The organism is Hippea jasoniae, assembly GCF_000744435.1.
GTDB classification, from domain to species: domain Bacteria; phylum Campylobacterota_A; class Desulfurellia; order Desulfurellales; family Hippeaceae; genus Hippea; species Hippea jasoniae.
Genome location: NZ_JQLX01000010.1, coordinates 1 through 230,686, shown reverse-complemented (window position 1 = coordinate 230,686; position 230,686 = coordinate 1). Strand labels below are relative to the sequence as shown.

Here is a 230,686-nt window from a genome sequence, read left to right as displayed (position 1 = left end):
ATAACATCTATTTTTTCATCACCTAACTCTCTTACAATCGCTGCAATTCTCACACCTTTTGAACCAACACATGTACCTATGGGGTCTATTCTTGAATCCTTTGAATAGACAGCCACTTTTGTTCTTCTTGATGGCTCCCTTGCAACGGCTTTTATTTCAACGCTACCCTCTCTAACCTCAGGCACCTCTTTTGCAAACAACTCCTTTACAAAACCTGGATGCGTTCTTGATAGAATCAACTTTACATTTTTTGGCTCTTCAATAACATCCAACACATACGCTCTGATATTCTCACCCACCACATATTTATCATTAATTCCCTGCTCCCTTCTTGGCAGAATACCAACTGCGTTTTTAAAATCAACTATCACATTGTTGTTTGCACCTATACTCCAAACCTCACCGACTATTATTTTTCCTATGTAATCCTTATACTCCTCATAGGCTTTATGCTTCTCGATGTCTCTCAAAAGCTTTGAAATAACATTCTTTATTGTGGTAACGGCTATTCTTCCTAAGCTTTTTGCATCAACAAGCTCCTCTACATAATCTCCTACCTTTACTCCCCTTTTTATCTTCTTTGCATCGGCCAAAGAAATCTGACTATCCAGCATCGGCCTTTCAACAACCTTTTTCTTTACATAAACATCAAAAACATTGCTTTCAATATCGGTTTCAATCCTGACCTCAGCCTCATCCCCATATTTCTTTGTGATTGCAATCTTTAAAGCATCTGCAAGATAGTCAACAACCTTTTGTAAATCTATATCGTATTCTTCGGAAATATTTTTAGCTATATCTAAAATCTCACTCACATCCTACCTCCTTATATCTCGTTTATGCGTGCTTTTTTAATGTTATCAAATTCAATCTTTATATTATCCATCACAATCCCATCCTCTTCAACACCACTTAAAACACCCTTAAAAACCGTCTTTCCTTCGACCGGAAAATGGGTATGAATAAGGCACTTTTTCCCTACGGCTGATTTAAAATGTTCCTTTGTTTTTAATTTTCTATTTATACCGGGGCTTGATACCTCAAGCGTATAACTACCCTCAAACGGATCCTTTACATCTAAAAGTGCAGAAACATTCCTGCTTGCTGCCTCACAATCATCGATAGTAACGCCACCTGGCTTATCGATGTAGATAATAATGCGTTTGGCAGTATATTCAATATCGTAAACACTAAATCCCAGCGATTCCACAATCACACAAATATCCTTTTTCAACTCCTCGTTCACCATCTCTCTCACCTTTATCAAAGAAGGGTTTTTTCTTTTCTTACTTTTCCTTCAGTTTAACAGAAAGAAGGGTATTGTAAAGTAGCATTGCAATGGTCATCGGACCCACACCGCCAGGAACAGGCGTAATATATGAGGCTTTTTGAGAAACTTCCTCAAAATCTACATCTCCGACAACCTTTCCAGCTACTTTACTGATTCCTACATCAACAACAATCGCTCCCTCTTTAACCATATTAGATTTAATCAATCCTGGTTTACCCACAGCAGAAATAACTATATCCGCCCTGCGTGTTTTCTCTTCTAAATTCTGTGTATAAATATGGCACAACTGAACCGTAGCACCAGCGTTTGCCAGCATCAAAGTCATAGGCTTTCCTGTGATATTCCCGGAACCCACCATAACCACATCTTTACCTTTAACATCTATATTGTAATGCTCAAACATCTTCATTATACCAAAAGGCGTGCAGGAGCTAAACAGTGGATTACCTCTTGCAAGCCTACCCATATTGTAAGGATGAAATCCATCCACATCCTTTTTATAATCAATCGCTTCTATAATCTTTTCCTCATCTATATGTTCAGGCAGCGGCAACTGCACCAATATGCCGTGCACCATTGGGTTTTCATTAAGCATTTTAATTACTTCAATTAATTCCTTTTCTGAAACCTCTTTTGGCATCCTGTGGTTGATTGAGTAGATACCCACCTCTTCGCAGGCTTTGGTTTTCATATTTACATAAACCTGACTGGCTGGATTATCCCCAACAAGAATAAAAGCAAGGCCAGGTATTATACCTTTACTCTTTAGCTTTAAAACCTCTTCTTTTATCTGTTGCCTGATTTTTGAGGCAAGTTCTTTTCCATTTAATAAAACCATTTAACTCACCTTCTCGATTCTTGTAATAATAGAACCGTTTTTGAATATGGTTACATCCCCTGTTGATTCCGATACAACAATACTTATTGCATTTGTAACAGCAGTAATAGAGGCAGCAGCTATATGGCGAGCACCAAGACCTTTGGGTAGATCATCCACAGCAGTGGAAACAGAAATATAAGCCCCTGCAGTCTCTATAACGCCGTTGCAATCAATCACTATAGCACCATCCAAAAGACTGTATTCCTTCAGTGTATCATCTAAGTTAACCTTTAAAATATTTCTCTCATCAGGACTATAACCTTTAAAGGGATTAAAAATCATCTGTTTTATGTTTTCAAGCACCTTTTCTTTATCACCCAAAATAAATATAGCACCTACACTTTTGCCCTCTCTACCCTGATTGGCAAGTTCTAAAGCAATCCTTAAAACCTTCTCAAAAACCTCCGGCTTTACCGTTTTTTCAAGGTTTATATCACCCTTAAAGCTCAATAGTTCCTTTTCTTTTGATATATCCAGAAACATAACCGTATCGATACCACCACTTGAACCGGTTAAGGCCACGATATCGTGATCTTTTGATAGAATCCCCGATGATGTACCGATCATTAATGCAACCTTGATCTTATTTATTCTATCAAAACTGATATCAGGTACTTTTATAAGACTGCCAAGCGTCTCTATTGTTTCAATATCATCCTCATTTTCCTCATACTCCGATTCTTTCATAACAATCACTTTGCCAACATCGCCCTCTTTCTCAAAAAACTCAAGTATCTCTTTGTCTTGAGATATGTCGCTGTAGTATGCCACAACAACGCTTTTTGGCGAATTTTTGGCTATTTCAAACGCTTTTTTGAGCAGGTCTTCCCGTATTTGAGCTGTTATCATCGCTCTTTTCTATCTCCTTTTTCAACGAAACATCAAAAACAAAATCGGGGCAGTGGAGGGCTGCCGAATCACTCATGCTGAAGCGTTTTGCGCATGTAGCCCTCCATGCGCATACACTGCAACTTACTCTCTTATCTTCCATCTACATTCTCGCCAATGCTTTATTTATCGCATCAAGATAAGCTTTTGCCGATGCTTCAATAACATCGGTTGATGTTCCCCTGCCGATAATCGTCGTATCCAAATCGGGGAAGTACACCTTTACCGTCACCTCGCCAATTGCATCCTTGCCTTCTGTAAGTGCCTGGATATCGTAGCTAATGAGCTTTCCTTTAACATAGGTAATCCTTTCAAGTGCTCTGAATGTAGCATCAACAGGACCATCACCCAGCGCAGCATCCTCAAATTCTTCGTTGTTTTTAACAAGCTTGATGGTAGCCGTTGGCTTTGCTGAACTTCCTGCAACAACCTGCAGAGAAACAAGCTTATAAACCTGAGGTGTAAGTTTATACTTATCCTCAATCAATGCCCTCAAATCTTCATCATATATCTCTTTTTTCTTATCTGCAAGTTTTTTGAATTCAACAAATATCTCATCTATCTGCTCTTTTGTAAGATTATAACCCAGCTCCTTGAGTCTTTCTTCAAGTCCATGTCTGCCTGAATGTTTTCCTAAAACGAGTTTGCTTGTGTCGATGCCGACATCCTCTGGTTTCATAATCTCATAAGTGCTTTTCTCTTTTATAACTCCATCCTGATGGATACCGGCCTCATGGGCAAAGGCATTTTTACCCACAATAGCCTTATTCCTCTGAACCTTGAGCCCTGTTAGTTTACTTACAAGTCTGCTTGCTGGATAGATCTCCTTTGTATTGATATCTGTATAGCAACCTTTATAGAAATCAGACCTTACCTTTATAGCCATAACTATCTCTTCTAAGGCTGCATTGCCTGCCCTTTCCCCTATACCGTTTATCGTGCATTCAACCTGATTTGCGCCAGCCAAAACAGCAGATAGTGAATTTGCCACAGCCATTCCAAGGTCGTTATGACAGTGAACACTCACAACAGCCTTGTCTATATTGGGCACTTTGTTCATAATGTATTTAATAAGCTCGTAATACTCCTGCGGTGTAGTATAACCAACTGTGTCGGGAATATTAATCGTTTTTGCACCAGCCTTAATAGCCTCTTCAAAAATCTCACACAGATAATCCCAATCGCTTCTTGTTGCATCCTCTGCAGAAAACTCCACATCATCGCAAAAATTCCTTGCATATCTAACAGCATCTACTGCAGCTTCTTTTACAGCCTCATAGCTCATACCCAGCTTCTTTTCAACATGCACAGGACTTGTGGCAATGAAGGTATGGATTCTTTTTCTTTTTGCCTCAGCCAAAGCCTCTGCTGCAGCCTCAATATCCTTTTTCACAGCCCTTGCAAGTGATGCAATAATAGGTTTTTCTAACGCTTTAGATACCTCTTTAATAGCCTCAAGATCTCCCGGGCTTGCCGCAGCAAAACCTGCTTCAATCACATCCACACCCAACTTTTCAAGCTGTTTGGCAATTGCTACCTTCTCAGAGGTATTCATGCTTGCACCTGGTGATTGCTCACCATCCCTTAAGGTCGTATCAAAGATTATTATCTTCCTGTCGCTCATAACCCACCCCCCTAAATCTTAACAATTTTACAATATATTCAACAGGACCTGATATTGCATAGGTAAATACTACAAGCGGTATAAAAATATAAGGTTTAAATACCATCAAAGAAAGCACAAGCACTATCAAAGCAAATACCCTGATCGATATCTTTTTGCTCACACTTGTTTTCTTCATGCTTCTGTATTTAATAGGGCTTATCATCAAAAACGCCAAAAGATACATCGAAATCAAAAACAACAAGTCCAGTTTATGCAAATCAAGTTTAAACTTTAAAAAAACAAGAACAAATGCAGCAACAACACTTGCCCCACCAGGAATCGGTAAACCGATAAAACTCTCACGATGAACAGTTTGAACATTAAACCTTGCAAGCCTCAATGCACCACTGATCAAAAACAAAAAAGAAGCAATAATACCCAATCTTCCAAAATCCTTAAGGACAAATAGATACATCAAAAACGCTGGTGCCACACCAAAACTCACAAGGTCGCTTAATGAGTCATACTCAACACCAAACTGACTTTCTGTATGTGTTAAACGCGCCACCTTGCCATCTAAATTATCAAACAAAACAGCAAAGAGTATTACCCAGGCTGATGCTAAAAATCTACCACTATTGGCAAGCAGTATGGCATAAAAGCCCGCAGCAAGATTTACTGTAGTAAAAAGATTTGGCAGAATATAAACAGCTCTACTTCTTTTCATTTCAAAACACCTATAAGGCTTTCTTTAGCCTTCACTTTTTCATTTAAAACAACAGTCCATTCAATATCTGCATCAACATAAATGTCAACCCTTGAACCAAATCTAATCAAACCTATAATATCGCCCTTTTTAACATAATCACCGGGCTTTGGATATGTTGCAATTCTTCTTGCAACAAGACCCGCAATCTGCACAACCACAACCTTTTTCTTAGAAAGTGTTTCTATTAAAATTGCACTTTGCTCATTATCCAGTGAGGCTTTTTCTACATTTGCAGGCAAAAATTTGCCTTTATTATAAACCGAATCAACAACAAAACCATCCACTGGAGCCCTGTTGATATGAACATCAAACAAAGACATAAATACGCTGATGCGATCTACCTCTTTTTTTAAAAAGAAACGCTCAAAAGCCTTTCCTGCAAAAACGACCCTGCCGTCAGCAGCACTTACCAGACCGTTTTTTAAAGCAGGCATGTTGCGTTTTGGGTTTCTAAAGAAAAAACAGCTATAGGCAGCAGCTGTGGCAAAAGCAATGGATGTATATTTACATTTCAAAGCCCCACAAACAGCTGCTGATAAACCAAAACCTGCTATAAAAGGATAACCCTCTTTTGCTATTAAATCCTTCTCGTTAGTTTTTAGACTCATCTATAGCCTTATTCTCCTCAATCCATGGCATCATTTTTCTCAATTTTGCACCGACTTTCTCAATTGGATGATTCTTATCTTTTTCAATCAGCTTATTAAATACGGTTCTACCGCTTTTATTTTCAAGCACCCACTCGCGTGCAAAGCTTCCATCCTGAATCTCTTTTAAAATAGCCTTCATTCTCTGCTTTACACTTTCGTCTATAACCCTTGGACCCCTTGTCACATCACCGTATTTTGCTGTGTTTGAGATTGAATACCTCATGCCCCAGATGCCGCTTTCATACATCAAATCAACAATCAGTTTTAATTCATGGAATGTTTCAAAATAAGCCATCTCTTCTGGATAACCAGCCTCAACAAGTGTTTCAAAACCTGCTTTTACAAGAGAAGTTACACCGCCACACAATACGGTCTGCTCACCAAATAGATCGGTTTCTGTTTCATCCTTAAATGTTGTCTCAATAACACCTGCCCTTGCACCACCAATTGCGGCTGCATAACTCAAAGCAAGCTCTTTTGTGTTGCCAGAGTAATCCTGAGCTACAGCAATCAACATCGGCACACCCCTGCCTTTTTCATACTCCCTTCTTACAAGATGACCAGGACCTTTTGGTGCAATCATCATAACATTAACATCTGCGGGGGGAACGATTTGACCAAAATGTATATTAAAACCATGTCCAAATGCTATCGTATCACCCTCTTTTAGATTTGGCTCAATCGATTCTTTATATATCTCAGGCTGCAATTCATCTGGTGCAAGTATCATAATCACATCGCCCCATTTAGCAGCTTCAGCAGTTTCCATAACCTTCAAACCTGCTGCTTCAGCCTTTTGCCACGATTTTGACCCCTTTCTTAAACCCACTACAACATCACAGCCTGAGTCTTTCAAATTGTTTGAATGAGCATAACCCTGAGATCCATAACCGATAACAGCAACCTTTTTTGATTTAATTAAAGATAGATCCGCATCCTTTTCATAGTATATATTCAGCGCCATTTAAAACCTCCTACCTCTTCTTTTCTCTTATCATAGCCACTTTTCCCGTTCTTGCAAGCTCTTTTATACCAAAAGGCTCAAGTAGCTTCAAGATAGCATTTATTTTTTCTGTATCACCTGTTACCTCAACCGTATAGGAATCGTGAGAAACATCGACAATTTTACCTCTAAATATATCAACAATCCTCAAAACCTCGGCACGCGTATTCATATCGGTATGCATTTTAATCAAAGCCATTTCACGCTCAACAAACGGCTCATCACCAAATTCCACTACCTTAATTACATCGATTAGCTTATTGAGCTGCTTACCAATCTGCTCAAGCACCTGCTCATTGCCCTCTGTCACTATTGTCATCCTTGAAAGCCCCTCTTCGTTAATGGGAGCAACACTCAAGGCATCTATGTTATAGCCCCGTGCGGCAAACAGGTTTGCCACCCTGCTTAAAACACCTGCCTGGTTCTCTACAATAATAGAAAAAATCCTCTTCATAACCCCCACCCCTCTTTAAGTTAACAGCATATTGCTAATTGGCGCACCCGCAGGCACCATTGGATAAACATTCTCTTCCCTTGCAATGATGGCATCCAACAGGTATGCCCCTTTATGATTTTTCATCTCAACCAAAGCATCCTCAACCTCTTCTTTCTTTCTTATCCTTCTTGCCTTAATACCGTAGCTTTCTGCCAGCTTAACAAAGTCAGGCTGAACCTCTATATTTGTGAAAGCATACCTTCTACCGTAGAACAGCTGTTGCCACTGCCTGACCATACCCAGATAGCCGTTATTTAAAATTATCACCTTAACCGGAATATCATATGCAACAATAGTGGCAAGCTCCTGTTCATTCATCTGAAAGCTTCCATCACCCGCAATCACATAAACGGGTCTATCCTTAAAACCAAACTGTGCTCCAATACCAGCTGGAAAGCCATAACCCATTGTTCCTAAACCACCCGATGTAAGCAGCTGCCTTGGTTTTCTGAATGTATAAAACTGAGCCACCCACATCTGATGCTGACCAACCTCTGTAGATATTACAGGATCATCATCTTTTGTAAGTTCCGCAAGCTTTTCTATAACATATTGAGGCAGAATTTCATCGGTTTCGGTGTTATAGGCCAACTTATGCTCGTTTTTCCATTTCTCGATCTGCTCAAGCCACGGTTTTCTAATTTCGTCAAAATCGATCGAGGAATAATCCTCAAGCACATGCAAAAGCTCCTGTAAAACAAGCCTTGCATCACCAACAAGCGGATAATCCACTTTAATATTTTTACTGATACTTGTTGGATCTATATCGATGTGCACTATCTTGGCATAAGGCGCAAACTCAGAAACCTTACCTGTAACCCTGTCATCAAATCTTGCACCAACAGAAATCAACAAATCGCAATATTGAATAGCCATATTTGCTCTGTAAGTGCCATGCATGCCTGCCATACCAAGGCTTAGCTCGTCATCCTCAGGATATGCACCAATACCCATAAGCGTTGTAAATACTGGAATTTTGAGTTTCTTGGCAAGCTTGAATAACTCCTGATGAGCCTGCGAGGTAATAACGCCTCCACCCACATACAGTAGAGGTTTTTTTGCGGACACTATGGCTTTTGCAACCTTTCTTATCTGCTTGGGATTGCCGTGATATGTGGGATTATAACCCCTGATATGAATGCTCTCTGGGTATTTAAAAGATGCTTTGGAAACCTGCACATCTTTGGGAAAGTCTATCAACACCGGACCCGGCCTACCTGTTGTTGCTATATAGAACGCCTTTTTAATTATCTCTGCTAAATCTTCAACATCTTTAACAAGAAAGTTATACTTGGTGCATGAGCGTGTCATACCAACAATATCGGCTTCCTGAAAAGCATCATTGCCTATAAGATGCGTTGGCACCTGACCGGTAAAAACAATCACAGGTATTGAATCCATGTAAGCTGTCGCAAGCCCTGTTACGGTGTTTGTTGCGCCAGGTCCGCTTGTAACAAGGGCAACGCCTGGTTTGCCAGTAGCGCGTGCATAACCATCTGCCATATGAACAGCAGCCTGTTCATGCCTTGTCAAAATAAATTTAATATCGTTTTGTTTATAAAGCTCATCATGTAGATCGATAATAGCTCCCCCCGGAATACCAAAAAGATATTCCACCCCTTCTTTTTTTAAACTTTCTATAAATATCTGGGATCCTGTAAGCTTCATTGCCCCTCCTTCTTGAGTGGTTTATGAGTTGGATTAAATCATCCCCCCTGCAAGTTTGAGTGATTATTATAGTAAATATAATGAATTTATCAAGAAAAAACTTAAGCTATTTATACTCTTTTTTAATTCTCAACAGCTTAGAATTTATTGCTACAATCACAGTGCTTAAAGACATTAAACCGGCTCCAATAGCTGGAGATATTAATATACCATAATTATATAAAACTCCAGCTGCAAGGGGTATTGCCACAACATTGTAACCCACAGCCCACAATAAATTTTGAATGATTTTATTGTATGTTGCCCTACCTAACAAAATCAATGATACAACATCTTTTGGAGAGCTATTGGTTAAAATAATGTCAGCCGTTTCAATTGCAACATCAGTACCTGATCCAATGGCTATACCAATGTCGGCTTGAGCAAGCGCAGGTGCATCATTAATACCATCACCTGTCATGGCAACAAAATTATTATTCTCTTGTAATTGCTTTATTTTAACAAGTTTTTCGTGAGGCAAAACCTCTGCAAAATACCCATCTATATTTAGCACCTTACTAACATATTCAGCTATATTTTTATTATCCCCTGTAATCATCCAGCATTTAATACCTAAATTATGTAAATCCTTAATCGCCTCTTTTGACTCCTCTCTTATTTCATCTGATAACACAATTAGTCCGATAGGTTTATTATCTTTAAGGACATACACAAAAGAACCCTGATAAGTATTATCAAAAGTTATTTTTATATTGTTTCTTTTAAGATATTGTTCACTAACAAGTGCAATTTTAGATCCATTAATTATGCCTTCAACACCTTCTCCCTTTAAAACATTGAATTTTTCTACATCCAACAACGGGCTCTTTATTTTTTTGAACTTTTCTATTATTCCTCTTGCAATAGGATGTTCAGAACCTTGTTCTAACGATGCTGCATATTGGATTATATTTTCTTGAGTATATTTTTTATCAAAAATTACAACCGATGATACTATAAAATTTCCTTTAGTCAGTGTTCCCGTTTTATCAAATGCCATAATATCTATATTTTTAGAGTTCTCAAAAGCAGTTCTGTTCCTAATTAGTAAACCATTTTTAGCTGCTATTGAGGTTGATACTGCGCTAACTAAAGGTATTGCTAACCCCAATGCGTGTGGACAAGTAATAATCATAACTGTTGCCATTCTCTCTATAGCAAATTCTAAACTCGGTCCAAAAAAATACCAATACAAAAATGTAATAGTTCCAGCTGATATAGCAATTATTGTAAGCCATTTTGCAGCGATATCAGCTATTCTCTGCGTCTTTGATTTTGAAGATTGCGCTTGTTTGACAAGCTCAATAACTTTATGTATATACGACTCTTTACCAGCCTGTTCAACAATAATCTCAATTGTTCCATCACCATTTGTTGAACCACCTATTACTCTATCATTTATTGACTTTTTTATTGGTTTCGATTCGCCAGTAATCATAGATTCATCAATGTAGGTCTCGCCTTTAATGATCGTACCGTCTGCAGGAATCTTTTCCCCAGCTTTAACTAAAACAACATTTCCCTTCTTCAATTTTTCTATATCGATATCAACAAATTTATCATCTATTTTCAAATGAGCTGTTTTAGGCAAAAGTTTTGCAAGCATCTCTAAAGCTTTTGAGGCACTTATAACCGATTTCATTTCTATATAATGGCCAATTAGCATAATATCTATCAGAGTTGCCAATTCCCAGAAAAAGTATTTACCCTTTAAAGCAACAACCACTGCTGTGCTGTAAATGTAGGCCACGCTGATTGCTAATGCAACAAGAAGCATCATTCCTGGTTGTCTATCTTTTAACTCACTATAAGCACCTTTAAAAAAAGGCCATCCTCCATAAAAATACACAAAAGTAGATAAAATCCACAGTATATATTTATTGAAAGGAAGACTTACACTTATACCGACTAACTGCTGAACTAAAGGGGAAAGTGAAAGAATAGGAAAAGTCACAATCAATGATACTATAAACCTCTTTTTGAAGTCATCAGCCATCCTCCTATGATGCTCTAAATGGTCATGTTTATTTACATTATGGCTATCATGTTGATCGTGATTACTATTATGTTTATGATTCATAGATAACATTCCATCCATTCTACACTTTCCCCCTTTTTATCAATTTGACTATTTTACAGCATCTATTGCTTTTTTAAGTTTATTTTCGATATCTGATGCAACATCATGTAATGCATTATTCTCTATTCCTCCCATAAGAACAGTGGGACGAACAGCCGCAACATATACTTCACCTTTAAATTCATATACTATTACATTGCATGGCAACAATAAACCGATATCCTGTTCTGCCTGCATTGCTCTGTGTGCATTAGGAGGATTACATGCTTCAAGTATTACATAATTTTCAATATCAACTTTCAATTTCTCATAAAGTGTATATTTCATATCAATAGTTGATAAGATACCAAAGCCATTCTCTGACAATGCTTTTTTTGTTTTTTGAATTGCATCTACAAATGATAGATTCACCTTTTTCTTATATCCGTAATCCATTTTTCCCTCCTACATTTTAATGATATATTTAATAATTTTATCCATCTCTTCTATCTTTTCATCTATTTCGGATTCATCCTTATACCTCACAGCATCCTTTATGCAGGTTTTTAGATGCTTACTCAGTATCATTGCATTTGACTTTTTTAGAATAGAAATCACTGCCATTAGTTGAGTAGAAATATCAATACAATACCTATTTTCCTCAATCATAGCAGTAACAGCCTTTAAATGCCCTAAAGCAGTTTTTAACAGTTGATAAGCCTCTTTATGTTTTATATCCGCTTTTTCCATAGAACTCACTTACTTACCATCCTCTCTAAAAATCTACTTATCATTTTAAGACAACAAATTTACCATACATACCTTTTGCAGCATGACCAGGAATCTGGCAAATATAGTAATACACGCCAGGGGTGGTTGCCGTAAATGTTGTGCTATCAACATAATATCCCGAATTCGATTTCTTTGGTATGGGCATAATTACAGCCCCTCCAAATGCAACACTGTTCATCATCATGGGCATATTGTTGTAAGGTGGTTGGGTTTTTGTAATCATTATTGCATGAGGCATATCATCATCCTTATTAACAAGTTTAATGGTTATAACAGAGCCTTCTTTAACAACAATAGTAGGATTAACCAAACCATAAACACCGAAGGCATACATATTATCCTCATCAGGAGAAGCTATTATAGGTATAGTAATCTTTGAATCCAAAAATTTTACCGTATTTGTCTTTTTATTAATCCTTACACCAGCAACAGGGATTTTATAGAAACTCTTTAATTCGTTAATTGAAATAGTACTCAAATTTCTCATTTTATTCATCATTTGGGAGCCACCCATCATATTACCCTTCATGTTTCCTTTACCGCCCATCATTTGGGAGCCACCCATCATATTTGTTGCAGAAACAGTAGTATTAAAAGAAAAAGAACCACCCAGCATCAAAACTAAACTAACCACAAAAAAATAACTTCTCATCCCAAACTCCTTTCTATAATTTCTCTAAATCTTTTTTCATTTTTTCAAAAGTTTCTTTGTCTATTTCACCCTTTGCATACCTTTTTTTTAAAATCACAATAGGATCTTCATCTCCTATTGACATCGGGTTATATTCATCCCTACTGTAATCTCTATCCCTATGAGGCGAATTGTTAAACCCAAACTTCACTAAAAAAAGGATTGCAATAACAAAAACGACTAAAATTAAAATACCCATATACCATCCTCCTATTCCCCTAAATCCTAAACCATACATTCCATGAAACACACAAAACCTCCTTAAAATAAATTTATCCCTCCCATATGGGGGGGGGATTAGAAATCACTTATAATATAAAACCTTTTACTAATTTTGTCAAGTAGAAAATCACAAATTATCTTTTATCTTTGTAAACAACCCTGTTGTTTCTAAGGTCTTGACAAGCCTATAGAGCGTTTCATTGACAGGCACATCAACACCTACATCTTTTGCAAGTTTTACAAGATAACCGTTTAGATAATCTATTTCTGTTTTTCTACCTCTCCTTAAATCCTGACCCACACTTGCCTTCCAGCTTCTTGGCTTAAATGACATCATAAACTCAAAAGCCTCTCTGGCTAAAAGATCTATGTCAAAATCAAGATCGAGTTTTTTTCCAACTTCACACATCTCATTAAGAACCCGCTTTGTTATCCATAATGAGTTTTTATTTTCCAAATCCAGCACATCTGTTAATGCATTAATCGTTGCTCCTCCGCAGTAAAACATAAATTTCTTCCATTTATCACGCATGATATTATCTGAAACAAGTACATCAATCCCTACATATCCAAACATCGTTGCTATGTGGTTAAATGTCACCCCCCTTTTTAGACTACCCAAAACGATACCGTGATTAAGAAACTCCTCAATAACATTATCAGATACAAAACGAGAGCCGATATTGCTAACCATAGGAAAAATCTGAGATTCTTTAAAAAGCTTTCTGGCTAAATCCTCTGTATAGATACCGTTTTGAAGTGTTATAAGATTACAAAACGGCCATCTGTTTTTAATATCCTGAAGATTTTTCTGGCTATCGTAGCTTTTTGAAGCTAAAATAACTATATCAACGCCAAAATCCACATCTTCAGGATTTGATGAAATCTCAATTTCAAACCTTTTTTCTTCACCATTCTTTAAAATCACAACTCCTTTTTGTTTTACTGCATCTGCTATCCTTTTGCGTGAAATACAAAATACATTGTTTTGGGTAGATAGCAAACCCGCAAAATATAAACCTAAAGCCCCTGCACCATAAACAACTATATTCATCTTCCAACCTCCACTTTTTTAACAAAACACTACCAAATTTTCTAAAAAATAGCTATAATTTTTAAAAACCCATGGAGGTGTAAAAATGAAGGAGATTGAGGTATCAAAAAACGGTCAGATAGGCTTTATTACACTAAACGATCCTGAGCATTTAAATGTTTTTACAACGCCGCTTGCCCGTCAGCTAAACGATGCACTTGTTGAGCTTGATAACGACAAAGATATACGGGTGGTTGTGATTAATGCGGCAGGTAAAGGGTTTTCTGCTGGTATAGATGTCAACGAATTAAAAGACAAAACACCGCTTGAATTACTCAAAACCACCCAATTAATGGAGCAGATGAACTTAACAATGACAAACATGAAAAAACCAACTATTGCATCGGTAAAAGGGTTTGCCGTGGCAAATGGCTTTGGGCTTGTTGCACTATGTGATCTTGCCGTTGCAGCCAAAGGAACAAAATTTGGTTTAACAGCCATAAATGTGGGTTTATCCTGCATTGGACCTGCTGTTGCTGTATCAAGGATTATAGGTAGAAAAAGAACACTTGAGCTACTGCTTACAGGCAGAATAATTATGGCAGAAGAAGCCTACCAGTGGGGTTTAATAAACAGGGTCGTGGATGATGATAAATTAGAAGAAGAAACAATGAAATTGGCAGAAGAACTTGCTCAAAAAAGCCCTCTTGCACTTCAGATAACAAGAAACGCATTCTACAAAATGGCAGATCTACCACATGAAAAGGCAATTGAGCTTGCAAATTACGCATTCACCCAAATTTGTGCACTTGAGGATGCAAAAGAGGGAGTTGAGGCTTTCCTGCAGAAACGCCAACCAAACTGGAAACTAAAATAAAACTTGAAGCTTTGAGTGGTTTTATTATAATGTTGCTTGGTGCGGGGCGTAGCGCAGCTTGGTAGCGCACCAGTTTCGGGTACTGGGGGTCGTGGGTTCAAGTCCCTCCGCCCCGACCATCTATTTTTCTACATTATCTCCATAAACGGTGTGAAGGCTATTACTTCTGTGTCGTTTTCCTTAACAAGCACCATATGTTCAAGTCTAATGCCAAGTTTTCCTGGAATATAAATCCCCGGCTCTATCGTAAAAACCATATTGGGCTGAATAACCATATCATTTTTCTCATTCAAGAAAGGAAACTCATGAACCTCCAACCCTATCCCATGACCCAGTGAGTGGATAAAATATTTATCCAGACCAAACTTAGCAAGCTCGCTTTTTGCCCTTTTGTAAACCTCACTTGCCTTTGTTCTTGAGGGTGCTATCATCTCAGTTGAGTAAAGCTGAGCATAAAATACAGCGTTAAACAACTCCCTCTTCTCATCAGTCTTTTTGCCCATCAAAAAGGTGTATGTTGTATCTGAATGGTATCCATCGACCTTTGCACCAAAGTCTATAACAACAAAATCCCCTTCTTCTATTTTTCTATCCGTTGGCTGATGGTGCGGATATGCTGCATTAGGTCCTGTTGCAACAATCGTATCAAACGCCTCTTTTTCTGCACCATGCTTTTTCAATTGACAGGCAAGCTCATCAGCTATCTCTTTTTCTGTTAAACCCGGCTTTAGATAAGGATAAACCTTTAAAAATGCGTTTCGCGCAACAACTGCAGCCTTTCTGATAGCGTTAATCTCATCCCTGTCTTTAATCATCCTCAACATTAGCGTTTGATTTGTAAAATCCACAATCTCAAACTCATCAAACGCCTTAATCTGTGCGTATGTTGACCTTAAAAAATCAAACCCAACCCTTAATACACCGTTACTTTTTAAAAACTTAGCTATATCATCAAGGTCGCTTCCAAGTTCAACCCTATCGCCAAGCAGCTGTCTTGCCTCTTCATAGACAAGCCTATTTGTAAACAATTTTACTTGATCCTTTAAAACAATGAGTACGCCACCACTTTTAAAATTACTGAAGTATCTAATATCTGCCTCATTAAACAGCACAACCCCGTCTATGTTAAATTCATCCATCTTCTCTATTAGTTTATTAAGCCTCTCCTGATTCATACCTGATCCTCCCTGACAGTTATATTTCTTTTCTCTTTTGCCTTATACAACGCCTTATCGGCTCTTTTTATCAAAGACTCAATGCTATCGTTTTCTCTAAATTGAGCCACACCAAAGCTTGAGGTTATACTGAATGTTTCATCTTTATATTTGAATTTTAGCCTCTGGATTGCTTCCCTTAGCTTCTCTGCAACATCGTAAGCCTTTTCTAATGTTGTGTTGGGTAGAATAATCAAAAACTCCTCGCCTCCGTATCTAATGGGTATATCCCCTGCTCTAATTAACGATTTTACAGTCTTACAAAAACCCTTCAAAACAATATCACCTGCTAAATGTCCGTAGGTGTTGTTAATCTTGCTGAAATGGTCAAGGTCTGCCATAATGACAGAAAGCGGCTGGTTATACCTTGTGGATTTACTGATCTCCATTGGTAAGAAGTGTAAAAGTCCTCTTCTGTTGTAAATACCGGTAAGCGGATCGACAATGAGATTCTCCTGAGCCTGTTTAAGCTTCTCTTTAAGCTCCTCTATCGTTTTTTTAGCCTCATCCATCTTTTTTGAGTATTCCTCGATTTCATTTTTCATGGTTATGGTTGTATCTTTGATCTTTATTGCAATACCAATAAGTCTTCTGCTTAACTCATCAACATCCACATCTTTGCTGCTTATAGCGTTGTTTATCTCATCTATATGCCCCTGAAATGTATTGACATAATTGTTTGATGATGTGCTAAAAGTAGTTATTGTGTAAATCAAAGCCTTCAGTGCCTTATCAAGCTTGGTCTGCAGCGATGCAATATATTCTTCTTCAAGTTTTTCCTTCTCCTCCACAAGCTCTTTTAGCTGTTTTCTAATCTCTGTCTCATCAAGCCTATATGGACTGCTTGAGAGTTTTGCGTTTAGCTGCTTTACCTTTTCTAAATAATCCTTTGCTTTTTTATCATCGCTTTCAACATCAAGCAGCATAAATAAAATTTCAATAATATCTCGATAAACGATATCTTTTGAATCCTTGGTGGCTGTGCCAAGCCTAAAAAGAATCTCCTTTGCCTGCTTAAGCGATTCAATATCAATCCTGTTTTTTAAAATCTCCTTGACCTCGTCCAATTTATCCCTGTAGCGCTTATCAGCCTCTGCTGATTTTGCAAGAGCAATAAGAATACTGACATCATTAAGCAAAAGCCTGTTAAACTGCCTTTTTTGTTCAAGAATAAACTCATCGTATTTAATAACAAACTCGGCAATCTCATCCCTTAAAGCCTCAAGCGGTTTTATATCCTCCTGAAATTTTATCTTTTTAACCTTCTCTTTGAGTTTATCTATCTCGATATCGATAGGCTTATGCGATGTTTTCAGAGCTATGAGAAGATGAACTATAATCTTTGAAAGGTTGTCTATATAAACTGAACAGTTTACCCTTCCCTTTGAAATAGTCTTTCTTATCATGCCATCCCCCCAACTACATCAATCCTTACGATATTACTACACTTATCAGCTTTTTTTCAATCAAAACAAAAGATTTTTGGCTATTTACACAGAAATTTTTTTCTTGTATCATTGCCAAAGCAGGTAAAAACTGAGGTGCTGCTTGATAAAAACCGAGCGTTTCACAGAAACGCTTAAAACAAACTTTTTAATATTAGCTGTAAGGCTTTTTTCGGTTTCTGGTGCCGTTGTCTGGGTAACGTATCCTCAACTCTACTTCGCACACATCAATAAAATTCAAATAATCTTTATATACAACCTCATCATATACATCTACACGCTGCTTTTTATAATAAGATTCTTTTTACCTAACCAATCAAGGAGGTGCGAGTTATTTTGTTTTTCAACATTTGTTTTTGATCAAATAGTAATATCCTACTTCACATACAACACAGGTGGATTTTCAAGTCCATTCTACTCTGGATATTTTGTTGTTACAACAATATCAGCATTTGTGCTTGGTGTAAGATGGGCACTTTTAACGGCACTTGCAGGTGGAATTTTTTACATATTTTTTAACTATAGCTATGGGATCGGTTTATACAATATTGCTGAAATTATATACAGAATCATACCTTTCTTTGTTATTGCTCTACCTACAGGAATATTAAGCGATCTATTAGAGAAACATATTAAAGAAATCGACTCATTAAACGAAAAACTCAAACAACAAAATATAAAATTGCAGGAATCGTTAGAAAAAATAGAATCTATGCAAAAACAATTAATAAAAAGAGAAAAGGAAAACGCCCTGTTAGAAATAACAGAAGGGCTGGCGCACAGACTGAGAAATCCCATCATGAGTATTGGTGGAATGGCAAATATATTGGATAAAAAATTAAAAAAACAAACACCCCACAAAGAACTTGAAAAGTATGTGGAATACATAAAAACAGAAAGCAAAAATATCAGTCAGATTTTAAACAACATACTGCAGATGAGCGATAGAGAGGTGCAATTAAAATTCATATCTTTGCCCAAGATTATAGAAAAAGTATTAAATGAGTTTGACAATCAAATAAAAACTTATAACATAAAGGTTGTAAAAAAATTTGAAGAAAGGCTTCAGCCCATCAGGAGTGATGAGAAAAAACTCAAGGTTGCTCTAAGAAACATCATCGACAACTGCATTAAAGCAATGAAGAATGGTGGTAACTTAACCATTGAGGTAAAAAAATCTACAGAAATCAAAAATATGGTGGAAATAAACATCATTGATACTGCTGGTGGTATTCCAAAGGAGATTCTAAAAAATATATTCAAACCGTTTGAGTCTGGTGGAGAAGTAAAAAAAGGCATTGGCCTGCCCATAGCAAAACATTCTATTGAGACAGTGGGTGGAGAGTTATACATAGACAGCAAAATAGGTCAGGGCACGACATTTAAAATACTACTGCCGATGTGAGGTTTAAAAAATGAAAAAAATTGTCTTAAGTGGAATGAGGCCAACAGGTATCCTGCATCTTGGAAACCTTTATGGCGCTTTGAGCAACTGGATAGAGCTTCAGAACAAAGACTATGAAAGATTCTACTTTGTTGCAGACTGGCATGCTCTAACAACGGGCTTTTCAAACTCAACCGATATTCCTCAAAATACGATCAATATGGTTGTAGATTGGCTGGCATTTGGGCTTGATGCAGAAAAAAATACACTATTTGTCCAATCGCTTGTAAAAGAACATGCAGAGTTGTTTTTGCTTCTATCGATGATTACACCTGTTAGCTGGCTTGAAAGAGTGCCTTCATATAAAGATCAGATCGCCCAGCTTGGCAAAAGCAAAACATCCAATTACGGATTTTTGGGCTATCCTGTATTGATGGCTGCAGATATCATAATATACAAAGCCCACTATGTGCCTGTGGGGCTTGATCAGGTTGCCCATCTTGAATTTACACGAGAATTGGTGCGCCATTTTAACCATACGGTAGAAAAAGAGGTCTTCATCGAGCCGCAACCATTGCTTACAGAGGTGCCAAAGATTCTTGGACTTGATGGAAGAAAAATGAGTAAGTCTTATGATAACGCCATCTACCTATCAGACACAGAGGAAGAAACAGCCAAAAAAATCAAGGTTATGTTTACAGATCCAAGAAGAAAAAGAAAAAGTGATCCCGGTGTGGCAAAAGATTGCGGAGTATTTATGCTTCATAAAATATTTACAGACAAGCAAAAACAAAACGAGATAGAAAAAGCCTGCAGTCAAGCAACAATAGGATGTGTTGAATGTAAAAAAATGCTCATAGAAAATCTAAACAATGCCTTAAAACCAATCAGGGAAAAAAGAAACGAACTGTTGCAAAAAAAGGATTATGTAAAAGAAATATTAATTGAAGGCTCAAAAAAAGCCTCCCTAAAAGCAAAAGAAACGATGGAAGAGGTGAGAGATGCCATTTTTTCAAAAGGAAGACTTGGATAAAATTAAAAGAGACTTTTTAGATCCCCTAACAGGCTTAAACAACAAATCCAGCCTTTTTTATATCACGCAACACATATTAAGACAGTTTGAAAGATACGAAGAAAACTGGAGTATGATAATATTTAGCGCCAAAAAAGATGAAAACATCCGCATAGACTGCAGTGATATCTCTCAAAACGAGATAGATAAAGCAATTGCAGAAAAGCTAAAAGAGATAACCCGCAGAAGCGATATTCTGTTTAGATGCTCTGATGGCATATTCTGCATCCTAACAAGGGTATTTGAGGGTGACGATATTGTAATGTTTTGCAACAAGATAAAAAATCACCTCCTTCAACTCAAAAAGGATGGATGCAGTTTAGAAATAAAGCCAAAATTCGGTATCACCTTCTCAAAAATGCCAGACACAACAGAAAGCTTTGCAGAACGCTCATTTGATGCTCTAAACAAAGCAATTAAAGAAAATCAAGATATAGTAGTAGAAACTTAGCCACTTAAGAACTCTCTGTCAATAAAGTTTGTATCGTAGTTATTGTTTATAAAATCCGATGTTGTAAGCAGTTTTTTGAAGAAATCGATGTTGGTTTTAATACCCTCTATAATAAACTCATTGAGGCATCTAAGCATCCTTTTTCGAGCCTCTTCTCTATCGCTACCCCTAACAATAAGCTTTGCTATCATCGAATCGTAGTATGGTGAAACATTTGAATTACAACCTATAGCTGTATCCACCCTTACACCGGGTCCTCCTGGCAGATAAAGGTTGGTAATTCTACCCGGTGATGGATAAAACTTAACAGGATCTTCTGCGTTAATCCTGCACTCTATCACATGAAATTTGGGTGAAAGCCCGACCTGAAGCAAATCAAGCTCCCTGCCTGCTGCAACCTTTATCTGCTCCTTTATTAAATCAACGCCATATACCATCTCACTAACAGGATGCTCAACCTGAATACGTGTGTTAATCTCTATAAAATAGAATTCTTCTCCGTCAAAAAGAAACTCAAGCGTGCCTGCGTTTTTATATCCAAGAATCTTTGCTGCCTCCACGGCTGTTTCATGAAGCCTTTTTCTTGTTGCTTCCTTTAAAACAGGGGATGGGGACTCCTCAAGAAGTTTTTGATGTCTGCGCTGCAGTGTGCAATCCCTCTCACCAATATGCACAACATTGCCGTATTCATCAGCTAAAATCTGAACCTCGATATGTCTTGGATGTTCTATAAACTTTTCAAGATATATATCATCCTTACCAAAAGAGGCCTTTGCCTCAAGCTTTGCAGACCTGAAAGCATCAATAAGCTCCTCTTTTGAGCGAACAACACGCATACCTCTACCACCACCGCCCCATGCAGCCTTAAGCAAAACAGGATATCCAATATCGTTTGCTATTTTAATCAGGGCATCCTCATCCTCTATCGAGCCTTTGCTGCCTGGCACCGTTGGTATACCATTTTCATCTAAAATAGCCTTCACGGTAGATTTATCTGCAAGTCTTTCCATTGTTTCTGCATCTGGGCCTATAAACTTAACGCCTAAATCCTTACACACCCTTACAAACGATGGATTTTCTGATAAAAATCCATATCCCGGATGCACTGCATCACATCTGGAGTTTGCTATTGCCTGTGCTATGTTAAACAGATGAAGATAGCTCTTTGTAGCCTCAGCCGGCCCAATGCATATAGCCTCATCGGCAAGTTTAACATGCAATGAATCCTTATCCTCTGTTGAATAGACAGCCACGGTTTCTATGCCAAGCTCTCTTGCTGCTCTAATAATTCTTACGGCAATCTCACCTCTGTTTGCAATAAGAATCTTCTTAAACATCAATCCAACCTCTTAACAAGGAATAGCGGCTGGTCGTATTCAACTTTTTGACCATTTTCTACTAAAATCTTTTCTATTCTGCATGGAAACTCAGCCTCAAGCTCATTCATAATCTTCATTGCCTCTAAAATACACAGCACATCGCCTTTTTTAACCTCATCGCCTACCTCAACATAAGGCGGCGATGTGGGCGATGGTGCCCTGTAAAATGTTGCAACCATAGGTGATTTTATCTCAACAAGGCCGCTTGTATCCTCAACCGCTACCTTTTTCTCCTCCTCTGCTTTTTGAGTTTGAGAGGGCTTGGCTGCCTCAACAACAACAGGTTGAGGTTGAGCAACGATGTTTTCTGCAACAAACGCCTCTTTCTTCTTCAAAACTATCTGAATCTCATCATCCTTATATTCAAACTCAACAAACTGGCTTTTTTCAACAAACCTCATCAAATCCTTTAAAGACTTTAAATCCATAAATCTCCTCCTTCTTCATAATCCTGAAAAATATAGCAAAAAATGTTTATTGTTTCAAACTATTTAGAATTCTAAATAAAGCTTATTTTCAAACTTAAACTTCTTTATCGTTGTTTTCAAACGGTATAGTAAATCTTCAAATGTTTTTCCATCATTAGGATAAAAGGCCCATGCAATATAAAACAAACCTGTAGAATAAAATTTTTTATCAATACATGCTCCTGTTTCTGATAAAATCTCCTTTGATAATATATCAAAAAATTTCCTATAATCTTGATTACAATTAAGGCTCATCCCTATAAAGGAATCAGAGCCAGAACGCATAACTCTAATAAATTTTCCACTCTTTATCATACCTTCAGCAAGCTTCTCTAAAATTTGGTTACCTTTTTGAATACTGCATTTGTAGTTGATATATCCTAAATTTTTAATATCAACATAATAAAGGCAAAACGGCTGTGATCTTCTAATAAATTTATCCACAAACCTAACAAAGCTGTGGATTCTATCAGCTCCGGTGAAGAAGTCGCGCTCAAAGATCTTTTTTCTCTCTTTTTCAACCTCAAATAGCTCTATATATTCATCTTCTGTTTTTTCAATAATATACCCATCAATTAAAACATCCTTAATTTTGTTAAGCAATTCTCTATCGATAGACACATGTTTTAAAATATCCAGCGCCTCAAAAACCGAGTATCTTTCCTTCTTTCTATACGCCCTTGTTGAAGTTAAGGCATCAAATATATCGGCAATAGAAAGAATTCTTGTAAAAAAATCGATCTCTTTGCATTTAAGACCGTCTGGATAACCACTACCATCGCATCTTTCGTGATGATGCTTTACACTTAAAGCAATCTCTTTAAACTGGTCTATATCCTTTATTATCTCCCAGCTAAAAACGGGATGGTATTTGATTATCTCAAATTCATGATGGGATAGTTTACCCGGTTTTAACAACACCGAATCCGGTACACCTATTTTACCTAAATCATGCAACAATCCTGCCACATAGAGAAGGTTCTGCTCCCTTTCTGTTAGATTCAGATAGTCAGCTATCCGTTTTGAATATAAGGCAACTCGCTGAGAATGCCCTTTTGTATAACTATCCCTGATTGCAGCAACCTTCATCAGAGAAAAGATAAATTTTTCCTCATTTGTTGAAACAACCCTGTTTAGATACCCCAGTCGTTTAAAGGAATAAATCGCAAGAACAAGCTGCAAACCTATCCTTTTCAAAATCATCTTATGAAAACCTATATCCTTTATCGGTTCGACAAATCCGTAAGCAAACGAAGCAACAACTTCGCCGTTGTATTCAATGGGCACAAAAATTCCATTTACAACTCCAAGCTTTTTTGCCTCCAAAGACGGCTTAAGATTAAATCTATCAATGGCTTCTTTGTAAGTAACTGTTTGTTTGATACCCATTTTATACATCTTATAAACTATCCAATCCTGCACCTTCTGTGTGGGCTCTTTAAAAAAGTATGTAAAGTTTCTATCTTTTGAGAAAACACAGTAGATATTATCGTAAGGCATGATAAAACCGGTAATATAAGAATCCACTTTATAAAGGATTTTTTTTAATATGCTTTCAAGCCATTTATCAAAGGGTATATTTAAAGCATCCTTCAGGGAAGAGGAAATTTCTATAGACAAACCGCCAATAGTATCATTGAATTCCAACTTCATATCTTTTTCTTTATAAGAGACAACGGATGCTATTGCACTGCTTACAATAAAGGCATTATCACAGTCATCTTGACTAAAAAAACCTGTTTTAAGTTTCGAAATCTGAAGAACACCATAAAATTTATCGCGGCTTAAAAGTGGCGTTGATAACAGAGATTTTATATTGTTGCACAACTTTGCATCTAAGCGATTCTTGTAGGCATCATAATCTGAAATGTTTAATTGACGCTTACTGTTTAAAACCTCCTCAAAAGCCCCTTTCAAATATATTGTATCGGCTTGTGTTTCTTTATATCTATCTTTAAATAGATGTTTAAACTCTATTACACCAGAGCCTTCATTGAACAGTTCAACATCAATAAGTCCCAGATTAACACCATCTGCATCAAAAGACTCCTTAATCAATTCCAATAACTCTCTATCATTTTCATTTACTTGCCATTTATTTAATATAAAGGACAGCAAAGCCTTTAAGTCAGACCTCAAAAACTCCCCCTATTGCAAAAAAGCTATCATAAATGTAAAATTATATCAAGAAAAGATTAATGGCTTAAAAGTTTTAAAAATGCATCCCTATCGATGGGTTTGCTAAATAAATATCCCTGAACATAATCGCAGCCAAGCTCTTTTAGTATGTCAAGCTGCTGATTTGTCTCAACACCCTCTGCTGTTGTTTTTAGACCAAACTCCTTTGCTATATTAATTATAAGCTTAACAAGGCTCAAATCCTTTTTACTTTTCACCATTCCCCTTATAAAGCTTAAATCTATCTTCAAAATATCTATGGGTAGCTCCTTTATGTAAGTTAGAGAGGAAAAACCTGTGCCAAAATCATCCACAGCAATCCTTATACCTTTTTGTTTCAAACTACTTAGAACCTTTTTTGTATGCTCCGTATTCCCGAAAAACACCCTCTCAACAATTTCAACAGTCAACCATTCTCCATCCAGCCCATACTCTTGAAGGCTATTTTCCAAAAATTTTGCAAGCTCATCCCTTTTGAAACTTGCAGCAGACAGATTAACAGATAGAGGAACCCTGTTTGTCATCAAAGAGATTGTCTCTAAAGCCTGTTTGACTATATACTCCTCAACTTCAACCATAAAGTTTGAGTTTTCAAGCACCTCGATAAATTCTATCGGAGGCACCACCTTTCCATTACGAATCCACCTTATCAACGATTCTGCACCTGCAATTTTACCATCTTTTACCGAATAATAAGGCTGATAGAACAGAACAAACTCTTTATTTTTGAAAGCGTTATAGAGTCTATTTTTTAGCTGAATATTCTGAATAATCTTTTGATGGGTAAGTGGTTTGTAAAATTCTATCTCGTTTTCTTTTGATCGTTTTGCAGCAACAAGCGCAGACTCAGCCCTTGCAAGGAGCTTTTCTGCCTCTGTTGCATCTGAGGGATAAAAACTCACGCCCATATAAAATGAAGGTGTAATGGTTATATCATCAACCATAATCGCTCTGGTGAGTTCTTTTAATAAACCATTCAGCCTTATAATCGCATCCTCTTCAAATGTGAAATTTTCAAGGTATATACTGAATTTATCACCTGCAAAACGCCCTGCTATGTCGTTATTTTTTAACTGCTTCACAATCCTTTGGGCAATCTCTCTTATAACAACATCCCCCACCCTATAGCCATACAGCTGATTTATGTAAGAGCAATCGTTAATATCAACAATGGCACAAACACCCAGACTATCCTCGCTAACCTTTAGTAATTCATTAACACTTCTTATAAATTCATCCTTGTTGGGAAGCCCTGTTAAAGAATCATAGCGGGAAAGGAAAGCAAGTTTTCTTTTTAATTCAATTTCCTCCGTAATATTTCTGCCCACTGAAATATAGTATCTCTTGCCATCCTCCTCATACGGTATGATCGTTGTATAACCCTCAACAAGCCTGCCATCTTTTGTTCTGTATGTTATTACATCACTGAAGATTTTACCCTCTTTGAGATGCTTTAGAAGCCTTCTATTAAATGCAAAATCGTGTACTCCAGATGAAAATACCGTATGCTTTTTACCCAGCATCTCCTCTTTTGAGTAGCCATGCATCCTTATAGCTTCATCGTTCATATAGATGATTCTAAAGTCTTCATCCAAAATCACGACATAGGATTGACCTGCATTTAAGGCAACATTGATAATCCTGCTAAAACGCCGTGAATAAGCCAGTACAATGGCAGCATCAATATCCCTTTTTGCCTGCAGAAGCAGCTGATAAACAGGTTTTGTAATTCTAAAACCCCTATCAAAGATAGATATCAAAGCCCAACGAGGATTTCCTACGCCATCTTTTATAGGAATTGCAAAACAATTATCAAGGGAATATTTTTTTAAGAAACTACCAAACCGCTCTTTTTCCTTTTTTGAGGGCATCTTTATGTTGTCTGACAAAATGGCTCTTTTAAACGGCGCGTCAAAATCCAGTGGTTTCAACATCTCAAATACTTTTTCAACAAATCCTTCGTATATATCGTTTTTATAAAATGTTTTTAAAACTTTAAAATCGTCATTTGAGCTATCATACTCAACAACAAAACTCACAGCTGCGGATAATTGATTAACAAACAGCTCAGGTAAGCTGTGGATAATCTTATCTTCGTTATCGTTTTTTATCAGCATCTCGTTGAGTTTATAAATTGTTCTATAAAGTCTGACAAACTGGCGAATCTTTAGGTGTTGTAGATAGGGTATAGTGCTATCCCTTAAAATACCCACAAACTTTTTCTTGTTTTTAACCATATCGACCGCTGTTATAGTAACACTTAAAACTTTTTTTACTTTATAATTATCCTTTATTTTATATGTAAAACTCACACTGCCTTTTAACTGCAACTCTCTATATACAGGATGCTTTTTGCAATCTCTATTCCCCTCTCCAACCAAAAAAAGAGGAGATTTGCCTATCAGCTGCTTCAATGAATTATCAGTAAGCTTTTCCACTGCGGCATTGGCAAACTCGATCTTGCAATCGTCATTTACTACCACCACACCCTCATTGATCTTATCTAAAACATCACCTACAAGTTTCAAGTATCTGTAGTTATCAATCCTTTTTAAGGCAAACTCAACATCAAACTTTAGCTCTTTTAAAAGATCTAAATACTCATCGACAAATGCATCTGTATGCTCTGAAAAAACAAGCAACACATACTCAACTCTGCCGTTTTTAACTACAGGCACAGCACAGTTAGATAAAAAGTTGTATTTCAATAAATCATCCCTCCAGAATGCCATTGCAGGGTTTGTTTTTGTGTTGGGGTTTATGGCAATGATATTGCTTTGAAAGGCTCTTGCAGCCGTTCCTGAGCCCTCAGGCGATTTACCATCCACCGTTGCAATAACTCGCTCAAAAAACTCCCTGCCCTCTCCTGATACATGAACAATGTTTACCCTTTTATTCTCATCTATACGGGCAACAACAGCGGCTTTAAACCCAATACCAACTAAAGAATCGCAGATATTTTTAAACAGCTCCTTTTCGTTTTCGCTTTGTATAATAATTTGATTAATCTCTTTTAATGCCACATAGATCCGCTTGAGGTGCTCCTGCTGTGTTATATCAAAACCAAACATTACACCGTATTTTTTATTTTCAATCTCAATAACATTTGTATAGATGCTAAATCGCTTTTCGTTCCCGTAAGCTGTTTTAAACCGCATACTGATAAATGGAGAATACAAAACAGAGCTATCCAATTTTTCAAAACTCTTTTTGCACAGCTCTTTAAAAGGATCAGCTATAAGATCGCAGATTTTACTGCCTTTTATACTATCAAAACTATAACCGGTTGAAGATAGAAAGGTTTTATTTACAGCGACAATAGCACCGTTTATGTTAAAAATCACTACACTGATGTTTTTTAAGGTATCGAATAACTCTTTGACATCATTAAACTTGATACTCATACACTCACCTCTTCGATGTAAAAGTATATGAATAAACATACATTGATGTCAAGCCAAGGATGCCAAAAAAACGGTTATCGTTGAATAAATCAAATGAAAACGATAGAATTTTTACATGGGAAAAACAGGGGTTGCAAATCTTCCACTTCACGGCGGAAAAGCACCGCGATGGCTATTTGAAAGAATGGTAAAGCTATCAGGCCAGATTGCCTATATCATTATAGAAGAATACTCAACAGATGAGCTTTTAAAAAGACTTTCAGATCCTTTCTGGTTTCAGGCGTTGGGATGCGTGGTGGGATTTGACTGGCATTCAAGTGGTCTTACAACAACCCTGTGTGGTGCCTTAAAAATTGCGCTAAACAATATGAGTTCAGAAACTGGCCTTTTTGTGGCAGGTGGCAAAGCCAAAACGGCACTAAAAACACCTTTAGAAATAGACTCAATTGCAAACAGATACGCATTAAACGGCAATTTTTTTAAATATGTTAGTAAAACCACAGCCAAGGTTGATAATGTGGCAATTCAGGATGGCTACGATTTATACCACCACAACATATTTTTCACAAAAGAGGGCAACTGGTGTGTTATTCAGCAGGGTCTAAACAACTCAAACAGCTATGCAAGAAGATACCACTGGCTAAAAAGCATAACCTATTCATTTGTTGATGAGCCACACAGCGCAATATTTAGCACAATCAAGCATGCAAGAATCTTAAATCTTACAGACAAAAAAAGCAAACCTGCTCGACATTCAATTGTAGATTTTACAAATCAACCTCTTTATGCTATAGAAAAAGAACTATCAACAATAAAAAGCTTATCAATGCCAAAAAGGCACTACATTTTGCCTGAGGATATTAATTTTAAAAGACTGCTAAAAGGGCTTGAAAAAATCAGTGAGTTTAAACCATCCGATTTTGAGTTTTTGCTTGGCATCAAAGGCGTGGGCAAAAAAACAATCAGAGCTTTAAGCCTTATAAGTGAGATTATCTATGGCAAACCGCCCAGCTTTAAAGACCCAGCACTTTTTAGCTATGCACACGGTGGTAAAGACGGCCATCCTTTTCCTGTAGAAAAACGCATTTATAATGAAAGCATTGAGGTTTTAAAAAATGCAATTGAAAAGGCAAAAATCGGCTACTACGATAAGCTAAGAGCACTCAAAAAACTGCATACTCTTTTCAACTAATCATCACAGCTATCAGACTCTAAAAATTTAATAAACTTTTCCCACCTGTTTTTGGAGATATTGCCCCTTTTTATAACAATTTCATCATCCTTCTTGACAACATTGCCACTCTTAACAAAAGCAATTAGTCCCAGACCGTCCTTTTTTACATGTTTTTTGTTTTTATCTTTATACATCTGTTTATCTGCCAAAGCCACAAGCTCCTCTAAGTTTTCCATATATTCATAAGCCGTTGCATATCCAACAGACACACTGCAGCCAAAATCTTTAAGCTCTCTGCACTTTGCATTGATTCTTTGGCAAAATTTTTCAACAGCCTCTTTGGGTGTATGGCATAATAAAACAGCAAATTCATCACCACCAACCCTTGCCACTATATCGTCCTTCCTTGCGGAATTCTTCAATGCCAACGCTACATTTTGCAAAAATCTATCACCCTCTTTGTGACCAAAATTATCGTTGATAAATTTTAGATTATCTGCATCAGCAACAACAACACTTATAGGATAGTTGCGCTTCACATTAAGCCTTCTAAGTTCCTCCTCAAAAAAGTGGCGGTTATACAAACCTGTTAGGCTATCGTGAAATGTTAAATATCTAAGTTTCTCTTCAGCGTCTCTTTTTGATGTTATATCCTCTCCAGCTGATACCGTTGCCACTATATTGCCATCATCATCCCTTATAGCCGTATTATGCCAGGCAATCAGTTTTTTACCCTGCGGTGTTATAATGTGATTTTCATAATAGCTGTTAAGTTCTACCCTGCCGTTTATTATATCTTTAAAAACCTCTTTAACCTGATTTTTCTCATCTTCAGGCAAAAAATGATCAAACCAGTTTTTACCTATGATTTCATCACGCCTTACACCCACCGTTTCTTCGGTTTTTTTATTTACATAAGCAACCCTCATTTCCTTATCAATCACTACAAAAAGCACATTTGCAAGATTTAAGTATGTTTCGAATTCCTCCCTTTCCCTTTCAAGCTTCTCTTTAAGTTCATACTGCACACTCACATCTATGCCTATGGCAATGGAACCCTTAGGTTTACCGTTTTCATCCTTTATGTTTTTTGAATACCACCGAATAATCTTTTGTAAACCATCTTTTGTTGTTATGGTTGTATCAAAATCTTTAACAACTTCATCTTTGTTAATAATCTTCAAAGCCAAAGAAAAAATCTCATCACGATACCTTTTTGAAGGATACAGCAACTCCCAGATTTTTGTGCTATTTAAAACCTCATGTGTTTTATATCCACTGATTTTTTCTGCGCCCTTGTTCCACAAAACTACCTTTCCATACTTATCAAGGGCATTAACCCATACAATATCCGTAAACACAATTTCAGATAATATATAAGCTATATTTAGAGTTTCTCCAGCTACACATATACATAGATTTTCATATTCATAGCAGTTTAAAAATAAGTTACACTCGTCTAACCCGATATGTTCAATATGTTTGCATTGACTATTTTTAATTAGATCGTAAAACCTTTCTTCTATAAATTTATTTTTACAAACCGCATTATTTTTTAAAACGTGAAAAGATTTGGTTATTTTGTTCCATATAAAGATAGCCCCACTTTCATTTCTCATATTACAAATCATTATCTACATTTCTATAAAATTTGCAACTTATCAATAATTTTTATTTTCAGTAAATAGAAATTACACCCAATTCTTCAAGTCTATCATTTACTCTACATTGAATTTCATCAATTGTTTCTTTATCAACATGGCTATATCTACCTTGAGCTTTAAAATACTCTTCAATACCTATAAGTTTCTTGGGTTTATAGGTTATTCTTATTTTTTTACCAGCCTCTTTTTCCATTAATACAAAAAAACCACTCTCTACGGCGAGCCTTAAAACCTTTATAGAATCTTTAGAGTCAATGCGCCACCCGGGCGGACATGTGCTCAACAGATGTATAAACCTAAAACCTTTAAGGTCTCTGGCTTTTTCAAATTTTCTATAGAAATCCTCAGGATAGGCTATCGTTGCAGTAGCAACATAAGCAGGGTTATGAGCTGCAATAATGCTAAACATATCCTTTTTATCATAAATAATTGGATTTCCTGCGGGTGTTGTGGTAGTCCAGGCACCTGGTGGTGTTGCAGAACTTCTCTGAATACCTGTATTCATATAAGCCTCATTGTCGTAGCAAACATAAATAATATCCTCTTTTCTTTCTGCCGCACCGCTTATCGCCTGAAGTCCAATATCAAATGTTCCACCATCTCCGCCCCAACACATAACATTTATATTATCGTCGCCCTTTTCAACAAGGGCATTTTTTATACCACTTGCAACCGCTCCTGCTGTGGCAAACGGCACATGAATAAGAGGAACCTGTAAAGCCGTTGAAGGTAAACCTCCAGCAATGATAGACCAGCAACTTGCTGGTATAACAACAATGGTATTTTCACCTAAAGCCTTTAAGGCATGCCTCATCGATAACCCAGCCACACAGCCGGGGCAGGCGAAATCCCCTCTATTTAAATACTCAACATTAGAAATCTTGGTAAACTCAAACATTTCTATCTCCACAATATTGTTTTTTTATTAAATGTATCAAGCTTTGACACGATACTCACAATGTCATCAACAAAAACCTCTTTACCTCCAAGAGAAATAATAAAATCATAAATATCGGGCTTTTGTCTGCTATAATACAAGGCGCTTTTTATCTCCTGTGTTATAGTGCCGCTGCTTCCAAAACTTACTGACCTGTTAAATACCACAACCTTTTTTGCATTCTCAATAGCTCTGATGACATCCTCTTTTGGAAAAGGTCTAAAATACCTGATTTTTAGAAGACCTGCTTTTATGCCTTTATTTCTGAGGGCTTCAACAGCCACTCTTGTGGTGCCGACCAATGCCCCTGCGGTAACAAAAATTATTTCTGCATCATCACACATCACTTTTTCTACAAAATCATATCCCCTTCCAAATACCTCTTTAAATCGATTATGAGCTTCCTCAATCACATCAAATGATTTTTCCATGGATAATTCTATATCTTTCCTTAACTCATAAAACATATTCCCTTTTGCAGCATTGCCAAAACTCATAGGGTTGTTTACATCAAGAAAAAAAGCTGGTTTATACTCAGGCAAAAATCTATCTGCCTCCTCCTGGGTGGGAATATCCAAAACCTCAAGGGTATGTGATAATATAAAACCATCTATCATAACCATAAAAGGCAAAAGAACCCTTTCTGCTACATAGAAAGCCTGTAAAATGCTATCCAATGCTTCCTGAGCTGTTTCGCAATATACCTGTAACCATCCCAGATCTCTTTGCGACATACTGTCTGTTTGATCTGTCCAGATATTCCAGGGGGATCCTATAGCCCTATTTGCATTTACAAGAACCACGGGCAATCTTGCACCAACAATCCAGTGCAAAACCTCATGCATTAAAGCAAGGCCATGAGAGCTTGTGGCTGTAAATGTTCTAACTCCTGTAGATGATGCACCCATGGCAGCCGCAGCAGCAGAAAGCTCCGATTCTACTCTTATAAATTTTGCCTTTAATTCACCTTTTTCTATCATTTCAGATAGAGTTTCAATGATGTGAGTTTGTGGCGTAATTGGATAGGCTGGTATTACCTTTGGCTTTGCAAGTTTTACACCCAAAGCAATAGCTTCGCTTCCAAGCAACATATCTTTTGACATTATTTATCCTCCACTAACTCAATAACACCTCTGGGACATTCAACAGAACACACGCCACATCCCTTACAGTAATCATAATCAAATTCAACTTTATCCTGCACATCTATACAAACATCCGGACAATAAAACCAACAAGTTTTACATTGATTACATACACCACAGCTAAAACAACGCTTGGCTTCTTTCAAAAGTTCATCCATGGATAATTTCAGGTTAATTTCATCAAAATTTTTATTCCTTACCTGAGGTGGAACTTTCTTTGGTTTTATCGGTTCTACTTCTGGAAAATAAAATAGATTTATGCTATCAAACCCGACTATATCAAAACTATCAAAATCCTTTGTTGATCTTAAGAAATTATCATTAATATAAGGTTCTTTGTGCGGCATTCCACCCAAATATTTCATAATCTTATAAGCTTCACGCTTACCTGAAGCGATAGCTTCTATTACGCTTTTTGCTCCGTGGGCATAATCACCACCAGCAAAAACACCATCATCCTGCCCAAAATTGAACTTTTTCTTTTGCCCCGTTGCAAAGATAAGCATATCAACAGTTCTTTTTTCTATCTTATCACCAGGGATAACATCTGAACCCTCAATCTTTTTAACATTCCTGAGGGTAAGATTGATTTTATCTTCCTTTTTTAGATGGTCCACAACCATCTTTTCTGTAATCTTTATGCCTTCTTCTAAAGCTTCATTTTTTTCCTCTTCAAATGCTGGAGCCTCTTTAAGTGTCCTTCTGTAGATAATCTCCACATCCCCACCCATTCTCATGGCAACTCTTGCCACATCAAATGCGGCATTTCCACCACCAATAATGGCTATTTTTTTATCTTTCAAAGAATCAAATTTAAAACTATCCATGTTGAAAACCCTTAAAAACTCATAACCAGACCAGACCCTGCTGTTATCAATGGTAATATTATCAGGAATATTGATATCCATAAGGCCTGTTGAAATAAATATTGCATCAAAAGAGCGTTTTAATTCTTTAATGTTATCCGGTGTTATTAAAGATCCAGTCTCAATAGTAATATTGCCCATTGAAATGATATTCCCTATCTCTTTTTCAACTATTTGTCTTGGCAATCGATATTCAGGGATTCCCGTAACAAGTAATCCACCAGGTTTATTTTCCTTCTCAAAGATTTTTATTTCAAAACCATTTTTTGCCAGAAAATAAGCACAACTTAAGCCAGCTGGACCACTTCCAATAATTGCAACGCGTTTATTTCTTTTTACTTTTGGTTTATTATAAGGTATATTAAGAGCGTAATCACCAACAAACTTCTCAATTTCCCTGATTTCTACAGAACCATCGTAATTTAACCTATTACACTTTTGCTGGCAGAAATGAGGACATACCCTACCGCATGTAGCCGGAAATGGATTTTCATTTCTCAAAATTTCAACAGCTCCTCTGATATCACCCTTTAAAAGATGGTTTATATATAATGGAATATTGGTATTTGCTGGACAACCTATACTGCATGGGGAAATTTTTTCTCTAATGATGGGTTTCATAAACCTCCAGGAGCTGGTTAAATTAACTTCGGTTGTTGTAATAGATATGGGAAATCGCTTTATATCCTCTTTTGAAACCACATCCTGATATTCAAGACTTTCCATAAATTGCCTCCGTCAGGCTAAATTATAGGCTTCTTTCAAAGCCTCAATATTTTCTTTGGGCTTTAGAGGAACAAATCTCTCAACAGCTTTAGCTAAAGAATCAATAGAAACAGAGTTGGACAATCTTGCAAATATCCCCAGAATAGGCACATTGATTATGGGCATTATTCTGCTTCCAAGCCCATATTTAACAGCAATACTATTTACATCTCTAACTAAAACATTGAATTTTCCTTCAAAAACAAATTCTTTTGCCTTTTTTGTGTCGTTAATAATAATAAATCCATTTTCCTTTAAACCCTCTGTTACATCAATTACTTCAGCAAGTTTTCCTGTCATTACAATAACATAATCTGGATTTTTTACAGGACTTCTTAAATTTATAAATTTGTCATCCACCCTTACAAAAGCAGCAACAGGAGCTCCTCGCCTTTCTGCACCAAAGGTTGGAAAAGCCTGAGCATATTTACCATCAAGAAAATGGGCATAGGCAAGTATTTTCGATGCAATAACGGCCCCCTGACCACCTCTACCGTGAAACCTTATCTCAATCATTTCTGTATCCTTCTAATCAGTCTGAAATAAAACGGCCACAGTTTTGGCAGGTTTTGAATTTAAAGCCCTGAATCCATGAGAAATCTCTGACTCAAAATACAATGAATCCCCCTCATGTAGTTGAATAGGCTCGGAAATATCCGTTATAAATTCTATGCTTCCTTCAAGTACAAGATGAAATTCCTCCCCTTTGTGTGAAAACATAATAACATCTTTTCTTTCCCTGGGTTCAAAGGTTACAATGAATGGCTCCATATGTTTGTGTGCCTTTTTGTGGGCAAGCATTTCATAAATATACCCTACATTAATATTACCTTTTATACCCCTTCTTTTTGAGGTAATGCGCTCATCCTTCCTTACAACTGCAATTTTACTATCAACCTCGTCTTTCATAAAGAAATAGGCAATTTCAACTTTTAACGCATTTGCGATTTTCATCAATGTGGAAATGGGGGGAGACACCTGCTCATTTTCTATCTGAGAAATCAAAGCCTTCGATAAACCAGTCTTTTCGCTTAATTCCTGAATAGTCAATCCCTTTGATTGCCTCAATTTTCTAATTTTGCTTCCCAGTGCAAGATCTTTTAACTCTCTCTTAAGATTTTCAGGCATACCACACCTCTTTACCATTACTTATTTTTGATAAAATAAAACAGAAATTTGATTTTGTCAAACAAATTTTATTGCAATAAATATCCAATCATGCGTAAATCAATCGAACTTTTTTAGAAAATTTCACTATATTTCTTTTATTTTACACTGAGATAAAGAAGCTGGTGCCGGGGGCGGGAATCGAACCCGCACGGAGCATAGCTCCAAGGGATTTTAAGTCCCTTGCGTCTACCAATTCCGCCACCCCGGCCTTGTGGAGGCGGCACCCGGACTCGAACCGGGGATCAGGGTTTTGCAGACCCGTGCCTTAGCCAGCTTGGCTATGCCGCCAGAGGATTGAATTCTGCATAAATAAAAATGGAGCGGGAAACGGGACTCGAACCCGCGACCCCGACCTTGGCAAGGTCGTGCTCTACCAACTGAGCTATTCCCGCTCTCGACGAGTAAATAATAATAAATTTTTACCGCTTGTCAACAAAAAAATGCCCGCACATCGTAGTGCGGGCAGAAACTCTTTTACCCTTTCTTAAAGATAATCTCATTGCCTTCAATGTCGGCTATAATTTTATCGCCTTTTACAAACCTACCCTCAAGGATTGCTTTTGCTAAAGCATTCTCAAGCCTATTCTGGATGTACCTTCTCAAAGGCCTTGCGCCAAATACCGGATCAAATCCTTCATCGGCAATCCTTTCAATCAAAGCCTCGCTAAACTCTATTGCATATCCAGCTTCCTCAACTTTGGCCTGGGTCTTTTTAAGCAATAATCTCACAATCTTCTTAATCTCATTCCTGCCAAGCGGATTGAACACGATAATCTCATCAACCCTGTTTAAAAATTCCGGTTTAAAATGCCTCTTTAGCAACTCATCGATGGCCTGTTTGGCTTTCTCAAACTCAATTTTATAGGCATCAGTTCCAGGCTCACCCTTAATTCTTGTTAGATACTCACTACCAAGGTTGGATGTCATGATTATCACTGTATTTCTAAAATCAACCGTAACACCCTTTGAGTCTGTGAGCCTTCCATCATCAAGCACCTGAAGCAGGATGTTAAACACATCTGGATGAGCCTTCTCTATCTCATCAAGCAATACCACCGAGTATGGTTTTCTTCTTACAGCTTCGGTTAGCTGTCCGCCTTCTTCATAACCTACATATCCAGGCGGTGCACCGATAAGCCTCGAAACAGAGAACTTCTCCATATATTCACTCATATCGATTCTTATCATTGCTCGCTCATCGTCAAAGAGATACTCAGCCAATGCCTTTGAAAGCTCCGTTTTACCCACACCCGTTGGGCCTAAAAACATAAACGACGCAATCGGTCTGTTTTTATCGGAAAGCCCTGCACGGGAGCGCAAGATCGCATCACTTACGGCTTTTACTGCATGATCCTGACCTACAACCCGCTCTTTTAGTTTATCCTCCATTTTAAGCAGCTTTTCCTTTTCGCTTTCAAGCATCTTGGATACGGGAATACCTGTCCATTTTGAAACAATAGCTGCTACTTCCTCTTCAGTAACCTCCTCTTTGAGGAGTCTGTTTTCAATAGAGTTGAGCTGTTTATTTTTCTCCTCAAGCTCCTTTGTTAGCCTTGGCAGTTCACCGTATTTAAGCTCGCTTGCCTTTTCAAAATCACCATTTCGTTCGGCAATCTCGATCTGGGTTTTGACTTTATCTATTTTCTCCTTAATCTGCCTTATCGATTCAATCAAACCCTTCTCATACTGCCAGCGTGCCTTAATTTCATTAAGCTGCTCTTTTAGCTGGGCAAGCTCCTTTTCAAGCTCCTCAAGCCTTTTTTTAGAATCCTCATCGCTCTCTTTCTTCAACGCCTGACGCTCTATCTCAAGCTGGGCAATCTTTCTGTTTAGGTTATCTATCGGCTCAATATCACTTTCAAGCTGCGTTTTTAAGCTTGCCGCTGCCTCATCTATCAGGTCAATAGCCTTATCGGGCAAAAACCTATCGGTGATATACCTATGGCTTAATACAGCTGCTGCAACAATGGCTGAATCCTTTATCTTCACACCGTGGTGAAGCTCATATTTCTCCTTCAAACCCCTTAAAATCGATATGGTATCTTCAACTGATGGCTCTTTTACATAAACGGGCTGAAATCTTCTCTGCAGGGCTGCATCTTTTTCTATGTATTTTCTATACTCTTTAAGCGTTGTTGCACCGATACATCTCAATTCACCCCTTGCAAGCATGGGTTTCAGCATATTGGATGCATCCATCGAACCCTCTGCAGCACCTGCGCCCACAACGGTATGCAGCTCATCGATAAACAGAATGATTCTACCCTCAGACCTTTTAACCTCGTTTAATACGGCTTTCAGCCTTTCCTCAAATTCTCCCCTGAATTTTGCACCAGCAACAAGGGCTCCTAAATCAAGCTCTATAAGTATTTTATCCTTTAAACTCTGGGGCACATCGCCTTTTGCAATCCTCTGGGCAAGACCCTCAACAATAGCTGTCTTACCTACACCGGGTTCACCTATTAAAACAGGATTATTTTTGGTTCTTCTTGAAAGTATCTGAATCGTTCGCCTGATTTCATCATCCCTGCCAATAACAGGGTCTAATTTGCCGCTTCTTGCAAGCTCGGTTATATCCCTACCGTATTTCTTTAGCGCTTCATACTTCTCTTCAGGGTTTTGATCCGTAACCCTGACACCACCTCTGATATCAACAAGGGCTTTCATTAATTGATCTTTTTTAATATTGAAATGCTGAAAAACTCCTGCTGCATCGCATTTCTCACTTAACGCCAAAAGAAAATGCTCAACAGAAATATACTCATCCTCCATTAATCGCATCTCTTCTTCTGCACGCTTAAATACATCATCAAGTTCCTGCGTTATGTAAAACTGCGTGGCTGTTGAGGATGTCATCTCAACCTTTGGTATCTTTTCAATCTCATTATCGACAAACGATGTAAATGCAGCTATATCAACACCCAATTTTTTTAATACAGATATAGCCACACTATCGGGATCTGAAATAATAGCCCTTAATAGATGCAGGGAACCTATCTGCTGATTTTTATGGGCATCTGCTATAGATTTTGCATTCTGCAAAGCCTCCTGCGATTTAACCGTTAGTTTGTTAATATCCATTTTCTCCTCCTTCAATTATTTTTTTGATGGCAAAACCAGCAGGGAGTCAACCCCCCCTGCAGGCATTGTCATCATATTATTTTTCCTCAGACTCAATCGGAATCTCTTTGGGCTTGGATTCTGGTTTCTTTGGCAGAGATATTGTCAAAACACCATCCTTATATTTAGCCTTGATGCCTTCAACATTTACATTGTCAGGCAACAAGAAGCTTCTTGAGAAGCTTCCGTAGGCTCTTTCCATTCTGTAGTAGTTCTTGCCCTCTTCTTTCTTTTCAAATTTCCTCTCGCCGTAGATGGTCAATGTGTTGTTCTCAAGGTTGATCTTGATATCCTCCTGCTTCATCCCGGGTGCTTCAACCTCGATGTTGATTGCATCCTTTGTCTCGTAGATGTCAACAGCCGGCATCCACTCACCGCTTTCTTTAGCAGTCGCCCTTGTTGGCAATAAATCCTCAAACACCCTGTTTAATCTCTCCTGTAATGTTGTTAACTCTCTGAAAGGTTCAAGTGCGTTCAACATGGCTCTCACCTCCTTTTAGTTTTCTTTTTTTTCGCTTCTAAATATAACCCTGATAGTGATATTGTCAAGTCTCTGATAAAAATTTTTTAAATTTTTTATTTTTGGCGTAAAAAAAGGATTTTTAAACTCAAATAACCTTGACAATATTATTATAAAGGTTATATTTAATGGTGTAAAAACATCACAGAAAAAGGAGATGGAGCAATGAGAGATCCATACGAGGTATTGGGAGTATCAAAGGATGCAACCGATGAAGAGATAAAAAAAGCCTACAGAAGGCTTGCACGAAAATACCACCCCGACCTAAACCCAAACAACAAAGAGGCTGAAAAGAAATTCAAAGAGATAAATGAAGCATACTCTATTCTATCCGACCCACAGAAGAGAAAACAATACGATCAGTTTGGGTTTGGGGGATTTGAAGGTGGTGGATACGATTATTCAAACTTCAAGGATTTCAACTTCGATTTTGGCAATTTTAGAACGGTCTTTACAGATTCAGCAGATGGTTTTGACATAGGTGATCTGTTTGAGAATCTATTTGGAAGCAAAAGGGGTTTTAGATCCACCTATGAACAACCAAAGGGTGCAGATATCTACTACAATCTAAAACTACCGTTTAAGGATGCTATTTCAGGCACAACAATCACACTCAACATCAACGGAGAAAATGTTAAGGTCAAAATCCCTGCAGGCATAAAGGATGGCACGAAACTAAGGGTTAAAGGCAAAGGTCAACAAGGTCCTGGCGGCAGAGGCGATCTGCATCTGATTGTCAATGTCGAAAAAGACCCGAATTTTGAGATTGTAGATGGTAAGCTTTTCACAACATTTGATATACCCTTAACAACAGCACTGTTTGGAGGCTCTGCAACAGTAAAAACACCATCTGGCGATGTAAAAATCAAGATTCCAAAAGGAACGCAATGCAATCAGGTCTTCAAAATCAAAAATAAGGGTATAGCAGGCGATCCGCTTTATGCAAAAGCGAGGGTTGTAATCCCTAAAAATGTAAAAGAGGATGAATATATAAAAAAGGCGTTAGAGGGTTAAGCGATGAAAAAGAAAGGATTTTATACGATAGGAATGGTTGCCGAGATCCTAAATATCCATCCCCATACACTCAGGGAATATGAAAGGGAGGGGCTGATTCATCCAAAAAGGACAGCTGGTAATATAAGAATCTACACAGATGAGGATATTGAGGATATAAAGTTCATCAGAGAGATGACACAGGAGCTTGGCGTAAATTTAGCCGGTGTTGACATTATTATGCGAATGAAGCGGCAGATCGAGCAGTTGCACAATATCATAGCAAACCTTGAGGATGCATTGCGAAAAAAGATAGAAGAGGAAAACAAACGCAAACAGAGCCTTGTAAAAAAGCAACCATCACATATCGTTGAGATTAAAATTGAAAGAGAGGATTAACTGCCAAGCTCCTCAGAGCGCTTTGTTGCAGCAGTTACTGCCTCAATAAAAGCCCCTCTAACCCCTCTCTTTTCAAGTTCGGCAAGTCCATAAATTGTGGTGCCACCGGGGGATGCAACCATATCTTTTAGCTCTGCGGGGTGCTTGGCTGTTTTCAGCACAAGCTCTGCAGCGCCTTTTACCGTCTGGGCGGCAAGCTTTAGAGCATCTTCCCTTCTTAAACCCACTCTAACGCCACCATCAGCTAAGGCTTCTATAACCTCCATAACATAGGCAGGGCCAGATCCAGAAAGCCCCGTCACAGCATCCATGTATCGCTCATTATTAATAACAACAACTTCACCTACAACACCTAAAATAGCCATGGCCATTTCTTCGTCTTCTTTTGTTGTTCTTGGTCCGCAATAGATAGCGCTTGCAGCCTGTTTAACAATAGCCGCTATATTGGGCATAACACGAATAAACCTGCCCTTCTTTAAAATAGAGCGCATTACTTCTACCTTTATTCCAGCGGCGATGGAGATTATCAGTTTGGAGTTATCAACAAAGGGATATATCTCCTGCAAACATTCAAAAATATCCACAGGCTGAACGGCAAGGATTATTATATCAGCCTCCTTTGCAAGCTCTGGATTTGTTAAAAACCTCACACCGAAACGCTTTTCAACGGTTTCTTTATCCTGATAGGCATCAGAAACAATTATATTCTTCTTTTCTATTCCCACATTCAAAAGCCCCTGCAGAAGGGCACTACCCATTTTGCCAACACCTATAATTCCTATAATTTTATCCTTTAGCATTCTATCCTCCTCTTTTTTTGGAAAAGTTATAAATTTTAAAGAAAAATTGCAAGCTTATTTACAAGGCTTATTTACAAGACTGATACAGCTCTTCCTGCTGCTGTATAGATAAATCTTTAAGCTCAACGCCTTTGAGTTTTGCCTTTTGCTCCATACATCTGAAGCGTTGTTCAAATCTGTTATTGGCAAATCTCAACGCCTCGGATGGGTCTATACCGCTTAGCCTTGAAAAATTTATCAATGCAAAAAACATATCACCTATTTCATGTCGCAATTCATCCTTTGAATTAGAATCAATCGCCTCTTTTAGCTCTTCAAACTCCTCTTCAACCTTTTCAAAACATTCGCTGCTGTCTTTAAAATCAAATCCCACTTTAGCGGCTTTCTTTTGAATCTTAAGGGCTTTTTCGATAGGCGGAAGGGCTTTTGGTATAGTATCAAGAATTGATTGATCTTCTGTTTTTTTCTCCTTTTGCTTTATCTCATCCCAGTTTTTCAGCACCTCATCCACACCATTTACTTTAACATTGCCAAATACATGGGGGTGGCGGCGAATTAGTTTTTCGTTTATACCTTTTATAACATCCTCAAGGCTAAAAAGGTTATCCTGCTGGGCAATAATGCTGTGAAATACAACATGCAAAAGCATATCACCTAACTCTTCTTTGATGTTTTCAATATCCTTTCTATCCAGAGCATCTATAAACTCATACACCTCTTCTACTACATTCTGTTTCAATGAATACAATGTCTGCTTTCTATCCCACGGGCAGCCGTTTTCAGACCTCAATGTTTTAACGATATCGACAAGTCTGTCAAACTCCTTCATCTCTCACCTCAACAATAGCTCCACTATACCAATCAAAAATCCCAGCACTCCGCCAAAAAAGTTTATATATTTAAACTGCTGTTTGCTTATGTCTAAAATAATATCCTCAACCTGACCAACATCAAGTTCGGATAACCTCTTTTTGGCATTTGCAACTATATCAAAATCAAAGATCCTCTCACTCTGACTCCTAACAAGCAAAAGCAGGTTGTTTACTATATAGCGGTTAAGTTTATTAGAAAATCCCGGTTTTGCAAATTCTATAACATCATAAACAGAGATTTTAGACCCAAAAAGCCTTATCAGTGCAACAGTTTTAATGGCTATTTTTTTCTTATCAAGCCTATTTAAAATTTCTTTTTTAATTTTTCCCTCAACATCAAGTTTTTTTAAAAGCTCTTGAACAACTTCAGCTACTTTTACCTTGAGATTTTCAAAACCTGAGCCGTATCTATTAAAAAAGCCCTCAATTGTTAAACCCAATAGCTCCTCATCCACTGCTCTTTTTATGCTATCAGAAACCATCGTTTTAAAACTCTTATCATCAACAAACTCTTTGAGTTTCTCCACAATTTGATCTAAAAGCTTATCATTGTCTTCAATTAAAGGTGCAACCATAGCCACAAACGAAGCAGTGAGAATATTTGAGTCATCTATATAGCTCTCTAAAAACTCTTTTATTTTATCCCTTATAAGCTCCTTTGTTTGTGGTTTGTCTAAATACTCCTTGATCTGTCCTGTAGCTTTATAAGAAAATAGCTCAAGAGAGCTATTAATTGTATCAAGTTGCTTTTGACTCAAAAAATCCCTTACTTTCTTTGATTTATCGATCAATTCAAAGCTGTTGTAAACAAGATAACCAGCCTCAATATGAAAATCACCAACAAAGTCAAGCACAACATCATCTAAATGATTATTCAACCAATCCAAAATCAGATTGTAAATCTTTCTATAAGGCATACCAAATTCATTGAGTTTTTTATTTAAAAATGTTTTTACAAGCTCATCTGTGTAGTTATAGAGAAACTCTCTGTTTTTTCTTGAGTAGATGTATTTTATTAGCTCCTGCTTGTTTATAACCTTTTTGCCAACAACCTCAGAGATATTGTCAATAAGCTCATCCCTTTTTTTGGGAATCAAACCCGGCGTAAACGGCACCCTAAAAGGACCAAGATAATAAGCCTTTTTGGGATAAAACAGCATCTTTATAGCTACATAGTTTGTAAAGTAGCCTATAAATGCACCGATTAGCGGCAGTGCAACAATATCTATACTCATTTAAAAAAGTTTTTAAATTTATTAAGAATCGATTCTTTGTATGTTAAATCCTCACCCGACTCCTTTGCAAACTCCTCAAGTAGCTCCTTTTGCCTCTTTGAGAGGTTTTTGGGAATTACCACACGCACCTTTACAATCTGATCTCCTCTCAAACCGTTCAATTCAACACCTTTTTTCTTTAGTTTAAACTCATCGCCTGTCTGTGTGCCAGGCGGAATCATAAGCTCGCTTTCCCTCCAGATTGTAGGCACCTTAATTGTGGCACCCAAAGCCGCCTGCGTTATCGAGATCGGTATTTCAACAAAAATATCCCTGCCTTTGCGCTTAAAAAATTCATGCTCTCTTACATGGATGTAGATGTATAAATCACCTGCTGGACCTCCGTATAAACCTGGCTCTCCTTTGCCATGCACTCTTATTATGTTGCCATCCTCAATCCCCTGCTGAATATTTACTATAAACTTCTCCTCATCATATACATAGCCTGTTCCACCGCAGGTTGTGCAGCGCTTTGTTATAATCCTGCCCGTGCCGCCGCATTTTGGACATGTTTTTGTAACACTAAAGAAACCCTGAGAGTACGAAATCTCGCCCCTGCCCCTGCAGTATGGGCATACCTGATAACCACCCTTTGCAGATCCTGTGCCTTTACAATCGGGGCATACCTTTTTATGCTTAATCTTTACCTCTTTTTTTGCACCAAAAACGGCTTCTTTAAAATCTATTGTTAGATTTATACCAATATCATCGCCCTTTTGAGGTCTCTTTCTTCTTGATGAGTAATCACCAAAAATATCACCAAACATCGAAGAGAGATCTTCAAAAACATCGTTGAAAACAGTGGAAAAATCAAACCCTCCACCAAATGAGTCAGCCTCATCGACCCTTCCAAACTGGTCGTATTGTGCCCTCTTTTTTGGATCAGAAAGCACAGAATATGCTTCATTGATCAGTTTAAACTTCTCCTCTGCCTGCGAATTATCGGGGTTTCTGTCGGGATGATACTTTATGGCAAGCTCTCTAAATCTCTTTTTTATCTCTTCTGCTGTTGCGTTTCTTTTAACACCCAGTATCTCGTAGTAATCTTTCATCTTCTCTCCCACCATAGCGCATAAATAATAAAAAGGGGATTGAATTTCTTCAACCCCCTTTATGGACTTTAGCTGTTTATGTTTTTACTATTTTGAGTTGTCTTCTTCAACCTCAGCCTCAACAACATCCTCTTCCTTGTTCTGCGAAGCATTATCCCCCTGAGTTTGAGACTGAGTGCCGCCAGCATCAGCCTGCGCTTTCTTATAAGCCTCTTCGGCAAGCTTATGGGATTTTCTTGCAAGTTCATCCATCGCTTTTTCTATTTCTTCTTTTGAGCTACCTTCCATTGCTTTTTTGAGATTATCAATAGCCTCTTGTATTGTCTTCTTTTCATCCTCACTGATTTTATCGCCAAAATCTTTGAGGCTTTTTTCAGTCGCATATATCAGGGAATCTGCCTTATTCTTTGTTTCAATAAGCTCTCTTCTTCTTTTATCCTCCTCAGCGTGAGCCTCGGCCTCTTTGACCATCTTCTCAATTTCCTCTTCAGTCAATCCACTTGAGGCTGTAATCCTTATAGCCTGCTGCTTACCCGTTGCCTTATCTTTTGCTGTAACATTGAGGATACCGTTTGCATCTATATCAAAGGTAACCTCTATTTGAGGTACACCCCTTGGGGCAGGTGGAATACCCACAAGCTCAAATTTACCCAGCGTCTTATTGTCTTTGGCAAGTTCACGCTCACCCTGCAATACATGGATTGTAACGGCTGTCTGGTTATCTTCTGCTGTAGTAAATATCTGACTCTTCCTTGTAGGAATTGTTGTATTCCTTGGAATAATCTTTGTCATAACGCCGCCTAAGGTTTCAATACCCAAAGAAAGCGGTGTTACATCAAGCAACAATACATCCTTTACATCACCCTTTAATACGCCACCCTGAATCGCTGCACCTAAAGCTACAGCTTCATCGGGGTTGATATCCTTTCTTGGCTCTTTGCCAAAGAACTCAGCCACGACCTCTCTAATTTTGGGCATCCTTGTCATACCACCAACAAGGATTACATGGTCTATATCCTTGGGCTCTAAGCCTGCATCCTTCATTGCAAGCCTGCAGGGCTCAAGCGTTCTTTCAATTAGAGGCATTACAAGCTGCTCAAATTTAGATCTTGTGATCTTCATCACAAGGTGCTTTGGACCACTTGCATCGGCTGTGATAAACGGCAGGTTGATCTCCGTTTCAAGTGCACTTGAAAGCTCTATCTTTGCCTTCTCGCAAGCCTCTTTCAATCTCTGTAGCGCCATCGGGTCTTTTCTTAAATCGATGCCGTTTTCTTTCTGAAACTCATCTGCTACATAGTCTATCAGGGCTTTATCAAAGTCATCACCACCTAAATAGGTATCACCGTTTGTTGATTTAACCTCAAATACGCCATCACCTATCTCAAGTATGGAGATATCAAATGTACCGCCACCCAGGTCATAGACAGCGATTTTGCCTTCCTTTTCTCTATCAAGTCCAAAAGCCAAAGATGATGCTGTTGGCTCATTGATGATTCTTAAAACATTAAGACCTGCAATTCTACCTGCATCCTTGGTTGCCTTTCTCTGGGAGTCATCAAAATAAGCAGGCACTGTGATTACAACATCACTGATCTTTTCGCCGAGGAAAGCCTCAGCATCGGCTTTTAATTTCATCAAGATCTTTGCTGAAATCTCCTGTGGTGTATACTCCTTGCCATCTATCTTGATGCGGCAGTCACCGTTTGGACCTTCTACAACCTCATAGGGTAGCCTGCTTATTGCCTCCTGTGCCTCTTTTGAAGAAAACCTTCTACCTATAAGCCTTTTTACAGAAAAAATAGTCCTCTTTGGATTGGTAATAGCCTGTCTTTTTGCAGCCTGACCTACAAGTATCTCACCCTTATCGGTAAATGCCACAACGCTTGGCGTTGTATTGGCACCTTCTGCATTGGGTATAACCCTTGGTTTGCCACCCTCAATAATTGCCATGCAGGAGTTTGTAGTTCCTAAATCGATTCCCAATACCTTTCCCATCGTTTATTCCTCCTTTTCATTGTTTGTTGAATTTTCTTTATCAGGGCCCGCAGAGACGATAACCTTTGCGGGCCTGATCAGTTTATCTTTCTGTTTATAACCTTTCTGCAATGTCTGAATAACAGTATCCTTTGGTAGCTCATCACTTGGTTGCATCATCAAAGCATCATGAATGTTGGGGTCGAAGGCTTCCTTTTGTGGATTAATCTCTTCAACCCCGTGCTTTTTGAGCATATCTCTAAATGACTTTATAGACAACTCAATGCCCTCTATGATGGCATCCTTGTTGAGATTTGCCATCTCAATGGCTTTCTCAAGGTTGTCCAAGATCACAAGAAAATCCCTGATGATTTCCCTTTTTGTAGCCTCTTTTGCCTCATCAATCTCTTTGACAATGCGTTTTCTGTAATTATCAAACTCAGCATACAATCTTAAATAATCATCCTTCAATCTGTCATACTCCTTTTTACAATCTTCTTCAGCAGGATTTTGCTTGTTATCTTTATTTTCTGTGTTATCTGCTTGCTCATTTATCTTTTCATCTATCTTTTCCTGCTGAATATCCTCTTTAAGCTGGTCATTCTCATGCTGCTTCTTCTCCATCTTTTTGCCTCCTAAGCGTTGATAATCTCATCTATTTTTCTTTTTGCCGATTCTATGATGTTCAGCATTTCCTCATAATCCATATTGATCGGGCCAACAACGCCCACAACACCAACATTTACCCCCCTGTATTTGTAGGAGGAGGAAACAAAACCAAGCTCTTTTAACTCATCAAGCGGTAGCTCATCACCAACAAGGATCAATCGTTCACTGTTCATCGCATTTTTTATCAACTCAAGCAGTTTCTTTTTATCCTCAAGCGTGGCGATGAGTTTTTTTAGCTTTTCTAAATCCTTCTCAAACTCTGGATAGTTAAAAACATTCTTTATGCCGTCAACAAGCACCCGCGGTGATTGGGCCTCTGTAAGTAATTTATTCAGCAGAGCATCGCAGTCACCTTTTTGTTTTGCCATAAAATCTTCAATAGAGTCTTTAACCTCCTCAAGCGTATAGCCTCTATACTCATTTGTTATATATTCAGAAAAATCCTTCAATTCCGCATCGGCTAAATCCTTTTTCATAGATACAACACGCGTATCCATCAGGTTTGTATCTGAAACAAGGACACATAAAACCTTGCCTTCTCCTATCTTTATAAACTGAAGATTCTTAATCCTGGTTTTGGTAAAATCGGGAAGTGTTATCATGCTCACAAGCTCGCTCATATCAGCCACTGTATCAAGAATCCTGTTCATCTTCTCATCAAGCGTCAAAAAGGCGTTGTTCAACGGCAATCTTTCAAATTCCTCTTTGAGTTTGGGGTTAAAGTTTGAAAGAATCATGTTTAAATAAAATTTTATGCCTTTTGGTGTTGGAATCTTGCCGCCTGAGGCATGCGCATGTGTAAGGTATCCAAGCTCCTCCAAATCCAGCATAACATTGCGCATTGTTGCAGGCGAAAAATCCAGATTGTAGCGTTTTGTTAGTATCCTTGAGCCTGCCGGCTGTTTATTCTTTATGTAATTATCCACTATGACACTCAATACTAAAATCTTTCTCTCGTTGAGCTTCTCCACCATTAGCACTCACCTCACTTGTCTGCTAACAAGATAGTCAATTTTGATATTTTGTCAAGGTCTAAAACCCATCAACTTGACAAAAATATGTAATTAAAATACAGTTAATAAAAACCGCACGGGAGGTAAAATGGAAAAAGCTGCTTTAATAAGTGTTTACGATAAAAAGGGTGTAGTTGAACTGGCCGATTTTTTAACAAAAAAGGGATATAAAATCATCTCCACAGGCTCAACAGCCAGACTCCTTAAACAGAACAATATCGATGTTATTGAGGTTGAAAACTACACAGGCTTTGAAGAGATGTTAGATGGCAGGGTAAAGACACTCCACCCAAAGATTCATGGAGGTATCCTGTTTGTAAGAGATAACCAGAAACATAAGGAAACTGTAGAAAAGTTAGGCATCTACTCAATAGATGTTGTTGTTGTTAATCTATATCCGTTTGAAGAGGTTGCAAAAAAGACCTCAGATGAACATGAATTAATAGAAAACATAGATATAGGCGGCCCAACACTGTTAAGGGCTGCAGCAAAAAACTACCAAGATGTGCTTGTTGTCTGCGATCCAGACGATTATGAATTTGTAATAAACAACTTTAACTCGATCGATATCAACACAAGAAGAGAGTTTGCTATAAAGGTATTTGCAAAAACATCCTATTACGATGGCTTAATTGCAAAGAAACTCTCAGGCAATTCAATAAAAAAGCAGATGGGCTTAGCTTTCAGCGTTGTCTCAAAACTCAGATACGGCGAAAACTCGCACCAGGAAGCGTTTTTTGCAAAAGATCCACTGCAGGCTGGCCTGCCAGAATTAATACAATTAAACGGCAAAGAGCTTTCATATAATAATCTTTTAGATATCGATGTTGCATACAGGATAATGCTGGAGTTTGAGCCTACTACATGTGTTATTATCAAGCACAATACACCATGCGGTGTGGCAACATCACACAGTTTAACCCAGGCCTACCTAAACGCTTTAAATTGCGATCCAGTAAGCGCATTTGGAGGCATAATAGGCGTTAATGAAACTGTAGATGAAGAACTGGCAAAGCTGATTGTTGAGCGATTCTACGAGGTTATTGTGGCATTTGATTATACGCAGGAAGCAGTTGATATCTTAAAAACAAAGAAAAACTTAAGGGTAATAAAGGTTGGCAAACATTTAGAGAAATTTTACGAGATAAGAAGCGTTGTTGGCGGATACCTTATTCAGCAAAACGATGATAAAATAATTGAAAAATATGAAGTTGTTTCAAAGAAACAACCAACCCAACAACAAATAGAGGATTTAATCTTTGCCTTTCATGTAGCAAAGTTTGCCAAATCCAACGCTGTGGTCTATGCAAAGGATAAAAAAACACTTGCAATCGGTGCAGGTCAGACATCAAGAGTGGATTCTGCTAAATTTGCAATAGAGCGAGCCAAACAGCTGAACATAGACCTGAAAGGTTGCGTAATGGCCTCAGATGGATTCTTTCCATTTAGAGACAGTGTCGATGAGGCAGTAAAGGTGGGTGTTGAAGCAATTATTGAGCCGGGGGGATCCATAAGGGATAAAGAGGTCATTGAAGCTGCTGATGAACACGGCATTGCCTTATTATTCAGCGGCATAAGACATTTTAGACATTAAAAGGAGAAACACAATGGATGCTGTTATTTTAGCTGCAGGCAAATCAACGCGAATGAAATCAAAAACAAGCAAGATATTCCATGAGGTTTGTGGAAGACCACTGATCTTTTATGTCGTTGAAGCTTTAAAAAACTTCAAGATTCACATTATCGCAAATCCACTAAACCACGAGCACCTAAAAAATCTATTCAACTTTGCCAAAATCCATATCCAGAATCAGCAAAAAGGCACACTGGATGCTGTGAAATGTGCTATCGATGACATCAGCAGTCCCTATTTTGCCGTTGTTAATGCAGATACGCCGCTTATAGATGGCAGTGATATCGAGGCAGCATTTGAAATAGCAAAAACAGAAAACTCAGAATGCGTACTAATAACGGCTGTTTTAGATGATCCTTATGGATACGGCAGAATAGTGCAAACAAAAGAGGGTTTAAAAATTGTTGAGGAAAAAGAGGCAACCGAGGAGATAAAAAAAATCAAGGAGATCAACAGTGGCATCTATATCTTTAAAACTGAAAGTTTTAAAAAAGTAATGAATCTTGTAAAACCATCACAAACCACAGGCGAGTTATATCTACCAGATGTTGTAGGGCTTTTAAAAAATATAAAAACATTAAAGGTTAATGCCAGAAAGATTTTAGGCGTAAATACCAAAAAACAGCTTGCCGAGGTCAGGCGTATAATTCAACAGCGTATACTTGATAGATTCGACGATGTATCGTTTGTTGACCCAGACAGCACCTACATCAACTACGATGTCAAAATTGGATCAGATACCATTATCTTTCCCGGCGTTAATATAAGAGGAAACACAAAAATAGGCCGGGATTGCATCATTGAAAACGGCAGTGTTATAGAAAATTCCATTATAGGTGATAATGTACACATAAAACCCTACAGCGTCATTGAGGAAAGCTGTATTGCAAACAACTGTCAGATTGGACCATTTGCCCACTTAAGACCACTCAGCAGACTAAGCGAAAATGTAAGAATCGGCAATTTTGTTGAAACAAAAAAGGTTGAAATCGGCAAAGGTTCCAAAGCAAGCCATTTAACCTATCTTGGTGATGCAAAATTGGGTGAGGATGTAAATGTCGGATGCGGAACAATAACATGCAACTACGATGGCTATCAGAAGAATGAAACAATCATAGGCGACAGGGTATTTATAGGTTCGGATGTTCAGCTTGTTGCTCCTGTTAAAGTGGGTGATGATGCTTTAATTGCAGCAGGCACAACCGTTACAAAGGATGTTGAGCCATTTGCCCTTGCCATCTCAAGAGTCCCTCAGACAAACAAAAAGGATTGGGTTAAAAAATATAGAAAGGCAATGGAGGAGAAGTTAGGTAAAAAGCGGTAATGCCCTTTTTAGAAAAAGGGGTAATTGAGGAGGGAAAGCTCCTCTTTTATGCCTCTTTGGTTGGTGTTATAACAGGTTTTGGTGCCGTCTTGTTTTTGGTTGCAACACATTTTTGCAGTGTCTATCTGCTTCACAACATTGCAGGCTATCCCCTCCATGAGCCAAAAGGCGAACCGCATCTGTTTCATGCAATACATAAATCGTTCTCTCCATTTTTGCTTGTGACAATAACAACCATAGGTGGATTGATATCGGGCATTCTGGTTTATACCTTTGCACCAGAGGCAGAAGGTCATGGCACAGATGCAGCCATTGAGGCATACCATAGAAAAGACGGACTTATTAAACCGATAGTTCCCATAATAAAGATGATAGCCTCAGCAATTACTTTAGGTAGTGGTGGCAGCGGAGGAAGAGAAGGCCCCATTGCTCAGATTGGAGCAGGTTTTGGCTCATTTTTAGCAACAAAATTACACCTAAGTTCAAAACAAAGAAGAATATTGCTTGCAAGTGGTATGGGATCTGGCGTTGGTGCAATATTCCATGCTCCTATGGCGGGTGCTATATTTGCAAGTGAAGTTTTGTATAAAGACCCAGAAATTGAGGGTGAGGTTTTCATCTATACAATTGTAGCATCGATTGTTGCTTATGCCATTTTTAGCGCATTCTTTGGATTAAAGCCGTTGTTTTTTACACCTGTTTTTCAGTTTTCAAATCCAGTTGAGCTTATCTCATACACCGTTTTATCAATCGCCTGTGGTCTGTTTGCTATCTTTTATGTTAAGGTATTCTATGGACTCAGAGATATATTCAAAAAAATTAAAATTGTACCGCATATTAAACCAGCAATCGGCGGCTTTATCGTGGGATTAATCGGTGTTTTTTTACCTGATGCAATCTCCACAGGTTACGGCATCCTGCAGAAAGCCATTGACGGTGAAATAACAATAACATTGCTTCTGCTTGTGGCTTTTTTTAAAGTTTTAACAACCTCATTCACGATTTCAAGCGGCGGTAGTGCGGGTGTTTTTGGGCCCTCTATGGTTATAGGAGGCAGCCTTGGTGGCGCAGTGGGTCTCATTATGCATAACATTTCACCTTTACTTGCAGTACAACCTGCATCTTTTGTTCTTGTGGGTATGGTTGGATTTTTTTCTGCTGCAGCCAACACACCTTTTTCTACAATTGTTATGGTCACGGAGATGACGGGAAATTACCATTTGATAGTTCCCGCTATCTGGACAGCCATTCTAAGCTATATCATAGCCCAGAAGTGGACCATTTATGAAAAACAGGAAAAAAATAGAAGAACCTCAAAGGCACACTCTGAGGAATTCACAAGGGATCTACTTGAAGAGATAAAGGTATCCGATATTATGAAAAAAACATTCAAAACTATTCCTCAAACGGCAAAACTTGACACCGTCTTTGAACTATTACACGAAACAGACGATGACGACCTGATAATGGTGGATATATCGGGTAAATTAAAAGGTATAATAACACTGAGAGTGTTAAAAACCATCCTAAGCGAGGATTATATTCCAGAATTACTCATAGCTGAAGATGTGGCAAACACAAAACTGATAACAACAACAAAGGATGAAAATCTCTTGCATTTAATACATAAAATAGGTTTTAAAGATATAAATACAATTCCTGTGGTGGAAAAAAATGACCCATCAAACATAATAGGTGTGGTAAAAAGAAGCGATATAATCAAAACATATAACGAAACCAGACAGAAAGCCCAAAAGAATGTTTGAAAAATTTTAGTCGTGGTGTTATAAAAGGTGTCGTATGTGTGGAATTGTTGGTTACAGTGGCTCAAAAAAAGCTCTTCCTATTCTGCTTGAAGGTCTAAAATCGCTTGAATACAGGGGTTATGATTCAGCCGGTATATCTCTAAAAACCGATAAGATCTACACGGTTAAAACAAAGGGCAAAATCGTCGATCTAATAACGCTAATCACAGAAAGCAGACTGGATACAAAGGCCAGTATCGGAATCGGCCACACCCGATGGGCAACCCATGGGCATCCTACATCCACAAATGCCCATCCCCATACAACCAAAAATGTTGCAATCGTTCACAACGGCATCATAGAAAACTACAGAGACCTTGAAGCATACCTAAAAGAAAAGGGTTTTAGTAGAGCAACAGACACAGACAGTGAAATTGTGGCACTTTTGATTGAGTATTTTTTAGAAAAATACGATTTTTTTGAGGCTTTCAGCAAAACCATAGCAAAGCTTGAAGGTAGTTTTGCAATAGCAGCTATATCAACCAAAGCAGACTACATAGCTGTAGCAAAACATGAAAGCCCACTGGTAATAGGCATTGGCAACAACGAAACATTCATAGCCAGCGATGTTGCAGCTTTAATAGAATACACAAATAACTTTATATTTTTAGAAGATGGCGACATTGCCAGGATAGAAAAAGGTAATATAGAGATTTTTGACAAAGATAAAAACCTCGCAAGGCGAAAGATAACAACCATAAACTGGTCAAAACAGAAAGCCCAAAAAGGTGGATTCAAGCATTTCATGCTTAAGGAGATAAATGAAGAGGATGAAGCTGTAAGAAACACGATTCAATCAAGAATAATGCCTGATGGCAGACTGATATTGGAAGAACTTGATGGTATGGAAGAAATCCTTAAAAATACCGACAGAATCACAATTGTTGCATGCGGAACCAGTTATTATGCGGGTCTTACAGCAAAACCTGTTTTGGAAAAATTTACAGGCGTCAAGGTTGATGTGGAGATAGGCAGCGAATTTAGATACTACAACTATATCTATTCAAAAAACAATCTGTTTGTGGCCATCTCTCAGTCTGGGGAAACGGCAGATACAAAAGAGCCTCTCAAAATGGCAAAAAATAACGGTATTCCTACAATCTCAATTGTTAATGTAAAAGAATCAGCTATAGCTCGAATTGCAGATAGATGCATCTATACACTTGCAGGACCAGAAATCAGCGTTGCATCAACAAAAGCCTTTGTTAGTCAGCTTGCCGTTTTATATATGCTTGCATTATACATGGGTCATCTAAAAGGCAAGGATAACTCAAAAGAAGCCCGATATCTCTTAAAAATGCCCCATCTAATCAAAGAAACATTCAACATGGCTGATAAAACGGCAAACTCAATTGCAAAAGCCTACTGCAAATACAAAAACTACCTATACCTTGGCAGGGGTATATGCTATCCACTTGCACTTGAGGGTGCACTAAAACTAAAAGAAATCTCATACATCCATGCAGAGGGTTACCCTGCAGGTGAAATGAAGCATGGACCGATTGCATTAATCGATGAACAAACCCCATCTGTTGTTGTAGCACACCCCCATGAGCCTTACTATTCCAAAACACTGTCAAACTGCGAGGAGATTAAATCACGCGGCGGCAAGATTATACTTGTTTCATCAAAACCCCATCCAATAGCCGATGAGACAATACAGATACCTGATGTAAACTACGATTTTGCAGGCTTTGTGTATGTTATTCCTCTTCAGCTGTTTGCATACTATTCTGCCCTTTATCTTGGTCATGACATAGACCAGCCAAGAAATCTTGCAAAAAGTGTTACGGTTGAATAGATGAAGGTTTCTTTAATCAGCGAATTGATGTTTATTATAAAAAATCTAAAACACTCAAACACAAGCAAGATGCTGATTTATGCATCAATAGTTGGCATATTAGCAGGTCTTGGTGCAATTGTATTCTATGTTTTGCTTGATTTAACCTCAACAATTCTACTAAACCATATAGCTGGATTTCCTTTAACACATCCGACAAACGAAGAACCACTTCTGCCACTTATACATAAACCGTTTAGCAGGGCTTTATTTCTTATAATTATCACCGTTGGTGGTTTTATCAGCGGATTATTGATACATCTTCTGGCTTTAGAAACAAAGGGTGGCGGCACAGGTGAGGTGGTTAAAGCCTACCATGCCAATAAACCGATAAGAAAAAGGGTGCCGTTTGTAAAACTCATTGTTTCTGTTATCTCACTGGGTGTAGGCGGAGCAGGCGGTAGAGAGGGCCCTGCAGCACAAATCGGTGCTGGTTTTGGCTATCAGATAGGAAAGCTCTTTCACTTAACGGATAAAGAAAAACGCATTTTGATGTTAGCAGGTCTTGCAGGCGGTGTTGGTGCAATCTTTAGAAGCCCTATGGGTGCGGCAATCTACGCTGTTGAGGTGCTTTATAAGGATATAGATTTTGAATATGAGGCACTTCTGCCTGCGGCTATCTCTTCCATCATAGCCTATTCAATATTCTCTGCCAAGTTTGGCTGGGTTCACATGTTTTCCACACCCCCAATGGCGTTTCACAATCCCCTTGAATTTTTATCCTATACAATTCTTGCAATAGTCTGTGCAATAAGTGCAATAATATTCATCAATATTTTCAATACCACATCTGAAACATTTGAGAAAATACCATCCCCGCTTTACATAAAAACGGCTTTGGGTGGCTTTATCGTTGGCCTTTTTGCAATGATTCTACCTGATGCTGCAGGCATGGGATACGGCATTATGCAAAGCGCTTTTCTTAACAAAACAAGCTTTTACATCCTGATTATGATAGGTCTTGTAAGAATGATCACCACCTCAATAACACTGGGGAGCGGGAACTCGGTAGGTTTATTTGCACCAACGCTTGTTATAGGTACAGCAATCGGCGGCGGCATTGGTGGAATTCTACAGTCTGTTCTACCGCGCTTTGTTGATAATCCTGCAAGCTTTGCCATTGTTGGTATGGCAGGCTTTTTTGCAGCAACAAATAAAACACCTCTATCTATTATAATAGTGGTTGCAGAAATTACAGGCAATTATGAGCTTATTGTTCCATCAATGTGGGTTGTTGCTATAAGCTTTTTGCTAACAACACGCTATAGCATTGAGCGGCACCAGGTGAAAAACAGATCACACAGCCCGATACACAAATACGAATACATAAGAGATGTGCTTGAAGGCATAAAGGTAAAAGATCTTATGAAAAAAGAGTTTTTAAGTGTTACCAATTCAACAAACCTTTCAAAAATATATGAAATTCTGTCAGATTCAAAGCAAACCGACATCCCTGTTTTAGATAAAGACAATTCACTGCAGGGTATCGTTACACTGCATGTGTTGAAATCGATTCTTGGAGAAAGTGAGCTATCCAATTTTCTTGTCGCAGAGGATGTAGCAAATAAGGATGTTGTTACAACAACAGCTGAGGAAAACTTAAACACACTTTTGCATAAGATCGGCTTCAAAGAGATCAACACCGTGCCTGTCGTTGATAAAAACGGCAAAGTAGTGGGTATTATTACAAGAAAGGATATCATTAAAGCCTACAATGACGCAACAGAGCAACTCCATAATAGAAGCGCTGAATGAGCAGCAAAAAGCGGCTGTTTTAGAGAACGGCTGCAACCTTCTGATTATAGCAGGTGCTGGAAGCGGCAAAACAAAAACACTAACCCACAAGATCGCATATATACTGGATAGCGGACTTGCAAAACCATTTCAGATCATGGCATTGACCTTTACAAACAAAGCGGCAAATGAGATGAAAGAGCGTATTGTTAAACTTGTGGGCAGTGATGCTAATCAAATGTGGATCGGCACATTTCACTCTATAGCTTTAAGGCTTTTGAGAAACGAAGGTTACAGATATGTAATTTACGATACAAAAGACCAGGAAAACCTACTAAAAGAGGTTTTAAAGCAACTAAATATAGACCCGAAGAAATTCACACCAAAAAAGATACTCTCTGCCATTTCATCCTACAAACTCAATCTAATCAAACCAGACCAGCTTCCTGTTGATTCCATCTATGAAAAAACACTTAAAAAGATCTACAAAACATATGAGGAAAAGCTTGAAAGTTCCGAAGCTGTAGATTTTGATAACATAATCATAAAAACTATAGAGCTGCTTGAAGAAAATCCGCAGGTAAGGGAAAAGTACGCTCAGCGTTTTAAATACATCTTTATTGATGAGTATCAGGACACAAACTACCCGCAATACCTGTTCGTTAAGCTATTGCATAACAAAAACAACATTGTTTGCGCTGTTGGCGATGAGGATCAATCTATCTACAGCTTCAGGGGTGCTCAAATCGAAAATATCTTAAGATTCGATAAAGAATATGAGAACTGCAAAATTATCAAGCTTGAGAAAAACTATAGATCTGCCATAGAGATACTCAACATAGCAAACAAGCTGATTGCAAAAAATACCAAAAGAAATAAAAAAAACCTATACTCAGAAAAAAACGGCGGTAATATTTCGATTATCAATCTACCCACAGACACAGATGAGGCTTACTTTGTGGCAGAAAAAATTCTTAAGTTGAGCAAACAGGGTGAAAATCTAAATGAAATAGCTGTTCTTTATCGCACAAACAGACAATCAAGGGCGATTGAGGAGGCTTTAATAAAATATGCAATACCCTACCAAATTATAGGCTCTCACAGATTTTTAGAAAGAAAAGAGATTAAAGACATTTTAGCGTATCTGAGGCTTCTGATTAACAAAAAAGACGATATATCATTTTTGCGTGCAATAGGTTCACACCCCAGAGGAATCGGAGCAAAATTTATAGAAAAAATCAAACAGGAAGCCAAAAACAGAGAATTATCACTATTTGAAACATCAAAGTTGTTGATAGAAGAAAATAAACTCTCAAATAGACAGAAAAATGCATTGAATGATTTTTTATCAATATTTGAGACGATCGATACAACACAAAGGGTTGATAAAATCATAGATGAGATTGCGCAAAAAAGCGGATATAAAAACTATCTTGAACAAAACTCAGATTTTGATAGAATGGGTAATGTGGAAGAATTAAAAAACGCTGGCAATTTAGAGAATCTGGATGATTTTTTAGAAAGCCTGTCTTTATTGGATTATTCCAACGATCTGGAAAAAGGCAGTGAGCATGTCAAACTTATGACAATCCATGCTGCAAAAGGCCTTGAATTCAACACGGTTTTTATAGTGGGTGTTGAGGAGGGATTATTCCCCAATGGAAATCTAAAAATAGACGAAAACGACATAGAGGAAGAGCGCAGACTGTTCTATGTTGCCATTACGCGGGCAAAAACAAACCTCTTTATCAGCCATGCATCCGCAAGAAAAATCAACAACGCATATCAGGGATGTATGCCATCGAGATTCTTAAAAGAGATAGATGTTAAACAAAAAACAAAAGATATAAAACGCGGTGATAGGGTTTTGCATAAACTTTTTGGTGAAGGTGTTGTTTTATCAAAGGATAACGATATGCTTTCTATAAACTTCAACGGTTCGATAAAAAAGGTTTTAGTCAGGGACTTTAATTTAACTGTAATTTAGTTTGGAGGTAGAAATGGCTACATTAGAGGAAAGGTATAACCAATTCAACTCAAACCTTGCACTGGTCAATATAAGAACAAAAAAATTTATTGCAGAGTTTGACGATGAAAAGCTGGATGTTTCTCCAGAAACTCAAAAGGTCTATATCGACAAAAATTCATACTATCAGGTGCTTGCCGATAACTTTGTAAGGGTGTTTCAGGAATATACGCTCAAAATTGCCAACAAAGAGAACGAAAACGATGTATTCGTTAACATCAACATCACCTACCTGCTTGATTTTCAGGTTGGCGGACCGATCGATGATGAGATATTTGAGATATTCTCACAGTCCACCGTTTTGGTTGATAGCTGGCCGTATTTCAGAGAGGCCGTTCAGAATGCCCTATTGAGAATGGGATTGGCGCCGGTTATTATTCCACCAATTCAGTTTACACCCCCACAGCCACAGCAGTAATGTACACGCTGGCAATAGATGGCAGCTCAAATCTGATCGACTTTAGCATATTTAATAAGGAAAATGAGCTCCTCTATTGCCACTGTTTTTTACCAAAAGAGCCGTTTTCAAAGATTTTGATCGACTTAGTTGATAATGCATTAAATGAAATCAACATCAAGCTTGAAGATATAACGCAACTCTTTGCAGTAGCCGGTCCTGGCAGGTATACATCGATCAGGGTGGTAATATCCACGCTAAAGGGACTGTTTTTTAAAAAACCTCCTCAAACCTATAGGGTAAACGAGCTTGATCTTACAGCTGCCCTGATTGACAAAGATAGATTCAGGGTGGCAGGAGAGCTTTTTTCATCTTACGGATACTTTTGCGATTATGAAAAAAAAGATGGCAGACTAATAAGAATTTCATCTATCACAAAGGCAAAACAGGATGAGATTATAGATACCAAGCTTGAACTATTTTACACAACAGACAAAACACTGCTTCCTAAAACACCGTTTGTTTTTAAAATCAAAGATTTAGCAGAAGAAGTGGAACTATTAGATCTAAACCCATTTTATTAAGGAGCAGATATGGCTGAAGTAAAACCGTTTAGAGGCATAATCTATGAAAAAACACACTTTAACAACACCGTCATGGCACCTCCATATGATGTAATTGATGAAGATTACAAAGAAATTTTAAAGCAAAGAAATCCATACAACATCGTAAATTTAACACTACCGGAATCCTATACAAAAGCAAAACAGCTGCTTGATGAATGGCTAAAAAATGGCATATTAAAAATGGACAATAGCTGCAGATTCTATGCATACAGCTGCAACTATAGATTTGACAACAAAGAAAGGCAGCTCAAAGGCATACTAATTGCATTAAAGGTTGAGCCGTTTGGCAAAAATATAAAACCCCACGAAAAAACACTCAAAGGCCCAAAAATCGACCGTTTTAACCTGATAACAACAACACATGCAAGCTTCTGCCCCATCATGGGCTTGTATTCTCATGATAAAACAATTAACGAAATTATATCAGAAACAGTTAGCTCATCAGTAATGTTTGAGGCTAAATTTGAGGATACCACACACAGCCTTTATGCCATCGATAGCAATCACATAAAAACCATAGAAGAATCATTAAAAGACAAAACAATCATCATAGCCGATGGTCATCACAGATATGAAACAGCATTGATGATTAAGGAGCATTTTAACAAGCAGGGCTTAAAAAACGGCGGATTTGATTATATACTGACGCTTCTTGTGGATGCCCACAGTGGCGGTCTTTGCCTATTTTCCATACACAGATTGATAAAACAGCTAAAAGACAAAGAGGCATTTATTGAGAGCTTAAAACAATATTTCACAGTCAAACAGGGCAGGTTCGATGATGCAGATTTTATCGGATACTCAAAAGATGGATTTATATCTCTGTTTTTAGAAAAAAGACCAACTGCATTGCCCGATGGATTGGATGCAAAGATCTTTGAGGATATCATCTACAAGAAAATATTAAAACTCACAGATGAGGATATAAAAAATCAACACATTGCAGGATACGCCCATACAGAAAAAGAACTAATAGAGGCTGTGGATAAAGGCAGTGCCGTATTTGGATTTTTACTAAAACCGATAAATTATGAAACACTAACCCAAATAGTCAATCAGGGTTTAATTGTGCCACAGAAATCAACCTACTTTTATCCCAAAATACCTTCAGGCCTTGTGGGTTATCATTTTGATAGCATTAAGGGGTGTGAGAATGTTTGAGCTAACGATAAAGGATGAATTTGCGGCAGCCCATAGACTGCAAAACTACAACGGTGCATGCGAAAACCTGCACGGCCATAACTTTATCGTTGAATTAAGCGTTATATGTGAAAAATTAAATGAAACATACATAGCAATAGATTTCAAAGAGCTTAAAGCGATTTTAAAAGAGATTCTCAACAATCTGGATCACAGATACCTTAACGACATAGGGTTTTTTAAAAACACAAACCCGACATCTGAAATGATAGCTATGTATATCTTTAAAGAAACAGAAAAAAGATTATCCAGCTCAGGTTGCAGACCATCAAAGGTTAGCGTGTGGGAATCTCAAAGGGCAAAGGCAACCTACTTTGAAATGTAGTAAAAACCGTTGATCTTATAAACAAAGTTTGCATAGATATTGAGAACATCGATATTGAAACGCTCTGGCAGTGGCGGATAGGGTGCAGCATCTTTAACAGCATCAATCGCCGCTTTATCTAACAGAGGATAACCGCTTGAACGAATAAGCTTAACACGCAGAAGATTGCCATTCTTACCAATACTGAATAAAACAAGCAAAGAGCCCTGCTGGCCTGTTTGAGCTGAAAAAGATGGATAAACCCACACATTTTCAATCTTATTTTTTATATGCTCCATATAGGATGCATATTTAATCGATTGCGTGCCAATGCTTATAGTAGCCTCTCTTGTGTGTTTGTAGCGGTAATTTTTTGAATTGCCGGATAAAAAACCGCCAAAATTCTCTTTAAACAGGGGACCTTTGAGTTTAACAAGTCCTCCACTCTTTTTCTTTGAAGCAGACTCCAACCTGTGTTTTCTTTTTCTGGCACCTTTCTTTGATAATTTAGTTGTTTTTTGCTTTTTTAAAACATTTTTCGGTGTAGGTATGTTTGCTTTGGTTATCGCAGGTTTTTTTACAACTTTAGGCTTTGCAGAAACGGTTGCTTTCGGCACACCAAAGGGCAACTCTTCTTTCTTTGAGTAAACCTTTGCAAAACCCTTCTTTGAAATATTGGATGCAACCTTATGATGTTCCTTAACTTTTATCTTTGGCTTCTCCTTTTGAGGTAGAGTAACAATATCTACGAAGGTTTCCTTCGGCGGTGAAGGGGTTTTTAACTTAGGTGGTTTAACAAGTTCAAAAACAACAAACAGCACAAGAAGATGGAGAACAAGAGAAAAGATAAGTGCCGATATCGCCCTTTTTAACTTCATGGCAACAATATATAAAAATTTTATATTTTTACAAAGCTATTAGTCAAAGAACTGAATAAGATGGGTTATAAACCTGTTGTAGCTAACATCTACATCGTACTTTTCACCAAGCCTTACAATCACACCGTTTAATGAGTCAATCTCTGTTTTATTGCCAGCTAAAATATCCTGTAGCATCGATGATCTATGGCCTGCCGTTGCAGGAATCAACTTTGAGTAAAACTCTTTTTTGTAGCTTTCTGCTGTATCAAAGAATGTTTTAAATCCTGCTGCATCCATTACATCAAAAATCTCATCGATAATTCTATCCATAATCATGCGTGTTGATGGTTTTTCAGCAAGCCTGCCATATTCAACATTTAAAACCGCACCAAGCGGATTTAAAGCGCAGTTATAAAGCATCTTTGCCCATAGGTATTTATCCACATCCAAAGAAACCCTAACAGGAAAGCCACCCTCTTTTAATGCATCGCATAAATCCTTTACCTGAAAAGATATCTCTTTTTTGAAGATATTGCCAACAACCATATCATCGGCATGCACGGTTATCTCTATCTCGTTTAACGCTTTTCTGTAAAAACCGGTGATAATACGGGCTGCAAACACCCTTTCTTCTTCAAAACAACCTAAAAATTTCTCAGCATTTCCCCATCCATTTTGCACAACCACAAGTTTAGAGTTGCTTAATCGGTTTTTTATTCTGCAAAGATTATCTGCTATCTGCTCATTGGCTGTTGTCTTGGTACAGATCAAGACGTAATCCGGTTTTGAGATTGAGTCATAATCGATTATATCAACATCTCTAAACTCCATTTTCCCAAATATACCGCTGATTTTAAAACCGTTTTTCTTCAAAATCTCTGCTGTTCTTTTGGTTGCAACAAAACTCACATTATAACCAGCCTTTAATAAAAATCCACCAAGCGATAAGCCAACACCACCAGCCCCAACAACAACAACCCTTAGATCAGCCATAAACCCTCACAATCAGCTCATCAAGTGATCTTTTTGGAACAAAATGTGTGCCCTTCTCATCTCTGAAATACCTGATATCACCATTCTTAACATCGCATATAACAACATTTTCTGCTGGCTTTCCAATAGCCTCAACGCAGACAATCTCAAAATTATCATTTAGGCTGAGAATCTTAGATAGCTTTTCTCTGTCAATTGCAGCTATACTGCATCCGCCCAGCCCCTTTTCTGCAAGCTGAAGCATTATTGTTTGAATAGCAATTCCAGCATCGAAAATGTAGTAGTTATCGTTTGAAATATTCAAATCCCTCAAAATCACAACATAAGCTGTGGGTCTTTGACCCTTTTTGGGACCATCCCACTCTTTAAGATATGCAGCCCACTTAAGCGTCTCAAAAATCCTTTCATTGAGTGCATCATCAGTGGAAATGATATACTTCAGAGGCTGAGCATTCTTTGGTGAAGATATGTACCTTAGGTTTTTTACAATTTCCAAAAGCTCATTTTTATCAATCTTAAAGCTCTCATCGAATCTACGATATGAACGTGCCTTTTTTATAAGTTCTTCAATCATAACTCAATCTCCATAAGTGGAATATAGAAATTTGCACCCAGGCAATCCCTATCGCCTATACCGCCTGCTGCCACATCACGCAAAAACGATACCTTGATCGTATTTATATCATCGCAGTAAAAAAACCTTACATCCCTTTTGTAAAGTTTTTTAAAAAAATCCTCTGTCAACTTAGCTTTCCACTTCTTATAAAGCTCACTGTTTTTAAAAATTATGTCTATCGTTATATGCCAGACACCGGCGTTTTTGCTTCTTAAAACAACCACGCTATCCTTAAGCTTCAAAACCCTATCTCCTCAATCCAGAACTTATCCGATATGTCTTCATCCACGATATGGTAAACATTAAAAGTATAAACGCCGCCCATATCGATCTCTGCAGGTGAGTAGGGAAACGCCACATTGGCACCGGTGGCAATCCTGCCTTTGTAATCGTAGTGTTGAAGCATCGCCTTTGCAACAGAACAGATTCTATGTGCAAGAGACTGCCTATCAGCAACAACATCAACAACAAGACCTACCTCATGTGTTTTATCGATAAACTCCAGATCACCCAAAACACCATCTTTTCCGTATCTTATAAAGCTCAATTCAAACGGCTCATCAAATGTCTGTTTTACCTTACTCTCAACATCTGCTAAAATATCATCCAGCAAGGCTATCATGTCGGGATTTCTGATGCCCATAATTGCTATGGTTCTAAAGCCTTTTAATCCTGCACCCTCAATTTTGTAGGTGGGTTTTTCCTTTTTTACCCATCTTGCACCACTGATTTTTACACTTCTATCATCCAGCTGCTCATATTTTGCATTCTCAAGGTGTAATACACCCTCAGGCTCTTCAATAACAAACGGATCGCTGTTCTCATACAAAGCATGCGCCATTGCAGAATTTACAGTGCATCTACGGGTTTTGTTTGGTGGCTTTAATATAAAGTAATCCTCATAAAGAGATCCCATCAAACCATCCGATGGGCTTGCAGGTTTTGCGCACAACGCCCCGCATTCAATAATCTTTGCCATATGCCAAATGCTTGCCTCATCATATCCCTTAAGCAGTGGATATGCCGCATAGATCGAGGCATCCGTAATACGCCCTGCAACTATCAGATCAAAATCGCCTTCCAAAGCTTCCTTTAGTCTGCATGTTCCCATCTGAGCAACAATATGTTCAGATGATTTAATATCCTCTTCTGTTAGCTGCGGGTTTCCTTCATAGCTTTTTATCCTGCCCTCCTTTAAAAGCTCCAGAGCAAAATCCTTATCAAGCTCAGAATGTATAACGGCTACTTTGATTTTTAGGTCATTATCCCTGGCTATATCTTTAACCACATCTAAAAACTGCTTAAGGTGAATATCGGCTCCAGCATAACCAGCCGAACCCACAACAAACGGAATCTTTTTTTCAACAGCTATTTTAAGGGGATATTCAAGGTCGTTGCGTGTAGCCTCATAATTTGCCTTCATGTTGCCACTGCCAAGAAAATATGGACCCGAATCGATAGAGCCAGCATCCACACCTATAAAATCCACACCTTCCTTTATAGCCTCGTCAAATGATTGCCTGTTATAACCGTATCCAAGCTGGCCCATCAGTGCATAAAGCTTTAACATTAAAGCCCCTTATGCTTTTGAACGATCCTGTTGTTTTCATCAACTATTACAATATTGGGCTGATAGTTTTCAAGGTCTTTTTCATCATAAAGTCCAAACGCCGCAATAATGATTTTATCTCCCACAGCAACCTTCCTTGCAGCAGCACCGTTTAAACAGATTACACCGCTGCCTCTTTTGCCCTTTAGTGTGTATGTTTCAAACCTCTCGCCGTTGTCGATATTCCATATCTGCACAAGCTCATACTCCTTCATCCCTGCAGCTTTCAGAAGCTCCTCATCTATTGTAATACTGCCAACATAGTTTAAATCAGCCTCGGTTACAACAGCCCTGTGAATCTTACCTATCAACATCTTTCTCAACATTTAAACATCCTCCTAAAACCACATATTATCTATCAAGCGGGTATTGCCGATAAAAACGGCCAAAGATACAAGTGTGTTGTTTTTTTCAATCTTTTGAAGTTCTTCAAGATCGCTAAGCCTGTTTATCGATATATAATCGATTTTTGCAAGTTCATACTGTTTAATAGCTTTTTCCATCTCTTCAATAATCTTTTTGCTTTCCTCAACCCCTGTCTCTATCAACTCCTTTGCTCTAAGCAGCGCCTTATAAAGACAAACAGCCTGCTTTCTTTCTTCTTCATTTAAATATTTATTGCGGGAGCTTAAGGCAAGGCCATCTTCCTCTCTTACAATAGGCATACCCACAACATCGATATCAAGATTCAGATCCTCAACCATACGTTTAATAACAAGCAGCTGTTGGGCATCCTTTTTGCCAAAATAGGCTTTATCAGGCTTAACAATATTAAACAGCTTAAGCACAACTGTTGTTACTCCTCTAAAATGGGTGGGTCTGCTTCTGCCCTCAAGCGGTTTTGTGAGTTTTTCAACCTCCACAAAGCTTTGAAAACCCTGCGGATACATATTTTCAACCGTTGGATAAAACAGATAGTCAACCTGCTCGTTTTCAAGCAGCTGCTCATCCCTTTTAAAATCTCTTGGGTATCTATCTAAATCCTCATTGGGAGCAAACTGCAGCGGATTAACGAATATGCTTACAACAACAGTATCGTTATGTTTTCTTGCCTCTCTAACAAGCGATAGATGCCCCTCATGAAGATAACCCATGGTGGGCACAAAACCTATCGATTTTCCTTCCCTTTTTAGTTTATTTGCAATCTCCTGCATCCTTTGTGGCGTATCAACAACAACCATAATGCCTCCTTATAGATAGGCCCCTTATAGATAGGAATGCTCATCGGTTGGAAATTTGGCAGCCCTGACCTCTTCTGCATACTGTTTTACAGCTTCCACGGCATCCTTTTTCAGGTGAGCATATCGTTTAACAAACTTGGGTTTAAAATCATCAAACAATCCAAGCATATCGTGAAACACAAGCACCTGACCATCTGTCAAAACACCTGCACCGATACCGATGGTGGGCACTTTAACAGATTGTGTGATCTCGGCTGCCAAATGCTTTGGCACTGACTCAAGAACAATAGAAAATACACCTGCATCCTGCAAAAATTTTGCATCCTCCTTGATTTTTTTAGCCTCTGCCTCATCCCTGCCTCTTGCTTTATAGGATCCAAAGATATTTATCGACTGCGGCGTCAAACCCAGATGCCCCATAACAGGAATACCTGCTGCAACAATATTGTTTATCGTGGGCACAAACTCCCTGCCACCCTCAAGCTTTACAGCATCACAGCCTGTTTCTTTTAAAATTCTGCCAGCGTTTCTAACAGCTTCTACATAATCTGCCTGATAGCTCATAAACGGCATATCAACAACAATCAAAGCGTTTTTTACACCCGCTTTAACCATCTTTGCATGATAGATCATCTCATCAACCGTTACAGGAATCGTGGAGTTCTTGCCCTGCATAACCATTGCAAGCGAATCACCAACAAGTATGATATCAACACCAGCCTCATCGGCAATTCGCGCTGAGGTGTAATCGTAAGCGGTGATCATAACGATTTTTTCCCTGCCCTTTTTTGCCATTATCTCAGGAACACTAACACCCATCTCAAACCTCCCAAATAAAAAAAAGCCTGAACGCCCATTTTTAGCGTCCAGGCTTGATTTTTAGCTGTATGGTGGTTTAAAGCCCCAAAGGGTCTTTTACCTATAAAACTCAAAAATCCACCTTCCTGCGGGTCTTTGTGGCAACCATCAAAGCCCGCTAAATGTTTAGCACATCCAGAGCGTCAAGCTCTCTTAGAGGCTCAACAACAAAATCGCGCTGTTTAGCCCACCTGTGCGGCAGATAAAGCTCCTTTGTTTTAGAAATTATATTTTTGTAGGCAATAATGTCAATATCAACGGTTCTGGGTCCCCACTTAAATTTCTTAATTCTATGCAGTTTTCTTTCTATATCTTTACAAACCTTAAGCAATTCTTTGGGTTTTAGATTACAACTTACCTTTAACACCTGGTTTAGAAATTTTTTTTGATTTTTATAGCCCCACGGTTGCGATTCCATCACATTTGAGGCAGCCACAATCCTCACATATCGTGATAGATACATTACCGCCCAGCCAAGATGTTTTTTTCTGTTTCCCACATTTGAGCCAAGACCTATATAAACATACTTATTAAAATGCGACCGATTTGATCCTTTCAACGGCTTCCTCTATGCGTGGGTTTGTTATACTTATCCTGAAATACCCTTCGCCTGCATCGCCAAATCCATTGCCCGGTGTTACTACAATGCCTTTTTCTTCAAGCAGCTTCTTAGTAAACTCCTTTGAGGAAAACCCTTCTGGCACATCCACCCAGAAATAAAAAGTAGCCTTTGGCGTCTCAAACGCAAATCCCGCTTTCTTTAAAGCCTCAGCCATCTGATCCCGCCTTTTTTGAAACACCTTCATAATTTCACCGTTTAGTTTTTCAGCATTATCCAAAGCATAGATGCCAGCTTCCTGAATAGCCTGAAAGATACCTGAATCGATGTTTGTTTTTACCTTACCCAGTGCGGCAATTACATCTTTATTGCCAACAGCAAACCCTATTCGCCAGCCTGTCATATTGAATGTTTTTGATAGCGAATGAAACTCAATACCAACATCCTTTGCACCTTCAACTTCAAGAAAGCTTATCGGTTTATAACCATCGTAGCAGATCTCAGAGTATGCATTATCGCTTGCCACAACAAAATTAAACTCCTTTGCAAGCTCAACAACCTTTTTGTAAAAATTATAATCCGCTACTGCGGCTGTTGGGTTGTTTGGATAGCCAAGATACATAAGCTTTGTTTTTGCAAATATATCTCTATCGATGCTATCAAGGTCTATCAAAAATCCATTCTCCTTCTTCAAAGGCATTTTATAAACTTCTCCACCTGCAAACATAACAGCCGTTGGATAAACAGGATACCCCGGATCAGGCACAAGTGCATAATCACCGCTGTTTATATAGGCAAGCGGCAGATGTGCTATACCCTCCTTTGAACCAATTAAACTTATCACTTCGGTTTTTGGATCAAGCTCTACATTGAAGCGTCTTTTATACCATCTTGCAACGGCTTCTCTAAATTCAATCATGCCCACATAGCTTGGATACCTGTGATTTTGAGGCTTCTTTATAGCTTCAATTGCCTTATCCACAATTTCCTTAGGTGTTTCAAAATCGGGATCGCCAACACCCAAATCGATAACATCAACGCCTGCATCAATAACCTTCTGCTTTAATTCATCGATCTCAGCAAAAAGATACGGTGGCAGATTTTTGATCCTTTCTGCAAGCTCAACCATTTTTTACCTCCAGAACTTGATTATAATTAAAACCCTTTCGCAGGATTTCTATATTTCTACCCTCAAGCTTTACAACAGTTGATGCAACACCTATCGGTTTTCCAGCACAGATACAGTCAACCCTATTTGAAAACCGTTGTATCAAATCGGACAGGTTTAGTAAACTTTCTTTACCTGAAATATTTACACTGGTCGATGTTATGGGAAAATGACTGCAAATCTTTTTTAAAAACTCTGTATTGGCGACTCTGAAGGCACTAAAACCATTTTGAGACGCATAAAAAGGCATCTGTATGCGGGTTTTTAGAACGGCACTAACAGATAGACTCAGCAACTTCTCAAGTAGGCATCTATCAACATCTACTGCAACATCAAAAATAAAATCACTATTTGCAATAACAATAAATGGCTTTAATGCATCCCTTTTTTTTAGAAGAAGAATCTTTTTGTTTGCTAAAACATCAAAAAGATTGGCAGAAAAACCATACAGCGTGAAGGCATCGCATATTATAACACCATGATTATTTAATATCGCCAGAGCTTTTTTATAATCCTTTGTTATCACAACTAAATCCAGAAAAGATGGGGTGAGTAGTGGGACTTGAACCCACGACCCCCAGGGCCACAACCTGGTGCTCTGCCAGCTGAGCTATACTCACCACAATGAAAATAAAAAAAGAAATGGTGAGCCGCGTAGGGATCGAACCTACGACCGACGGATTAAGAGTCCGTTGCTCTACCAGCTGAGCTAGCGGCCCACCTGCAGGAAAAATATACCCACAGAAGCCATCAAAGTCAAGTGTGTTTTTCAACATCAACTTGACTATAGGGCGAGTCATAATTACAATAAAACGACGAAATTTAAGATGGAGATGAAGTATGAAGGAAGAGAAACCCGAGGTTATACCTGTTCAATATGTGCCTGTTAACTACTATGAAGAAGATGAAATTGATCTAAAGGAATTATTCCTGACTATATGGAAACACAGGTGGTTTGTTGTTATTTTTACCTTTGTGGTTACACTTGCAGCTGCAATCTATGCTTTTACAAGGACACCAATATATGAAGTTAAAGCAAATCTATTTCCAGGCTTCATTGAAAACTTTAAAAATCCTCTAATAAACTCATCTAAATTAGTTGTATTTATAAATTCAACTTTTGATATGTCAGAAACAAAACAGAAATTACCATCAATAAAAGCTAAGCTTAATAAAATAAACAAAAAAATTATCTCAATCACAATTCAAGATACATCAAATCAAAAGGACTTACAAGAGCTCTCAAATATTATGGATAGCATACACAAACTTGAAAAACCGATCATAGAAGATTATAAAAAAAGCATATTGCAGCAAATTAACATTCTTCAGGAGCAGAAGAAAATACTCATTAATGACGAAATAAATTATAAGGATATCATAAAACACACACAAAACCCTCATATTCTAAATACTTATCTTCAAGCTATAAGCGATATTGAAAACAAAATACTATCATTAAATCTAAAAATTGAAAATTTAAAACTCAGACTATCTAAAATTTTTATTCAGCAAGCAAAAATAATTGGAAAAATAGAAAAGCATGACTACCCAGTAAAACCAAAGAAAAAACTTATTATAGTTGTTGCATTTGTCACTGGATTAATTCTGGCCATATTCCTTGTATTTTTTATTGAATTCATAAAGGGTTTTAAAGAGGATAAAAGCAAATCATAAAGAGATAAAAGCTTTAGCTGCTTGACAAACACTCTCAAATTTTGTAGAAGCATAGGGCTAAATTTTTAAAGAAGGGGTGCTGAGGATGTTTGCAGTAATAGAAACTGGCGGAAAGCAATACATCGTAAAAGAGGGTGATGTTTTAAGGGTTGAAAAGCTACCCGTTGAAGACAAAAGCGAGATTACATTTGACAAAGTTTTGATGGTGGGCGATAAGGTTGGCAATCCTTATGTTGAAAATGCAAAGGTTTCAGCAAAGGTTATTAGAACCGCCAAAGCTAAAAAAATCATCGTCTTTAAATTTAAAAGGAGAAAGGGATACACAAGAAAAAAGGGGCACAGGCAGTATTTTACAGAAGTCAAAATCACAAAGATAGAAGCATAAGGGGGAGATAGATGGCTCATAAAAAAGGCCTTGGAAGCACCAAAAACGGCAGGGATAGTATAGGCAAAAGGCTTGGTGTTAAAAGATCAGACGGGCAGAGAGTTAAAGCTGGAGAGATTTTAGTGCGCCAGAGGGGCACAAAGTGGCATCCCGGAAAAAATACCGGCAAAGGCAAGGATGACACCCTGTTTGCATTGATAAATGGCGTTGTTAAGTTTGAGGAGAAATTAGGCAAGAAGTTTGTCAGCGTATATCCGTAAATGTTTATAGATTATGCAAAAATCCATGTTAAAGCAGGAGATGGCGGCAGAGGCATCGTAAGCTTTCATAGAGAAAAATATGTCCCCAAAGGTGGGCCTGATGGCGGCGATGGGGGCAAAGGTGGAGATGTGATTTTAAAGGCCTCAAAGGATGAAAACACTTTGAGGTCTTTTCGTTTTAAAAGGCATTTCAAAGCAGAAAACGGCAAACCCGGCGGATCAAACAATAAAACAGGCAGAAGCGGTCAAAACCTTATAATAACAGTCCCTGTTGGAACGATAGTTAAAGATGAAGATGGTAATATCATGGCAGACCTGAAGGAAGACAATCAGGAGGTTGTTGTTGCAGAAGGCGGAAAAGGTGGAAAAGGCAATGCGGCTTTTGCAACACCAACAAACAGAGCACCAAGAAAGGCAACAGAGGGCAAAAAAGGACAGGAAAAAACACTAATCCTTGAGCTAAAACTTTTAGCCGATGTAGGCCTTGTGGGCCTGCCCAATGCGGGCAAATCATCCCTCATCAGGGCAATCTCAGAGGCAAAACCACTAATCGCAGACTATCCCTTTACAACCATCGAACCCCACCTTGGATATGTTTACTTTAACAACAAAGACTTCGTTGTTGCTGATATACCGGGTATCATTGAGGGGGCAAGCAAGGGAAAGGGATTGGGTTTGAGATTTTTCAAACACATAGAAAGAACAAAAATTCTGCTGTTTGTTATAGATATAACACAAAACCCAAAAGAAACCTATGAAACTCTGATAAATGAATTAAAACAATTCAATCCTCAACTTATAGAAAGAAAAAAAGCAATAGCCTTAAATAAAATAGATTTAGTTGAAGAATTGAACGAAAAATTATACAAAGGATTGTTTAAAGAAGAGGTATTTTTTATATCTGCTTTGAAAAAAATAGGCTTAAAACAGCTACTTTCATGGATAAGCGAGAATTTGTAGAGGCTTTAAAAAAAGCAAAACGGCTGGTTATAAAAATAGGAAGCGGCGTTATAGCTCAGGACAATAAGATAAATTTCAATCTGCTTGAAAAAATCATCTCAGATATAGCGTTATTGAAACAATCAGGCAAACAGGTAATTCTTGTATCCAGCGGCGCTGTTGCAAGTGGAATGTCAAAACTAAAGATCAAAAATCGACCAGAAAATATCGTTCATCTGCAGGCTTTAGCCTCAATAGGCCAACCAGTTCTTCTAAACAGCTATGCCCAACTTTTTGAGAGGTTTAATATTACCGTTTCGCAGATCTTAATCACCGTTGATGATATAGACAGCAGAAGGCGATTTATTAATGCAAAAAATACACTATTGAGCCTTTTAAAATGGGATATCCTGCCGATTATCAACGAGAACGATACGGTAGTTATAAAGGAGTTGCGTTTTGGCGACAACGACAATCTATCATACCACATCTTAAACCTCTCCGAGGCTGATGCATTGATTATTTTAAGCGATGTTGATGGTGTTTATTCAAAAAATCCAGCAAAAAAAGGCGCTCGCCTTATCGAAGAATTTACTTCATCTGCAGAAATAGAGATTGAAGGAAAAAGCAGGCTTGGCTCAGGAGGCATAAAAACCAAAATAGAAGCCTGCAAAAATGCTGCAGAATTGGGAAAATTAGCCTGCATTGTAAACGGCAAAAAAGAGCATATATTGAGAGATATTTTTAACAACACGGATGTGCGTTTTACATTCTTTAGCCCCAAAACACAGCCAATATCATCAAAAAAATCGTGGCTTTTAAACTGTAACCCTTCAGGTGTGGTAGTAATTGATGATGGTGCAAAAGAGATGCTTTTAAAAAACAAAAGTCTCCTGCCTGGAGGTATTGTTAAGGTTTATGGGGGATTTGGCAGGGGTGATATTATAAACATTGAGGATTTAAACGGAAACCTTATTGCAAGAGGCATAACAAATTACGATTCAAACGAGATTGAGCTGATAAAAGGCAAAAAATCCTCCCAGATTGTTTCAATTTTAGGTTATAAATATTCAGACGATGTTGTTCACATAGATAATATGGCGGTTGTGAGGTATAGCGATGATTGAAAGTTATGTTGATGATATTCTAAAAAAAGCGCATGATGCGTTTTTTGAACTTTCAAAACAAAGAGAGGATACCGTAAATGCAGCTTTGGAAAGCCTTGCAGAGCTGATAGACAAAAACAGGGAAAAAATCAAAAAAATCAACGCCATAGATGTAGAAAACGCTAAAAAAAACAATCTAAAATCTGCGCTTATTGATAGATTAATTCTAAACGACAAAAGAATCGGCGGCATAATAGAGTCTATAGAGGTTGTCAAAAAACTAAAATGTCCTGTAGGTGAAGTGATAGAGGGATGGCGGCTTGAAAATGGGTTGAGTATAGAAAAGGTTAGAGTTCCCATAGGCACAATAGGCATTATCTATGAATCAAGACCCAATGTCACCATAGATGCTGCAATATTGACATTAAAATCCCTTAATTCTGCAGTTTTAAAAGGTGGCTCAGAGGCCATAAACTCAAACAGACTCTTAAGTGAGCTTCTGAAAGAGGCACTTGAAAAAAACAATTTAAACCCTGACACAATAGGCTTTTTAGATACAACAGATAGAACCGCCGTAAATATCATGCTAAAAAGCGATAAATATATCGATGCGATCGTTCCAAGAGGTGGCGAAGGCCTTGTAAAATTTGTTAGCCAAAACGCCACAATGCCCGTTATCAAACACGATAAAGGCTTATGTCATACTTATATCGACAAAGACGCCAACATTAAAAAGGCGCTCGATATCGCTTTTAATGCAAAGGTTCAACGCCCCGGCGTATGCAATGCTATGGAAACTCTGCTTGTTCATAGGGCTATAGCAGAAAAATTTCTAAAAGCGTTTAAGCCTTTAATGGATAAAGCAGAGGTTGAACTGAGGGGATGTAAAAAAACACTTGAATTCATAGATGTTAAGGAAGCTAAAGAAGAAGACTGGCAAACTGAATATTTAGATTTGATATTATCAATCAAAGTTGTGGAGAGCGCAGATGAAGCCATTGAACATATTAATAAATACGGCTCAAAACACTCCGAGGCTATAGTTACAGAAAACTATTCTACTGCTGAAAGGTTTTTAAATGAGGTGGATGCCTCATGCGTATATGTTAACGCTTCAACTCGCTTCACAGACGGCGGTGTTTTTGGGTTTGGTGCAGAAATCGGCATAAGCACAAACAAATTGCATGCAAGAGGCCCTGTTGGTTTAAAAGAACTCACCACCTATAAGTATAAAATTAGAGGGGATGGTCAGATAAGGCAGTGAGGATTGGCTTTTTAGGAGGCACATTCAATCCTGTTCACATAGGACACATCAGAGGCGCAATAAGTGTTTATGAAACATTTATGCTTGATAAGGCTATTTTTATACCAACAGGCATTCCACCCCACAAAAAAAACGATGTGGCCAATGCAACATACAGATTGCAGATGCTAAAATTAGCCATCGAAAGGATAGATTTTCTTGAGGTCTCATCGATAGAAATTGACGCCAATAAGGTTAACTACACGGTGGATACAATTGAGCAGCTAAAAGAGCTATACAAAAACGATGAGCTCTTCTTTATCGTGGGCACCGATGCGTTTTACTATCTATCGAGCTGGAAAAACTATAAAAAACTGCTTGAGCTCATCACTTTTATTGTCGTAAAAAGGCCTGAGTATGATACAAGCATTATTATTAAAAAATACAGAGATATTATAACCTTTGTTGAAGTTGATCAAAAAAACAACTATCCAGCAAAAAAAGGCGTGGTTTATATTTACACACCGCCTGCTTTTGATGTATCATCAAGTATGATCAGGGAAAAAATCAAAAAGGGGGAATGCATAACCTACCTTGTGCCAGAAAAAGTGGAAAATTTTATAATGGAGAAGGGGTTGTATAGATGAGAGACAGAATAGTGGAGATTTTAGAGGATAAAAAGGCTACAGATATCGTTTCAATAGACATGCGCATGCGTTCGTCGCTTTTTGACTTTTTTATTATAGCAACGATAGAATCGGATAAACAGGTTTATGCGATATACGATGAAATCAAAAAAAGCGGCATAGACATACATCATCTTGAGGAATCCAAAGACGGCTCATGGACTGTTATAGACTGCTTTGATGTAATTGTTCATCTATTCAGCCCTTCAAAGAGAAAGGAATACGACATCGAATCTTTATGGGATAAAACCATTCAGCAGCGACTATCCAGCGGTTAACCGAATACGATTTTTTCTATTATTTCAAACGCTTCTTTAGCCTTTTTCTTCAAAAAAAGATCCGGCTTGCATACGGCGGTGCTTGAAGGATCAGGGTTAATTGTCACAACAAAAGCACCTCTTGATTGAAACCGTGTTGCAATATAATCATTTGTAGGTACAGCAGAACTTGAACCCACTAAAAATATAAGCTCTGGCACTCCCACCTCATTCAAAAAGTTATGGTAGTTTGCTATCTGATAATCATTTTCAACATAGTACCAGTCGCCAAACATCAAAATATTGGGTCGCAAAAGCTCACCGCATACAGGGCATTTTGGCAGATTCGTTGCAATCATTGTTTCATAATCCAAATCGCACAGTGGCACATCCCTATTTTCAACTACACCAAACGAGCAGGCAGAACCTCTCATGCACTGCAGCCGCCACATCGATCCGTGAACCTCATAAACAAGCGATTCATCAAGACCTGAAATAATATGATAACCATCGGTATTTGTTGTGTGAACAAATGATTTTTCAAACACCTCATCGATGAGTCGATTGATTACATGATAACCCTTATGCGGCTTATTTTGATGTGCGTTTCTTCTTCTCCATTCATAAAACGCCCATGCATACTGCGGCCTTACCTCAAAACTATAGGGGTTTGCAAGCTCAATTGCCTCAAGACCAAGCCGCTTAAAAACGGGAAAGTTGCGCCAGTAGCCTTCTTTATCTCTGAAGGTTGGAATGCCGCTGTCTGCACTCATTCCAGCACTTGTTAAAAACAAACAGCTCCTTGACTGTTTAAGCTTCTCTTCAAGTAGTTTAAAATCATCCACTATCATCTGCCACCTCCAAAAAACAGGCAGTATGGATCCTCTGCAAGGTAATCGTTAAAATACGCATCAGCCCTTGCCCTGCAACCCCCGCAAACATTGATATACCTGCAATGGGCGCACAGCTTATTATATGAGTTAAAATCCCTCAAATCCTTAAAGATCTTCGAGTTATGCCATATATTTAAAAATCCTTCAGTGAGGGCATTGCCAGCACTTCTTAGAAAATAGCTGCAAGGCTTAATGCTCCCATCATAACCGATAAACGCTATCAGCTGCCCTGCCACACATCCCTTTGCTCCTCCTGTTGAAAATTTAAGCGTCCTTCTTTTAAATTCCACAGATTGTTTTTTGGATTCAATGTCTATAACAGCGTAATATTCAGGCGCACATGTGGGACGCACAAGCATATCCTTCTCTTTACTTTCCATATCAAAATGCCATTTTAAAATGTTGTAGTAATCTTTTTTATCGATAAGCTCCTCTTTGAGTTCTTCGGCTCTGCCTGTTGGCACAATCATAAACATATACCAGGCTCTGGCACCAAGCCTTTTTGTAAGCCTGTATGTATTCTCAATATCGCTTTGATTGCGCTTTGTAAAAGAAGAGTTGATGATAAAATCTATTTCCATCTGCCTGAATATTCTTGCTGCATTAACCGTTGCATCAAACGCTCCTCTAACCTGCCTAAAATGATCGTGAATTGAAGCATTTGAGCCATCCAAACTCAACGAGACAATATCGATATACTGCTTGATTTTTTTTGCCACATTCTCATCAACAAGGGTGCCGTTTGTGGCTAGCCCTACCCTCATGCCTTTTGAGTGTATATAGTCAGCTATATCAAAAACATCGTCTCTTAAAAGCGGCTCACCGCCCGTTAAAACAACAACGGGTTTAAATTCAGTTGAGATCTCATCGATAATTGAGCGGATATCATCAAAGGATAATTTATCTTTAAGGTTTGCAGAGGCATTTGTTCTGCAGTGTATGCAGTTTAGATTGCATCGTGGCGTTATCTCAAACGCAAGCCATTTCAGCTCAAACTCCATCTACAGCCCCACCTTTTCTACATCTTCCTTTTTCCCCACCACCAATAATGTATCGTTCTCACTTATTACCTCATTGGGTGATGGATTGATGTCAAACCTACTGTTTCGCTGAATCCCGATAATATTTAAACCAAAACGCTTTCTAACATCAAGCTCAATAATACTTTTGCCCACAAAAATCGAGGGTGCCTTCATCTTTGCAAATACATATTTGCCCGTTGAGTCTATTGCCTCAATAATATCAACACCCGCTAAATGATTTGCAAGGTCTATACCTTTCTCCTTTTCTGGAAATATAACTCTCGTTGCCCCCACCTTAGCAAGCACCCTGCCATGGAGTGGATTTGTTGCCTTTGCATAAATCTCTTTAATACCAAACGAATGCAGAATCGCAACGGTTAAGATACTTACCTCAATGTCGTTGCCTACAGATACAACAGCCACATCAACATTGCTAATGCCAACCTGCTTTAGAGCCTTTTCATCGGTGCAGTCAAGCTGATACACAACAGGTGCAACTTCAGAAACCTCTTTAACCTTCTCCTCATCCTTATCTATACAGATAACATCCTTTTTTAGCTCAATCAAACGCTGGGCAACACTGAAACCAAACCTCCCAAGACCTATCACACAATACAACTTACTCATACAAATATTCTCCCTTCAGGCAGGCTGTATCGCTTTTGAGTAGAGCTTCTAAAAAGTGCAACAGAAAAGCTAAATAAACCGATTCTACCTGCAAACATCAAAAAGATTATAATAAGCTTGCCTGCATCGTTGAAACTATTAGAAAGGCTTAAATTCGTTTTGCTAATCGATAAGCCCACCGTTGAAAGTGCTGAAACAGTCTCAAACAAACACGATAGGAAATTTGCATTCTCTATATCGCTTAAAACAAACGCCGCTAAAGAGACAACAAAAAACGATAAAATTATAATTACAAAAGATTTATACACAATCTCATCAGGGATTCTGCGCTTGAATATATGCACCTCTTTTGATCCTCTGATGTATGAAACTATGGCCACAACTACACTTGCTGCAGTGGTTGTTTTTATACCACCGCCTGTGCCACCCACACTTGCGCCGATAAACATCAAAACTATCATCAAAAACAGTGTGGAGTTGTGCATGCTTATGAGGTTAACGGTGTTAAAGCCTGCCGTTCTTGTAGTGACGCTTTGAAATAAACACACAAGCATATCTTTAAAAAAACCACCGCCAGATAAAATATTATTCCTTTCAAGCAGATATATCAAGAAAGCCCCACCAAAAATCAAAATAGCCGTTGTAAGTAGCGTGAGTTTTGTATGGAGTGAGATGTATTTAAGCACTTTCTTTTTAAACAGAATCAGCTCATCAACAACTATAAACCCTATCCCGCCAGCAATAATCAAAGCCATAACTGTAAAATTCAAAACAACATTGTATTTATAACCCACAAAGGAGTCAGAAAACAGTGAAAAACCAGCGTTATTGAATGCACTGATTGAATGAAAAACGGCAAAGTAAAATGCTTTTAAAAAATCAAATTGAGGATAAAAAACAAAAAATAAAACAACAGCACCTAAAATCTCACTGAATAGTGCAAACATCATAACCCTTCTAAAAAAAGCCGTTAAGGAGTCGATTTCGGTATAGTTGAAGGCCTCTTTTAATATGATTTGATCCCTGTATGAAAGCTTTTTTTTGAAGGCAAGTATAACAAATGATGTAATGCTCATATATCCAAAACCGCCCACCTGAATAAGAAGCAGTATAATAAGCTGCCCAATCAGCGTAAAATGAGACATACTAACAACAATCAAACCTGTAACACATACAGCTGATGTGGCTGTAAATAAGGCATCAACAAAATTCACGCCGCCGTAGCTGCTAAAGGGCATCATAAGCAATAAACATCCCACCATTATAACGGTAAAAAAACCTATAACGATTGTTCTTAAAGGATTTTTACTAACCATTGATAATCGTTTTTATGTTGTAGATTTTCTTGTTCTGACTTTCATAGTAGATTCGGGTCAAAATTTCGCTGATTATACCAATGCCTATTAAATTAATACCTGTTAAAATCAACAAAATACCAAGCAAAAGTAGTGGCCTGCCACCTATGGAAACGCCAAAGAATATCTTTTCAACCGCCAGATAACCATCAATCAAAAAACCAGCCAAAGCCATAAAAAAACCCCAGATACCAAAAAAGTGTATCGGACGCGTCATAAACTTCTGCATAAAATAAACAAGCAGCAAATCCACAATCACCCTGAATGTGCGCGAGAGGTTGTACTTGCTCTTTCCATACTTTCTTGGATGATGATTTACCTCTATCTCTGCAATAGATGCACCGTAGATGTTGGCAAGCGCCGGAATAAACCTGTGCATCTCGCCATACATATGAAGGTTTTTTGCCACATCGGCTCTATAGGCTTTTAAGCTACAGCCATAATCGTGCAGCTCAACATGGGTTATCTTGCTTATAAGCTTATTGGCAACCTTTGATAAAAACACGCGTTTTGGCTCATCCTGCCTTTTCTTTCTCCAGCCGCTTACAACATCATAACCCTCGTTGAGTTTTGCTATCAATTTGGGAATATCCTCAGGGTCGTTTTGTAAATCGCCATCCATACTGACAATTATATCGCCTTTTGCAAAATCAAACCCTGCAGCCATAGCCGCAGTCTGGCCAAAATTACGCCTGAAAGAGATAACCTTAAAATCTTTATCCTTCTTTGCAATCTCTTTTAATACATCAAAAGTGCCATCATTGCTGCCATCATCAACAAAAATTATTTCATGCTCATAACCATTTTTTACCATCACATCCTTTATCTTCTCATACAGCAGTTTAACATTATCCTTTTCGTTGTAAACGGGCACAACAACGCTAATCATATCTGCTCCCTGAATTTTTTTATAACAGAAGCATAATCATTTTGATTAAAAATCGCACTGCCTGCAACAAACACATCAGCACCTGCCCTGCTTAACCTGCCTATATTATCAACATTTACACCACCATCAACCTCAATTAAAAAATCAAGGCCATGTTTTTCTCTAAAGCTATTAAGCCATTCAACCTTTTTTAAGGAATACTCAATAAAACTCTGACCGCCAAAACCCGGATTTACACTCATCACAAGAACCATATCAACAAGCTCCAAAACAAACTCAAGTTGGGATGGCGATGTTGAAGGATTAATAGACACGCAATTTTTTACACCCTTTTGCTTAATCTGTCTCAACACTCTATCAAGATGCACAACAGCCTCATAATGCACGCATAAAAAATCAGCACCAGCATATATATACTCATCAACCCATTTCTCGGCATCTTCTATCATCAGATGCACATCAAGGGGTAGTCTGGTAGCCCGCCTAATCTGTTTTACAATAAAAGGCCCAAATGTCAGATTGGGAACAAAGTGACCGTCCATAATATCCAGATGTAGCATATCGGCTTTTGCTTCTTCCAAAGCCTTTAGCTCATCCTCAAGTCTTAAAAAATTTGCACTCAAAAGGGATGGGGCAATGTATTTTTTAGTCAATTTTTCTCACCTCTATCTTTTCTATCTTTTTACCATCAACCTTTAGAACCTTTATTTTATACAACCCCTCAAAAATAAACTCATCGCCTTCTGAAGGAATTCTGTCTGCTATATCATAGACAAGACCTGCAACAGTTTCATACTCCTGCATATAATCCTTCTTTTCCATACCCAACTTTTCACAAAAATCATCTAAATCCATACCTGCATCAACTATATACACATTGTCTCCTGCCTTTATAAACTCATCCTCTTCCTTCTCATCATACTCATCCCTGATCTCACCCACTATCTCTTCCAGAATATCCTCCATCGTAACAAGACCTGCCACACCGCCATACTCATCTATAACAATTGCAACGTGCACCCGCTTTGCCTGAAACTCCTTAAACAGATCATAGATATGTTTTGTCTCTGGCACAAACATAGCCTCTCTTAAGATGTCCCTTAAATTTATATCGCTTATATCTTTTTTCTTAAGCATCTTTATCAAATCTTTTATATACACAATACCCACGATGTTATCCAATTTTCCCTCATAAGCCGGTATTCGGGAATACTCATGTTCCTCGATTATATCAAGCAGCTCTCTTATCGAGTTGTTGATTTCGATGCAAACCATCTCTGTGCGCGGCACCATAATCTCTTTAACCGAGATATCGGTTATCTCGATAATGTTATACATCATCTCCTTTGTTGTGTTTTCTAAAATACCTTCCTTTTCACTCACGCCAATCATAAATTCAAGTTCATCTTCTGTAATTAATGGTTTCTCTTTGTCGATTTCACCACCTGCTAACTTTATGACACCTTTGGCAAATATGTTGATAATGTAAGTAAAGGGATAAAAGAGATAGTAAAAGAAAGCAAGAATCCTGATAGCAAAACGGGCAAATTTTTCTGCATTGTGTTTGGCAAAGGTCTTTGGTGTTATCTCACCAAAAAACAGAATCAAAACAGTCATAAGCGCCGTAGTTAAAGCAATCTGGGTAGAACCGGAAAGTTTCATGGCAAGGTCGCCTGCTATAACGCTTGCAAGAATATTTACAGCGTTGTTACCTATTAAAATCGTATTAAGCATCTTATTGGGGTGATTCATCCACAAAGAAAAATACTTTGCATCCTTGCCACCCTCGTTGATAATCTGAGCAACTTTTAGAGGATTTAGTGCCGTTAGAGCGGTTTCAGAGGAAGAAAAAAACGCACTTACGATCAACGACACTCCTATCAAAATCATCTCAGCATTTGCACTCATTTTTCAAACCCTGAAATGCTCATATCCATTGTTTTTGATGTTTTCCTTTAATCCTTCAACAACCACGCCCTCTCCTTCCTCTACTCTGCCAATATAGTAAAATCCTTCTTTGACAAGTATACCCTTAAATCTGCAATCAGCAGTAAACAGAAGCTGGTAATCCTCACCCCCAAAAAGCATCTCCTGTTTTGTTAAAATATCTGTTGCACAAAAAGGTATCAAATCAAAATCAACAACAATCTTAACATTACTTGCCTTAGCAATCCTTTTTAAATCGATCAACAATCCATCGCTAACATCTATCATAGCAGAAGCTATACCTTTTAACAATGAAGCCTCGTTTATCTTTGGTTCTGGATCAAGATGGGCTTTTTTTAACTCATCATATCCCTCTAATCCCTTTTTTATAACCTCAAGACCCGCCATTGAACAGCCTATTGGTCCACTTACAAAAACACAATCGCCTGCTTTTGCACCCTTCCTTAAAACAGATTCTCCTTTTGGGTTTTTTCCCACCACTGTAACACTGATAAAGATCTTTTCTGCAGCTGTTGTATCACCACCAAGCAGAAGTACACCATATCGGTTTGCAATAGATAAAAAACCTTCAATAAACGCCTCAAACCATGTATAATCAAGCTTGGCAGGCAAACTCAACCCCAGAAAGGCATACAGAGGCTCACCCGCCATTGCAGCAATGTCTGATAGATTAACGCTTAAGGATTTTCTGCCCAACAGATATGGATCTGCAGCTTTAAAAAAATGAATATCTTCAACCAAGTTATCCATACTTATCAAAAATTCATCTCTACCTGCGGCAATTACTGCACAATCATCACCTATGCCTATCACATCATTTGTTTTAACCTTTGATGCTATAAAATCTATCAATTTAAGCTCTCCAACATCGCTCAGCTTCAAATCAGATCGTTCTCCTTTTTTGTAAAATATTTAACCTTTTTAGGCAAACACGGCTGATTTGTATGAGTGTAGTGCGGGTTTTTATACAGTCTTCTTCCTTTGACTTTAAGATACTCTGGCACTTCCATTATGTTGCCATTTTTTATATCACTGATAGCTTTGTTTATTGCTGCATATGTGGAGTTGGATTTTTTTGCCAAAGCAAGGTAAATACAACAGTAGGATAGAATAATTTTTGCCTCAGGCATGCCGATCTCAGATACAGCCTCAAGGGCAGCTTGAGCTATCAAAAGCGCATTTTTATCTGCCAATCCCACATCCTCAGCAGCAAAGATCACCATCCTTCTTGCAATAAACTCTATATCCTCTCCTGCCTCAATCATCCGTGCAAGCCAGTAAACTGCCGCATCTGGGTCAGATGCCCTCATGCTTTTAATAAACGCCGATACAATATCGTATCGTTGAGATTCATTCTCATACCCCACATCAATATTAAAAAATCTATCTATATCATCGCTGCTTAAGTTGAACCTCTCAGCAATATCGATCATCTTTTGAAACCTTCGAGCATCTCCGCTGCCAAGCAGGGCAAGCTTTTTTAAAACGGCATCTTCAAGGCGGTAACCTTTTTGTATGGCAAGTTTGATTAAATCATCTTCACTCAACCGTTTAAATTCATAAACAAAAAGCCTGGAGCGCAACGCTTTTGAGAGTTTATAATAAGGGTTGTAAGTCGAGGTGCCCACCAAAACGACACAACCCTTTTCAAGAGGCAACAAAAGCAGATCCTGCTGTCGTTTATCCAGCCTGTGAATTTCATCTATTACTATCAGGATAGGTTTTTGAGGTGTTCCCTTAGACAGCGTTTTTCTCAAAAGATCAGTGGGACAGTTTGTGGCATCCAAAAACTCAAAATTTAGATTATGTTTTTTAGCCAGCAGTTTCGCATATGTTGTTTTGCCAACACCGGGTGGTCCAAACAGGATCATCGAAGGCGGAATATTGTCATCGTAGTAAAACATCCTAAGCGGGCAGTTATCACAAAACAGCTGCCTGTTTCCAACAAGCTGTTCTAAACTGTTAACATCACCATCATCCATAACCGTATTCACCATAACACATTTGCACCTAATTACACTTTTTACCTGTTTTTTTCAATCACAACAAACCATCATGCTTTTATCATTTATTAAAACCGCCAAACCTTATTTTATCTTTAAAATACACAAACGATGCAAACTTCAAAAACGCATTAACATCAAGCATGCCAAGATAGCTTAGTGAGCTGGTATCATCCACAACAGGTATATAATCAACATCGATATGTGAGATAAACTCAAATACATCAAGGGCATTTGAAGATAAACTCAAAAAACTTGGATTTATCGTCATCAATTCCTTTACTTCAATATCGCTGCTATTCAACTCACCAATAAGCCTTATATCGCGAAAGGAAAGCACGCCCACCAATTTATCCTTTTCAACAACAGCAAAATAGCTGGATTTCTCATTCATCAATTCAAAAATAACATCTCTTATCTTTTGCTCTGGTGTTAGAGTCTTAACAGTTGTATCTATGAAATTTGAAACTTTTACCTTTTTGAGTTTTTCCTTGTATGCATCATCCATCAAATCAAAACCTTTCTGCATGATGGGTCTAATAAAATGGATTTTTCCTTCAAAAATATGCGATAGATACATACTTATCACACTGCCAAGCATCAAAGGCAGGATCATATGGTAGTTTTGTGCAAGCTCAACAACTATTAATGTTGACCTAAAAGGCGCAGAGGAGATAGAAGCTGTGACAGCAGCAGTGCCCACCAAGGCAACAGCATAAGGATCGATAAATGAAAAAAAATGGTTAAAAACAGCTCCAACGGCATAACCAAAAAACGCACCACCAAATATCGAAGGGGCAAATACACCGCCAAACATACCGCTTGCAAAAGTAATAGCCAAAGCAATAAGTTTCACAAGCCCCAAAGTTAAAGCCTCTCTTGGCAGATAGCCGCCTTCAAAAAGCATAGATATCTGTTTATAACCCAGCGAGGCTACATCTGGATAAAGCCACAAAATTAAACCCACGACAAAACCGCCAACTATTGCCTTAATATAGCTACTGCTAAATCTCAATTTTTCAAATATCTCCTCTACAGACGAAAACACAACATCAAACAGATAAACGGCAAAGGCAAAAAGAACAGCAAAAAAAGGCACAAAAAACATCAACCTTAAATCGTAGGTAAGCTTGGGCACAAAAAATGCAGGATAGTTACCAAAAAAGTATCTTGAAATCATATCACCAACAACGCTGGATACACTCAGCGGTATAATCACATTAAAATTCAATCTGCCCAGAATTATCTCAAGACCAAAAACCACAGCAGCAATCGGAGCGTTGAATGTTGCAGCAAGTGCACTTGATACGCCACATGATACAAGCAAAGGCGTATTAACACTTTCTGTCTTTAAGTTTTTAAGCGTAAAATAACTCAACGAGCCACCCAATTTTGCAATAGGGCCTTCACGCCCCACAGGCACACCAAAACCGATATTTACAGCGGTTAAAATCACGCTTAAGATACCCTTTTTATAATCCAATCTGCCCTTCTTTAATGCGATAGAGCGTGCCACAGCATCGATTGTGGGATTTGTGGCTTTATTTAAAACCTTTTCTATTATAATTGATGAGACAAGAAAAACAGCAGGGATTGAAACAAGATAAAGGTAGCTATTGCTTTCAAAAAAATTCACACTACCGGCTAAAAAAGAGGAGCCTTTTATCAGCTCCCTCATCAAGATCGCACTTATGCCGCCCACAACACCCATCAAAGTGGGCAGAAAAAACAGCCTTACAATACTACCCATCTGAGTTTACATATCGATAGGCAATAGAGCCTGCAAACTGACCAAAGAAATACGCCCCAATCATAACGGGAAATGTGTATAGCTGAAAACCCAGACCGCTTATAAGCCTCAAGGCTATCACAAAAGGAATGGGCAGATGGATGTATAAAAACCATTTTTTTGAAAATCGCTCAACCCTCGCCCTTAAAAATCCAAACGGTAGATTGAGAATCACAACACACGCAGCCACAGCCCACAAACTCATTGTTTATTCTCCTTAAACTTCAATTTTTTAATGTGAATCCTCATTCTTTTATTTCTATCAAACAGTATAAAATCAACAGGCAAATAGTAGTCTTTTAAGTGCATACAGCGCAAAATAAAGATATTCTTATGTTTTGTTTTGCACAAAGTATAAAAATTATCAACCAGCGATACAAGTATTTTTTTATAGCCGTTTAGGTTCATCCCGCCAAATGTTAGATTCTCATAACGCCTGCCTGTTGAATAATCAATTAAGTACACATCGCCTTTTTTTACATAAACACCATAGGCAGAAAAACCCAAAGAATTAACAACATCAAGCCGCATATCTTGATCTGCTATTGAAAAGAAACCCTCAAATGTTTTGCCTGAATAGTTGGCATTAAATACGCCAACAAGCTGCCTATGCTTACCAATTAGCGGTTTAAATGTTGTGCAACTATCAAGAAACGCTACTATCAAAAAAATCAACAATACTGCTTTCAATCTCACTGCTTTTTATCCTTTTAATATTCATATAACTTAAACTTTCCACAAATACCCTGCCGTATGATTTACTAAAAATCCTTCTATCAAGCACAACCATCACACCTCTGTCGTCCTTTGATCTGATCAGCCTCCCAAGACCCTGCTTAAGTCTCAAAACAGCCTTGGGCAGCGAATACTCATAAAACGCATTAACGCCCTCTTTTTTCAGCTTTTCATACCTGAATCTCTGAATGGGTGATGTAGGCACCTCAAACGGCAATTTTGTTATAACAACAACGCTCAAGGCATCACCTTTAACATCGATACCCTCCCAGAAGCTGTTTGTAGCAAACAAAAAACATCCACCTTTTTTAAATCTATTTAAAAGCTCAAAATTATCAAGTTCTCCCTGCCTTAAAATATCAAACCCTTTAGATTGAATAAAATCAGCAACACTTTCAAAAACATTATTGAGCATTCTGTATGATGTAAACAGCACTAAAACCCCTCTTTTGTTAGTCTCTAAAGCTTTAGCAATATCCTTTAAAGCTTCTGCTACATCGATATCAAACTCTTCATCTTTAGGCTCATGGAGGTCATCGACAACCAAAAGCACCGAATTGTCTTGATAGTTAAAATTTGAATGAGCAATATAGCAGTCTGCATTATCAAGTCCAACAACATTTTTAAAAAAATCAAAACTATCGGCCACTGAAAGCGTAGCAGAGATAAAAACAACACTGTTTAGTTTATCAAGCAAAAAATCATTCAGTGGTTTTTTTACATCAACTGGCGTAATATTAAACTTTACACCACCACTTTTTTCAATCCACAAAACCGCATCCCTATTATCAAATACCAAAAACGATTCAATAATATCCCTGATATTTGACAAAAGCAAAAAAACACCTTTTATATCGACAATTTCTGAACTATCCCTGTCTTTGATAAAATTATTCAGGCTATTTATAACCTTTCCGATGCAGTTTGACAGTTCTTTTGCAAAATCAGTTAGCCCTTCAACCTCTAAAGCTATGGCCTCCCTTTTTTTAAACCCTTTTAGAAAAGTTTCTACTATACTTTCTATAAGGTTTTTTTGCTCAACAATAAGGTTTTTAAGCTCCTCTATGCCATCAAAATTTGCAAGCAGGCCACTTTCAGTTTTCAAGCCCTTTTTATAAAGCATATCAAGCAATCTTAAAATCTCAGATGTGGTTGTTGAGTTTGTATAGTAATTTGTTGCGTTTTTTTCTATATTATGAGCTTCATCAAAAACAAGGCAGCTGTATTCTGGCAAAATCTCAGCATGCTCAAGCACAGAATCGGATAAAACAAGATGATGGTTGGAGACTATAATATCGGCTCTTTCAAGCCTGTCTTTTACTTTATAAAAAAAACAATCCTTTTTGTAGTGTGGGCATTTTGAATGAGCACAGCTTAATGTAGAGCTTTCGACAAGCCGCCACAAAGACTCATCGATATTGTATTGCGAAAAGAATTCACTTTTAAGACCTGTAGTCGTTGTTTTATAAAAATCCTTTATATAAGAAAAACTATCGCCATCAAATAATAGCATATCACCTTTTGAGAAAATAGATTCAACCTTTCTTTTACACAGATAATTGTTTCTGCCAAAGGCAATTTCAGCTTTGAATTCAACAAACCGCTTCAAAAAAGGAATCTCTTTGTTAAACAGCTGAAGTTGAAGGTTCTTGGTATTGGTGGATATTACAACCTTTTCTGAATGCCTTTTTGCATGCAAAACAGCTGGTACAAGATATGCAATACTTTTACCCGTGCCGGTGGGAGCCTCAATAATGCCATGACGAGCCTCTTTAAATAACTTCTCAATAAACCTTGCTATTTTTAGTTGCTCTTCTCTTGTTTCAAAACCATCACTTGAAAAAACCTTTTTAAAAATCTCATCTGTATCTAAAGCATTGTCAGGTTTTGCAATTATCTCTAAGTTTTCTCCATCGCTAAAAAACAGCCAGCCTATTACATCCTGATAATCAAAGGCAAATTCTATGGCCTCAAACCTATCCCCACCAAAAAATAGCAAATCCCCCTCTACCTGCTGGGTTTTATCCAAGACAATTATCCTATCATCTATCACTTTCACCTCAAACAGGCAAGGGGGGTGTTCTGCTAAGAGCTTCTCAAAAGAATCCTCATCGATTTTCATCTATCTATCAAACTCAACAGGGTAGTTGCCATCAAAACAGGCAAAACAGTATCCTGTATCGCCAACAACCTTTTTTAGACCCTCAAGCGAAAGGTATGCTACAGAATCGGCTGTGGAATATTTTCTTATCTCTTCTATCGTATGGGATGATGCTATAAGCTCTTTTTTTGTAGGTGTATCTATACCATAAAAACAGGGTGATATAACTGGAGGTGATGCAATTCTCAGATGCACCTCTTTAGCGCCTGCATTTTTAAGCATCTTTACAATCCTGCGGGATGTTGTACCCCTCACAATAGAATCATCTACAACAACAACCCTCTTTCCATCAAGCACATCCCTTGCGGGATTCAGTTTCAATCTAACTCCAAAATTTCTTATAGATTGGGACGGCTCAATGAATGTTCTGCCTACATAGTGATTCCTGATCAATCCAAAATCAAACTCTATGCCACTTTCCTTTGCAAAGCCAAGTGCTGCAGGCACTCCAGAATCCGGTGTAGGAATAACGATATCAGCCTCAACAGTAGATTCTTTTGCAAGCATCTGCCCCATTTTTTTTCGTATTGAATAAACATAGCTACCCCACAGATTTGAGTCGGGTCTTGAAAAGTATATGTACTCAAACACGCAGCGGGCAAGTGTTTGTTTTTTAAATGGCATAAACGAATGCACACCATCAGTATTTGCCACAATTATTTCACCAGGTTTTACATCCCTGATAAACTCTGCACCGATCAAATCAAAGGCACAGCTTTCGCTTGCAAAGACAATAGCATCATCCAACTTTCCCATCGACAGAGGCCTAAAACCCCACGGATCCCTTACTGCATAAAGCTCGTTTTCTCTCATTACAATCAAACTAAATGCACCTTTCAGGTTAGAAAGCGCCTCAACCAATCGTTCGATAAAACTCGTCTTCTTGCTGCGCGCAAGCAGATGGATAATCACCTCTGTATCGGAATTTGAATTAAATATAGCCCCTTCATTTACAAGTTGCCGCTTTATCGAGATGGCATTAACTATGTTGCCGTTGTGTGCAATGGCAATCTGACCCATATCAAAATGTGCATGAAGGGGCTGGATATTGGCAATCGATTCATCGCCAAATGTAGAATACCTGTTATGACCAACAGCAATCTTACCCTTAAGCGATTCTATTATACCCTTTTTATTGAATATCTCATTAACAAGCCCCGCACCTTTATGGATATAAAATTCGCTCCCATTGGTTGAAACAATACCTGCGGCCTCCTGACCTCGATGTTGAAGTGCATGCAGGGCTAAATATACATAGTTTGCAGCCTCATCCTTGTTAAATACACCAACTATGCCGCACATCTATTTCAAACCCAAAACATCCTGCATGGAATATAAACCGGGTAGTTTATCCACAACCCATTTTGCAGCCCTCAGCGCTCCTCTTGCAAATGTATCCCTCGATGATGCTTTGTGTGTAATTTCAATTCTTTCGCCAAGGCCTGCAAACATCACCGTGTGATCGCCCACGACATCGCCACCTCTCAAACTCATAATGCCGATCTCTTTTTGCTTTCTTGCACCCATCAAACCCTTTCTACCATACACAGCCACATCATCTAAGTTTTCACCTATTGCATCGGCAATGATCTCTGCAAGTTTTAAAGCTGTTCCGCTTGGTGCATCAACCTTATGCCTGTGGTGCATCTCAACTATCTCTATGTCATAATCATCCTTCAAAATCGATGCAACCTCACCAACAAGCTTAAACAGAATATTCACACCCAGACTCATATTTGGTGCAAGCACTATTGGCACAATAACAGATAGTTTTTCGATTTCGTTAATCTGCTCAGGCTTAAAACCTGTTGTGCCGATCACAATCGGTTTTTTATTATCCGCTGCTATCCTTACATGATTCAGTGTTGCAGCAGGTGTAGAAAAATCTATTACAACCTCTCCATCGTTTATCACTTTTTTCAAATCATCCACAATCGTTACACCATTTGGCTGCATTGAGCAGATGATACCCACATCCTGACCGATATGTGCAGAACCTTTTGCCTCAACAGCCCCAACAAGATTCAGCTCTTTATCCTCAGAAAGCAGACTTGCAATTCTTCTACCCATCTTTCCTGCAGCACCACACAGAATCGCTCTAATCATCTCTCCCCCCTTACAATAAATTCATCTCTTTTAAAACAGCCCTTAGTTTTTCTTTATTTGAGTCAGACATCTTACAAAGTGGCAACCTGAACTCCTCTTCAATTAAACCCAACATGGCAAGTGCCGTTTTCACTGGAATCGGGTTTGTTTCATAAAACATAGCCTGATGCAACCTAAACAGCTTATGGTGTAAAGTCTTTGCCTCTTCTAAATCACCTTCAACAAAAGCATCGTATTGTCTGGCAACAAGGTCTGGTGCAACATTGGCAGAAACAGATATAACACCGCTTCCACCAATCGACATCATAGGCAGTGTCAAAAAATCATCGCCACTGATAACACTGAAACCCTCTTTTGCATTCTCGATAATCTCAGAAACCTGATTAAGCGAACCGCTGGCTTCTTTTATACCAACGATATTATCGATCTCTGAGAGCCTTACAACGGTTTGTGGCAGAATATTCACGCTGGTTCTACCTGGCACATTGTATAAGACAAGCGGAACCGTAATATTCTCGGCTATCGTCTTGTAATGTTGAAAAAGGCCTTCCTGAGTGGGCTTGTTGTAGTATGGAGCAACAGAAAGAATTGCATCAGCACCTGCAGAAATAGCAATCTTTGCAAGCTCTATAACCTTTTTTGTGTTGTTCGTGCCAGCCCCTGCAAGCACAGGCACTTTTGTTTTGCATTCCTCCACAGCAACACCAACCACCCTTTCATATTCGTCTAAATCCATAGTAGCGGCCTCCCCCGTTGTGCCGCAGGGTACAATGCAGTCGATGCCGCTTTCAATCTGCCTTCTTATGAGTTTTCTGAAGGTTTCCTCATCAAACCTACCATCTTTAAACGGCGTAACAACAGCCGTCATTGCGCCTTTCAACTCAAACATACACACCCCCTTAATAATTCCATGCTTCATCAATCATAGTGCCTATGTATGTCAGTAATGCATCACCCTCAAGATAAACCTTATCGATATTGTTGTTTTCTATCCTTGCATAAATCCTCAAAACATTACCACTTTTTGTCAATACATCCACAGGAGACTCACAGATACCTTTCAAAATAGCAATCAAAGCTGCAGCAGTTGCCCCCGTGCCACATGCCAGGGTTTCATTTTCCACACCCCTTTCGTATGTCCTTAACTTTATAGCATTTTTGGATAGAATCTGGGCAAAATTTGCGTTTGTACCATCAGGCTTGAAATAGTCGTGATATCGTGTCTTTTGACCAATCCCTTTAACATCTATTTCATCTACATCTTCAACAAAATAAACAACATGGGGCACGCCTGTGTTGATAAAACTTGCCTTCAAATCTATTCCATCAAGCTCAATCAACTCTTTATAATCCTTGGGTTTTGTAAGCTGAACCTTAACGGTTTTTAGACCTGTAATCTGAGCCTCAATTACCCCTGCCAATGTCAAAAACTTCATATTCAGTGGTGCTATACCGTTGAGATATGCAAACCTTGCAGCACATCGTGAACCGTTGCCACACATCTCAACCTCGCTGCCGTCGCTGTTGAAGAATCTCCATTTAAAATCGTAAGTATCGTCTTTTTCGATAAGAATCAAACCATCCGCACCTATCGAAACACCCCGTGCACACACCTTTTTAACAAACTCAGTAACAGGTATCTCTATCGTATTTTCAACAATCTGCTCCCTGTTGTTTATGATAATAAAATCATTCCCACTGCCGTTCATCTTAAAAAATGGAATCTTTTTCATAACACCTCTCCTGCGATCAAGTCCTCAAGACTCTCCCTTTTTCTTATAATTTTAAAGCTATTACCATCAACCATAACCTCAGCTGCTCTTGGGCGGGAGTTGTAGTTGCTTGCCATCGTAAACCCGTATGCACCCGCACTAAACACAGCTATCAGTCCTGAATTGGGCACATCCTCAATCTCATAATCCCTTGCAAAAAAATCACCCGTCTCACATATAGGACCCACTATATCACAAACAATCCTCTCACTGCCTGTTAACTTAACAGGTGCAATCCTGTGATAGGCGCTGTATAAAGAAGGCCTCAAAAGATCGTTCATGCCTGCATCCACAATCAAAAATCGCTTATTGAGGTTCTTTTTGTGATATACAACCCTGCTAACCAATATACCTCCATTTCCAACCAGAAATCTTCCAGGCTCAAACACTATCTCCACATCGAAGTTTTCAAAGGCTTTCTCTACATCTGAAACATATTTATTAACATCAGGCTCCTTATCTGTTTTTTCATCATATACAATGCCAACGCCACCACCAACATCAACAATCTTTATCTTGATACCCCTATCGTTTAATGCCTCGATCAGCTTTGCAATCCTCACAGATGCATCATAAATCGGTGTTGTATCAAGCAACTGACTGCCTATATGAAACTGAACGCCAACAATCTCTATTCCATCAAGCTTATTGGCCTTTTCGTATAGTTCTAAAGCTTCATCATAGGGAACACCAAATTTGTTTTTCTTCAAACCCGTTGATATGTAGGGATGGGTTTTGGGGTCAACATCAGGATTAATCCTGAAGGCGATAGGGGCTTTTTTATTTAAGCTTTTAGCAACCTCATCTATAGCATACAGTTCATCCTCAGACTCAACATTGATCATCTTTATATTATTTTCAAGGGCATAGGCGATTTCATCCTTTGTTTTTGCAACGCCGCTAAATACGATATTTTCAGGCTTTATACCCGCCTTAAGCGCCCTGAAAAGCTCACCCTTTGAAACAATATCGGCACCAGCATTTAGCTGTGCAAACACATTAACCACAGATAAATTACTATTTGCCTTAACCGCAAAACAGATCGTATGATTTCTTGTTGCAGCATCATCAAACCTTTTAAACTGCGAAACAAAATGGGCTTTTGAGTAAATATAAACAGGCGTTCCTACCTCTTCAACAATTCTTTCAACCGCAACATCCTCTGCCCACAACTCACCGTTTCTGTATTCAAACACACCATCCTCCCTTTAGATTTAGACTATTTTATTTAAATAACTGATAAAATGCAATGTCTCAAACACCATACCCTTTATTTTTGCACCACCAGAGATCTGCATCATGCACCCCGGACAGGCCGTTATAAGCACCTGCAAGCCTGCATCCTTTATATTTTTTAATTTTTCATCAAGCAGGCTTTTGGAGACAAAAGGATGCATCATCGAATAACTACCTGCAAAACCACAGCACCTATCGCTATCATTTAGCTGAACAAAATTGGGCTCAACAGTTCTTATAAACATCTCAAACTCATCGGAGTAACCCAGTCCTCTCTTTAGATGACAGGGATGGTGGTAGCCCACAAAACCACCCAACCGTTTTGTTTTTATACCATTATTCTTTATAACATCTAAAAAATACCTGCCAGCGCATTCAACCTTTGAAGATAGTTCAATTGCATTTTTATAGCCAAATTCAACATAATCCCTTTTAACCATATGTGCACAGTGGGGATCAACAAACAGAATCTTTTCAAAGCCAAAAGATAAAAGGTATTCCACATTGATTTTACATGCTTCAAAAGCCGATTTTTTCTCACCGTTATACCATGCAGGTGCACCGCAGCAGCTTTTTTGCTCAATAACCTCAATCTTTTCATTTAGTTTATCTGCAAGCTTCAAGAGATCTTCTCCAATCTCAGGATAGATAAAATTAACAGAACAGCCGGCGAATAGTCCTATTTTTGCCTGTTTTGTTTTAACAGAAATATCAAACGATTTTTTGGGCGGTGGCAGTGCCCTGAAGTTCAATCCAAGTGCTTTATCAATCTTTTCTATACCGGTTTTTAGCTCTTCTTTAAACAGAAACGATGAAAAAAGACTTGAAAGTCTTAAAATCTCATAATGGTTTTCAAGATGCTTTATAATCAAACCCTTAATAAACGGCTGTTTTTTTGTGGTCTGAGCTTTTATGGACAAAATTAAACTTTGAATAGGTATATGAACAGAGCAGATCTCATCACAAGCCATACAACCGATACACAGATTGGCCACTTCATGAAGATTCGGCGTATCTTTGGCCAAATAAGACAATAGCACCCCAACAGGTCCTGCATAGCTTGCCCCTTTAAACATAAGACCGCTAACGGTTGTATAAACAGGGCATGCATTCTGACATGCACCACAGTGTATGCAGTATAAAATATCCTTAAAGGTTTCATCTTTAGCAAGCTCAAGCCTGCCGTTATCTAAAAGAATGATATAGAACTCCCCATAGGTGGACTTCAAAACATCAAGGTAGCTTGTGGCAATCTGGGCGGTAGCTGCTTTTGGTAGAAGGTCAACAACCTCAAAGGCTTCTTTATCGTTTTTTACGATTTTATCCACACCTACAACGGCTATGACGAGCTTTTGCTTCAAAACATTTTGAATATTGCCCTCATTGCTTAAAATAAACAGACTGCCGCTTTCTGCTGAGGCTGCATTTGCACCTATAATGCCACATTGAGCCTCTTTAAATGCCTGTTTTATTTTACTTTTGCAGAAATCCACCATCAGCTTAGGGTCTGCTTCTAAATTTTCATTAAACACCCTGTTTAGCAAATCCCTGATTCTCTCTTTTGATAGATGGATGGCGGGAGCCGTCATATGGGTCGGCGGCTCGTTGTTTATCTGAACAAGCCACTCGCCTAAATCTGTTTCTACAACTTCAAAGCCATTTTCAGTGAGAAATTCATTTAGTTTTAGCTCCTCTGTTGTGAGTGATTTGGATTTGACTATATTTTTTACGCCTTTGTTCTTTAAAATATCGATAATATGTTTGTTTGCCTGCACCTTATCTTTAGCATACAAAACTGTTGCGCCGTTTTCTGTGGCCTGTTTTATAAAGTTTGCGATATTTTGCTCTAAATTTTCGATATTTATCTTTTTTATCTGTGAAACCCTAAGCCGCATATCATCTATATCAAACAGCTTTTCTATCTTTTTTCTTTTTGAGAAGTAATTTTCCTTTAGTCTTTTAAGTGCGTTTTGTAAAAATTGATCATTTGTGAGTCTTTTTTCTTCTTCTAAAGATATCACCTTTTATACCCCTTTTTTTCATCTCTTTTGATACACGATACCTGACAAACAAAACGGCTGCCACGATAAAAAATGTAAAAAAACCGGCAACAAGCGTATCCACAGTCGACACATGGGGATGATAACTTTTCCTTACAACCTCAACAGCCAAGGCTATACCGCTCATGGAAATTCGACCTCTGAGGGAATATGCAGTGGCTCTATTGAGAATTTTATGCTTTTTTTAGAAGCCACAAAGGAATAGGTTTTTGCCACTATACCATTTTTTAAGTCAACCAGTTCAAGATTAACATCCCAGCAGTGGTTGTAGTATTTATAACTACCAACAACAGCATAATCAAAACTCTCTGGCGGATTTTTAATTTCAATGGAATTATTAAACTCCACCCATTTAGGATGAGAGACATATTCGGCATAGACTTCGCAGAGTTGATTGAGTTTTCGGGCTATCAGATATCCTGCATATTCACCGTTTTCATCGATGAAGCCTGAGTTTTCATTATACAGATCAACACTTATTAGCCTGCTGTTCTTAACTACTGGACAGATGGTTTTTGCAAACTTTCCAATTTCTTTATCAAATGATGTAAGGTTTCTTAACTGCCAGGAGGCATCTATATTATCGCCTACCTCAAACGGTTTTAAATTTACACAGGAATAAAGCGCTATAGCAACAAGAAAAATCAAAAAAATTTTCATGTTTTTAAATTACACAAAGCCTCAAAGTAAAGTCAAGTGCAATGTTGACAAAAAGGGCTTGTTAGTATATAAAAACCCTGCATGCGAGCGTGGCGGAACTGGTAGACGCGCCAGACTTAGGATCTGGTGCCGCAAGGCGTGGGAGTTCGAGTCTCCCCGCTCGCACCATCATCCATTCTTCTTCAAAAACTCAATAAAACCTGCCTCATCAAGCGGTTTTGCATAGAGGAATCCCTGGCAGTATGTGCAGCCCATTTTCTTTAAAATCTCTTCCTGCTGTTTTTCTTCTACACCTTCTGCTATTGTTTTAATACCCAAATCCTTAGCTATAGTAATAATGCCTTTTGAAATTGCCTGAACCTGAGAATCACTAACAATTCTTCTAACAAACGATATATCAAGTTTTAAAAAATCAACGGGTAATCGAGGGAGATATGAAAGCGAAGAAAAGCCCGTCCCAAAATCGTCTATGGAAAATTTAAACCCTTTGGTTTTGAGTTTTTCAATGATAGATTTTGCATATTCAATATTACTTAAGAATGTTCTTTCTACAATCTCAATATTGATCAAAGAAGGCTCTATGCTATAAACCTCACAAATATTCTCTAAAAATTCTGCAATCCTGCTACTGTTAAAGCTCCTTGGCGAAAGGTTAATAGAAATTGGCACTAACTTAATATTTTTATTCTTAAGCTTCTTCAGCGTATTCAGTACATACTCTACCACATATTTTTCAACATCTTCGATAAGCTCACTTTCTTCAAGCACACCTATAAACTCAGCTGGCGGTATAACCTTTCCATCTTTAATCCACCTGATGAGCGCCTCAGCCCCTGCAACTTTACCATCCCTTGAGAAATAAGGTTGATAATACATCACAAATTCTTTGTTTTTCAATGCATCTTTTAGACTCATCTCTATCTTGAGTCGCTTTAAAAAGCTTCTTTCTAAATCCTCTGAATAAAATGAAACACTCTTTATACCTTTTGAGCCATATTTTAGGGCAACCATAGCGTTTTTTAAAAGCTCATCAGTTGTCTTACCATCTTTGGGAAACAGACTAACGCCTACTGCAAAATTAATATTGATAAGCTCATGCCCTACCCTGTAGGGTTTAGCCAAGTTGTTCATAATCTTAATAGCTACAGACTCAGCAGATTTCTCATCAGTCAAATCCTTAGCTAAAACGGCAAATTTATCAGCCTCTATACGGGCTACTATATCATAACCCCTTACAGTTGATTTTAGCCTTGAAGCTATCTCTTTTAAAACACTATTACCGATAGAATATCCATAGAGTTGATTAATCTTTGAAAACGATATTGTGTTTAGAACAAATAAAGCACCAAAGAAACCCTCATAAGTTGCCCTATTTAAAAACCGCTTTGACAGTGTTTCAAACGATTCCCTGTTATACAGCTCGGTTATTGAATCCAGCGTTTGAAGTTTTTCTATTTTTTCTCTTAACTTTCTTTCCTCAGACAGATCTTTTCCAACACTTATGTAATATTTTATCCTGCCGTTTTCTGCGTAGGGAACAATCGTGGTGTGCGTATAAATTAACGAGCCATCCTTGCGTTTATACTTCATTACAGATGAAAATGTTTTTCCGCTTTTTAGCGTTTCATAAAACAGCTCAACAAATCTCTTTGAATAATCGTGTGATGAAAATATAGAATGATGCCTGCCTATGAGTTCATCCTTTGAATAGCCACTCAACCTGCTAACAGCCTCATTTACATAAACGATATTAAAATTCTCATCCATTATAACAACAAAGCTGAACCCCTTATTTATGGCAAAATTTACAATTCTATTCCACTTTTCATCCTCTATTTTATTTAGTGCAAACTCAATATCACCCATGGCTTCTTCAAGTAATCTCATCACATTTTTATTTAGAAGCTTTTCATTCTTTGTATATCCTACAAGTGTGCCAATAATTTTATCTTTCTTTGAAATAGAAAAGGCAAAGCAACTTTTTAAGTTGTATTTATCAACAGCCCTATCAAAAGGTTTAAAATTGACAACTTCCATCTGTTCAGCACTATAAACTCCTTTTTTAAGAAGTGCTTTAACAGCAGGTATTTCTCTATTATAATTGTTAATTCCAACACCTTTTGCTTTTAATTTTGATAGATGATCTTCTATAAACTCAATAAACTCTTTCTCGCTTTCATTCTTTGCATAAGAATATGCAACATCAAGGTAATTATCTTCAACAAGTCCAACAAAAGCCGCATCAAATTTTGCATGTTTCACCACTATTTTAGGCAATTCTTTTAAAATTTCTGTCTCGCTTTTTGAATGAACGATTAATTGATTGATTTCAGAAAGTGTAGAATAGATATTGGAAAGGAATTTAATCTGCTCAAGCTGCCGTATTTCCTTCGTTATATCCCTTGATAAATCAACAAACACATAGTTTCCATCGCTATCTTTGATGGGAATTATCAGACTGCTTAAATAGAATATCTCACCGTTTTTTGTTTTATTGACAAATTTTGCATTGAATTTTCTACCTGCAAGTATCGTTTTCCACAATTTTTGATAAAACTCTTTTGAGTGGTAGCCTGATTTAAAAACAGCAGGCGTTTTACCTTTAAGTTCATCCAGTCTGTATCCCGATATTTTCTGCACGGCAGTATTGGCATGAATTATTTTTCCGTCTTTATCGGTTAACACAAACCATTCATGCGACTTCTTCAAAGCCTTATCGAGAATTCTAATGATTGAATCCCTGTTTATTTTCATTAATGCAAAATTTATATTGGCTCTTATTCTTCTTAAAATATCGCTTGTTATAGATGGCTTTTTAAAAATAGAATAGATTATCAGTAGATAGCTTTCTAAATCTCCAAAGGGGATGGAGTAAAAGTATCCATTTTGAAGCCCACCGCCAAGCATCGCATTTTCAGCGGTTGTTTCAACTGTTACTGTTTTGATTTTGTTTATGGTTTTAAACCGCTTAGCATTTTTATTTATGTAATCAAGACCGTAGCGTTCAACGGCTTCATTGTTGGTAAATGACGACACAAGCTCAAAATTCCTTTCTTTAAAAACAAACGCACCATCAAAATCCCCATCCTCAACAACCACCCTGCACAGTCCATTAATTAGATCATTTTTAGATGTGGAACGGATAATCAGCTCATTGATGCCTTTAAGTGATTCATACAGGCTTTCAGTGATTTTCCTTTGTGTTCTATCGATAACCACGCCAAAGGCATAAAAGTTGGATTTATATTTCAATGTTTGAGCAGAAATCTCAACAAATTTAATGTTCCCCTTCTTTGTAATAACCTTTATATCCCTATGAACAGCACTAAACAATTCACCTTTTAGCCTTCTTCGAACAATCTCTTTCATCTTTTGAGCTGTATTTGAATCCACATGAACTGAGTATGGATCGGATCTTAAGAGCTCATCGGTTGAGCTAAATTCTAAAATCTTTACCAAACTTTTATTGATATATACGAAGCCATCTTTTCCCAATATATAAACACCAACAGAAAGATTATCTAAAGATAGGCTAAAAATATCAACTTCCATACATCCCCTTTGTCAAACTACAATAAATAGTAGCAAAGGTCAATAGGGATAAAGTCTTCTTGATGGTATAACCCCTCTTATGCCACCAACAGGATTTTCAATATCACCTTTATATCTGGGAATTAAATGAACATGAAGGTGATTTATCGTCTGTCCTGCGTATTTACCCACATTAACACCTATGTTGTATCCGTCAGGTGAGAATTCCCGCTCTAAATACACCCTGGCTTTTTGCAGTAGATCAAAGATGGCTAAAATTTCATCCTGTGTGGCATCAAATAGGCTTTCAACATGCCTGAAAGGGATAATAAGCATATGACCTTCGTTAACTGGGTAAAGATCATAGATTGCATAACACAAATCATTCTTCAGAATTATCTTCAGCTTCTGGGTCTGGCAGAAAATACATCCCATCTTCCTGCCTTTCTTCTATCTCTAAAGCCCTGCCCATTATCAGGGCCTCTGCTATTTTTTTATGCGCCCTATCTATAAGACGGGAGAAAGTGGGGCGTGATATATGCATCAGCTCACTTGCCTGCTGCTGATACATACCCTCTAAATCAGCAAGTCTAATAGCCTCAAGCTCATCAGGCGAAAGAATCACCCTTTCAAGTGTATTTGCAGGAATACCGCAGGGTTTAAAACACACCCTGCCAAATCTAAACCTTACCCTACCCCTCTTTCTCCTTCTTGGCAACGCTAAATCCTCCTTTTAATACTTTTTAACAACCTCATAGGCATCGTGTGTGGCTTTGTAGATATCACCCACAGCTGAAGCATCACCGATTAATTCAACATGCTCAAATTTATCTTTAATCTGCTCAAACAAATCGTTGTATGGCTTTGTGCCTATGCTTGTTATAACAAGGTCAAATCTACCCAAATTCTCCTGCTTGCCATCCTTTAAAATCACAGCACCATCACTATCAAAGCGTTGCAATTTTGCAGCCGTTATGATTTTTGCTTTTGGATTATTCTTTAGCCTTGCAAGTGTGAAATCCTCAGGCAACTCCTTGAGTATATCAACACCCACAACCTCTTCAAAATTATATCTTATAAGCAGATCCTCCATTGCCTCTCTTCCTATCAAGCCAACACCCAATACAAGGGCTCTTTTGCCTTTGATTTCAACCTTTCTTTCAAAGTAGCTAAATGCATCGGTAGCGTTTTCATTCTCAATGCCTTCTATTCTTGGCAAAACAGAAACAGCTCCGGTTGCCACCACAACAACATCAGGATTGTAAAAGGCTATTGTATCGTAATCTGCCTTTTGCATCTTCACTAAAACACCACTTGCATTGAGTTCTTTTATCATTGAATCAAGTGGCCTTTGCATCGATTCTTTAAACGGCGGTTTGACTGCAAGATTAAACTGACCACCTAACTGCTTTTTCTCAAACAGCACAACATCATGACCTCTCTGGGCCGCATAGGTTGCACAAGCCATACCGGCTGGTCCGCCGCCCACAACAACAAATTTTAGCTTTTTATCTGACTTTCCAAATCTGTCAACATCCACAAAGGGATTGATAATACAGCCAAGACCCACACCGGCCTTTACCTTTAGTAGGCATCCCTGCAGGCATCCTCCACAGTAGTAGATTTCATCTTCCCTGTTTTCTTTGAGTTTTTTAACAAACGCCTGATCGCAGGCAAGTGATTTACCAAGACCTATACAATCTGCCCAGCCCTCATCAAACGCCTTAAGAATCTTTTCCTTATTTGCCATTCTGCCGTCCACAATAATAGGCAGACTGGTTAGAGATTTAATCGCTTTGAATGTCTCTATCTGCTTTTCAGTCGGTGTAAATGTTGCAGAATAATACCACGGCGGCGTATCACAAGCACTTCCCAATCCAACATGAATAGCTGCCGCACCAAATTTTTCAGCAAGCTCGATAATCGGCTTGTTATCCTGAGGTGTTATACCATCCTCAACAAATTCACTACCTGCAATTCTTACAATAACTGGCAGGCCGGAGGCGTTTTCAAATACAGCCTCAAAAACCTGTCTTGCAAACAGTGTCTTATCCTTGCCGTATTCATCATCGCGTTTGTTTGTTCTATCCTTTAAAAACTGAGCTATAATATAGCCCATTCCAGCCTGTAATTCTATCGCATCAAATCCTGCCTGTTTTGCCCTTCTGGCTGCTTTTCCAAACGCTTCAATAACCTCTTCAATCTGGCTTTTTGTCATCTCTACAGGCGTCTGCTTTGTGGCAGGACAGTAAACAGCAGACGGTGCAATGGGGGCACTTCCTGAGGCTTTAGGGTTTGCAGCCCTACCTGCATGCGTTATATTCAAACAGGCTAAAGATCCGTTTTCATGGATAACATCTGTGATCTTCTTTAGCTCATCCACGCAGTAATCCTCATCGATACAAAGCTGTTTGGGATGCTCTCTACCGCTTTTTAAAACAGCTGTTGGCTCTGTAATAATCAAAGCCACTTCACCTTCTGCAACATGCCTGTAGAATGTTAGATGCCTTTGATTTACCTCTCCTTTTGGATTACCGTATGCTGTTTTAACCGGGGCAAAGATAAATCTGTTTTTTAGCCTAAGCCCTCCTAAATTTACGCTATCAAACATTCCAGCCATCTCTATACCTCCAAAAAACTTTCTTTACTTATATATACTTCTACCAACTAATGATAGGTTAAAAATGAAAAAATGTCAACGATACAAAGCAGCAGTAATTTAACTTGAAAAAAATAAATGTTTTTAGATAATTGGTCTGAGTGTTAGAGGTGGTGTATGAAACTCTTTTTATCAGGTAATGAGGCAATCGCATTTGGACTTTTGGAGGCTGGCGTAAGGTTTATCAGTGGGTATCCAGGTACTCCATCAAGCGAAGTGTTGCCCGCTGCGGTGAAATTGGCCAAACAATTCAAAATAGATGGCTACTTTAACTGGGCAGTAAACGAAAAAGTCGCCTTTGAGGAGACAACTGCAGCCTCTATTGCAAATATACCCGTAGCCTTTGTTGCAAAACAGGTTGGTTTAAATGTTGCAATGGATCCATACATGAACACTGCTTTAGTTGGCAGTGATGGTGGCCTTGTGGTTGTTGTGGCAGATGATCCAGGGCCTCACTCATCACAGACAGAGCAGGATTCCCGCTTTATGGCTTATTTTGCAAAAATCCCCGTGCTTGAACCTTCAACACCAAAAGAGGCCTATCTTTTTGCAAAAAAAGCCTTAAATTTAAGCAGGCAGTATAAAATCCCCGTTATGATAAGAACAACAACAAGGGTTTCACACTCCAAAGAGGATATAGAGGTAGGAAGGCTCTCAAACTATACAATTAAAGCCCAATTCAACAAAAACACAGACAGATATGCGGCAACACCTCATTTTAGATACCTGCTACACAAGCAACTAAACGAGAAAATTGAAAAGATAAAAAACAACGAGTTTGAGATAAAAACATACTTCAGTGGTAAAAAATTGATCATCACCTCCGGTATAAGCTTTGCCTATCTCTACGATATAATCACAGAATACAAACTGACAGATAAACTAACAATAGCAAAAATCGATATGCCTTATCCTCTCAATGAAGAAACACTACACAGACTTACAGACAAATTCGAAGAGGTCATAATAATTGAAGAGGGCTATCCAGTTATAGAACTTCAATTTAGAAAAGAGTGCAAAGGCAGAGAGGATGGAACAGTCCCCAAAGAGGGTGAGCTTACCATTGATGTGATAAAATCGATACTTCAAAAGTTATCGATAATGCCAGAAGAAAAATCAAGCAAGCTAATTAAACCTCCATTTAAAAGACCCTCTTTATGCCCTGGATGCGGCCATAGAACGGCATTTTATGCCATAAAGCAGGTTTTTAAAGACGATGCTATATACACTGGCGATATAGGCTGCTACACCTTAGGGCTAAACCTAAAAGCTGTGGATACCGTCCATTGTATGGGTGCAAGTGTTTCATTTGGGTTTGGATTTCAAAAAGCCTTTGGGCTTTCGAATATCAAAAAACCTGTTGTTGCAACGATAGGCGATTCAACCTTTTTTCATAGCGGCATCACACCGCTTATCGATGCCGTGCATAACAACTCCCCTTTTATTGTCGTAATTTTGGATAACTCAACAGTCGCAATGACGGGCAACCAGCCCACACCAACAAATACCTACAACGAAGATGGCTCAAAAGCAACACCTGTTTTAATAGAAAATATTGTAAAAGCTATAGGGGTTGATTTTTTAAAGATCTGCGATGCATACGACTTTGACTGCATGGAAAAAGCCCTTTTAGAGGCAAAAGATTACATAGAAAATTACTCATCCCCTGCTGTTTTGATATTCAGACATCCCTGTATCTATACCACAGAAGGTTTAAAAAACAATCCACGATTTAAAAGGGTATTTGTTGATGAACAATTGTGTAAAGGCTGCAAAATCTGTATAGAAAATTTTGAATGTCCATCGCTAATATTTAACGGCAGCGTGGTTGAGATAGATACAACAACCTGTATAAACTGTGGACAATGCGTAGTAAGCTGCCCATTTGATGCTATAAAGGTGGAAAAATGAAGTTAGTCATTATAGGCGTTGGCGGCATGGGTGCAATATCTTTATCAAAAACAATAGCGCAAATGGCAATAAACAAAAATCTATCGGTCAAATCCAGCGAGATTCACGGTATAGCAAAGAAGGGCGGACTTGTAGAGGTTCAGATGAAAATAGATGAAGGACTAAGCGGCGTGGTTTTACAGAAAGAGGCTGATATTGTTATCCTGCTTGAGGATTTATATTTCCAATACGCAAAAGCGTTTCTTAATAAAAATGGCATTTTAATTACTCTCACTAAAGAGGAAAAAGAATCGATAAAAAAGGAATTTGGCGATATAAAATTTGCAAATAGTTTTATACTGGGCAGGTTTATCAAAAAACAATCGATTTTTGATAAACTTGACGCAGTAGAGGTTTTAAAAAACATCAAATTCAGTGAAAAAAACTTAAAAGCATTTGAAAGGGGTATAGGATGATTTTCAATAAAGATGTTGAGACTATGCCGCAGGAAGAGCTAAAAAAGCTACAACTTAAAAGATTAAGAGAAACTATAAAAAGAATCAAAAACTCAAGCTCTGTTTTCAAAGAAAAATATAAGGACATTGAACCGCAAGATTTAAAAAGCCTTGACGACTTGAAGCATATTCCCCTGCTTGAAAAAGATGAGATCCGAAAAGCCTATCCCTTTAAACACATAAGCGTGGATGATGATACGAAGTGGATGAGGATGCATATGAGCTCAGGCACAACGGGCACACCAATAATCAATGTAATGACCAAAAACGATATAGAACAATGGTCTGAAATAATGGCACGATGTTATTATGCAGCTGGCGTCAGCCATAAAGATAGAATACAGATCACGCCATCTTTTGGTTTATTTAACGGCGGATTTGGTTTTCACTACGGCGCTGAAAAGATAGGGGCTTTTATAATACCTGCTGGTGCTGGCAGAAGTAGATTACAACTCAAATTTATAGAGGATTTAGGTACAACGGTTTTAACGGCGATCGCATCGTATCCATTGAGATTGATAGAAGTTGCAAATGAAACAGGTTTTGATTTTAAAAAGACAAATCTCAGGGTTGCCATTTTAGGAGCAGAAACCTGGTCTGACGAAATAAGAAAGAGAATCGAAGAGGAGATGAATGTTGATACATACGATATCATCGGCATGACAGAAACCGGTGGCGTTGGAATGGGTATAGATTGCCCCGCAAAAAACGGCATCCATATCTGGGAAGATCACTACATCGTCGAAATCATCGATCCTGAAACAAAAGAGGTGCTTGAGGATGGCAAAGAAGGAGAAATGGTCATCACAACACTAACAAGAGAGGGTATGCCCCTTCTAAGGTACAGAACAAGGGATATAACAAAGATCATTTCAAGGGATAAATGCGACTGCGGTAGAACCCACTTGCGTGTGGATAGACTCAAAGGCAGAACAGACGATATGCTCAAGGTTAAAGGCGTAAACTTCTACCCATCCCAGATTGAGGCAATCCTTATGAAATATAAACAGCTTTCGCCGTTTTACCATATTGTTTTGGAAAAAGTTAAAGGCAAGGGTTCGATGACGATTATTGCAGAAAGAAAGAACGGCTTTACATCAGAGCAGCTTGACAAACTATCAAACGAGCTATACGACTTTTTAGGCTTCCACTGCCATATCCAGATTGTGCCTGAGGGAACATTAGAAAGACCTCAGGGCAAAGCCGTAAGGGTTGTTGACAAAAGACAGAAATAAAAATTAAACTTTATCTACTTTTAGCCGAATAGATAAGGTGAGGAAAAACTCAAAGGAGGCTGAATGAACGCTGGCGGCATTGTTTTAACACTGCTTGCCGTTGTAGGTGCCTTCGTTTATGAAGGTGGCAACCCAGCGGTTCTAATCCAGATTGGTGAATATATCGTTTTGCTTGGTGCATTCTTCGGTATGCTTCTATCTACTGCCTCACCATCAGCACTAAAGGGCGCATTTGGTGTTATCCTTGGCATTGCAAAACCAGACCCTTACAACAAGAAGAACTATTTAGAATTATTGAAGATAATTTATGATCTTTCAACAAAAGTAAGAAAGGACGGTATTTTATCATTAGAGGCTGTGGTAGATGACCCAGAATCCTCACCAATCCTTCAGGATGCATCATTTTTCCTAAAAAACAAAGAGGCTCGCAATCTACTTATAGATGCCTTAAGAAATGTCGTAACAGGCATCGAGGTAGAAAAACTGGATGAAATGTTAGATACAAATATTGAAGTTATAGAAAAAGAGATTGCCGCACCACCAAAGATGGTTGCACTTTTAGCTGAGTCGATGCCTGGCATGGGTATCGTTGCAGCTGTTATGGGCGTTATCCTGACAATGGGTGCATTGGGTGGCTCAATTCTTGTTATAGGTGAGCATATCGCAGCAGCTCTTACAGGAACATTCTTAGGTCTATTGTTGTGTTATGGAATCTTTGGTCCAATGGCAAGATATGCAGAGTTCAAAAATGAAGATATGATTGCATACCTCAAAGCTCTAAAAACCGGAATCATCTATATAGCAAAAGGCGATGCCCCGATTATTGCAATGGAGGCTGTAAGGGAAAGTATTCCACCGCTTGCAAGGCCTGAATTTGAAGAGGCCGAAAACTTTGTAAAGGGCAAGTAAATGGCAGAAGGCGCAAATGGTGAGGGTGGAATAGTCAAAAAATGCAAACAGAAAAAATGTGAAGAGGGTGGTGGTAGTGCATGGGAGGTAGCCTACGGCGACTTTATGACCTCCATGATGGCTTTCTTTTTAGTTATGTGGCTGATTGCTGCTACTAATGTTAAACAGCGCAAAATCCTTTCCACCTATTTTACTCAACCCGGTGCAACATCACTCACAGAAGGCTCATCAATGCTTCCATCCAAAGGCGTATTTAACATAGGCTCAAAAAGCCTCACAATATCACAAAGAATTCCTGAGATGCCTCTACCTTCAGCAAAAAGCCCAAAGACATTAAAAGGCAGAGGCTTAATTCCAAAAATCTTAAGAAAAAGTGGTGGAGGCATAGGACATCAAAAACAAACACTTAATTTATATAGCGTAATGAAAAAGATCCAGCAGGCAATCGCAAGCAGAAAAGAGCTTTTGCAATACAGAAACCAGATAAAGATGGAGATGACTGAAGAGGGTTTAAGAATCATTATCTTCGACAAAAACAAAAGACCTATGTTTTATCCAGGCTCTGACCAGCTTGAACCGTGGGCAAAAGAAGTATTAGATATTGTAGCTAAACAGTTATCAGAAATCTCAAACAAAATAGTTATAGAAGGACACACAGATGCCCATCCCTATGTCGTGGGTAATCTTTCAAATTGGGAGCTTTCAACAATGAGGGCAAACGCTGCAAGACGAGAGATTCAGGCAAACGGCGTTTCTTCAGATAGATTTGATAGCATCATAGGATACGGTGATACAAGACCCGTACCTGGCACTAATCCAGACGACCCCATCAACAGACGCATCGTAATCTTGGTCAAAAAGATATAATTCAACATTACAGTTTCTGTATATTTCAGTATATTATATTTAACAATTAATTCCTAATTAAAAATATAGTTATTATTACTCATATAATTCTTGACAATATCAATCACAATTTAGTATAAATTATTGAACATTTAATCAAAACCATACAAAGGGGGTTCATTATGGGCAAACAGAGGGGGTTTATCGAATCCAAACTCAAAGAAAACAGGGTTTTTTATCCGTCTATCGATTTTGCTCAAAAAGCCAACATCGACACAGACGAATTGGAGAGACTGAAAAAATGGGCAGAAATGGATTGGGAAGGGTTCTGGAGATACTTTGCCGTAAAAAAGATTCACTGGTTTAAGCGTTTCGAGGAGGTCTTAGATGATTCAAATCCTCCCTTCTTTCGTTTCTTTCCCGGTGGAAAACTCAACGCTTCATACAACTGTTTAGACAGGCACATAAAAAGTTGGAGAAAAAACAAGGCAGCAATCATCTGGGAAAGTGAAAACGGCGAAACCCGCATCATGACATACCAGGAACTTTACATAGAAGTTAATAAATTCGCCAATGTCCTAAAAACACTTGGTATAAAAAAGGGCGATAGGGTTATTATCTACATGCCTATGATACCTGAAGCTGCAGTAGCCATGCTTGCATCAGCACGAATTGGTGCTATTCACAGCGTTGTTTTTGGCGGATTTTCATCTGAAGCTTTAAGGGATAGAATAAATGATGCAAAACCCAAAGTAATAATAACAGCAGATGGAGGCTTTAGAAACGGCAAAGCCATTCCATTAAAAAGCAAAGTAGACGAAGCAATGGAAGAACTGGACTACAAAGTTGACTATGTTGTAGTCGTTAGACATATTGACAGAGACATACATATGAAACCGTTAAGGGATTTCTGGTATCAGGATTTAATGAGCGATCCCGATTATGCTCAGATTTACTGCCATCCAGAGGCGGTTGAGTCAAATAATCCTTTATTTATTCTTTATACAAGTGGTTCAACCGGAAAACCCAAAGGCATTGTCCATTCAACGGCTGGATATCTTCTCTGGACAATGCTAACAATGAAATGGGTATTTGATATAAAGGATGAGGATACCTTCTGGTGTACGGCAGATATAGGATGGATAACAGGACACTCCTACGGCGTTTATGGGCCTTTAGCTATGGGTGCAACAACAGTTATGTATGAGGGTGTGCCAACCTATCCCACGCCTGCAAAATGGTGGGAACTTGTTGAAAAACATTCAATCAATATTCTTTATACTGCTCCTACCGCTATAAGGGCTTTAATGCGATTGGGTAACGAATGGGTCTTAAAACATAACCTAACATCCTTAAGACTTCTTGGCAGCGTTGGTGAACCGATAAATCCCGAAGCCTGGATGTGGTATTACACAACAATAGGAAACGAAAGAGCACCAATTGTTGATACCTGGTGGCAAACAGAAACAGGCGGTCATATGATAACCACGCTTCCGGGAGCCCAGGCTGCCAAACCAGGCTCAGCAGGAACACCTCTTCCTGGCATATTCGCAGATGTTGTTGACACAGAAGGTAAAAAAATAAACGATCCTGACAAAGGTGGTCTGCTTGTTATAACAAAGCCGTGGCCATCGATGTTACTAACGATCTGGGGGGATGATAAAAAATATATCGATGTTTACTGGAAAAAATTTGAAGATAAGGGCTATTACTTTGCAGGTGATGGTGCAAGAAAAGACTCAGATGGCTACTTCTGGATAATGGGAAGAGTCGATGATGTATTGAATGTATCAGGTCATAGAATAGGTACAATGGAGGTGGAAAGTGCCCTTGTATCACACCGATATGTAGCAGAAGCAGCAGTTGTAGGAAGACCCGATGAAATTACAGGTGAAGCAATTGTTGCATTTGTTGTACTAAAAGAGGGTGTAGATAAATCCAGACATGATGAAATGGTTAGAGAACTAAGAGAGCATGTTCAGAAACAGATAGGACCGATAGCAAAGCCTCAAGAAATTATATTTACCGACGCTCTACCCAAAACACGCTCTGGTAAAATTATGAGAAGACTATTAAGGGATATAGCAGCAGGTAGACAGATCAATCAAGACACATCCACGCTTGAAGATGCAACAGTGCTTGACAAACTCACCGAATTGAAGCAGAAGTTAGAAGAAGAGATGAATAAAAACAACTCCAGCAACAAATAAAGAGGGCCATGTCGCCCTCTTTGGTCTAAAAATTTGACATCCTTTAATTATATAGCTATTATAAATAAGTATGGGTAATTTTAAATTTTTGTTGATAGACAATGAAATTTGATAAAGAGCTTTTTCTAAAAATAAGGGAAACCGCTATAAACGAGCAGATCAAGGTTTTATATGTTGAAGATAAAGAGGATGTTTTACTATCAACAAAGGAGCTTTTAAGCAACTTTTTTGAGCATTTAGATACAGCAACAGATGGATTTGAGGGTCTTGAAAAATTTAAACAAAACCCATACGACATTATCATAACCGACATCAATCTGCCCAAAATGGACGGGCTTGAGATGGCAAAAAAGATTAAGGAGATAGATAAAAAAATCCCCATAATCGTTATAACGGCTTTTACAAAGATGGAGTATCTACTTGAAAGCATTAAAATAGGCGTTTATGGATACATCTTAAAACCCATTGATATGGATCAGCTTTTAGAAACCTTAAACAGGGTTGTTGAAAAGGTTTACCTAAGAAAAGAAAGAGATAGAGCAGTTGCGCTGCTTGAGCAGTATAAAAAGATTATTGATGAGGGATTTACCGTTACAAAAACAGATCCCACAGGTGTTATAACATACGCAAACGATAAGTTCTGCAAAATCAGTGGGTATTCTCGCGAAGAGCTTATAGGAAAACCCCACAACATTGTCAGACACCCCGATATGCCAAAAAAAGCTTTCAAAGATTTATGGAATACAATAAAGGCTGGTAAAATATGGCGAGGGGTTGTTAAAAACAAAACAAAAGATGGCAAAAGCTTCTATGTCAAAGCTACTGTTGCTCCGATCTTCGATGAAAATGGTAAAATAAAGGAATATATCGCTGTAAGAGAAAATATTACAGATATTGTTAACCCAAGAAAGCTTATTCAGGATAAGATAATAGAATTCTCAAACCCCCTGCTTGTTCTTGGGGCGATTGAGGATTTTGATGACTTAGAAAACCTATACGGTGAATCAATAATAGAGGAACTTCAGGAAGTATTTGTTAAAAAGGCAAAATCGTTATTTCCTCCTCAATGTCAAATGAACTTATCTTTTAATATGGGAGATGGAAGGTTTGCCTTTATAAAAGACCAGACTGAGAAAAAAGAGATCAACGAAATTCTGTATGCACTCAAGCAGTTTCAGGAGAATATAAGAAACACCAAATTCAGCGTTGGTGAATATGAGTTTGAACTTGAAACAGTTTTAAGTCTTGCAACCCAAAAAGATCACATGTTTAAGAATGCAGAATTAGGCCTAAAAAAAGCCTTAAAAGAAAAATTAGATATCGTAAAGGGCGATGGGCTTTATCAAACCGCTATAGAAAATGCTAAAAAGAATATAGCAACACTTAAAATGATAAAGGATGCAATAAAAAACGACCGCATCGTTTCCTACTTCCAGCCAATTTACAACAACAAAACCGATATAATAGAAAAGTATGAATCACTGGTGAGACTGATAGATAAAGATGGCAAGGTTTTATCGCCATTTTTCTTCTTAAATGTAGCCAAGATTGGCAAATACTACAAACAGATAACAAGAATTGTGATAAAGAACGCCATCGAAACACTCAAAATCATGCCAAACAAAGAGATTTCGATAAATCTATCGGCTGTGGATATAGAGGATGAATCGATTAGAAACGAAATTTTTGCAATATTAGAAAACAATCCTGACATATCAAAAAAATTGGTTGTTGAGCTGCTTGAGGATGAAGGTATAAATCAGCTCAATGTAGTAAAAAATTTCATAAAAAAATTAAAAGGCTTTGGTGTTAAAATAGCTATTGATGATTTTGGCAGCGGTTATTCAAACTTTTCACGATTGATAGAATATGAGCCAGATTATATTAAAATCGATGCATCGTTGATAAAAGATATAACAACCAACAAAAACAACCTTCATATCGTTGAAGCAATCAGGGATTTTGCTAAAAAACAGGGGTATAAAACCGTTGCAGAGTATGTTTCAAATGAAGAGATATTTAGAATTGTAAAAGAGCTTGGCATAGACTACTCTCAGGGTTATTATATTTCAGAACCACTACCAGAACCCATATGAAAAAATTTTTACTGTTTTTATTTTTCATATTATCAATAGCAATAAATGCAGAAGCAGAAAAACTCACTACGGTAATTTTGCAGCTAAACTGGAAATATCAATTTGAATTTGCTGGCTACATTGCAGCCAAAGAGAAAGGCATATACAAAAAATATGGGCTCAATGTTATAATCAAACAATACAAAAGTGGCAATCCTATAGACGATGTTTTGAATGGTAAGGCAGATTTTGGTGTAAGTGGCTCAACACTGTTTACTGCAATGGTAAACAGAAAACCCGTCGTAATGCTTGCAAACTATTTCAAGCGCTCTCCGCTTGTTCTTGCAACAAAACCATCTATAGTATCACCTGTGGATTTAAACAATAAAGTGTTACTCACAGGTGGCAGCGATATAAGGCTAACAAGCGTGGGTTTAATGATAAAAAAATTTCATATACACTTTAAAAAGATTCTAAAAATTAAAGGTGTATATACACTCGATTCCTTCATAGAAGGTAAGGCGGATGCTGTTCCAATTTATATAACCAACCAGACATACAAACTAAACAAACGGCATATCCGTTATAACATCTTAGACCCTGCAGATTATGGTATCTATTCATACTCTGCCAATCTATTTACATCATACAAATTCTTTAAAAAACATCCAGATATAGCAAAAAAGATGGCATTAGCTACATCAGAAGGCTGGATATACGCCCTAAATCACAAATATGAAATAGCTTCACTGATCTACAAGAAATACTCAAAACAAAAAAGCATAGATGCATTGATGTTTGAGGCAAATAAGATTGAAGGCGTGATGATGCGCACCATGTCTACAGTTGGCTCTATTAACAAAAAGGTTGTTAGCTATATTACATCGAATTTTGCAAAAATATTAAACAAACAACCCCCCAACATAGAAAACTACATCGCAAATTTCTCAAACCTTTTGATTCTCAACGCTAAAGAGAAAAAGTTTATCAAAAAACACAAAACCATAACAATGTGTATAAATCCTGACTGGACACCTATAGAATATAAAGAAAACGGCAAGCCTGATGGCATCTCATCACTTGTGATTAAAAAAATATCCAAGCTTACCGGTTTAAAGTTTAAACTGATAAAAACAAACAGCTGGCCTGAATCTATTGAATATCTAAGAAAAGGCAAGTGTATGATGCTTCCTGCTGCATCAAAAACTCAAGCAAGAAGCAAGTTTGCAGTTTTCACGCATCCATATTTAAATTTCCCTATTTTTATAATCACACGACGCACAAACACCATCGCATCATCACTTGAAGATTTGGAAGGCAAGATAGTTGCAAGAAAAAAAGGTTCTGCATTAATCCAGTTAATTAAAAAGAGCTACCCTGATATAAAGTTATTACAAACAGATAATTATTACGACATGTTTAAATCTGTTGAGAATGGAAAAGCTTATGCAACATTAGCCACACTGCCGGTTGCAAAATACTATATCGAAAAATACAACCTCAAACACCTATCGATTATTAGCAGAACAAATATAGTCTATCATTTATCCATCGCAGTTAACAAAAACTATCCTATTTTAAGGGATATTCTTGATAAAGCGCTATATTTGATAACCCCATACGATATCAATAAATTCTTCTTAGAGCAGATGAAAGAGATTGACGAGGATCTCTATCAGCAAAAAATCATAAAAATTATAGTAGGTTCTGTTTTAGCTCTAACCGTAATGCTGATTGTAGTTTCAATTATCATAAAGAAAAATAGAGAGTTGAGAAGAATCAAAAAACAGCTTGAAGAATCCATAAACAATTTTCAGACCATTATGAATAATTCTATTCAATTTATAATACTCATAAAGGATAATAAAATTATCGACATAAACGACCTTGCATGCGAAAAAACCGGGTTTAAAAAAGAAGAACTATTAGGCAGGTCTATTTTTGAATATGTTGATAACAAAACAGCAAAACTTTTGGAGGAAAATCTAAAAAATTATCAAAATAAACCTATAGAGATAAGAATAAGAACAAAAGAAAACAACTGGATAGACCTACTTGCAAAGATTCAACCTGTTAAGATATCCTCAGAAAGCGTGCTTTTAGGTGTAGGGGTTGATATCACAGAATTAAAAAAACTCCAGGATAAACTTCAACAGCTCAATAAATCACTTCAGGTGCGGATAGAGGAAGAAATACAAAAAAGTCTAAAGAAAGACAGAATGATTATGCAACAATCAAAACTGGCAGCAACAGGAGAGATGTTGGGTATGATAGCCCATCAATGGAAACAGCCCCTTAACTCCATTTCAACAACAATAAACGACCTGTTGCTAAAACTTGAGCTGGGTATGGCGGATGAAAACTACATAAAATCAAAATTATCCAATATTGTTAACTATATAAACCTGCTAAACACAACGATAAATGACTTTATGAACTTTTATTCACCCGATAAAGACAAAGTAGAGGTAAAGATTGAAGATATAATCGATGAAACCCTAAGAATCGTCAACGATACACTGGCATCTGCAAATATTGAGGTTATAAAATATGTCAAATGCAACGAAACATTGAGAATTTATGCAAACGAATTAAAACATGTGTTGTTGAATTTAATAAACAACGCAAAAGATGCGCTCATAGAAAGAAAGATTGCTCAACCTCGTATCATAATCAAAACACAATGTAGTGATAATTCAATGCATTTAGAAATTGAAGATAATGCTGGCGGCATAGATGAAAAGCTTTTAGATAAGGTCTTTGAAGCATACTTTACAACAAAACACAAAAAACACGGCACAGGACTTGGACTTTACATGACAAAAATAATAATAGAGGAACACCTAAACGGCGAGATAGAACTTTCAAACACGCAATACGGATTAAGGGTTACTATCAAGCTTCCTTTAAGCTAAACCAAGATAAGCCCTTCTTAGTTCTTCGTTATTTAGCAAAACATCACTTTTTCCTTTTCTAATAATTCTTCCAAGCTCCATCACATAAAGATAGTCTGCAACCTCGGCTGCCTTATGTGCATTCTGCTCAGCTAAAAATATCGTTATTCCGCTATTTTTTAGCTCTTTTATAACATCAAAAACCTCATCAACCAGCTTGGGCATAAGACCCAGAGAAACCTCATCTATAAGCAAGATATCCGGCTTAGACATCAAAGCTCGTGCGATTGAAAGCATCTGTCTTTCACCACCACTTAGGGTGCCAGCAAGCTGAAAACGTCTTTCCTTAAGGCGAGGAAAAAGCTTATACACATAATCAAATTTTAGCGGACTATTTAGTCTATATCCCCCTATTTTTAAATTTTCCTCAACCGTTAATCTGCCAAATACACGTGCGCCTTCTGGCACAACGGCAATTCCTAAAGAAGCTCTTTTGAATGTGGGCAGTTTTGTTATATCGTTATTTTTAAAGAAAATAGCTCCTTCTTGATTTGCTACAATGCCCATAATGGCCTTAATAAGCGTTGTTTTACCAGCACCGTTTGCACCGATTATCGCAGTGCAGCTGTTCTTTTTAACCTCAACACCAACACCTCTTAAGGCTTTGATAGAGCCGTAGCTTACATGCAAATTTTCTATCTTAAGCATGGCTTTTCCTTCCAAGATATGCTTCTATCACAACGGGGTTTGATGCAACCTCTTCTGGGGAGCCCTGAGCAATCTTTTTGCCGTAATTGACAACAACAACCTCGCTACACAAATCCATAACAACAGGCATATTATGCTCAATCAACAAAACAGTGATACCTTCTTTATTAATTTCTCTGAGTAATAATTTCAAACTATCAATCTCAGAAAAACTCAAGCCAGAAAAAGACTCATCCAACAGCAATAGTGAAGGATTAACGGCTAAAGCCCTCGCTATCTCAAGCCTTCTTTGATAACCAAGCGGTAGTTTTGATGCAATTTTATCTTTAAATTCAATCAGACCTGTAAGCTCTAAAATCCTTTCTACATTTTCGATATACTTTTTCTTCTTAAACCTCTCAAACACTTTTGCAGAGTAATAAAACCTCACGCCGTATGCCACAAAAACATTCTCCTCAACGCTCATCGAACCAAAAGGCCTTACAAGTTGAAATGTGCGCCCTATGCCCATTCTTGCAAGCCTGTATGCAGAAAAAGAACCTACATCAACACCTCTAAAAAACACCCTGCCTGAAGTGGGCTTTAAATGGCCACTTATAACATTAAACAGCGTGGTTTTACCTGCACCGTTTGGCCCAATAATGCCAAATATCTTTTCTTTATCAACCGAAAAGCTGACACCGTCTATTGCTCTTAAACCGCCAAAATCAACAACAATATTATCAACTGTTAGGATTTTCTCAAAAGCTTCCATACAACTCCCTCTTTAGCAAAAAACCCTTTTGGCTGAAACCGCATCATGACAACAAGCATCAAACCATACAGAAGCATTCTATAGCTATGGATTGGTCTAAAAATCTCTGGTAGCAAAACAAGCAGCACCGCACCAAAGATAGGACCAATAATAGTGCCTTCTCCACCAATTACAACCATTGCAAGAATGGTAATAGAAACGGCAAATGAAAAATCACCCGCACTGATAAAACCCATAAAGCTGCTGTATAATACACCTGCAATACCTGCAAACGCTGAGCCTATAGCAAAGGCTATCAATTTAAAAATAAACGGCGAAACACCACAACTTGAAGCTGCCTTTTCATCGTCTTTTATGGAAAAAATAGCAAGCCCACACCATGAGCGCTTAATTGCATAACTTACAGCTATTACAACAACCACAAACAGGTAAGTGATAATCATAAATGTAAAGTTTGAGACGGGATTTGCGCCTATCTGAATAAAAGGTATATTTCCAATACCCATTGCACCGCCAAAATAATTAAAGGTATTAAAAACGCCGTAGGCAATAAAATTTATGCCTATTGTTGTGATGGCAAGAAAATCCTCAGACACCCTCAAGCTGGGCAGACCAAGAAATATACCCACAACAGTTGTAATCAATACGGCTAAAAATGCAGCCTCAATAAAGCCAATACCGTATTTTGTGGTGAGAATGGCAAAGCTGTATGCACCTATCGCCCAGAATGCTGCATGCCCCAAAGACACCTGCCCTGCATAGCCCACAATAATATTCAAACTCAACGCAAGAATCATATAAATCCCTATTGTTATCAAAAGAGTAACGATATAGCCACTCACCTGCCCACCCTCTTTGAAAATATATCCATGATACCCTGAGGCTTTACCATCAATACTATGACCATAAAGATAAAAGCGATAGAATCCCTTGGTAGTGGTAAATTAAACACACCCACACTGAATGCCTCAACAATACCGATAAGCAGTGCCGCCACAAATGCACCCCAGATATTGCTCATGCCACCAACAACGATTATGGCAAGCGATTTATATGCAGGTACATCGCCCATGGAGGGATAAACACTGTTAAAATACAACCCCACAAGTAAACCTGCAAGACCTGCAAATGCCGAGCCAAAGGCAAATGCATACATCAAAACCTTTTTTGAATTAATCGAAAAGCTCTCAGCTAACTCCATATCCTCAGAAACAGCCTTTAAAATCAATCCAAACTTTGTTTTGTTTGTAACAAACCAGATAACAGCAATCGATGCAATACTAAGCAGCAAAACAAACAGTTGCACCTTGCTTATTGTAATACTACCAAAGCTTAAAACACCGCTTAAGGTGTCAGCTGGAAACGATTTGATATACGGCCCAAAGATAAGCCTTATGCCCTCTTCAATTGAGATAAATACGCCTATGCTTGCAATTAGAGAAATCAAAGGAGAAAAGCCTATTAGCGGTAGATAGATAAAAACCTCGATCAAAACACCCACAACAACAGCAGAAACAACAGAAAAAACAGCTGCAACAATCAGACTATGCGTTAGATAAAACCCATAAAGACCGCTATATGCACCAACCACATAAACACCCGCATGCGCCACATGGATAATCCTCAAAATGCCATACACAAGCGCAAGACCCATAGCAATGAGGGCATAAACACCCCCTATGGTCAAACCGTTAATCAGCTGCTGCAGAAGCATGCTTAGTTAGCCTTCCTTTCTTGAATGTTTTAAAAACAGGATTAACCCCGTAATGATAGGGAATAAACAGATAACTTGATTCGTTAAGCACTATAAAATCGGCCTGTTTTGATACATCTATGCTACCAACTCTATCTGCCCTGCCTATAGCATAAGCAGCATTTATTGTAGCAGCGGCTATAGCCTCCTGAGGCATCATATCCATACCTAAAACGGCAAGTGTTATAATTGCAGGCATCGATTCAGTATAAGAGCTGCCGGGGTTGCAATCTGTTGCAATAGCAACAGGAATCGAAGCCTCGATAATCCTGCGGGCATCAGCAAATGGTTCTTTCAGGCTAAAGGCAGTACCTGGCAAAAGCGTTGCAATGGCGCCTGCCTGCTTCATCGCCTCGATGCCTTTATCTGTAATCTTCAAAAGATGATCGCAGCTTACCATCGGTAGTCTAAAGGCAAGCTCACTACAACCGATCGCCTCTATCTCATCTGCATGGATCTTAGCTTTCAAACCTAACTCAATGGCAGCTCTTAGAATCCTATAACTCTGCTCAACATCAAAAACACCCTTCTCGCAGAAAACATCCACAAACTCCGCCAGATTATTCTGTGCAACATAAGGTAGCATCTTGTTTATAACTTCATCCACATAACCATCGGTATTGCCCTTAAACTCCTCAGGAATCGCATGAGCTCCAATAAATGTTGACACAATCTCTGCTGTCGTTGTTTCGTTTACTCTCTTTATAGCCTCAAGCTGCTTGATTTCGGCCTCAAAATTCAACCCATATCCGCTTTTTGCCTCAAATGTGGTAGTGCCCCACTCAAAAAACAGCTCAACCCTTTTTTGCAATCCTTTAATCAGATCATCTATACTTGACTCTCTGACTTTTTTAAGCGTTGATAGGATACCACCGCCAGCCTCTAAAATCTCAAGGTAACTTTTACCCTCAAGACGCATCAAAAATTCGTTTTCTCTTGTTCCAGCAAAAACAGCATGTGTGTGAGGGTCAACAAAGCCTGGCAATACCGCCCTGCCCTCTACATCAATCACCTCTTTTGCTTTGTATTTTTCTTTCAAAACATCGCTTCTGTCCACATCAACGATAATACCGTTTTCTACAGCAATTCCACCGTTTTCAATAAAGCCTAAATCTTTGAGCTCCTCTTTTTTTCTTGGATGTCCATAATCCCTCAAGGTATAAAGATTTGCGCCTACAACAAGCAAATCTATCATTACTCTGACTCCTTGAGTTTACTGTTTACAATCCCATCAATTAAATCATCATCTGCTATCTGCGGCATTGTAATATAACCATCTGAAACTGAGTTGTATTCTTTTACAACATCCATTGCGTTTTTATTTCTTGCCCAATTTCTTCTTCCAACGCCTACCATAACATCCCATTCAAGCGCTTTTTTGATAATTTCATCCTTTCTTTTTGAACCATCCAGCACAAGGCCAAATCCACCGTTTATGGCTTTTCCTATACCCACACCGCCACCGTTTGATAGCACAACCATACTCATCCCTCGTGCAGCATTGCCTGCAAAACAATGCACCGCCATATCAGCCATAATGTTGCTACCATCCTTGATATTTGCCGTCTCTCTAAACGGTGAGTCTGTGCCACCTGTATCGTGATGATCCCTGCCAAGCATCACAGGACCTATCTCACCGTTTCTTACCATCTCGTTAAACTTAAGCGCTATCTTCACCCTTTCTGCAGCATCAGCATAGAGAATCCTTGCCTGCGTACCCACAACTAAATTGTTCTTCTCTGCATTAACAATCCAGTGATGGTTATCCCTATCCTGCATTCTGCGGTTGGGATCTATAATTTCGGCTGCTGCTTTGTCTGTCTTTATAAGGTCTTTATGCCTGCCTGATAAACACACCCATCTAAAAGGACCATACCCGTAATCAAAATATAACGGTCCCATAATATCCTCAACATAGGATGGGAAAATAAATCCTTCAGATGTATCAACGCCGTTTTTTGCAACCTCTTTGACACCTGCATCAAAGACAGCCTTTAAGAAGCTATTGCCGTAATCCCAGAAATAACCACCCCTTTGGTGCAATATCTTTATCAGCTCAAAATGTTTTCTTAAAGATCTATTTACATACTCAACAAACTTAGCATGGTCTTCTTTTATCATCTTTCGCGCCTCATCAAGCGTTAACCCTTGAGGTATATATCCACCCTCATAAGGCACATGGCATGATGTTTGATCGCTTAAAAGCTCAGGTTTTATATCTTTATCAACCATATATTCAAGCAGATCCACAACATTGCCGTGATATGCTATAGAAATCGGTTTGCCGTTGTTTATATGTTGCCTGGCTATATCAAATGCCTCATCCAGTGAATCTGTGATCTTGCTGACCCATCCCTGCTTATAGCGGGTTTCAATTCGTGAGTAGTCAACCTCAGCAATAATTCCCACACCACCTGCTATTTCGATCGCTTTTGCCTGTGCTCCACTCATACCACCAAGCCCGCTACTTACAAATAAATGACCTCTCAAATCTTCATTCCAGGGAACATTTAAGAATAAGCGGGCTGCATTTAAAATAGTGATGTAAGTGCCATGAACAATGCCCTGCGGTCCTATATACATCCAGCCGCCTGCTGTCATCTGGCCGTAATTTGCCACACCAAGCTGGGCGGCAATATGCCAATCTGAAGGATTATCAAACATACCAACCATCATCGAGTTTGTGATAATCACCCGCGGTGAGTCTTTATGTGATGGAAACAATCCCAGCGGATGACCCGACATAATCACAAGTGTTTGCTCATCGTTCATAATCTCTAAATACTTCTTAACCAGCCTATACTGCATCCAGTTTTGAAACACCTGACCTGTCTCGCCATAGGTAACAAGCTCATAAGGATACAACGCTATCTCAAAATCTAAATTGTTATCTATCATTACCTGAAAGGCTTTGCCTTCAAGAGTATTGCCTTCGTATTGATCGATTGGTTTACCCCAGATTCTGCCGTATGGTCTAAAACGATAACCGTAAATTCTGCCACGGGTTATTAACTCATCTAAAAATTCAACAGCAAGTTTTTCATGATACTCTTTTGGTATATATCTTAGTGCATTCTTTAGAGCCAATTTTGTTTGATATTTGTTAAGGTTAAAATACCTTGCAGGCGCCCTTCTTATACCCTCCACAAATTCTGGATAATCAGGTATCTCATCAATCATAATTTCTATTCTTTTGTCCATCTTCTACCTCCCAAAAAATAAGGGGGGCAGGCCCCCTTTCCATTTAAGGCGTTATGATGGCTGGATTATCTATAACGCCAAAGTAGCTAAATTTACCATTTACAACCTTTTGAATCTGAACAGGTTTTATAACCTCACCCTGTTTTGTAAATCCCTTGATAATGCCTGTTACGCCGTTAAAGTCTTTAATTTTCTCCAAAGCCTTCTGAATCTTTTCTGGCTCTGTGCTTTTTGCCATTTCGATAGCCTTAGCAAGAATATATACAGCATCAAAGCTTGATGCACCAACCATGTCCGGTTCCATATTAAACTGTTTTCTATAGGTGTTTATAAACCACCTAACAATAGGCCTTTTGCTATCCCTGTTTAAATCTGTTGTTATAATAACGCCATTTGCTGCATCACCTGCGATCTTTAAAAACATCGGTGAGTCAAAACCTTCCTGACCGACAAGCCGAGCCTTTATGCCAAGCTGCTTTGCCTGTTTAACCGTTAATGCACCTTCGGAGTAATACCCTGTGCAGTAGATCAAATCGGGATGCAGAGATTTAATCTTTGTCAAATACGGTGTCATATCCTTTGCGCCCAGAGAAAAGCTCAAATTCGCAACAATCTCGGCACCCTCTTTCTTTGCCTCTTTAATAAAGCCACTGCTTAAGGCTTCACCAAAGTCGTTGTTCATTGTAAGAACAGCAATTCTTTTAGCCTTCAAAATCTTTGTTGCAAGATAACCACCAGCAGCACCTTCAACCCTTGCTAAAAATCCAACTCTGAAAACATACCTGCCCGCTTTTGTAATATCGGGATGGGTAGCGTATGCAACAACAAGCGGAATGCGATAACGCTGATAGATTGGAGCTGAAGCCCTTGTCGGTGTGGAGTAAGAGCCGCTAACAACACCTACAACCCTATCCTCCTGAATGAGTTTTCTTGCAATGGCAACTGCCTGCTGTGAGCTTACCGCATCATCGTAAACAACCAATTTAATCTTTTTGCCTAAAATACCGCCGCTGTTGTTGATTTTTTCAACAGCCAACATAGCTCCATGTTTTGCACTTGCACCATCAGCAGCAGCAAAACCTGTCAAAGGGGCAAAAAAACCGATTTTTATAACCCCACCGGCATATGCATAGCTGCTTAAAAACACAACCATAAACAAAACAGCCAGAAACCGCTTCATACATCACCTCCCCTAAAATTTCTTTCGTGAAACAAAAAAATCCACAAGCCTGAAAATAATATGCGCTGCAAGCTTGGATGTTAAAACACTCCTCTCAAGCGGCGGTGCAACCTCAGCAATATCAAAACTTTTCACATTTCCATACTCAAGCACCGTGTAAAAAAGCTCCAAAAACCTTTTATTATCAAGACCAAACGGCAACTGGGCACTCACACCCTCAGCAAGACAACCCTCAAACACATCCATACAGATAGTTAGATGGCTATTTTTAACACCTTTTAAGATTTTCTTTATCTTTTCAACGGCTCCTGCTGTATTGAAAATAATTTCATCAAGCTCAATCCAGTTTGCGGATATCTTTTTTGCCACATCGTAAAGATACGGTGTATTTGCAGCCTTTTGAATACCAATTGCAAAGTAGTCAAAAGGTTTATTCACCTGCCTGCTTAGCTCATAAACGGCAGAAAATGAATTGCCGCTACTTCTTCCATCATCTATGGGTCTTAAATCAAAATGTGCATCAAAATTAACAACAAAAGGAAAACTGTTTTTATACTGAAACCAGCCGTTTATTGAGCCGTACGCTATTTCATGCCCTCCACCAATACCTATAACAAACAAACCCTTTTCAAGCGCCTTTTTAACATAGCCACTGTATAGCTCTTGAGCATTCTCTAAACTATCCTCACAGATCACATTACCAGCATCGTATATCTTCACACGTCCAAAATGCCAAGGTAGGCTTGCAAGCTGCTGTCTTATAACATCCGGACCATAAAAAGCACCTGTGCGTCCTTTATTTTTTTTAACACCTTTATCGCTCTTAAACCCTAAAATACAGAAACCCTTTGATAAATCCTCTTCCTCATCAAGGTTTATCAACTCAACTACCTGATGCCAGCGCAGATGTGGTAGTGTTTCACCATCAATTCTGCCAGTGTAAGGTTCTTCTAAAGGCTCATATCTGTCCATCTATCACCTCACAGTTGAAATGTTTGACTTAACTGGTTTGGGTAATAACCCTCTATACTTTTTACAATTCTACTGCTTTCAATAAGTTTTCGTAACTTTTCAACATCATAGCTAAAAATCCTATCCTCTCTGGCAAACTCAACCACATCTGAAATTATTGCAATCACCTTTTCTATAGGCTCTGTGGAAACAAGCGGCCTTCTAAAACCAAAACCCTGAAAGGCAAGCAGAAACTCTATTGCCACTATATCCGTCAGATTATCAAGGATTCTGTTGAACTTAACTGCAGCAATGGATGCCATGCTTACATGGTCTTCCTGCCCTAAAGATGTTGGAATAGTATCCGCCGTTGCAGGAAAAGCCATCGTTTTATTTTCGCTTGCAAGTGCAGCTGTCACATACTCACTAATCATAAAACCGGAATTTATGCCCACCTCCTCAAGCAACATCTTCGGTAGCTCATCATCACCGGCAAGCAAAAGATTGCACCTTCTGTCAATGATATTGCCAAGTTCAACGGCAGCCAAAGATGCATAATCGATAGCCATCCCTACAGGCTCACCGTGAAAATTCCCGCCGCTTAATACGGTTTCTTCATCAAAAACTACAGGGTTATCCGTTACAGAGTTTATCTCTATTAATAATTTTTCTTTTAGATGCAAAAAAGCATCCCAGCAGGCACCATGAACCTGAGGCACACACCTTAAAGAATAGGGGTCCTGAACCTTGTTGCAGTTTATATGTGATCGCACAATCTCGCTATCTTCAAGCAGCGAATAGATCTTTTTTGCAACATAGAGATTGCCCTTAAACGGCCTGAGTTTATGTAGTCTTTCATCAAACGGCCTTATCGAACCCTTTAGAGCCTCTATTGTTATGGCAGCTGTAATATCTGCATGCTCAAGCAGGTTTTTAAACCTATACAATCCCCATACAGCCCAGGATGAAATAAACTGCGTGCCGTTAATCAGGGCAAGCCCCTCTTTTGGATGGAGTATTAAAGGCTTCAAACCTGCCTGTTTTAACGCCTTATCGGCTTCCATCTTTTTTCCATTAAACTCAACAAAACCAAGCCCAATCAGCGGCAAAAACAGATGGGCAAGTGGCACCAGATCGCCGCTTGCACCAACAGAACCCTTCATCGGCACTATCGGTATACAATCGTTATTTATATGCCAGATAATTCTTTCTATCGTCTCAAGGCTTACACCAGAATACCCCATACTCAACGAGTGGACCTTTAAAATCAGCATCAGTTTGGCAATCCTTTTATCCACCAAGCTGCCCACACCAAAACTGTGGCTTTTTAGAAGGTTGTATTGAAGCTTTTGTCTTTTAGATGGCTCAATAACCGTTCTGCACAAAACACCAAAGCCCGTATTTACACCATAAACCGCTTTATCGGATGCAGCTATATTTTTAACGACATTAAAACTCTTTAAAATCTTCTTTCTTGCCTGCTTAGATAGCTCTCCTTTCAGGCTGCCATCTATTAAGGCTATTGCATCAGCTATTGAAAGCCTATCCTGGCCAAAATAAAACACTCTATCTTTCATAGATCGCAAGCCTCTTTAAACTATCTTTAAACTCCTTTATCTCTTTTTCCTGATACAATAAACCCTTTAAAAATTCCTTCAGCTTTGGCTTATCAAAATCAAATATAAATCGCCTGGGTGTTTTAAAGGTGAGAAGTTTTTCTGTTAGAGATTTTGCCACATCGTTTGAAACATCATCTCTATCTACTACATAAGCATCATCCTCTTTAACAACAATAACAGCCAGAAGCTCGTTTCTGCTTAAGGCTATAAGCATTTCAAGATTATCTTGAGTCTCATAAAAATCCTTTAAAAAAGGAGGTATGTAGAAATTATACGCCCATTGAAATAGGAGTTTTTTAACAGCGCTGTAGTATTTTTGCTCGTAGGGCTTTAGAGTGTAGTCCTTCCTTTGTGCTGCCTCAATCACCCTTTCTGCAAGTGGTTTCTTCTCAAAAACCCTCTCAAGTTCACCAATTGCATCAAGCAGATAACAATCCTTCTGACTGTCAAGCAGCATATTTTTCATCTCTGCCTTTATAAGCTTCCACACAGGTTTTAGCTCAGTTAGCAGGTTATGCCCTTTGGTTGAAAACTCAACAATCCTCATTCTTTTATCGGATAGAGAATCGGAAATATTTATCAAACCCTTTTCAACAAGCTGGGATAGAAGCTGGCTTACGGCTGAGTTTGTTATACCAAGTAGTTTTGAAAGCTCACCAACACTCAAGCGTTGATACCTATCGAGCAGATAAAAAATTCCAAACCACGAAGGCTCAAAATCTATACCCAATTGATGATAGATATTGGATACATCTGAAAGGAACTTTTCGCTCAACCTTTTAAATCGAGTCCCCAATATGAGTTCGCCAGCTAAATCAAATACATTCATTTCCTTTAGCACTTAATTAAGTTCTTACATAAATATTTACTCAAAAATTATCTATCTGTCAAGATTTTTATTAAAGAAAGCGCTTTCTGTACTCTTTTAAATAGTTGTGGGCAAACCGTGTGGGCGGGGGAATCCTATAACCATCAAGAAGCTTTAAAACAAGCTTTAGGGAGGATTCAACAGAAATGTTATTACCCGGTGAGATAAATATCTCTTTTGCGTTTTTCCTGCTTCTTAAGGCGTATCCTGCAAGTTCTCCATCAACATAAACACCGCTATAGCTACCTTTAAAATTATCCGGTTTTTTATATTCGCCAATTAAATAGGATTTTGCACAACCTATTGCAATACTGTTTGTTTTAATGCCAAAATGGGTCGCAATACCCATTCTACGCGGATGGATTATGCCCATTCCATCAAGAATAAACGCATCAATGCCTTGGGCCTTTTTTGCAACTGCTAAAGCAAGAGGCAGCTCTCTAAATGCTAAAAAGGTAGGAATATAGGGAAAATTTACCGTTGTGTTTTCATAGAACACATCTATAACCTTTTCTTTTTCAACATCCCACACAACAAGGCAGGCAATACCTATTGTCGGCGTTTTAAAAGGGTTAGTGTAGGTCAAATCTATACCTGCTACATATCTAATCTTTTCAATATCGCAAATATCGGCAAGATTAAGGTAAGCTTTCAGGCGATTCTGTATATTTTTTAGCTTTTCAATATCTATCATCGCTTGATGATAAGATAAACAGGCTGGCCAAACAACAGATGCGCATTCTTTGAAATAATTTTAACCCTGATGGGCACAAGTTTGTTCCTGTTGCAGGTAGCAAAAAGATCTATACCACCTATTTTTGTAATTTTACCCTGATAGATCTTTTTATGCACTACATCATCGATTTTGACTGTCTGGTCTAAGTGGATATACTTCAGTTTATCTGGTTCAATAAACGCCTTTACATAAAGGGTATCTGGAATCAAAACATAAACAAGCACCTGATTTTCCGATACCGTATCGCCTACATTAACCATCCTTTTAACAACAATCCCGTCAACAGGGCTTGCAACACGGGTGTAGGAAAGCATTAATTGGGCAAGTTTAAAATCTTTTGCAGCAACATCAACATCCCTTTTTAGACTCATATACCTAAAAGAGTTTGTAGCGTTGTCAAGCTGCTTTAAATACGCCTTAAGAGAATTCAGTACGCTTTTTTTCTTATCCAGCTCAGCCCTATACAGCGTATCATCAACCAAGGCAATAAGCTGCCCCTTTTTTATGCTATCGCCTTCCTTTACATACATCTTTGTTATCATGCCGTTTACATATGCAGGTGATATGCCTATAACCCTGCCGGATACTGCTGCTTTGTAGATAACTATTTGAGAGATGTTGCGATAAACACCGTTATAAAGAAGAGGAATAGATACGATAACAATTATAGAGACAAAAACCCACAAAAAACCTATTCTTTTATTCATAAATCAAAAAAAAGGGGGGAGAAAACCCCCCTCGTTTATTTTTGAATCGAGACAAAAATCTGTGTATTACCTCTCACAACATTCAAAAAGATAACATTTTTATCTTTAGCTTCCTTGATTATCCTTTTGATGTCATCAATATTGTTGACTTTCTTGTAATTCATTTTAACAATTACATCTCCAACCTGCAAGCCCACAGCCCTTGCAAATGAATCGGGAGCTATCTTTACTATCACAACACCCTTTTTAACCTTTATATCGTACTTTTCTTTCAACTGGGGTGTTATATTTGACACAGAAAAACCATAGGGTGTTTTGTAGATGCCACTTTCTACAGATGCAAGCTCTTTGAAATTCTGAGGCCTTTTTCCTAAAATAACCTCTTTTGTAATCAGTTTTCCATTTCTTATGATGCCAAGCTTAACCCTGCTGCCGGGCTTTAAGGTGAAAATCATATAAGGAAGATCGCTGGATGATGAAATCTTTTTACCGTTAACACTTACAATAATATCACCCGGCTTAAGGCCAGCCTTATAGGCTGCAGTACCCTTGAACACCTGAGAAACTATAGCGCCGCCTTCAACATTCTTTAGACCCATCGCTTTGGCTGCCTCAGGCGTCAAATCCTGAACCATAACGCCTAAATAACCCCTCTGAACCTTCTTGCCCTTCATCAAATAGGGCAGTTCGCTTTTTATGAGGTTTACGGGTATTGCAAAACCTATACCCTGGCTGTTTGCTATAATGGCTGTATTCATTCCTATAACTTCACCTTTAAGGTTGAGCAGGGGTCCGCCTGAATTACCCGGATTGATAGCTGCATCTGTTTGTAGAAAGTAGTCAAATTTACCCTCGCCTATTACTCTACCTTTGGCAGAAATGATACCTGCAGTCACTGTTCCATTTAAACCAAACGGGTTACCCACAGCCACGACCCAATCACCTACCTCGATTTTAGAAGAATCACCAAGCGGCAGCGTGGGCAGCGGGTGGGATGGTTTAATTTTAATCAAAGCAATATCGGCTTTTGGGTCTGTTCCAACAACCTTTGCCGTATAAACCTCTTGTGTTTTAAGCAATGTAACTTTAATCGTTGTTGCCCTTCTTATTACATGGTAGTTGGTTAATATGTAGCCATCCTTTGAAATAATAAAACCTGAACCCAGAGCATGCAGTTTCCTTTTTACTGGAACATTATTGAAAAACTGGTTAAAAAACTGCTGAAATGGATCGTTTGGCATACCAAACTCAAAACCAAAAGGCGTTGATGGCACCTCAACAATCTGGGTGGTACTTATGTTAACCACTGCAGGTAGAGCCTTTTTTGCTACATCACGAATATCCGGCAAACATGCTGCTGATACAGTATAGGTTAACAATAAAACCCATGCAAAAATTAGAGTTGAGAGTTTTTTAATCCTCATAACCCACCTCCTTAACAAAAATAATCAATGAGAGTATAAACCTATTGATTCATTTTTCAATACCTAAATCTTCAAGCAACATAACACCTGAAAGTATAATATTCCACAGTAAAAACAACCACAGCAACAATGATGGCACAATGGCTATCATACCGTATATTTTACTGTAGGAAAAAATTGAAAAATACTCTGTCAAAGCCAATTTAAGCACAAAAATGGCAACTGTTATTATAAATGCTACAAAAAAAAGTTTCTTCAGGGGTGTGGATTTTGGTTTTATCGGCAAAAACAAAAAACTCAAAAACAGAAACCATACAATAAACGGCAAAATTTTTAAATAGATCAGACTGCCAAGATGGGGCAAAAAAAGGGGTATTATAATTTTTAACGCTATAGCCACACTCACCGCAACACCACCTAAAATCACATTAACAACAAAGAATAGCAACGATTTAAAAGGATTGGTTTTCTCTTTTATATTTAAAATAGCCTTTGAAGCCTTAAAAAAACCCAAAACAAGACCAAGCATGGAAACAGAAAATATGGCTGCATTGAGTAGCTCCATCTCTGAGATCTTTGAAAGAAAGATATTGAGATACTGCAAAATCTCATTTGAATAAGCGGGTATTATTTTAACAACCGTGTGTTTTATGTATGGAATCTTTCTGTTGACAAAGGGCATGTGTGAAAGAAGAAAAAGAACAAAATAGAAAAAAGGCACAATATTTAAAACAGTTAGGTATGTCAGGAGTGCACTCCACAAAAAAACATTTCTTTGAGAGTAGAGTTTAGCTATCCTTTTTATAAACAGCATCAAAGAGCTTTTCTATTCTTTTGATCGATTCATCCTTTCCTAAAATAAGCAAACTCTCATAGATCCCGGGTCCTATTGTTTTTCCTGTAAGTGCAATCCTTACAGGCTGGGCAAGTTTAACCATCTTCGTATCGTATTTATTTAAAATTTTTTCAAAAATAGCCTTTAGTTCATCCTCATCTTTAAATTCAGCTTTTTTTAGTTCACCAAGCAACTCTTTTAAGGGCTCTTCCATCTTAACTTTCAAATAATTCTTCAAACCCTTTTTATCATACTCATCAGGCTCAACACAGAAAAACCGTATCTCATCTGCAAGCTCAACTAATGTTTGCGCTTTTGTTTGTCTGGTTTCAATTGCCCTGACAATGTAATCTTTATCAAAATCAAGGCATCTTTTATCCAAAAACGGCTTTAAATACTCATAAAGCTCATCGGGTTTGCTCATTTTTATATGCTCTGCATTGACCCACAACAATTTATCCGGATTAAATACAGCCGCAGATTTATTGAGCCTATCAAGACTAAACAGCTCAACCATTTCATCAAATGTAAAAATCTCTTTATCCTTGTAAGAAAAGCCAAGTCTCAACAGGTAATTTACAAGCGCAACAGGCAAAATACCTATATCTCTATACTCAAGCACGCTTTTTGCGCCGTGCCTTTTTGAAAGCCTTGTTCTATCCTCACCCAATATCATCGGCACATGGGCATATTCAGGTGGTGTCTTTTCAAACAACCTGTACAAAACTATCTGCTTTGCCGTGTTGGTTAAATGGTCATCGCCCCTTATTACATGCGTTATACCGCATTCGATATCATCAACAACATTGGTAAAGTTGTACATAAATGAACCATCAGAGCGCCTGATTATAAAATCATCAAACTGTTTATAATCAAAATGTAGTTTCCCATGTAGATGGTCAAAAAACTCTATATCCTCATCCGGCAGTTTAATCCTCACTACATAGGGTTTATCTGAAGGGTATTCTTTTAGATTTCTGCAGTGGCCGTCGTAGTGGGGGTTTTCACCCCTTTTTAGCTGCTCCTGTTTCAGTGTTTCAAGCCTTTCTTTTGAGCAGTAGCATCTGTATGCAACACCCTTTTTAAATAGCTCATCTAAATATTGCTCGTATATATCGTTTCGTTTGCTTTGATAGCAGATCTCATCATATTTTAGACCACACCAGTTAAGCGCCTCTAAAATCGCCTGCGTGTATTCATCTTTGGAGCGCTCTTTATCTGTATCCTCAATCCTTAACACAAATTCACCATCGTTTGCTTTAGCAAACAGGTAGTTAAAAATCGCCGTTCTTAAGCCTCCAATATGAAGATAACCTGTTGGGCTTGGTGCAAAACGTGTCCTGACCATTATTTTTTCTCCTTCTTTGATGGATAGATTATCACCTCAACCCTCTTTGAGTTATTATCCGATTGAGAAACCGCATAATCCTTATCAAGATAGTAAACAATCAAATCTGATGATATACTGTTTTTGTTGGAATACACATGCGCATTACCTTCCAAGACGACCTTATCTTCTGCTGCAAAATAGGTAGCCCTGTTAGCGACTGCCTTTTTATCCTGTTTTGTAATAACCACATGACCGATGCATACAATTTTTGAAATATCGCCGTTTTTTAAATTTTTATAAACCTTCATTTTATCGGCCTTCAGCGTTGTATCACCCCTTACAACAACCACATTGCCGCTGAAGATATAAAGCCCTTTTTTATCAAAAGCCTCAAGTTTATTTGCCGTTATATGAACGGGTAAGCGATTTGTTTTTGCATACTGCTTGACATTAAAGGCTTGGCTATTTAATCCCGAGGCAATTAGAAAAATCAGCTCAAAAATTAAAATCTTTGAGTTTTTTATAAATCTTCTCAAGAGCCCTCCTTCTGTGAGAGATTGAATTTTTCTCATCACTGCTCATCTGGGCAAATGTTTTATTATAACCCTCAGGCATAAAAACAGGGTCATAGCCAAAACCGTTTTTGCCGTATGGCTGCGTTGTTATACTACCGTAAACATATCCTTCTTCCTGCAAAATCTCCCCATCTGGCAGGATTATCACCATACAACAAACAAAGCGAGCCGCCCTATCCTCAACACCCTTAAGCTCTTCTAAAAGCTTTTTAACATTATCCTCATCCCTGCCAGTCAAAGCATATCTGGCAGAATAGATGCCTGGTTTATTATCTAAAGCAAACACCTCAAGACCTGAATCATCAGCAAGAGTTGCAAATTCACTAAATTGCTTGAGAGCCCTTGCCTTAATCAGGGCATTCTCACAAAAACTCCTACCGTTTTCCTCTGCCTCAAACTGCTCAACTATATCCGATGCCTTTAAAATCTCAAAACCCTGCAGGATCTGTTTAATCTCTTCTATTTTGTGCTGATTATTACTTGCAACAACTATTCTTTTAACCAAAGACGGTCTCCCAATCCTTCTTAAACCTCTCAAGCCCTATATCTGTTAAAGGATGGTCAAACAGTTTTTCAAGCACAGCTGGCGGAATTGTTGCAATATCTGCACCCATCCTTGCTGCATCTACCACATGCAGAGGATGTCTGATGCTTGCCACAATAATCTGACAGTCAAAATCGTATTTGTCGAATATTTCTCTGATCTGCAAAACCATATCAAGACCGCTACTTGAAATATCATCAAGCCTGCCCACAAACGGACTGACATAACGCGCACCAGCTTTTGCGGCAAGCAGAGCCTGTGCTGGTGAAAACACAAGTGTCATATTGACCTTTATGCCTTTGAGGGCAAGCTGATGTGTGGCTTTTATACCCTCTTTTGTCATCGGTATTTTTATAACGATATTCTCATGAATCTGGCTGAGTTCTAAAGCCTCTTTAACCATTCCGTCTGCATCCTCTGATACAACCTCAGCTGAAATCGGCCCATCAACAATCAGGCTGATCTCCTCAATGGTTTTTTTAATGTCCTTACCCTCTTTTGCAATTAAAGACGGATTTGTTGTTACACCATCGATAATCCCCATCTCAGCAAAATATCTAATCTTTTCTATATTTGCCGTATCGATAAAAAACTTCACAGCCAATCACCCCTTTTTGTAGTTTTTTTTACACTCAACAGAGCAAAAATATACTATCTCACCGTTAAATTTAATTTTCTTAACAGCAGCATGTTTGGGCAGATAAACACCGCATGTTGCACATTGCACAAGCTCCTCTGGATGCTTGCTTGAGTTTGGCGCGTGTTTTTTTGGAAAAATTGCATCAAGAATATTATCCACACGCTTCTTAAACGAATAAAGCGTAACAAACAAAAAAAGCAAAAATAAAAAGAATAACAGCTTTAGCATCAGCTCAACAATCCATTAATAATAAACTCGGCTGCCTCATCCTCGGTTAATCCTTTAGCCATCAAGGTTTCAAGCTGATCCTGCTTGATTCTACCCACACTTGCCTCATGTGTAAGCTCAGCCTTATCATGCTTTACTTTAAGCAGTGGTAGCGTGGACACCTCAACCTCATTACCCCTGACAATCTCGTTGCACTCTATATGACCTCTGGCATAGGCTGCCTCACCGTATGCCTCATTCACCACATGCGCCTTTGTTCTATCCGTTGCAAAAACAGTGGATTTGGCAATACCCGATGAATTTTCTCCTTTTAGTCTCAAAATCTCTTTTATGTCTATAATATCATCCTCTCTGCCGTAAATCTTGCTTTCTAAATTTGCCTTTGCGTTTTTCAAAAGTTCTATATCCATCACGACATTAATTCTGCCCACTCGGGTTTTTGTCTCATAAAACTTGCTGGCAAAAAATGAGTTTTCGTCGATCTTCATTCTTGTTATTGTTTCAACAAAAACGCCGCCTCCTTCATCGTGAAAATGCTCATCCTCATAAACAACAAATGAGTTTTTGCCTATATACATATCGCTTTCCATGTAGTGGTGCAGCTTTTCAACCTTTGTCAATATACAATGCGACTTGAATTTTACCTTAACATTATCACCGATAATGTAGTTAAACCTCAAAATCTGCTCACCTTTCTTTTTCAAAAACCCCGTGCAGAGATGAACAGGCACAGGGATTATAGTGTTATCCTCTATCTCTACATCTATCATCACAAGCCCATCAGAACGCTCCTTTGATGTAATGTGCATACTCTTAACAGAATTCAAACCCACAACCTTATTACCGCTTACGATAATCGTTGCAACGGCAGGGTTTCTTAGACTATTATCTTTGGTGTTTTTTTCATATATTTCAACTAACTGCTCAAATTCCTTTTCGTATCCTTTAACAATATCCATCAATCTTCCTCCAGATAGTTTATATGACCGCAGCTATCACAGGTTTTTTCATAATACTCAACTATTTTTTCACTTTTACCTTCCAAAAACACCTTGCCTGCACAGATCAGGTAAGAATATCCGCAGTTGAGCGCTATCTCTTTTCTGTGAGTGATCACAATAACAGCTGAACCACGTTCCTTCATATAATTAATCACATTAACAATCATATCCAGGCTCATGATATCTATGCCGCTGTCTGGCTCATCCATTATCAAATAATCAGGCTTTAGAAGTATGCAGCTTGCAAGCTCGACCTTTTTTCTTTCGCCCCCTGATAGCTTTTTATCCACATAGCGTTTCATATACTTGGCTGGCTCAAGATTAACAAGCTTCAACGCCTCTTCAATTTCATCTTTTGAAATCTTTTTGTTTAACTTTAAGTAATTTTCAACCGTTATACCCTCAAAACGGGCTGGCTCCTGCCACAGAAGCGTTATACCTTTTTTAGCCCTTTGCGTTGGTCCAAATTGCGTTATATCTTCACCATCAAGCAAGATCCTTCCCTCTTGCGGTTTATAATCGCTCAAACCCATAATGATGTAGCCTATTGTTGATTTGCCCACGCCGTTGTTGCCTACAATACAATAAACCCTGCCCTTCTCAAACTCCATATTGATACCCTTGATGATTTCTGTGGAGTTTTTTGAGTATCTTATATTCTCTAACTTAAGCATTCTGCCCCCTTTCCAAAAAAGCTTATTAAATAATAACGCTCTACAGTTCAAGGTCAAGTTTTTTGAGCTTTTCTATCTCATCGCGATACTTGATAGCGCTTTCAAAATCCATCTTTTTAACTGCATCCTGCATCAATTTCTTTAGTTTTTTAATCCTCCTTGGTATCTCGTCCTTTTCAATAGCAATATCAACATCAACAACCTCATCAAGATAATCAAGATTACACATCTTAAGCATCCTGTTATCTTTGCTTTTTTTGATGCTTTTTGGCGTAATATTGTGCTTTTTATTGTATTCAAGCTGAATCTTGCGCCTTCTTTGTATCTCATCAATCGCCCTCTGCATCGAATCTGTGATTCTGTTGGCATAAAAAATTACCTTCGATGTGGCGTTGCGTGCCGCCCTGCCTGCTGTCTGTATAAGACTCGTTGTGCTTCTTAAAAAACCCTCTTTATCGGCATCAAGAATAGCCACAAGGTTAACCTCAGGTATGTCAAGCCCCTCCCTTAAAAGATTCACACCTACAATACAATCAAATTTATCGTTTCTTAAATCGGAAATAAGCTTTGCCCTTTCAATGGCATTGAGCTCTGAATGCATATACTTTGTCTTTAGACCCAATTCGTTGTAGTATTCACTCAAATCCTCTGCCATTCTCTTTGTTAATGTCGTAACAAGCACCTTACCGCCTTTTGAGACAGCCTTCTTGATTTCTGAGTACAGATCATCAACGGCATTATCCATCGGTTTAACCTCAACAGGTGGCTCAGCAAGCCCTGTAGGTCTGATTATCTGCTCAACAACCTCACCTTCTGAGAGTTTAATCTCAAACTCCGCAGGTGTTGCAGATACAAAAATCACCTGATCCCAGCGCTGCATAAGTTCCTCAAACTTTAGCGGTCTATTATCCAGAGCCGAAGGCAGCCTGAATCCGTAATCCACAAGTGTCTTTTTTCGTGAATAATCACCGCGATACATACCCATAAGCTGCGGAACCGTTACATGCGATTCATCGATAATGGTTAAAAAATCATCGCCAAAATAATCTATTAAAGTGCCTGGCGGCTCACCCTCTTTTCTATTTGAAAAATGCCTCGAATAATTCTCTATACCCGCACAGGTGCCTGTCTGCTGAATCATCTCAAGGTCAAAATTCACCCGCTCCTCTATCCTTTGAGCCTCAACAAGCTTGCCTTTTGACTTAAAATACTCAATCCTCTCCTTTAGCTCCCTTTTTATACTCTCAATCGCCCGTTCTTTTTTCTGTTTTGTGGTAATAAAGAAGTTGGCTGGAAATATGGCAACGGAGTTTCTTTCCTCTATAACCTTACCTGTAAGCGGATCAAACATAAGGATTCTATCAACCTCATCATCAAACAACTCAATCCTTATGGCAAGGTTTCTCATATAGGATGGGTAGATATCAATCACATCACCCCTGACCCTGAAATTACCTCGCTCAAAGGCTATATCGTTTCTAACATAAAGCAGCTCAACAAATGTCGACAGAATCTCTTTGCGTGATAGCCTATCACCAACATTTATATAAAATGCCAGTGAAGAGTAATCCTCCTTTTCGCCTGCTCCATAGATACACGACACACTTGCAACAACAATAACATCCCTGCGGGTCAACAAACTCATAACGGTTTTCTGTTTGAGCCTGTCTATTTCATCGTTTATTGATGAATCCTTGGCAATGTAGGTGTCTGTGCGGGGAATATATGCCTCAGGCTGGTAGTAGTCGTAGTAGCTTATAAAATACTCAACGGCATTCTCAGGAAAAAAGCGTGAGAATTCATTATAAAGCTGGGCTGCAAGTGTTTTATTGTGTGAAATAACAAGCACAGGTTTGTTAATTTGGGCTATCACATTGGCAATTGTAAATGTTTTGCCGCTTCCTGTAACGCCCAATAAAACCTGATATTTTTTGCCCTTTTTTAGATTATCAACAAGCTTTTTTATAACCTCTGGCTGATCACCTGCTGGCTTAAAATCGCTTTTTAGTTTAAAAATTCCCATCTATCTGTAGTTTTTGCGTCTAAATAGATCGGTTCTTTTTGAGATAATCCTGTCTATAAACAAAATTCCATCCAAATGGTCTATCTCATGCTGAATCACAACAGCCTCAAAACCCTCAGTGTCAAACTGTTTTTGCTTACCTTCAAGATCAATATACCTAACAGTAATCTTTCTTGCTCTATTGACATTACCCGTATAATCGGGAACACTCAGGCATCCCTCTCTTGTTTTAATTATACTACTCCATTCCAAAATCTCTGGATTGATCATAACAAGCTCACCGTGATTGATCTTCTGACCCTTTTTATTCTTCGATGCATCAACAACAACAATCCTTATTAGTTCACCAATCTGCGGGGCTGCAATACCCACGGTGTGGGAGTAGTAATGCATCGTATCAAGCAGATCCTTAGCTACGGCAATTGCATACTCATCAAGATCTTTTACCTCATCGCATATCTCTTTTAATCTTTTATCTGGATAAATCACGATATCCCTTACAGACATATCACCCTCTAAAGCTCATAGCTTTCTATTTTTCTTATAGAGTAGTCAACATCCAGTTTTAAGCAAACATCTTTTATAATATCGTTCAAAGCATTCTCAGAAATACCATCAGGTACATCAACCTCTAAAATCATAACATACATCGGTTTTTCTGATTTTGTCAGCCTCGTTCTCAAATCAAGGATATTTATGTTATGCTCTGCAAGAGCTTTTGAGACAAAATAAACGATACCCACTTTATCGGCACCATAGACAGAGATCGAATAGAGATTCTGCGGTTGTTTTGTGGTAAGTTCGCTTTCTTCAATCCTCCTTAAGGAAACACTCAACTTTAGCTTACCTCTTGCTTTTGCAAAAGCCTTTTTTAGTTCCAGCACACCGTAATTTTTACTGCTTTTTACAAGCAGCGTCATGGTAAACTGATTACCCAACAGCGTTGAGACAGAATCCTCAATGTTTATATGTTTTTCATATAAAACCTCTGCAACCGCAGCCACAATCCCCGGTTTATCCTCACCTATAACCGTTAAAGCATACAGGTATTTTTCAGACATAACTCACCTCCTATAGCAGAAAGATTGTATATACTGTGCATTTATAATTCAAATAAAAAAGGCGGCTTAAAGCCGCCTGCTAAATTGCCTAACAGGTGGGAGGGTTAGAACATATATGTCAGCTGGGCTGCAATTGTATCCTGATGCATCTTAACCGAAACTGTTTTGCCATAGAAACCTTGATATGCAGGGGCAACCTTTCCTGTCTGTTTATGCTCAAATGCATGTGCGTAGGCAAGTGATAGCTCCATATGGTCACCCAATCCAATTGTTGCACCAACTGTTGCATGCGTCTGAACAATTGCTGGTGCTATAATATTCATATACAAATCATCATCCTTTATTGGACTCTTTGCATAATTGAAACCAGCCCTCAAAGTAAGTGATTTTGTTGCCTGATATTCAGCACCCAAGGCAAATACCCACTGGTTATGCCAGTGGAAAGGCCAATTATCCATAGGAACCATAGCCCCTGTTGTGGTTGGTTTATTCATTCCACTTACGCTTACCTCATTCATAACATTATGGTAGTTAATCCACCTAACATCGGCCTCAAGCCTTAACGGTTCTATGGGTCTAAAGTTGATACCAAATGCAATCTGTTGAGGCATATCAAGTCGCATCTTAACCTTATCGCTATTAATCATCATACCGTCAGGCATTGTGTTCCATTCAAGCTTCTGCATCCATCTCTTAGACTTATAAACAAGTCCAACCATTATTTTATCGTTAAGTTTATATACCAAACCAAGATCAAAACCCACACCATAAGCGTTAGCTGTGTCTAATGAAGCTTTATAAGGATTAGGAGTACCTGCAGGCATTCCTGTGGTATCAAAATCCATTTCCAGACTCAAAGCCTGATAAACAAAGGCAGGTGCAAAACCAATTGCAAGTTGATCATTAACCCTGTAGGCACCACCAACAGATACTTCCATCATCTGCATCATAGAGTAAGCTTTTCTCAACATGCCAGAAGTTAACTTATTATTTTTCCAATCAACACCCATACCTGAAACACCGTACATACCCAGACCAAAAACAAAATGAGGTGTTCCACAATTACAACCAAGTGGATTGTATGCAAAGCCTGCCGCAGGAATCATAAACAGATTTGAATCACTCTTATGACCGTTTAATTTTCTTGGTGGCATAAAAGCAGCAGCACCAATATCAAATGTGGTGTTTTTTAGAAACGCTATACCTGCGGGGTTTTGCAGGATCGTTGAAGCATCCTGAGGATTTGCAACAACAGCCCCTGCCATACCAAGTGATTTTGCACCCGTTGCAATCATGTAGTAACCGTTTGTTGCATTTGATACAGCAGCACCACCAAAAATCAGACCAGCTGCTACAGCAACACTAAAGAACTTCTTCTTAAGACTCATAACAACCTCCTGTAAATTTTACTACTTACAAAAACATTTCGATAACTCTCTCACTGAAGACACATTAATTGATATAACTTTATAATATTTTTGTCAATAAAAAAAACATTTTTTGCATAAAAATCCTTGACTTTTTTAAAATTAAACATAAGTTCAAATCAGCAATAAAAAGGAGGTAAAAAATGAAAATTGCATTTCCCACCAACAACCTGAAAAAGATTTCAAAACACACCTCTCTTAGCAAATACTTTGCCATAATAGAGTTAAGAAACGGAAAGATTAAAGAAAGAGTTGCACTAAAAAATCCCATTATTGAGCTTGCAAAACAGCAGCATACACAAGAACCCCACCGCGGCCTTGGTGCAGGCAGAATTATACCTCAGATCCTTTTAGATTATGGCGTAAATCTATTTATATGCAACGAGATTGGCGAAAATATGCGATACAATCTAATGCAGGCAGGCATAGAGGTTAAAACAACCAATGAAACATCGATTAATGAAATATTAAATAAAATTTTGGAGGTTTGAGATGAACAGGATTTTTAAATGCGCTAACTGCGGCGCTGAGTTTGAAGAACCCTTTGGAACAGGCAGACCAACCTGCCCAAAATGCGGTTCGGATAATGTTTTTAGAATTGATGAATACAAAGGTGCCGGTGGCGGCATGGGCAGAGGTATGGGAAGAGGTTTAGGTAGAGGTACAGGAAGAGGAATGGGCAGAGGCATGGGTATGGGCAGAGGCAGAGGATGGAATTTTTAGGGGGAGTTGTTTTCTCCCCTTTTATTTTTTTACTTGAAATTTTCAATTTTTCGAATATAATAAAAAGTGAAAATTTAATTGTATGGAGGTGTAAAATGCTTGAGATGTTTAAACTACACAGGGAAATTGTGGATGGCATTAAAACGCTTGATGAAAATGAGAAGGAGTTTCTCTACAGCGCATTGAACATTCACGGTCATTTCTGCGGAGGCATGCCCATGGGATATTTAGCGGGTCTTGCAGGCTTAAAAGCCCTAAACACAACAAGAGAACTTAGCATGGACAAAGAGGTTGTGGTGTTTGTTGGAGAACATCATGCTGGTGGATGTTTTACAGATGGCGTTCAGCTTGCAACAGGCTGCACATTTGGCAAAGGTATCATGTCAAAAGATCCTCGCGGCAAATGGGCATATATGCTTATCGATAGAAAAAATCAAAAGGCTATCAAAGTCACGGTAAGACCAGAAATTATGAAAGCAGCCTTTGAAGCACCGTTTATCACAAAATACAGAATAAAGGGCATTCCTCCTGCTGAAGTTGATAAAGATGTGAGCATTCCTGCGTTTTTGGGTCTATTTAATAAACCCCTTGATGAAATCGTAAAAATAGAAGGTCCGTTTGACTATGAGGTTGATAAAACGCCATCTTGCTTCAATTTAGCTTTCTGTGAGAAATGCAAAGATGCCGTGGCTGAAAACTACTTAAGGGTTGAAAATTCAAAGAAAGTCTGTCTTGATTGTTTCACCTATTACAAAAGGTAAGGAGAAACAACCATGCCACCTTCAATCACTATTTTAGGTTTAACTTTTGCAATAATCTGGGCTGCCTCCTTTTTGTTTGCCATGCTGGGTCTTGGGGGAGGCATGGTTTATGTACCCGTCATGAAATGGCTGGGCTTTGATCTAAAGACCGTTGCCATACCTCTTGGATTGCTTTTGAATGGCTTAAACACTGGCCTTGCCATGATTCCCTACCACAAAGCCAAACTGATCGACTACAAAGGCGCACTGCCCTTTGCTTTATCGGCTATTATCGGTGCGCCTATCGGAGCTTATGTTGTTCAGTTTTTACCTGTAAGGGTAATTTTAATTTTATTTATTATAGCCGTTTTAGCTGCTGCAACAAAGGTGTTTATATCCACAAAAGCACCGGATGAGGATAATCTTATAGAGTTCAAAAAACGCTTAATCTATGGAGGATTTTCTGGATTATTAATCGGTTTTATAGGCGGTATGTTGGGTATTGGTGGAGGATTTTTAGCAGCTCCAATATTAATGACAATGGGTTATGGGGCAAAAAGGGCTGCAGCCACAACAGCCTATGTCGTTACCTTTTCATCTGCCAGTGGTTTTCTGGGCCATGTAGCAGAAGGGCATTTTGACCTCACCACAACAGCTGTTCTTGTCGTTGCGGTTTTATTGGGCTCGCAGCTTGGTGCACGCTTTACAGTGAAGAAAGCAAAACCCAAGACAATCAAAACAATTTATGCTATAATTTTATACCTTATAGCTGTAAAGCTAACTTTAGGACTGTTTGGGGTGAGGTTTAAATGAAAGATATGAAGCATTTTGAGCTTTTAGCCGGGGTGGGAAAGGCTATCGACCACCCCCTGCGTATTGCCATAGTCCAGTATCTACTTGAGGTGGGTCAACCCAAATGCGTCACCCATCTTGCAGATAAGTTTAACAGAACCCAGTCGATTATCTCAAAAAGCCTTGCAAAACTTGAAAGTGCCGGGCTTGTTAAACGCTACAAGGTGGGTGTATTTGTAAGATACGGCATACCGGATGTGGAAAAAACAAAAACATTGCTTGAGTGTTTGAATTATTTTGCCCAGAAAAAGGCAGAGTACCACTCGGCTATTCTGGGTGAATAGACTCTCTTGCAATACAATATGCAAGCTTAAGCGCATCTTTGTGTTCTTTAACATCATGAACTCTAAAGATGCGCGCCCCTTTGATATAAGCCACTACATTACTGGCTATAGTACCATAAAGTCTTTGTGTGGGTTTTTCTATATTCAGCGCTGCGCCAATAAAACTCTTCCTTGATGTGCCAATCAGAATCGGCCTGCCCCAGACCTTAAAGCCCTCTAAGTGATTAATAATCGTTAGATTATCGTCAAATCTTTTGCCAAAACCGATACCCGGGTCAAGTATAAGCCTTTCAATATTGATGTTAGCCTTTTCAATTTTTTTAATGATATTTTCAAATTTTGAATTGATTTCTGCAATCAGATGGCTGTATATGGGGTTTTTCTGCATATTCTTTGGCGTGCCCTTGATATGCATGGCAACAATACCGCAATCTGAATCCTTCAAAACATCCACCATTTTATCATCAAAACTCAAACCGCTTATATCGTTTATAATATCGGCTCCGGCATCAAGTGCTCTTTTTGCAACTTCAGATTTGTAGGTATCAACAGAAACAATGACATCAAAACGCTTCTTTATAGCCTCAACAACAGGCAACACCCTCTTTAGCTCTTCATCCAGCCCCACAGCCTCTGCATTCGGTCTTGTTGACTCACCACCAACATCGATAATATCAGCACCCTCTTCAATCATTTGTTGAGTATGCTCAAGCGCCTTATCAAGACTGTTAAATTTGCCTCCGTCAGAAAATGAATCGGGTGTAACATTTAAAATACCCATGATCAAAAAGTTATCTTTTAGAATAAATCGCTTATCTTTAAAGGCAAATACCACCTTCTCTTTCAATGCATTTTTAAGGTAAGTCTCAAGTTTTATGCCAACTGTTTTTAAAAATTCAAAATCCTGTTTTCTTAGTTTTTCAGCAAGCCTTAAAAGCCGCTTTACATCGCCAAAAATCAAACAGTTAGTGATTCTGGTTTCTGCTGTTATAGTGCTTTTTTCAACAGCCACATCACAACCTATCGATAAAGCTTCCTGCTTTAAAATATTTGCATGGTAGAATTTACAATCAAACACCCTTGTTGTGTAGCATAGGGCTTTTTTATCCATAAGAGAAAAGGCTCGTGTATCAACACCAATACTCTCAAACTCCTTTTTTATATCTGAAAGATTGTCAAATCTAAGCAGCTCTATCATCTTCCAACCCCAATATCTCATCTATCTCTTTTGCTTCGACAACCTCTTTTTCAAGCAGCCTCTGGGCTAACTTTTCTATCTTTTCTCTGTTTTCTTTAATGATGTTTACGGCTATCATGTAGCCTTCTTCTACTATTTTTCTCACCTCAGCATCTATCTGGCGCGCTGTTTCTTCTGAAAATGTTCTCCTTACCGCTATATCCCTGCCTAAAAACACCTCTTTGTTTTCATCCGATAAGTGAAGAGGCCCAAGCGAACTCATTCCCCATTCACACACCATCCGTCTTGCGATATCTGTTGCTCTTTCAATATCGTTGCCTGCTCCGGTTGTAATAGAGCCTATCATAACCTCCTCAGCTGCCCTACCGCCCATCAATACGGCAATTCTATTGAGCAGATACTCTTTATCGTAGGTGTATTTATCATCCTCTGGCAACTGCTGCGTTACACCTAAAGCCATACCGCGCGGTATGATGCTTACTTTATGAACAGGGTCTGTATTTGGAAGCATCTTTGCAACAACAACATGACCAGATTCGTGGTATGCAGTTATCCGTTTTTCTCGATCGCTTATTATTACATTCTTTCTTTCAGGACCCAGTAAAACCTTATCCTTTGCAAGGTCAAAATCTTCCATCTCTACCTTTGTTTTGTTTCTCCTTGCGGCAATTAAGGCAGCCTCATTGACCAAATTTGCAAGGTCTGCGCCAACAAAACCGGATGTTGTTTTGGCTATAACCTCAAGGTCAACATCCTCTCCAAGGGGAATCTTTTTTGTATGAACCTTCAAAATCTCAAGCCTACCCCTTACATCAGGCTTTGGCACAACAACTCTTCTATCAAATCTGCCCGGTCTTAACAGTGCCGGGTCAAGTACATCAGGTCTATTTGTGGCAGCCATAACAATTATATTTGTATCCGTTTGAAAGCCATCCATCTCAACAAGCAACTGGTTAAGCGTCTGTTCCCTTTCGTCGTTGCCTCCACCTATTCCAGCACCCCTTTGTCTGCCCACGGCATCTATCTCGTCAATAAATATAATACATGGTGCATTTTTCTTTGCCTGATTGAATAGATCTCTAACCCTGCTTGCACCAACACCCACAAACATCTCGACAAAATCTGAACCACTTATCGTTAAAAACGGCACACCCGCCTCGCCTGCAACAGCTTTGGCTAAAAGTGTCTTACCTGTTCCAGGTGCACCAACAAGTAGCACGCCTTTTGGGATCTTTGCCCCTATCTTTGTAAACTTTTTCGGGTTCTTTAAAAACTCTATAACCTCAAGCAGTTCATCTTTTACCTCATCAACACCTGCAACATCCTTAAATGTTATTCTATTTTTTGGGTCGCTTATAAACATTCTGACATTGCTTTTGCCAAACGATAGCGCCCTTCCTCCCCCTCTATTCATCTGATTCATAAAATAGAACCACAGGAAAATAAACACCAGCATCGGTGCCCAGTAGATTAGTATATTTGTAAGTAGAGAATTGTTTTCTTTGGGTTTTAGATTAACATCAACACCTTCTTTAACAAGCTTGTCTGCAACAGTTTTAACATCCGGCACATATGTTTTATACCGCTTATTATCCGTTGTCGTAATGTAGGCGTAGTTGCCTTCAAAATGCGCCGCTTTTATCTGCTTTGAGTCAACAAGACTGACAAAATGCGTATAATCAAGATTTGAATAGGTGTAGTTTTTGGTATTAAACATATTAAACAGCAAAACCATCAGCATAATTATTATCATCCATAAGAATGCGTTGCGGTATACAGGCGACATTTAACCCTCCACTAAAAAAATCTCATACCAATATATCAAAACAACATTTTAAAGTCTATATCTGCTGAATAAAACCATCTAAATCCAGCTCAGCTAAATAATCACAAATTTCTTGATACTCTTCAAGTGAAATTTTTCTGTTTAGTGGCGGTTTATCAATAGCTTTAAAAGCAGGAAAGTATTGAAACATCACAGAAACATCAACACCGGGTAGGCTCTCTTTAATCCATTTTAATACAGCCTTTGAGTTTCCTACAAACCCTGGCAATACAAGATGCCTCACAATCAATCCCTGATAGGCTATGCCGTTTTTTGTTTTTAGCTTTCCCTTTGTTTTATACATCTCAAGCAGGGCAGCTTTTGCGGTTTGAACATAGTTTTTTACCTTAGAAAACTCAAAGGCAAGCTCATCATCTGCGTATTTCAAATCGGCAAGATAGATATCAACATAATCACTTAAAAGCCTTATCACCTCCACCTTATCGTATGATGAGGTGTTGTAAACTATGGGTATGGATAATCCCTTTTTTTTTGCAATTTCAATTGCTTCAACAATCAAATGAACAAAATGCGAGGGTGTGACAAGGTTGATATTATGGGCTTTTCTTTCCTGCAATTTTAACATAATTTCAGCAAGCTCTTCTATAGAGATGGTTTTATATGCTGCTTTCAGCTGGCTTATCGGGTAGTTCTGACAGTATATACATGATAGGTTGCATCCAGCAAAAAAGATCGTTCCAGAACCTTCGAGGCCGCTTATCGGTGGCTCCTCACCGCAATGAATATTAAAACTTGCAATCTCAAGCCTATTTCTGGTTTTGCATAAACCCCTGAACTTATTTCTATCTATGCCGCAGTTGCGGGGACACAGCCTGCAGCCTGCCTTAAAAAATTTCTCAAACACCGCTTAAATAAAAAAGGGGAGGCAAAACCTCCCCTGTTAAATTCATAAACAATTGTGTTAAAATTATTTTGCACCAGCAAGCTCTTCCAGCATGTCTGTTGTGATTGATTTTGGCCTTTCGATCTGATATCCAAGACCTCTGTCCCAAACGATGTTTGCTGTAACACCAAGTGCCCTTCCGATACCGAAGAGTACTGTGTAGAAGTCGTACTCCTGAACACCGTAGTGCCACTGAATACAACCGGAGTGTGCATCTACATTTGGCCATGGATTCTTTACTTTTCCAAGCTGCTGTAGGATTGGTGGAACTACCTGGAAAAGCAGATCCACATACTTAAAGATTGGATCATCAGGTAGATGCTTCAAAGCAAACTCCCTCTGAGCTGTGTATCTTGGGTCTGTCTTTCTCAAAACGGCATGACCAAATCCAGGTATAACCTGACCGGAGTTCAATGTATCCCAGACAAATTTCTCCATCTCCTCTTTTGTAGGAATCTTGCCGCCCATCTTCTCCATTACACCCTGGATCCATTTCAATGTCTCCTGATTGGCAAGACCATGCAGAGGACCGGCAAGACCGCACATACCTGCTGCATAGGAGTAATATATATCAGACAATGCACTTGCAACAAGGTGTGTTGCGTGAGCAGAAACATTTCCACTCTCATGGTCGGAGTGCAGGATGAAATACATCCTTGCAACATCATCGTAAGGCTCAGGAATACCCATCATATGGGCAAAGTTTCCACCAAAGTCAAGATTTGGATCAGCAGGTATATGTACATCGCCCTTATATTTCATTCTGTAGATATATGCACCCAGTACAGGGAGTTTTGGCAGAAGGTCCATAACATCTTCATACATATACTCCCATGCATCCATCTTGTTGAATTTGCCAGCATTATACCACTCAGCAAACTTAGAATTCCTCTGCATTGCAAGGATACCAGCTGCAAACATAGTCATTGGATGTGTATCCCTTGGCATAGCCCTTAAAATATCGATTACATACTGTGGAAGATCCCTTCTCTTTTTCCACTCTGCTGCAACCTCAGCTACATCTTCCTCTGTTGGTAACTCACCTGTGAGCAATAGATAGAAATGACCCTCAACATAGGGCATCTCTTTGCCCTCAGGCTTTGGCAACTTCTCCATAACCTCAGGGATTGTGTAGCCTCTAAATCTAATTCCCTCATAAGGATCAAGGTAGGAAATGTCTGTGATGAGAGCCTTCAAGCCCCTCATACCAGCAATGATTTTGTAAACGGTTACCTCGTCAATAACCTTGTCAGCAAACTCTTTGTAGAGTCTGGTGATCCTTGGTCTGTGGGCCTGAATCTTCTCAAACAGCTTCTCCTTAATTCCCATAACAAACCTCCTTAAAAAATAGTAATTTTATTCACTTCAGGCACATTGCCTATTGAATTTTCCCTGATGCCAGAATATCTATAGCACTTTCATTAACCATTGTCAACAGTTTTAATAACTTAATCAGAATAAATTTGTTTTGTTAATTATAGATAACAATAAAATTTTTTATTAACAAATTAACTCAAACAAATAACGCAGTGGGTTTCAACTATTAAATATTGTCATCTATGCAATTATTAATAGATTTTTTATAGATTTTTTATTGACAATAAAACGGTTTTATGTATTATTAGCCGAGTAAAGTTTGAAAACTAAAGGCAAAAGATTGAAAAAAATTAGTTTTTCTAAATTATCCATTTTAACGATAACCATATCAACCCTGATTATAATTATAACCACAAGTCTTCTATGGGACTATTTTTCCTCAACGCTTATCGACAAAACAATCAATTTTATGGAAAATAATGTTCATTTAAAAAGGCTAGAGGTGCTTGAGAAAAACCTCGTTGATGATGCGATTCAACTTGCTAACTACACCTTCGATAGCAGCTTATACAAAATCAAAGAAACGCTTCGCCAAAGGGATTATTCAGCCTACATGACAGCATTAAACATTTATAATAAATATAAAGAAAAAGAGCCTATCAAAAACATCAAGCAGCGAATCATAGACTCAATAAAATATCGCGTAATAGATAAAGGAAAAGGCTATTTTTTTATCACAACACTCAACGGCATAAAAATCTTATCTCCCCAAAAAGAATTAATAGGCAAAAACCTTTTAAGTATTCCGAAATACGCCCCATCCATAAAACAGGAGCTTGCCGTTATAAAAACAAAAAAAGAGGGGTTTGTAGAGGGTAGGTTTTTTCACAACAACAAAATTGTAACTCGCATAGCCTATATAAAACTATTTAAACCGCTTGGCTGGTATATAGGCTGTGGACGTTTGCTTCCAAACTTTAAAGAGAGTACAGAAAAAGAGATATTAAAGGAATTTAAGCTTTCCTTTGGCTCGCTAAAAAAAACAAACCTGTTTGTAATAAAGCTTTCAGACAATTCAACCTGCCCGGCAAAGGTAATTTTTTACACAGACCCTGCATTTAAAGGCCATACATGCATAAAACCAGACGACAGCTACATAACCTATCCAAACAACAAACCGTGTATCAAGGATTGCCTAAAAAAATTACTAAATAATGGTAGCTTAACGGTAAAGCTCATCTATCCTTTCCACCCGAAACAGGATAGATTGAGAATTACACACCTGAGATACTTTAAAAGGCTAAACTGGATTGTTGGCGCCTGCTCACCAGTTCATATAAAAAGCGTTATAACTTTAAAAACAACCATACCCAACAATATTCGCAAGTTTTTTGTTTTCACAGTTGTTTTTTCCCTTTTTGTCGCTTTAATTGTATGGGTTTTAGCTATACTTCTGTTCATCTATAAACCTGTAAAAAACGACCTTAAAACCATAGAAAACTTTTTTAAATCGTATCGATTGAAAAGAAGGATAAACACTGACACCATAAATACAGAAGAGATTGCCGACATATCTCAGAAAATCAATACTTTGGTAGAAAAACTTGAAAAGAGAAATAGGGTATTAAAAAGCATAAATGAAACTTATCGTGCACTTGCATCAAACATGCCTGACTGCATGCTTATATTTGCCTTAGAAAACAACTCATACATAGTAAAAAATTTTAACATAGCAGCAAAAAACTCTCCTATGCTTGATGTAAACAAAAAACTGGCATCTGAGGTAACAAAAATAAACAACATCGACAAAATCCTAAAAGATGTTGACAAATACTCTGTATGTATAAACTTTTCAGCCATTATAGAAAACGAGATTTGTGATGTAAGGGTTTATAAACTATCTACTGGATATTTAGTAGGCTTGTTTAAAATAATCACAGAAAGAGTTAAGCTATTTAAATACCTCCAGCAGTCTAAAGCGCAACTTAGCGAGCTTATAAACAACATCAAAACGGGTATCATACTTGTCAACAGAAAAGGCGAAATTGTTTTATCAAATCACTTTTCAAAAGAGCTTTTAGGGTTTAAAGAAAAAATAAACATTGAAGAGATAGACCTACCTATAAGCCTAAAGGCAAAATTTGTAAAGGTTCTAAAAGATAGGGATATATGCGAGGGATGTCAGGTAAACTTAACCACAGCTGATGGCAAAAGTAAATGGTTCGATGTTTATACCTCAAAGATTACGCTCAACAACGAAAATTACATTATCATCTCATTTAACGACATAACGCAGCGATATATCAAAAGCAAACAGCTTGAGTATCTGAGTTTCCACGATACTTTAACAGGTCTATACAACAGGCATTACTTTGAAGAGGAGATAAAAAGATTGTTTAATAAACGCAGTTGGCCATTGGGATTGGTTTTACTTGATTTAAACGGTTTGAAAATTATAAACGACATTCTGGGTCACGAGATGGGCGATAGGCTTTTGAAAAAACTTGCCGAAATTCTATCAACATCTGCACGCTCTACAGATATAGTCGCACGAATTGGCGGGGATGAGTTTGCTGTTTTGATGCCCAATACAGATGAAAACGGCATAAAAAAATATTTAGAGAGGGTAAAAGAAAAAATAAAGAAAAACAACGATTTTGGTGATACATTCATCAGTGTATCGTGGGGATGGACTGTTTATTCGGGACAGTTTAAGTCATATGAAGAGCTATTTAGAGAAGCTGACAAACATATGTTTAAAGATAAATACTCTAAAGACAGAATTTCCCATCTAAAAGAAATTATCAAATGGACAGTTGAAACAAAGAAAGGCTCGATAGACAAAAAGCTTGAAGAGTATTTCCTAAATAGATAGCCCCTCCCATCGCAAAATCTTTCTTTTAAGTTCAATAGATTCAATAGATGGAGTATAGCCACCAATACCGTTTTTTGCCACTACCCTATGACATGGAACAACAAACACAAAACGGTTTTTCTTTAGCAGGTTCCCAACAAACCGTGCATAGGTGGGTTTTTTAAAAAGAACGGTGGCGACATCAGAGTATGCATAAACCTCGCCGATCTTTGTCTCAATAAGAAACTTATGAAGCAGTAACTCATTTCTACTTAAAAGATCCATATCAAGCAGAGTATAATCAAAACAGGAGAAATCCTTATGCAAAAAAATATACTCAAAAACTTTTTTTAAATCGCCTGTTAATGGAATGCCTTCTCTTTGGCTGCTAAATTTGATGGAGCAGATCTTTTTATTACAAAACTCAACTATCAACCAGCGCTCAAAAGGCGTGTCGATAAAAAATCTACTCAACAACGACCTTTATATGGTAGATACTTGCAACGGTATCCTCCTGAATCCTTTTTACCATATCTTCAAACTCATCGAAGGATACCTTTTTATATTCAACAAGCGGATCGCGCTGACCATAACCTCTTAAGCCCACAGCATCACGCAGATAATCCATATTTTTAAGATGCTCTCTCCAGTGCATATCAACAAGTTGAAGCATAATCTGCCTCTCAAGTTCCCTCATCTGATCTGAGCCTATAAGCTCCTCTTTTTGATTGTATTCATCAATCAGGCTTTTTTTGATATCCTCAATCAGCTTATCCCTTCTTTTTGTTTTTGCAATCTCGCCTGTGTCAATCTTAAATGTTCTATCAAATATTCGCCTCATCTCCTTGTTAAACCCATCCACATCCCAGTTTGTGGGGTCTATTTTCTCTGGAAGATATACATCGGCTACATCATCAACAATAGACTCTATGTAGCTTAAAATATCGTCTTTTAACTCAACACCTTCAAGTATGCTTCGCCTTTGTTGATAGATCACCTGCCTTTGTTTATTCATAACATCGTCATACTCAAGCAGGTTTTTCCTGATATCAAAGTTATAAGCCTCAACCTTCTTCTGGGCATTCTCAATGGCACGCGTAATCATCTTGTTTTCTATTGCCTCACCCTCTTCAACGCCCAATTTGTCCATCAAAAGCTTGATTCTTTCCGATCCAAAAATCCTCAACAGGTCATCTTCAAGCGATAAAAAGAACCTTGATTCACCAGGATCACCCTGCCTGCCCGATCTTCCTCTAAGCTGGTTGTCTATACGCCTTGATTCATGCCTTTCTGTGCCCAAAATAAACAATCCGCCCAATTTTTTGCTGTCTTCTGTTAGCTTTATATCCACGCCCCTACCTGCCATATTGGTGGCAATTGTTACCCTGCCAACCTCACCAGCATGGGCTATGATTTCTGCCTCCTTTTCATGATGCTTTGCGTTTAAAACCGCATGCGGTATTCTTTTTTTAACAAGGATTTTGTGCAGCTCCTCGGATTTTTCCACACTTGTTGTGCCAACAAGAACCGGCTGACCTTTTTTATGTCTTTCCTCTATCTCTTTTATGATGGCGTTGATCTTCTCTTTATGGGTTTTAAACACCAAGTCGTTATGGTCTATTCTTCTTATCGGCTTATTTGTTGGTATAACAACAACATCAAGATTGTATATCTCTTTAAACTCCCTGGCCTCTGTTGCGGCAGTTCCTGTCATTCCTGCAAGTTTTTCATACATTCTAAAGTAGTTTTGAAATGTAATCGATGCAAGCGTTTGAGATTCCTTCTGAATTCTTAAATGCTCCTTTGCCTCAATCGCCTGATGCAGACCGTCTGAGTAGCGTCTATCGGGCATCAATCTACCGGTAAACTCATCAACAATAATAGCCTTACCATCTTTAACTATATAATCTTTGTCCCGCTCATATACAGCATGAGCCTTAAGCGACTGATTCACCATATGGAGAATCTCAATATTTTCTATATCATACAGGTTTTTTATACCTAAAATCTTCTGGATCTTTTCAACGCCTGAATCGGTTAAGACGGCATTTTTTGCCTTTTCATCTACCTCATAATCCTCAGGCTTCAATTGCCTGACAGCCTTATCAATTTTGTAATACATTGAGGATGGCTTATCTGCAACACCAGAGATAATAAGCGGTGTTCGTGCCTCATCAATCAAAATCGAGTCCACCTCATCGACGATGGCGTAGTAAAATTCCCGCTGAACATAATCATCAAGCGAAAAACTCATATTATCCCTTAAATAATCAAAACCAAACTCACTGTTTGTGCCGTATGTTATATCCGCCTGATACGCTTCTTTTCGTGAACAGGCAACAAGCTTTGTCGTGAACTTTTCTTTATCATCCCATTCAACTAAAAACGACTTGTTCTGCTGCTGAATAACACCCACACTCAAACCCAAAAACAGATAGATAGGCCCCATCCATAAGGCATCCCTTTTGGCTAAATAATCGTTAACCGTAACAAGATGCACGCCGCGGCGGGTTAGGGCATTTAACACAAGCGGTAGTGTTGCAACAAGCGTTTTACCCTCGCCTGTTTTCATCTCTGCAACCATGCCTTTATGCAAAACATATCCACCAATTAGCTGAACATCAAAATGACGCATATTAAGCGTGCGTCTGGCTGTTTCTCTTGTTAGTGCAAAGCTTTCAACCAAAATATCATCAAGATTACCCTTGGATTGATATCTATCTTCAAGCTTTTTCAACTCTTCCTTAATCTGTTCATCACTTAAAGACTTTGCCCAGGCTTCTTTATCGTTAATCTTATTCACATAAGGTTGAATAGACTTCAAAACCCTATCATTTTGAGTTCCAAAGATCTTTTTAAGCACTCCAGATATCATTTTCACTCCTCAAAAACATAGTCTGCCAAATATTAGTGTAGATCGCCTAAAAAATCAATAAAAAAGCTTGACATTAACAGTTAAAAAAACTAAAAATTTAAAAATAGTTAGAGGATTTGCAATGAGAAAGATTTATCTTATCGTTGTTATTTTTACAGGTCTCTTTACTCAATTATGTTTTGCTTTTAATAGAAATATTGGATATGTTGGTACATTCTGGGGATTGGAAGTAAAAAATTTTAATATAAGCGCTTCAGATTTAAAAGTCGGCAGCAAACTTCATGCATCTTTTGAAATCACAAATATAACAAAACACCTTATAAAAACAGGGAAATACGGCTTCTTTATTGCCTGTAGAAATCCTGATGGCAAAAACAGGGATTTTGGCCACACATATAAAAGCAAGTTTATCAAACCTCACCAGACAGTTAAAATCTCAGCCACTATCAAGATAAATAAAGCTGGTAGATGGATATTCTGGCCAGACATAAGCTTTCCTGCAGGGCACTGGGGACCGTATCAATGGAGAGCCATCACACTAAACTTTTCAGAACACAGGAACAATAAAAACAAACACCATAAGAAAAATAAAAAACAACCCTCTGTATTAAATATTTCACCCCCTTATCTAAACTGTTCTGGTTGGAGAAAAACAATAAATCCCGGGAGAGGCTCAAGAGCTTTATACTTTTGCAATTACAATACAGGTTATTTAGGAATATTAGATCAGGCAATTCTTGGAGGTTCAACATCTGAGGCTACGCAGTACATTTATTTCAATTCACCAAAAAACGGCAAAGTAAAAGTAACTGCAACAATATATTATACAGGTGGTACAAAGGTTGTTGGTTTAGGAGCTTTTGCTGGATTAAAAGTAACCGCTCGATACAAATCTCATTACAAGCAAAAAACAGTAATACCTGGATTAAACTACCAGATAGCAGCAGGAAAAATTATTGATCTGGTACTACTTGCAGCGCCAGGTATTTCAAAACCAAGAGATGTCGAAGAAGCATTAGAAATGCTTGATACAATAAACAATGTAAAATCCCTATTGGAGGGCATGCAAGAACTCTACAGAGCAAAAAAAGCCAAAAAAATAACATACATATTTTACATAAATGCTCATAAAGGAGGAAATATTGTAGGCATTGGGTTAAGGGGCAATTGTTCGGGTGTTGTAACTGGTTCAAGTTTTGTTATTACTTCAGCACAGCTTATAAATGTAAGAATTGATTTTAGATGAAAAAATTAATTTTTATACCGTTTCTTCTACTTTTAACCTACCCTGTAGGAGCAAAAGATTTTACTTTTACAATACCAAATAAAAATACAACATGGATCGAAGGGCACAGCTACACTATAAAATGGCACTCAACCATAAAAGACAAAATATGTTTAGGCATCTTAATAGGAGGAAAAGATAAAGGTTTTGTCAACAATTGCAACACACCTGCTACAAAAGGCAGTTTCACTGTAAAGATACCTTCAGGATTTGTGAGCGGATTCGGTATTCCATCAAGTAATCTTTGCAGGGTTGCAGCGTGTCTTGTTTCAAAACCAATAGAGTGTTTCTATAGCAATTACTTTACAATTTCTGCCTTTAAGCCACCCAAAATAGACAACTGCACAAAAGCCATTAAAGACTTTTTTGGTTTTCTCAATCACAAACAATTTAAAAAAGCCTACTCCATGCTCTCTTTTGCAGATTATGTTATGACAGACTGCAATGGTGAAAAAATCCATTTTCCTGCTGCAGGTGATTTTGAGGCGTTTAAAAATAGATTTTCTAAAACAGTAGAGATAGAAAAAATAGAGGATATGACAGATAAAGACACAATATGCAGTGCTCTATCAACAGTTGGCATAAAAACCTTTAAAGTTAGATTAATCTACACCGACTCCCATACAACCCAAACACTATACTTATACCTTTCAAAGGATACAAACAACGACTGCAGAATAGTTAATATATCATCGAATCCTTAATAATTAATTAAAAGCACACATCTAAATGTAAAAGTTAAGTAATTTATAAATTTAGTGACATGGATAAAAATTTATGATAATAAAGTTTTAACAAATTCTAAGGAGGTGTTTTATGAGAAAGCTCTTTTTAAGGCTTTTAGCAGCTTTGCTTTTGGTAAGCTTTATCAGTCTGCCGTCGTTTGCCATCTCTAAAAAAAGTTATGTCATCATCGGCACGACAGATAAGATTACCTCATTAGATCCAGCAAAGGCTTACGATTATCTTTCTGACAACATTCTTCAAAACATCGGTGCAGGATTGGTAAAGTATATTCCAGGCACAACAAAGATTGTCCCAGATCTTGCAAAAAAATGGAAGGTTTCAAAAGACGGTTTAACCTACACATTTTACTTAAAAAAAGGCCTTAAGTTCTCAAACGGTGATCCAATCAATGCCGAAGCTTTTAAGTATTCCTTAGACAGGGTTATTAAACTTAAACAGGATCCATCATTTTTGCTTGCTGATGTTCTAAAGAGCGTTGAGGTTGTAAACGATTATGAGTTTAAAATCCACCTAAAATACGCCTTTGCACCGTTTATAAGCATTTTAGCCTTCCCTGTATCCTATCCGGTCGATCCAAAGGTATACCCTTCAGATAAGGTCTATGATGGAATGCCTGTATCAAGCGGTCCATACATGGTTAAAAAATGGGTAAGAGGTCAGCAGATTGAATTTGTAAGGAACCCTTACTATCACGGCAAAAAGGCAAAAACACCAATCATTCTTTTAAAACTTTACAGAAACGCAAACACTCTGTATATCGCACTTCTAAATGGTGAGATCGATGTTGCATATAGAACGCTACTGCCACAACAGTTTGCCAAGATTCAGAAAAACAAAAATTTTGTTGCTTTAGTGGGTCCAAGTCCATTTATCAGAGAGATTGTTTTCAATGTAAAACAGAAACCTTATGGAAACACAGCTATAAGAAAAGCCTTCTCTTATGCAATAGATAGAAACCAGATAGTTAAAGATGTTTTCAGCGGCCAAGTAGATCCACTCTACACATTGATTCCTAAAGGCATGTGGGGACACAAAAATACATTCCCCAAATACAACCTCAAAAAAGCAATTAAAATGTTGAAGAAACTGGGCTACAGCAAAGAAAAACCTCTCAAGATAACCCTGTGGTATAGCCCATCACACTACGGCTCAACAGAGGCTGCATTAGCATTAACAATAAAAAATCAACTTGAAAAAACAGGTCTTGTAAAATGCCAGCTAAAATCTGCAGAGTGGGCAACATACACAGATTACTACTTCAACGGCGTTATGGGCATGTTCCTGCTTGGCTGGTATCCAGACTACTTTGATCCAGACGACTACATGTGGCCATTTTTGGCAAGCAGCGCAAGTCCATCTATGGGTTGTTTCTATTCAAACAAAACAGTGGATAAACTACTCTCAAAAGCCAGACAGGTCACAGACAAAAAGGAAAGAGAAAAAATCTATGAAAAAGTTCAGAAAATACTTGCAGAAGAGGCTCCTTATATTCCACTCTTCCAGGGTAAAAAAGAATTGTATCAAAACCCAACATAAAGGGAATTTTACTTGACCCTGTTCAGATTTTCCGCTATTATCTGCTCTACAAAGAATAAGGGCTAAAGGGGGTTTATCCCCCTTTTTATTTTGCCCTTTGTCTGGGAGGAAAAAGCCATGAAAAGCTACATCTTAACAAGGGTATTTTTATCCATCCCTATGGTTTTAATCATTTTAACAATAGTATTTTTTGTTTTGAGGGTGCTTCCTGGAAACCCTGTTTTAGCCATGCTTGGACCAAAAGCGCCACCATCTGTTGTAAAGGCAATGGAGCATCAGATGGGGCTGGATAAACCTATCCTTGTCCAATATGCGGATTATCTAAAAAACATTGCAAAAGGTGATTTTGGCAGATCTACAGTCACATCGATGCCTGTTTTAAAAGAGCTCATGCAGAAATTCCCGGCAACATTGGAACTAACAATATTTGCCATGATAGTTGCCGTATTTATAGGAATTTTCTATGGAACCTATGCAGCTTACCATTTAGGCGGTCCGCTTGATCTATCGGCGCGCATCTACTCGATTTTTGTATATTCATTTCCCGTATTCTGGTTTGGATTGATGCTGCAGTTAATTTTTGGTGTTTGGTTGCACTGGCTGCCTGTTTCTGGTGAATCATCGCCTTTTATGACCCCCGATCCCATCCGCACAGGACTTTATGTTGTGGATGCAATAATAAACGGTCAATGGGATGTTTTAAAAGATGCCCTTATGCATCTAATACTCCCATCAATCACACTGGGGGTTGTAATATCGAGTATATTTGTAAGAATGGTTAGATCCAATGTTGTTTTAACGCTTTCTGCTCAATACACCACCGCAGCAAGGGCAAGGGGCGTCAAAGAAAAAACGGTTCTGTTTAAACATGCATTAAAAAATGCCCTACCACCCATTCTCACCATCATGGGTTTGCAATTTGCCCTGCTGCTTGGGGGTGCAGTTTTGACAGAGGTCACATTCTCCTGGCCAGGTATAGGCAGTTATCTTGTATCAAGGATACATGCAAGGGATTTCCCCGCTATTCAGGGAACAATCGTGTTTTTTGCAATATTTGTTGCGATAATAAGCATTCTTGTTGATGTAATAAACGCCTGGATAAACCCGCGAGTGAGGTATTGATAATGGTAAAAAACGCCAATCAAATGGTATCAGCCCGTTTTTCATCCTTTATAAAAGACCTGCTTGGAGATTCAAGTGGCATAATGGCTTTAATTGGTGGAGGTCTTCTTATAATCTTTATCGTTATGGCAATCTTTGCACCCATGATAGCACCTTATAATCCTATTCAGCCCTCTGGTACCCCACTTCAGCCACCCAATATTCACCATTTAATGGGAACAGACAACCTGGGCTATGATGTTTTTAGTCGTTTCATTTACGGATCAAGAATGGCTTTAACAATAGCACTTATTGCAACAGCCATAGCTGCAGCTATAGGTATTCCACTTGGTTTGATTACAGGCTATGCAGGTGGCATACTGGATAGGGTTATGACAATGATAATGGATTCTGTTTATACATTTCCCGGATTGATACTTGCAATAGCAATAGCTGCGGTGCTTGGACCGGGTATTATTAACATCTCACTATCGATAGCCGTTGTCTATATTCCAACATACTACAGAGTGATACGCTCACAGGTAGCCAGTGTAAAAAATGAACTGTATGTAGAAAGTGCTAAATCGATTGGCGCAGACACAATATCGATTATCTTCAGATACATACTTCCCAATGTTTTACCTTCTATTATTGTCGTGCTTTCCATGAATATAGCAGATGCGATCATGACAGAGGCTGGGCTTAGCTTTCTTGGTCTTGGCATCACACCTCCAACACCCGATTGGGGGTACGACCTTGCAAACGGTCAGCAGTTTATCATATCAAACCAGTGGTGGATGGCTTTCTTTCCTGGCGTAGCAATTATCTTAATAGTGCTTGGTTTTAGTATGTTTGCAGAAGGCTTAAACGAATACTTCAATCCAAACATCGGGGAGAAACGGTAATGCTGTTGAGTATAGAAAATTTTTCAATCAACTATAAAACAAGAAAAGGCGTTGTTAGTGCTGTTAAGGATGTAAACCTAACGATTCAACAGCAGGAGAGCGTGGGCATTGTGGGAGAGTCAGGCTGTGGAAAATCCACCTTAGGAACAGCTATTTTAAAGCTTCTACCAAAAAATGCTCAAACTATTGGGGCTATAAATTTTGAAGGCAAAAATCTAATAACACTGAAGGATGAACAGATAAGAAAAATAAGAGGCAAAGATATAGCAATGATTTTTCAGGATCCCATGACAAGCCTCGATCCAATTATGAGAATAAGGGATCATTTTTTTGAGCTGTTCAGGGTGCACAATCCCGATATGAAAAAAGAAGAGATGATAAAGATAGCATCTGAATCATTGGAATCAGTAGGTGTTGACCCAAAAAGATTGGATAACTACCCCTTTGAATTCAGCGGCGGTATGCGCCAGAGGGTTATGATAGCAATAGCCATATCGCTAAAACCAAAACTCTTAATAGCCGATGAGCCCACAACTGCGCTGGATGTTGTGGTACAGGAGCAGATTATGCAGGTGCTCAACAAACTCAAAGAAACGATGAAAATGTCAATCATGCTGATTACACACGATATGGGTATAGTGGCTCAACTTGCTCAGAAGGTTGCCGTTATGTATGCGGGTCATCTTGTTGAATTTGCTGAGGTTAAAGAACTGTACAACAAACCACTACATCCATACACGCAACTGCTTTTAAAATCCATACCAAACATAAAAATAGATGATATGGATCTAAAGTATATTGAAGGCTCTCTTCCAGATTTAAAAAACCCACCCAAGGGATGCAGGTTTTATCCGCGATGCCCGTTTGCAAAGGAAAAATGCTCTCTTGAGGAGCCACCCGATATAACAATCGATAACAGAAGGGTAAAATGCTGGTTGTATGAGGAGAAAAATGGATAGTCAGGTAATAGTAAAGGTTGATAATCTTTCAAAGGAGTTTGAGCTAAAAAGACCCTGGCTTGAGGCGATATTCAAACGAGAAAAACCTATAGTAAAAGCTGTGGATAATGTTTCTTTTGAGATCAAAAAAGGTGAAACATTGGGTGTTGTAGGTGAATCAGGCAGTGGCAAAACAACATTGGGCAGAACAATTATAAGACTCGTTGAGCCTACCAGAGGCTCTATATTCTTTGATTCCTACTACATAGAAAAACTCTCAAAAGAACAGCTAAAAAAAGCCCGAAGAGACTTTCAGATTATATTTCAGGATCCAATGGCAAGTTTAAACCCCTACATGAGCGTGGGCCAGACAATCTCCCATCCACTTGAAATCCATACAAACCTCTCAAGAGGGCAGATAAAGCAGAAGGTTTTAGAGATACTTGAATTGGTAAATCTATCGCCAGCTGAGGATTTCTACAATCGCTACCCTAAATATCTATCAGGTGGCCAAAGACAGAGGGTTGTCATTGCACGAGCTCTTATTACAAATCCCAAATTTGTCGTGGCAGATGAGCCCACAGCCATGTTAGATGTTTCTGTCCGCTCTCAAATATTAAAACTCATGATAAACCTAAAAAAGGAGCTAAAACTCACATATCTTTTTATTACACACGACCTTGCGAGTGCCAAGTATATCTGCGATAGAATTGCCGTTATGTATTTAGGCAGTATCGTAGAGATTGCAAAAACATACGATATATTCACAAATCCGCTGCATCCATACACAAAAATACTGCTAAGCTCTATACCTGTACCCGATCCAAATATAAAAAGGGAAAAAATCCTACCCAAAGGTGAAATACCCTCAGCTACAAAAATTCCATCGGGTTGCAGATTCCATACACGCTGTCCATTTGCAAAAGATAAGTGCTCTAAAGTAGAGCCAGCTTTAAAAGAGGTTGAAAAAGGTAGGTTTGTTGCCTGCCACTATGTTTAATGGAAATAAGGAGAGGTTAACCTCTCCTTATGATGCTTTTTTTCTCAATCTATCATAAAGGCGAGATATAAGGCGGGATGCTTTGTTGTCGTGAATAACGCCCTTGGTTGCAATCTTTCGAATAATCCTTTCTGCTTCTACAAGCTGCTGCTTGATCTTCTCCTGGTCGGTTTCAGTGTCGATAATCATCCTTGTTTTTTTAAGGATGTTCTTTAGCCTTGTCCTGTAAGCCTTGTTTCTTGCGTATCTTTTTTTATTCTGCCTTGCCCTTTTAATTGCAGATTTGTGATTTGCCACAGACACCTCCTCCTTTTCAAATTTGCTGATTTTAATTACCATAATGAGAAACCAAAGTCAAATTTTTAACGATTTTATAAATTGATTAGATTTAATGCATTATTTACATTTTTTGTGGATTATTTTTATATATTTCATAATATTTTCTAAAATAGAGACTTGAAAATTACAGAAAAAGGAGTATTGTTAGCACTCGAGAATGATGAGTGCTAACAAAAAGTAAAGGGAGGTGAGTAAGATGGCATTCAAACCACTGATGGATAGGGTTCTGGTAGAACCGCAGGATTTAGAACAGAAAACTGAGTCCGGTATTATTATTCCAGACACAGCCAAAGAGAAACCACAGCAGGGCAAAGTTATAGCAGTGGGTGATGATGTAGAGGTTGTAAAAGAGGGCGATGTTGTCGTATTTGAAAAGTACGCTGGTAACGAAATCAAGATCGACGACAAGAAGTATGTAATTCTAAAAGAAGACGAAATCTTGGGAAAATTCGAGTAAAAGGGAGGTGAGAAGATGACTGCAAAGATCCTGGAGTTTGGTGATAGCGCAAGAGAATCTATAATGAGAGGTGTCAATAAATTAGCAGACGCCGTTGCCGTTACAATGGGTCCAAGGGGTAGAAATGTCGTAATAGACAGAAGATTTGGAAGCCCAACAATCACAAAAGACGGTGTTACAGTTGCAAGGGAGATTGAATTAAAAGACCCATATGAGAATATGGGTGCTCAGCTTGTCAAAGAGGTAGCAAGCAAGACAAGCGATGTAGCAGGTGATGGTACAACAACAGCTACAGTTTTGGCCAGGGCTATCTTCAGAGAAGGCCTAAGAAATGTTACAGCTGGTGCAAATCCTATAGAAATCAAAAGGGGAATCGATAAGGCTGTTGATGCTGTAGTTGAAGAGCTCAAAAAAATCTCCAAAGAGGTTACAGATAAAAAACAGATCGCTGAGGTTGGCACAATCTCCGCAAATAACGATACAGAGATCGGAAACATCATTGCAGATGCAATGGATAAAGTTGGCAAAAACGGTGTCATCACAGTTGAAGAGGCAAAAGGCACAGAGACAACGCTTGAGCTTGTTGAGGGTATGAGGTTTGACAGGGGGTATCTATCTCCATACTTTGTAACAAACCCAGACAAGATGATTGCAGAGCTTGAGGATGCATTTATCGTAATCACAGACAAAAAAATCAGCTCAATGACAGAGTTCTTGCCACTTGTTGAAAAGATAGCAAAAACCGGCAGACCGTTCCTTGTAATTGCTGAAGAGGTTGAAGGTGAGGCTTTGGCAACATTAGTCGTCAACAAACTCAGAGGCACATTGCAGTGCTGCGCAGTAAAGGCTCCCGGTTTCGGTGATAGAAGAAAAGAGATGCTCAGAGATATAGCAATCCTCACAGGTGGTCAGGTAATCAGCGAAGAGACCGGTATGAAATTCGACGCTGTAGATATAGATGTATTGGGTAGAGCAAAGAAGATAATCGTTGACAAAGAGAATACAACAATCGTTGATGGTATGGGCTCCAAAGAGGAGATTCAGGCAAGAATTAAGCAGATCGATGCTCAGATTGAGCAGTCCACAAGCGAATACGACAAAGAGAAATTAAGAGAAAGAAAAGCTAAATTAGCAGGCGGTGTTGCAATCATCAAGGTAGGTGCTGCAACAGAAACAGAGATGAAAGAGAAAAAAGCAAGGGTTGAAGATGCTCTGAATGCTACCAAGGCAGCTGTTGAGGAAGGTATCGTGCCCGGTGGTGGTGTAGCTCTTCTGAGATGCCAGAGTGCACTTGACAACTTAAAAGGTGAAAATGAGGATCAGGATATCGGCATAAGGATTATAAGAAAAGTGCTTGAGGAACCTGCAAAGGTTATAGCAAACAACGCAGGATTTGAAGGTTCAATTGTAATCAACAAGATCAGAGAAAACAGCGATGTAAGCTACGGATTCGATGCAAGAAACGGTGAATATGTAAACATGTTTGAAAAAGGTATCATCGACCCAACAAAGGTAGAAAGAACTGCTATCCAGAATGCAGCCAGTGTTGCTGGTTTGATGCTAACAACAGAAACATTGATTACAGATGATCCGAAAGAGAAGGAGAAAGAAGAAAGGGCAATGGCTGGTGCTGCTGGCGCTGGTGGAATGTATTAAAATTCTCACCTCCTTTAGAAATAACCACCCCTGGCGACCCTTCGTCAGGGGTTTTTTTATTTACAAAACCTTTTATTTTAAAAACGGATTGAATTGCCTTTCATGGGCTATGGTTGTAGATTTTCCATGACCGGGATAAACAACCGTATTATCGGGTAGCTTGAGTAGTTTTTGCAGGCTTTCAAATAATGCATCTCTATCAGAGTGAGGCAGGTCCCACCTGCCGACAGATTCATAAAACAGCGTATCGCCGCTAAAAAGCAGATTGTGTTTTGAATTATACAAACAGATAGAACCCGGTGAATGACCTGGAGTTTCTATAACCTCTAAAATCTCATTACCAATCTCAATAATGTCACCGTCTTTAAGAAGAGTATCAGGTGCAGGAGATGGAGGCTGATTTTTACCAAACAACACCATGGCATCGACATGGGATTTTAGAAGTAGTTCTTTGTCGTTTTTGCCTATAGCAAGGGGAATATCGTATTTTTCTTTAAAATAGGCGTTTGCCCCTACATGATCAAAGTGACCATGCGTATTAACAATAACAACAGGTTTTATACTGTTTTTTGTAATAACATCATCTATTTTTTCAGCCTCATCACCGGGATCGATTATCGCAGCCTTTTTTGTGGCATCACAAACAAATATATAACAGTTTTCTTCCAATTCCCCAACAACTACAGTTAAAACCATAATAAACAAAAAAGCCCCTGCTACTTAAAGCAGGGGCATAAATTACAAAATTTATTAGCCAAATTTGTAGGCTACGCCAAAACCGCCCCGTGGGTATTTCCATGTAATGTAATCACAGGCTATTCTGCATGTGCCGCATTCAACGCAGGCATCGTAGTTAATGGATATCTTCTGCTCTTTTTCATCCCATGCATAAACACTTGCAGGGCAAACATAGGTGCACTGCTTCTTCTGGCATGTTTTACAGACCTCTGGATCTGATATACCTAAATGGCTGTATTCATGATCAACATTGTATCCAACAAGGTAGAGTTTATCCTCAATTCTTAACTTCTTCATCTCAATTTCCTCCAAATTGTAAACATATCTTTAGCCAGATTGATATAACCAAACCTGCTCTTAAGCTCATCCTTGATCTTTCTAAACTTCTCAGGTTTTGGTGTACCATCAACAGTATAAATCTCTGCCATAGCATCGATGATAAACTGAGGATAATCTGTAAGCAGGTATCTTTTCTCCTCAAGCAACTCAGGCACATTCTTGTAGAATTTCAAATCCTTCAAAACATACATCTCTTCCAATTTATCCTGATACCTTGAAAGCATCCTCTCGGAGAAATCATTGGCATCCTTTGCTTCAAGGTATGTTTTTGCCGCTGCCTTTCCACTCTCGATAGCAAGGTTTGAACCCTCTCTGTGGATGCTATCAACAAGCATTGCAGCATCACCACAAACCATAAAGCCATCGGTGTAGAGCTTTGGAACGCTGTAATATCCACCCTCAGGAATCATGTGTGCAAGGTATTCCTTCGTATCGCCGCCCTCAATAAGAGGTAATACCGATGGATGGGATTTAACCTTTTCAAGCAAGTCGTTTGGATTCATGTGGTGATCGATTAAATCCTTAATAATGGCGCCAACACCGATAGAAACAGATGTTTTGTTTGTGTAAATCCATGCCATAGCCTCAATGCCTTCAAAAAACGGTCCAGTAAGCTCAATTGTAACACCCTCTGAAGGATCTACAACACCAAACCTATCGTTAACCTCTTTTTCGTTTAAACCTATAATCTCCTTTGTTGCCACAGCCACCTTTTCAGGTGTAATCTTCTTTCTTAAGCCCAACGACCTTGCAAGGAAGGATTGTACACCGTCAGCTGCAATAACAACATCGGCATACAAATCACCCTCAGGTCTATCGGTTCTTACACCAACAACCTTGCCTTCCTCAACAATCGGTTCAACAACAACTGTTTCATTAATCAATAATGCTCCAGCCTCAACAACCTTTTTTGCAAACCACTTATCAAAATGTGCCCTGAATACACTGAAGCAGTTATAAGGCTCTTTGTTATGCTTCTGAGTTCTTATACCCATATTAAAATGGGACTCCTCATCTAAAAGCCACATTCTCTGCTCAATAATATGTCTTTCAAGGGGAGCCTCTTTGTAGAATTCAGGGATTAGATCATCCATGGGCTTCCTGTATAAAATTCCGCCCATGACATTTTTAGCGCCGGGGAATTTTCCCCTTTCGATAATAATTACATTTACACCGGCTTTTGCCAGAACATAGGCTGCAGACAAACCTGCAGGACCAGCACCAACAACTATAACATCAAAATCTTTTTTTCTCATTTTGCTCTCCTTTTAAGCCTTTCCCAGTTTTTCCTTAAACATTTTTGTCATTTTCGGAAGAACCTCTAACACATCGCCAACAATACCGTATGTGGCTATTTCAAAGATTGGGGCATCGGGGTCTTTGTTTATTGCTATAATAATCTCTGATGATTTCATACCCGCCTGATGCTGAATAGCACCAGAAATGCCGCATGCAATATAGATCTTTGGATGGACAGTCTGACCGGTCTGCCCAACCTGTCTTGTCTGGGGAGCCCATCCTTCCTGAACAGCCTTTCTGCTTGCTGCCCATGTACCGCCCAATACATCAGCAAGTTCCTGAACAAGTTTCATGTTTTCCTTTGCTCCCATTCCAAAGCCACCGGATACAATAATATCGTAGAATCCAAGATTGACCTTATCACCCTCTTCAACGATCTTTTCAACGATCTTTTTAAGGTATTTTGATTTATCAAATTCAAATTTCTCTTTTATAACCTCACCTTTAACAGGTGCCTCAACAGCTTTATAAACGCCCGGCCTTGATGTTGACATCTGAGGCCTGTTGTCTGGGCAGAAAATCGTAGCCATCAGGTTTCCGCCGAATGTAGGTCGTGTCATCAACAGGTTCTTTGTTTTTGGATCGATATCAAGAGCTGTTGTATCAGCTGTAAGACCTGTCTGTAAAACCGTAGCAATTGTTCCAGCTAAATCCCTTCCTAAAGTCGTAGCACCGATAAGCACAACCTCTGGTTTATACTTTTCAATCATGTAAACAATAGAATCCCTGTAAGGCTCTGTCATGTAATCTTTCAGGAAGGGATCCTCGATAATGAAAAACTTCGTTGCGCCGTATTTAAATATCTCATCTTTGAACTGCTCAACCTTGTCACCCACAGTAAAGGCATGCACCTCGCAGTCAAGGTCTTTTGCCAACTCCCTTGCCTTACTCAATAGCTCCAAAGAAACATGAGCTACCTCACCGTTCTCATATTCAATAAAAACCCATATATGCTTATACTTGCTAATATCTTGTTTAATCATCTTTCTACCCTCACCTTAGCTTACTTTTCCCATTTCTTTCAAAACGGGAGCTATTTTTTCATAGAGTGTGTTTAAGATATCATCCAGACTATCGCCCTCTATCATCTCTCCTTTTTCCCTCTTGGGAGGCGTGAATGCCTTTTTAACCTTTGTTGGTGAATTTTTCAAACCGCAGTATGAGGCATCTATTTCCATATTTGATGAATTAAGCACAGCAACCTTGCTTCTTGCTGCCTTGATAAGGTAAGGTAGAGGAGCAAAACTCAATGTATTGAGTTCCTCTTCAACGGTCAAAAAGCACGGCATAGGAACTTCTATTACTTCCCTACCACTTTCAACCAATCTTTCAACAACCATCGTTTTCTTCTCAGGATCAACCTTCTTGATGTCTATAACATAGGTAACAAGTGGAACATTGAACCGTGTGGCAATACCGGGACCTGTCTGGGCAGTATCACCATCGATTGCCTGTTTTCCAGCCCAGAAAATATCTACAGGGCCTTCTTCTTCAATAATCTTTTTAGCACCAGCCCACAAAGCATAACTTGTTGCAAGCGTATCAGATCCTGCAAAAATCCTATCACTTAAAAGATAAGCGTTGTCTGCACCCATGGATAAAGCCTCTTTTAAAGCATCCTCAGCCATGGGTGGACCCATACAGATAACAGAAACCTTTCCACCAAATTCATCTCTAATCCTGACTGCTGCCTCAATGGCGTGTTTATCAAACGGGTTGATAATAGCAGGGACACCTTCCCTGATAAGGGTACCTGTCTCATAATCAACCCTGACCTGAGCAGCATCAGGCACCTGCTTAATAAAAACTAAAGAGTGCACTTGAGCCTCCTTTCAACAAAAATCTTATTATCTTCTTAGCCGCTATATTTATTACCATAATAGAAAAATAAGTCAAGTGCTTAAATACAAGCCTTTTAAGCAACATCTAACAATTTAAATTTGACAATTAAATATTAAGAGATTATTATAAAGAAAAATAATTTCTCAGGGGGGATTAAAGCAGATGGGAGTAGTAGGAATAAGTAGTTTGATATTTGTAGCATATTTTGTTCTTACAACAGTTGCATATTTCTTTTTAAAGAGCATATTTTATATTGCATTTGCCGTTTTATCGATAGGATTTTTTGGTATCTTTTTAGTCTACTACTACAAAACCTTCATTAAACCTATCAAAAATCTAAACAGTTTCTGTTCAAAAAACCTCTGCTCAACATACAATTTAACAGACAGGCTACCGCCTGCTCCAAAAGAACTTGGCTTTTTTAACCTTGCAAACGGATTGATTGCAAATGTTCAGGAAGCCCTTAAAAAAACCTTGGCGACCGCGAATAAGGTGGCCGTTCAGGCAGCAAAAGTATCATTTAACGCTCAGAAAATCTCAGGTAATGTCAAAAAAGAAGCAGAAGGCATGGAAGATATAAACAATACAATGGATGACATCAAAGAAACAATAAACAGCGTATCAAGAAACATCACAAACACCTCAGAATTCATGCAAAAGGTCAACGATCTTGCAAGGGAAGGCTCAAGTAAAGCAGAACTTGCCATCCAGAAAATCGAAGATATAGCTGACGAGACACAGAAAAACGCAGAGATGATGAAAAATCTTGGATCATCATCTGAGGAGATAGGCAAAATCGTTGATGTAATAAATGAAATAACCGATCAAACGGCTTTATTATCCTTAAATGCAGCCATAGAGGCAGCACGAGCCGGTGAGGCTGGTAGAGGATTTGCTGTTGTGGCTGATGAAATCAGAAAATTAGCCGACAAAACAGCCCATTCCACCGACCAGATCAGGCAGATCGTTCAAAAAACCCAATCAGAAACACAAAAAACAATAGATGCAACACTCAGATTAATAGACAGGGTTGCAGAAGGTAAAGACTTAATAAAAACAGCATCGGATGCTTTAATAGAAATAGCAAACGGTGTATCAGAGGCAAGTAGAATGATAGAGGATGTTGCAGCTGCAGCAGAGGAGCAATCATCAGCCATAGATATGATCTCCCAAAGGATAGAGGAGATGGCTGAAGATGTTGCAAAAAGCGCAAACAGAATAGAAACAATCAAAGAAAACACCTATCAAATTTCAAAAACCGCAGAAGATCTGTTTACATTTATGATAAAATTTAGAACTGGCTCATACATCGATAAAGTATATGAACTGCTGCGCAATGCCAAAGAGGAGATAGAAAAAACATTTGAAGATGCTGTAAAAAATGGCATTATCAGCTCTGCCGATCTATGGGATAGAAACTATGTTCCCATTCCAAATACAAACCCCCAGAAATATAAAACCCGTTTTACAGATTTTACTAAAAAGTATATCCAGCCGATAGAGGACAAATACCTGAATATGGATCCCAATTTTAAATTCGTTGTTTTGGTTGATAACAATGGATACCTGCCGGCCCATAACACCATTTACGACAAACCTTTAACCGGGGATTACGAAAAAGACCTCGTTGGTAACCGCTCGATGAGAATATTTAATGACCCAACAGGGCTTGCAGCTGCAAGAAATACAAATCCCGTGCTATTGCAAACCTATATGCGCGATACAGGTGTTGTAATGAACGACATCTCTGTGCCAATCTACTTTGAAGGCAAGCATTGGGGCGGCTTGAGAATAGGATTTATATGGGAAGAATAATGAATGAAAGTAATAAAATCAAACGGCTCAATTGAGGAGTTTGAGCCTCAAAAACTTATCAACTCTTTAGTGAGAGTGGGGGCAGATGTAGATGAAGCTATTGAGATTGCAGACATTATTCAGACAAGACTAAAAGACCCCACCCCCACTCGATTTATCTACAAATACGCAAAGCAACTATTAAAACAGCTTAACCATAAATACATGCTTAAATATTCCCTAAAAAAAGCAATGATGAGAATCGGACCAAGTGGGTATCCTTTTGAACGCTTCTTTGCTGAGCTTTTGAAAAAATACGGATATCAAACAAAAATAGACATAGTTGAAAAAGGCAGATGTATAGAGCATGAAATCGATGTATTGGCTCTTAAAGGCGAGATGCTTGTAAGTGTTGAATGCAAATACCATTCCTCACAAACCAGAGCAAGCGATGCAAAGGTTGCGATGTATATCAACTCCCGTTTTATCGACCTAAAAGAGAGTCTTTTAAAAAAATACAGAAAGCAAAAATTCGAGGGGTGGCTTGTTACAAACACAAGGCTTACCACCGATGCAGTTAAATTTGCACGCTGTTATGGTTTTAAAGCGATAGGCTGGCGATATCCAGAAGATGGTGGTTTAGAAAAACTCATAGAGAATAAGCATTTCTATCCTGTAACTGTTTTAACTGGCATAAAATTAGAGCTTCTAAAACGGCTCATAAATCACGAAATAGTAACGGTAAGCGATTTTTACAATACACCCGACAGCGAACTTGAAAAGCTGGGTTTTTCTTTAAAAAAGATCAGGCAGCTTAAAAAGCAGGCCTATGTTCTGCAACCCACTTGATAATATTCAAACCCAAACTCCTTCAAAAACTCCTTATTGTATTGATTTCTACCATCAAAAATCACAGGGTTTTTTAGGCGTTTCTTGATCTCATAAAAATCGGGGCTTCTAAACTCCTTCCATTCTGTCAGTAAAATCATGGCATCTGCATCATTTAAAGCATCGTATTTATTGGGTAAATATTCAATTGCTTTAACGTCTTTTAGCCAGAAGCTCTTTGCATTTTCCATCGCCTCTGGGTCGTAGGCTTTTATAAATGCTCCCCGTTTTGTTAACTCTTTAATAATCGTTATTGAAGGCGCCTCTCTCATATCATCGGTTTGCGGTTTAAAAGCAAGTCCCCAGATGGCAAACACCCTGCCCTCTAAATCCTCTCCGAACTTACTCAGAATCTTATTTAAAAAATAATACCGCTGCGCTTGATTCACATGCTGCACAGCCTTGATTATTTCAGGCTCAATACCGTTATCCTCTGCCATCTTTTCAAGTGCTCTAACATCCTTGGGAAAGCAGCTTCCACCATAGCCCACACCGGGATAGATAAAATAATAGCCGATACGCTTATCGCTTCCTATACCAACTCTAACCTTGTTTATATCTGCACCAACAGCCTCAGCAATCCTCGATATCTCGTTGATAAAGGAGATCTTTGTTGCAAGCATGGCGTTTGCTGCATATTTTGTAAGTTCAGCGCTTCTAACATCCATAGCAATAAAACGCTCATGGTTCATGGTAAAAGGCCTGTAAAGCTCCTTCATAATCTTCATCGATTTTTCATTGGATGCACCAACTACAACCCTGTCTGGTTTCATAAAATCAGCTACAGCATCTCCTTCTTTTAAAAACTCAGGGTTGGACACTACATCAAATTCAAATGGCACTCTATCACCGAAGCGTTTTTTTAGCTGAGCGTTTATTGTCTCTTTCACCCTATCTGCCGTGCCCACAGGCACCGTTGATTTATCAACAATTATTGCCTCATGGTCTAAATATCTTCCTATATCTTCTGCGGCTTTCAAAACATGGTTTAAATCGGCGCTGCCGTCCTCAGATTGGGGCGTGCCAACGGCAATAAAAATAATATCACTGTTTTCAATAGCAAACTTTACATCTGTTGTAAAATGCAGATTTCCCTTTTTGAGATTGCGTTTTATCATCTTATCCAATCCCGGTTCAAATATAGGCACTATACCTTGGCTTAGCTGCTCTATCTTTTTATCATCTATATCAACACAAATTACATTGTTGCCCATCTCGGCAAAACAGGCTCCTGTAACAAGACCAACATATCCGCTTCCAATCATTGCAAGCCTCATATTCAACCTCCATCAAACAAACAATTTTCTTACAGACTCGTAATATTCATCCTGGGTTTTTAGGAGTTTTTCAAAATCGATCTTCAGGCATCCATCTATTACATCACTGCTATAAACACCGCCACTTCTAAACTCTTCAAGCAGTTTTTTTACTGCATCAAAAGAAAACATCTCTCTGTAGGGTCTATCCTGCAAGACAGCCGCAACAACACTTGCCAAAGACAAAACCTGTTGTTCTATCGAAGCTTTTGCTTTGCAGGGATATCCACTGCCTGATGCGTTTTCATGGTGAGAATAAACAAGCTCAGCCTCTTTTTTAAATCCAAGCGTATTTAAAATCCTTTTTGCGTTTGTTGTGTGTGATTTAACCACTTCATAGTCAATTTGATCTAAACTCTCAAAACCAAACAGATCAAACGGGATTACAAGATTACCCACATGAGACAATAGCGCTGCAGTTTCAAGGATTTTTATATCAACACCCAAAAGATAACCTATATTAACGGCAATATTTTTCATCAATACAGAATAGTTATCAAAAAACGGTTGAATACTATCACTGACAAAGGCAAGTGTGTATATGGCAGCTTTTCTTAGCTTTTCATCAATATCATCATCTTCTATTGAATTAATAATGTCTTTTAGCTCAAAATCCAGGTTCTCCTCAACTAACCCAAACCAGAAACACTCCTTTCCAACAACTGCCTCTAAAGCTTTAACGGCATCCTCATCAAACAGCTCCCTCTTTGATGCTATAAAATCAAACAGTTCATCATAGGCAAACGGATTTGTAAGGCTTCTGTAAAGAATCTCTAAATTATCCGCCAAAAACAGTATATTGCCCAATGTGGAATGGTTTAGCTCGCTTTTTGTATGGTGGGTTGAGATAGCCAAAGAAACATCTAAATGAAGGTTAAAAAATCGTGCTATCTTTGAACCAATAATTGCGTGTTTTTGCAGATCCTCAAATTCGTTGTAGGCGATATTTCTAAACACCTCAATGCGTGTTGCATCATTGATTATGCCTATATCATGAATTAGCCCGGCCTGCAGAATAAGTTTTTTTCCAAATTCATCAAAACCCATCTGATCTGCAATTTTATAGGCGATAAAGGCAACGCGCCTTTGATGGAACGAATCGTTTGACTCAATCGAATCAAAAAGCTTTGATATACCCCATAAAAACTCCAAAACCTTCATACAAACCTCCGACAAAAAATATAGCAGAGTAAACCAAAACTTGCAAATCGAGAATAAATTGATAATCTTATTCAATTGAGTGGGGAGGTTTTATGGCAAAGGTAGCGATTGTAGGCAAACCCAATGTTGGCAAATCCACGCTTTTTAATCTACTTGTTAGAAAAAACAAAAGCTTGATTTTAGATATAGCAGGCACAACAAGAGACCGTATCTTTGAATATGGTGATATTCTTGGCAAAAATGTTCTGTTTATCGACACAGGCGGTTTTGAAAATGAAGGTGATTTTGCATCGCTTATTAACGAACAGGTAAAACTTGCAATAGACTCAAGCGATGTTGTGGTGATCGTTTTTGACCTGACCACACCTGTATCAATAGTAGATGAAAAATTATACGATTATGTATTAAAATCAAAAAAACCGTTCATCGTTGTTGCAAATAAAAGCGATATAAAAAATCAGGAGTTTGAAGCAGAGTATTATAAGTTTGGCGATATTTTAAAAATTTCTGCTGCACATAGAAGAAACATCAATCTACTAAAAGAAAAAATAGCCAATATTATCAAAGAGGATGAAAAGCAAAAGAGGTGTGATGCAAGGGTAGCAATAGTCGGTAGATCAAATGTGGGCAAATCCTCATTAATCAACGCTATATTAAAACAGCAAAGAAGCGTTGTAAGTGAAAAGATTGGCACAACCACCGATTCAATAGACACACCATTTGAATTTGAAAACCATTGTTTGATGCTTGTTGATACGGCAGGCATCAGAAGAAAGTCAAAAACAAAACATTCGCTGGATAAATTAGCAAGCATATTTTCCATTTTTGCCATAGACAGAAGCGATATCTGCGTGCTTGTTGTGGATGCAAAAGAGGGGCTAACAAGCACAGACAGACAGATCGCATCGATGATTGTTGAAAAACACAAGGGTTTAATTATAGCATTGAATAAATGGGATTTGATAGAAAACACAACATTAGCTGAATATGAAAAGGTTATAAAGCAACACTTCCCTTTGATTGGTTTTGCACATTTTGTGGCAATTTCGGCTTTAGAGGGCAAAAATATTAAAAAGCTGCTTAAAAAAATTATCCATACACATAAAATTTGCTCAAAAAGAATCCCCACTCACGATCTAAATGAAAAGCTTTATTCAATTATCAAAGAAAACGCACCATTTTCAAAGAAAGGCAAAGAGGTAAAGCTAAAATACATGACTCAGGTTGAAACAAACCCTCCGCATTTTGTAATATTTACAAACAGGGCTGATGAGATTGAGGAAAACTACAAAAGGTATGTTAGAAACAGCCTTTATAAGCTTTACAACTTCAAAGGCTGTTCGATCAAAATAAGTTTTAAGGATGAAAAAGATGGATGAGATAATTCAAAGAATTCTAAAAAACTACCCAGAGCCAAAACTTGAGCTTAACTTTAACAATCCATTTGAGCTGCTTGTTGCATTGATTCTTTCTGCCCGCTGTACAGACAAAAGAACAAATATCATTACTGAAAAACTCTTCAAAATCTACCCAACAGCAAAAGAAATGGCAAATGCAGAATTCGATGATCTAAACAACCTCATCTCATCATGCAGTATGCACAACACAAAGGCTAAAAATCTGATAGCCTTAAGTAAAGCACTGTGTGAAAAACACAACTGCGAGGTTCCAGATAGCTTTGAAAATTTGGTAAAACTGCCAGGGGTTGGGGCAAAAACGGCAAATATCCTGCTTGCATTTGGTTTTGGTAAACCTGCCGTTGGTGTTGATACACATGTTGCAAGGGTTGCATATAGAATCGGCTTAAGTGAGAACAAAAAACCTGAAATTGTTGAGGATGCCATAAAACAAACAGTTAATAAGGAAAACCGGGTGGCTTTTTTTAGTGGTCTAATTCTTCATGGCAGGCACATCTGCAAGGCAAAAAAACCACTCTGTGACAAATGCTTTTTAAACGACATATGCCCCAGAAGAATCGATTAATCAAAAAAGAAGGTTTTAATTACTGCTTTCTAAATGATGCCTGCAAAAGCTGCAGGGCATTTTGCTGCATCGGCGATGGTTATGTGTTTATTGATGATGAAGATATAGAAAACCTGTGTGAGTTTTTAAACATTTCAAAAGAGCAGTTTATAAAACTCTACACACGCAAAATAAACAATAAACTTGCATTAATAGACCTTGTTATAAAAAAGGAAAAACGGTGTGTATTTTTGGATGATAACTACCGCTGCGAGGTGTATAAGGCAAGACCAAAACAGTGTAAAGCATTTCCCTTCTGGGAGTCGATGAAAAATATGGGTGTTGATCAGGCAAAAAAACTCTGCAGGGGCGTTGTAAAATGTTAGTCGAGCAGATCAATCAAACAATTCAACTAACACAAGCAAAAAAAATTCATCTAAAGATAGGCGATATTGTAAAAGCCTCTGTTATATCAAAAAAGGGCAACAGATATATACTTAAAATAAAATCTGAGCTTTTTGAGGCTATATCAAAAATACCTCTAAAGGATAGCGTCTTGCTTGAGGTTAAGCAACTCTCACCAGAAATTGTTTTAAAAATCGTAAATCCACAGATAGAGACAGTGGAGTTTATAAAAAAAGCCCCTGCCTACTTAGATGAGCCTTCTTTAATATTGAAAGGATTGCTGCCCAAACTAAGCAATGCAATTAAAGAAAAAAATATAACAACGATACTATCAATACTAATTGAGCTTGAAAAAATCTCTCCGCCCAACTTAAAGGAAAAACTCAACAAACTACAAAAAGAGCTTATAGATAATAAATTTGATGAGAGCAAACTAAAGGAGATCTTAGATAAGCTAAAAAGCTTTCATCAGGAAAAAGACTTAAGTGAAAAACTTATAGGAAAATTCAAGCAAATCTTTAAACATTACATCGACCAGCAAACAAATACCTTTATACTTGTGCCATTAATCATAAACAACAAAGAAGAAAAACTTTACATAAAAAAGGAATCACATAAACACAACTCAAAAAAAGAGGTAAAAATAAGAGTCTTTATCGACCATTCTTTTTGGGGCTTTATCCAGATAGATGCATTGAGTATTGATAATAAGATATTTTGCAATCTAAGTTTTGAGAAGAAAACAACATTTACAAAGGCTTTACAAAAGCAGGATGAGCTCAACCAACTGCTTGGCGACAACATAGAGGTTTCAGTCCAGATGCTTGAAAAAAAACCTGTTATGGTTAACAAGCACCTCAATCTAAAAATTTAGATTTTATCTTGCCTGGGATATAAAATTATGCTAACCTTAGCCAGAAAAACTTAAAAAGAGGGGTGAGTTTGATGAAAAAGGGTATCCATCCTAAATACGAGCTTACAACGATTAGATGCGCTTGCGGCAACGAAATCGTAACAAGATCCACTGTTGCTAATCTGACCGTGCAGGTCTGCTCGAAATGCCATCCTTTCTTTACAGGCAAACAAAAGATAGTGGATGAGACAGGAAGGGTTGAGAAGTTCAATAGAAAATATAAAAGAAACAGAGCAAACTAAATTCGGAGGTATATAAATGGACGGCAAAAGCGATACCTTCAATATCGATAAGGAGCTGGATTTAAGGTACAAAGAAGCTGGAGAGATATCAACAACGGTTATAGATGCTCTGAAAGAGACAGAACAGGGGCATTATATGCTTGTTTATGTAAATAACTACGATGACATCTCAACCGTAGCAAAAGCGGCATTCTCAGCCAAAGCCACCGTTGACAATGTATTAAAGAAAAACGAGAACGACTGGGTGGTAATGGTTAAAAATGAGGTGCCCGTAGCTCAAGCTGGATAGAGCGTAAGACTCCGGATCTTAAGGTTGGGGGTTCAAATCCCCCCGGGTACGCCATGATAAGAAGTATCGGGGAAATAATCGAGAGAGATTTAAGGGAGATAGAGCCGTTTGGGAGGTTGATTTTTAGTAGTGATATTTATGCACTTCTAAGCCATATCGTAGGTAAAGGTATTGTAAAACACTTAAAGGTATTAGGTTTTAAAAACAACACAATAATTATCGGCACACCCAATCCGGTTTTCAGTCAGGAACTATCGTTTATGAAAGATACAATTATTGAAAGGATTAATCAGTTTTTTGAAAGGGAAGTTGTTAAAAATATCATTTTCAAAGAGGTTTACTGATGGATGAGAAAGAGACATCCCAAAGCCAGGAGGAAACAAAAAAGATTTCAGAGAAAACCTGGGAGGATGATGACTGGTTAGACGATCCAAGCGGCATCTCCCCGGGTTGTTAAAAATTTACAACACAGAAAGGAACAGTTAGGTGAATAGGTTTAAAAAAAGTATAAAAGGTGGGGTTTGGTTTTTAATACTGACAGGTGTATTGGCAATAAGCAGCTGTTCATCAAACAAAAAGATAGTGCCTCATGAGGTATTAAAACCTGCATATACATGGTACAACGATGGTATTCAGGCATACATCAACCACGACTACGAAGATGCTGAGCATGACCTATTGATGATAAGCGCCCAGCATCCAGGTTCAATCTATGCTAAAAAGGCAGCTTTGATATTGGGAGATGTTTATTTTTCAAAAGGCAACTATATTTTAGCAAGGGATTATTACAGAAGGTTTATAAAGCTGTACCCAGACAGCCAGCAGGTTGTGTATGCAAAATATAAAATTGCCTTAAGCTACTACAAAAGCAGAAACAGTTATAAATGTGACGCCACTCCTTTAAGAGAAGCTATAAAAGAGTTTCTTGAATTGCAGAGGCAGTATCCCAACAATCCATTTGCAAACAAAATAAATTACTATCTGGCAAAAAGTGTTGAGGAGTTGTATAAACACGAGCTTTTTGTGGCAAAGTTTTATGCAGACTTAGATGAATTTAACGCAGCAAAAAATAGACTAAATTATATGTATAAACACTTCAGGGGCGTAAATTTTAACGATGAGATGCTATATTTGATGGGCAAAGTGTATTTTGCTCTAAACAGAAAACAGCAGGCAGAAGCGTTTTTGAATGAGCTGATAAAAAAATACCCATACAGTCAATATGCCGATGAGGCAAAAAAGCTTATAAATGAGATCAAAGCTTCTAAGTAGCATAATAGATATCATAGAAAATTCTCAACAGATCTGGGAACCATCATGTGATATATATGAGAAGGATAACTTTATAGTCTGCGAGCTTGATATTCCAGGACTTGATATAAACACACTCAGTATTAATATTTACAATGCAACTACGGTTGTTATTTTAGGTAAAAAAAGTTCTATCAATCCTAAAAAAGCCGTTTATCTAAGGGCAGAGCGAATCTTTGGACAGTTTAAAAAAACAATTGAGTTTAACTGCTGTATAAAAGGGACAAAAACAATAGAATATGCTGAAGGGATTTTGAAAATAACATTTTACAAGAGGTGATTTATGGAGCAAGAAGTAGAAAAAAATGACATTATGCAACTACCAGATACCCTGCCTGTGCTTGCATTGAGAGATATGGTGGTTTTTCCATATATGATTATTCCGCTTTTTGTTGGTAGAGACTTTTCCATCAAAGCGATAGATGAAGCGCTTTCAAAAGATAGGATCATCGTTACATTAACCCAGAAAAAGCCGGATATAAACGAGCCAACCGCAAACGACCTCTACCATACAGGCACAGCCTGCTTGATTTTAAGAATGCTTAAAATGCCAGATGGCAGGGTAAAGATACTGGTTCAGGGCTTAAAAAAGGTAAAGGTTAAAGCATTCAAGCAGTTTGAGCCATTCATAGAGGCTGAAATTGAGGAAAAAACAGATCAGCTACCTTTGATCGAATATGAAGAGATGGAAACAGAAGCCCTTATGAGGGCAATTAAGGATCAACTGCAACAGCTGAGCGCCTATAACAAAAATATTCCATCGGATATCGTTGTTATTGCAAACAACATAGAAGAACCGGATAAATTTGCCGATATTATAGCAAGCAACATTCAATTAAAAACGATCGTGGCTCAACAGCTACTTGAAATCTCGGATGTAAAAGAAAAACTTAGAAAACTCAACGAGATACTGGATAAAGAGCTCCAGCTACTGGCACTTCAGGCAAAAATCCAGAATCAGGCAAAAGAGGAAATCTCAAAGACGCAGAAGGAATACTTCCTGCGCGAGCAGATGAAGGCAATCAGAAAAGAATTGGGAGAAAGTGATATCTCCGATGAAATAGAGGAATTAAAGGAAAAAATCAAAAACGCAAAAATGCCCAAAATAGCAAGAAAAGAGGCTGAAAAGCAGCTCTCAAGGCTTGCAAAGATGCATCCAGACTCAGCAGAGGCCAATGTTATAAGAACATATCTTGACTGGATGATTGCAATGCCGTGGAGTAAACGCTCAGCAGAGAAAATCAACATCAAAGAGGTAGAGAAAATACTCAATGAAGACCACTACGACATAGAAGAGGCAAAAACACGCATACTGGAGTATCTATCTGTCAAAAAACTTAAAAAAGATATGAAAGGGCCTATTCTATGTTTTGTTGGACCACCAGGTGTTGGCAAAACCTCGCTTGCAAAATCTATAGCAAGGGCAATAAACAGAAAACTTGTAAGAATATCGCTTGGTGGTGTAAGGGATGAGGCAGAGATCAGGGGACACAGAAGAACATATGTAGGGGCACTCCCCGGTCGCATCATTCAGGGATTAAAACAGGCCGGTGTTAAGAATCCTGTGTTTGTGCTTGATGAGATCGATAAACTCAGCAGAGACTTCAGCGGCGATCCTGCAAGTGCTTTATTGGAGGCATTAGACCCAGAACAAAATAGCGAGTTTGAAGACCATTACTTAGGTGTGCCGTTTGACCTATCAGAGGTGTTTTTTATCACAACAGCCAATACAACAGAAACCATACCCCCTCCCTTGCTTGACAGGATGGAGGTTATAAGGCTATCTGGATATACGGTTGAGGAAAAGATAAAGATAGCAAAGAAATACATAATACCACGGCAGATTAAAGAGCACGGCCTTGAAAACCACATAATAAAATTCACCGATACGGCAATCAGAAAAATCATAGAAAACTACACCCGTGAGGCAGGCGTTAGAAATTTAGAAAAAACCATATCAAAGGTTCTAAGAAAGATAGCGCGAAAGATAGCCGAAGGCTCAAAGGAAACCTACTTCAATATCACAGCAAATAATCTGCAAAAATACCTGGGCGTTCCACCGTTTAATGTTGAAGAAAAACTGGATAAAGACTATGTAGGTATAGCAACAGGCCTTGCCTGGACTCCCGTGGGAGGCTCTATCCTGTTTATCGAGGTATCCAAAGTAAAAGGCAACGGCAAACTACTTCTTACAGGCTCTTTAGGTGATGTGATGAAGGAATCTGCACAGGCTGCATTAACATTTGCAAGAAGCAGATATGAGATGCTGGGGCTTGAGGAAGATTTTCATGAAAAATACGACCTACATATACATGTACCGGAAGGCGCAACACCAAAAGATGGACCCAGCGCAGGCATAACCATAGCAACAGCCATTATTTCATGTCTTACAGGCATACCGGTAAAACACACAGTTGCCATGACAGGCGAGATTACCCTGACAGGCAGGGTTTTGCCTATTGGGGGATTAAAGGAGAAAACACTGGCAGCATTAAGGGCCGGTATAAACGATATAATAATACCCTATGATAACAAAAAGGATGCAATTGAGGTGCAGAATCAGATAAAATCAAAGAAACTCAAGTATCACTTTGTAAAAAATATGGAAGAGGTGCTTGCTAAAGCACTCTCAAAACCACTAAAGTGAACTTTGAAACCTATTTAGCCTTAAAATACATAAAATCTACAAAGGGAAAGGAGAAGTTTATCTCCTTCTCCTCCTTTATATCGATGGCAGGTATAGCAATAGGTGTTGCCGCTTTGATCATCGTTATGGGGGTAATGAATGGCTTTGATAACGAGCTTGAAAAAAAGATTGTTGATGTTAACCCCCATATCGTTATAAAGAATGTCAGGGGTGTTTTTGATTACAATAAAGCATTAATCAATAAAATATCTCACACAAAAGGTATAAAAACAGCAACGGGCGTTTTGATAACACAGGGAATGATTACAGGCGGCGGTGCCTCTATGGGCGTTGTGATAAACGGTATAGATGTTAAACAAAACCCGATAAAACGCTATATCATTTACGGCAGACTAAAAAACAAAGGTGTTATACTTGGATATGAGCTGTCAAAAATTTTAGGCATTGGCGTGGGTGGCAGTGTAAGGATTATTCTACCCTTTGGAAAAACCACACCGTTTGGCTTTGCGCCACTTTCATTCAAAGAAACAGTAACAGGATTGTTCAAAAGCGGTATGTATGATTACGATGCAAGCTTTGTTTATATACCGCTTGAGGAAATCTGGAGCAAAACTGATCTAAAAAACAAGATAAACACTATAGCCGTGGAATTAAAAGACCCTTTTAAAGCAAAACAGATAGCAGAAGAACTTACAGCCAGGCTGCCTGCCAATTTTTATGCATCAAGCTGGATAGAGCTGAACAGCAACTTCTTCACTGCACTCAAACTTGAAAAGGCCGCAATGTTTATAATCCTGATGCTTATAATCATTGTTGCATCGTTTAACATAACAAGCTCTCTTGTTATGCTTGTGCTGCAGAAAACCCGTGATATAGCTGTTTTAAGAAGCCTTGGCGCAACAGGTAGAAACATAAGAAATATATTTATAAAGCAGTCTGCAATCATAGGCACAATAGGAATAATTGCCGGAGATATCTTAGGCATCACACTTTCCATTCTTTTAAAGAAATACCACTTCATTAAACTACCAAGTAGCGTTTACTATATAACAACAATTCCGGTTGATCTAAATCCCATATACATCGTTTTTACAACCCTGTTAGCCTTCATACTTGTTATTGCCTCAAGCATCTATCCTGCAACAAAAGCCTCAAAACTAAACATAATAGAGGTTTTAAGGCAGTGAATCTAATAGAAGCAAAGGGAATTTATAAGTCCTTCAAAAGTGGCCAGGAAACAATAGAGGTTTTGAAAAGTATCAACTTGGAGATTAAAAAGAGTCAGATGGTCGCCCTGATGGGGGTTTCAGGTAGTGGCAAAAGCACACTTCTGCATATCTTAGGACTTTTAAGTGCTCCAGATAGCGGTGAAGTGATATTTTCAGGCAGCAAAATAGATTTTACCAGCGAAGAAAACTTAGCATTATTCAGAAACAAGCATATAGGCTTTGTGTTTCAATTTTACTCCTTGCTTGGTGAGCTGACGATTTTAGAAAATATCATGTTGCCCTCACTAATTGCAAAAAAATCGGATAAAACAAAGGCTTTAGAGCTTTTAAATCTTGTGGGCTTTCCACAAAATAGAGCAAATAATTATCCATCTATGCTTTCTGGCGGTCAGTTGCAGAGGATAGCTTTGGCAAGAGCTTTAATAAACAGCCCGGATATAGTTATAGCCGATGAGCCTACCGCTAATCTTGACAAAAACAGCTCAATAGATATAGTTAAAGCTATGAGATCAATCAATAAAGAAAATGGACAAACCTTTTTAATAGCCACACACAGCAGCGAGGTAGCAGACTACTGCGATAAGGTGTTAGTAATATCTGGAGGTCAGGTTAGTGAAAAAAATTAGTTTTTTTATAATATTTTTTATCTTTTTAGCCACAACTGTCTCTGCAACCCCCATCGTTTCAATAAAAATAGAAGGAACGCTAAGAACAGATAAGGCAACAATCAAAAGCGTGATAAAAACGAAAATTGGCAGTGAATTTTCTCCCAAACAGATAGATAAAGACATTTTGAACATCTACAGATTAGGGTTTTATCAAACTGTTGAGGCGGATGCAGAAGAAACAAAGGGTGGATATATCCTGACATACAAAGTAAAAGAAAAACCCTCCATAAGATACATTTTATTTGAGGGAAATAGCGAAATATCCGATAAAAAGCTCCAGAAAGCCTTAAAAATCAAACCTTACAATATCCTCAACAAAAAGCTTATCGAAGAAACCATAGCAAACATTATGGGCATGTATGCATCAAAAGGGATGTATCTTACAAATATCTCATATACGCTAAAAAAACAGCCCAATAACCGCGTGGATATTATTTTTCATATAAAGGAGAGCAAAGAAACAGTCATAAGAGACATAAATATCATTGGAAATAAGCATATTTCAACAGATGACCTTGAGGATGGGCTCAAAAACCATGTTAAAAAAGGACCCTATATTTTGACATTTCTACCGTGGTTTTATACGGGAAAATTAAGAATTGATGCCTTAGAAAGCGACAGACAAAAAATCATCGATAAATATTTAGCAAAGGGCTATTTAGATGTGGATGTTTCAGAGCCGCTTGTGACTGTAGAACCCGATACAGGCAATATCCATATCGATATCTCCATAAAAGAAGGCAAGCAATACACCTTAAAATCTATCAAGTTAAAAAATATAAAGCCATTGAGCAAAAAGAAGGTTTTAGCAACATTAGATCTTGAGAAAAACAAACCACTTAACATGGTAAAACTCAGAAAGGCCATACAGAAGCTAACAGACGACTATGGTGATTTTGGTTATGCATTTGCCGATATTAACCCCATCATAAAAAAGGACAAAAAACACCATACGGTTGATTTGACTTTAAGTGTGGATAAAGGTAAAAAGGTTTACATATCAAGAATTGTTATAAAAGGCAATGTAAGAACGCATGATAATGTCATAAGAAGGGAGTTGCTGCTTAGAGAGGGTAGTCTCTATTCAACATCAAAAATTCAACGATCAAAAAATAATCTGATTAACTTGCAGTATTTCAAGAATGTCAAAATCCAGACAAAGAGGGTTGGTAAAAATAAGGTCAAAATGATAGTAAGTGTTGAAGAAAAAAGAACAGGTATGCTGACCATTGGAGCGGGTTATGGCACATATACAAAGTTTTCTGCAATGGGTTCTGTATCCGAAACAAACCTATTCGGCACAGGCATCCGCGGAAAGTTATCAGCCAGTATTTCATCAAGAGAAACACTTTACAATCTAAACTTAGAAAATCCCTGGTGGCACAACAGACCCATAGCGATAGGCATAAACATATATCATGATGAGTTCACTGCATACGACTATAAACAAAAGAAAACTGGCTTTGCTCCGTATATTGCAAAAAGGTTTTACGATCAAACTTTGACTCTGGGCATTAGATACTCATTTACTCACAGCAAAATTACATTAGATACAGATAATCCCGGCTACTTCTTAGAACAGGAAAAAGGTATTCATACAGACAGTTCTCTTATACCCTTTGTTAACTATTCAACTCTGGACAACACGGTATTTCCCACATCAGGTATAAATGCAAACTATACATTTAGATTTGCTGGGCTGGGCGGCGATAGAAGATATATAAAAAGCGTTTTATTTGCAGAATATTTTCATCCCCTGCCGCTTGATTTAATTGGTCATGTTAAAGGGGAAATTGGTGCAGCAAAAGGATTATCAGGAAAGGATGTGCCTATAACCCAGAGATTTTATTTGGGTGGTATAGATGATTTAAGGGGTTTTGAAACAGCAAGGGTTTCTCCAAAAGATGCAGAAGGTAATCTTATAGGCGGCAAAACAGAGGCGTTTGGTTCGGCTGAAGTCATTTTCCCTATTTTTAGTTCCCTGCACTTCTATGGAGTTTTATTTGCGGATGCGGGAAATACATGGCTTAGTCATTTAAAATTTAGCGATTTAAAAAAGGATGCGGGTGTTGAGATAAGATGGATATCACCAATTGGACCTGTTAGAATCTCATGGGGTAAAAACCTTTCACCAAAAGACGGCGAAAAGAGCAGTGTATTTCTATTTTCATTTGGAACATTATTTTAAATACAATTTTGAGGAGGTTTTATGAAAAAACTTACTATTGCATTAGTGGCATTATTCGTGGTGGCTATTTCCTACAACGCATTTGCATCAACAATAGCTGTGGTAAACCTACAAAAGATTTTACAGGAAAGCAAAGAAGGCAAAGAAGCAAAACAAACCATACAGACACTAATAGAAGCCAAAAAAATAGTTATCAAAAACAAAACAGAGACACTAAAAAAACTTGCCGCTAAACTTAAAAATTCAAAACTACCAAAAAAGGAGAAAGACAAACTCCAGAAAGAATATTACACAAAATTAAACCTCTTGCAGCAATATCAGGCAAATGCATCAGAAGAGGTAAGGCAGAAAGAAATTCAGGAAACAAACAAGATTCTATCAAGAGCTATAAAACTTATTAAAACATACGCACAGAAACATAAAATTGATGCAGTTTTTGAAATAAGCCAGGGCAATGTAGTTTACTGGAACGACGCTTTAGATATCACCCAAACAATTATAAAAGAGATGGATAATTCAAAAACCAAGAAAAAATGAAGATAGAAGAGATTGCAAAGCTACTAAACTGTAGCTACATAAAACGATTTGAAGTCGATATAGACAGCCTGGCGCCGATAGAGAAAGCTCAAAAAAATACACTCTCTTTTCTTTCAAATCCAAAATATGAAAAATATCTAAAAACCACTAAAGCCGGCTGTATCATTGCTCCAAAATCTATAGATCCAGATAAATACAAAAATCTCAACTTAGTTATATGCGATGACCCATATCTTGCCTTTGCTGTGCTTTTGCGTCACTTCTATCTACCAAAACCACCTTCCCCAAAGATAGATAAAACAGACATAATAGGCGAAAATTCATCTATAGACGAAACGGCGCATATAGAAGAGTATGTTGTTATAGGAAATAATGTGAAAATCGGCAAGCATACACGCATCATGCCGTTTGTGTATATTGGCGATAATGTAGTAATAAAAGATAATTGCCTAATCTACCCTAATGTTGTTATAAGAGAAAACTGCGTTGTGGGTAATAATGTTATCATTCATGCAGGCAGCGTAATAGGTAGCGATGGCTTCGGTTATGCCAAAACGCAAGAAGGCAGGCATTTAAAAATACCGCAAATCGGTAATGTCGTAATAGAGGACGATGTGGAGATAGGAGCCAACGTCACAATTGATAGAGCAGCACTTGAAAGCACCATTATCAAAAAGGGCACAAAGATCGATAACCTGGTTCAGATAGCACACAATGTTGAGATCGGCGAAAACTCCATAATTATTGCTCAAACCGGTATTTCTGGCTCAACAAAAATAGGCAACAATGTAATATTAGCAGGTCAGACAGGCATTGCAGGTCATCTAAAAATTGCCGATAACACTATCATTACGGCAAAATCGGGCATAGGCACAAGCATAAAAAAGGCAGGCATCTACAGCGGAATTCCTGCATACGATCACAACTTGTGGCTAAAGTCATCGGCAATTATGCCAAAACTATACGAAATGTATAAAAAAATTAAAGAACTTTCAAAAACCATAGAGGAGCTAAAGGATGCTATCGATAGAAAAGATTAAAGAAATACTACCCCATAGGTTTCCCTTTTTGCTTGTGGATAGGGTTTTGGAATATGAAAAGGGCAACTACATAAAAACACTTAAAAATGTTACAATCAACGAACCGTTTTTTATGGGTCATTTTCCCCAGACATCTGTAATGCCTGGCGTGTTAATCGTTGAGGCTATGGCACAAAGCGGCGGTATTTTAGCTTTTCTGTCTATGGATGAGGAGGAGTTTAAACGCTCAATAAACGGCAAACGAATGGTGTATTTTTTAGAGATTGAAAAGGCAAGGTTCAGAAAACCCGTTATTCCTGGCGATCAACTCATTATGGAGGTAAGAATTCTAAAACACAAGCTGGATGTATGGAAACTTGAAGGCAAAGCCTTTGTTGATGGAAAATTGGCAGCTGAGGCAAAAATGGCAGCAAAGGTTGATAGAGAAAAGGAGAATGGCTAATGGGCATCCAAATCCATCCAACGGCTATTATAGAAGACAATGTCGAGTTGGGTGAAAATGTAAAAATAGGCCCCAATGTTAATATAAAAAGCCAGGTTGTCATCGGCGATAATACCACAATTGAAGCAAATGCATATATAGGCTCATATACAAAAATCGGAAAAAACTGCAGGATATTTCCATCGGCTGTAGTTGGCACAATACCTCAGGATCTGAAATTCAAAGGTGAATTCAGCCAGCTTATAATAGGCGACAATACAACAATCAGAGAATTCTGTATGATCAACAGAGGCACAAAAGGTGGTGGAGGCATAACAAAAATCGGCAGCAACACATTGATTATGGCATATGTGCATATAGCCCATGATTGCATAATAGGCAATAGCGTCATAATAGCCAATGCCGTTCAGTTTGCGGGTCATGTTGTTGTGGAAGATAACGCCGTTATAGGAGGTATGAGCGCCATCCATCAATTCGTTCGCATAGGCAAGTTTGCCATGATTGGTGGAATGAGCGGTGTTGCTCTCGATGTAGCTCCCTTTTGTCTTGCAAACGGAAACAGAGCCACGCTGCATGGATTAAACCTTATAGGCTTAAAAAGAAACGGTTTTTCACATGAAGAGATCGAGCGATTGAAAGAGGCATACAAAACCATTTTTAAAAGTAAACTCACATTTCAAGAGGCCTACGAAAAGCTAAAAAACAGCCCTTCTGTCAATGTTATTCACATGATAGAGTTCTTGAAAGCCTCAAGCAGGGGTTTCTGCAGGGATAGATGAACGCAATTATTATAACTGGTGAACGCTCAGCAGAAAATTACGCATCCCTTCTTATAGATCACATAAAAAAAATTGCATCCGATATTAATTTTTACAGCGTATGTTCATATATTATTTCAAACAAGACAACAAAGGTAGGGGATTACACCAATATTTCAGTAATAGGCATAAAAGAGGCAAAAAATGTTTTAAAAGAAGCCTTAAAACTTCAGCATACTGTCAAAAAGACGATAAAGGAAAAAAACATAAAACTTGTTATATTGATAGACTTTCCAGAGTTCAATATGCCGATTGCTAAATTCTCAAAAAAATTGGGTGCAAAGGTTGTTTATTACATAACACCGCAGGTGTGGGCATGGCGCAGATATAGAACAAAAAAGCTTGATTTATACACTGACCTTATTATACCGATACTGCCGTTTGAGCGATGTTTTTTAAATCTCAACAATATAGATAAAAACAAAATCGCTTACTTTGGCCATCCATTGGTGGACCTGCTTTATGAAAAAGTAGGCAAACACAAAAAGGAAAATGTGATCCTCATTATGCCTGGCTCACGAAACAGCGAGATTTTGTTTCATGCAGAAGTGATGCTTAAGGCTGCTGAGATTATAAAAAAACAGACAGACAGGTTTGATTTTGTATGGGTTTATCCAGAGCATCTAAATACAGAAAACATAAAACATCTAACAGAAAAATATGAATTCGTAAATATCAAACGCGATCCTCATATCTGGATGGATAAGGCATACTTTGGTATTCTAAAAAGCGGCACAACAACACTTGAAGCAGCACTGTTTGGATTACCGATGGTTGTTGCATACAGGGTAAGCAATATAAGCTATAGAGTTGGAAAAATGCTTATAAAAAACATAAAGTTTATCTCACTTCCCAACCTAATCCTAAACAAACCGATCGTAAAGGAGCTTCTGCAGGATGAATTTAACGAGCATAATATTGCAGATGCTTTCTTTGAAATTTACCACGACAAATCTGCATACAAAAAGATGCAGGAAAACCTAAAAAACATTTCTACGGCACTTGGTGAGTATCCAATAACCCCAAAAATAGCTAAAGCGATTGTAGAAATCCTATGAAATTTAAAGCATGGCTTATCTATACGATATTAAAACTCTATGCAAAAACGCTAAAAATCGAAATAGAGGAAACACAGTTATCAAAAGAGGCAAAAGAACCTGTGGTTTTTGCATTCTGGCATGAGATAATTCTATTTTTGCCGTTTGCATACAAAAGAAAAAGAACACTTAAAGTGCTCCAAAGTCCACATAAAGATGGGCAGCTTGCAAGTATGATTATAAATAGATTTGGCCTAAGAACAATCTGGGGCTCAAGCAGTCGGGAACCTGTAAAGGCGTTAAAATTGATGATTAAAGAATTAAAAAACGGTTTTAACATAGCAATAACGCCTGACGGGCCAAAAGGCCCCCCAAAAACACTAAAGGGAGGGGTTTTAGAAATAGCATATTTAACAAAATCACCTATAATTCCTGTAAGCGGTGAGTTTTCAAGCTTTATAAGGATAAATAGCTGGGATAAAATGATTATCCCAAAACCATTTTCAAAAGTAAAATTTATTTTTAAAGACCCCATCTATGTAGAAAAAAAGGGTGAGTTTGATAAAAAAAGAAAACTACTTGAAGAGGCACTTGATGGACCTTAAAAAGGCAAAACAGCTCCAGAAATACCTAAAACCTGTTCTAATTCCCTTCTCTTTGGGTTATGGGGCAATAGTTAATGCAAAAGAACTCTATTTTTCTCACATACATACAAAAAAACGGGAATTCAAAAATATTAAAGTTATAGGCGTGGGCAACATAGCAGTAGGAGGCGTCGGCAAAACACCGTTTGTTATTGAACTTGCAAAAAAGCTCAAGCGATTTGGGCGCGTATGTATAATCACAAACAACTATCCACTGAAAGAAAAAAGGGTGATGCTTGTAAGCCTTGATGGTAATATATTCAAAAAACCACCGGAAGTAAACGATGAATCCTACATGATTGCAAAAAAGGTACCCTGCAGTGTTATTGCATCAAAAAACCGCACAGCAGCTATAGAGCTTGCCTTAGCATTAAATGCAAAATTCGTTATCCTTGATGATGCCCTGCATCTAAGGACAATAAAAAAGGACGTTGAGATATGCCTTCTAAAGGCAGACAAACCCTTCGAGGATGGATTTTATCTGCCAGCGGGTCTTATCAGAGACTCAAAGCTTGCCCTGAAGCGGTGCAACTTTACGATATGTGTTAATAAAACAGATCAAAAAATTCAACCACAGTTAGACTGCCTTGAGGCAAAAATTAAGATAAAAGGCGTTTTTGATAGAAATCTAAAACCGATTGATATAAAAGATAAAGAGGTGGTTGCCTTCTGCGGCATAGCAGATCCACAATCTTTTCTTCTCACACTAAAAAAATTAGGGGCAAATGTGGTTTATTTTGAGGAGTTTGAAGACCACCATTTTTATACGCTTAAAGATATAGAGCAGCTAAAATCTATAGCGCAAGAAAAGCTACTCATAACAACCTACAAGGATTTTGTGAAATTGGAAGAGGAGAAACTCAATATAGGTTTTATTGATATAGAACTCAAAATAGAAAATATAGACGCTATCATAGAGGCTATTGCATGAAAAAAGAAATATTTAAACGGATGATTTTATACTTAAAACCCTACTACAAAAGACTCCTGTTTGCCTTTGTATGCATGGTTTTGGTTGGTGCATTATCCGGTCTTGCAGCATACCTGATAAAACCAGCGTTAGACGATATTTTTATATCAAAAAACAAAAAAATGCTTATGCTTCTGCCTGTTGCCATTATGGCAACATACTTTTTCAAGGGTCTGTTTACATATCTTCAGGGCTACCAAACCCACTACATAGCAGAAAAGATTCTGTTTAACATCAGAAATCAGTTATTTGATCACATCATTTATCTGCCAACAAAGTTTTTTGATAAATTCCATACAGGCGAAATCATGTCTCGCCTTCTAAACGATACAGAGCAGATGCAAAACTCAATCGCCAATGTCATACCAAATACAATAAGAGAGATTTTTACGATACTGGGTCTTCTTGTTGTTTTGTATGTTAACAACTACAAATTAGCATTCATTGCGACGGTTGTTTTCCCTATTGCTGCATATCCTGTTATCCATTTTGGCCGTAAAATGAAAAGAATCGGTAAAAAAAGACAGATTTCTATAGCAAACATAACAACGATTATTCAGGAAGCTTTAACCAATATTCGCCTTATTAAGGCATTTGCAACAGAAGTAAAAGAGGTTCATAGATTTTTAAAGGAAAGCGACAGGTTTTTAAATATAAAACTCGAGGCTATCAAAATCGATGAAGCAACAAGCCCGCTTATGGAGTTTATAGGCTCAGTTGGCATAGGCATCTTGATCTGGGTGGGCGGATGGATTGTTTTCAAAGGCATGCTCAGCGTTGGTGGATTTTTTTCATTTATGGCAGCCCTATTCATGCTTTATAAACCCTTCAAAACCGTTGCAAAGGCAAATAACGAAATCAACACATCGCTTGCCTCTGTTGAAAGGATCTTTGAAATCATTGACATGGAGAAGGAAAAATATCAGGGCAGCAGACCATTTGAGGGCATAAAAGAAAAAATTGTATTTGATCATGTCTATTTCTCATACTCAAACGACGAAAACTATGCTTTGAAGGATATAAATCTTTTAATTAAAGCAAAAAGTGTTGTGGCTTTTGTTGGTGAAAGCGGCGGAGGTAAATCAACAATCCTTGAGCTTATACCGCGATTTTACGATCCCACAAAGGGCAAAATCCTGTTTGATGATATAGATATTAAAGAATTTGACCTAAAAAGCCTGCGCAGAAGAATAGCCATTGTCTCACAGCGCGTGTTGTTGTTTAACAGAAGCGTAAAAGAAAACATAGCATACGGAAGGGAAAATCTATCAGACGAGGAGATTATTAAAGCGGCTAAAGATGCTTATGCTCACGATTTTATCATGAAATTAAAGGAAGGCTACGACACAAATCTTGGTGAGCAGGGCGTGATACTATCAGGGGGAGAGGCTCAAAGAATTGCCATAGCAAGGGCAATTGTGAAAGACCCCGACATATTGATTTTAGATGAGGCAACAAGCGCACTGGATTTAGAAAGCGAGCAGATCGTTCAAAAAGCCCTAAACAACCTGATGAAAAACAGAACCGTCTTGATGGCAGCACACAGAATCTCAACAGCCGTAAATGCCGATATGATAGTGGTTGTAAAAAACGGCACAATATTAGATAAAGGCAAACACAACGAGCTTTTAGATAGATGTGAGTACTACAGAAAACTCTACAGGCTTCAGGTTTCAGATGGTCTGGATCTATAATTTTATTATCCTGATTCTATTAATTTTAGCCCTGCCCTTAATCCTTTTAAAATCACTAACAGACAGGCGACTGAGGTTTAAATTAAAAGAAAGGTTTTTTCCAAAACCAATAGAGGAGTCTGACTACATTCTTCTTCACGGCTCAAGCTTCGGTGAGCTAAAAACATTGATCGCTGTATCTGACAAAATAAAACAAGAGTTAAAAAAACCACTCATATTCAGTGCATTTACAGATACAGGCTTTAAGGCTGCAGAAGATAAAAAAACCGTTATTATGCCCATAGACCTCTTATTACTTTACAAAAAACTGTTTAAGCATACCCCATCACTTGCCATATTTTTTGAAACTGAGATATGGCCATCCTACATAGCTTATTTAAAAAAAAGAGGCACCAAACTTATACTGTTAAATGCACGTATGAGTAGCTCTACATTTAAACACTACAAACGCTTCTGTTTTCTTTTTAAACCTATAATTCAAAGGTTTGACCTCATTGTTGCAAAATCTATCACAGATGCAAAACGATATAGATATTTCAGTGATAGAGTTATTGTTTGCGGCAACATAAAGCGATTCAAAAAACCACTAAAATTTGATAAATCTGCTCTTCTAAAAACATTTAAAATCCACTCAGAAAAACCCATTCTAACACTTGCAAGCTTTCATGTAGAAGAGATAGATTTAGCTATCTCAATTATCGAACGCTTCAAAAATGAATACTTTATTGTTCTTGCACCAAGACATATAAATCTCGCCCATCAATTCATAGATAGACTGAAAAAGAATAAAATAGAATTCAGCCTGCGCACTTCCAATAATTCAGCAAAAAATCTGCTTTTACTTGATACTTTAGGGGAACTTGAAAAAATTTATGCAATTAGCAAGGTTACTATCATTGGAGGTAGTTTCTATCCATCACTGAAAGGCCATAATCCGATTGAGCCTGCTATTTACAAAAATACCGTAATCTGTGGACCTTATATGGAAAGTTTTTTTGAGGATGTAGATTATCTAAAACAGCTGAACCTCATCTGTCAGGCAAAAGAGCCTTATTTAGAGCAAATAGAAAACTGCATAAAAATCCAACAAACAAACAATGAGAGCTACTTAAAGTTCATCGATGGATTGCAATATATATTAAACTGTCATCTATTTAATACAAAAAAAGCTTCTAATCAAAATTAAACAATACTTTTTTACTTGACTTTAATAAAGATTTAATGCAAAATACAATCAAAGATTGGAAGGTTTCCAGTCGCCTCACTCCCCCTTAAGTGGGGCCTCCCCCCTGTTCTTATTAAAGAGCCCTACGGCAAGGCATCCCGCCTTGCCCCCTGTTTTGTTATTCTCTCAAAAAACTCTATTAACTTATCAGCTATAACACCCAAATTATTTCCCAATAGCTTAAACGACACAACCGTTTCAGATTCAAACCGACCAAGCTTTTCATGAACCTCTTTAATGAGCATATCCGTATCAATATCGGCATCAACATAAAACTCAACGGCAACGCCTTTCTTTGAAAGCAGTAGTTTTTTAACAAACGCTCGCTTTGCTTTGATCTTTAAAAGCGTTATCAAAATCAGGTTTTCAACGGGTTTTATGAGTTTACCAAATCTATCTGTCAACTCATTCTTTAACTGTTCAAGCTCCTCCTCATCCCTGACTGCTGACAAACGCTTGTAGATTTCAACCTTTTTTTCCTGCGATGCAAACTCATCGGGAATATACGCATCGAATGAATGTTTTATCTCAATCTCCCTTTCTAAAGGCTGCTTTTTTACCTCTCTGATAGCCTCCTCAATCAACGAAAGATAGGTAGAGTATCCAATCGATTTAATCTTTCCCGATTGATCTTTACCCAATATGTTGCCGTAGCCCCTGATCTCTGCATCTTTTAAGGCAAGATTAAAGCCAACACCTCTTTCAATGAATTCCGATATATACTTTAGCCTCTTTTTTGCATTCTCTGAGATTTTTCCCTCATAGAGCAGATATGCATAAGATACCCTATCACCTCTACCCACCCGTCCCCTGAGTTGATATAGATCCGATAAACCAAATCTATCAGCATCATCTATAATAATCGTATCAACAGCCTTTATATCCAGACCCGATTCAATAATCGATGTGGCGATAAGCAGTTCAAATTCTCCTTTGTTGAAACGCTCAAACACATCTTTGATTTTGCCCTTTGGCATTTTAGCATGCACAATTTCCTTTTTTACAAACGGCAGAAGCCTATCAAGCTGCTCTTTTACCTCCTCTATATCTTCAATGGCATTGTGAACAAAATACACCCTGCCCTCTCGGGAAATCTCCCTCAAAACAGCATCCCTTATCACCTCAAGTTTTCTTTTTGAGATAATTGTTTCAATCGGTTTTCTCTCAAGCGGTGGTGTTTTTATAACACTTATATCTAAAATGCCGTTTAAAGACATATTCAGAGTTCTTGGGATAGGCGTTGCACTCAAATAAAGCATATCAACATGGGGATAGAGTGTTTTTAAGTGTTCTTTTACCTTTACACCAAACCTGTGCTCCTCATCAACAACAACAAGCCCTAAATTTAAAAACTCAACATCCTTTGAATAAACAGAGTGTGTTGCAATCAATATATCGATCGTGCCATCTTTTAGCCCTTTTAGTATCTTTTCCCTTTCTTTTTTCGTTGTAAACCTGTTTAAAAGGGCGATATTTACGGGAAAATTCTTAAACCTCTGCGTCAGTGTTTTGTAATGCTGTAAAGACAAAATCGTAGTTGGCACCATCAAAACCGCCTGCCTTAGGTTAAATACGCAGATTGCAATAGCTCTCATCGCTACTTCGGTCTTGCCAAATGAAACATCTCCACAGATCAATCTATCCATGGGCGATTCTTTGGACATATCGTTTTTTATATCCTCAATAGCCTTTAGCTGATCGGCTGTTTCGTCGTATTCAAACATTGCCTCAAATTCCTCTATCTCAAACAGACCTACATTGAAAGGCTCCCTTTTTATAAGTTTTCTTTTTGCATAAGCATTTACAAGCTCAGACAGTATCTTCTTAATCGACTTTTTAATATTCTCCTGCTTTACTGCCCAGCGGTTGTTTCTTAGAGAGCTAACAGGCTCACTACCTCTGTAGGGATATAACATATCTGCGTTGTAAACAGGCAGATAGATCTTATCGCCACCCTCAAACTCAAGCTCAAAAAACTCCTCTTTACTGCCATCCACATCGATTTTTGTTAATCCGTTAAAAACAGCTATTCCATACCTTTTATGAACAACTTTATCATTTGCCTCAAAATCTACTTCAGTAGGCTTTTTTCTTTTAACCCTAACAGGCGATATACCCAGAACAGCACCAAACAGCTCACCAAACCCCACAACCACAAATCTATTCTTTTCATCAACAAGCCCCTCATCTATGCCAAGCCTGCTTAAATATACGCCTGGTGGCAGCTCAAAAGGTGAGCTGTGTAGGGTTTTATACTCAACCTGTCTGCCCTTTAAAAAGCCTGCAACCCTTTCAACCCTTAAATCTGAGCCACATGCAACCACAACCCTGTTGTTTTTGCCCGCTCTTTTTATCCTTTCAATCTTTTCAGCTATATCTTCATTCTCAACAAAAAGTTTTTTATATCCCAACTCAAAATGCTTAACCTTTTCAAAAAAAGCACTAACTCTTTCTTTTTTTTCAAACAGTCCTTCCTGATTGTAAAGCTCTGCAAGCCTAAAGAGTGATTCAACATCATCCTGCTCTACATTTGAATAAAACTCAAACTCCTCTGTTGGATAATCAAGTAGATGGTTTTTAACGCCAAGCAGTGCATAGCCAAACTCATCCTCTTTATAGCTATACTCTTTTGCTGGTAATACAATCAGGCTTTCAAGCTCTTTAAATGTTCTGTAGTTTTCTGCAAAAAATAGGGTTATCCGCTCAACCTCATCATCAAAAAACTCAATTCTTGCGGGTTTATTGTAAAACGGACTGAATAGGTCAACCACAAATCCCTTTTTTGAAAATTCACCGTAGTATTCAACGCTATCTGTTTGTATAAAGCCAGCATTAATGAGTTTTTTTTGAAGCTGTTCTATATCAATAATCTCACCCTTCCTTATCTCAAACATCTTATCGATAAACTCATCGCCACCAATCACAGGCTGAATAAGGGCGTTAATATTCGTAAAAACGATGCTATTATCAGGGCCACTTAGAAGCGTATAAATTGCCTTCAGACGATTGGATACTATAAACTCGTCAGGCTTTACACTGCAGTGGGGTGGTATTTCGTAGGAATAAAACAAGCCCTTCTGTCTCTTTTTTGAAAACAGCGCATCGAAAAAATCCAATTTCGCCTTTACTCTGTCGATCTCAACATTATCCCTTAAAATCACTATAGCTTTTCTGTTTATAAACGATAATCTATATGCAAGCTCTGTTAAATTCATTGCGAAATTATATAAAACTTCCCAACATAAGGCAGGATATATTTATACCCAAAGGATCTGGCAGCTTCTTTTGAGTCAAAACTACCCACAACAACCCTGTAGAGCTCAACACCTCTAACAACGGCTTTTACAATTCTTATACCCTTTATATATCGCATAAGTCTATCTTTAAACTTAATAGCATTGTATAAACTTCTGAATGCGCCAAGCTGTATTGCATAGTTGTCAAAACCGTTGAGGTCTTCATTTAAATGCGTATCTATCGTTATCCTCTCAAGCTGATTAAGTGAGGGCTGTTCTGGTTTGCTGTAGGTTATTTTAGAACTGGCATAAGAATTATTGCCAAGCACAATCAGCTTCACCCTTGCAGTTCCTGTAGGAATCATACCCAAATCCTTTGCTGCCGCATATGATAAATCGATAATTCTACCTTTGACAAAAGGTCCTCTGTCGTTTATTCTCACAACCGTGGAGCGACCGTTATCAAGGTTTATTACCTTAACAAGTGTGTTAAACGGCAATGTCTTGCTTGCAGCAGTATGTGCATACATATTGTAAATCTCACCGTTGGCTGTTCTTTTTCCATGAAAGTTAGGTCCATACCATGAGGCTATACCATACTGCGTATAGCCAGGCTTTACGGTTTTTAAAACTGGATAGGGATAGTAATACGGCTTAGATACTATCGCCCTTCTTATTGAACAGGAGGACAATAGCAATAAAGCTATAAGAAAAACAGCGGCTTTTTTAACCATACAGGCAATCTTCAACTTTTTGTTTTATTTTATCTATATCAAGTTCGGGTTTGATTTTTTCACAGACTATTACCTCAACAGGATGCGAATATAAAACAGGTTTTCCTGCAGGCATTACTTTATTGGTGTTGATAATCTTTACAGGATAGATCGGAAGCTTTTTCTTTTTTGCAGCAACCGCACCTCCATCCTTAAGCTGCTTATTCCTACGAGAGCCTTCAGGAAAAATCACAACACCACCTTCGTCAAAATTCTTTAATAATCTTATCAGTCCTTTTGCAGCATCAATAGGGTCGTTTCTGTTTATTCCACTTACATTTAGCTTTTTTAAAGCCCTACCAAGAAAAGGAATATCGAATAGCTCTTTTTTTGCAAGCCAGTGTAATTTTTGAGGAATGGCAACATATAAAGCTATGATATCGAAATAACTTTCATGATTGGGAAGCAAAACAAATCGCTTATCATATATAAAACCTTTAACTTTCACATCTATATTAAACATTTTAACAACTTCAAAAGCCCATCTTCTAACAGTTTCATCGTCTAAAGCGTTGTAATGCTTAAAAATATAGAAAACACTATAGCTGCAAAACTTAAGATAGTTAAAAAAACCCTTCATAGCAAAACTTTGAAAGATGTACCTCTTTTAGATGTTGAAATCTCTATATCACCGTTTAATATCTCTACAGCCTGTCTAACTATCGCAAGCCCCAGCCCTGTGCCGTTTTTCTTTGAAGTGTAAAACGGCTCAAAGATCATGGAAATATCTTCAATTCCCTCACCATCATCAATAATTTCAAAAACCACCCTATCACCTTTTTTATAAACCTTCAGTTCAACGGTTGTCTTTGCTGCATCTGTAGCATTTGAAAGAATATTAACCAGAGCGCTTTTTAGAAGGTTTTTATCTGAAACGAAGGTAAAATTTTCAACCTCTTTGTTGAATTTTACATCGGCATTTTTTATCGATGCATAGATCTCAAACTCAAGCTCATGTGCAAGGCTAATACTATCGATCTGCTCTGGCGAATAGTTAACGGTTTTTGTAAAAAGCAATGTGTTGTTCACTATATTATTGATCCGTTTTATACTCATCATGATATTATCAACAATCTCTTTCTTTGTGCCATCATCAAGGAGCGGCACAAGCAGCTCAATACTTGCAAGAGGATTTTTTATGTCGTGGGCAATGGAGGCTGCCATCTGACCAATTATTGCAAGCTTTTCCTTTTTGTAGTTTTCTTCTTTGAGTTTTTCAACCTGTGTTATATCAGAAAACACGATCACCGCGCCGCTTATCTTGCCATCCTCCTCTTCTACGCAGTTTGCAGAAACACTCAAAATCTTTTTTGACGAGTTAGTTTCAATCTCAACCCTTTTGTTGTCTTTAAAAAACTCTGCAATACCGCAGCCGTTTAGTTCAAGCAAGCTTTTAATAGCAAACACCTCTCCAAAGTGTCTGCCTTTTACAGAGCTCTCATCTACACCAAAAACCTCTTCAGCCTTTCTGTTAAATGTTACGATTCTTCCATCCAAATCAATCGATGCAACACCTGTATCGATGCTTTTTAAAATATTCTCAAGATAACGCCTGTTGCTTTCAAGCTTACCCTCAAGCAGTTCAAATTTTCTTTTTAGCTCGTTGTATGAGTTTTCCAGTTTCTTGCTTGTATCAAGAACAGCCTCAAACATAACCTGCAGGTTTTTTAGCTTATCATCACTCATAGTAGAAGTGCCTTTAGAATGTTTATATATTCACTGTTTGGGTTGATAGCTTTGAGTTTATTGAAATACTCAACGGCATGCTTTTTATCGTTCAGCTTTATATAGCTCATAGCTATGTAAAATAGTGCCCTCTGGCGATAATGAATAACATTTATGAGATTTTTCAAAATGGCTATGGAGTTTTTGTAGTCTCCTTTAAGATATGCAACATAACCCTTAAAAAACTCAACCTTATCGCTATATATTCTAACAGAAATAGATGAAAGTATAACTTCTGCATCTTTTAACTTCTTAATGTTAATGAGACATTCTGCCATTCTCAAAGACAGATAATCATCCATCAATTTTTCTTTAATCTCAGAAGCCTTCTTATACAGTTCATAGGCTTTTTTATAATCACCGCCAAAGAAGTTTATATCGCCAAAAATCATATTTATGTAATACACATACGGCTTTGTTTTTTGCAGCTGATCAACAATGGACGATGCTTTGATGTTGTTACCCATCTCCACATAAAACTTGGCAACCACGGCGTTTTGACACTCCTGATCCTTAATCGAATGCATTATTTTTTCAACCTCTCCGATTTTAAACGAAAACACCAAAGCCCAGGCAAGTCTGCAGAGGTCTGCCTTTGGTGGCTTCAGTTTCAAAGCTGCATCATAAATCTTCTCAACCAATTCAAGGTCTGGCTGGTTATAGAACTCATCCAGCAGTTTGTTAATTGCATCGGCTGCCATGGGTTGTGCAAGTTTGTTGTATGAGCTTTCTGGATACTGTTTTTTTAGTTTTATAAGATAGGATAATGCATCTATATAGTCTTTGTTTCTGTAATTCTTTCTTGCATAAACATACAGGGCAAGAGAAACAATTTCGGGGTCGTTTTTATATTTTGCCACAATCTCATCGATTGTCTTTTTATCAACATCGCCTTTTTTAAGCTTTCCCTCATCAAGCAGCTTTCTTGCAAGGTTTTTAAGCTTAACATCTTTTATATTGGATAGAATCCAGCCGCCTCTGAATTTTAGATCGTCAAAATCGTTTTTCTTCAAGTCGCACCGCATCCGTCCGATATAGGAGTAAGCCTTTATCTCTTTATCATGTGTCTGCTCAACATAACCGAACACATTTTCAGCCTCTTTGTAATCCTCAAACTCACACAGCGACACCCCGATATCAACAAGCTCTTTGTAATAATTATCAACATCGATCTCCTGAAGCTTTTTTGACATGTAGTAGTAGGCTAAAACAGCGCGCGCATAATCCTTTTTCTTATAAAAACACTCAGCCGACAATACCATGCTCAATGGGTAGTATGGGTTTGATTTATCAACAAGCAAAAGATGTTTTAAAGCAAGCCTGCAGTTGTGCTCCATAAAGTAGCTATAGCCGATCATAAAAGCTGCCTTTGATGCCCATTTCGTGGATGCAAAATCCTTCTCGATTTTTTTATAAATAGTCCGTGCGGCAATAAACATCTTTCTTGTTTGATAGATATCGGCGATGGAAAACAGGGTTTGGGCAACCGTGTCGTTTTTGGGTGAAAGTGAGATAGCCCTGTTGTATATAGCAATGGCTTTGTCATACATCTTCATATTCTTGTAGCAGTCGCCCAGTAGAAAATACGCAGATAAGAAAAAATGACTCTGCGGATATTTTTTGATAATTTCATTAAAGAAGGCAGCGGCAAGCTGATAGTTTTTTATGTAAAACGCCTTAACACCGCTAAAAAACAGCGATTCATCATAGCTTGTCTGCATCTTTTTTGTCGTCTTAAAAGTTGTTTTGGATATAAAATAGGGAATCGCTAAAAGATTTTGAGGAACACCGTTTTTTGGGTTTTCAACATTATGTTTTCTGGGTAGCTGCGGTTTTAGGGTAATATCACCGTTTTGCAGTGTATATTGAGGGATATAGGGTTTTTTTAGCTCAATAACAATCTGAGAAACATTATCCGCATTTGTTATTGATAGGCTTTTAAAAAACCTATCACCTAAATTTGAGCCAAGAATCTGCTTTTTTGCAATCTTTCCCTTTATTCTAACAACAAAATAACGCCCCTTTTTAAAAATTGTGGCATTATCCGGCACATCTGTGATCTTAAAATAAGATACACCACCCTTGCTGTATAGTGAAATCTCTGTGGCATAGCTGTTAATTGAAAAAACTATGGCAATAATCAGACAGAATAAAACATAAATTCTTCGCAGAGCTTTTTAACCTCCTGCCTAATTGCTGAGTATTTTTTTTCATCCCCGATGTTGTTGAGCGTTTCTGTAATTAGCTCACCGATTTTTTCCATCTCCTTTTCCTTCATGCCGCGTGTTGTAATAGCTGGTGTCCCAATCCTTATGCCGCTTGTAATAAAGGGTGAGCGTGTTTCACCGGGAATGGTGTTTTTATTTACCGTTATACCGACTTTACCCAGTGCCTCTTCTGCTTCTTTGCCTGTTATGTTTTTGTTGGTTAAATCCACAAGCATAAGATGTGTATCTGTGCCACCGCTAACAAGCTTAAAACCGTTATCCATCAATACTTCAGCGAGCTTTTTAGCATTTTTTACAATCTGCTTTTGATACTCCTTAAACTCATCACTTAAAGCTTCCTTAAAGCATACGGCCTTTGCTGCTATAACATGCATGAGCGGACCGCCCTGCATTCCAGGAAACACCATCTTATCGATCGGTTTTGCAAAAAACTCCTTTGTCATTATCATACCACCACGAGGACCCCTCAATGTTTTATGTGTTGTTGTTGTAACAAACTCACAATAAGGAATGGGGCTTGGATGGATGCCAGCTGCAACCAACCCTGCAATATGGGCAATATCAGCCATCAGATAGGCATCAACACTATCTGCAATCTCTCTAAATTTTTTAAAATCGATAATGCGCGGATAGGCACTTGCACCACAGACGATCAGCCGTGGTTTAAACTCCTCAGCAATCGCCTGAACCTCATCATAATCGATTAAACCGGTTTCTGGATTTACGCCGTAGCCAAAACTGATAAACAGTTTACCGGAAAAGTTTACACCCGCTCCATGTGTTAGGTGTCCACCGTTTGACAAAGACATGCCAAGCAGCCTATCGCCCGGCTGAAGCGTGGCTAAATAGATAGCCATATTTGCTTGAGAACCAGAGTGTGGCTGAACATTGACATGCTCAGCCCCAAACAGCTTTTTTGCCCTCTCTATGGCAAGATTCTCCACAATATCAACATATTCACAACCACCGTAGTAACGCTTGCCGGGATATCCTTCTGCATATTTATTTGTCATCACAGACCCTTGAGCCTCAAGCACAGCTTCAGAAACAAAATTCTCAGAGGCGATCAGCTCAAGTCCGTACATTTCCCTCTTTTTCTCATTCTCTATAGCCTCAAAAACCTCTGGATCAAAATCCTTTAACACGCTCATAATACCTCCAATTCTGTAATCTTATTTATTCTTCTTAGATGCCTACCACCATCAAAGGGCGTCGAAAGAAAGATCTTTACCATCTGTTTTGCTATCTCAATACCTGTTGTTCTGCCTCCAAATGCAATAATATTGGCATCATTGTGCCTTCGTGCAAACTCAGCCGTATAAGCATCATGACACAGTGCACACCTTATACCTTTAACCTTATTTGCTGCAATACTCATACCGATACCAGTACCGCAGATAAGAATCCCGATGCTTTTGTTCTCAACAACCTTCTTAGCAACGGTTTTTGCAATATCTGGATAATCCACAGAATCAGCAGAAAATGTACCCACATCCTCAAAACTTTCACCTAACTCCTCAAGAAACCTCTTTATCTCCTCTTTTAGAAAAAAACCGCCATGATCAGAACCTATAACAACCACCCTTTTTCACCCCTTAGATAGTGTTTGCCCTTTTATATCAAAACTCAAGATACTTTTCTATACAATCTATCCAGTTTGTATATGATTTCCTCAACAGAGTGAGCATCTTCAGGATATCTCATACACGCAAAACTCAAATGGCAGTCAACCTTTGACTGAATTGTGCTTATAAGCGTTTTTACAAACAGTTGGGGACTGTCAACACCTTTCACAATAAAGGTAAACACATTCTCACTTCTTGCAGCCTCACCAGGCACACTTTCCTTCAAAATATCAGCCACTGCAAGAATAATACTATCTGCATCCCGTTTTGATTTTTCAAACCACACCTTATAATAATCCTCAACCGCTAACCTGCACACACTAAAATTCACCCCTCTGGCTATCAAATCGCCTATCAATAAGTGGAGTTTATCCATACTAAACAGGCCGCTAAACCAATCCCTGTAAAACATATCCCTTCTTAAGGAATCGATATAATCTGGCAGAATGCTTCTTTGCTTTTTAAGCTGATTGCCCATGTTGTACATCTCTTCAATGTATGGCAAAATCTTTTCTATTATTTCAGGGTCAAACTGACTGCCGCTGTTTTTAAGAAGTTCATCTTTGGTCTGCTTAAGCATCATTGCCGACTTATACGGTCTTGTTGTGGTTATTGCATCAAACGAATCAGCTACTGCTAAAATTCTTGCAGAAAGAGGAATATCCTCACCCTTCAGTCCATCGGGGTAGCCTTTGCCATCAAAGCGCTCATGATGACCCCTTATACCATCCAAAACATCTGCAAGCATCTCAGAGTTTTTAAGTATTTCATAGGAAAACACGGCATGCAGCTTCATAATCTCATACTCGTTTTTGGAAAGCCTTGTGGGTTTGAGCAAAATTACATCGGGGATGCCGATTTTTCCAACATCGTGAAAGAGCCCCGCCATATAAATCTTTTTCTGAAACTCATCATCAAAGCCCATAACAGATGCGATAAACCGTGCATACTCACCCACCCTGCGTGAGTGACCCTCCGTGTATTTATCCCTTGCCTCAATTGCATTCAACAGCGTTTCTATAACATTTTCCATCATCGTTGAATGGTGAATATTTGTAGCGATGATTGTGCCAAGCAGCTTTAAAAAGTTAAAATCCTCTTCTTTAAAGTTATTATCAGATTTTCTGCCCACACACATAACACCAAAATATCTATTGTTATACGCAATTGTTGCACACATAGCCTTTTTTTGCTTACTTTTTAACTTTGCCTCTTTGCTTATGAGATGTGAACTATAGTAATCGTTGAGAATAATTGATTCTTTCTTTTTCCAGCTTAAGCCAGAGATAGAACCTTCAATATTGATATAATTTTCTGTTTTTAGACTACCATCGTATGCATAATAGATATTTTTCTGTTTTAAAAAGATACCCGCAAGGTCAGCACTAAATACATCCTTCATGGCTTTTAAGATTTCTTCAATATTTTGAGATGTAATATACTCACCTTTGATTGAGAAAATATTGCTTATCAATTTCAATCTTTTATTTAATCTCTTCAGTGCTATTTCTTTTTCTTTCTCCCTTTTTATTCTTAATGCAACAACAACTGCACCGCTTATGGCAATTCCAAGAGCTACAAATATCAGTGTAATGATTATCAACTCAGCCCTTTTAAGTTTATCCTTTACAAAAAATAACAGTGGGGAATGCTTAACAAGAAACAGATGTAAAACGGCAAAATCAACAAACACCACAGAGCTGCTTATCAGGGCATTTTTGTACCTTAATTGTTTAAGAGGTGCTGATGATACAATAATCTCATAATCTTTTAAATAGGAGATGTTTCCTGCAAGTCTGCCGCTTATATCAACAATCTCAACAATGCTACCAATATACTCTTTGAAGAAAATAGGCTTTATAAGCAATAGTGCAGTGGTGTTTTTGTGCTTTTTAAAGTTATAAAAAGTAGAGTTAAAATAAAGGCTTTTAGAGTAGCTTTTTGCTATCTCTATATCCCTTTTAAGCTGCTTTATGCCTGATATCGGCGCTGAGTTTAATGCAATGGGTCTGGTAAAATTTGGATACAAAAACGAAACCGTCCAGTTATCTGAAACAAAATATATGCCTTTTATAAGCTCTTTTGGAGCAACAAACAGGTATTTATTCAATCTTTTTGTAATTACCGCCTTATCAATCACTCCCTCAAAAGCCGCATCCATCATTTTTTTGTTTGTAATCAAATCCTCTATCATCCGTTGCTTGACATTGCCTAACTGTTTTTCAAGCTGTAGCTGTGAGGAATGCCTAACGGCAATAAATACCTCATCCAATAGTCTATCAACGGCCAGGTATAGAAACACCACAGAAAGGATAATACTTAAAAAGGCAAAATATTTAATAAGCTTCATCTAACGCATTCAAAACGCTTATAGGGAGTTTTATGTTTAACTGTTTTGCCCTTTTGAGGTTTATAACAAGCAGGGCTTTTTGTGCATTCTCTATTTTTAATTTATTGATATCAGTTTCATTTAGTAGTTTTACAGCCATATCTGCAGCCTGTCTGCCCATAGCTTTAAAATCAATCGCAACACCACCAAAAAGCCCTGCTTTTGCAAATGTTGTATTAATAGCTATATCAGGTTTTCTGGCAATTTTAATTGCAATAGGAATGATGTGAAAAATATCAATCCTTTTGCCGTTAAAAGAAAGAGAGTGTGTGTTTAAAATATATGCAACAATAGATTTATCTTTGTTGATTCTTTCAAGAGCTCTTTTAAGCTCATTGACGCTATCAACATCAAAAAACACAAACAAATTCGACAGATGAGCCTGTTTTAATTCATAGATAATCTGATTTTTAACGATTCTGCCTATTAAATCCTTACTTGATACAACGGCAATCTTACCATTACCCAAGATTTTTTGCATAAATTCAACGCTTTCTGCTATATGCAGTTTTTCATAAACACCTACAATATTGGCTGTTGGTATCCTGTTTTTCATAAAATGCAACTTTTTATTGTAAACCGAAGGCAGAACATTTATGCCGCTAAATACAACATAAAACGGCTTACCCAGCAGTCGCCTTGCAAAAAGCCTGAAGGCCGGATCATCAAACAGAACAACAATGTTAGGTTTAAAGTTTAAAATCTCCTTATAAACCTTATCCGCTATAGCCCTCTGCTGTTTTTTTGTAATATTTACGGTTTTTGTTTTTAAAAATACAATCTTATAGAGTGTATTGTTATCGTTATAACCGTAATATCTCATCTCATTTAGAAAACCCTTTAGTTGAGGAACACCGCATAGATCGTTTTTTGAGTAGCTTTGAATGATAAAAATCCTCACCTTTGCAAAGCTATTCACAGAAAACAGTAACACAAACAGTAATACCAACAGCCGCTTCATTTTAGACCTCCGGCAGATACCCAAGCGCCTCTTTTACCTTCTCTTCAGGATACTCATAATCCTCCATCTGACCGCTTAAATACATATCATATGAGGTCATATCAAAATGGCCATGACCGGAGAAGCAGATCAAAATCGTTTTTTCCTTTGCCTCTTCTTTTGCTTTAATAGCCTCATCAACTGCCGCTTTAATTGCATGGCAGGTTTCAGGTGCAGGCACAATACCCTCTGTTTTGGCAAACAATACACCTGCCTCAAACACCTCTGTCTGTTTATAGCTTGTAGCCTCAATCAATCCGTCTTTCTTTAACTGGCTGATAATCGGTGAATCACCGTGGTATCTCAAACCACCTGCATGGATGGATGGAGGCATAAACTGATGACCCAATGTATACATATTCAAAAGCGGCGTCATCTTAGCAACATCGGCATAATCGTATCTAAACACACCCTTTGTTAAGGTTGGACAGCTTGCAGGCTCAACAGCCACCACCCTTACATCTTTGCCGTTTATTTTATCCCTGATAAACGGCAGCGATATACCGCCAAGATTCGAGCCACCGCCGCATGGGGCAACAATCACATCGGGATAATCGTTAACCTTCTCAAGCTGCTTTTTTGCCTCAAGACCGATAACCGTTTGATGCAACAATACATGGTTTAGCACACTGCCAAGTGCGTAGTTTGTGTTTTCATGCTCCACAGCATCCTCTATTGCCTCGCTAATTGCAAGACCCAGACTGCCCTGATTGTCGGGGTCTTTTTTAAGGATCTCTCTGCCTATCCTTGTGTTGTTGCTGGGTGATGCAAAAACCTCAGCTCCCCACAGATGAATCATTGATTTTCTAAACGGCTTTTGATTGTAGCTGACTTTCACCATATAAACACGCACATTGATACCAAGCAGTGAACCTGCAAGTGCAAGCGCACTACCCCACTGACCGGCACCCGTTTCTGTTGTTAATGTTTTGATACCTGCTTCTTTGTTGTAATAAGCCTGCGCTATGGCTGTATTGGGTTTGTGACTACCTGCTGGTGATACAGATTCGTTTTTGTAGTAGATCTTTGCAGGCGTTCCTAAAGCTTTCTCAAGATTCAAAGCCCTAACAAGCGGTGTTGGCCTCCACAGAGCATAGATCTCCCTTACCTTTTGCGGAATCTCAATCTCCGTTTGCGTTGACATCTCCTGCTCAATCAATGCCTCTGGAAAAATCTTTAAATCCTCTGCCGTTAGAGGTTTTTTTGTTTGAGGATTTAGCGGTGGCTTGAGGGGTGTGAGCAAATCCCCAAGCACATTATACCAATAAGTAGGCATCTCGTTTTCGCTTAATAGAATCTTTCTTTCCATAACCTCCCCCTAAAATTTATTGTTGGCTGAATAAATCCATTTAAACTTAATAAATGCTTTTGCTCCACTTCCGCCTCCATCAATCACCAAAATCTTTGCATATCCACCTTTAAGGGTTTTGATGCAATACACATGACCCACATAAGCCCTCTGTGTAGCATAGTAGTCAGTATACCCATTTTTAGGGCAGGCTTTCAAGTCCATAAAACTTATTCTTCCCATATCCCTGATATATCCAACATTGAAATACGGCTTATCGTAGCCTTCCGCTTTGGGATTTACAAAACCCGCTGCAAGGTCCATCTCTCTGTTTGAAAACTTTCCTGTTGCAAAATCGATCGAATATCCTCCATTATTAGTGTGTGCAACATGGGAGAGTATGGCTACTTTAGCTGTTTTTGATACTGAAGCATTGGTTTTAGAAGCAACAAAAAAGTTATCGCCCTCAATCTCTGTAATTACAAAAGGCGAAATACTGTATTGAAAGTCAAACGATTTTCTAACAATATGCACCACTGCAACGCCATGTTTTTTATCAGGTAATCTCCTAAATGCCACCCTTACCATTACCTCATACTCATTTGAGCCTTGCGAAAGGTTTCTAAAACCCACAATTTTAATAGATGTAAAATTCAACCTGATATCCCTTTTTGACAAGGCACTTTTTAGAAGGCCACTTACAGGCTCCTGCGTTAGAAAAATCGTTTTTGAGTTGTGCATATTGAAGTAATTTTCAAATCTTTCAAGGAAGTTTTTTATTTTTTTGTCAATATCATAGTAGGCAAGCGTTATATAGATGCCCTTTGAGGCATCACCATTTGCATTTTCTGCCTTTAAGTAAAACGCTATAGTGTAGGGTTTTAGTTTTACAGGGCAACTAAAGCGATTGCCATTCATCCTGCATTCATATCTACCCTGCTTATTTTCTAAAAACACCTCTTTTATGTTGCATGATGAACTATCACACAATTTTTTTACATTGCCTGCTATAACAACGACACTACCAACATTGACCTTTGAAAAGTTATAGGAATAACCATACGGGCGGCGGTGTGGAATTTGTGAGTTGATCGTCAAATCTGAAACCTGTGGCGGTGCAACATGAAAGTGCGAGCTTGTTGGTTTTGCAAAACTGTTAGAGTAGTTTTTTACATCAAAAGTCGGTTTAAACGGCAGATAGCCTATCAATTTTATTATCCTGTTGGTTTGATAGCTACTGGTCTGGTTAGAGGCAGTTTTTTGAAGCAACTGTTTTAAATGCTCATTTATCTTTTCCATTTTCTTAAGCGATAGAAGCTCCATTTTTAGATACTCATCCCTGATGTAGTCGCACTGGCTTTTATAATTAGCAAGATGGGCATATATCTCTTTGGCTTTTGATGCAGTTCTATTATACCCTTCATAGACCTCACCAACCCATAGCTTTATATCTGATGCTGTTTGGTTAAGTGCCTTTAGGTAAGCCGACAATGCCTTTGCCTTATCCGAAAGCCTTTTTGCTTCATCGTAGCAGGCATCTAAATTCTCATTCTGTTTTTCGATAAGCTGCCTGAAGTAGCTGATTGAATGAATTCCGATCGAGTTTTGCGTATTTTGTTTAATCTTTTCTAAAAGCGACTCAACATGCTCATACCTCATATACCTTTTTGCATAGGCATCAAATTCACCAAGACTCATAAGGGAAATAAATCTATTCGATATATTTTCTGCAATCTGAGTGTAATCTTTTTGCTCTTTGAACTTTTCAAAGTTGATACTCAGCATTGACCAAACGGCTTCATTGAGTTTTTTCTGAGCTTCAACAAAACTTAAAAAATCGCTATTTTTATCAAAAACAAGGGAATATTTAACAAAACTGTTCTGCAAACCTGTAAGATAATCAACTACACCTGAATATTTTTTACTGATCTGCTCTAAATCGCACCGTTTATAGAAAAATCTTTTATCGTGATATGGTATTATAGCTGGCTTTTCCTCATCAAACGGGTAGCAGCAGGTAAAATTCATTAAAGAAAATTGTGTAAATTGATAATCATCTATATAGCTTTGCATTGTTGAATAATACCTCTCAACAAAACCGTTTAGATCCCTATAGCCACTGTCCAATAACTGCATATCAAAAGAGGCGTTGGCAATGTTTACTTTGAGTCTATTTTGCACATTATCAAAATCCTGCCATTTCAGTTTTTTCCATAAACCATGCAAAAAGAAACCGTTCTGGTCAGTTTGAGATTTTAGATGTTTCACAAGTCCAAAATCTACAGGATGGTTTTTTAGATTCTCCTTAAGTTTAGATGTTTTTGAAGCTATATAGCTTTGAGCCTCACCATGCAAATCGCAAATTTTTTCCATCTTTGATGCAAGCTTTTTTTGAGCCATCAATCTTTTTTGAGCCACTTGATTATCAATATCTTTAGCAAAAGAAACCATCTCGTTGTAGTAGCGCCTTTCATAGCCACCTAATTTAATCCTCTCAAACAACCGCTTTTTGAAAGAGATAAACCTTCTAAAATCAAGCTGACCATTTAAGTAGTTATCACCCATCTTTGAGTAGATGCTTTTAAAACGCTCCACATCCTTTTCATTAAAAGTTAAATTATAGCGATCCTTTTCAAAATTTAGCACCTCACCCATCAATGTTGCAGGTCTGTTCAGTTTTAGCTCAAGAACATCATAAGGTGAAAGGTTAAACATATCCTCTGCTATCTTTTTTATCTGTGTTTTGTTGGGTTTTTTAGATAAATTCTTTTTTGCAAGCCTGTCGATTTTTTCTGCAAACTGTTTATTCAATAAATAAAGCCTGACATTTTGGGCATTTAGAGGAACTTCAGCCCTCATAAGCTGCATGGCAGCATGGTTTATATCGTTAAGCTTGAATGTTGATATTTTTTTCAGCATACCTATAAACTCTTTTATTGTTATCTGAGAGTTACCCTTTGATGATAGATTGATAATTGCAACATTATTAACAAGGGCTCTGTAGCGTTTGTTGTTTTCATAGCGTCTTAGGTTTTCAAGTGTGGGTTTTTCCTTTGCAAGGACAAGCATTCTTGCGTATTTTCTCAACACCTGTTTGCGTTTTTCTACGCTATTTAAAATTTCCCACCTTGCCTGTTTTGCCAGAATCTCAAGCTGCTTTTTTCTATAAAAATAGACCTTTATTTTTGTGTAAATCTCAAGCGTTTTTGCATACATCTCGTTTTTGAGCTTTTCTTTCCACTTCTTTTTATCAGTAAAGAAATCTGTTCTTGCTAAATTAAACTCAAAGTCATCAAACCAGCTGTTTATTTGGTAAACCACATCCCGCCATTTCGGAATATAACCCGACTGCCATCTTTCAACATTGGGCTTTAAAAAGGTTCTAACAAAAGCCTTTCTATCTTGATCGTGAGCCCATGTATTAACAGATTTAAATGAATATTTGGCAAACTCCCATGCATAACCAACAATCGAAGCAGCCTCGCTACCAACAAGCAGTCCAAACACCTCTTTTGCTGCCGTCTCGCCTATCAACCTTTTGCCTTTCTCTATCTCGCCATGAGAAAAGTAATCGATAGACTGCAACACATCCTCAACGGGCAGGTCGCTGCCTAAGGTTTCATTAAGCTGGTCGTGAAGTTGTGTTTTTACATCATCCCACGCCTGCTTTTTAATTACATCATATAGGCTTGCAGCAAAGAGGTTTGTAGAAAACAACAAAAATATAAACACAAAAAACAGCCTCTTTCTCATAATCCCTCCTTATGGTTTGCTTATAGAAAAACCTCTATGAAAGTTGTTTAATCAATCTTATAAAAAATACTTACAAGCTCCCAGTTACCGTTGTGTTTATAATACCCAAGCTTATATTTCAGCTTTGAAGGTGAGGTGTTAAAATAGCCCTCCACAATTTCAACACCCTTTGTGCTTTTATACTGTTTGGTTATAACGGGCCTAAGGTTTTTTATATCATTCCAGTTGATATTTACACCCTCAAAAGCCTTAAATGCGTTTCTAAGCTGCTGTTTTGTTGCGGTTTTTTTAACAAGCACAGATAGATGATTGTATAGCTTTGTGTAATCTTTTGTTTGAACTGCCTCAGCAAAAAGCATTGTTGTTTCTTTAACCATCGAGGCAAAATTTACATCTTGTTGGTTTTGCTGATTGTTATTGCTCGTTTCAATGCCGCCTTTTGGAAAATAGATATAGTTGATCTTCCATGAATCGTTTTCTTTAACCAATGTAATTCTTACAGGCATAACAGAGCCATCAGAAAACTTAAGTGAACCTTTGAGCTTTGCAACTCCTGATGCATCTTTTTCTCTGCTTGTCCAGGAAGCTGTATCAAAATTTTTAAACCTTTCATAGGGAAAAAAATGTTTCAGTTTATCCATCGATACATTGCTTTTAAAACCTTTAGAGAGGTATGTTTCAGCCTGAGTATAGTTGCCATGTTTTATTGAAGCAAAAAAATTATCTGCCACCTCTGCAATATCCTTGGTCAAAAACACCACTACAGCAAAAGAAACAACAACCAAAACGATAAAAATACCCACGAATTTAAGAAACTTTCTCATCTCTCCTCCCTTCAAAAATTTAAATTTTACTTTAAATTTTACCCTTACTTTTTTAATATCTTAATGTTGCTTCAGGTTTATGTCAACAAAAATGGAATTTTTTAACTTAATAGTTTACAGGAGGTGAGCTATTAAACCCAAAAATAGAGGGCTTTTTGAGATGACAGCTGCAACACTGATATGGGGCTCTATCCCAATTTTTGCTATTCTTTGCAGTCTACCATCACCGATTTTTGTTTTCTTTAGAGTTCTGTTTGGTTTGCCTTTTGTTGTGGTTTTGTCTTTAAAATATATCGGAAAACAAAACCTCTTAAATCCAAAGCCGTTTTTGTGGATTTTTCTTTCGGGTGTTGCCCTTTCTCTAAACTGGATTTTCTTCTTTTTTGCCATCCAGATTACAGATGTGGCAACAGCCGTGATATTGTATTACTTTGGGCCTGTTTTTACGATCATTTTAGCCGTTGTATTTTTAAAAGAGCCTTTAACAAAAAGAGTGGCGATTTCAACTATCGTAGCATTCTTTGGCGCTATTCTAACCATTGCTCCATCTTTCGAAAAAAGCTCAAACATAACCTTATACGGCATATTAATAAGCCTTCTTGCAAGCCTGTTTTATGGACTACTGGGTTTTTTCTCAAAACTTGCAACAAAACATCATAAGCCTATAAAAATAACAACCTATCAGCTTGCCATATCGATTGTTTTTACGCTGCCGTTTGTGTTCTTTTTAAAATTCACGCTCGACACAACAACCATCCTTTTACTTATCGTTACAGGCATAATCCATACAGCTTTGGCATTGTTTTTATGGTATGATTCATTAAATTTTATAACCGTCTCTGAAGCTTCGGTTTTATCCTACCTTGATCCGTTCTTTGCCATCGCCCTTTCGTTTATCATCTTTGGCCAAAAACCACTACTTTTGCAAATTATAGGCGGAATTTTTATAGCCATAGGCGGCATCATGGTTTCGATGCAAAATACAAAAAGAAAGTTATCTTAAAAATTAAATATAAATTAGAAAATTAGTTAAATATTCTCTTACTATATAAAAATACTTGACTGAATAAATAAATTACTGTAAAAATATCCTTAGTTTTACAGGATTAGTTAAATGGATGAAGAACTACTTAAGGCTTTAAACAAATCAGATATACTTGGTTTTTATATATATTCAACTGGTGGATATATAGTTTATGCAAATAATGCATTTTGTAATTTTGTTGGTTATACGCCTGAAGAACTAAAACAGACAAAGCTAATCGATTTAATAGATGAGTCATACAAAAAAGAAGCAGATGGGATTATCAAGCGCAGGCTACAGGGCGAGGATTTTGTTGTTGAGCTGCAGGAGATTCTCTACAAGACAAAACAGGGATTTATAAGGCCTGCAATGAATTTTTGCTACACGGCAACCTACAACAACAACTATGCAGGCATAGTGATTGTTGTTGATCAGGCAAAACAAAAGATATATGAAATCTTTTATCGAATCCTGTCAAACATAAACAGAATAATATCAGAAACAGAAAATGAAAAAGAGGCTTTAGAGAAAATCTGTAAGGTTATATCTGAAGAAAAAGGGATAGACCTTGCCGTAATAGGTGCACCCGATCCAAAAAAACTATCGTATAAACCTCTATTTGCATACGGTGGAAAAGCCTATAAAACCCTATTTAAAAAGTCAAAGATTAGCATAGATCCACAAAAACCATCAGGCAGGGGCACAATAGGTCAGGCATATTGGACAAAAAAGATAGTTTCGGTTGGCGATGTATACAAAAACGACAACCTATCCTACTGGAGGGATTTACAAAAACGATTCGGTGTTTATTCAATCTGCTCTATTCCATTGTTAAGGTACGGCAAAACTGAATACATATTAACGCTATATTCAAAAATAAAAAACCTGTTTTCAGAGGAATACCTCTTTCTGTTTGAAAACATAAAAAAGGTAGTATCAGCTGCATTGGAGAAATTTGAAATAAACAAATTAAACAGAATTCTTCTAACAGCCATAGATAAATCCTTTGACTTAACTGTTGTTGCCGACAAAAACCTTAAAATACAGTTTGTAGGTGGCAGAATTGAACAGATTTTGGGTTATAAAAAAGAGGAAATTTTAGGCAAACCGTTTAAGATATTGATCTATGAAACCGCTGATGAAAGCCTTTTTGGATTTTACAGAAAGCTTCGAAAGTCTAATTTATTTTCAGAGGTTGCCTTATGCAAAGCAAAAAACGGAACACCAAGAAAGGTTATGCTTCAGATATCACAGATAAAAAGCGATACAACATACTACATAGCAGCCATTAAGGATATTACAAATGAAAAAGTGTTGATAAAAGCAATAGATGATATACTAAAAAAAGACCCTCTCACTGGCCTTCTAAACAGGGATGCCTTTATTGATGCTATAAACCGTTTTATCGAAAGAGCAAAATATAAAAAGATATTGGGTGGAGTATGCATTATAAACCCTGTTCAGTTTTCTTCCATTAATGAGATGTTTGGATTTGAAGCAGGTAATGAAATTCTAAAAAGTATCGCAAAACGCATAACTGCTTTTTTGAGGTCATACGATGTAGTGGCAAAGTTAGAAACATCAAGGTTTGGTGTGCTTTTTAAAGATATGAGCAATACAGAAGACATTATAAGTGTCAGCTCAAATCTGTTAAATCTTTTATCGAAACCATACAAAACAAAGGATGGCAGAGCCATTCAGATGATATTTAACTTCGGCGTAAGTGTTTTTCCTGTTGATGGAAAAACAGCAGATGAGCTGCTTTTAAAAGCCCACTTTTCATTAAAGGAGGCAAACAGAAACTCACCTTCTATTAGCTTTTACAAAGAAGAGATTAAGGAAAAAATCACAAAATCACTGAAAATAAAGATGGAAGCAGAAAAAGCTTTATCCAAGAAAGAATTCGCTCTATTCTATCAGCCATATTTTGAAACTCTATCCCAGAAAATAGCAGGCTCAGAAGCTCTTGTTCGGTGGATCAAAGAGGGCAATATAATATCACCCATAGAATTTATACCTGTTCTTGAAAGGTCAAATCTTATTGATAGATTTGAAAAATACATAGTGGATCATGCCATAAATGCATTAAAAAAAATACCTAAACCGTTAAAACTATCAATAAACATAACACCAACAAACCTCAAAAACAAAGCATTTGTTGATTTCTTAACTAAAAAAGCGGGCGATTTTTCAAAGAATATCTCAATTGAGATAACAGAAAGACTCTTGCTTGAAAATTTAAGCAAAGCCAGAGAAATTCTAACCCAACTGAAAGATAACGGCTTTTCCATCTCTGTGGATGATTTTGGCACTGGTTATTCCTCTCTAAGCTACATATCAAACCTCCCCATAGACACAATAAAAATAGATATTTGCTTTACAAGAAAAATGGTTGAAGATGCCAAAACCCGCGCCATTGTAAACACCATTATCTACCTTGCCAGACAGCTCAATCTAAAAACAATAGCTGAAGGCGTTGAAACAAAAGAGCAGCTTGAGATTTTAAAAGAGTTTGGATGCGATTACATTCAAGGGTATCTGCTTGCAAAACCGATGCCTGAGAGTGAGTTTTTACAGCTGATAAATAGCAATTTCTAATAATCCTCATAACAAAAAATCTGTAAAATTATCTGCATGTATAACATCAAATTCGGCATCGCTGTAATATTTCTGCCAACTTTTGGGTATTTTTGTATGCTTTGGAGTATATTTCATCTCAAAAGCATGAATTTTACCATCTGAAACTTCAACTAAATCGATTTCTTCACCGCTGTAGGTTCGCCAAAAATAGTAAAGTGCAGGAATACGAGCATAAGTTGCTTTTTTAATCTTTTCCATTACAATAAAATTCTCCCACAAGCCTCCTACATCATCCCTTAGATTAAGCGGATTAAAGTTCATTATTACCGCATTTCTGATACCGTTATCGATGAAGTAATACTTGCTTTTTGACGATATCTCTTTTCTTAAATTCCTACCAAAGCCTTCTACTTTCCTTATAATAAAACTCTTTTGCAGCAGATCAAGGTATCTTTTCACCGTTTTGACATCTACATGAAGGTTCACGGCAAGTTCACTCAATGAAACAAGCTGCCCTACCTGAAAACTCAACAATCTCAACAGATCAAGTAATAAAGTCGATGACTTCATCTTTTCGAAACTCAAGATGTCTTTAAGTAGATAGGAATTCACAAGCTCTTGTAATATTTCGATTTTCTCCTGTCTATCTTTAGCCAAAACAACCTCTGGATACATACCAAAAATAAGAAAATCCTCAATTCTCTCCTTTAATTCATATCTGTTGTAAACCCCATAAACTTCACTCAAACTAAATGGATATAAAAGAATTGTTCTTTTTCTGCCCGTTAAAGGTTCACCTGTTTTATTTATCAAATCAAAAGATGAAGAACCTGTCGCAATTACATAGATATCATCAACATAATCAACGATAATTTTTAACGCTTTGCCTATGTTATTTATATATTGAGCCTCATCGATTGCAATTAGTTGATACCCTTCACAGTATTCTTTTATTTTTTTTAGATCAGCTTTCTCAAACAATTCCTTCAAAAGTATATTATCTCCTGTATCAAACTTATACTTATAAGAAGTTTTATTTAAAAACTCTTTCACTAATGTTGTTTTCCCAACCCTTCTTGCTCCATATATGATTAATACCCTATTTTTTTTAATCAGTTTTTCTAAGTCGTAAGCCCTTTGGATATACATAATAAACTTGTAGCATAACTCCACATTTTTGTCAAAATTTGTGGAGTGTGACTCCAAGAATTTTTAAAAATTTCAGGATTTTATCTGCACTGGGATCCCACTTACCATCAACACAACCCTATCAGCCATTTTGGCAACCTTTTGATTGATGCTCCCAAGCATATCCCTATAGCGCCTGCTTAGGCTATCGGCTGGCACAATACCCATCCCCACCTCGTTTGTAACGATATACAGGTCAAAGTTTATCTTTTTTAAAATTTCCAAGAAATTATCTATCTCTTCGGTTTTGTTGTAGTGTAAAAGGTTGAATGTCCAAACAGTTAAGCAATCTACAACACAAACTGCATTATTTTCTACTTTTATCAAAGCATCCGACAAAAAAACAGGCTCCTCAATCGTTTCAAATAATCCTTCTCGCTCCTCTTTATGTCGCATAATCTTTTCTTTCATTTCATCGTCAAACGCCTCTGCTGTTGCAATAAAGTAGCGTTTGCAATTGTATTTCTTTGCCATCTCAACAGCATATCGGCTCTTGCCACTTTTTGCACCACCTGTAATTAAACAAATCATACAATCATTTTACACTTAAAAACTCTGCAATACAATCTCCTTGACAGTTGCAAAAAAATCATATATGCCTTTTCTAAAAAGGGGTCAGGATGAAAAAGGTTTTAATCTTACTGATTTTTGCATTATTTAGCATTAAAGCCTACGCAAGGAATCTACCGCCACCGCATGTTGATGCTTTGCGCATACATCTAAAGGATATCCCCTACTCAATAAACTACCCAGCTAAAGCAAAAGCCTCAAAGGATGTTGTTATAACTGCAAAAATCTCAGGGGAGCTACTAAAGCGCTACTTTAAAGAAGGTAGTTTCGTAAAAAAGGGTCAGCTGCTGTTTTTAATCGATCCATCGATCTATCAGGCTGAAGTCAATAGCATAAAAGCACAAATCCAGGCTCAAGAAGCAATCGTTGCTAAAACCGAAAAAGACTTTAAACGCTCACAAAAGGCTTTCTTAGAAAAACTCATATCTCCCGAAGCATTCGATAAGGCTTTATCAAGCTATAAATCCGCATTAGCAACACTAAAGATGCTAAAGGCAAAGCTCAAACTGGCCCAGATAAAGCTAAGCTACACCCGCATAAAAGCGCCTATAAGCGGAATAACATCACTTGTTTATAAAAACTGCGGCAACTACATCACAGGAGGCATGCCGCTTTTAAAAATCATAAAAATAGACCCCATTTATGTGTATTTTTCAATTAGCGACAAAGATTATTTCAAAATGGCAAAGCAGCTAAAAAGTGGAAAAATAAAGGTCTTTATCAAAAAAATCAACCAGACAGGCATAATTGACTATATATCAAAATCGATCGATCCTTCAACCTCGACTGTAAAACTCAGAGCAGTATTCAAAAACCACAAAAACAATCTACTTGACAATGAGTTTGTAAATATCTCCCTAACCGGCTTAAAATATCACAACGCCGCAGTCATACCCCAGACAAGCCTTATCCAGAACGGCCCAATCTCTATGGTTTTTGTGGTAAAAAACAATCATCCGATTCCACAAGTGGTAAAAATTATAGGGCAAAAGGGACTGAATTTTATTATTAAAGGCTTGCATGAAGGCGACCTTGTAATAATAGACAACTTAATTAAACTAAGAGGCGCAAAAAAAGTTATCATCGATAGGATTGTTGATAACAAATGATTTCAAAATTCTTTATCAACAGACCTCGCTTTGCCATTGTTATAGCCCTTATAATTATACTCGCCGGTGTTTTGGCAATAAAAAATCTGCCCGTTAAAGAATATCCAACACTATCGCCACCCCGTGTTACGATAGCTGCATACTATCCAGGCGCAGACCCCCAAACCATCCTAAACAGTGTGGCAACGATTATCGAAGATGCCATAAACGGCACACCAAATCTCTTATACATAGAATCAACCGCTTCTGAGGGTTCTTTAAACATAAGCGTTTATTTTAAAGTTGGAACAGACCCGGAGCTTGCAAAGATAGATGTTAACAACAGACTGCAAACAGTAATTTCCAAACTCCCAGAGCCAGTAAGAAGACTGGGCATCGTCGTAAGAAAGCGCAATCCTGATATACTAAAGGTTTATGCTTTCTACAGCAATACGATGGATACCACAACATTGAGCAACTACATATCGATAAATGTTCTTGATACGCTTAAACGGGTAGATGGCGTAGGCGATGCGATTATCTGGGGTGCAAGAAACTATGCAATAAGGGTATGGCTAAATCCTCAAAAGCTTTATTACTTCCACCTCACTCCTGAGGATGTTATCGCTGCAATAAAAAGGCAAAACAACAACTTTACAGCTGGTAGCATCGCAGCTCCACCAGATATTGAAAGATACTCAGCCTACACATACATCGTCAAAGGCGAAGGCAGGCTTAAAAGCGCAAAAGCCTTTCAAAATATAATTATTAGAAGTCTGCCCGATGGTGCTACGCTAAAGCTAAAAGATGTGGCAAAGGTAGAACTTGCAAGCGAAAGCTATGCGGTTAAAACATTTTTCAACACAAAACCCGCCGTGACAGTAGGAATATTCTCCGCCCCTCTTTCAAATGCATTGGCTGTCTCTCAAGCTGTAGATAAAAAACTCAAAGAACTTTCAAAAAATTTTCCCTCCGGTATCCGATACTCAACACCGTATGACCCAACAAAGTTTATTAAAGCCTCTATAGATGAGGTGATAGATACCCTGATTATCGCCCTGATTTTAGTAGTTGTGGTTGTTTATATCTTTTTAGGAAACATAAGGGCAACATTGATTCCTGTTTTGGCGATTCCCGTATCGATTATAGGAACATTTGCAGGTTTATACATCTTTGGCTTTTCTATCAATCTTTTGACGCTGTTTGGATTGATTTTAGCAATCGGTCTTGTTGTTGATGATGCCATCGTGGTTATTGAAAATGTTGAAAGGATCATGAGTGAGGAAAATCTGCCACCCAAAGAGGCAACAATTAAAGCGATGGATGAGATAACATCACCGATTATTGCCATTGTGCTTGTTTTATCAGCCGTTTTTGTGCCAGCAGCGTTTCTTGGCGGCTTCACAGGCAAAATGTTTGAGCAATTTGCAATCACGCTTTCTATCTCGATGTTTCTATCAGGCGTTGTTGCATTAACCTTAACACCCGCTCTATGCGCTGTTTTCTTAAAGAAGGATATGAAAGTGGTAAAACCGATTGAGCTGTTTCAAAGGTTTTTTGACTGGTTAACAGCTAAATTTGTCTCAACCATCACAAAGGTAATCAAATATGCTTTTTTTGCACTGATTATCTACGGAATTGTCATAATTGCGATTGTTCATCTTTATAAAAAACTACCTAAAGCCCTTGTGCCACCTGAGGATAAGGGAATCGTGTTTGTTATGACATATTTGATGCCAGGTGAGGCTGTCAGTCAAACAATAAAGGCTGTTCATCAGATCGAAAAGTCACTACTAAGAAACCCCTTAATAAAAAGCGAACTTTCTGTAGCTGGCATCGACCTTGCCTCCTTTTCGGTTCAGTCAAACTCCGCCATTACATTTGTAAACCTAAAGGATTGGTCAAAAAGAAAAGGTTTCAAAAAAAGCTCGATGTTTATCGCCAAAAGCATCATGTTTGAGGAATTTAGAAACAAAAAAGCGGCCGTTTATGCGTTTAACCCTCCACCAATTATGGGCATGAGTATCACCGGTGGTTTTAGCTTCTACATCCAGAACAGAAAAGGTGACCCGATCAATCTATTTCTCAAAAATATAAACAACTTTATAGCTCAGGCAAACAGGGATAAAAAGCTTATGAGCGTAAGAACAACGCTGATTGGCAACATCCCGCAGTTTGATATAAAGGTCAACAGACAGAAAGCCAAAATGCTTGGCGTAAATATAAACGATATCTATTCAACCATCACAGCTTACTTTTCTCGCTACTATGTTAACGACTTCAATCTATACGGCAAGGTGTTTCATGTCGATGTAGAGGCAGCAGGCAACTTTAGAAAATCGATTTATGATTACAGATACATATTCGTAAAATCAAGAAACGGTGCAATGGTGCCGATCGATACGCTCATAACCGTCAAACGCACAACAGCTCCATCGCTGCTTGAGCGTTTCAATCTGTTTGATGCTGCAAAAATCATCGGTATGCCAGCAGCAGGTTTTACCACAGGCGATGCAATGAAAGAAATAATAAAACTTGCAAAACAATATCTGCCTGAGGGATATACGATTGCATGGTCTGGTGCAAGCCTGCAGCAGCTAAAAGCACAAAAAAAGGGTCTAAAGGCCTATATATTCTCCATCATTTTTGTTTTTCTGATTCTAACAGCTCTTTATGAGAGCTTTTCTGCCCCTGTTTCGATTCTCTTAAGTATTCCTTTTGCAATCTTAGGCGCAGTTGGTGGTTTGTATCTGTTGCATCTTGAAAACGACATCTACATGCAAGTTGGCATTATAACTTTAATTGGTCTGTCTGCCAAAAACGCTATTCTGCTTGTGGAGTTTGGTTTCTACAAACTAAAAGAGGGATTAACACTCCTTGATGCTACAAAAGAAGCTGCCAAAATCCGATTCAGACCTATTGTTATGACTTCTGTTGCATTTATTGCAGGCTCTTTATCTTTGATTTTAAGCAGTGGTGCAGGTGCTATGTCTCGCCACATAATAGGCATTGTTGTGGTAAGCGGCATGGTTGCTGCAACCTTAATTGGTGTATTGTTTATACCGCTATTTTTCTATCTCATTCAAAAATTAAAAGGGTCTGTTGGATGAAAAAGATCGTTTTTGTTATAATTTTTGCCATACTTCTTACATCCTGCTCAACACAAAAGCCAATAAAACTACCAAAAATAGCTCTACCGGCTACCAAAGACAACAACACTTTAGTTGATACAAGCTGGTGGAGGCTGTTTGGCGATAGGCAGCTGTCAAAACTCATCAATTCAGCACTCAAAAACAACGACAATCTGCTTATAGCAAAACAGCGACTAAAAGAGGCTCAAATGCTTTATTCAATTTCGCAATCCAATCTTTATCCATCAATAGATCTCTCGGCATCATTTAGCCGCAATAAATACCCCAAATATACAAGAAAACCCATCTCAAACTCATACTCAACATCTGCTGTTTTTACCTACAATCCCGATTTCTTTGGAAAATTAACATCTCTAAAACAAGCCTCTTTTGAGCGATTCCTTGCCCAAAAAGAGCAGCTAAGATCCGTGAAGCTAAACATCACCCAGAGTATTTCAAACTCCTATATCGATCTATGCTTAACAGAAAAGCTTTTAAATATTAACAGAAAAATCTCAAAAGCCGCAGAAGATCTCAACACAATAAATAAAAAACTACTAAAAGCTGGTCTGATTGCACAAACAGAGCTCAACAACTCAGCTATTTTCCTTCTAAATACAAAACAATCACTCCAGAGTCTATTGTTAACCAAAAAAATAGAGCTTTCAGGTCTGGCTGTGCTGCTTGGAAAAAACCCGAAGGAAATGTTTGACTTTAATATAAACTGCTCTAAACTACCAGAACCGATACAGCCGCCAGCTTTTTTGCCTTCTGAGGTTATCAAAAAAAGACCCGATATCATGGCAGCTGAAAAAAACCTTTTAGCCTCGGGTTTTGACTTTAAAGCAAAAGAAAGGGAACTATTTCCCTCGATAACTTTAACAACCGAGACTGGCTTTAATTCAGCAAAACTAAATAAACTCATAAGACCTGATTCTGAATTTTTTAGTATAGCCTTGCAGCTTATAGAACATCTGTTTAGCTTTGGAAAGGTATCAAAACAGATAAAACTTGCAAAACTAAAGCAGAAAGAGGCTGCCTTAATCTACATAAAAACAATCAAAGAGGCATTCAAAGAGATTCACGACTGTCTGCAAAATCTAAAAACAACAAAACAAAACCTCAAAAACCAGCAAGCAATTCTAAAAAACCAACAAGCTATTCTAAATACAATTATAAAAAAATACACAATAGGTCTTGCAAACAAAAGCGAGCTACTCAAAGGGCAAATATCATATCTAAAACAGCTTCAAAATACAGAAACACTTAAAGCACAATATATCAAAGCTTTAGTTAATCTATATGTGGCTTTGGGTGGTGGATGGAAACAGTAGAGATCACCTCAAAGGGGTTTGAAAAACTAAGAAGGGGCGAGGTCTGGATCTACAACAAGGAGATCGAATCTATTCCATCTGTTAAAGTCGGTAGCATAGCAACCCTCACATTTAAATCTAAGCCTTATGCTTTAGCGTTTATCAATCCCTTAAGCAAAATCACAGCAAGGGTTTTAACTTTCAACATAAACGAAACAATAGACAAAAAGTTTTTTGAAAAACGGATCAAAAACGCCATAGACAGACGCAAAACCATCAAAAACACAGACGCCTTTAGACTAATCCATGCAGAGGCAGACAACCTGCCGGGTTTAATTGTTGATAAATACGCAGACCATTTAGTGGTGAGTTTTGATTCTGCTGGTATTAACAATTTTAGAGAGATAATAATTCAAATACTCAAAAATATGTTAAAACCATCTGTAGTTTATGAAAGGGCTAACCCCTCAGCAACAAAAGAGGGCCTAACTAACGCAAGCAGAACCATCTATGGCACATTAAAAGAAAATCTTACTATAACCGAAGAAAACAAAAGCTTTTTTATAACAATTAAAGAGGGTCAAAAAACCGGTTTTTACCTTGACCAGAGGAAAAATCGCTCAATTATTGCCACATTAAAACCAAAAAAGCTCCTTGATTTGTTTGCCTACAGCGGCGGATTTGGCATAAGGGCAAATGCAGATTTTACAAAGTTTGTTGAGATTTCAGATAGAAACTGTCAATTGATAGAAAAAAACTGCAAACTCAATAAACTAAAAAACTATCAAATCATAAACGACAATGTTTTTGACTTTTTAGAAAAAGAAACTGCACGGTACGATACAATTGTGATTGACCCTCCTCCGTTTGCAAAAAACAAAAAAGCAGTCAATAATGCTATAAAAGCCACAACATTCTTGATCGATAGAGCATTAAAGCTTTTGGAAAACAACGGCTTTTTAGCAATCTTTAGCTGCTCTAAAGCCGTGGGTTATAACGAACTTCTTTTAGCAGCTCTAAAAGCCTCAACAAAAAACAGCTGTAGACTGGAAACGATTGCCTATCTAAAGCAGGATATAGACCATCCATCAATCATCAACATACCAAGCTCTCACTATTTAAGCGGTTTTCTGTTTAGAAAAATACAATTATGAACGGATACTTTATTACAATTAGCGGTATTGTTCAATCTGTTGGTTTTAGACCAACAATCCACAGGCTGTTTAAAAACTACACTGGCTGGGTAAGAAATGATGCAGGTGGCGTTGAGATATATTTAGAGACCCCTCTAAGCAAAGATGAGGTAGAAAGTTTAATAACAAACAATGCACCGCCAAACTCAAAAATAGAAAAGATATCAACAAAACAAGCAACCATAAAAAAACCAGTATTTGATCATTTTTTTATCAGGCACAGTAAAACTCAAAACAATTCAACTCCAGCTATACCGCCTGACTTAGGTATCTGTGATGAGTGTTTAAAAGAGCTCTTTGATAAAAACAACAGGCGATACCTTCATCCATTTATCAACTGCACAAACTGCGGACCGCGTTTTTCGATTATTCAATCATCCCCCTATGACAGAGACAAAACAACGATGAAACAGTTCAAAATGTGTGATAGATGCAAAGAGGAGTTTACAGATCCTAAAAACAGGCGATTCCATGCTCAACCGATCTGCTGCAAAGACTGTGGTCCCTCATACTTTCTTGTTAAAAACAAAAAACCCATTGCAAAAGATTTAGATGCCATAAAGATTTTTGCCCAGACAATTAAAAGCGGCGGTGTAGGTTTGCTAAAAGGCATCGGCGGTTATCATTTAATTTGCAACCCATTTAACAAAGAGGCTACTAAAAGAATTATCAACATAAAAAGGCGAGAAAATAAGCCGTTTGCCGTAATTGCAGAGAATATAGAAACAGTTAAAGAACTCTGCTTTGTCAACAAAAAAGAAGAGCAGCTACTTAAAGACCCATCAAAGCCCATACTGCTTTTGAAAGCTAAAAATCATCAAACCTTAAGCAACATCCGTTTTGGCTCACCATTTATAGGGGTTATGTTAGCCTATGCCCCCATTCATCATCTACTATTTCACTTCAGCGGCTTAAAACTTCTTGTTGCAACAAGTGCAAACATTACAGAAAAACCGCTACTTTACAAAGATAACGAAGCAATTCGCTTTGAAGGCGTTGATGAAGTCTTAACAAACAACAGACGGATTGTTAGACCACTTGAAGACTCAATTGCTGCTGTAGTAAACTCAAATAGAATAACATACAGATTTGCAAGGGGGTTTGCACCTGGTGTTTTTTTAAGAAAAACAAGACCCGCGCTGCTCTGTCTTGGTGCCGATATGAAAAACAACATTGCAATAACAATTAAAGATAAAATCATCGTCTCACAATACAGTGGCAATCTTTCAGAGTTTGATAACTATTTAAGATTTGAGGAAAAAATCAACGATTTTTTGAATTTCTACCATATAAAACCATCTCTAATTGTATGCGATAAGCATCCGGAATATTTTTCAACCTCTTATGCAAAGGAGCATTTCAACAACATCTATCAAACCCAACACCACAAAGCACATTTTGGCAGTGTGATTTTGGAGCATCACCTTAAAGAGGCGATCGGAGTGGTGCTTGATGGCACAGGCTTTGGCGATGATGGCAATATCTGGGGTGGTGAGTTTTTTGTTTTGCAGCAAAACACTATAAATCGGATTGGACACTTTAAGTATATGCCTTTTGACTTTGGCGATATGGCGATAAAACAGCCCTTCAGACTTGCCCTTTTGTGGTTAAAAAACTTAAATATCACAAACCATAGATTATTTGAACAACACAGAAACATTGCAGGGTTTCTCAATATCTCTAAAAACACATTAAAAACAAGCAGCGTTGGTAGATTGTTTGATGTTGTGAGTGCTCTTTTAGATGTTGCAAACTACAACCACTATGAAGGATATGCTGCAATAAAGCTTATGGAAAAAGCGTTTTATTCAAACTCAAAAGAGATTCTGCCCTACAGAATAAAAAATTTTGATATAGACTTTTCAGATACGATAAAAGTCATAGCAAATAGAACCGACCAACAAGATTGCTCGAAAGCCTTTCACAACACACTTATAGAGGCCATCACAAAAAACATTCAAAGAATCTCTGCATCTGTTGGTATAAAAACTGTTGCTTTAAGCGGTGGCGTATTTCAAAATACGATTCTGCTTGAGGGTCTTATAAAAAGACTTTCAAAAAACAACTTTAAGGTGTATTTTAACTCTGAATTGCCTATAAACGACGGTGGGGTTTGTTTTGGTCAGGTGTGGATGGCAAATAATTTTGCGGAGGATTAAACAATGTGTCTTGGCATAGCGATGAAGGTTGTGGAAATCTACGACGGTGGACTAAACGGCGTGGTTGAGACTGGCGGTGTTAAAAAGCACTGTTTCTTTCACCTTATAGACGATTTGAAGGTGGGGGATTATGTGATTGTTCATGCAGGATGCGCCATAGAAAAGATAGACGAAAAAGACGCAATGGAAAATATGAAGCTCATCGAACAATGCCTGCTTGGTGATGAGGTAGAAAGCGATGAACCTTGAGCTTTTCAGTGACCCTCAGATTGTAAAAAAACTTGCAAAAGCCATACAAACAGAGGCAGCAAAACTCAAAAAAGAGATAAAGATCATGCATATCTGTGGCACACACGAAAACTCCATCATCCGATTTGGCTTACGAGACCTTTTGCCAGCAAACATTCGCGTTATCGCAGGCCCTGGATGTCCAGTATGCGTGACAAGCTCAAGGGATATAGATGCAGTTATAAATTTAGCCTTAAAAGAAAATGTATGCATAACCACTTTTGGCGATATGCTTAAAGTGCCAGGCAGTAAACTCTCACTCCATGGTGCAAAATCACACGGCGCAGATATTAAAATGGTTTATAGTATTTACGATGCAATAGAGCTATCAAAGAATTCAAACAAACCGGTTGTATTCTTTGCCTGCGGTTTTGAAACAACAGCAGCAGGCACAGCAGCTGCTATCTTAGATCTAAAACTTCCATCAAACTTTTTCATCTACAGCGTTCACAAATACACACCAGATGGTGTCTATGCATTGCTAAAAAGCGGAAAAATCGACATGGATGGCTTAATTCTGCCAGGTCATGCATCGGCAATCTCTGGTTTAAGAACATACGAACGATTTGCTTTTGAATTCCATATTCCATCTGTCGCAGCCGGTTTTGAAGCAGCCGATATTCTGCTTGCCATTCTGCTGATTGTAAAGCAAATAAACTCAAACCAGGCAAAGGTTGAAAACACCTACAACCGGGTAATCAATTATGAAGGAAACACAAAAGCTCAACAGATTATGGATAGGGTGTTTAGCTTGGGTGAAGCCATCTGGAGAGGCCTTGGGACAATTGAGCATACCGGTTATATTTTAAAGGATGAATTTGCGTATGTCGATGCAACAAAGCATTTTAATTTTGAATATCCCAACCACTACATCGAACATAAAAAAGGATGCAGATGCAGGGATGTAATTTTAGGCAAAGCCCAGCCTACAGACTGCCCACTTTATGCAAAACACTGCACACCTTACAACCCTGTAGGACCCTGCATGGTTTCAGATGAAGGCACATGCAAAAACTTCTACGATGGAGGTATCGGTGAGTGATGTAATAACCATAGATCACGGCTCTGGAGGAAAATTAACCTTAGAGCTAATCGAAAATATCTTTAAAGCTGAAAACGGCCTTGATGCAGCTATTCTTGATGATTTAGCATTCACAACCGATTCACATTCCATAAAACCGCTGTTTTTCGATGGAGGCGATATAGGAAAATTAGCCGTAAGTGGCACAGTAAACGATCTATTATGCGTTGGAGCAAAGCCGCTTTATATCTCATCCGCCTTTATAATCGAGGCTGGCTTTGAAATAGAAAAGCTTCAAAAAATCGTTAATTCCATGCAAGAGGAAGCAAGAAAGGCCAATGTTAAAATCGTTTGCGGTGATACAAAGGTTGTAGAAAAAGGCAAATGCGACGGTGTCTACATAAATACCTCAGGTATTGGAAAAATCATCAAAAAAATAGATGGCTCAAATGTAGAAGATGGCGATGCTGTTATTATAACAGGCAGTATAGGAGATCATGGCTTCTCTATCATGAATAAAAGGGAAAACTTAAACATAGATGTAAACCTAAAAAGCGATGTAACCCAGCTAAGCGATGTGATTCTGCCTCTTTTAAACTCAGATATAGACATTAAGTTTATGCGCGATCCCACAAGGGGCGGTCTTGCCATGTGCCTAAACGAGTTATGCTACAAAAGACACTTTGGATTTGAAATATACGAGGATAAAATCCCCATAAAGGAAGAGGTTAGAGTTATAAGTGAGATATTGGGCATAGAACCCTACTTTGCCGCAAATGAAGGAAAAATGGTCATAGTGGTCAAAAAAGAGGATGCACCTAAAACAGTTGAAATGTTAAAGAAAAATCCAAAATCAAAAGATGCAGCAATTATTGGAGAGGTAAAAAATAGCCTGCAGGGCAAGGTTGTTTTAATTACACCGTTTGGCTCAAAAAGAATCTTAAAAATGCCTGTATCGGATAAGATGCCAAGGATCTGTTAGGAGGAAACCATGAAAAGCTACAGGAAAGAACTCTGGTTTAACACAAAGAATCGCATTGAGTTTATAAACATTACAGATGAGGTTCAAAAAGCAGTTAAAGAAAGCGGCATAAAAGAGGGATTGTGTCTTGTTAATGCCATGCATATAACAGCATCGGTGTTTATCAACGACGATGAAAAAGGATTACATGAGGATTACAAACAATGGCTTGAATGGCTTGCACCACACGATCCTTCACGATACAAACATAACCTAACAGGTGAAACAAACGGCGATGCACACCTAAAAAGGCAGGTTATGGGCAGAGAGGTTGTTGTGGCTATTACCAATGGAGAGCTGGATTTTGGACCGTGGGAGCAGATATTTTACGGAGAATTTGACGGCCAAAGACCCAAACGCGTGTTGATTAAAATTATCGGTGAATAAATAATAATTTTGTGTATAGTTTAACAAATTTGTAAAAAATATACTAAAACTTGGCCAACTCATCATTGATATATTTTTATTTTTATTTATAAAAACAACAACGGCATATATTTTGCTTCAACCCCTTTTCAGAAAACAAAACGGAGGGGGTTTATGAGAAAAACCGCACTGTTTACCTTGTTATTCAGTATCCTTCCTGCTGCATGTTTTGCATCAGGAGGCACAATAGACTCAGGCGATACAGCATGGCTGCTTATTTCAGCTGCACTTGTAATGATGATGACACCCGCAGGCCTTGCACTGTTTTACGGCGGAATGACCCGCAGCAAAAACATTCTAAACTCCATGGCTATGTCGTTTGTTACATACGGGATCGTAAGTGTTTTGTGGGTATTGTTTCAGTTTAGCCTTACATTTGGTGGCGATATTCATGGAATAATCGGCAATCTCAGATATCTATTTTTATCGGGCTCAATAAAAGAGGTATTTGAAGGCACGCATGTCTCGGTAATGGCTTTTGCGGCTTTCCAGCTCACCTTTGCAGCAATCACCACAGCCCTTATAAGCGGTTCAATAGTAGAGAGGGTAAAATTTTCAAGTTGGGTGGTATTCAGCATAATCTGGTCAACGATCGTTTATGCTCCACTTGCTCATTGGGTGTGGGGCGGCGGATGGCTCACAAAGATGGGTATAGCCGATTTTGCAGGAGGCCTTGTTGTTGAAACCTGCTCAGGTATTGCAGGTTTAGTTTTTGCATTAATGATCAGACCAAGAAGGGGATTTAACAAAACCGCAATGCCGCCTTCATCCATTGCTTTATCCGCATTTGGCGGTGCAATGCTGTGGTTTGGCTGGTTTGGATTTAATGCAGGAAGCGCTATATCAAGCGGTGCACTGGCTTCAAACGCCTTTATCGTCACAAACACAGCAGGAGCTATGGGTGCTTTAAGCTGGATGGCTTTGGATTGGCTTATACACAAGCATCCAACCGTATTGGGCTTTGTTTCTGGTGCGGTTGCCGGTCTTGTTGCCATAACACCTGCAGCAGGTTTTGTAAATAACGCTGGCGCCATTGTTATAGGCCTTGTCGCAGGCATTATCAGCTGGTTTGCAACAGGTTATCTCAAATACCTGTTTAAATATGATGACTCATTAGATGTATTTGGTGTCCATGGTCTAAACGGCATCTGGGGAATGATAGCCATAGGTCTTTTTGCAGACCCAAAAATCAACTTTGCAAAGGGCATCTTTTACGGCTCTTTCCACCAGCTAACAATTCAACTCATCGGCGTTGGGGCAACCATCTCATTTGTTGCAATAGGCACATTTATCAGCGTAAAAATCACATCGCTTCTAACAAACGGCATCAGAGTTGATGATGAGACCGAGGAAAAAGGACTCGACATTGCCGTCCACACAGAAAAGGGCTTTGAATTATAGCACGGGGCTTCTGCCCCTTTTCTAAACTTAACTATCTTCAGGCATATTTTATTCACTTCAAACTTTAAGAATTTCATCGTTTGGGCTATTATTTGGAAAATTTTTTCTGTAGCCCAGCACTTACTTTTTTTGATTGAGTTTATAGATGAAATTGAGTATAATTATCGCAGAATTAGGCCTCAGTAGATAGATTAAGATTTTCAAGTTAAGTAAGTGCTGGGGTCAAAAAGTGATCTTTTACAATAAAATATGGCTGTTTTCTCGTACAGCGGGTCCAGCACTTACTTCTATTAACAGACTTTATTTTCCCTAAAATCTATTATTTTGAAAATGATACTTTTCTACAAAAAAAGAGT

The 230,686-nt window shown here is 38.1% G+C and carries 211 protein-coding genes and 8 tRNA genes (1 of these 219 cut by a window edge); 87 read left to right on the top strand and 132 right to left on the bottom strand.

Going from position 1 to position 230,686, the window contains the following annotated elements; all coding sequences use genetic code 11:
- The 17 genes from nusA to EK17_RS01790 form a co-directional block, all read right to left on the bottom strand.
- A protein-coding gene (gene nusA / locus EK17_RS01865) for a transcription termination factor NusA (RefSeq protein WP_035586975.1) crosses the window boundary here: on the bottom strand, positions 1–815 show its 5' portion. 253 nt of this gene lie to the left of the window's left edge; 815 of the gene's 1,068 nt are visible here — the first part of the coding sequence; the start codon lies at positions 813–815; its stop codon lies beyond the left edge, outside the window.
- Between the two features lie 11 nt (positions 816–826).
- Positions 827–1,249 carry a ribosome maturation factor RimP gene (locus EK17_RS01860; protein WP_035586974.1) on the bottom strand — a complete coding sequence of 141 codons (423 nt, stop codon included), beginning with the start codon at positions 1,247–1,249 and terminating at the stop codon, positions 827–829.
- A gap of 37 nt (positions 1,250–1,286) precedes the next feature.
- Entirely contained in the window at positions 1,287–2,129 is an 843-nt protein-coding gene (gene folD / locus EK17_RS01855; RefSeq protein ID WP_035586973.1) for a bifunctional methylenetetrahydrofolate dehydrogenase/methenyltetrahydrofolate cyclohydrolase FolD, read from the bottom strand.
- A complete protein-coding gene (locus tag EK17_RS01850; RefSeq protein WP_051904347.1) occupies positions 2,130–3,020 on the bottom strand; it encodes a DNA integrity scanning protein DisA nucleotide-binding domain protein in 891 nt (296 codons plus the stop codon).
- Positions 2,974–3,162 carry a hypothetical protein gene (locus EK17_RS09225; RefSeq protein ID WP_084675047.1) on the bottom strand — a complete coding sequence of 63 codons (189 nt, stop codon included), beginning with the start codon at positions 3,160–3,162 and terminating at the stop codon, positions 2,974–2,976. Before EK17_RS09225 ends, EK17_RS01850 begins: the two co-directional genes overlap by 47 nt.
- On the bottom strand, positions 3,163–4,683 hold the full coding sequence (locus tag EK17_RS01845) for a 2-isopropylmalate synthase (protein WP_035586972.1): 1,521 nt from the start codon (positions 4,681–4,683) through the stop codon (positions 3,163–3,165).
- On the bottom strand, positions 4,655–5,392 hold the full coding sequence (pssA, locus tag EK17_RS01840; RefSeq protein ID WP_035586970.1) for a CDP-diacylglycerol--serine O-phosphatidyltransferase: 738 nt from the start codon (positions 5,390–5,392) through the stop codon (positions 4,655–4,657). The genes EK17_RS01845 and pssA overlap by 29 nt, the downstream gene beginning before the upstream one ends.
- The gene (locus tag EK17_RS01835; RefSeq protein WP_035586968.1) at positions 5,389–6,042 is read right to left on the bottom strand and encodes a phosphatidylserine decarboxylase family protein; all 654 of its coding nucleotides are present in this window, start codon (positions 6,040–6,042) and stop codon (positions 5,389–5,391) included. Before EK17_RS01835 ends, pssA begins: the two co-directional genes overlap by 4 nt.
- Positions 6,026–7,042 (bottom strand): ketol-acid reductoisomerase, encoded by a 1,017-nt coding sequence (gene ilvC, locus EK17_RS01830; protein WP_035587093.1) that lies wholly within the window; start codon positions 7,040–7,042, stop codon positions 6,026–6,028. The genes EK17_RS01835 and ilvC overlap by 17 nt, the downstream gene beginning before the upstream one ends.
- 16 nt (positions 7,043–7,058) lie before the next feature.
- Positions 7,059–7,541 (bottom strand): acetolactate synthase small subunit, encoded by a 483-nt coding sequence (gene ilvN / locus EK17_RS01825; protein ID WP_035586966.1) that lies wholly within the window; start codon positions 7,539–7,541, stop codon positions 7,059–7,061.
- 15 nt (positions 7,542–7,556) lie between these two features.
- Complete coding sequence (gene ilvB, locus EK17_RS01820; protein ID WP_035586965.1) at positions 7,557–9,251, bottom strand: biosynthetic-type acetolactate synthase large subunit; 1,695 nt, start codon at positions 9,249–9,251, stop codon at positions 7,557–7,559.
- 106 nt (positions 9,252–9,357) lie between these two features.
- The gene (locus EK17_RS01815; RefSeq protein WP_198018124.1) at positions 9,358–11,388 is read right to left on the bottom strand and encodes a copper-translocating P-type ATPase; all 2,031 of its coding nucleotides are present in this window, start codon (positions 11,386–11,388) and stop codon (positions 9,358–9,360) included.
- Between the two features lie 30 nt (positions 11,389–11,418).
- The gene (locus EK17_RS01810; protein ID WP_035586962.1) at positions 11,419–11,805 is read right to left on the bottom strand and encodes a DUF302 domain-containing protein; all 387 of its coding nucleotides are present in this window, start codon (positions 11,803–11,805) and stop codon (positions 11,419–11,421) included.
- A 9-nt stretch (positions 11,806–11,814) separates the two neighbouring features.
- A complete protein-coding gene (locus tag EK17_RS01805; protein ID WP_035586960.1) occupies positions 11,815–12,099 on the bottom strand; it encodes a metal-sensing transcriptional repressor in 285 nt (94 codons plus the stop codon).
- Positions 12,100–12,139: 40 nt separating this feature from the next.
- On the bottom strand, positions 12,140–12,793 hold the full coding sequence (locus EK17_RS08895) for a plastocyanin/azurin family copper-binding protein (protein WP_051904346.1): 654 nt from the start codon (positions 12,791–12,793) through the stop codon (positions 12,140–12,142).
- Between the two features lie 13 nt (positions 12,794–12,806).
- Positions 12,807–13,082 (bottom strand): SHOCT domain-containing protein, encoded by a 276-nt coding sequence (locus EK17_RS01795; RefSeq protein WP_198018123.1) that lies wholly within the window; start codon positions 13,080–13,082, stop codon positions 12,807–12,809.
- 99 nt (positions 13,083–13,181) lie between these two features.
- Positions 13,182–14,108, bottom strand: a complete 927-nt coding sequence (locus EK17_RS01790; RefSeq protein ID WP_035586958.1) for a ketopantoate reductase family protein — start codon at positions 14,106–14,108, stop codon at positions 13,182–13,184.
- An 85-nt stretch (positions 14,109–14,193) separates the two neighbouring features.
- Here EK17_RS01790 and EK17_RS01785 point away from each other — a divergent pair, with 85 nt between their 5' ends.
- Entirely contained in the window at positions 14,194–14,964 is a 771-nt protein-coding gene (locus EK17_RS01785) for an enoyl-CoA hydratase/isomerase family protein (protein ID WP_035586956.1), read from the top strand.
- A gap of 42 nt (positions 14,965–15,006) precedes the next feature.
- Positions 15,007–15,083, top strand: a tRNA-Pro gene (locus EK17_RS01780).
- A gap of 9 nt (positions 15,084–15,092) precedes the next feature.
- On the opposite strand, the gene EK17_RS01775 is transcribed toward EK17_RS01780, so the two are convergent.
- The gene (locus tag EK17_RS01775; protein WP_035586954.1) at positions 15,093–16,139 is read right to left on the bottom strand and encodes a M24 family metallopeptidase; all 1,047 of its coding nucleotides are present in this window, start codon (positions 16,137–16,139) and stop codon (positions 15,093–15,095) included.
- Positions 16,136–17,584 (bottom strand): GGDEF domain-containing protein, encoded by a 1,449-nt coding sequence (locus EK17_RS01770; RefSeq protein ID WP_035586952.1) that lies wholly within the window; start codon positions 17,582–17,584, stop codon positions 16,136–16,138. Before EK17_RS01770 ends, EK17_RS01775 begins: the two co-directional genes overlap by 4 nt.
- A gap of 142 nt (positions 17,585–17,726) precedes the next feature.
- Between EK17_RS01770 and EK17_RS01765 the strand changes: the two genes are divergently transcribed.
- From EK17_RS01765 to EK17_RS01755, 3 genes are read left to right on the top strand one after another with little or no spacing between them, the layout of a single operon-like run.
- The gene (locus EK17_RS01765) at positions 17,727–19,028 is read left to right on the top strand and encodes a sensor histidine kinase (protein WP_035586950.1); all 1,302 of its coding nucleotides are present in this window, start codon (positions 17,727–17,729) and stop codon (positions 19,026–19,028) included.
- 10 nt (positions 19,029–19,038) lie between these two features.
- Positions 19,039–20,040 (top strand): tryptophan--tRNA ligase, encoded by a 1,002-nt coding sequence (gene trpS, locus EK17_RS01760; protein ID WP_035586948.1) that lies wholly within the window; start codon positions 19,039–19,041, stop codon positions 20,038–20,040.
- The gene (locus EK17_RS01755; RefSeq protein ID WP_035586945.1) at positions 20,009–20,530 is read left to right on the top strand and encodes a GGDEF domain-containing protein; all 522 of its coding nucleotides are present in this window, start codon (positions 20,009–20,011) and stop codon (positions 20,528–20,530) included. The genes trpS and EK17_RS01755 overlap by 32 nt, the downstream gene beginning before the upstream one ends.
- Here EK17_RS01755 and accC read toward each other — a convergent pair.
- The 4 genes from accC to EK17_RS01735 all read right to left on the bottom strand — a co-directional run bounded on the left by accC (position 20,527) and on the right by EK17_RS01735 (position 27,958).
- A complete protein-coding gene (gene accC / locus EK17_RS01750) occupies positions 20,527–21,867 on the bottom strand; it encodes an acetyl-CoA carboxylase biotin carboxylase subunit (protein ID WP_035586944.1) in 1,341 nt (446 codons plus the stop codon). The genes EK17_RS01755 and accC overlap by 4 nt on opposite strands.
- Positions 21,867–22,337 (bottom strand): acetyl-CoA carboxylase biotin carboxyl carrier protein, encoded by a 471-nt coding sequence (gene accB, locus EK17_RS01745; RefSeq protein WP_035586943.1) that lies wholly within the window; start codon positions 22,335–22,337, stop codon positions 21,867–21,869. Before accB ends, accC begins: the two co-directional genes overlap by 1 nt.
- Positions 22,338–22,400: 63 nt before the next feature.
- Positions 22,401–24,515 carry an HD domain-containing phosphohydrolase gene (locus EK17_RS01740; protein ID WP_035586942.1) on the bottom strand — a complete coding sequence of 705 codons (2,115 nt, stop codon included), beginning with the start codon at positions 24,513–24,515 and terminating at the stop codon, positions 22,401–22,403.
- Positions 24,516–24,571: 56 nt separating this feature from the next.
- Positions 24,572–27,958, bottom strand: a complete 3,387-nt coding sequence (locus tag EK17_RS01735) for an EAL domain-containing protein (protein WP_035586940.1) — start codon at positions 27,956–27,958, stop codon at positions 24,572–24,574.
- A gap of 115 nt (positions 27,959–28,073) precedes the next feature.
- Between EK17_RS01735 and EK17_RS01730 the strand changes: the two genes are divergently transcribed.
- Complete coding sequence (locus EK17_RS01730; protein ID WP_035586939.1) at positions 28,074–29,150, top strand: DUF763 domain-containing protein; 1,077 nt, start codon at positions 28,074–28,076, stop codon at positions 29,148–29,150.
- Here EK17_RS01730 and EK17_RS01725 read toward each other — a convergent pair.
- From EK17_RS01725 to EK17_RS01675, 11 genes are all read right to left on the bottom strand, one after another.
- Entirely contained in the window at positions 29,147–30,751 is a 1,605-nt protein-coding gene (locus EK17_RS01725) for a sensor domain-containing diguanylate cyclase (protein WP_035586938.1), read from the bottom strand. The genes EK17_RS01730 and EK17_RS01725 overlap by 4 nt on opposite strands.
- A gap of 58 nt (positions 30,752–30,809) precedes the next feature.
- Positions 30,810–31,694, bottom strand: coding sequence for a thiamine pyrophosphate-dependent enzyme (locus EK17_RS01720; protein WP_035586937.1), 885 nt, complete (start codon positions 31,692–31,694; stop codon positions 30,810–30,812).
- Positions 31,695–31,696: 2 nt separating this feature from the next.
- Entirely contained in the window at positions 31,697–32,836 is a 1,140-nt protein-coding gene (locus tag EK17_RS01715) for a transketolase C-terminal domain-containing protein (RefSeq protein WP_035586936.1), read from the bottom strand.
- The gene (locus EK17_RS01710) at positions 32,836–34,470 is read right to left on the bottom strand and encodes an FAD-dependent oxidoreductase (RefSeq protein ID WP_035586935.1); all 1,635 of its coding nucleotides are present in this window, start codon (positions 34,468–34,470) and stop codon (positions 32,836–32,838) included. The genes EK17_RS01715 and EK17_RS01710 overlap by 1 nt, the downstream gene beginning before the upstream one ends.
- 12 nt (positions 34,471–34,482) lie before the next feature.
- Entirely contained in the window at positions 34,483–35,025 is a 543-nt protein-coding gene (locus EK17_RS01705; protein ID WP_035586934.1) for a 2-oxoacid:acceptor oxidoreductase family protein, read from the bottom strand.
- Positions 35,026–35,037: 12 nt separating this feature from the next.
- Positions 35,038–35,637, bottom strand: coding sequence for a helix-turn-helix domain-containing protein (locus EK17_RS01700; protein ID WP_035586933.1), 600 nt, complete (start codon positions 35,635–35,637; stop codon positions 35,038–35,040).
- A 162-nt stretch (positions 35,638–35,799) separates the two neighbouring features.
- Positions 35,800–35,887: transfer RNA gene (locus EK17_RS01695), tRNA-Leu, on the bottom strand.
- A 4-nt stretch (positions 35,888–35,891) separates the two neighbouring features.
- Positions 35,892–35,967: transfer RNA gene (locus EK17_RS01690), tRNA-Cys, on the bottom strand.
- 28 nt (positions 35,968–35,995) lie between these two features.
- Positions 35,996–36,071 (bottom strand) — tRNA-Gly (locus tag EK17_RS01685).
- Between the two features lie 82 nt (positions 36,072–36,153).
- On the bottom strand, positions 36,154–38,760 hold the full coding sequence (gene clpB, locus EK17_RS01680) for an ATP-dependent chaperone ClpB (RefSeq protein WP_035586931.1): 2,607 nt from the start codon (positions 38,758–38,760) through the stop codon (positions 36,154–36,156).
- Positions 38,761–38,836: 76 nt separating this feature from the next.
- Positions 38,837–39,280: an Hsp20/alpha crystallin family protein gene (locus tag EK17_RS01675; RefSeq protein ID WP_035586929.1), complete on the bottom strand. Its 444-nt coding sequence runs from the start codon at positions 39,278–39,280 to the stop codon at positions 38,837–38,839.
- A 204-nt stretch (positions 39,281–39,484) separates the two neighbouring features.
- Here EK17_RS01675 and EK17_RS01670 point away from each other — a divergent pair, with 204 nt between their 5' ends.
- Positions 39,485–40,333 carry a DnaJ C-terminal domain-containing protein gene (locus EK17_RS01670; RefSeq protein WP_035586927.1) on the top strand — a complete coding sequence of 283 codons (849 nt, stop codon included), beginning with the start codon at positions 39,485–39,487 and terminating at the stop codon, positions 40,331–40,333.
- Between the two features lie 3 nt (positions 40,334–40,336).
- Positions 40,337–40,711 (top strand): MerR family transcriptional regulator, encoded by a 375-nt coding sequence (locus tag EK17_RS01665; RefSeq protein ID WP_035586925.1) that lies wholly within the window; start codon positions 40,337–40,339, stop codon positions 40,709–40,711.
- On the opposite strand, the gene proC is transcribed toward EK17_RS01665, so the two are convergent.
- From proC to hrcA, 7 genes are all read right to left on the bottom strand, one after another.
- Positions 40,708–41,541 (bottom strand): pyrroline-5-carboxylate reductase, encoded by an 834-nt coding sequence (gene proC, locus EK17_RS01660; protein WP_332248567.1) that lies wholly within the window; start codon positions 41,539–41,541, stop codon positions 40,708–40,710. The two genes, EK17_RS01665 and proC, sit on opposite strands and share 4 nt — an antisense overlap.
- Before the next feature lie 37 nt (positions 41,542–41,578).
- Positions 41,579–42,340 (bottom strand): nucleoside triphosphate pyrophosphohydrolase, encoded by a 762-nt coding sequence (gene mazG, locus EK17_RS01655; RefSeq protein WP_035586921.1) that lies wholly within the window; start codon positions 42,338–42,340, stop codon positions 41,579–41,581.
- A gap of 3 nt (positions 42,341–42,343) precedes the next feature.
- Positions 42,344–43,618: a DUF445 family protein gene (locus tag EK17_RS01650; protein ID WP_035586919.1), complete on the bottom strand. Its 1,275-nt coding sequence runs from the start codon at positions 43,616–43,618 to the stop codon at positions 42,344–42,346.
- Positions 43,615–44,724 (bottom strand): molecular chaperone DnaJ, encoded by a 1,110-nt coding sequence (dnaJ, locus tag EK17_RS01645; RefSeq protein ID WP_035586917.1) that lies wholly within the window; start codon positions 44,722–44,724, stop codon positions 43,615–43,617. The genes EK17_RS01650 and dnaJ overlap by 4 nt, the downstream gene beginning before the upstream one ends.
- A 72-nt stretch (positions 44,725–44,796) precedes the next feature.
- Positions 44,797–46,707 (bottom strand): molecular chaperone DnaK, encoded by a 1,911-nt coding sequence (gene dnaK / locus EK17_RS01640; RefSeq protein ID WP_035586915.1) that lies wholly within the window; start codon positions 46,705–46,707, stop codon positions 44,797–44,799.
- Positions 46,708–46,710: 3 nt separating this feature from the next.
- Complete coding sequence (locus EK17_RS01635; protein WP_051904344.1) at positions 46,711–47,310, bottom strand: nucleotide exchange factor GrpE; 600 nt, start codon at positions 47,308–47,310, stop codon at positions 46,711–46,713.
- A gap of 11 nt (positions 47,311–47,321) precedes the next feature.
- A complete protein-coding gene (gene hrcA / locus EK17_RS01630) occupies positions 47,322–48,329 on the bottom strand; it encodes a heat-inducible transcriptional repressor HrcA (protein WP_035586913.1) in 1,008 nt (335 codons plus the stop codon).
- Between the two features lie 127 nt (positions 48,330–48,456).
- Between hrcA and purH the strand changes: the two genes are divergently transcribed.
- From purH to queD, 10 genes are read left to right on the top strand one after another with little or no spacing between them, the layout of a single operon-like run.
- Positions 48,457–49,962 (top strand): bifunctional phosphoribosylaminoimidazolecarboxamide formyltransferase/IMP cyclohydrolase, encoded by a 1,506-nt coding sequence (purH, locus tag EK17_RS01625; RefSeq protein WP_035586912.1) that lies wholly within the window; start codon positions 48,457–48,459, stop codon positions 49,960–49,962.
- A gap of 13 nt (positions 49,963–49,975) precedes the next feature.
- Positions 49,976–51,325, top strand: a complete 1,350-nt coding sequence (gene glmU, locus EK17_RS01620; protein ID WP_035586910.1) for a bifunctional UDP-N-acetylglucosamine diphosphorylase/glucosamine-1-phosphate N-acetyltransferase GlmU — start codon at positions 49,976–49,978, stop codon at positions 51,323–51,325.
- A complete protein-coding gene (locus EK17_RS01615; RefSeq protein WP_035586909.1) occupies positions 51,325–53,091 on the top strand; it encodes a chloride channel protein in 1,767 nt (588 codons plus the stop codon). The genes glmU and EK17_RS01615 overlap by 1 nt, the downstream gene beginning before the upstream one ends.
- 34 nt (positions 53,092–53,125) lie before the next feature.
- A complete protein-coding gene (gene glmS, locus EK17_RS01610; protein ID WP_035586907.1) occupies positions 53,126–54,931 on the top strand; it encodes a glutamine--fructose-6-phosphate transaminase (isomerizing) in 1,806 nt (601 codons plus the stop codon).
- On the top strand, positions 54,932–56,725 hold the full coding sequence (locus EK17_RS01605; RefSeq protein ID WP_084675043.1) for a chloride channel protein: 1,794 nt from the start codon (positions 54,932–54,934) through the stop codon (positions 56,723–56,725).
- Positions 56,685–58,691 (top strand): ATP-dependent helicase, encoded by a 2,007-nt coding sequence (locus EK17_RS01600; RefSeq protein WP_035586905.1) that lies wholly within the window; start codon positions 56,685–56,687, stop codon positions 58,689–58,691. The genes EK17_RS01605 and EK17_RS01600 overlap by 41 nt, the downstream gene beginning before the upstream one ends.
- Positions 58,692–58,704: 13 nt before the next feature.
- Entirely contained in the window at positions 58,705–59,148 is a 444-nt protein-coding gene (locus EK17_RS01595; protein ID WP_035586903.1) for a hypothetical protein, read from the top strand.
- Entirely contained in the window at positions 59,148–59,711 is a 564-nt protein-coding gene (locus EK17_RS01590; RefSeq protein WP_035586902.1) for a hypothetical protein, read from the top strand. The genes EK17_RS01595 and EK17_RS01590 overlap by 1 nt, the downstream gene beginning before the upstream one ends.
- 9 nt (positions 59,712–59,720) lie before the next feature.
- Positions 59,721–60,914 (top strand): DUF1015 family protein, encoded by a 1,194-nt coding sequence (locus tag EK17_RS01585; protein ID WP_035586900.1) that lies wholly within the window; start codon positions 59,721–59,723, stop codon positions 60,912–60,914.
- Positions 60,907–61,278, top strand: coding sequence for a 6-carboxytetrahydropterin synthase QueD (gene queD / locus EK17_RS01580; protein ID WP_035586898.1), 372 nt, complete (start codon positions 60,907–60,909; stop codon positions 61,276–61,278). Before EK17_RS01585 ends, queD begins: the two co-directional genes overlap by 8 nt.
- Here queD and EK17_RS01575 read toward each other — a convergent pair.
- The 13 genes from EK17_RS01575 to EK17_RS01515 all read right to left on the bottom strand — a co-directional run bounded on the left by EK17_RS01575 (position 61,263) and on the right by EK17_RS01515 (position 69,820).
- Complete coding sequence (locus tag EK17_RS01575) at positions 61,263–62,135, bottom strand: energy transducer TonB (protein WP_035586897.1); 873 nt, start codon at positions 62,133–62,135, stop codon at positions 61,263–61,265. The genes queD and EK17_RS01575 overlap by 16 nt on opposite strands.
- A gap of 39 nt (positions 62,136–62,174) precedes the next feature.
- Positions 62,175–63,110 carry a ketopantoate reductase family protein gene (locus tag EK17_RS01570; protein ID WP_035586896.1) on the bottom strand — a complete coding sequence of 312 codons (936 nt, stop codon included), beginning with the start codon at positions 63,108–63,110 and terminating at the stop codon, positions 62,175–62,177.
- Positions 63,103–63,684, bottom strand: coding sequence for a nitroreductase family protein (locus EK17_RS01565; protein WP_035586895.1), 582 nt, complete (start codon positions 63,682–63,684; stop codon positions 63,103–63,105). The genes EK17_RS01570 and EK17_RS01565 overlap by 8 nt, the downstream gene beginning before the upstream one ends.
- Positions 63,681–63,968, bottom strand: coding sequence for a DUF4387 family protein (locus EK17_RS01560; RefSeq protein ID WP_035586894.1), 288 nt, complete (start codon positions 63,966–63,968; stop codon positions 63,681–63,683). Before EK17_RS01560 ends, EK17_RS01565 begins: the two co-directional genes overlap by 4 nt.
- Positions 63,965–65,296, bottom strand: coding sequence for an acyclic terpene utilization AtuA family protein (locus tag EK17_RS01555; protein WP_035586893.1), 1,332 nt, complete (start codon positions 65,294–65,296; stop codon positions 63,965–63,967). Before EK17_RS01555 ends, EK17_RS01560 begins: the two co-directional genes overlap by 4 nt.
- The gene (panD, locus tag EK17_RS01550; protein ID WP_035586892.1) at positions 65,296–65,661 is read right to left on the bottom strand and encodes an aspartate 1-decarboxylase; all 366 of its coding nucleotides are present in this window, start codon (positions 65,659–65,661) and stop codon (positions 65,296–65,298) included. The genes EK17_RS01555 and panD overlap by 1 nt, the downstream gene beginning before the upstream one ends.
- 12 nt (positions 65,662–65,673) lie before the next feature.
- Positions 65,674–66,516: a pantoate--beta-alanine ligase gene (gene panC, locus EK17_RS01545; RefSeq protein ID WP_035586891.1), complete on the bottom strand. Its 843-nt coding sequence runs from the start codon at positions 66,514–66,516 to the stop codon at positions 65,674–65,676.
- A 24-nt stretch (positions 66,517–66,540) separates the two neighbouring features.
- Positions 66,541–67,335: a 3-methyl-2-oxobutanoate hydroxymethyltransferase gene (gene panB / locus EK17_RS01540; protein WP_035586889.1), complete on the bottom strand. Its 795-nt coding sequence runs from the start codon at positions 67,333–67,335 to the stop codon at positions 66,541–66,543.
- Positions 67,336–67,492: 157 nt separating this feature from the next.
- Positions 67,493–67,933, bottom strand: coding sequence for a 2-amino-4-hydroxy-6-hydroxymethyldihydropteridine diphosphokinase (gene folK / locus EK17_RS01535; RefSeq protein ID WP_051904343.1), 441 nt, complete (start codon positions 67,931–67,933; stop codon positions 67,493–67,495).
- A complete protein-coding gene (locus tag EK17_RS01530) occupies positions 67,905–69,062 on the bottom strand; it encodes an LL-diaminopimelate aminotransferase (protein WP_035586887.1) in 1,158 nt (385 codons plus the stop codon). Before EK17_RS01530 ends, folK begins: the two co-directional genes overlap by 29 nt.
- Positions 69,055–69,627: an L-threonylcarbamoyladenylate synthase gene (locus tag EK17_RS09220; RefSeq protein ID WP_198018121.1), complete on the bottom strand. Its 573-nt coding sequence runs from the start codon at positions 69,625–69,627 to the stop codon at positions 69,055–69,057. Before EK17_RS09220 ends, EK17_RS01530 begins: the two co-directional genes overlap by 8 nt.
- Before the next feature lie 18 nt (positions 69,628–69,645).
- Positions 69,646–69,721, bottom strand: a tRNA-His gene (locus EK17_RS01520).
- A gap of 23 nt (positions 69,722–69,744) precedes the next feature.
- Positions 69,745–69,820 (bottom strand) — tRNA-Lys (locus EK17_RS01515).
- A 121-nt stretch (positions 69,821–69,941) separates the two neighbouring features.
- On the opposite strand from EK17_RS01515, the gene EK17_RS01510 reads away from it, so the two are divergent.
- From EK17_RS01510 to rsfS, 8 genes are all read left to right on the top strand, one after another.
- On the top strand, positions 69,942–70,778 hold the full coding sequence (locus tag EK17_RS01510; protein ID WP_035586883.1) for a Wzz/FepE/Etk N-terminal domain-containing protein: 837 nt from the start codon (positions 69,942–69,944) through the stop codon (positions 70,776–70,778).
- A gap of 85 nt (positions 70,779–70,863) precedes the next feature.
- Entirely contained in the window at positions 70,864–71,163 is a 300-nt protein-coding gene (gene rplU, locus EK17_RS01505) for a 50S ribosomal protein L21 (RefSeq protein WP_035586881.1), read from the top strand.
- An 11-nt stretch (positions 71,164–71,174) separates the two neighbouring features.
- On the top strand, positions 71,175–71,423 hold the full coding sequence (gene rpmA, locus EK17_RS01500; protein ID WP_035586879.1) for a 50S ribosomal protein L27: 249 nt from the start codon (positions 71,175–71,177) through the stop codon (positions 71,421–71,423).
- Complete coding sequence (gene obgE, locus EK17_RS01495) at positions 71,424–72,383, top strand: GTPase ObgE (protein ID WP_035586877.1); 960 nt, start codon at positions 71,424–71,426, stop codon at positions 72,381–72,383.
- Complete coding sequence (gene proB / locus EK17_RS01490; protein WP_035586875.1) at positions 72,362–73,489, top strand: glutamate 5-kinase; 1,128 nt, start codon at positions 72,362–72,364, stop codon at positions 73,487–73,489. Before obgE ends, proB begins: the two co-directional genes overlap by 22 nt.
- Complete coding sequence (locus tag EK17_RS01485; protein ID WP_035586873.1) at positions 73,482–74,732, top strand: glutamate-5-semialdehyde dehydrogenase; 1,251 nt, start codon at positions 73,482–73,484, stop codon at positions 74,730–74,732. Before proB ends, EK17_RS01485 begins: the two co-directional genes overlap by 8 nt.
- Positions 74,729–75,358, top strand: a complete 630-nt coding sequence (nadD, locus tag EK17_RS01480; protein WP_035586871.1) for a nicotinate-nucleotide adenylyltransferase — start codon at positions 74,729–74,731, stop codon at positions 75,356–75,358. Before EK17_RS01485 ends, nadD begins: the two co-directional genes overlap by 4 nt.
- Positions 75,355–75,675, top strand: a complete 321-nt coding sequence (gene rsfS / locus EK17_RS01475; protein ID WP_035586870.1) for a ribosome silencing factor — start codon at positions 75,355–75,357, stop codon at positions 75,673–75,675. The genes nadD and rsfS overlap by 4 nt, the downstream gene beginning before the upstream one ends.
- On the opposite strand, the gene EK17_RS01470 is transcribed toward rsfS, so the two are convergent.
- The 21 genes from EK17_RS01470 to EK17_RS01370 form a co-directional block, all read right to left on the bottom strand.
- On the bottom strand, positions 75,672–76,505 hold the full coding sequence (locus EK17_RS01470; RefSeq protein ID WP_035586868.1) for an SIR2 family NAD-dependent protein deacylase: 834 nt from the start codon (positions 76,503–76,505) through the stop codon (positions 75,672–75,674). The genes rsfS and EK17_RS01470 overlap by 4 nt on opposite strands.
- Positions 76,502–77,548, bottom strand: coding sequence for a radical SAM/SPASM domain-containing protein (locus EK17_RS01465; RefSeq protein WP_035586866.1), 1,047 nt, complete (start codon positions 77,546–77,548; stop codon positions 76,502–76,504). Before EK17_RS01465 ends, EK17_RS01470 begins: the two co-directional genes overlap by 4 nt.
- Positions 77,549–78,196, bottom strand: coding sequence for a potassium channel family protein (locus EK17_RS01460; RefSeq protein WP_035586864.1), 648 nt, complete (start codon positions 78,194–78,196; stop codon positions 77,549–77,551).
- Entirely contained in the window at positions 78,193–79,512 is a 1,320-nt protein-coding gene (locus EK17_RS01455) for a TrkH family potassium uptake protein (protein ID WP_035586862.1), read from the bottom strand. Before EK17_RS01455 ends, EK17_RS01460 begins: the two co-directional genes overlap by 4 nt.
- The gene (locus EK17_RS01450; protein WP_035586861.1) at positions 79,505–80,440 is read right to left on the bottom strand and encodes a glycosyltransferase family 2 protein; all 936 of its coding nucleotides are present in this window, start codon (positions 80,438–80,440) and stop codon (positions 79,505–79,507) included. The genes EK17_RS01455 and EK17_RS01450 overlap by 8 nt, the downstream gene beginning before the upstream one ends.
- Positions 80,437–81,093: a ribulose-phosphate 3-epimerase gene (gene rpe, locus EK17_RS01445; protein WP_035586860.1), complete on the bottom strand. Its 657-nt coding sequence runs from the start codon at positions 81,091–81,093 to the stop codon at positions 80,437–80,439. Before rpe ends, EK17_RS01450 begins: the two co-directional genes overlap by 4 nt.
- Positions 81,086–82,348, bottom strand: a complete 1,263-nt coding sequence (locus tag EK17_RS01440; RefSeq protein ID WP_035586859.1) for a hemolysin family protein — start codon at positions 82,346–82,348, stop codon at positions 81,086–81,088. Before EK17_RS01440 ends, rpe begins: the two co-directional genes overlap by 8 nt.
- Positions 82,349–82,351: 3 nt before the next feature.
- Positions 82,352–83,269 carry a thiamine-phosphate kinase gene (gene thiL / locus EK17_RS01435; protein WP_035586858.1) on the bottom strand — a complete coding sequence of 306 codons (918 nt, stop codon included), beginning with the start codon at positions 83,267–83,269 and terminating at the stop codon, positions 82,352–82,354.
- Positions 83,266–84,384, bottom strand: coding sequence for an AAA family ATPase (locus EK17_RS01430; protein WP_051904342.1), 1,119 nt, complete (start codon positions 84,382–84,384; stop codon positions 83,266–83,268). The genes thiL and EK17_RS01430 overlap by 4 nt, the downstream gene beginning before the upstream one ends.
- Before the next feature lie 67 nt (positions 84,385–84,451).
- Positions 84,452–86,140: a chloride channel protein gene (locus EK17_RS01425; protein WP_035586856.1), complete on the bottom strand. Its 1,689-nt coding sequence runs from the start codon at positions 86,138–86,140 to the stop codon at positions 84,452–84,454.
- A complete protein-coding gene (locus tag EK17_RS01420; protein ID WP_035586855.1) occupies positions 86,133–86,384 on the bottom strand; it encodes a hypothetical protein in 252 nt (83 codons plus the stop codon). Before EK17_RS01420 ends, EK17_RS01425 begins: the two co-directional genes overlap by 8 nt.
- On the bottom strand, positions 86,381–86,875 hold the full coding sequence (locus EK17_RS01415) for a hypothetical protein (RefSeq protein WP_156957494.1): 495 nt from the start codon (positions 86,873–86,875) through the stop codon (positions 86,381–86,383). The genes EK17_RS01420 and EK17_RS01415 overlap by 4 nt, the downstream gene beginning before the upstream one ends.
- Positions 86,826–89,036 carry an ATP-dependent DNA helicase gene (locus EK17_RS01410; protein WP_035586853.1) on the bottom strand — a complete coding sequence of 737 codons (2,211 nt, stop codon included), beginning with the start codon at positions 89,034–89,036 and terminating at the stop codon, positions 86,826–86,828. Before EK17_RS01410 ends, EK17_RS01415 begins: the two co-directional genes overlap by 50 nt.
- Positions 89,037–90,377, bottom strand: coding sequence for an amidophosphoribosyltransferase (gene purF, locus EK17_RS01405; RefSeq protein WP_035586852.1), 1,341 nt, complete (start codon positions 90,375–90,377; stop codon positions 89,037–89,039).
- Positions 90,378–91,181, bottom strand: coding sequence for a 4-hydroxy-tetrahydrodipicolinate reductase (gene dapB / locus EK17_RS01400; protein ID WP_035586851.1), 804 nt, complete (start codon positions 91,179–91,181; stop codon positions 90,378–90,380).
- Between the two features lie 10 nt (positions 91,182–91,191).
- A complete protein-coding gene (gene dapA, locus EK17_RS01395) occupies positions 91,192–92,070 on the bottom strand; it encodes a 4-hydroxy-tetrahydrodipicolinate synthase (RefSeq protein WP_035586850.1) in 879 nt (292 codons plus the stop codon).
- A gap of 10 nt (positions 92,071–92,080) precedes the next feature.
- A complete protein-coding gene (dapF, locus tag EK17_RS01390) occupies positions 92,081–92,914 on the bottom strand; it encodes a diaminopimelate epimerase (protein WP_198018120.1) in 834 nt (277 codons plus the stop codon).
- On the bottom strand, positions 92,911–94,149 hold the full coding sequence (lysA, locus tag EK17_RS01385) for a diaminopimelate decarboxylase (RefSeq protein WP_035586849.1): 1,239 nt from the start codon (positions 94,147–94,149) through the stop codon (positions 92,911–92,913). Before lysA ends, dapF begins: the two co-directional genes overlap by 4 nt.
- A gap of 18 nt (positions 94,150–94,167) precedes the next feature.
- Entirely contained in the window at positions 94,168–96,210 is a 2,043-nt protein-coding gene (locus tag EK17_RS01380; RefSeq protein ID WP_035586848.1) for a heterodisulfide reductase-related iron-sulfur binding cluster, read from the bottom strand.
- Positions 96,173–96,376: a hypothetical protein gene (locus EK17_RS01375; RefSeq protein ID WP_035586847.1), complete on the bottom strand. Its 204-nt coding sequence runs from the start codon at positions 96,374–96,376 to the stop codon at positions 96,173–96,175. Before EK17_RS01375 ends, EK17_RS01380 begins: the two co-directional genes overlap by 38 nt.
- The gene (locus tag EK17_RS01370) at positions 96,373–96,909 is read right to left on the bottom strand and encodes a hypothetical protein (RefSeq protein ID WP_035586846.1); all 537 of its coding nucleotides are present in this window, start codon (positions 96,907–96,909) and stop codon (positions 96,373–96,375) included. Before EK17_RS01370 ends, EK17_RS01375 begins: the two co-directional genes overlap by 4 nt.
- 83 nt (positions 96,910–96,992) lie before the next feature.
- On the opposite strand from EK17_RS01370, the gene EK17_RS01365 reads away from it, so the two are divergent.
- Positions 96,993–97,077, top strand: a tRNA-Leu gene (locus EK17_RS01365).
- Here the strand turns inward: EK17_RS01365 and EK17_RS01360 are convergent.
- Genes EK17_RS01360 through EK17_RS01345 form a run of 4 tightly spaced genes read right to left on the bottom strand, consistent with a single transcriptional unit; the run spans position 97,078 to position 103,060 of the window.
- Positions 97,078–100,461, bottom strand: a complete 3,384-nt coding sequence (locus EK17_RS01360; RefSeq protein WP_035586844.1) for an EAL domain-containing protein — start codon at positions 100,459–100,461, stop codon at positions 97,078–97,080.
- 39 nt (positions 100,462–100,500) lie between these two features.
- The gene (locus EK17_RS01355; protein ID WP_035586842.1) at positions 100,501–100,875 is read right to left on the bottom strand and encodes an HIT family protein; all 375 of its coding nucleotides are present in this window, start codon (positions 100,873–100,875) and stop codon (positions 100,501–100,503) included.
- The gene (locus tag EK17_RS01350) at positions 100,823–101,158 is read right to left on the bottom strand and encodes a DUF134 domain-containing protein (RefSeq protein WP_084675040.1); all 336 of its coding nucleotides are present in this window, start codon (positions 101,156–101,158) and stop codon (positions 100,823–100,825) included. Before EK17_RS01350 ends, EK17_RS01355 begins: the two co-directional genes overlap by 53 nt.
- Before the next feature lie 15 nt (positions 101,159–101,173).
- On the bottom strand, positions 101,174–103,060 hold the full coding sequence (locus tag EK17_RS01345) for an FAD-dependent oxidoreductase (protein WP_051904341.1): 1,887 nt from the start codon (positions 103,058–103,060) through the stop codon (positions 101,174–101,176).
- A 156-nt stretch (positions 103,061–103,216) separates the two neighbouring features.
- Here EK17_RS01345 and EK17_RS01340 point away from each other — a divergent pair, with 156 nt between their 5' ends.
- The 8 genes from EK17_RS01340 to EK17_RS01305 all read left to right on the top strand — a co-directional run bounded on the left by EK17_RS01340 (position 103,217) and on the right by EK17_RS01305 (position 115,694).
- Positions 103,217–105,010 (top strand): thiamine pyrophosphate-dependent enzyme, encoded by a 1,794-nt coding sequence (locus EK17_RS01340; RefSeq protein WP_035586840.1) that lies wholly within the window; start codon positions 103,217–103,219, stop codon positions 105,008–105,010.
- Entirely contained in the window at positions 105,007–105,465 is a 459-nt protein-coding gene (locus EK17_RS01335; RefSeq protein WP_035586838.1) for a 2-oxoacid:acceptor oxidoreductase family protein, read from the top strand. Before EK17_RS01340 ends, EK17_RS01335 begins: the two co-directional genes overlap by 4 nt.
- Positions 105,462–106,739, top strand: a complete 1,278-nt coding sequence (locus tag EK17_RS01330) for a phenylacetate--CoA ligase family protein (protein WP_035586836.1) — start codon at positions 105,462–105,464, stop codon at positions 106,737–106,739. Before EK17_RS01335 ends, EK17_RS01330 begins: the two co-directional genes overlap by 4 nt.
- 63 nt (positions 106,740–106,802) lie before the next feature.
- Complete coding sequence (locus EK17_RS01325) at positions 106,803–107,648, top strand: motility-associated protein (RefSeq protein ID WP_035586834.1); 846 nt, start codon at positions 106,803–106,805, stop codon at positions 107,646–107,648.
- Positions 107,649–108,515: a flagellar motor protein MotB gene (locus tag EK17_RS01320; RefSeq protein ID WP_035586832.1), complete on the top strand. Its 867-nt coding sequence runs from the start codon at positions 107,649–107,651 to the stop codon at positions 108,513–108,515.
- A 161-nt stretch (positions 108,516–108,676) separates the two neighbouring features.
- Positions 108,677–110,704 carry an acetate--CoA ligase gene (acs, locus tag EK17_RS01315; RefSeq protein ID WP_035586830.1) on the top strand — a complete coding sequence of 676 codons (2,028 nt, stop codon included), beginning with the start codon at positions 108,677–108,679 and terminating at the stop codon, positions 110,702–110,704.
- Between the two features lie 101 nt (positions 110,705–110,805).
- Positions 110,806–112,800 carry an EAL domain-containing protein gene (locus tag EK17_RS01310; RefSeq protein WP_051904340.1) on the top strand — a complete coding sequence of 665 codons (1,995 nt, stop codon included), beginning with the start codon at positions 110,806–110,808 and terminating at the stop codon, positions 112,798–112,800.
- Entirely contained in the window at positions 112,797–115,694 is a 2,898-nt protein-coding gene (locus EK17_RS01305) for an ABC transporter substrate-binding protein (protein ID WP_035586828.1), read from the top strand. Before EK17_RS01310 ends, EK17_RS01305 begins: the two co-directional genes overlap by 4 nt.
- Here the strand turns inward: EK17_RS01305 and EK17_RS01300 are convergent.
- The 25 genes from EK17_RS01300 to EK17_RS01180 all read right to left on the bottom strand — a co-directional run bounded on the left by EK17_RS01300 (position 115,686) and on the right by EK17_RS01180 (position 139,873).
- On the bottom strand, positions 115,686–116,381 hold the full coding sequence (locus EK17_RS01300; RefSeq protein ID WP_035586826.1) for an ABC transporter ATP-binding protein: 696 nt from the start codon (positions 116,379–116,381) through the stop codon (positions 115,686–115,688). The genes EK17_RS01305 and EK17_RS01300 overlap by 9 nt on opposite strands.
- Positions 116,374–117,135, bottom strand: a complete 762-nt coding sequence (locus tag EK17_RS01295; protein ID WP_035586824.1) for an ABC transporter ATP-binding protein — start codon at positions 117,133–117,135, stop codon at positions 116,374–116,376. Before EK17_RS01295 ends, EK17_RS01300 begins: the two co-directional genes overlap by 8 nt.
- Positions 117,111–117,977, bottom strand: coding sequence for a branched-chain amino acid ABC transporter permease (locus tag EK17_RS01290; RefSeq protein WP_035586822.1), 867 nt, complete (start codon positions 117,975–117,977; stop codon positions 117,111–117,113). Before EK17_RS01290 ends, EK17_RS01295 begins: the two co-directional genes overlap by 25 nt.
- Complete coding sequence (locus EK17_RS01285; protein WP_035586820.1) at positions 117,974–118,849, bottom strand: branched-chain amino acid ABC transporter permease; 876 nt, start codon at positions 118,847–118,849, stop codon at positions 117,974–117,976. Before EK17_RS01285 ends, EK17_RS01290 begins: the two co-directional genes overlap by 4 nt.
- Complete coding sequence (gene hutI / locus EK17_RS01280; RefSeq protein ID WP_035586819.1) at positions 118,827–120,083, bottom strand: imidazolonepropionase; 1,257 nt, start codon at positions 120,081–120,083, stop codon at positions 118,827–118,829. The genes EK17_RS01285 and hutI overlap by 23 nt, the downstream gene beginning before the upstream one ends.
- Positions 120,083–122,089: a urocanate hydratase gene (locus EK17_RS01275; protein ID WP_035586816.1), complete on the bottom strand. Its 2,007-nt coding sequence runs from the start codon at positions 122,087–122,089 to the stop codon at positions 120,083–120,085. The genes hutI and EK17_RS01275 overlap by 1 nt, the downstream gene beginning before the upstream one ends.
- A 43-nt stretch (positions 122,090–122,132) precedes the next feature.
- Positions 122,133–123,269: an ABC transporter substrate-binding protein gene (locus EK17_RS01270; RefSeq protein WP_035586814.1), complete on the bottom strand. Its 1,137-nt coding sequence runs from the start codon at positions 123,267–123,269 to the stop codon at positions 122,133–122,135.
- 12 nt (positions 123,270–123,281) lie between these two features.
- Positions 123,282–124,241, bottom strand: coding sequence for a formimidoylglutamase (locus EK17_RS01265; protein WP_035586813.1), 960 nt, complete (start codon positions 124,239–124,241; stop codon positions 123,282–123,284).
- Between the two features lie 8 nt (positions 124,242–124,249).
- The gene (hutH, locus tag EK17_RS01260) at positions 124,250–125,797 is read right to left on the bottom strand and encodes a histidine ammonia-lyase (protein WP_051904339.1); all 1,548 of its coding nucleotides are present in this window, start codon (positions 125,795–125,797) and stop codon (positions 124,250–124,252) included.
- Positions 125,787–126,668, bottom strand: a complete 882-nt coding sequence (locus tag EK17_RS01255; RefSeq protein ID WP_035586811.1) for a MarR family winged helix-turn-helix transcriptional regulator — start codon at positions 126,666–126,668, stop codon at positions 125,787–125,789. Before EK17_RS01255 ends, hutH begins: the two co-directional genes overlap by 11 nt.
- A 70-nt stretch (positions 126,669–126,738) precedes the next feature.
- On the bottom strand, positions 126,739–127,401 hold the full coding sequence (locus EK17_RS01250; RefSeq protein ID WP_035586809.1) for an endonuclease V: 663 nt from the start codon (positions 127,399–127,401) through the stop codon (positions 126,739–126,741).
- Positions 127,398–128,150: an HlyD family secretion protein gene (locus EK17_RS01245; protein ID WP_035586806.1), complete on the bottom strand. Its 753-nt coding sequence runs from the start codon at positions 128,148–128,150 to the stop codon at positions 127,398–127,400. The genes EK17_RS01250 and EK17_RS01245 overlap by 4 nt, the downstream gene beginning before the upstream one ends.
- A gap of 35 nt (positions 128,151–128,185) precedes the next feature.
- On the bottom strand, positions 128,186–129,574 hold the full coding sequence (locus EK17_RS01240; protein ID WP_035586803.1) for a Do family serine endopeptidase: 1,389 nt from the start codon (positions 129,572–129,574) through the stop codon (positions 128,186–128,188).
- A gap of 49 nt (positions 129,575–129,623) precedes the next feature.
- Positions 129,624–130,388 (bottom strand): YhjD/YihY/BrkB family envelope integrity protein, encoded by a 765-nt coding sequence (locus tag EK17_RS01235; RefSeq protein ID WP_035586802.1) that lies wholly within the window; start codon positions 130,386–130,388, stop codon positions 129,624–129,626.
- Positions 130,363–131,757 (bottom strand): glutamate--tRNA ligase, encoded by a 1,395-nt coding sequence (gene gltX / locus EK17_RS01230; RefSeq protein WP_035586800.1) that lies wholly within the window; start codon positions 131,755–131,757, stop codon positions 130,363–130,365. Before gltX ends, EK17_RS01235 begins: the two co-directional genes overlap by 26 nt.
- Complete coding sequence (lptA, locus tag EK17_RS01225; RefSeq protein ID WP_035586799.1) at positions 131,757–132,275, bottom strand: lipopolysaccharide transport periplasmic protein LptA; 519 nt, start codon at positions 132,273–132,275, stop codon at positions 131,757–131,759. The genes gltX and lptA overlap by 1 nt, the downstream gene beginning before the upstream one ends.
- Positions 132,235–132,819, bottom strand: a complete 585-nt coding sequence (rdgB, locus tag EK17_RS01220; protein ID WP_035586798.1) for an RdgB/HAM1 family non-canonical purine NTP pyrophosphatase — start codon at positions 132,817–132,819, stop codon at positions 132,235–132,237. The genes lptA and rdgB overlap by 41 nt, the downstream gene beginning before the upstream one ends.
- Complete coding sequence (gene fsa / locus EK17_RS01215) at positions 132,812–133,456, bottom strand: fructose-6-phosphate aldolase (RefSeq protein ID WP_035587077.1); 645 nt, start codon at positions 133,454–133,456, stop codon at positions 132,812–132,814. The genes rdgB and fsa overlap by 8 nt, the downstream gene beginning before the upstream one ends.
- Positions 133,457–133,462: 6 nt before the next feature.
- Positions 133,463–133,726: a PP0621 family protein gene (locus EK17_RS01210; RefSeq protein ID WP_035586796.1), complete on the bottom strand. Its 264-nt coding sequence runs from the start codon at positions 133,724–133,726 to the stop codon at positions 133,463–133,465.
- Positions 133,726–134,685: a SufB/SufD family protein gene (locus tag EK17_RS01205; protein WP_035586794.1), complete on the bottom strand. Its 960-nt coding sequence runs from the start codon at positions 134,683–134,685 to the stop codon at positions 133,726–133,728. Before EK17_RS01205 ends, EK17_RS01210 begins: the two co-directional genes overlap by 1 nt.
- Positions 134,685–135,401 (bottom strand): ATP-binding cassette domain-containing protein, encoded by a 717-nt coding sequence (locus EK17_RS01200; RefSeq protein WP_035586793.1) that lies wholly within the window; start codon positions 135,399–135,401, stop codon positions 134,685–134,687. Before EK17_RS01200 ends, EK17_RS01205 begins: the two co-directional genes overlap by 1 nt.
- A gap of 40 nt (positions 135,402–135,441) precedes the next feature.
- Complete coding sequence (gene uvrB, locus EK17_RS01195; RefSeq protein ID WP_035586792.1) at positions 135,442–137,424, bottom strand: excinuclease ABC subunit UvrB; 1,983 nt, start codon at positions 137,422–137,424, stop codon at positions 135,442–135,444.
- Positions 137,425–137,931 (bottom strand): peptide deformylase, encoded by a 507-nt coding sequence (gene def / locus EK17_RS01190; protein ID WP_035586790.1) that lies wholly within the window; start codon positions 137,929–137,931, stop codon positions 137,425–137,427.
- A gap of 8 nt (positions 137,932–137,939) precedes the next feature.
- Positions 137,940–138,485 carry a glycine cleavage system protein R gene (locus tag EK17_RS01185; protein WP_035586788.1) on the bottom strand — a complete coding sequence of 182 codons (546 nt, stop codon included), beginning with the start codon at positions 138,483–138,485 and terminating at the stop codon, positions 137,940–137,942.
- Positions 138,486–138,589: 104 nt separating this feature from the next.
- Positions 138,590–139,873, bottom strand: a complete 1,284-nt coding sequence (locus EK17_RS01180) for an OmpP1/FadL family transporter (RefSeq protein WP_035586785.1) — start codon at positions 139,871–139,873, stop codon at positions 138,590–138,592.
- Positions 139,874–140,055: 182 nt separating this feature from the next.
- On the opposite strand from EK17_RS01180, the gene EK17_RS01175 reads away from it, so the two are divergent.
- The 5 genes from EK17_RS01175 to EK17_RS01155 all read left to right on the top strand — a co-directional run bounded on the left by EK17_RS01175 (position 140,056) and on the right by EK17_RS01155 (position 142,511).
- A complete protein-coding gene (locus tag EK17_RS01175) occupies positions 140,056–140,403 on the top strand; it encodes a NifB/NifX family molybdenum-iron cluster-binding protein (protein WP_051904338.1) in 348 nt (115 codons plus the stop codon).
- 1 nt (position 140,404) lies between these two features.
- The gene (locus EK17_RS01170; protein WP_035586783.1) at positions 140,405–140,635 is read left to right on the top strand and encodes a hypothetical protein; all 231 of its coding nucleotides are present in this window, start codon (positions 140,405–140,407) and stop codon (positions 140,633–140,635) included.
- 95 nt (positions 140,636–140,730) lie between these two features.
- Positions 140,731–141,396 carry an FmdE family protein gene (locus EK17_RS08890; RefSeq protein ID WP_198018119.1) on the top strand — a complete coding sequence of 222 codons (666 nt, stop codon included), beginning with the start codon at positions 140,731–140,733 and terminating at the stop codon, positions 141,394–141,396.
- Positions 141,397–141,477: 81 nt separating this feature from the next.
- Positions 141,478–142,188, top strand: coding sequence for a sulfite exporter TauE/SafE family protein (locus tag EK17_RS01160; RefSeq protein WP_232229297.1), 711 nt, complete (start codon positions 141,478–141,480; stop codon positions 142,186–142,188).
- Positions 142,185–142,511: an ArsR/SmtB family transcription factor gene (locus EK17_RS01155; protein WP_051904337.1), complete on the top strand. Its 327-nt coding sequence runs from the start codon at positions 142,185–142,187 to the stop codon at positions 142,509–142,511. The genes EK17_RS01160 and EK17_RS01155 overlap by 4 nt, the downstream gene beginning before the upstream one ends.
- On the opposite strand, the gene folP is transcribed toward EK17_RS01155, so the two are convergent.
- The 4 genes from folP to EK17_RS01135 form a co-directional block, all read right to left on the bottom strand.
- A complete protein-coding gene (gene folP, locus EK17_RS01150; protein ID WP_051904336.1) occupies positions 142,495–143,709 on the bottom strand; it encodes a dihydropteroate synthase in 1,215 nt (404 codons plus the stop codon). The two genes, EK17_RS01155 and folP, sit on opposite strands and share 17 nt — an antisense overlap.
- Positions 143,693–145,495: an ATP-dependent zinc metalloprotease FtsH gene (ftsH, locus tag EK17_RS01145; RefSeq protein ID WP_035586781.1), complete on the bottom strand. Its 1,803-nt coding sequence runs from the start codon at positions 145,493–145,495 to the stop codon at positions 143,693–143,695. The genes folP and ftsH overlap by 17 nt, the downstream gene beginning before the upstream one ends.
- A gap of 55 nt (positions 145,496–145,550) precedes the next feature.
- Positions 145,551–146,399, bottom strand: coding sequence for a radical SAM protein (locus tag EK17_RS01140; protein WP_035586779.1), 849 nt, complete (start codon positions 146,397–146,399; stop codon positions 145,551–145,553).
- A gap of 63 nt (positions 146,400–146,462) precedes the next feature.
- On the bottom strand, positions 146,463–147,767 hold the full coding sequence (locus EK17_RS01135) for a citrate (Si)-synthase (RefSeq protein ID WP_035586776.1): 1,305 nt from the start codon (positions 147,765–147,767) through the stop codon (positions 146,463–146,465).
- 328 nt (positions 147,768–148,095) lie between these two features.
- Between EK17_RS01135 and EK17_RS08885 the strand changes: the two genes are divergently transcribed.
- The gene (locus EK17_RS08885; RefSeq protein ID WP_051904335.1) at positions 148,096–150,630 is read left to right on the top strand and encodes a cache domain-containing protein; all 2,535 of its coding nucleotides are present in this window, start codon (positions 148,096–148,098) and stop codon (positions 150,628–150,630) included.
- Here EK17_RS08885 and EK17_RS08880 read toward each other — a convergent pair.
- Complete coding sequence (locus EK17_RS08880; RefSeq protein WP_156957493.1) at positions 150,619–151,083, bottom strand: MGMT family protein; 465 nt, start codon at positions 151,081–151,083, stop codon at positions 150,619–150,621. The two genes, EK17_RS08885 and EK17_RS08880, sit on opposite strands and share 12 nt — an antisense overlap.
- The gene (secA, locus tag EK17_RS01120; RefSeq protein WP_035586773.1) at positions 151,076–153,484 is read right to left on the bottom strand and encodes a preprotein translocase subunit SecA; all 2,409 of its coding nucleotides are present in this window, start codon (positions 153,482–153,484) and stop codon (positions 151,076–151,078) included. Before secA ends, EK17_RS08880 begins: the two co-directional genes overlap by 8 nt.
- Before the next feature lie 121 nt (positions 153,485–153,605).
- On the opposite strand from secA, the gene EK17_RS01115 reads away from it, so the two are divergent.
- The 7 genes from EK17_RS01115 to EK17_RS01085 all read left to right on the top strand — a co-directional run bounded on the left by EK17_RS01115 (position 153,606) and on the right by EK17_RS01085 (position 160,996).
- Complete coding sequence (locus EK17_RS01115; RefSeq protein WP_035586770.1) at positions 153,606–154,730, top strand: hypothetical protein; 1,125 nt, start codon at positions 153,606–153,608, stop codon at positions 154,728–154,730.
- Complete coding sequence (locus EK17_RS01110) at positions 154,727–155,473, top strand: hypothetical protein (protein WP_035586767.1); 747 nt, start codon at positions 154,727–154,729, stop codon at positions 155,471–155,473. Before EK17_RS01115 ends, EK17_RS01110 begins: the two co-directional genes overlap by 4 nt.
- A 112-nt stretch (positions 155,474–155,585) precedes the next feature.
- Positions 155,586–157,052, top strand: a complete 1,467-nt coding sequence (locus tag EK17_RS01105; protein ID WP_198018118.1) for an ABC transporter substrate-binding protein — start codon at positions 155,586–155,588, stop codon at positions 157,050–157,052.
- Positions 157,053–157,169: 117 nt separating this feature from the next.
- On the top strand, positions 157,170–158,174 hold the full coding sequence (locus tag EK17_RS01100) for an ABC transporter permease (protein ID WP_035586765.1): 1,005 nt from the start codon (positions 157,170–157,172) through the stop codon (positions 158,172–158,174).
- A 2-nt stretch (positions 158,175–158,176) separates the two neighbouring features.
- A complete protein-coding gene (locus EK17_RS01095; protein WP_156957492.1) occupies positions 158,177–159,058 on the top strand; it encodes an ABC transporter permease in 882 nt (293 codons plus the stop codon).
- The gene (locus EK17_RS01090; protein ID WP_035586762.1) at positions 159,058–160,017 is read left to right on the top strand and encodes an ABC transporter ATP-binding protein; all 960 of its coding nucleotides are present in this window, start codon (positions 159,058–159,060) and stop codon (positions 160,015–160,017) included. Before EK17_RS01095 ends, EK17_RS01090 begins: the two co-directional genes overlap by 1 nt.
- Positions 160,010–160,996: an ABC transporter ATP-binding protein gene (locus tag EK17_RS01085; protein ID WP_035586760.1), complete on the top strand. Its 987-nt coding sequence runs from the start codon at positions 160,010–160,012 to the stop codon at positions 160,994–160,996. Before EK17_RS01090 ends, EK17_RS01085 begins: the two co-directional genes overlap by 8 nt.
- A 27-nt stretch (positions 160,997–161,023) precedes the next feature.
- On the opposite strand, the gene rpsT is transcribed toward EK17_RS01085, so the two are convergent.
- A complete protein-coding gene (rpsT, locus tag EK17_RS01080; protein ID WP_035586757.1) occupies positions 161,024–161,293 on the bottom strand; it encodes a 30S ribosomal protein S20 in 270 nt (89 codons plus the stop codon).
- 238 nt (positions 161,294–161,531) lie between these two features.
- Between rpsT and groES the strand changes: the two genes are divergently transcribed.
- Positions 161,532–161,792: a co-chaperone GroES gene (gene groES / locus EK17_RS01075; RefSeq protein ID WP_035586755.1), complete on the top strand. Its 261-nt coding sequence runs from the start codon at positions 161,532–161,534 to the stop codon at positions 161,790–161,792.
- Positions 161,793–161,807: 15 nt separating this feature from the next.
- Positions 161,808–163,448 carry a chaperonin GroEL gene (gene groL, locus EK17_RS01070; RefSeq protein ID WP_035586753.1) on the top strand — a complete coding sequence of 547 codons (1,641 nt, stop codon included), beginning with the start codon at positions 161,808–161,810 and terminating at the stop codon, positions 163,446–163,448.
- 72 nt (positions 163,449–163,520) lie between these two features.
- On the opposite strand, the gene EK17_RS01065 is transcribed toward groL, so the two are convergent.
- From EK17_RS01065 to EK17_RS01045, 5 genes are read right to left on the bottom strand one after another with little or no spacing between them, the layout of a single operon-like run.
- Positions 163,521–164,144: an MBL fold metallo-hydrolase gene (locus EK17_RS01065; RefSeq protein WP_051904357.1), complete on the bottom strand. Its 624-nt coding sequence runs from the start codon at positions 164,142–164,144 to the stop codon at positions 163,521–163,523.
- 54 nt (positions 164,145–164,198) lie between these two features.
- Positions 164,199–164,483: a ferredoxin family protein gene (locus EK17_RS01060; protein WP_035586751.1), complete on the bottom strand. Its 285-nt coding sequence runs from the start codon at positions 164,481–164,483 to the stop codon at positions 164,199–164,201.
- Positions 164,480–165,781, bottom strand: a complete 1,302-nt coding sequence (locus EK17_RS01055; protein ID WP_035586748.1) for an FAD-dependent oxidoreductase — start codon at positions 165,779–165,781, stop codon at positions 164,480–164,482. Before EK17_RS01055 ends, EK17_RS01060 begins: the two co-directional genes overlap by 4 nt.
- Positions 165,782–165,793: 12 nt before the next feature.
- Entirely contained in the window at positions 165,794–166,807 is a 1,014-nt protein-coding gene (locus tag EK17_RS01050) for an electron transfer flavoprotein subunit alpha/FixB family protein (RefSeq protein WP_035586746.1), read from the bottom strand.
- Between the two features lie 15 nt (positions 166,808–166,822).
- Positions 166,823–167,644: an electron transfer flavoprotein subunit beta/FixA family protein gene (locus tag EK17_RS01045; protein ID WP_035586744.1), complete on the bottom strand. Its 822-nt coding sequence runs from the start codon at positions 167,642–167,644 to the stop codon at positions 166,823–166,825.
- Between the two features lie 184 nt (positions 167,645–167,828).
- On the opposite strand from EK17_RS01045, the gene EK17_RS01040 reads away from it, so the two are divergent.
- Positions 167,829–169,481, top strand: a complete 1,653-nt coding sequence (locus tag EK17_RS01040; protein WP_035586741.1) for a methyl-accepting chemotaxis protein — start codon at positions 167,829–167,831, stop codon at positions 169,479–169,481.
- A gap of 3 nt (positions 169,482–169,484) precedes the next feature.
- Positions 169,485–170,309 carry an ATP cone domain-containing protein gene (locus tag EK17_RS01035; protein ID WP_035586740.1) on the top strand — a complete coding sequence of 275 codons (825 nt, stop codon included), beginning with the start codon at positions 169,485–169,487 and terminating at the stop codon, positions 170,307–170,309.
- On the opposite strand, the gene EK17_RS01030 is transcribed toward EK17_RS01035, so the two are convergent.
- Together EK17_RS01030 and EK17_RS01025 are read right to left on the bottom strand one after the other, a co-directional pair.
- On the bottom strand, positions 170,288–171,625 hold the full coding sequence (locus tag EK17_RS01030; protein ID WP_035586735.1) for a UDP-glucose dehydrogenase family protein: 1,338 nt from the start codon (positions 171,623–171,625) through the stop codon (positions 170,288–170,290). The two genes, EK17_RS01035 and EK17_RS01030, sit on opposite strands and share 22 nt — an antisense overlap.
- 12 nt (positions 171,626–171,637) lie before the next feature.
- A complete protein-coding gene (locus EK17_RS01025; protein WP_035586733.1) occupies positions 171,638–172,825 on the bottom strand; it encodes an HD-GYP domain-containing protein in 1,188 nt (395 codons plus the stop codon).
- Between the two features lie 92 nt (positions 172,826–172,917).
- Here EK17_RS01025 and der point away from each other — a divergent pair, with 92 nt between their 5' ends.
- The 23 genes from der (at position 172,918) to EK17_RS00915 (ending at position 193,047) form a co-directional block, all read left to right on the top strand.
- Positions 172,918–174,204 carry a ribosome biogenesis GTPase Der gene (gene der, locus EK17_RS01020; protein ID WP_035586730.1) on the top strand — a complete coding sequence of 429 codons (1,287 nt, stop codon included), beginning with the start codon at positions 172,918–172,920 and terminating at the stop codon, positions 174,202–174,204.
- The gene (gene nth / locus EK17_RS01015) at positions 174,197–174,808 is read left to right on the top strand and encodes an endonuclease III (RefSeq protein WP_051904333.1); all 612 of its coding nucleotides are present in this window, start codon (positions 174,197–174,199) and stop codon (positions 174,806–174,808) included. The genes der and nth overlap by 8 nt, the downstream gene beginning before the upstream one ends.
- Positions 174,787–175,173, top strand: a complete 387-nt coding sequence (locus EK17_RS01010; RefSeq protein ID WP_035587065.1) for a YkgJ family cysteine cluster protein — start codon at positions 174,787–174,789, stop codon at positions 175,171–175,173. The genes nth and EK17_RS01010 overlap by 22 nt, the downstream gene beginning before the upstream one ends.
- Positions 175,167–176,066 carry a hypothetical protein gene (locus tag EK17_RS01005; protein ID WP_035586727.1) on the top strand — a complete coding sequence of 300 codons (900 nt, stop codon included), beginning with the start codon at positions 175,167–175,169 and terminating at the stop codon, positions 176,064–176,066. Before EK17_RS01010 ends, EK17_RS01005 begins: the two co-directional genes overlap by 7 nt.
- A gap of 71 nt (positions 176,067–176,137) precedes the next feature.
- Positions 176,138–176,347, top strand: a complete 210-nt coding sequence (gene rpmE / locus EK17_RS01000; protein ID WP_035586724.1) for a 50S ribosomal protein L31 — start codon at positions 176,138–176,140, stop codon at positions 176,345–176,347.
- A gap of 16 nt (positions 176,348–176,363) precedes the next feature.
- Positions 176,364–176,636: a hypothetical protein gene (locus tag EK17_RS09215; protein WP_084675036.1), complete on the top strand. Its 273-nt coding sequence runs from the start codon at positions 176,364–176,366 to the stop codon at positions 176,634–176,636.
- Positions 176,613–176,690 (top strand) — tRNA-Arg (locus EK17_RS00995). The genes EK17_RS09215 and EK17_RS00995 overlap by 24 nt, the downstream gene beginning before the upstream one ends.
- On the top strand, positions 176,690–176,980 hold the full coding sequence (locus EK17_RS09210; RefSeq protein WP_084675035.1) for a DUF721 domain-containing protein: 291 nt from the start codon (positions 176,690–176,692) through the stop codon (positions 176,978–176,980). The genes EK17_RS00995 and EK17_RS09210 overlap by 1 nt, the downstream gene beginning before the upstream one ends.
- Before the next feature lie 142 nt (positions 176,981–177,122).
- The gene (locus tag EK17_RS08875; protein WP_051904331.1) at positions 177,123–177,908 is read left to right on the top strand and encodes an outer membrane protein assembly factor BamD; all 786 of its coding nucleotides are present in this window, start codon (positions 177,123–177,125) and stop codon (positions 177,906–177,908) included.
- Complete coding sequence (locus EK17_RS00980; RefSeq protein WP_035586719.1) at positions 177,886–178,227, top strand: Hsp20/alpha crystallin family protein; 342 nt, start codon at positions 177,886–177,888, stop codon at positions 178,225–178,227. Before EK17_RS08875 ends, EK17_RS00980 begins: the two co-directional genes overlap by 23 nt.
- Before the next feature lie 3 nt (positions 178,228–178,230).
- The gene (gene lon / locus EK17_RS00975; protein WP_035586717.1) at positions 178,231–180,594 is read left to right on the top strand and encodes an endopeptidase La; all 2,364 of its coding nucleotides are present in this window, start codon (positions 178,231–178,233) and stop codon (positions 180,592–180,594) included.
- Positions 180,591–181,781, top strand: a complete 1,191-nt coding sequence (locus tag EK17_RS00970; RefSeq protein ID WP_035586714.1) for an ABC transporter permease — start codon at positions 180,591–180,593, stop codon at positions 181,779–181,781. The genes lon and EK17_RS00970 overlap by 4 nt, the downstream gene beginning before the upstream one ends.
- A complete protein-coding gene (locus tag EK17_RS00965) occupies positions 181,778–182,449 on the top strand; it encodes an ABC transporter ATP-binding protein (protein WP_035586711.1) in 672 nt (223 codons plus the stop codon). The genes EK17_RS00970 and EK17_RS00965 overlap by 4 nt, the downstream gene beginning before the upstream one ends.
- Positions 182,436–184,679: an outer membrane protein assembly factor BamA gene (bamA, locus tag EK17_RS00960; protein WP_035586709.1), complete on the top strand. Its 2,244-nt coding sequence runs from the start codon at positions 182,436–182,438 to the stop codon at positions 184,677–184,679. The genes EK17_RS00965 and bamA overlap by 14 nt, the downstream gene beginning before the upstream one ends.
- Positions 184,680–184,700: 21 nt before the next feature.
- Positions 184,701–185,216, top strand: a complete 516-nt coding sequence (locus tag EK17_RS00955) for an OmpH family outer membrane protein (RefSeq protein ID WP_035586707.1) — start codon at positions 184,701–184,703, stop codon at positions 185,214–185,216.
- Positions 185,213–186,256 (top strand): UDP-3-O-(3-hydroxymyristoyl)glucosamine N-acyltransferase, encoded by a 1,044-nt coding sequence (lpxD, locus tag EK17_RS00950; RefSeq protein WP_035586705.1) that lies wholly within the window; start codon positions 185,213–185,215, stop codon positions 186,254–186,256. The genes EK17_RS00955 and lpxD overlap by 4 nt, the downstream gene beginning before the upstream one ends.
- A complete protein-coding gene (gene fabZ, locus EK17_RS00945) occupies positions 186,234–186,698 on the top strand; it encodes a 3-hydroxyacyl-ACP dehydratase FabZ (RefSeq protein WP_035586702.1) in 465 nt (154 codons plus the stop codon). Before lpxD ends, fabZ begins: the two co-directional genes overlap by 23 nt.
- Positions 186,698–187,477 carry an acyl-ACP--UDP-N-acetylglucosamine O-acyltransferase gene (gene lpxA / locus EK17_RS00940; RefSeq protein WP_035586701.1) on the top strand — a complete coding sequence of 260 codons (780 nt, stop codon included), beginning with the start codon at positions 186,698–186,700 and terminating at the stop codon, positions 187,475–187,477. Before fabZ ends, lpxA begins: the two co-directional genes overlap by 1 nt.
- Complete coding sequence (gene lpxB / locus EK17_RS00935; RefSeq protein WP_035586698.1) at positions 187,474–188,574, top strand: lipid-A-disaccharide synthase; 1,101 nt, start codon at positions 187,474–187,476, stop codon at positions 188,572–188,574. The genes lpxA and lpxB overlap by 4 nt, the downstream gene beginning before the upstream one ends.
- Positions 188,571–189,158, top strand: coding sequence for a lysophospholipid acyltransferase family protein (locus tag EK17_RS00930; RefSeq protein WP_035586697.1), 588 nt, complete (start codon positions 188,571–188,573; stop codon positions 189,156–189,158). Before lpxB ends, EK17_RS00930 begins: the two co-directional genes overlap by 4 nt.
- Positions 189,148–190,128: a tetraacyldisaccharide 4'-kinase gene (gene lpxK, locus EK17_RS00925; RefSeq protein ID WP_035586696.1), complete on the top strand. Its 981-nt coding sequence runs from the start codon at positions 189,148–189,150 to the stop codon at positions 190,126–190,128. The genes EK17_RS00930 and lpxK overlap by 11 nt, the downstream gene beginning before the upstream one ends.
- Positions 190,125–191,861: an ABC transporter ATP-binding protein gene (locus EK17_RS00920; protein ID WP_035586692.1), complete on the top strand. Its 1,737-nt coding sequence runs from the start codon at positions 190,125–190,127 to the stop codon at positions 191,859–191,861. The genes lpxK and EK17_RS00920 overlap by 4 nt, the downstream gene beginning before the upstream one ends.
- A complete protein-coding gene (locus tag EK17_RS00915) occupies positions 191,806–193,047 on the top strand; it encodes a 3-deoxy-D-manno-octulosonic acid transferase (protein ID WP_156957491.1) in 1,242 nt (413 codons plus the stop codon). The genes EK17_RS00920 and EK17_RS00915 overlap by 56 nt, the downstream gene beginning before the upstream one ends.
- 122 nt (positions 193,048–193,169) lie before the next feature.
- Here EK17_RS00915 and EK17_RS00910 read toward each other — a convergent pair whose 3' ends face one another.
- From EK17_RS00910 to EK17_RS00855, 12 genes are all read right to left on the bottom strand, one after another.
- On the bottom strand, positions 193,170–196,301 hold the full coding sequence (locus EK17_RS00910) for a DEAD/DEAH box helicase (protein WP_035586688.1): 3,132 nt from the start codon (positions 196,299–196,301) through the stop codon (positions 193,170–193,172).
- Positions 196,298–197,056 (bottom strand): septal ring lytic transglycosylase RlpA family protein, encoded by a 759-nt coding sequence (locus EK17_RS00905; protein WP_051904330.1) that lies wholly within the window; start codon positions 197,054–197,056, stop codon positions 196,298–196,300. Before EK17_RS00905 ends, EK17_RS00910 begins: the two co-directional genes overlap by 4 nt.
- The gene (locus EK17_RS08870) at positions 197,049–197,675 is read right to left on the bottom strand and encodes a lysophospholipid acyltransferase family protein (RefSeq protein WP_051904329.1); all 627 of its coding nucleotides are present in this window, start codon (positions 197,673–197,675) and stop codon (positions 197,049–197,051) included. Before EK17_RS08870 ends, EK17_RS00905 begins: the two co-directional genes overlap by 8 nt.
- Positions 197,672–198,781, bottom strand: coding sequence for a sensor histidine kinase (locus EK17_RS00895; protein ID WP_035586686.1), 1,110 nt, complete (start codon positions 198,779–198,781; stop codon positions 197,672–197,674). Before EK17_RS00895 ends, EK17_RS08870 begins: the two co-directional genes overlap by 4 nt.
- Positions 198,778–200,871 (bottom strand): tetratricopeptide repeat protein, encoded by a 2,094-nt coding sequence (locus EK17_RS00890; protein ID WP_035586684.1) that lies wholly within the window; start codon positions 200,869–200,871, stop codon positions 198,778–198,780. The genes EK17_RS00895 and EK17_RS00890 overlap by 4 nt, the downstream gene beginning before the upstream one ends.
- 89 nt (positions 200,872–200,960) lie before the next feature.
- Positions 200,961–202,199 carry a serine hydroxymethyltransferase gene (locus EK17_RS00885; RefSeq protein WP_035586683.1) on the bottom strand — a complete coding sequence of 413 codons (1,239 nt, stop codon included), beginning with the start codon at positions 202,197–202,199 and terminating at the stop codon, positions 200,961–200,963.
- Positions 202,196–202,630: a ribose 5-phosphate isomerase B gene (gene rpiB, locus EK17_RS00880; RefSeq protein ID WP_035586682.1), complete on the bottom strand. Its 435-nt coding sequence runs from the start codon at positions 202,628–202,630 to the stop codon at positions 202,196–202,198. The genes EK17_RS00885 and rpiB overlap by 4 nt, the downstream gene beginning before the upstream one ends.
- Positions 202,631–202,674: 44 nt before the next feature.
- Positions 202,675–205,023, bottom strand: a complete 2,349-nt coding sequence (locus tag EK17_RS08865; protein WP_051904328.1) for an HD-GYP domain-containing protein — start codon at positions 205,021–205,023, stop codon at positions 202,675–202,677.
- Positions 205,010–206,023, bottom strand: a complete 1,014-nt coding sequence (locus EK17_RS00870; protein WP_035586678.1) for an ABC transporter substrate-binding protein — start codon at positions 206,021–206,023, stop codon at positions 205,010–205,012. The genes EK17_RS08865 and EK17_RS00870 overlap by 14 nt, the downstream gene beginning before the upstream one ends.
- Position 206,024: 1 nt before the next feature.
- Positions 206,025–207,371, bottom strand: coding sequence for a TrpB-like pyridoxal phosphate-dependent enzyme (locus EK17_RS00865; protein WP_035586673.1), 1,347 nt, complete (start codon positions 207,369–207,371; stop codon positions 206,025–206,027).
- A 9-nt stretch (positions 207,372–207,380) separates the two neighbouring features.
- Entirely contained in the window at positions 207,381–211,103 is a 3,723-nt protein-coding gene (locus EK17_RS00860; RefSeq protein ID WP_035586672.1) for a hypothetical protein, read from the bottom strand.
- A 47-nt stretch (positions 211,104–211,150) separates the two neighbouring features.
- Positions 211,151–211,927, bottom strand: a complete 777-nt coding sequence (locus EK17_RS00855; RefSeq protein ID WP_035586668.1) for a nuclear transport factor 2 family protein — start codon at positions 211,925–211,927, stop codon at positions 211,151–211,153.
- A 160-nt stretch (positions 211,928–212,087) separates the two neighbouring features.
- Here EK17_RS00855 and EK17_RS00850 point away from each other — a divergent pair, with 160 nt between their 5' ends.
- Both EK17_RS00850 and EK17_RS00845 read left to right on the top strand, forming a co-directional pair.
- Positions 212,088–212,930 (top strand): DMT family transporter, encoded by an 843-nt coding sequence (locus EK17_RS00850; RefSeq protein ID WP_051904327.1) that lies wholly within the window; start codon positions 212,088–212,090, stop codon positions 212,928–212,930.
- Between the two features lie 111 nt (positions 212,931–213,041).
- Positions 213,042–215,549, top strand: coding sequence for an EAL domain-containing protein (locus EK17_RS00845; protein WP_035586666.1), 2,508 nt, complete (start codon positions 213,042–213,044; stop codon positions 215,547–215,549).
- A gap of 6 nt (positions 215,550–215,555) precedes the next feature.
- On the opposite strand, the gene EK17_RS00840 is transcribed toward EK17_RS00845, so the two are convergent.
- Together EK17_RS00840 and cobU are read right to left on the bottom strand one after the other, a co-directional pair.
- The gene (locus tag EK17_RS00840; protein WP_035586665.1) at positions 215,556–216,680 is read right to left on the bottom strand and encodes an ATP-binding protein; all 1,125 of its coding nucleotides are present in this window, start codon (positions 216,678–216,680) and stop codon (positions 215,556–215,558) included.
- A 72-nt stretch (positions 216,681–216,752) separates the two neighbouring features.
- Positions 216,753–217,250 (bottom strand): bifunctional adenosylcobinamide kinase/adenosylcobinamide-phosphate guanylyltransferase, encoded by a 498-nt coding sequence (gene cobU, locus EK17_RS00835; RefSeq protein ID WP_035586657.1) that lies wholly within the window; start codon positions 217,248–217,250, stop codon positions 216,753–216,755.
- An 89-nt stretch (positions 217,251–217,339) separates the two neighbouring features.
- Between cobU and EK17_RS00830 the strand changes: the two genes are divergently transcribed.
- The 10 genes from EK17_RS00830 (at position 217,340) to EK17_RS00785 (ending at position 230,330) form a co-directional block, all read left to right on the top strand.
- Positions 217,340–218,398, top strand: coding sequence for an efflux RND transporter periplasmic adaptor subunit (locus tag EK17_RS00830; RefSeq protein WP_035586655.1), 1,059 nt, complete (start codon positions 217,340–217,342; stop codon positions 218,396–218,398).
- Complete coding sequence (locus EK17_RS00825; RefSeq protein WP_035586654.1) at positions 218,395–221,487, top strand: efflux RND transporter permease subunit; 3,093 nt, start codon at positions 218,395–218,397, stop codon at positions 221,485–221,487. The genes EK17_RS00830 and EK17_RS00825 overlap by 4 nt, the downstream gene beginning before the upstream one ends.
- Complete coding sequence (locus EK17_RS00820) at positions 221,484–222,842, top strand: efflux transporter outer membrane subunit (RefSeq protein ID WP_035586651.1); 1,359 nt, start codon at positions 221,484–221,486, stop codon at positions 222,840–222,842. The genes EK17_RS00825 and EK17_RS00820 overlap by 4 nt, the downstream gene beginning before the upstream one ends.
- Positions 222,830–223,975: a class I SAM-dependent rRNA methyltransferase gene (locus EK17_RS00815; RefSeq protein WP_035586649.1), complete on the top strand. Its 1,146-nt coding sequence runs from the start codon at positions 222,830–222,832 to the stop codon at positions 223,973–223,975. The genes EK17_RS00820 and EK17_RS00815 overlap by 13 nt, the downstream gene beginning before the upstream one ends.
- Positions 223,972–226,173 carry a carbamoyltransferase HypF gene (gene hypF, locus EK17_RS00810; RefSeq protein ID WP_035586647.1) on the top strand — a complete coding sequence of 734 codons (2,202 nt, stop codon included), beginning with the start codon at positions 223,972–223,974 and terminating at the stop codon, positions 226,171–226,173. The genes EK17_RS00815 and hypF overlap by 4 nt, the downstream gene beginning before the upstream one ends.
- A gap of 3 nt (positions 226,174–226,176) precedes the next feature.
- Positions 226,177–226,422, top strand: coding sequence for a HypC/HybG/HupF family hydrogenase formation chaperone (locus EK17_RS00805; protein ID WP_035586645.1), 246 nt, complete (start codon positions 226,177–226,179; stop codon positions 226,420–226,422).
- Positions 226,412–227,503 carry a hydrogenase formation protein HypD gene (gene hypD, locus EK17_RS00800; RefSeq protein ID WP_035586643.1) on the top strand — a complete coding sequence of 364 codons (1,092 nt, stop codon included), beginning with the start codon at positions 226,412–226,414 and terminating at the stop codon, positions 227,501–227,503. The genes EK17_RS00805 and hypD overlap by 11 nt, the downstream gene beginning before the upstream one ends.
- A complete protein-coding gene (gene hypE, locus EK17_RS00795; protein WP_051904326.1) occupies positions 227,496–228,464 on the top strand; it encodes a hydrogenase expression/formation protein HypE in 969 nt (322 codons plus the stop codon). Before hypD ends, hypE begins: the two co-directional genes overlap by 8 nt.
- A 9-nt stretch (positions 228,465–228,473) precedes the next feature.
- Positions 228,474–228,890 carry a secondary thiamine-phosphate synthase enzyme YjbQ gene (locus EK17_RS00790; RefSeq protein WP_035586637.1) on the top strand — a complete coding sequence of 139 codons (417 nt, stop codon included), beginning with the start codon at positions 228,474–228,476 and terminating at the stop codon, positions 228,888–228,890.
- A 153-nt stretch (positions 228,891–229,043) separates the two neighbouring features.
- Positions 229,044–230,330 (top strand): ammonium transporter, encoded by a 1,287-nt coding sequence (locus tag EK17_RS00785; RefSeq protein WP_035586635.1) that lies wholly within the window; start codon positions 229,044–229,046, stop codon positions 230,328–230,330.
- Positions 230,331–230,686: the final 356 nt, after the last annotated feature.

What these genes read in the sequence shown, in the direction of transcription:
- EK17_RS01860 (WP_035586974.1), bottom strand. Translation starts at nt 1,249, where the DNA reads ATGGTGAACGAGGAGTTGAAAAAGGATATTTGTGTGATTGTGGAATCG.
- folD (WP_035586973.1), bottom strand. Translation starts at nt 2,129, where the DNA reads ATGGTTTTATTAAATGGAAAAGAACTTGCCTCAAAAATCAGGCAACAG.
- EK17_RS01850 (WP_051904347.1), bottom strand. Translation starts at nt 3,020, where the DNA reads ATGATAACAGCTCAAATACGGGAAGACCTGCTCAAAAAAGCGTTTGAA.
- EK17_RS09225 (WP_084675047.1), bottom strand. Translation starts at nt 3,162, where the DNA reads ATGGAAGATAAGAGAGTAAGTTGCAGTGTATGCGCATGGAGGGCTACA.
- EK17_RS01845 (WP_035586972.1), bottom strand. Translation starts at nt 4,683, where the DNA reads ATGAGCGACAGGAAGATAATAATCTTTGATACGACCTTAAGGGATGGT.
- pssA (WP_035586970.1), bottom strand. Translation starts at nt 5,392, where the DNA reads ATGAAAAGAAGTAGAGCTGTTTATATTCTGCCAAATCTTTTTACTACA.
- EK17_RS01835 (WP_035586968.1), bottom strand. Translation starts at nt 6,042, where the DNA reads ATGAGTCTAAAAACTAACGAGAAGGATTTAATAGCAAAAGAGGGTTAT.
- ilvN (WP_035586966.1), bottom strand. Translation starts at nt 7,541, where the DNA reads ATGAAGAGGATTTTTTCTATTATTGTAGAGAACCAGGCAGGTGTTTTA.
- ilvB (WP_035586965.1), bottom strand. Translation starts at nt 9,251, where the DNA reads ATGAAGCTTACAGGATCCCAGATATTTATAGAAAGTTTAAAAAAAGAA.
- EK17_RS01815 (WP_198018124.1), bottom strand. Translation starts at nt 11,388, where the DNA reads ATGGATGGAATGTTATCTATGAATCATAAACATAATAGTAATCACGAT.
- EK17_RS01810 (WP_035586962.1), bottom strand. Translation starts at nt 11,805, where the DNA reads ATGGATTACGGATATAAGAAAAAGGTGAATCTATCATTTGTAGATGCA.
- EK17_RS01805 (WP_035586960.1), bottom strand. Translation starts at nt 12,099, where the DNA reads ATGGAAAAAGCGGATATAAAACATAAAGAGGCTTATCAACTGTTAAAA.
- EK17_RS08895 (WP_051904346.1), bottom strand. Translation starts at nt 12,793, where the DNA reads ATGAGAAGTTATTTTTTTGTGGTTAGTTTAGTTTTGATGCTGGGTGGT.
- EK17_RS01790 (WP_035586958.1), bottom strand. Translation starts at nt 14,108, where the DNA reads ATGAATATAGTTGTTTATGGTGCAGGGGCTTTAGGTTTATATTTTGCG.
- EK17_RS01785 (WP_035586956.1), top strand. Translation starts at nt 14,194, where the DNA reads ATGAAGGAGATTGAGGTATCAAAAAACGGTCAGATAGGCTTTATTACA.
- EK17_RS01775 (WP_035586954.1), bottom strand. Translation starts at nt 16,139, where the DNA reads ATGAATCAGGAGAGGCTTAATAAACTAATAGAGAAGATGGATGAATTT.
- EK17_RS01770 (WP_035586952.1), bottom strand. Translation starts at nt 17,584, where the DNA reads ATGATAAGAAAGACTATTTCAAAGGGAAGGGTAAACTGTTCAGTTTAT.
- trpS (WP_035586948.1), top strand. Translation starts at nt 19,039, where the DNA reads ATGAAAAAAATTGTCTTAAGTGGAATGAGGCCAACAGGTATCCTGCAT.
- EK17_RS01755 (WP_035586945.1), top strand. Translation starts at nt 20,009, where the DNA reads ATGCCATTTTTTCAAAAGGAAGACTTGGATAAAATTAAAAGAGACTTT.
- accC (WP_035586944.1), bottom strand. Translation starts at nt 21,867, where the DNA reads ATGTTTAAGAAGATTCTTATTGCAAACAGAGGTGAGATTGCCGTAAGA.
- accB (WP_035586943.1), bottom strand. Translation starts at nt 22,337, where the DNA reads ATGGATTTAAAGTCTTTAAAGGATTTGATGAGGTTTGTTGAAAAAAGC.
- EK17_RS01735 (WP_035586940.1), bottom strand. Translation starts at nt 27,958, where the DNA reads ATGAGTATCAAGTTTAATGATGTCAAAGAGTTATTCGATACCTTAAAA.
- EK17_RS01730 (WP_035586939.1), top strand. Translation starts at nt 28,074, where the DNA reads ATGGGAAAAACAGGGGTTGCAAATCTTCCACTTCACGGCGGAAAAGCA.
- EK17_RS01725 (WP_035586938.1), bottom strand. Translation starts at nt 30,751, where the DNA reads ATGAGAAATGAAAGTGGGGCTATCTTTATATGGAACAAAATAACCAAA.
- EK17_RS01720 (WP_035586937.1), bottom strand. Translation starts at nt 31,694, where the DNA reads ATGTTTGAGTTTACCAAGATTTCTAATGTTGAGTATTTAAATAGAGGG.
- EK17_RS01715 (WP_035586936.1), bottom strand. Translation starts at nt 32,836, where the DNA reads ATGTCAAAAGATATGTTGCTTGGAAGCGAAGCTATTGCTTTGGGTGTA.
- EK17_RS01710 (WP_035586935.1), bottom strand. Translation starts at nt 34,470, where the DNA reads ATGGAAAGTCTTGAATATCAGGATGTGGTTTCAAAAGAGGATATAAAG.
- EK17_RS01705 (WP_035586934.1), bottom strand. Translation starts at nt 35,025, where the DNA reads ATGATTGAGATAAGGTTTCACGGTAGAGGTGGTCAGGGGGCCGTTATT.
- EK17_RS01700 (WP_035586933.1), bottom strand. Translation starts at nt 35,637, where the DNA reads ATGCCTGAAAATCTTAAGAGAGAGTTAAAAGATCTTGCACTGGGAAGC.
- clpB (WP_035586931.1), bottom strand. Translation starts at nt 38,760, where the DNA reads ATGGATATTAACAAACTAACGGTTAAATCGCAGGAGGCTTTGCAGAAT.
- EK17_RS01675 (WP_035586929.1), bottom strand. Translation starts at nt 39,280, where the DNA reads ATGTTGAACGCACTTGAACCTTTCAGAGAGTTAACAACATTACAGGAG.
- EK17_RS01670 (WP_035586927.1), top strand. Translation starts at nt 39,485, where the DNA reads ATGAGAGATCCATACGAGGTATTGGGAGTATCAAAGGATGCAACCGAT.
- EK17_RS01665 (WP_035586925.1), top strand. Translation starts at nt 40,337, where the DNA reads ATGAAAAAGAAAGGATTTTATACGATAGGAATGGTTGCCGAGATCCTA.
- mazG (WP_035586921.1), bottom strand. Translation starts at nt 42,340, where the DNA reads ATGAAGGAGTTTGACAGACTTGTCGATATCGTTAAAACATTGAGGTCT.
- EK17_RS01650 (WP_035586919.1), bottom strand. Translation starts at nt 43,618, where the DNA reads ATGAGTATAGATATTGTTGCACTGCCGCTAATCGGTGCATTTATAGGC.
- dnaJ (WP_035586917.1), bottom strand. Translation starts at nt 44,724, where the DNA reads ATGGTGGGAGAGAAGATGAAAGATTACTACGAGATACTGGGTGTTAAA.
- dnaK (WP_035586915.1), bottom strand. Translation starts at nt 46,707, where the DNA reads ATGGGAAAGGTATTGGGAATCGATTTAGGAACTACAAACTCCTGCATG.
- EK17_RS01635 (WP_051904344.1), bottom strand. Translation starts at nt 47,310, where the DNA reads ATGGAGAAGAAGCAGCATGAGAATGACCAGCTTAAAGAGGATATTCAG.
- hrcA (WP_035586913.1), bottom strand. Translation starts at nt 48,329, where the DNA reads ATGGTGGAGAAGCTCAACGAGAGAAAGATTTTAGTATTGAGTGTCATA.
- purH (WP_035586912.1), top strand. Translation starts at nt 48,457, where the DNA reads ATGGAAAAAGCTGCTTTAATAAGTGTTTACGATAAAAAGGGTGTAGTT.
- glmU (WP_035586910.1), top strand. Translation starts at nt 49,976, where the DNA reads ATGGATGCTGTTATTTTAGCTGCAGGCAAATCAACGCGAATGAAATCA.
- EK17_RS01615 (WP_035586909.1), top strand. Translation starts at nt 51,325, where the DNA reads ATGCCCTTTTTAGAAAAAGGGGTAATTGAGGAGGGAAAGCTCCTCTTT.
- glmS (WP_035586907.1), top strand. Translation starts at nt 53,126, where the DNA reads ATGTGTGGAATTGTTGGTTACAGTGGCTCAAAAAAAGCTCTTCCTATT.
- EK17_RS01605 (WP_084675043.1), top strand. Translation starts at nt 54,932, where the DNA reads ATGAAGGTTTCTTTAATCAGCGAATTGATGTTTATTATAAAAAATCTA.
- EK17_RS01600 (WP_035586905.1), top strand. Translation starts at nt 56,685, where the DNA reads ATGACGCAACAGAGCAACTCCATAATAGAAGCGCTGAATGAGCAGCAA.
- EK17_RS01595 (WP_035586903.1), top strand. Translation starts at nt 58,705, where the DNA reads ATGGCTACATTAGAGGAAAGGTATAACCAATTCAACTCAAACCTTGCA.
- EK17_RS01590 (WP_035586902.1), top strand. Translation starts at nt 59,148, where the DNA reads ATGTACACGCTGGCAATAGATGGCAGCTCAAATCTGATCGACTTTAGC.
- EK17_RS01585 (WP_035586900.1), top strand. Translation starts at nt 59,721, where the DNA reads ATGGCTGAAGTAAAACCGTTTAGAGGCATAATCTATGAAAAAACACAC.
- queD (WP_035586898.1), top strand. Translation starts at nt 60,907, where the DNA reads ATGTTTGAGCTAACGATAAAGGATGAATTTGCGGCAGCCCATAGACTG.
- EK17_RS01575 (WP_035586897.1), bottom strand. Translation starts at nt 62,135, where the DNA reads ATGAAGTTAAAAAGGGCGATATCGGCACTTATCTTTTCTCTTGTTCTC.
- EK17_RS01570 (WP_035586896.1), bottom strand. Translation starts at nt 63,110, where the DNA reads ATGGCTGATCTAAGGGTTGTTGTTGTTGGGGCTGGTGGTGTTGGCTTA.
- EK17_RS01565 (WP_035586895.1), bottom strand. Translation starts at nt 63,684, where the DNA reads ATGATTGAAGAACTTATAAAAAAGGCACGTTCATATCGTAGATTCGAT.
- EK17_RS01555 (WP_035586893.1), bottom strand. Translation starts at nt 65,296, where the DNA reads ATGTTAAAGCTTTATGCACTGATGGGCCAGCTTGGATACGGTTATAAC.
- panD (WP_035586892.1), bottom strand. Translation starts at nt 65,661, where the DNA reads ATGTTGAGAAAGATGTTGATAGGTAAGATTCACAGGGCTGTTGTAACC.
- panC (WP_035586891.1), bottom strand. Translation starts at nt 66,516, where the DNA reads ATGGTTGTTGTTGATACGCCACAAAGGATGCAGGAGATTGCAAATAAA.
- panB (WP_035586889.1), bottom strand. Translation starts at nt 67,335, where the DNA reads ATGGGTGTTAGTGTTCCTGAGATAATGGCAAAAAAGGGCAGGGAAAAA.
- EK17_RS01530 (WP_035586887.1), bottom strand. Translation starts at nt 69,062, where the DNA reads ATGGTTGAGCTTGCAGAAAGGATCAAAAATCTGCCACCGTATCTTTTT.
- EK17_RS01510 (WP_035586883.1), top strand. Translation starts at nt 69,942, where the DNA reads ATGAAGGAAGAGAAACCCGAGGTTATACCTGTTCAATATGTGCCTGTT.
- rplU (WP_035586881.1), top strand. Translation starts at nt 70,864, where the DNA reads ATGTTTGCAGTAATAGAAACTGGCGGAAAGCAATACATCGTAAAAGAG.
- rpmA (WP_035586879.1), top strand. Translation starts at nt 71,175, where the DNA reads ATGGCTCATAAAAAAGGCCTTGGAAGCACCAAAAACGGCAGGGATAGT.
- obgE (WP_035586877.1), top strand. Translation starts at nt 71,424, where the DNA reads ATGTTTATAGATTATGCAAAAATCCATGTTAAAGCAGGAGATGGCGGC.
- proB (WP_035586875.1), top strand. Translation starts at nt 72,362, where the DNA reads ATGGATAAGCGAGAATTTGTAGAGGCTTTAAAAAAAGCAAAACGGCTG.
- EK17_RS01485 (WP_035586873.1), top strand. Translation starts at nt 73,482, where the DNA reads ATGATTGAAAGTTATGTTGATGATATTCTAAAAAAAGCGCATGATGCG.
- rsfS (WP_035586870.1), top strand. Translation starts at nt 75,355, where the DNA reads ATGAGAGACAGAATAGTGGAGATTTTAGAGGATAAAAAGGCTACAGAT.
- EK17_RS01470 (WP_035586868.1), bottom strand. Translation starts at nt 76,505, where the DNA reads ATGATAGTGGATGATTTTAAACTACTTGAAGAGAAGCTTAAACAGTCA.
- EK17_RS01465 (WP_035586866.1), bottom strand. Translation starts at nt 77,548, where the DNA reads ATGGAGTTTGAGCTGAAATGGCTTGCGTTTGAGATAACGCCACGATGC.
- EK17_RS01460 (WP_035586864.1), bottom strand. Translation starts at nt 78,196, where the DNA reads ATGAGTAAGTTGTATTGTGTGATAGGTCTTGGGAGGTTTGGTTTCAGT.
- EK17_RS01455 (WP_035586862.1), bottom strand. Translation starts at nt 79,512, where the DNA reads ATGGTTAGTAAAAATCCTTTAAGAACAATCGTTATAGGTTTTTTTACC.
- EK17_RS01450 (WP_035586861.1), bottom strand. Translation starts at nt 80,440, where the DNA reads ATGATTAGCGTTGTTGTGCCCGTTTACAACGAAAAGGATAATGTTAAA.
- EK17_RS01440 (WP_035586859.1), bottom strand. Translation starts at nt 82,348, where the DNA reads ATGAGTGCAAATGCTGAGATGATTTTGATAGGAGTGTCGTTGATCGTA.
- EK17_RS01430 (WP_051904342.1), bottom strand. Translation starts at nt 84,384, where the DNA reads ATGGTGAATACGGTTATGGATGATGGTGATGTTAACAGTTTAGAACAG.
- EK17_RS01425 (WP_035586856.1), bottom strand. Translation starts at nt 86,140, where the DNA reads ATGGGTAGTATTGTAAGGCTGTTTTTTCTGCCCACTTTGATGGGTGTT.
- EK17_RS01420 (WP_035586855.1), bottom strand. Translation starts at nt 86,384, where the DNA reads ATGAGTTTGTGGGCTGTGGCTGCGTGTGTTGTGATTCTCAATCTACCG.
- EK17_RS01410 (WP_035586853.1), bottom strand. Translation starts at nt 89,036, where the DNA reads ATGAAAATCGATGAGGATTCTTTTGAGAAGCTCTTAGCAGAACACCCC.
- purF (WP_035586852.1), bottom strand. Translation starts at nt 90,377, where the DNA reads ATGTGCGGCATAGTTGGTGTATTTAACAAGGATGAGGCTGCAAACTAT.
- dapB (WP_035586851.1), bottom strand. Translation starts at nt 91,181, where the DNA reads ATGATTAGAGCGATTCTGTGTGGTGCTGCAGGAAAGATGGGTAGAAGA.
- dapA (WP_035586850.1), bottom strand. Translation starts at nt 92,070, where the DNA reads ATGTTTGAGTTGAAAGGCGCAATGACGGCTGTTGTTACGCCGTTTAAA.
- dapF (WP_198018120.1), bottom strand. Translation starts at nt 92,914, where the DNA reads ATGAAAAAGATTCCATTTTTTAAGATGAACGGCAGTGGGAATGATTTT.
- EK17_RS01375 (WP_035586847.1), bottom strand. Translation starts at nt 96,376, where the DNA reads ATGAGCGGTATAGCCTTGGCTGTTGAGGTTGTAAGGAAAAGTTATCAT.
- EK17_RS01370 (WP_035586846.1), bottom strand. Translation starts at nt 96,909, where the DNA reads ATGAAAATTTTTTTGATTTTTCTTGTTGCTATAGCGCTTTATTCCTGT.
- EK17_RS01360 (WP_035586844.1), bottom strand. Translation starts at nt 100,461, where the DNA reads ATGGAAGTTGATATTTTTAGCCTATCTTTAGATAATCTTTCTGTTGGT.
- EK17_RS01355 (WP_035586842.1), bottom strand. Translation starts at nt 100,875, where the DNA reads ATGGGATGTATTTTCTGCCAGACCCAGAAGCTGAAGATAATTCTGAAG.
- EK17_RS01345 (WP_051904341.1), bottom strand. Translation starts at nt 103,060, where the DNA reads ATGGCTGGAATGTTTGATAGCGTAAATTTAGGAGGGCTTAGGCTAAAA.
- EK17_RS01340 (WP_035586840.1), top strand. Translation starts at nt 103,217, where the DNA reads ATGAAACTCTTTTTATCAGGTAATGAGGCAATCGCATTTGGACTTTTG.
- EK17_RS01335 (WP_035586838.1), top strand. Translation starts at nt 105,007, where the DNA reads ATGAAGTTAGTCATTATAGGCGTTGGCGGCATGGGTGCAATATCTTTA.
- EK17_RS01330 (WP_035586836.1), top strand. Translation starts at nt 105,462, where the DNA reads ATGATTTTCAATAAAGATGTTGAGACTATGCCGCAGGAAGAGCTAAAA.
- EK17_RS01325 (WP_035586834.1), top strand. Translation starts at nt 106,803, where the DNA reads ATGAACGCTGGCGGCATTGTTTTAACACTGCTTGCCGTTGTAGGTGCC.
- EK17_RS01320 (WP_035586832.1), top strand. Translation starts at nt 107,649, where the DNA reads ATGGCAGAAGGCGCAAATGGTGAGGGTGGAATAGTCAAAAAATGCAAA.
- acs (WP_035586830.1), top strand. Translation starts at nt 108,677, where the DNA reads ATGGGCAAACAGAGGGGGTTTATCGAATCCAAACTCAAAGAAAACAGG.
- EK17_RS01310 (WP_051904340.1), top strand. Translation starts at nt 110,806, where the DNA reads ATGAAATTTGATAAAGAGCTTTTTCTAAAAATAAGGGAAACCGCTATA.
- EK17_RS01305 (WP_035586828.1), top strand. Translation starts at nt 112,797, where the DNA reads ATGAAAAAATTTTTACTGTTTTTATTTTTCATATTATCAATAGCAATA.
- EK17_RS01300 (WP_035586826.1), bottom strand. Translation starts at nt 116,381, where the DNA reads ATGCTTAAGATAGAAAATTTGCATGTAAGCTACGGCTCTATCAAAGCC.
- EK17_RS01295 (WP_035586824.1), bottom strand. Translation starts at nt 117,135, where the DNA reads ATGGAAGCTTTTGAGAAAATCCTAACAGTTGATAATATTGTTGTTGAT.
- EK17_RS01285 (WP_035586820.1), bottom strand. Translation starts at nt 118,849, where the DNA reads ATGCTTCTGCAGCAGCTGATTAACGGTTTGACCATAGGGGGTGTTTAT.
- hutI (WP_035586819.1), bottom strand. Translation starts at nt 120,083, where the DNA reads ATGATAGATTTGCTTGTTGTAGGCGCAAATCTTTATACCTTGAGGGAT.
- EK17_RS01275 (WP_035586816.1), bottom strand. Translation starts at nt 122,089, where the DNA reads ATGGACAAAAGAATAGAAATTATGATTGATGAGATACCTGATTATCCA.
- EK17_RS01270 (WP_035586814.1), bottom strand. Translation starts at nt 123,269, where the DNA reads ATGAAGCGGTTTCTGGCTGTTTTGTTTATGGTTGTGTTTTTAAGCAGC.
- EK17_RS01265 (WP_035586813.1), bottom strand. Translation starts at nt 124,241, where the DNA reads ATGGACAGATATGAGCCTTTAGAAGAACCTTACACTGGCAGAATTGAT.
- hutH (WP_051904339.1), bottom strand. Translation starts at nt 125,797, where the DNA reads ATGAAAGATAGAGTGTTTTATTTTGGCCAGGATAGGCTTTCAATAGCT.
- EK17_RS01255 (WP_035586811.1), bottom strand. Translation starts at nt 126,668, where the DNA reads ATGAATGTATTTGATTTAGCTGGCGAACTCATATTGGGGACTCGATTT.
- EK17_RS01250 (WP_035586809.1), bottom strand. Translation starts at nt 127,401, where the DNA reads ATGATAGATATTGAAAAGCTAAAAAATATACAGAATCGCCTGAAAGCT.
- EK17_RS01245 (WP_035586806.1), bottom strand. Translation starts at nt 128,150, where the DNA reads ATGAATAAAAGAATAGGTTTTTTGTGGGTTTTTGTCTCTATAATTGTT.
- EK17_RS01240 (WP_035586803.1), bottom strand. Translation starts at nt 129,574, where the DNA reads ATGAGGATTAAAAAACTCTCAACTCTAATTTTTGCATGGGTTTTATTG.
- EK17_RS01235 (WP_035586802.1), bottom strand. Translation starts at nt 130,388, where the DNA reads ATGCTGTTTATAAAAAGGATAGCTAAACTCTACTCTCAAAGAAATGTT.
- gltX (WP_035586800.1), bottom strand. Translation starts at nt 131,757, where the DNA reads ATGGTCAGGACACGTTTTGCACCAAGCCCAACAGGTTATCTTCATATT.
- EK17_RS01210 (WP_035586796.1), bottom strand. Translation starts at nt 133,726, where the DNA reads ATGCTAAAGCTGTTATTCTTTTTATTTTTGCTTTTTTTGTTTGTTACG.
- EK17_RS01205 (WP_035586794.1), bottom strand. Translation starts at nt 134,685, where the DNA reads ATGGATATTGTTAAAGGATACGAAAAGGAATTTGAGCAGTTAGTTGAA.
- EK17_RS01200 (WP_035586793.1), bottom strand. Translation starts at nt 135,401, where the DNA reads ATGCTTAAGTTAGAGAATATAAGATACTCAAAAAACTCCACAGAAATC.
- uvrB (WP_035586792.1), bottom strand. Translation starts at nt 137,424, where the DNA reads ATGGGAATTTTTAAACTAAAAAGCGATTTTAAGCCAGCAGGTGATCAG.
- def (WP_035586790.1), bottom strand. Translation starts at nt 137,931, where the DNA reads ATGTCTGTAAGGGATATCGTGATTTATCCAGATAAAAGATTAAAAGAG.
- EK17_RS01185 (WP_035586788.1), bottom strand. Translation starts at nt 138,485, where the DNA reads ATGTCTGAAAAATACCTGTATGCTTTAACGGTTATAGGTGAGGATAAA.
- EK17_RS01180 (WP_035586785.1), bottom strand. Translation starts at nt 139,873, where the DNA reads ATGAGTCTTAAGAAGAAGTTCTTTAGTGTTGCTGTAGCAGCTGGTCTG.
- EK17_RS01175 (WP_051904338.1), top strand. Translation starts at nt 140,056, where the DNA reads ATGAAAATTGCATTTCCCACCAACAACCTGAAAAAGATTTCAAAACAC.
- EK17_RS01170 (WP_035586783.1), top strand. Translation starts at nt 140,405, where the DNA reads ATGAACAGGATTTTTAAATGCGCTAACTGCGGCGCTGAGTTTGAAGAA.
- EK17_RS08890 (WP_198018119.1), top strand. Translation starts at nt 140,731, where the DNA reads ATGCTTGAGATGTTTAAACTACACAGGGAAATTGTGGATGGCATTAAA.
- EK17_RS01160 (WP_232229297.1), top strand. Translation starts at nt 141,478, where the DNA reads ATGCTGGGTCTTGGGGGAGGCATGGTTTATGTACCCGTCATGAAATGG.
- EK17_RS01155 (WP_051904337.1), top strand. Translation starts at nt 142,185, where the DNA reads ATGAAAGATATGAAGCATTTTGAGCTTTTAGCCGGGGTGGGAAAGGCT.
- folP (WP_051904336.1), bottom strand. Translation starts at nt 143,709, where the DNA reads ATGATAGAGCTGCTTAGATTTGACAATCTTTCAGATATAAAAAAGGAG.
- ftsH (WP_035586781.1), bottom strand. Translation starts at nt 145,495, where the DNA reads ATGTCGCCTGTATACCGCAACGCATTCTTATGGATGATAATAATTATG.
- EK17_RS01135 (WP_035586776.1), bottom strand. Translation starts at nt 147,767, where the DNA reads ATGGGAATTAAGGAGAAGCTGTTTGAGAAGATTCAGGCCCACAGACCA.
- secA (WP_035586773.1), bottom strand. Translation starts at nt 153,484, where the DNA reads ATGATATCTGGAGTGCTTAAAAAGATCTTTGGAACTCAAAATGATAGG.
- EK17_RS01115 (WP_035586770.1), top strand. Translation starts at nt 153,606, where the DNA reads ATGAGAAAGATTTATCTTATCGTTGTTATTTTTACAGGTCTCTTTACT.
- EK17_RS01110 (WP_035586767.1), top strand. Translation starts at nt 154,727, where the DNA reads ATGAAAAAATTAATTTTTATACCGTTTCTTCTACTTTTAACCTACCCT.
- EK17_RS01105 (WP_198018118.1), top strand. Translation starts at nt 155,586, where the DNA reads ATGAGAAAGCTCTTTTTAAGGCTTTTAGCAGCTTTGCTTTTGGTAAGC.
- EK17_RS01100 (WP_035586765.1), top strand. Translation starts at nt 157,170, where the DNA reads ATGAAAAGCTACATCTTAACAAGGGTATTTTTATCCATCCCTATGGTT.
- EK17_RS01095 (WP_156957492.1), top strand. Translation starts at nt 158,177, where the DNA reads ATGGTAAAAAACGCCAATCAAATGGTATCAGCCCGTTTTTCATCCTTT.
- EK17_RS01090 (WP_035586762.1), top strand. Translation starts at nt 159,058, where the DNA reads ATGCTGTTGAGTATAGAAAATTTTTCAATCAACTATAAAACAAGAAAA.
- EK17_RS01085 (WP_035586760.1), top strand. Translation starts at nt 160,010, where the DNA reads ATGGATAGTCAGGTAATAGTAAAGGTTGATAATCTTTCAAAGGAGTTT.
- groES (WP_035586755.1), top strand. Translation starts at nt 161,532, where the DNA reads ATGGCATTCAAACCACTGATGGATAGGGTTCTGGTAGAACCGCAGGAT.
- groL (WP_035586753.1), top strand. Translation starts at nt 161,808, where the DNA reads ATGACTGCAAAGATCCTGGAGTTTGGTGATAGCGCAAGAGAATCTATA.
- EK17_RS01065 (WP_051904357.1), bottom strand. Translation starts at nt 164,144, where the DNA reads ATGGTTTTAACTGTAGTTGTTGGGGAATTGGAAGAAAACTGTTATATA.
- EK17_RS01060 (WP_035586751.1), bottom strand. Translation starts at nt 164,483, where the DNA reads ATGAAGAAGTTAAGAATTGAGGATAAACTCTACCTTGTTGGATACAAT.
- EK17_RS01055 (WP_035586748.1), bottom strand. Translation starts at nt 165,781, where the DNA reads ATGAGAAAAAAAGATTTTGATGTTATAGTTGTTGGTGCTGGTCCTGCA.
- EK17_RS01050 (WP_035586746.1), bottom strand. Translation starts at nt 166,807, where the DNA reads ATGATTAAACAAGATATTAGCAAGTATAAGCATATATGGGTTTTTATT.
- EK17_RS01040 (WP_035586741.1), top strand. Translation starts at nt 167,829, where the DNA reads ATGGGAGTAGTAGGAATAAGTAGTTTGATATTTGTAGCATATTTTGTT.
- EK17_RS01035 (WP_035586740.1), top strand. Translation starts at nt 169,485, where the DNA reads ATGAAAGTAATAAAATCAAACGGCTCAATTGAGGAGTTTGAGCCTCAA.
- EK17_RS01030 (WP_035586735.1), bottom strand. Translation starts at nt 171,625, where the DNA reads ATGAGGCTTGCAATGATTGGAAGCGGATATGTTGGTCTTGTTACAGGA.
- EK17_RS01025 (WP_035586733.1), bottom strand. Translation starts at nt 172,825, where the DNA reads ATGAAGGTTTTGGAGTTTTTATGGGGTATATCAAAGCTTTTTGATTCG.
- der (WP_035586730.1), top strand. Translation starts at nt 172,918, where the DNA reads ATGGCAAAGGTAGCGATTGTAGGCAAACCCAATGTTGGCAAATCCACG.
- nth (WP_051904333.1), top strand. Translation starts at nt 174,197, where the DNA reads ATGGATGAGATAATTCAAAGAATTCTAAAAAACTACCCAGAGCCAAAA.
- EK17_RS01010 (WP_035587065.1), top strand. Translation starts at nt 174,787, where the DNA reads ATGCCCCAGAAGAATCGATTAATCAAAAAAGAAGGTTTTAATTACTGC.
- EK17_RS01005 (WP_035586727.1), top strand. Translation starts at nt 175,167, where the DNA reads ATGTTAGTCGAGCAGATCAATCAAACAATTCAACTAACACAAGCAAAA.
- rpmE (WP_035586724.1), top strand. Translation starts at nt 176,138, where the DNA reads ATGAAAAAGGGTATCCATCCTAAATACGAGCTTACAACGATTAGATGC.
- EK17_RS09215 (WP_084675036.1), top strand. Translation starts at nt 176,364, where the DNA reads ATGGACGGCAAAAGCGATACCTTCAATATCGATAAGGAGCTGGATTTA.
- EK17_RS09210 (WP_084675035.1), top strand. Translation starts at nt 176,690, where the DNA reads ATGATAAGAAGTATCGGGGAAATAATCGAGAGAGATTTAAGGGAGATA.
- EK17_RS00980 (WP_035586719.1), top strand. Translation starts at nt 177,886, where the DNA reads ATGAGATCAAAGCTTCTAAGTAGCATAATAGATATCATAGAAAATTCT.
- lon (WP_035586717.1), top strand. Translation starts at nt 178,231, where the DNA reads ATGGAGCAAGAAGTAGAAAAAAATGACATTATGCAACTACCAGATACC.
- EK17_RS00955 (WP_035586707.1), top strand. Translation starts at nt 184,701, where the DNA reads ATGAAAAAACTTACTATTGCATTAGTGGCATTATTCGTGGTGGCTATT.
- lpxD (WP_035586705.1), top strand. Translation starts at nt 185,213, where the DNA reads ATGAAGATAGAAGAGATTGCAAAGCTACTAAACTGTAGCTACATAAAA.
- fabZ (WP_035586702.1), top strand. Translation starts at nt 186,234, where the DNA reads ATGCTATCGATAGAAAAGATTAAAGAAATACTACCCCATAGGTTTCCC.
- lpxA (WP_035586701.1), top strand. Translation starts at nt 186,698, where the DNA reads ATGGGCATCCAAATCCATCCAACGGCTATTATAGAAGACAATGTCGAG.
- lpxB (WP_035586698.1), top strand. Translation starts at nt 187,474, where the DNA reads ATGAACGCAATTATTATAACTGGTGAACGCTCAGCAGAAAATTACGCA.
- EK17_RS00930 (WP_035586697.1), top strand. Translation starts at nt 188,571, where the DNA reads ATGAAATTTAAAGCATGGCTTATCTATACGATATTAAAACTCTATGCA.
- lpxK (WP_035586696.1), top strand. Translation starts at nt 189,148, where the DNA reads ATGGACCTTAAAAAGGCAAAACAGCTCCAGAAATACCTAAAACCTGTT.
- EK17_RS00920 (WP_035586692.1), top strand. Translation starts at nt 190,125, where the DNA reads ATGAAAAAAGAAATATTTAAACGGATGATTTTATACTTAAAACCCTAC.
- EK17_RS00910 (WP_035586688.1), bottom strand. Translation starts at nt 196,301, where the DNA reads ATGAATTTAACAGAGCTTGCATATAGATTATCGTTTATAAACAGAAAA.
- EK17_RS00905 (WP_051904330.1), bottom strand. Translation starts at nt 197,056, where the DNA reads ATGGTTAAAAAAGCCGCTGTTTTTCTTATAGCTTTATTGCTATTGTCC.
- EK17_RS08870 (WP_051904329.1), bottom strand. Translation starts at nt 197,675, where the DNA reads ATGAAGGGTTTTTTTAACTATCTTAAGTTTTGCAGCTATAGTGTTTTC.
- EK17_RS00895 (WP_035586686.1), bottom strand. Translation starts at nt 198,781, where the DNA reads ATGAGTGATGATAAGCTAAAAAACCTGCAGGTTATGTTTGAGGCTGTT.
- EK17_RS00885 (WP_035586683.1), bottom strand. Translation starts at nt 202,199, where the DNA reads ATGAGCGTGTTAAAGGATTTTGATCCAGAGGTTTTTGAGGCTATAGAG.
- EK17_RS08865 (WP_051904328.1), bottom strand. Translation starts at nt 205,023, where the DNA reads ATGAAGCTTATTAAATATTTTGCCTTTTTAAGTATTATCCTTTCTGTG.
- EK17_RS00870 (WP_035586678.1), bottom strand. Translation starts at nt 206,023, where the DNA reads ATGAAGCGGCTGTTGGTATTACTGTTTGTGTTACTGTTTTCTGTGAAT.
- EK17_RS00865 (WP_035586673.1), bottom strand. Translation starts at nt 207,371, where the DNA reads ATGGAAAGAAAGATTCTATTAAGCGAAAACGAGATGCCTACTTATTGG.
- EK17_RS00860 (WP_035586672.1), bottom strand. Translation starts at nt 211,103, where the DNA reads ATGAGAAAGAGGCTGTTTTTTGTGTTTATATTTTTGTTGTTTTCTACA.
- EK17_RS00855 (WP_035586668.1), bottom strand. Translation starts at nt 211,927, where the DNA reads ATGAGAAAGTTTCTTAAATTCGTGGGTATTTTTATCGTTTTGGTTGTT.
- EK17_RS00850 (WP_051904327.1), top strand. Translation starts at nt 212,088, where the DNA reads ATGACAGCTGCAACACTGATATGGGGCTCTATCCCAATTTTTGCTATT.
- EK17_RS00845 (WP_035586666.1), top strand. Translation starts at nt 213,042, where the DNA reads ATGGATGAAGAACTACTTAAGGCTTTAAACAAATCAGATATACTTGGT.
- EK17_RS00840 (WP_035586665.1), bottom strand. Translation starts at nt 216,680, where the DNA reads ATGTATATCCAAAGGGCTTACGACTTAGAAAAACTGATTAAAAAAAAT.
- cobU (WP_035586657.1), bottom strand. Translation starts at nt 217,250, where the DNA reads ATGATTTGTTTAATTACAGGTGGTGCAAAAAGTGGCAAGAGCCGATAT.
- EK17_RS00830 (WP_035586655.1), top strand. Translation starts at nt 217,340, where the DNA reads ATGAAAAAGGTTTTAATCTTACTGATTTTTGCATTATTTAGCATTAAA.
- EK17_RS00825 (WP_035586654.1), top strand. Translation starts at nt 218,395, where the DNA reads ATGATTTCAAAATTCTTTATCAACAGACCTCGCTTTGCCATTGTTATA.
- EK17_RS00820 (WP_035586651.1), top strand. Translation starts at nt 221,484, where the DNA reads ATGAAAAAGATCGTTTTTGTTATAATTTTTGCCATACTTCTTACATCC.
- EK17_RS00815 (WP_035586649.1), top strand. Translation starts at nt 222,830, where the DNA reads ATGGAAACAGTAGAGATCACCTCAAAGGGGTTTGAAAAACTAAGAAGG.
- hypF (WP_035586647.1), top strand. Translation starts at nt 223,972, where the DNA reads ATGAACGGATACTTTATTACAATTAGCGGTATTGTTCAATCTGTTGGT.
- EK17_RS00805 (WP_035586645.1), top strand. Translation starts at nt 226,177, where the DNA reads ATGTGTCTTGGCATAGCGATGAAGGTTGTGGAAATCTACGACGGTGGA.
- hypD (WP_035586643.1), top strand. Translation starts at nt 226,412, where the DNA reads ATGAACCTTGAGCTTTTCAGTGACCCTCAGATTGTAAAAAAACTTGCA.
- EK17_RS00790 (WP_035586637.1), top strand. Translation starts at nt 228,474, where the DNA reads ATGAAAAGCTACAGGAAAGAACTCTGGTTTAACACAAAGAATCGCATT.
- EK17_RS00785 (WP_035586635.1), top strand. Translation starts at nt 229,044, where the DNA reads ATGAGAAAAACCGCACTGTTTACCTTGTTATTCAGTATCCTTCCTGCT.